The sequence below is a fragment of the Streptomyces sp. SAI-127 genome (assembly GCF_029894425.1).
Lineage (GTDB): Bacteria > Actinomycetota > Actinomycetes > Streptomycetales > Streptomycetaceae > Streptomyces.
This window is the reverse complement of sequence record NZ_JARXYJ010000001.1, coordinates 9649499-9877595: the sequence shown is the minus strand read 5'-3', so window position 1 is coordinate 9877595 and position 228097 is coordinate 9649499. Positions and strand designations below refer to the sequence as shown.

207 protein-coding genes and 6 pseudogenes (2 of these 213 cut by a window edge) are annotated in these 228097 nt (G+C 71.2%); 120 read left to right on the top strand and 93 right to left on the bottom strand.

Going from position 1 to position 228097, the window contains the following annotated elements; translation table 11 throughout:
- On the top strand, positions 1-535 hold the final stretch of the coding sequence (locus M2157_RS45245) for a GAF domain-containing SpoIIE family protein phosphatase (protein WP_280855313.1). 773 nt of this gene lie to the left of the window's left edge; the window shows 535 of its 1308 coding nt (coding positions 774-1308); its start codon lies beyond the left edge, outside the window; it ends in the stop codon at positions 533-535.
- A gap of 1 nt (position 536) precedes the next feature.
- Here the strand turns inward: M2157_RS45245 and M2157_RS45240 are convergent, their stop codons facing one another.
- Entirely contained in the window at positions 537-935 is a 399-nt protein-coding gene (locus M2157_RS45240; protein WP_280855314.1) for an ATP-binding protein, read from the bottom strand.
- 306 nt (positions 936-1241) lie between these two features.
- Between M2157_RS45240 and M2157_RS45235 the strand changes: the two genes are divergently transcribed.
- The 3 genes from M2157_RS45235 (at position 1242) to M2157_RS45225 (ending at position 3259) form a co-directional block, all read left to right on the top strand.
- Positions 1242-2117 carry a helix-turn-helix transcriptional regulator gene (locus tag M2157_RS45235; RefSeq protein WP_280868099.1) on the top strand — a complete coding sequence of 292 codons (876 nt, stop codon included), beginning with the start codon at positions 1242-1244 and terminating at the stop codon, positions 2115-2117.
- Positions 2114-2365: a DUF397 domain-containing protein gene (locus tag M2157_RS45230; RefSeq protein WP_280855316.1), complete on the top strand. Its 252-nt coding sequence runs from the start codon at positions 2114-2116 to the stop codon at positions 2363-2365. The genes M2157_RS45235 and M2157_RS45230 overlap by 4 nt, the downstream gene beginning before the upstream one ends.
- Positions 2366-2440: 75 nt before the next feature.
- The gene (locus M2157_RS45225) at positions 2441-3259 is read left to right on the top strand and encodes an SAM-dependent methyltransferase (protein ID WP_280868098.1); all 819 of its coding nucleotides are present in this window, start codon (positions 2441-2443) and stop codon (positions 3257-3259) included.
- Positions 3260-3320: 61 nt separating this feature from the next.
- On the opposite strand, the pseudogene M2157_RS45220 reads toward M2157_RS45225, so the two are convergent.
- Positions 3321-4197: pseudogene (locus tag M2157_RS45220) on the bottom strand (NAD(P)-binding domain-containing protein).
- A 96-nt stretch (positions 4198-4293) separates the two neighbouring features.
- Between M2157_RS45220 and M2157_RS45215 the strand changes: the two are divergent.
- Both M2157_RS45215 and M2157_RS45210 read left to right on the top strand, forming a co-directional pair.
- On the top strand, positions 4294-4656 hold the full coding sequence (locus M2157_RS45215; protein ID WP_280855318.1) for a helix-turn-helix domain-containing protein: 363 nt from the start codon (positions 4294-4296) through the stop codon (positions 4654-4656).
- 55 nt (positions 4657-4711) lie between these two features.
- A pseudogene (locus tag M2157_RS45210) lies at positions 4712-5453 on the top strand (SDR family oxidoreductase).
- Between the two features lie 101 nt (positions 5454-5554).
- Here the strand turns inward: M2157_RS45210 and M2157_RS45205 are convergent.
- The 3 genes and pseudogenes from M2157_RS45205 to M2157_RS45195 form a co-directional block, all read right to left on the bottom strand.
- A pseudogene (locus M2157_RS45205) lies at positions 5555-6237 on the bottom strand (response regulator transcription factor).
- Complete coding sequence (locus tag M2157_RS45200; protein WP_280868097.1) at positions 6234-7580, bottom strand: histidine kinase; 1347 nt, start codon at positions 7578-7580, stop codon at positions 6234-6236. The pseudogene M2157_RS45205 and the gene M2157_RS45200 overlap by 4 nt, the downstream one beginning before the upstream one ends.
- Before the next feature lie 7 nt (positions 7581-7587).
- The gene (locus M2157_RS45195) at positions 7588-9831 is read right to left on the bottom strand and encodes an MMPL family transporter (protein WP_280855322.1); all 2244 of its coding nucleotides are present in this window, start codon (positions 9829-9831) and stop codon (positions 7588-7590) included.
- Positions 9832-10034: 203 nt separating this feature from the next.
- Here M2157_RS45195 and M2157_RS45190 point away from each other — a divergent pair, with 203 nt between their 5' ends.
- Positions 10035-10487 carry a cytidine deaminase gene (locus M2157_RS45190; RefSeq protein ID WP_280868096.1) on the top strand — a complete coding sequence of 151 codons (453 nt, stop codon included), beginning with the start codon at positions 10035-10037 and terminating at the stop codon, positions 10485-10487.
- A gap of 59 nt (positions 10488-10546) precedes the next feature.
- Here the strand turns inward: M2157_RS45190 and M2157_RS45185 are convergent, their stop codons facing one another.
- On the bottom strand, positions 10547-11785 hold the full coding sequence (locus M2157_RS45185) for an ROK family transcriptional regulator (protein ID WP_280868363.1): 1239 nt from the start codon (positions 11783-11785) through the stop codon (positions 10547-10549).
- Positions 11786-12025: 240 nt separating this feature from the next.
- Here M2157_RS45185 and M2157_RS45180 point away from each other — a divergent pair, with 240 nt between their 5' ends.
- The 4 genes from M2157_RS45180 to M2157_RS45165 all read left to right on the top strand — a co-directional run bounded on the left by M2157_RS45180 (position 12026) and on the right by M2157_RS45165 (position 18366).
- Positions 12026-13405, top strand: a complete 1380-nt coding sequence (locus M2157_RS45180) for an extracellular solute-binding protein (RefSeq protein WP_280855324.1) — start codon at positions 12026-12028, stop codon at positions 13403-13405.
- Positions 13406-13476: 71 nt separating this feature from the next.
- On the top strand, positions 13477-14325 hold the full coding sequence (locus M2157_RS45175) for a sugar ABC transporter permease (RefSeq protein WP_280858899.1): 849 nt from the start codon (positions 13477-13479) through the stop codon (positions 14323-14325).
- The gene (locus M2157_RS45170) at positions 14325-15221 is read left to right on the top strand and encodes a carbohydrate ABC transporter permease (protein WP_280855325.1); all 897 of its coding nucleotides are present in this window, start codon (positions 14325-14327) and stop codon (positions 15219-15221) included. Before M2157_RS45175 ends, M2157_RS45170 begins: the two co-directional genes overlap by 1 nt.
- A gap of 52 nt (positions 15222-15273) precedes the next feature.
- Complete coding sequence (locus tag M2157_RS45165) at positions 15274-18366, top strand: glycoside hydrolase family 38 C-terminal domain-containing protein (RefSeq protein WP_280868095.1); 3093 nt, start codon at positions 15274-15276, stop codon at positions 18364-18366.
- An 18-nt stretch (positions 18367-18384) separates the two neighbouring features.
- Here M2157_RS45165 and M2157_RS45160 read toward each other — a convergent pair whose 3' ends face one another.
- Positions 18385-19071, bottom strand: a complete 687-nt coding sequence (locus tag M2157_RS45160; protein ID WP_280855327.1) for an SDR family oxidoreductase — start codon at positions 19069-19071, stop codon at positions 18385-18387.
- Between the two features lie 113 nt (positions 19072-19184).
- On the opposite strand from M2157_RS45160, the gene M2157_RS45155 reads away from it, so the two are divergent.
- Together M2157_RS45155 and M2157_RS45150 are read left to right on the top strand one after the other, a co-directional pair.
- Positions 19185-19811, top strand: coding sequence for a TetR family transcriptional regulator (locus M2157_RS45155; RefSeq protein ID WP_280855328.1), 627 nt, complete (start codon positions 19185-19187; stop codon positions 19809-19811).
- 184 nt (positions 19812-19995) lie between these two features.
- Entirely contained in the window at positions 19996-20790 is a 795-nt protein-coding gene (locus M2157_RS45150) for a serine protease (protein ID WP_280868094.1), read from the top strand.
- 30 nt (positions 20791-20820) lie between these two features.
- On the opposite strand, the gene M2157_RS45145 is transcribed toward M2157_RS45150, so the two are convergent.
- A complete protein-coding gene (locus tag M2157_RS45145; RefSeq protein WP_348541823.1) occupies positions 20821-22821 on the bottom strand; it encodes a prolyl oligopeptidase family serine peptidase in 2001 nt (666 codons plus the stop codon).
- Between the two features lie 203 nt (positions 22822-23024).
- Here M2157_RS45145 and M2157_RS45140 point away from each other — a divergent pair, with 203 nt between their 5' ends.
- The gene (locus tag M2157_RS45140) at positions 23025-23696 is read left to right on the top strand and encodes a phosphotransferase (RefSeq protein ID WP_280855330.1); all 672 of its coding nucleotides are present in this window, start codon (positions 23025-23027) and stop codon (positions 23694-23696) included.
- 101 nt (positions 23697-23797) lie between these two features.
- Here M2157_RS45140 and M2157_RS45135 read toward each other — a convergent pair whose 3' ends face one another.
- The gene (locus tag M2157_RS45135; RefSeq protein ID WP_280855331.1) at positions 23798-24499 is read right to left on the bottom strand and encodes a 2-phosphosulfolactate phosphatase; all 702 of its coding nucleotides are present in this window, start codon (positions 24497-24499) and stop codon (positions 23798-23800) included.
- Between the two features lie 129 nt (positions 24500-24628).
- Here M2157_RS45135 and M2157_RS45130 point away from each other — a divergent pair, with 129 nt between their 5' ends.
- The gene (locus tag M2157_RS45130; protein ID WP_280855332.1) at positions 24629-25000 is read left to right on the top strand and encodes a cupin domain-containing protein; all 372 of its coding nucleotides are present in this window, start codon (positions 24629-24631) and stop codon (positions 24998-25000) included.
- Between the two features lie 138 nt (positions 25001-25138).
- Here the strand turns inward: M2157_RS45130 and M2157_RS45125 are convergent.
- Positions 25139-25323, bottom strand: a pseudogene (locus M2157_RS45125) (XRE family transcriptional regulator); the annotation flags it as partial.
- A gap of 135 nt (positions 25324-25458) precedes the next feature.
- On the opposite strand from M2157_RS45125, the gene M2157_RS45120 reads away from it, so the two are divergent.
- Together M2157_RS45120 and M2157_RS45115 are read left to right on the top strand one after the other, a co-directional pair.
- Positions 25459-26577: a glycosyl hydrolase 53 family protein gene (locus M2157_RS45120; RefSeq protein ID WP_280868093.1), complete on the top strand. Its 1119-nt coding sequence runs from the start codon at positions 25459-25461 to the stop codon at positions 26575-26577.
- A 157-nt stretch (positions 26578-26734) separates the two neighbouring features.
- On the top strand, positions 26735-28129 hold the full coding sequence (locus tag M2157_RS45115; RefSeq protein WP_280855334.1) for a cytochrome: 1395 nt from the start codon (positions 26735-26737) through the stop codon (positions 28127-28129).
- Positions 28130-28202: 73 nt separating this feature from the next.
- Here the strand turns inward: M2157_RS45115 and M2157_RS45110 are convergent, their stop codons facing one another.
- The 3 genes from M2157_RS45110 to M2157_RS45100 all read right to left on the bottom strand — a co-directional run bounded on the left by M2157_RS45110 (position 28203) and on the right by M2157_RS45100 (position 30999).
- Positions 28203-28871 carry a YceI family protein gene (locus M2157_RS45110; protein ID WP_280868092.1) on the bottom strand — a complete coding sequence of 223 codons (669 nt, stop codon included), beginning with the start codon at positions 28869-28871 and terminating at the stop codon, positions 28203-28205.
- A gap of 107 nt (positions 28872-28978) precedes the next feature.
- A complete protein-coding gene (locus tag M2157_RS45105) occupies positions 28979-30571 on the bottom strand; it encodes a cation acetate symporter (protein ID WP_280868091.1) in 1593 nt (530 codons plus the stop codon).
- Positions 30565-30999, bottom strand: coding sequence for a DUF485 domain-containing protein (locus M2157_RS45100; RefSeq protein ID WP_280868090.1), 435 nt, complete (start codon positions 30997-30999; stop codon positions 30565-30567). The genes M2157_RS45105 and M2157_RS45100 overlap by 7 nt, the downstream gene beginning before the upstream one ends.
- 508 nt (positions 31000-31507) lie before the next feature.
- Here M2157_RS45100 and M2157_RS45095 point away from each other — a divergent pair.
- The 6 genes from M2157_RS45095 (at position 31508) to M2157_RS45070 (ending at position 41760) form a co-directional block, all read left to right on the top strand.
- Positions 31508-33049 carry an acyl-CoA carboxylase subunit beta gene (locus M2157_RS45095; RefSeq protein WP_280868089.1) on the top strand — a complete coding sequence of 514 codons (1542 nt, stop codon included), beginning with the start codon at positions 31508-31510 and terminating at the stop codon, positions 33047-33049.
- A 25-nt stretch (positions 33050-33074) separates the two neighbouring features.
- Positions 33075-34775 carry a fatty acyl-AMP ligase gene (locus M2157_RS45090; RefSeq protein ID WP_280868088.1) on the top strand — a complete coding sequence of 567 codons (1701 nt, stop codon included), beginning with the start codon at positions 33075-33077 and terminating at the stop codon, positions 34773-34775.
- Positions 34772-38737 (top strand): type I polyketide synthase, encoded by a 3966-nt coding sequence (locus tag M2157_RS45085; protein ID WP_280868087.1) that lies wholly within the window; start codon positions 34772-34774, stop codon positions 38735-38737. Before M2157_RS45090 ends, M2157_RS45085 begins: the two co-directional genes overlap by 4 nt.
- A gap of 22 nt (positions 38738-38759) precedes the next feature.
- The gene (locus tag M2157_RS45080; RefSeq protein ID WP_280855342.1) at positions 38760-39683 is read left to right on the top strand and encodes an alpha/beta hydrolase family protein; all 924 of its coding nucleotides are present in this window, start codon (positions 38760-38762) and stop codon (positions 39681-39683) included.
- Positions 39684-39805: 122 nt separating this feature from the next.
- Positions 39806-41038 carry a PucR family transcriptional regulator gene (locus M2157_RS45075; protein ID WP_280855343.1) on the top strand — a complete coding sequence of 411 codons (1233 nt, stop codon included), beginning with the start codon at positions 39806-39808 and terminating at the stop codon, positions 41036-41038.
- 80 nt (positions 41039-41118) lie between these two features.
- A complete protein-coding gene (locus tag M2157_RS45070; protein ID WP_280855344.1) occupies positions 41119-41760 on the top strand; it encodes a cutinase family protein in 642 nt (213 codons plus the stop codon).
- 188 nt (positions 41761-41948) lie between these two features.
- Here M2157_RS45070 and M2157_RS45065 read toward each other — a convergent pair whose 3' ends face one another.
- Positions 41949-43661, bottom strand: a complete 1713-nt coding sequence (locus M2157_RS45065; RefSeq protein ID WP_280868086.1) for a hypothetical protein — start codon at positions 43659-43661, stop codon at positions 41949-41951.
- Positions 43662-43757: 96 nt separating this feature from the next.
- Positions 43758-44717: an AraC family transcriptional regulator gene (locus tag M2157_RS45060; protein WP_280855346.1), complete on the bottom strand. Its 960-nt coding sequence runs from the start codon at positions 44715-44717 to the stop codon at positions 43758-43760.
- 211 nt (positions 44718-44928) lie between these two features.
- Here M2157_RS45060 and M2157_RS45055 point away from each other — a divergent pair, with 211 nt between their 5' ends.
- Together M2157_RS45055 and M2157_RS45050 are read left to right on the top strand one after the other, a co-directional pair.
- Positions 44929-45300 (top strand): ANTAR domain-containing protein, encoded by a 372-nt coding sequence (locus M2157_RS45055; RefSeq protein ID WP_280868085.1) that lies wholly within the window; start codon positions 44929-44931, stop codon positions 45298-45300.
- A gap of 209 nt (positions 45301-45509) precedes the next feature.
- Positions 45510-46679, top strand: coding sequence for an alanine--tRNA ligase-related protein (locus M2157_RS45050; protein WP_280868084.1), 1170 nt, complete (start codon positions 45510-45512; stop codon positions 46677-46679).
- A gap of 3 nt (positions 46680-46682) precedes the next feature.
- Here M2157_RS45050 and M2157_RS45045 read toward each other — a convergent pair whose 3' ends face one another.
- Complete coding sequence (locus M2157_RS45045; protein WP_280868083.1) at positions 46683-49031, bottom strand: ABC transporter permease; 2349 nt, start codon at positions 49029-49031, stop codon at positions 46683-46685.
- Positions 49028-49720, bottom strand: coding sequence for an ABC transporter ATP-binding protein (locus M2157_RS45040; protein ID WP_280855352.1), 693 nt, complete (start codon positions 49718-49720; stop codon positions 49028-49030). Before M2157_RS45040 ends, M2157_RS45045 begins: the two co-directional genes overlap by 4 nt.
- A gap of 218 nt (positions 49721-49938) precedes the next feature.
- Here M2157_RS45040 and M2157_RS45035 point away from each other — a divergent pair, with 218 nt between their 5' ends.
- Positions 49939-51237: a histidine kinase gene (locus M2157_RS45035; RefSeq protein ID WP_280868082.1), complete on the top strand. Its 1299-nt coding sequence runs from the start codon at positions 49939-49941 to the stop codon at positions 51235-51237.
- Positions 51238-51291: 54 nt separating this feature from the next.
- Entirely contained in the window at positions 51292-52008 is a 717-nt protein-coding gene (locus M2157_RS45030; RefSeq protein ID WP_280868081.1) for a response regulator transcription factor, read from the top strand.
- On the opposite strand, the gene M2157_RS45025 is transcribed toward M2157_RS45030, so the two are convergent.
- Positions 52005-52457, bottom strand: a complete 453-nt coding sequence (locus tag M2157_RS45025) for an NAD(P)H-dependent oxidoreductase (protein WP_280855356.1) — start codon at positions 52455-52457, stop codon at positions 52005-52007. The genes M2157_RS45030 and M2157_RS45025 overlap by 4 nt on opposite strands.
- A gap of 98 nt (positions 52458-52555) precedes the next feature.
- On the opposite strand from M2157_RS45025, the gene M2157_RS45020 reads away from it, so the two are divergent.
- Complete coding sequence (locus M2157_RS45020) at positions 52556-53188, top strand: class I SAM-dependent methyltransferase (RefSeq protein WP_280868080.1); 633 nt, start codon at positions 52556-52558, stop codon at positions 53186-53188.
- 41 nt (positions 53189-53229) lie between these two features.
- Here M2157_RS45020 and M2157_RS45015 read toward each other — a convergent pair whose 3' ends face one another.
- Complete coding sequence (locus M2157_RS45015) at positions 53230-56223, bottom strand: glycosyl hydrolase (RefSeq protein ID WP_280868079.1); 2994 nt, start codon at positions 56221-56223, stop codon at positions 53230-53232.
- Positions 56224-56297: 74 nt separating this feature from the next.
- Complete coding sequence (locus tag M2157_RS45010) at positions 56298-58277, bottom strand: AfsR/SARP family transcriptional regulator (protein ID WP_280868078.1); 1980 nt, start codon at positions 58275-58277, stop codon at positions 56298-56300.
- 122 nt (positions 58278-58399) lie between these two features.
- On the opposite strand from M2157_RS45010, the gene M2157_RS45005 reads away from it, so the two are divergent.
- Positions 58400-59284, top strand: coding sequence for an alpha/beta hydrolase (locus M2157_RS45005; protein WP_280855360.1), 885 nt, complete (start codon positions 58400-58402; stop codon positions 59282-59284).
- Between the two features lie 64 nt (positions 59285-59348).
- Positions 59349-60443 (top strand): serine hydrolase domain-containing protein, encoded by a 1095-nt coding sequence (locus tag M2157_RS45000; protein ID WP_280855361.1) that lies wholly within the window; start codon positions 59349-59351, stop codon positions 60441-60443.
- Here the strand turns inward: M2157_RS45000 and M2157_RS44995 are convergent.
- Positions 60421-61002: a histidine phosphatase family protein gene (locus tag M2157_RS44995; RefSeq protein WP_280855362.1), complete on the bottom strand. Its 582-nt coding sequence runs from the start codon at positions 61000-61002 to the stop codon at positions 60421-60423. The genes M2157_RS45000 and M2157_RS44995 overlap by 23 nt on opposite strands.
- A 252-nt stretch (positions 61003-61254) precedes the next feature.
- On the opposite strand from M2157_RS44995, the gene M2157_RS44990 reads away from it, so the two are divergent.
- Positions 61255-61473, top strand: a complete 219-nt coding sequence (locus M2157_RS44990) for a CbtB-domain containing protein (protein ID WP_037712826.1) — start codon at positions 61255-61257, stop codon at positions 61471-61473.
- 16 nt (positions 61474-61489) lie between these two features.
- Positions 61490-62233 carry a CbtA family protein gene (locus M2157_RS44985; RefSeq protein WP_280855363.1) on the top strand — a complete coding sequence of 248 codons (744 nt, stop codon included), beginning with the start codon at positions 61490-61492 and terminating at the stop codon, positions 62231-62233.
- Between the two features lie 36 nt (positions 62234-62269).
- On the opposite strand, the gene M2157_RS44980 is transcribed toward M2157_RS44985, so the two are convergent.
- The 4 genes from M2157_RS44980 to M2157_RS44965 form a co-directional block, all read right to left on the bottom strand.
- A complete protein-coding gene (locus M2157_RS44980) occupies positions 62270-62716 on the bottom strand; it encodes a hypothetical protein (RefSeq protein WP_280855364.1) in 447 nt (148 codons plus the stop codon).
- Between the two features lie 136 nt (positions 62717-62852).
- Positions 62853-63089, bottom strand: coding sequence for a hypothetical protein (locus M2157_RS44975; protein WP_059209764.1), 237 nt, complete (start codon positions 63087-63089; stop codon positions 62853-62855).
- Between the two features lie 252 nt (positions 63090-63341).
- A complete protein-coding gene (locus tag M2157_RS44970) occupies positions 63342-64874 on the bottom strand; it encodes a helix-turn-helix domain-containing protein (protein ID WP_280855365.1) in 1533 nt (510 codons plus the stop codon).
- A gap of 233 nt (positions 64875-65107) precedes the next feature.
- Positions 65108-66028 carry a MerR family transcriptional regulator gene (locus M2157_RS44965; RefSeq protein ID WP_280855366.1) on the bottom strand — a complete coding sequence of 307 codons (921 nt, stop codon included), beginning with the start codon at positions 66026-66028 and terminating at the stop codon, positions 65108-65110.
- Between the two features lie 154 nt (positions 66029-66182).
- Between M2157_RS44965 and M2157_RS44960 the strand changes: the two genes are divergently transcribed.
- Positions 66183-66803 carry an L-threonylcarbamoyladenylate synthase gene (locus tag M2157_RS44960; RefSeq protein ID WP_037712834.1) on the top strand — a complete coding sequence of 207 codons (621 nt, stop codon included), beginning with the start codon at positions 66183-66185 and terminating at the stop codon, positions 66801-66803.
- A 122-nt stretch (positions 66804-66925) separates the two neighbouring features.
- Positions 66926-67681 carry a dienelactone hydrolase family protein gene (locus M2157_RS44955; protein ID WP_280855367.1) on the top strand — a complete coding sequence of 252 codons (756 nt, stop codon included), beginning with the start codon at positions 66926-66928 and terminating at the stop codon, positions 67679-67681.
- Positions 67682-67706: 25 nt separating this feature from the next.
- Here the strand turns inward: M2157_RS44955 and M2157_RS44950 are convergent, their stop codons facing one another.
- Both M2157_RS44950 and M2157_RS44945 read right to left on the bottom strand, forming a co-directional pair.
- Positions 67707-68153 carry a hypothetical protein gene (locus M2157_RS44950; protein WP_280855368.1) on the bottom strand — a complete coding sequence of 149 codons (447 nt, stop codon included), beginning with the start codon at positions 68151-68153 and terminating at the stop codon, positions 67707-67709.
- Between the two features lie 171 nt (positions 68154-68324).
- Positions 68325-70364, bottom strand: coding sequence for a prolyl oligopeptidase family serine peptidase (locus tag M2157_RS44945; RefSeq protein WP_280855369.1), 2040 nt, complete (start codon positions 70362-70364; stop codon positions 68325-68327).
- 159 nt (positions 70365-70523) lie between these two features.
- On the opposite strand from M2157_RS44945, the gene M2157_RS44940 reads away from it, so the two are divergent.
- Positions 70524-71885: a DEAD/DEAH box helicase gene (locus tag M2157_RS44940; protein ID WP_280855370.1), complete on the top strand. Its 1362-nt coding sequence runs from the start codon at positions 70524-70526 to the stop codon at positions 71883-71885.
- Positions 71886-72381: 496 nt separating this feature from the next.
- Here M2157_RS44940 and M2157_RS44935 read toward each other — a convergent pair whose 3' ends face one another.
- The 3 genes from M2157_RS44935 to M2157_RS44925 form a co-directional block, all read right to left on the bottom strand.
- Entirely contained in the window at positions 72382-73677 is a 1296-nt protein-coding gene (locus M2157_RS44935) for an MFS transporter (RefSeq protein WP_280868077.1), read from the bottom strand.
- On the bottom strand, positions 73674-74789 hold the full coding sequence (locus M2157_RS44930) for a PLP-dependent cysteine synthase family protein (RefSeq protein ID WP_280855372.1): 1116 nt from the start codon (positions 74787-74789) through the stop codon (positions 73674-73676). The genes M2157_RS44935 and M2157_RS44930 overlap by 4 nt, the downstream gene beginning before the upstream one ends.
- A 135-nt stretch (positions 74790-74924) precedes the next feature.
- Positions 74925-75335, bottom strand: a complete 411-nt coding sequence (locus M2157_RS44925) for a hypothetical protein (protein WP_280855373.1) — start codon at positions 75333-75335, stop codon at positions 74925-74927.
- Between the two features lie 915 nt (positions 75336-76250).
- On the opposite strand from M2157_RS44925, the gene M2157_RS44920 reads away from it, so the two are divergent.
- Positions 76251-77111, top strand: a complete 861-nt coding sequence (locus tag M2157_RS44920) for a DUF5134 domain-containing protein (RefSeq protein ID WP_280868076.1) — start codon at positions 76251-76253, stop codon at positions 77109-77111.
- A 180-nt stretch (positions 77112-77291) separates the two neighbouring features.
- Complete coding sequence (locus M2157_RS44915; RefSeq protein WP_280868075.1) at positions 77292-77585, top strand: heavy-metal-associated domain-containing protein; 294 nt, start codon at positions 77292-77294, stop codon at positions 77583-77585.
- 607 nt (positions 77586-78192) lie between these two features.
- Here the strand turns inward: M2157_RS44915 and M2157_RS44910 are convergent.
- Entirely contained in the window at positions 78193-78831 is a 639-nt protein-coding gene (locus M2157_RS44910) for a DUF2218 domain-containing protein (protein WP_280855377.1), read from the bottom strand.
- A 104-nt stretch (positions 78832-78935) separates the two neighbouring features.
- Positions 78936-79559 (bottom strand): class I SAM-dependent methyltransferase, encoded by a 624-nt coding sequence (locus tag M2157_RS44905; RefSeq protein WP_280855378.1) that lies wholly within the window; start codon positions 79557-79559, stop codon positions 78936-78938.
- Positions 79560-79678: 119 nt separating this feature from the next.
- Between M2157_RS44905 and M2157_RS44900 the strand changes: the two genes are divergently transcribed.
- On the top strand, positions 79679-80356 hold the full coding sequence (locus tag M2157_RS44900; RefSeq protein ID WP_280855379.1) for a TetR/AcrR family transcriptional regulator: 678 nt from the start codon (positions 79679-79681) through the stop codon (positions 80354-80356).
- 52 nt (positions 80357-80408) lie between these two features.
- Here the strand turns inward: M2157_RS44900 and M2157_RS44895 are convergent, their stop codons facing one another.
- Together M2157_RS44895 and M2157_RS44890 are read right to left on the bottom strand one after the other, a co-directional pair.
- Positions 80409-81248, bottom strand: coding sequence for a hypothetical protein (locus tag M2157_RS44895; RefSeq protein WP_280855380.1), 840 nt, complete (start codon positions 81246-81248; stop codon positions 80409-80411).
- Positions 81249-81390: 142 nt separating this feature from the next.
- The gene (locus tag M2157_RS44890) at positions 81391-81816 is read right to left on the bottom strand and encodes a hypothetical protein (protein WP_280855381.1); all 426 of its coding nucleotides are present in this window, start codon (positions 81814-81816) and stop codon (positions 81391-81393) included.
- 183 nt (positions 81817-81999) lie between these two features.
- Between M2157_RS44890 and M2157_RS44885 the strand changes: the two genes are divergently transcribed.
- A complete protein-coding gene (locus tag M2157_RS44885) occupies positions 82000-82431 on the top strand; it encodes a DUF6153 family protein (RefSeq protein WP_280855382.1) in 432 nt (143 codons plus the stop codon).
- 95 nt (positions 82432-82526) lie between these two features.
- A complete protein-coding gene (locus M2157_RS44880) occupies positions 82527-84167 on the top strand; it encodes a multicopper oxidase family protein (RefSeq protein ID WP_280868074.1) in 1641 nt (546 codons plus the stop codon).
- Positions 84168-84195: 28 nt separating this feature from the next.
- On the opposite strand, the gene M2157_RS44875 is transcribed toward M2157_RS44880, so the two are convergent.
- Positions 84196-84846: a TetR/AcrR family transcriptional regulator gene (locus M2157_RS44875; protein ID WP_280855384.1), complete on the bottom strand. Its 651-nt coding sequence runs from the start codon at positions 84844-84846 to the stop codon at positions 84196-84198.
- A gap of 200 nt (positions 84847-85046) precedes the next feature.
- Here M2157_RS44875 and M2157_RS44870 point away from each other — a divergent pair, with 200 nt between their 5' ends.
- Together M2157_RS44870 and M2157_RS44865 are read left to right on the top strand one after the other, a co-directional pair.
- Positions 85047-86480: an MFS transporter gene (locus M2157_RS44870; RefSeq protein WP_280855385.1), complete on the top strand. Its 1434-nt coding sequence runs from the start codon at positions 85047-85049 to the stop codon at positions 86478-86480.
- 111 nt (positions 86481-86591) lie between these two features.
- Positions 86592-87089 (top strand): DUF4396 domain-containing protein, encoded by a 498-nt coding sequence (locus tag M2157_RS44865; protein ID WP_280855386.1) that lies wholly within the window; start codon positions 86592-86594, stop codon positions 87087-87089.
- Positions 87090-87726: 637 nt separating this feature from the next.
- Here the strand turns inward: M2157_RS44865 and M2157_RS44860 are convergent.
- Positions 87727-88422 (bottom strand): TetR/AcrR family transcriptional regulator C-terminal domain-containing protein, encoded by a 696-nt coding sequence (locus tag M2157_RS44860; protein WP_280868073.1) that lies wholly within the window; start codon positions 88420-88422, stop codon positions 87727-87729.
- A 45-nt stretch (positions 88423-88467) separates the two neighbouring features.
- On the opposite strand from M2157_RS44860, the gene M2157_RS44855 reads away from it, so the two are divergent.
- The 3 genes from M2157_RS44855 (at position 88468) to M2157_RS44845 (ending at position 91863) form a co-directional block, all read left to right on the top strand.
- The gene (locus M2157_RS44855; RefSeq protein ID WP_280868072.1) at positions 88468-90099 is read left to right on the top strand and encodes an ABC transporter ATP-binding protein/permease; all 1632 of its coding nucleotides are present in this window, start codon (positions 88468-88470) and stop codon (positions 90097-90099) included.
- 98 nt (positions 90100-90197) lie between these two features.
- Positions 90198-90992 carry a DUF899 domain-containing protein gene (locus M2157_RS44850; protein WP_280868071.1) on the top strand — a complete coding sequence of 265 codons (795 nt, stop codon included), beginning with the start codon at positions 90198-90200 and terminating at the stop codon, positions 90990-90992.
- A 106-nt stretch (positions 90993-91098) separates the two neighbouring features.
- On the top strand, positions 91099-91863 hold the full coding sequence (locus M2157_RS44845; RefSeq protein ID WP_280868070.1) for an alpha/beta hydrolase: 765 nt from the start codon (positions 91099-91101) through the stop codon (positions 91861-91863).
- 54 nt (positions 91864-91917) lie between these two features.
- On the opposite strand, the gene M2157_RS44840 is transcribed toward M2157_RS44845, so the two are convergent.
- Positions 91918-92691, bottom strand: coding sequence for an SDR family oxidoreductase (locus M2157_RS44840; protein WP_280868069.1), 774 nt, complete (start codon positions 92689-92691; stop codon positions 91918-91920).
- A gap of 275 nt (positions 92692-92966) precedes the next feature.
- Between M2157_RS44840 and M2157_RS44835 the strand changes: the two genes are divergently transcribed.
- The 3 genes from M2157_RS44835 to M2157_RS44825 all read left to right on the top strand — a co-directional run bounded on the left by M2157_RS44835 (position 92967) and on the right by M2157_RS44825 (position 96582).
- Entirely contained in the window at positions 92967-93845 is an 879-nt protein-coding gene (locus M2157_RS44835) for an MHYT domain-containing protein (protein WP_280868068.1), read from the top strand.
- A gap of 108 nt (positions 93846-93953) precedes the next feature.
- Positions 93954-95462, top strand: coding sequence for a metallophosphoesterase (locus M2157_RS44830; protein WP_280868067.1), 1509 nt, complete (start codon positions 93954-93956; stop codon positions 95460-95462).
- A gap of 91 nt (positions 95463-95553) precedes the next feature.
- Positions 95554-96582 carry an LLM class flavin-dependent oxidoreductase gene (locus M2157_RS44825; protein ID WP_280855393.1) on the top strand — a complete coding sequence of 343 codons (1029 nt, stop codon included), beginning with the start codon at positions 95554-95556 and terminating at the stop codon, positions 96580-96582.
- A 102-nt stretch (positions 96583-96684) separates the two neighbouring features.
- On the opposite strand, the gene M2157_RS44820 is transcribed toward M2157_RS44825, so the two are convergent.
- The gene (locus M2157_RS44820; RefSeq protein WP_280868066.1) at positions 96685-97650 is read right to left on the bottom strand and encodes a TauD/TfdA family dioxygenase; all 966 of its coding nucleotides are present in this window, start codon (positions 97648-97650) and stop codon (positions 96685-96687) included.
- Positions 97651-97727: 77 nt separating this feature from the next.
- Between M2157_RS44820 and M2157_RS44815 the strand changes: the two genes are divergently transcribed.
- From M2157_RS44815 to M2157_RS44800, 4 genes are all read left to right on the top strand, one after another.
- Positions 97728-98021: a hypothetical protein gene (locus tag M2157_RS44815; RefSeq protein WP_280868065.1), complete on the top strand. Its 294-nt coding sequence runs from the start codon at positions 97728-97730 to the stop codon at positions 98019-98021.
- Positions 98015-98350, top strand: a complete 336-nt coding sequence (locus M2157_RS44810; RefSeq protein ID WP_280868064.1) for a hypothetical protein — start codon at positions 98015-98017, stop codon at positions 98348-98350. Before M2157_RS44815 ends, M2157_RS44810 begins: the two co-directional genes overlap by 7 nt.
- 123 nt (positions 98351-98473) lie before the next feature.
- Positions 98474-99304, top strand: a complete 831-nt coding sequence (locus tag M2157_RS44805; protein WP_280868063.1) for an aldo/keto reductase — start codon at positions 98474-98476, stop codon at positions 99302-99304.
- 661 nt (positions 99305-99965) lie between these two features.
- A complete protein-coding gene (locus M2157_RS44800; protein ID WP_280855397.1) occupies positions 99966-100400 on the top strand; it encodes a cupin domain-containing protein in 435 nt (144 codons plus the stop codon).
- Positions 100401-100409: 9 nt separating this feature from the next.
- On the opposite strand, the gene M2157_RS44795 is transcribed toward M2157_RS44800, so the two are convergent.
- From M2157_RS44795 to M2157_RS44780, 4 genes are all read right to left on the bottom strand, one after another.
- Positions 100410-102767: a SpoIIE family protein phosphatase gene (locus M2157_RS44795; RefSeq protein WP_280868062.1), complete on the bottom strand. Its 2358-nt coding sequence runs from the start codon at positions 102765-102767 to the stop codon at positions 100410-100412.
- Positions 102768-102831: 64 nt separating this feature from the next.
- Positions 102832-103299 carry a peroxiredoxin gene (locus M2157_RS44790; RefSeq protein ID WP_280855399.1) on the bottom strand — a complete coding sequence of 156 codons (468 nt, stop codon included), beginning with the start codon at positions 103297-103299 and terminating at the stop codon, positions 102832-102834.
- Complete coding sequence (locus tag M2157_RS44785) at positions 103296-103676, bottom strand: DoxX family protein (RefSeq protein WP_280855400.1); 381 nt, start codon at positions 103674-103676, stop codon at positions 103296-103298. The genes M2157_RS44790 and M2157_RS44785 overlap by 4 nt, the downstream gene beginning before the upstream one ends.
- A gap of 71 nt (positions 103677-103747) precedes the next feature.
- Positions 103748-104527, bottom strand: a complete 780-nt coding sequence (locus M2157_RS44780; protein WP_280868061.1) for a helix-turn-helix transcriptional regulator — start codon at positions 104525-104527, stop codon at positions 103748-103750.
- 81 nt (positions 104528-104608) lie between these two features.
- Here M2157_RS44780 and M2157_RS44775 point away from each other — a divergent pair, with 81 nt between their 5' ends.
- Positions 104609-105748, top strand: a complete 1140-nt coding sequence (locus tag M2157_RS44775; RefSeq protein ID WP_280868362.1) for an MFS transporter — start codon at positions 104609-104611, stop codon at positions 105746-105748.
- Between the two features lie 3 nt (positions 105749-105751).
- Here M2157_RS44775 and M2157_RS44770 read toward each other — a convergent pair whose 3' ends face one another.
- From M2157_RS44770 to M2157_RS44745, 6 genes are all read right to left on the bottom strand, one after another.
- Entirely contained in the window at positions 105752-106267 is a 516-nt protein-coding gene (locus M2157_RS44770) for a MarR family transcriptional regulator (RefSeq protein WP_280868060.1), read from the bottom strand.
- A 114-nt stretch (positions 106268-106381) separates the two neighbouring features.
- Positions 106382-107569 (bottom strand): FAD-dependent oxidoreductase, encoded by a 1188-nt coding sequence (locus tag M2157_RS44765; protein WP_280868059.1) that lies wholly within the window; start codon positions 107567-107569, stop codon positions 106382-106384.
- Positions 107566-107760 (bottom strand): ferredoxin, encoded by a 195-nt coding sequence (locus tag M2157_RS44760; RefSeq protein WP_280868058.1) that lies wholly within the window; start codon positions 107758-107760, stop codon positions 107566-107568. The genes M2157_RS44765 and M2157_RS44760 overlap by 4 nt, the downstream gene beginning before the upstream one ends.
- A 48-nt stretch (positions 107761-107808) precedes the next feature.
- A complete protein-coding gene (locus M2157_RS44755; protein ID WP_280868057.1) occupies positions 107809-109041 on the bottom strand; it encodes a cytochrome P450 in 1233 nt (410 codons plus the stop codon).
- A 240-nt stretch (positions 109042-109281) separates the two neighbouring features.
- Positions 109282-110004, bottom strand: a complete 723-nt coding sequence (locus tag M2157_RS44750) for a response regulator transcription factor (RefSeq protein ID WP_280855405.1) — start codon at positions 110002-110004, stop codon at positions 109282-109284.
- Between the two features lie 89 nt (positions 110005-110093).
- Positions 110094-110744: a TetR/AcrR family transcriptional regulator gene (locus M2157_RS44745; protein WP_280855406.1), complete on the bottom strand. Its 651-nt coding sequence runs from the start codon at positions 110742-110744 to the stop codon at positions 110094-110096.
- A 239-nt stretch (positions 110745-110983) separates the two neighbouring features.
- Between M2157_RS44745 and M2157_RS44740 the strand changes: the two genes are divergently transcribed.
- Together M2157_RS44740 and M2157_RS44735 are read left to right on the top strand one after the other, a co-directional pair.
- Positions 110984-112468 (top strand): MFS transporter, encoded by a 1485-nt coding sequence (locus M2157_RS44740; RefSeq protein WP_280868056.1) that lies wholly within the window; start codon positions 110984-110986, stop codon positions 112466-112468.
- Positions 112469-112739: 271 nt separating this feature from the next.
- Positions 112740-113423, top strand: a complete 684-nt coding sequence (locus M2157_RS44735) for a response regulator transcription factor (RefSeq protein ID WP_280855408.1) — start codon at positions 112740-112742, stop codon at positions 113421-113423.
- 3 nt (positions 113424-113426) lie between these two features.
- Here M2157_RS44735 and M2157_RS44730 read toward each other — a convergent pair whose 3' ends face one another.
- Entirely contained in the window at positions 113427-114116 is a 690-nt protein-coding gene (locus M2157_RS44730; protein WP_280855409.1) for a TetR/AcrR family transcriptional regulator, read from the bottom strand.
- A 117-nt stretch (positions 114117-114233) separates the two neighbouring features.
- Here M2157_RS44730 and M2157_RS44725 point away from each other — a divergent pair, with 117 nt between their 5' ends.
- The 5 genes from M2157_RS44725 (at position 114234) to M2157_RS44705 (ending at position 118537) form a co-directional block, all read left to right on the top strand.
- Entirely contained in the window at positions 114234-114983 is a 750-nt protein-coding gene (locus tag M2157_RS44725) for an SDR family oxidoreductase (RefSeq protein WP_280855410.1), read from the top strand.
- An 83-nt stretch (positions 114984-115066) separates the two neighbouring features.
- Complete coding sequence (locus M2157_RS44720; protein ID WP_280855411.1) at positions 115067-115438, top strand: VOC family protein; 372 nt, start codon at positions 115067-115069, stop codon at positions 115436-115438.
- A gap of 82 nt (positions 115439-115520) precedes the next feature.
- Positions 115521-116501, top strand: coding sequence for a non-homologous end-joining DNA ligase (gene ligD / locus M2157_RS44715; RefSeq protein ID WP_280855412.1), 981 nt, complete (start codon positions 115521-115523; stop codon positions 116499-116501).
- A 132-nt stretch (positions 116502-116633) separates the two neighbouring features.
- Positions 116634-117410 (top strand): NPP1 family protein, encoded by a 777-nt coding sequence (locus tag M2157_RS44710; protein WP_280868055.1) that lies wholly within the window; start codon positions 116634-116636, stop codon positions 117408-117410.
- 101 nt (positions 117411-117511) lie between these two features.
- Positions 117512-118537, top strand: coding sequence for a questin oxidase family protein (locus tag M2157_RS44705; RefSeq protein WP_280868054.1), 1026 nt, complete (start codon positions 117512-117514; stop codon positions 118535-118537).
- Between the two features lie 373 nt (positions 118538-118910).
- On the opposite strand, the gene M2157_RS44700 is transcribed toward M2157_RS44705, so the two are convergent.
- Positions 118911-119900 (bottom strand): DUF5937 family protein, encoded by a 990-nt coding sequence (locus M2157_RS44700; RefSeq protein WP_280868053.1) that lies wholly within the window; start codon positions 119898-119900, stop codon positions 118911-118913.
- 112 nt (positions 119901-120012) lie between these two features.
- Here M2157_RS44700 and M2157_RS44695 point away from each other — a divergent pair, with 112 nt between their 5' ends.
- The 4 genes from M2157_RS44695 to hemC are packed head-to-tail and all read left to right on the top strand — an operon-like array spanning position 120013 to position 123179.
- Positions 120013-121212: an MFS transporter gene (locus M2157_RS44695; RefSeq protein ID WP_280868052.1), complete on the top strand. Its 1200-nt coding sequence runs from the start codon at positions 120013-120015 to the stop codon at positions 121210-121212.
- Positions 121213-121219: 7 nt separating this feature from the next.
- On the top strand, positions 121220-121738 hold the full coding sequence (locus tag M2157_RS44690; RefSeq protein WP_280855415.1) for a hypothetical protein: 519 nt from the start codon (positions 121220-121222) through the stop codon (positions 121736-121738).
- A complete protein-coding gene (locus M2157_RS44685) occupies positions 121735-122202 on the top strand; it encodes a GNAT family N-acetyltransferase (RefSeq protein WP_280868051.1) in 468 nt (155 codons plus the stop codon). Before M2157_RS44690 ends, M2157_RS44685 begins: the two co-directional genes overlap by 4 nt.
- 41 nt (positions 122203-122243) lie before the next feature.
- Entirely contained in the window at positions 122244-123179 is a 936-nt protein-coding gene (gene hemC, locus M2157_RS44680; protein ID WP_280855417.1) for a hydroxymethylbilane synthase, read from the top strand.
- Positions 123180-123192: 13 nt separating this feature from the next.
- Here hemC and M2157_RS44675 read toward each other — a convergent pair whose 3' ends face one another.
- From M2157_RS44675 to M2157_RS44660, 4 genes are all read right to left on the bottom strand, one after another.
- On the bottom strand, positions 123193-123708 hold the full coding sequence (locus M2157_RS44675; protein WP_280855418.1) for a hypothetical protein: 516 nt from the start codon (positions 123706-123708) through the stop codon (positions 123193-123195).
- A 192-nt stretch (positions 123709-123900) separates the two neighbouring features.
- A complete protein-coding gene (locus tag M2157_RS44670) occupies positions 123901-124752 on the bottom strand; it encodes an ABC transporter permease (RefSeq protein ID WP_280868050.1) in 852 nt (283 codons plus the stop codon).
- The gene (locus M2157_RS44665) at positions 124712-125533 is read right to left on the bottom strand and encodes an ATP-binding cassette domain-containing protein (RefSeq protein ID WP_280855420.1); all 822 of its coding nucleotides are present in this window, start codon (positions 125531-125533) and stop codon (positions 124712-124714) included. The genes M2157_RS44670 and M2157_RS44665 overlap by 41 nt, the downstream gene beginning before the upstream one ends.
- Entirely contained in the window at positions 125530-125985 is a 456-nt protein-coding gene (locus tag M2157_RS44660; protein WP_280855422.1) for a MarR family transcriptional regulator, read from the bottom strand. Before M2157_RS44660 ends, M2157_RS44665 begins: the two co-directional genes overlap by 4 nt.
- A gap of 238 nt (positions 125986-126223) precedes the next feature.
- Here M2157_RS44660 and M2157_RS44655 point away from each other — a divergent pair, with 238 nt between their 5' ends.
- Positions 126224-127015 carry a SigB/SigF/SigG family RNA polymerase sigma factor gene (locus M2157_RS44655; protein ID WP_266520063.1) on the top strand — a complete coding sequence of 264 codons (792 nt, stop codon included), beginning with the start codon at positions 126224-126226 and terminating at the stop codon, positions 127013-127015.
- A gap of 15 nt (positions 127016-127030) precedes the next feature.
- Here M2157_RS44655 and M2157_RS44650 read toward each other — a convergent pair whose 3' ends face one another.
- A complete protein-coding gene (locus M2157_RS44650; RefSeq protein ID WP_280855423.1) occupies positions 127031-127363 on the bottom strand; it encodes an ANTAR domain-containing protein in 333 nt (110 codons plus the stop codon).
- Between the two features lie 170 nt (positions 127364-127533).
- Between M2157_RS44650 and M2157_RS44645 the strand changes: the two genes are divergently transcribed.
- Positions 127534-128337 carry a VOC family protein gene (locus M2157_RS44645; RefSeq protein ID WP_280855424.1) on the top strand — a complete coding sequence of 268 codons (804 nt, stop codon included), beginning with the start codon at positions 127534-127536 and terminating at the stop codon, positions 128335-128337.
- A gap of 387 nt (positions 128338-128724) precedes the next feature.
- On the opposite strand, the gene glgX is transcribed toward M2157_RS44645, so the two are convergent.
- Both glgX and M2157_RS44635 read right to left on the bottom strand, forming a co-directional pair.
- Positions 128725-130821 (bottom strand): glycogen debranching protein GlgX, encoded by a 2097-nt coding sequence (gene glgX, locus M2157_RS44640; RefSeq protein ID WP_280858903.1) that lies wholly within the window; start codon positions 130819-130821, stop codon positions 128725-128727.
- Positions 130822-130865: 44 nt separating this feature from the next.
- Entirely contained in the window at positions 130866-131360 is a 495-nt protein-coding gene (locus M2157_RS44635; RefSeq protein ID WP_266520069.1) for a pep a2, read from the bottom strand.
- A 246-nt stretch (positions 131361-131606) separates the two neighbouring features.
- Here M2157_RS44635 and M2157_RS44630 point away from each other — a divergent pair, with 246 nt between their 5' ends.
- The 6 genes and pseudogenes from M2157_RS44630 to M2157_RS44605 all read left to right on the top strand — a co-directional run bounded on the left by M2157_RS44630 (position 131607) and on the right by M2157_RS44605 (position 140469).
- Complete coding sequence (locus M2157_RS44630) at positions 131607-131906, top strand: DUF5133 domain-containing protein (protein ID WP_280855425.1); 300 nt, start codon at positions 131607-131609, stop codon at positions 131904-131906.
- A gap of 74 nt (positions 131907-131980) precedes the next feature.
- The gene (locus tag M2157_RS44625) at positions 131981-133957 is read left to right on the top strand and encodes an alpha-1,4-glucan--maltose-1-phosphate maltosyltransferase (RefSeq protein WP_280868049.1); all 1977 of its coding nucleotides are present in this window, start codon (positions 131981-131983) and stop codon (positions 133955-133957) included.
- Entirely contained in the window at positions 133954-135672 is a 1719-nt protein-coding gene (gene treS, locus M2157_RS44620) for a maltose alpha-D-glucosyltransferase (RefSeq protein WP_280855427.1), read from the top strand. Before M2157_RS44625 ends, treS begins: the two co-directional genes overlap by 4 nt.
- Before the next feature lie 26 nt (positions 135673-135698).
- A pseudogene (locus tag M2157_RS44615) lies at positions 135699-137061 on the top strand (maltokinase).
- A 3-nt stretch (positions 137062-137064) separates the two neighbouring features.
- A complete protein-coding gene (gene glgB, locus M2157_RS44610) occupies positions 137065-139272 on the top strand; it encodes a 1,4-alpha-glucan branching enzyme (protein WP_280868048.1) in 2208 nt (735 codons plus the stop codon).
- Between the two features lie 108 nt (positions 139273-139380).
- The gene (locus M2157_RS44605) at positions 139381-140469 is read left to right on the top strand and encodes a glutamate--cysteine ligase (protein WP_280855430.1); all 1089 of its coding nucleotides are present in this window, start codon (positions 139381-139383) and stop codon (positions 140467-140469) included.
- A gap of 3 nt (positions 140470-140472) precedes the next feature.
- On the opposite strand, the gene M2157_RS44600 is transcribed toward M2157_RS44605, so the two are convergent.
- Positions 140473-140706 (bottom strand): DUF6480 family protein, encoded by a 234-nt coding sequence (locus tag M2157_RS44600; protein WP_280868047.1) that lies wholly within the window; start codon positions 140704-140706, stop codon positions 140473-140475.
- A 152-nt stretch (positions 140707-140858) separates the two neighbouring features.
- Between M2157_RS44600 and M2157_RS44595 the strand changes: the two genes are divergently transcribed.
- Entirely contained in the window at positions 140859-142754 is a 1896-nt protein-coding gene (locus tag M2157_RS44595) for an AMP-dependent synthetase/ligase (protein WP_280855432.1), read from the top strand.
- A 117-nt stretch (positions 142755-142871) separates the two neighbouring features.
- The gene (locus M2157_RS44590; RefSeq protein ID WP_059208962.1) at positions 142872-143306 is read left to right on the top strand and encodes an ATP-binding protein; all 435 of its coding nucleotides are present in this window, start codon (positions 142872-142874) and stop codon (positions 143304-143306) included.
- Between the two features lie 16 nt (positions 143307-143322).
- Here the strand turns inward: M2157_RS44590 and M2157_RS44585 are convergent, their stop codons facing one another.
- On the bottom strand, positions 143323-143682 hold the full coding sequence (locus tag M2157_RS44585) for a PRC-barrel domain containing protein (RefSeq protein WP_280855433.1): 360 nt from the start codon (positions 143680-143682) through the stop codon (positions 143323-143325).
- Positions 143683-143947: 265 nt separating this feature from the next.
- Here M2157_RS44585 and M2157_RS44580 point away from each other — a divergent pair, with 265 nt between their 5' ends.
- Together M2157_RS44580 and M2157_RS44575 are read left to right on the top strand one after the other, a co-directional pair.
- The gene (locus M2157_RS44580) at positions 143948-145321 is read left to right on the top strand and encodes an NAD(P)/FAD-dependent oxidoreductase (protein ID WP_280855434.1); all 1374 of its coding nucleotides are present in this window, start codon (positions 143948-143950) and stop codon (positions 145319-145321) included.
- Between the two features lie 81 nt (positions 145322-145402).
- The gene (locus M2157_RS44575) at positions 145403-147637 is read left to right on the top strand and encodes an FUSC family protein (protein ID WP_280855435.1); all 2235 of its coding nucleotides are present in this window, start codon (positions 145403-145405) and stop codon (positions 147635-147637) included.
- A gap of 10 nt (positions 147638-147647) precedes the next feature.
- Here M2157_RS44575 and M2157_RS44570 read toward each other — a convergent pair whose 3' ends face one another.
- The 5 genes from M2157_RS44570 to M2157_RS44550 form a co-directional block, all read right to left on the bottom strand.
- Positions 147648-148082 carry a hypothetical protein gene (locus M2157_RS44570; protein WP_280855436.1) on the bottom strand — a complete coding sequence of 145 codons (435 nt, stop codon included), beginning with the start codon at positions 148080-148082 and terminating at the stop codon, positions 147648-147650.
- Positions 148083-148110: 28 nt separating this feature from the next.
- On the bottom strand, positions 148111-148944 hold the full coding sequence (locus M2157_RS44565) for a DUF1206 domain-containing protein (RefSeq protein WP_280855437.1): 834 nt from the start codon (positions 148942-148944) through the stop codon (positions 148111-148113).
- Between the two features lie 56 nt (positions 148945-149000).
- A complete protein-coding gene (locus tag M2157_RS44560) occupies positions 149001-149219 on the bottom strand; it encodes a DUF5133 domain-containing protein (protein ID WP_280855438.1) in 219 nt (72 codons plus the stop codon).
- Between the two features lie 20 nt (positions 149220-149239).
- Positions 149240-150100 (bottom strand): SigB/SigF/SigG family RNA polymerase sigma factor, encoded by an 861-nt coding sequence (locus M2157_RS44555; protein ID WP_280855439.1) that lies wholly within the window; start codon positions 150098-150100, stop codon positions 149240-149242.
- A gap of 204 nt (positions 150101-150304) precedes the next feature.
- On the bottom strand, positions 150305-150742 hold the full coding sequence (locus M2157_RS44550; RefSeq protein WP_280855440.1) for an ATP-binding protein: 438 nt from the start codon (positions 150740-150742) through the stop codon (positions 150305-150307).
- A 209-nt stretch (positions 150743-150951) separates the two neighbouring features.
- Between M2157_RS44550 and M2157_RS44545 the strand changes: the two genes are divergently transcribed.
- The 3 genes from M2157_RS44545 to M2157_RS44535 all read left to right on the top strand — a co-directional run bounded on the left by M2157_RS44545 (position 150952) and on the right by M2157_RS44535 (position 153412).
- Entirely contained in the window at positions 150952-151161 is a 210-nt protein-coding gene (locus M2157_RS44545) for a hypothetical protein (RefSeq protein ID WP_280868046.1), read from the top strand.
- A gap of 58 nt (positions 151162-151219) precedes the next feature.
- Positions 151220-152698: an aminotransferase class I/II-fold pyridoxal phosphate-dependent enzyme gene (locus M2157_RS44540; RefSeq protein ID WP_280868045.1), complete on the top strand. Its 1479-nt coding sequence runs from the start codon at positions 151220-151222 to the stop codon at positions 152696-152698.
- Between the two features lie 258 nt (positions 152699-152956).
- Complete coding sequence (locus M2157_RS44535; RefSeq protein ID WP_280868044.1) at positions 152957-153412, top strand: cyclic nucleotide-binding domain-containing protein; 456 nt, start codon at positions 152957-152959, stop codon at positions 153410-153412.
- A 135-nt stretch (positions 153413-153547) separates the two neighbouring features.
- Here the strand turns inward: M2157_RS44535 and M2157_RS44530 are convergent, their stop codons facing one another.
- The gene (locus M2157_RS44530) at positions 153548-154846 is read right to left on the bottom strand and encodes an MFS transporter (RefSeq protein ID WP_280855445.1); all 1299 of its coding nucleotides are present in this window, start codon (positions 154844-154846) and stop codon (positions 153548-153550) included.
- A gap of 110 nt (positions 154847-154956) precedes the next feature.
- A complete protein-coding gene (locus M2157_RS44525) occupies positions 154957-155574 on the bottom strand; it encodes a LysE/ArgO family amino acid transporter (RefSeq protein ID WP_280855447.1) in 618 nt (205 codons plus the stop codon).
- A 69-nt stretch (positions 155575-155643) separates the two neighbouring features.
- Here M2157_RS44525 and M2157_RS44520 point away from each other — a divergent pair, with 69 nt between their 5' ends.
- Positions 155644-156534 carry a LysR family transcriptional regulator ArgP gene (locus M2157_RS44520; protein WP_280858904.1) on the top strand — a complete coding sequence of 297 codons (891 nt, stop codon included), beginning with the start codon at positions 155644-155646 and terminating at the stop codon, positions 156532-156534.
- A 37-nt stretch (positions 156535-156571) separates the two neighbouring features.
- On the opposite strand, the gene M2157_RS44515 is transcribed toward M2157_RS44520, so the two are convergent.
- Both M2157_RS44515 and M2157_RS44510 read right to left on the bottom strand, forming a co-directional pair.
- On the bottom strand, positions 156572-157276 hold the full coding sequence (locus M2157_RS44515; RefSeq protein ID WP_280855448.1) for a TetR/AcrR family transcriptional regulator: 705 nt from the start codon (positions 157274-157276) through the stop codon (positions 156572-156574).
- Positions 157277-157342: 66 nt separating this feature from the next.
- Positions 157343-157504, bottom strand: a pseudogene (locus M2157_RS44510) (TetR/AcrR family transcriptional regulator); the annotation flags it as partial.
- 108 nt (positions 157505-157612) lie between these two features.
- Between M2157_RS44510 and M2157_RS44505 the strand changes: the two are divergent.
- The gene (locus M2157_RS44505; protein WP_280868043.1) at positions 157613-158833 is read left to right on the top strand and encodes a saccharopine dehydrogenase C-terminal domain-containing protein; all 1221 of its coding nucleotides are present in this window, start codon (positions 157613-157615) and stop codon (positions 158831-158833) included.
- Between the two features lie 110 nt (positions 158834-158943).
- Positions 158944-159198, top strand: a complete 255-nt coding sequence (locus M2157_RS44500; RefSeq protein WP_057611382.1) for a WhiB family transcriptional regulator — start codon at positions 158944-158946, stop codon at positions 159196-159198.
- Positions 159199-159264: 66 nt separating this feature from the next.
- On the opposite strand, the gene M2157_RS44495 is transcribed toward M2157_RS44500, so the two are convergent.
- The 5 genes from M2157_RS44495 to M2157_RS44475 are packed head-to-tail and all read right to left on the bottom strand — an operon-like array spanning position 159265 to position 164502.
- Positions 159265-159714 (bottom strand): DUF6098 family protein, encoded by a 450-nt coding sequence (locus M2157_RS44495; protein ID WP_280855451.1) that lies wholly within the window; start codon positions 159712-159714, stop codon positions 159265-159267.
- Positions 159715-159773: 59 nt separating this feature from the next.
- Positions 159774-161603, bottom strand: coding sequence for a HAMP domain-containing sensor histidine kinase (locus tag M2157_RS44490; protein ID WP_280855453.1), 1830 nt, complete (start codon positions 161601-161603; stop codon positions 159774-159776).
- Entirely contained in the window at positions 161600-162301 is a 702-nt protein-coding gene (locus M2157_RS44485) for a response regulator transcription factor (RefSeq protein ID WP_280855454.1), read from the bottom strand. The genes M2157_RS44490 and M2157_RS44485 overlap by 4 nt, the downstream gene beginning before the upstream one ends.
- Before the next feature lie 18 nt (positions 162302-162319).
- Entirely contained in the window at positions 162320-163075 is a 756-nt protein-coding gene (locus M2157_RS44480) for a L,D-transpeptidase family protein (protein WP_280868042.1), read from the bottom strand.
- Positions 163076-163116: 41 nt separating this feature from the next.
- Positions 163117-164502: a M1 family metallopeptidase gene (locus tag M2157_RS44475; protein WP_280855456.1), complete on the bottom strand. Its 1386-nt coding sequence runs from the start codon at positions 164500-164502 to the stop codon at positions 163117-163119.
- Between the two features lie 138 nt (positions 164503-164640).
- On the opposite strand from M2157_RS44475, the gene M2157_RS44470 reads away from it, so the two are divergent.
- On the top strand, positions 164641-164991 hold the full coding sequence (locus tag M2157_RS44470; protein ID WP_280868041.1) for a DUF488 family protein: 351 nt from the start codon (positions 164641-164643) through the stop codon (positions 164989-164991).
- A 194-nt stretch (positions 164992-165185) separates the two neighbouring features.
- On the opposite strand, the gene M2157_RS44465 is transcribed toward M2157_RS44470, so the two are convergent.
- Both M2157_RS44465 and M2157_RS44460 read right to left on the bottom strand, forming a co-directional pair.
- Positions 165186-166859, bottom strand: a complete 1674-nt coding sequence (locus M2157_RS44465) for an FAD-binding dehydrogenase (RefSeq protein WP_280855458.1) — start codon at positions 166857-166859, stop codon at positions 165186-165188.
- A gap of 17 nt (positions 166860-166876) precedes the next feature.
- Complete coding sequence (locus M2157_RS44460) at positions 166877-167503, bottom strand: TetR/AcrR family transcriptional regulator (RefSeq protein WP_280855459.1); 627 nt, start codon at positions 167501-167503, stop codon at positions 166877-166879.
- A 115-nt stretch (positions 167504-167618) separates the two neighbouring features.
- Between M2157_RS44460 and M2157_RS44455 the strand changes: the two genes are divergently transcribed.
- The 3 genes from M2157_RS44455 to M2157_RS44445 all read left to right on the top strand — a co-directional run bounded on the left by M2157_RS44455 (position 167619) and on the right by M2157_RS44445 (position 170693).
- A complete protein-coding gene (locus tag M2157_RS44455) occupies positions 167619-168248 on the top strand; it encodes an alpha-ketoglutarate-dependent dioxygenase AlkB (RefSeq protein ID WP_280868040.1) in 630 nt (209 codons plus the stop codon).
- A gap of 415 nt (positions 168249-168663) precedes the next feature.
- Entirely contained in the window at positions 168664-169410 is a 747-nt protein-coding gene (locus M2157_RS44450) for an MBL fold metallo-hydrolase (RefSeq protein ID WP_280868039.1), read from the top strand.
- 41 nt (positions 169411-169451) lie between these two features.
- Positions 169452-170693, top strand: coding sequence for a DUF4032 domain-containing protein (locus M2157_RS44445; RefSeq protein WP_280868038.1), 1242 nt, complete (start codon positions 169452-169454; stop codon positions 170691-170693).
- A gap of 2 nt (positions 170694-170695) precedes the next feature.
- On the opposite strand, the gene M2157_RS44440 is transcribed toward M2157_RS44445, so the two are convergent.
- The gene (locus M2157_RS44440; protein WP_280855462.1) at positions 170696-171568 is read right to left on the bottom strand and encodes a universal stress protein; all 873 of its coding nucleotides are present in this window, start codon (positions 171566-171568) and stop codon (positions 170696-170698) included.
- Positions 171569-171628: 60 nt separating this feature from the next.
- Here M2157_RS44440 and M2157_RS44435 point away from each other — a divergent pair, with 60 nt between their 5' ends.
- The 5 genes from M2157_RS44435 to M2157_RS44415 all read left to right on the top strand — a co-directional run bounded on the left by M2157_RS44435 (position 171629) and on the right by M2157_RS44415 (position 178588).
- The gene (locus tag M2157_RS44435; protein ID WP_280868037.1) at positions 171629-171982 is read left to right on the top strand and encodes a VOC family protein; all 354 of its coding nucleotides are present in this window, start codon (positions 171629-171631) and stop codon (positions 171980-171982) included.
- Between the two features lie 119 nt (positions 171983-172101).
- The gene (locus M2157_RS44430; RefSeq protein WP_280855464.1) at positions 172102-173778 is read left to right on the top strand and encodes an FAD-dependent oxidoreductase; all 1677 of its coding nucleotides are present in this window, start codon (positions 172102-172104) and stop codon (positions 173776-173778) included.
- A complete protein-coding gene (locus tag M2157_RS44425; protein WP_280855465.1) occupies positions 173775-175232 on the top strand; it encodes an ATP-binding protein in 1458 nt (485 codons plus the stop codon). The genes M2157_RS44430 and M2157_RS44425 overlap by 4 nt, the downstream gene beginning before the upstream one ends.
- On the top strand, positions 175229-175582 hold the full coding sequence (locus M2157_RS44420; protein ID WP_280855466.1) for a UBP-type zinc finger domain-containing protein: 354 nt from the start codon (positions 175229-175231) through the stop codon (positions 175580-175582). The genes M2157_RS44425 and M2157_RS44420 overlap by 4 nt, the downstream gene beginning before the upstream one ends.
- Before the next feature lie 60 nt (positions 175583-175642).
- The gene (locus M2157_RS44415; protein WP_280868036.1) at positions 175643-178588 is read left to right on the top strand and encodes a helix-turn-helix transcriptional regulator; all 2946 of its coding nucleotides are present in this window, start codon (positions 175643-175645) and stop codon (positions 178586-178588) included.
- A gap of 7 nt (positions 178589-178595) precedes the next feature.
- Here M2157_RS44415 and M2157_RS44410 read toward each other — a convergent pair whose 3' ends face one another.
- From M2157_RS44410 to M2157_RS44395, 4 genes are read right to left on the bottom strand one after another with little or no spacing between them, the layout of a single operon-like run.
- The gene (locus M2157_RS44410; protein WP_280868035.1) at positions 178596-179801 is read right to left on the bottom strand and encodes an SGNH/GDSL hydrolase family protein; all 1206 of its coding nucleotides are present in this window, start codon (positions 179799-179801) and stop codon (positions 178596-178598) included.
- Positions 179798-182140 carry a glycoside hydrolase N-terminal domain-containing protein gene (locus M2157_RS44405; RefSeq protein WP_280868034.1) on the bottom strand — a complete coding sequence of 781 codons (2343 nt, stop codon included), beginning with the start codon at positions 182138-182140 and terminating at the stop codon, positions 179798-179800. The genes M2157_RS44410 and M2157_RS44405 overlap by 4 nt, the downstream gene beginning before the upstream one ends.
- Before the next feature lie 20 nt (positions 182141-182160).
- Positions 182161-183942: a carbohydrate-binding protein gene (locus M2157_RS44400; RefSeq protein WP_280868033.1), complete on the bottom strand. Its 1782-nt coding sequence runs from the start codon at positions 183940-183942 to the stop codon at positions 182161-182163.
- Between the two features lie 29 nt (positions 183943-183971).
- Positions 183972-185150: an ROK family transcriptional regulator gene (locus M2157_RS44395; protein ID WP_280868032.1), complete on the bottom strand. Its 1179-nt coding sequence runs from the start codon at positions 185148-185150 to the stop codon at positions 183972-183974.
- Between the two features lie 176 nt (positions 185151-185326).
- Between M2157_RS44395 and M2157_RS44390 the strand changes: the two genes are divergently transcribed.
- From M2157_RS44390 to M2157_RS44360, 7 genes are all read left to right on the top strand, one after another.
- Positions 185327-186523, top strand: coding sequence for a serine hydrolase domain-containing protein (locus tag M2157_RS44390; RefSeq protein WP_280868031.1), 1197 nt, complete (start codon positions 185327-185329; stop codon positions 186521-186523).
- A 65-nt stretch (positions 186524-186588) separates the two neighbouring features.
- The gene (locus tag M2157_RS44385) at positions 186589-188007 is read left to right on the top strand and encodes a CAP domain-containing protein (RefSeq protein WP_280868030.1); all 1419 of its coding nucleotides are present in this window, start codon (positions 186589-186591) and stop codon (positions 188005-188007) included.
- Between the two features lie 69 nt (positions 188008-188076).
- Positions 188077-188754: an AIM24 family protein gene (locus tag M2157_RS44380; protein WP_266520173.1), complete on the top strand. Its 678-nt coding sequence runs from the start codon at positions 188077-188079 to the stop codon at positions 188752-188754.
- Positions 188755-188925: 171 nt separating this feature from the next.
- Positions 188926-189966, top strand: a complete 1041-nt coding sequence (locus tag M2157_RS44375) for a tetratricopeptide repeat protein (protein WP_280855474.1) — start codon at positions 188926-188928, stop codon at positions 189964-189966.
- Complete coding sequence (locus tag M2157_RS44370) at positions 189963-190937, top strand: polyprenyl synthetase family protein (protein ID WP_280868029.1); 975 nt, start codon at positions 189963-189965, stop codon at positions 190935-190937. Before M2157_RS44375 ends, M2157_RS44370 begins: the two co-directional genes overlap by 4 nt.
- A 69-nt stretch (positions 190938-191006) precedes the next feature.
- Positions 191007-191966, top strand: a complete 960-nt coding sequence (locus M2157_RS44365) for a threonine/serine dehydratase (protein ID WP_280868028.1) — start codon at positions 191007-191009, stop codon at positions 191964-191966.
- A gap of 152 nt (positions 191967-192118) precedes the next feature.
- Entirely contained in the window at positions 192119-193765 is a 1647-nt protein-coding gene (locus tag M2157_RS44360; protein ID WP_280868027.1) for a serine/threonine-protein kinase, read from the top strand.
- On the opposite strand, the gene M2157_RS44355 is transcribed toward M2157_RS44360, so the two are convergent.
- Positions 193757-195184: a serine hydrolase domain-containing protein gene (locus M2157_RS44355; protein WP_280868026.1), complete on the bottom strand. Its 1428-nt coding sequence runs from the start codon at positions 195182-195184 to the stop codon at positions 193757-193759. The two genes, M2157_RS44360 and M2157_RS44355, sit on opposite strands and share 9 nt — an antisense overlap.
- Positions 195185-195270: 86 nt before the next feature.
- Here M2157_RS44355 and M2157_RS44350 point away from each other — a divergent pair, with 86 nt between their 5' ends.
- From M2157_RS44350 to M2157_RS44335, 4 genes are all read left to right on the top strand, one after another.
- The gene (locus M2157_RS44350; RefSeq protein ID WP_280868025.1) at positions 195271-196242 is read left to right on the top strand and encodes an LLM class F420-dependent oxidoreductase; all 972 of its coding nucleotides are present in this window, start codon (positions 195271-195273) and stop codon (positions 196240-196242) included.
- Between the two features lie 260 nt (positions 196243-196502).
- Positions 196503-198209, top strand: coding sequence for a transposase (locus M2157_RS44345; RefSeq protein ID WP_280868024.1), 1707 nt, complete (start codon positions 196503-196505; stop codon positions 198207-198209).
- On the top strand, positions 198206-199261 hold the full coding sequence (locus M2157_RS44340) for a hypothetical protein (protein ID WP_280855481.1): 1056 nt from the start codon (positions 198206-198208) through the stop codon (positions 199259-199261). Before M2157_RS44345 ends, M2157_RS44340 begins: the two co-directional genes overlap by 4 nt.
- Positions 199262-199322: 61 nt before the next feature.
- Positions 199323-199760 (top strand): SsgA family sporulation/cell division regulator, encoded by a 438-nt coding sequence (locus M2157_RS44335; RefSeq protein ID WP_266520182.1) that lies wholly within the window; start codon positions 199323-199325, stop codon positions 199758-199760.
- 121 nt (positions 199761-199881) lie between these two features.
- Here M2157_RS44335 and M2157_RS44330 read toward each other — a convergent pair whose 3' ends face one another.
- Positions 199882-200367 (bottom strand): DUF6328 family protein, encoded by a 486-nt coding sequence (locus tag M2157_RS44330; protein ID WP_280868022.1) that lies wholly within the window; start codon positions 200365-200367, stop codon positions 199882-199884.
- Between the two features lie 84 nt (positions 200368-200451).
- On the bottom strand, positions 200452-201435 hold the full coding sequence (locus tag M2157_RS44325; protein WP_280868021.1) for an aldo/keto reductase: 984 nt from the start codon (positions 201433-201435) through the stop codon (positions 200452-200454).
- Between the two features lie 151 nt (positions 201436-201586).
- On the opposite strand from M2157_RS44325, the gene M2157_RS44320 reads away from it, so the two are divergent.
- Positions 201587-203284: a cholesterol oxidase substrate-binding domain-containing protein gene (locus M2157_RS44320; RefSeq protein WP_280868361.1), complete on the top strand. Its 1698-nt coding sequence runs from the start codon at positions 201587-201589 to the stop codon at positions 203282-203284.
- On the opposite strand, the gene M2157_RS44315 is transcribed toward M2157_RS44320, so the two are convergent.
- The 3 genes from M2157_RS44315 to M2157_RS44305 all read right to left on the bottom strand — a co-directional run bounded on the left by M2157_RS44315 (position 203281) and on the right by M2157_RS44305 (position 206644).
- A complete protein-coding gene (locus M2157_RS44315) occupies positions 203281-203862 on the bottom strand; it encodes a TetR family transcriptional regulator (protein WP_280855484.1) in 582 nt (193 codons plus the stop codon). The genes M2157_RS44320 and M2157_RS44315 overlap by 4 nt on opposite strands.
- Entirely contained in the window at positions 203859-205337 is a 1479-nt protein-coding gene (locus M2157_RS44310) for an MFS transporter (protein WP_280868020.1), read from the bottom strand. The genes M2157_RS44315 and M2157_RS44310 overlap by 4 nt, the downstream gene beginning before the upstream one ends.
- A 95-nt stretch (positions 205338-205432) precedes the next feature.
- Positions 205433-206644 (bottom strand): FAD-dependent monooxygenase, encoded by a 1212-nt coding sequence (locus tag M2157_RS44305; protein ID WP_280868019.1) that lies wholly within the window; start codon positions 206642-206644, stop codon positions 205433-205435.
- A gap of 339 nt (positions 206645-206983) precedes the next feature.
- Here M2157_RS44305 and M2157_RS44300 point away from each other — a divergent pair, with 339 nt between their 5' ends.
- From M2157_RS44300 to M2157_RS44290, 3 genes are all read left to right on the top strand, one after another.
- Positions 206984-207322 carry a tyrosinase cofactor gene (locus tag M2157_RS44300; RefSeq protein ID WP_280868018.1) on the top strand — a complete coding sequence of 113 codons (339 nt, stop codon included), beginning with the start codon at positions 206984-206986 and terminating at the stop codon, positions 207320-207322.
- Positions 207323-207354: 32 nt separating this feature from the next.
- Positions 207355-208179, top strand: a complete 825-nt coding sequence (locus M2157_RS44295) for a tyrosinase family protein (RefSeq protein ID WP_280868017.1) — start codon at positions 207355-207357, stop codon at positions 208177-208179.
- An 81-nt stretch (positions 208180-208260) separates the two neighbouring features.
- The gene (locus M2157_RS44290) at positions 208261-208713 is read left to right on the top strand and encodes an SRPBCC family protein (protein ID WP_069758491.1); all 453 of its coding nucleotides are present in this window, start codon (positions 208261-208263) and stop codon (positions 208711-208713) included.
- A 21-nt stretch (positions 208714-208734) separates the two neighbouring features.
- Here M2157_RS44290 and M2157_RS44285 read toward each other — a convergent pair whose 3' ends face one another.
- Positions 208735-209430, bottom strand: a complete 696-nt coding sequence (locus tag M2157_RS44285) for a ribonuclease H (protein ID WP_280868016.1) — start codon at positions 209428-209430, stop codon at positions 208735-208737.
- Positions 209431-209452: 22 nt separating this feature from the next.
- Positions 209453-210034 (bottom strand): TetR family transcriptional regulator, encoded by a 582-nt coding sequence (locus M2157_RS44280; RefSeq protein WP_280868015.1) that lies wholly within the window; start codon positions 210032-210034, stop codon positions 209453-209455.
- A gap of 74 nt (positions 210035-210108) precedes the next feature.
- Between M2157_RS44280 and M2157_RS44275 the strand changes: the two genes are divergently transcribed.
- Positions 210109-210909: a class I SAM-dependent methyltransferase gene (locus tag M2157_RS44275; protein WP_280855491.1), complete on the top strand. Its 801-nt coding sequence runs from the start codon at positions 210109-210111 to the stop codon at positions 210907-210909.
- On the opposite strand, the gene M2157_RS44270 is transcribed toward M2157_RS44275, so the two are convergent.
- Entirely contained in the window at positions 210906-211706 is an 801-nt protein-coding gene (locus tag M2157_RS44270; protein ID WP_280855492.1) for a VOC family protein, read from the bottom strand. The two genes, M2157_RS44275 and M2157_RS44270, sit on opposite strands and share 4 nt — an antisense overlap.
- A 139-nt stretch (positions 211707-211845) precedes the next feature.
- Here M2157_RS44270 and M2157_RS44265 point away from each other — a divergent pair, with 139 nt between their 5' ends.
- The 7 genes from M2157_RS44265 to M2157_RS44235 all read left to right on the top strand — a co-directional run bounded on the left by M2157_RS44265 (position 211846) and on the right by M2157_RS44235 (position 219995).
- Positions 211846-212853 (top strand): zinc-binding alcohol dehydrogenase family protein, encoded by a 1008-nt coding sequence (locus M2157_RS44265; RefSeq protein ID WP_280868360.1) that lies wholly within the window; start codon positions 211846-211848, stop codon positions 212851-212853.
- A 159-nt stretch (positions 212854-213012) separates the two neighbouring features.
- Complete coding sequence (locus M2157_RS44260; protein ID WP_280868014.1) at positions 213013-214449, top strand: family 2B encapsulin nanocompartment shell protein; 1437 nt, start codon at positions 213013-213015, stop codon at positions 214447-214449.
- 5 nt (positions 214450-214454) lie between these two features.
- Positions 214455-215492, top strand: coding sequence for a family 2 encapsulin nanocompartment cargo protein terpene cyclase (locus tag M2157_RS44255; protein WP_280868013.1), 1038 nt, complete (start codon positions 214455-214457; stop codon positions 215490-215492).
- Positions 215493-215542: 50 nt separating this feature from the next.
- Positions 215543-216421 carry a geranyl diphosphate 2-C-methyltransferase gene (locus M2157_RS44250; RefSeq protein ID WP_280868012.1) on the top strand — a complete coding sequence of 293 codons (879 nt, stop codon included), beginning with the start codon at positions 215543-215545 and terminating at the stop codon, positions 216419-216421.
- Positions 216422-216645: 224 nt separating this feature from the next.
- The gene (locus M2157_RS44245; protein WP_280868011.1) at positions 216646-217320 is read left to right on the top strand and encodes a response regulator transcription factor; all 675 of its coding nucleotides are present in this window, start codon (positions 216646-216648) and stop codon (positions 217318-217320) included.
- Between the two features lie 28 nt (positions 217321-217348).
- On the top strand, positions 217349-219010 hold the full coding sequence (locus M2157_RS44240) for an ATP-binding protein (RefSeq protein ID WP_280868010.1): 1662 nt from the start codon (positions 217349-217351) through the stop codon (positions 219008-219010).
- An 82-nt stretch (positions 219011-219092) separates the two neighbouring features.
- On the top strand, positions 219093-219995 hold the full coding sequence (locus tag M2157_RS44235) for an SGNH/GDSL hydrolase family protein (protein WP_280868008.1): 903 nt from the start codon (positions 219093-219095) through the stop codon (positions 219993-219995).
- 28 nt (positions 219996-220023) lie between these two features.
- Here the strand turns inward: M2157_RS44235 and M2157_RS44230 are convergent, their stop codons facing one another.
- Positions 220024-220506 (bottom strand): VOC family protein, encoded by a 483-nt coding sequence (locus M2157_RS44230; RefSeq protein WP_280868359.1) that lies wholly within the window; start codon positions 220504-220506, stop codon positions 220024-220026.
- A gap of 124 nt (positions 220507-220630) precedes the next feature.
- Here M2157_RS44230 and M2157_RS44225 point away from each other — a divergent pair, with 124 nt between their 5' ends.
- From M2157_RS44225 to M2157_RS44215, 3 genes are all read left to right on the top strand, one after another.
- Positions 220631-221842, top strand: a complete 1212-nt coding sequence (locus tag M2157_RS44225) for an epoxide hydrolase family protein (protein ID WP_280855499.1) — start codon at positions 220631-220633, stop codon at positions 221840-221842.
- Between the two features lie 121 nt (positions 221843-221963).
- The gene (locus M2157_RS44220) at positions 221964-222587 is read left to right on the top strand and encodes an ATP-dependent Clp protease proteolytic subunit (RefSeq protein WP_280868007.1); all 624 of its coding nucleotides are present in this window, start codon (positions 221964-221966) and stop codon (positions 222585-222587) included.
- 1 nt (position 222588) lies between these two features.
- Complete coding sequence (locus M2157_RS44215) at positions 222589-223191, top strand: ATP-dependent Clp protease proteolytic subunit (protein ID WP_020117991.1); 603 nt, start codon at positions 222589-222591, stop codon at positions 223189-223191.
- Between the two features lie 18 nt (positions 223192-223209).
- Here the strand turns inward: M2157_RS44215 and M2157_RS44210 are convergent, their stop codons facing one another.
- Complete coding sequence (locus tag M2157_RS44210; protein ID WP_280855501.1) at positions 223210-223638, bottom strand: helix-turn-helix transcriptional regulator; 429 nt, start codon at positions 223636-223638, stop codon at positions 223210-223212.
- Between the two features lie 88 nt (positions 223639-223726).
- Between M2157_RS44210 and M2157_RS44205 the strand changes: the two genes are divergently transcribed.
- Together M2157_RS44205 and M2157_RS44200 are read left to right on the top strand one after the other, a co-directional pair.
- Positions 223727-224506: a class I SAM-dependent methyltransferase gene (locus M2157_RS44205; RefSeq protein ID WP_280868358.1), complete on the top strand. Its 780-nt coding sequence runs from the start codon at positions 223727-223729 to the stop codon at positions 224504-224506.
- A gap of 222 nt (positions 224507-224728) precedes the next feature.
- Positions 224729-225625, top strand: coding sequence for an RNA polymerase sigma factor SigF (locus M2157_RS44200; RefSeq protein ID WP_057611434.1), 897 nt, complete (start codon positions 224729-224731; stop codon positions 225623-225625).
- A gap of 66 nt (positions 225626-225691) precedes the next feature.
- Here M2157_RS44200 and M2157_RS44195 read toward each other — a convergent pair whose 3' ends face one another.
- Both M2157_RS44195 and M2157_RS44190 read right to left on the bottom strand, forming a co-directional pair.
- Positions 225692-226150, bottom strand: coding sequence for an ATP-binding protein (locus tag M2157_RS44195; RefSeq protein ID WP_280868006.1), 459 nt, complete (start codon positions 226148-226150; stop codon positions 225692-225694).
- 129 nt (positions 226151-226279) lie between these two features.
- Positions 226280-227395, bottom strand: coding sequence for a DUF6777 domain-containing protein (locus M2157_RS44190; protein WP_280868005.1), 1116 nt, complete (start codon positions 227393-227395; stop codon positions 226280-226282).
- A 173-nt stretch (positions 227396-227568) separates the two neighbouring features.
- Here M2157_RS44190 and M2157_RS44185 point away from each other — a divergent pair, with 173 nt between their 5' ends.
- Positions 227569-228097: the beginning of a streptophobe family protein gene (locus tag M2157_RS44185; protein ID WP_280855504.1), read on the top strand. Its footprint extends 749 nt past the window's final position; the window shows 529 of its 1278 coding nt (coding positions 1-529); it begins with the start codon at positions 227569-227571; its stop codon lies off the right edge, out of view.

The window sequence follows — 228097 nt, the reverse complement described above, 5'->3', positions numbered from 1 at the left end:
CCCGGAGTCGGCCGTGGCGATGATCCAGCTGCGCACCGCCGTACGCACGCTGGCCGGTCTCGACATCCCCGCCGTCGACCTCATACGACGACTCGACGCGCTCGCCAGCGACACCCCGGGCGCGTCCTTCGCGACCTGCATCTACGCCGAGTGGGACGCCCGGCGCGGCACCTGCACCCTCGTGGGTGCCGGTCACCCTCCGCCGCTGCTGCGCCGGCCGGACGGCCGGACCGCTCCGGTCACACTGGTCGGCGCGGGCCTGCCGCTCGGTCTCGGTGCGGGCGCCTACGAGCCGACCGTGCTGAGCATCGACGAGCCCGCACTGCTCGTGCTCTACAGCGACGGTCTGGTCGAGTCGCGGGACTCCGACATAGACCACCAGATCGCCCGCCTCGCCCAGGCGCTCGACGCGGCCGCCGTCGACCACGACCCGCTCCCCTCCCTGTGCCGACGGCTGCTCAATGCCCCCTCCGATCCGGCCGGCGCGGACGACCGCACCCTGCTCCTCGCCGAACTAACACCCACCAAGGGCTAGTTCAGGCCGACAGGTTCGCCCATACCGCGTTGCCGCCGGTGAGTCTCGAGCGGTCCACCCCCCAGGTGTCCGCGAGCTGCTCCACCAGGAACAGCCCTCGCCCGCCCTCGTCGTCGAGCCCCGCCCGGCACCGGCGCAGCGTGGGGCCCGAGTGGTCGTGGTCGTGCACCTCCAGCCGGAGGATCCCGTCGGTGACCACGCCGATGCCGCACAGGATGCGCGCGCTGAGGGTGTGGCACACGGCGTTGGTGGCCAGTTCGGACAGGAGCAGCACCGCGTCCGAGCACAGTTCGCCCGGCAGGCTCCAGGCCTTGAGCCGGGTGCCGACGGAGCGCCGGGCGACACCGACGCTGGAGCGGTGGGCCGGAAGTTCGATCCAGTGGGTTCGTTCCTGGTCCACGGCGTCTAACAGCTGCGGGGACGAGGTCGTCGTGTGGGGGGACACGGTGTTGGCCTTCCGTGGGGGCGGCGGCGCGGCCGGGCGAGCAGCATCGAGGACGGGGGATGCCAACACGCCACAGGGTGGGGACGGTTGACGTCACCGTGCTCGCGTTCGGCGGCACGGTTCACACAAGTCACTATGCTCGCACCCAAGTTCAACCTGCAACCAGCCCCCTGATAATTTCAGAAAGCCGATATCCGTCTGGTGGAGTCATCAAGTCACTGTCAGACTCGAGCCGGTGACAGCCCCTCAGGAGGTCAGGACGTGAGCGAAGGCCGTACGAGCACCGGTGGCACCAGTGCTCCCACCGTGCTGCGCATGATCCTGGGCCGCCGTCTGCAGGAGCGGCGCCAGGGCGCGGGGGCCTCGCTGGAGGACGCGGCCAGGGCCCTGAGGGTGACATCCCTGACGATCCGCCGCCTGGAGAAGGCCGAGGTCGCCCTCAAGCCCCTCTACGTGGAGAAGCTGCTGGAGACCTACGGGGCCGGCCAGCAGGAGATCGAGGAGTTCGTCGTCCTGGCCGAGCGGGCCAACGAGCCCGGCTGGTGGCACACCTACCGGGACGTCCTGCCGAACTGGTTCAGCGCCTACGTCAGCCTGGAGGCCGGGGCCAGGACATTGCGCGCCTACGAGCCCCACTACGTCACGGGGCTGCTGCAGACCCACGCCTACGCGCGCGGCGTCCTGCGCGGCGGGTTCCCGGGCGAGGCAGACGACGACCTCGGGCGGCGCGTGGACCTGCGGCTGCGCCGCCAGAGTCTGCTGGAGAGACCCGACGCGCCCACGCTGTGGGTGGTGTTGGAAGAGGCCGTGCTGCACCGGGTGGTCGGCGGCCCCGAGGTCATGCGGGAGCAGATCGAACGGCTCCTGGAGGTCTCGGAGCTGGAGCACGTCAGCGTCGACGTGGTGCCGTTCACCGCCGGCGCCCACGTGGGCGCGTGCGCGCCGTTCACCTACTTCCGCTTCGAGGAGCCGGAGCTGCCGGACATCGTGTACACCGAGGTCCTCTCCGGCGCGATGTACCTGGACCAGCGCTCGGACGTGTCGGCGCATCTGGAGGCGCACAACCGCATGTCGCTGCTGACCTCGGACGCGGACAGCAAGGCGCTGCTGAACCGCATGCGCAAGGAGTACTCATGACCAGCACCGACTGTCACGTCTACAACGGGATGCCGGCCACCGACCTGGGCGAGCAGGGCTGGGAGTCCCCGTGGAGCGGGCCCAACGGCGGCCAGTGCGTCCAGACGAAGCTGCTGGCCGACGGCCGGGTGGCGCTGCGGCAGTCGACCGATCCGGCCGGACCCGCGCTGATCTACACCCCGCAGGAGATCGCCGCGTTCGTCGCGGGCGTCAAGCGAGGCCTCGCCGACCATCTCACGGTCGGCTGAACCACGACCCGAGCCGGACCTGCCCCGGCAGCGACCTGCCCGACACCCCCACGCACACCACCTGAAAGGGACAGGATGACCAACTCCCACGCCGCGCGGGAGATCGACACCAGTCGGCCCCACTCCGCCCGGATGTACGACTACTACCTCGGCGGCAAGGACCACTTCGACGTCGACAAGCAGGCGGCCGAGACCGTCGCGGCCACCTACCCCGGCATCTTCACGTGCGCCCGCGAGATCCGCTCCTTCATGCACCGCGCCACCCGTGTCCTCGCGCGGGAGTACGGCGTGCGCCAGTGGCTGGACATCGGCACCGGCATCCCCACCGAGCCGAACCTGCACCAGGTCGCGCAGTCCGTGGCTCCCGAGGCTCGCGTGGTCTACGCCGACAACGACCCCCTGGTCCTCAAGTACGCCGAGCGCCTGATGCGCAACACCCCCGAGGGCCGCACGGCTTACGTCCAGGGCGACTTCACCGACCCCGAGGCGATACTCAGCTCCCCCGAGCTGGCCAGGACACTGGACCTGAACCGGCCCGTGGCCCTGTCCCTCAACGCCATCCTGCACTTCGTCCCGGACGACTGGGACCCGTACGGCATCGTCTCCCGACTCCTGGACGCCCTGCCCTCGGGCAGCGCGCTGGCCGTGAGCCACTGCACGGGCGACTTCGCCCCGGAGCTGTGGGAGAAGCTCGTCGGCATCTACGCCGCCGCCGGCACCCGGGCCCAGGTCCGCAGCCAGCAGGAGGTCGCCCGCTTCTTCAAGGGCCTCGACCTGCTCGAGCCCGGCATCTCCCTGACCCACCGGTGGCGCCCGGACGATCCTCAGGGCTCCGGCCCGGAGCTCACCGACGCCGAGGTCAGCGCGTGGGCCGGGGTGGGCATCAAGCCGTGACCACGGCGTCGGCCGTCCGGGAAGCGGTGCCCGCACGGCGGCCCGTACGGTGAACGGCCCGTCAGCGGACCAGCAGGTCGACGACGCCCGTCAGGTCCTCCTCCCCGCTGCCCTCGGCCAGACGGCGGCGCATCAACGCGAAGTACGGGCTGAGCAGTTCGGTGCTCACGCCCTGCTGTTCGGCGGTGCTCAGGAAGGCCGGTGTGCCGGCCACCTGCATGGCGAGGTTGGAGACGACACCTTGGGTGTAGTCGCCGCTGCGCAGCTGGTCGGCGGTCCGGTGCACGGCCGGGGCCATCGCGGCGAGCCAGTCGGCGAGCAGCGGGGCGAGCGACGCGGGGTCGATGTCCTCCTTGCGGATCAGGGCGAAGGCGTGGGCGGCCCCGGCGAACATACATGGCGCTGAGCAGGGCCATGTCGTACAGCGCCGCGAACCCCGCGTCGTGGCCGACGTAGACGGTGCCGGCCGGAACGACCAGCGTCTCCCGGTGCCGCTCGAACAACTCCCGCGAGCCGCTGTAGAAGACGTAGCCGCCGGACTCCGGGACACCGATCATCGGCGGGACGGCCATGATCCCGCCGTCCAGATAGTGGGCACCGCGCTCGCGGGCCCACTCGGCGCGGGCACGGGCCTGGGCAGGGGTACTGGTGGTCAGGTTGACCAGGTCTCTGCCGACCAGGTCGGTGCCGGCCAACGCGTCCTCGACCGAGGCGTCGTCCAACAGGCAGACGACGACCAGGGAGTTCGCGGCGACCGCGGCGGCAGCGCTGTCGGCGGCCTTCGCGCCCTCCGCGGCGAGCGAGGCGGCTCGGGCCGGGGTGCGGTTCCAGACGGTGAGCGGGTGGCCGGCGGCAAGCCAGGTACGGGCCAGCGCGGTGCCCATCGCACCGAGGCCCAGCAGCGTGACGGAGTCCTTCTCAACGGTGTTCTGTGTCATACCGATTAGGCTGGTCACAGGCCCGCGGCTGATCAAGTACGCACTTCGGAGTGGGTGGTTACCCCGAGGTGAGCGAGCACGTCGGAGGGGTGGGGCATGACAACGCTGAACCGGCCGGGCACGCCGGACGGACACGTCTGCGGGATCGACGCCGCGATGGAGGTGATCGGCGGCAAGTGGAAGGTGCTGATCCTGTGGGCGCTCCACGAGCACCCCTGCCGCCGCTTCGGCGAGCTGCGCCGACTGCTTCCGGGGGTCACCGAGAAGGTGCTCGCCTCCCACCTGCGCGAGATGGAGACGGACGGGGTGGTGCGCCGTGTGTCCTACGACGAGGTGCCGCCGCGCGTCGAGTACTCACTGACCGAGGACGGCGAGCGCCTCAACGACGCGCTCCGGCCGCTGGCCGCATGGGGGCGCGGGCGGCCGACGGCTCAGGGGACGGAGGAGAGGGCGGGCTAGAAACGCTAGAAACCGGTGACCGGGCCCCGCGGAGGCCGTGACAAGATCCACTGTCATGAGCATCCAACAAGGCGGCGGGCCCGTCGCCCTGGTCACCGGGTCCACGTCGGGGATCGGCGAGGCCGTCGCACGGCGCCTCGCGGCGGACGGGACGCGGGTCGTCGTGCACTCGCGGCGCAGCACGGAGGCCGGGCGAGCGCTGGCGGCGGAACTCGGCGGCGCCTACGTACAGGCCGATCTCGAAGTGGAGGAGGAAGCCCGGGGGCTGGTCGAGACGGCACTGGGTCACTTCGGGCGGCTGGACGTTCTGGTGAACAACGCGGGCATCAGCTGGCCGATCCCGCACGCGGACCTTGCCGCCGCGACCCCGGCGGACTGGCGGCGCCTGCTGGAGGTCAACCTCATCGCACCCTGGGTGCTGTGCACCGCGGCCCTTCCGGCGCTACGGCAGTCCCCCCGGCGGCGGCAGCATCGTCAACATCACCAGCCACGCCGGCGTACGGCCCAAGGGTTCCTCGGTGCCGTACGCGGCGAGCAAGGCCGCGCTGAACCACGTCACCCGGCTGCTCGCGGCCGCGCTCGGGCCCGACGTGCGGGTCAACGCGGTGGCGCCGGGTCTCGTGGACACGCCGATGACGAAGAACTGGGTGCAGGCGCACGAACTGTGGCGGGACCGCGCACCGATGCACCGCCCGGCCCTCCCCTCCGACGTGGCCGACCTCGTGGCGTCGGTGATCGGCAGCGGCTATCTGACCGGCGAGGTCATCGTGCTCGACGGCGGCCTGAACCTGACCTGAGAAACCTCCGCGCAAGGGATGGACCTGCTTGATGTGTGCGCCGCGCTCTCGTGGCGCACCGGAGCACGCCGCCCGATGCGCGCGGCGAGCGAGTGCGGGTGCTACGACAGGTGGTCGGGGGCAGCCTGGGCCAGGCCCGTCCGGTAGGCGATGACGACGAGAGTTGCGCCCGGTCGCGGGCGTCCAGCTTCGTCATGGCGCGCTGCACGTGGGCGCGGACGGTGAAGGGGCTGAGGAACATCCGCTCGGCGATCTCCTGGTTGGACAGGCCGGTCGCGACCAGAGCCACCATCTCGCGTTCACGCGGGGTGAGCACGGCGAGCTGTTCGGGGCGGTGCGACGGGACTTCGTCCGGTGTGGCCAGGAAACGGGCGACCAGGGAACGGGTCGCGGCGGGGGACAGAAGTGTGTCGCCGTCGGCGATCGTCCGCACGGCGTCCAGCAGGTCCTCGGCGCCGATGCCCTTGCCGATGAAGCCGCCCGCACCCGCGCGCAGCGCCTGGGCGACGTATTCGTCGGTCTCGTACGTGGTGAGGATCAGGATGCGGCTGGCGCGCAGTTCCGGGTCCGCGCAGATCTCCGACGTGGCGGTGAGGCCGTCCACCTCGGGCATCCGGATGTCCATGACCACCACGTCCGGGCGCAGTTCCCGGGTGAGTCTCACCGCCTCCCTGCCGTCGGCTGCCTCACCGACCACGGTGATGTCGTCGGCGGAGTCGAGAAGCAACCGGAAGGCGCCCCGCAGCAGGGCCTGATCGTCGGCAAGCAGCACGCGGAGCGTCACAGCGCATCCCCGGCCTCTGCGTCGGCCGCCCGTCCGTCGCCTGTCCGTCCGTCGCCTGTCGCTGCGTCGGCCATCCGGCTCTCGACGGCTGTTGCTCGGTCCGTTCCGTGCGTCGCGTCCTTGGCGGGCGGGAGGGGGAGTTGGGCGGAGACGAGAAAACCGCCCTCCGGGCGCCTGCCCGCGGAGAGGTGCCCCCCGACCGCGGTGGCACGCTCACGCATCCCGATCAGTCCGTAACCGGGCGGACGGTCCCCCGCCGTGGCCGCACGCGGCCCCGCGGCGGCGGCCGATGCCATTCGGGCGCCCCCTCCGTCGTCGGCGACCGTGATGGTCACACGGTCGCGATTCCAGACGAGGCGCACCCGGGCGCTACGGGTACCGGCGTGCTTGGTCACGTTGGTCAGGGCCTCCTGGACGATGCGGTAGGCGGTGAGGTCGACTCCCGGCGGCAGCGGCCTGGCCGTGCCCTCCTGGTGCGCCGACACCTCAAGTCCCGCGCGGCGGAAGGATTCGAGGAGCGTGGGAAGCCGGGACAGGCCGGGCGCCGGTTCGGCGGGCACGGCCGCCTCCCCGGACTGACGCAACAGGCCCACTGTGGCCCGCAGTTCGTCGAGCGCGTCGCTGGTGGTCTCGACGAGCTCCTTGAGGCTCTTGCGGGTCTGCTCCGGGCGAGTGTCGAAGAGGTGGGCGGCGACCGTGGCCTGCGCGTTGGCCAGGGTGATCTGATGGGCCACGAGGTCGTGCAGTTCGCGGGCGATGCGCACCCGTTCCTCGGCCACTCTGCGGCGCGCCTCGCTGTCCCGGCTCTGCTCGGCCCGCAGCGCACGCTCCTCCATGGCCGCCAGGTAGGCCCGCCGGTTCCGCACCGAGTGCCCGAGTACGCCCGCCACCAGTGGGAACGCCGCCACCGCTCCGACCCTGCTCGCGTCCTTCCAGGACAGGGCCCCGAACAGGGGGGTCGAGGCGACCAGCAGCGCCACGGAGATGAGCGCCACCGCGCTCACCGCGCGCCGTTCGGTGCGCGCGGTGAGCGCATAGGAGTAAGCGGTGATCACGGCGGGAGCCGCGATGAGCGGACTCAGCAGGAGGCCCAGGAACGGCGCCAGCACGCCGCTCGCGGTCGTGACCGCCATGGCGGCCAGGGGCGCCCGGTGCCGCACCGGCAGCACGGCACAGGACACCACGGCGATGAAGTAGGCGACGGCGGACGGCGGTGACAGCGTGCTGCCGTCGTCCTTCACCACGCCGCCGAGCAGACAGAGCGCGAACGCCGTCGCCGTGATCGCTCCCTCCCGCCACCACGTGCCGCGTGGTCGCGGGCCACCGCCCCCTGTGTTCGTCATGGCCGGCTCAGTCCCGCCCGACGGGGAGCCGCCGCACCGCCGCGTCCGGCTCGGCCGTAGCGGCCGGGACATGCCTGCTCAGTGCCTCACCCTCGATATCCACATTCGGCAGCACACGGTTCAGGATACGAGGCAGCCACCAGGCCCGGTGGCCGAGCAGTGCCAGGACAGCGGGGGCGATCGCCATCCGGACCACGAAGGCGTCGAAGGCGACGGCGGCGGCCAGGCCGACGCCCATCGTCTGGATGGTCGGGCTGGTCATCCCGACGAAACCGGCGAACACGCTGATCATGATGATCGCCGCCGCGGCCACCACACGTCCGCTGTGCCGGAATCCGCTGACGATCGCCTCGCCGGGAGACGCGCCGTGGACGTAGGCCTCCCGCATCCGGGTGAGGAGGAAGACCTCGTAGTCCATGGCGAGGCCGAACACTATGCCGATGATGAGAATCGGCATCAGCGACATGACCGGTCCGGTCTGTTCGATGCCGAGCAGGTCCGCCGCCCAGCCCCACTGGAAGACGGCGACGAGGACGCCGAACGCGGCACCCACCGACAGCAGGAAGCCGAGCGCGGCCTTGACCGGGACCAGCAGCGAGCGGAAGACCACCGTCAGCAGGAGCACCGCCAGGCCGATGACCACGGTCAGATACGGGACGAGGGCGTCGGACATGGCTTCGGAGATGTCGATGTTCATCGCGGTGGTGCCGGTCACCAGGACGGCGGCGCCCGTGTCGGCCTCGACGCCCGGGACCGCGTCCCGGATCGCGTGCACCAGGTCCTTGGTCTCGCCGCTGTTCGGCGCGGTCCGCGGGACGGCGGTGATGACGGCCGTGTCCTTGGTCCGGCTGAGCACCGGATCACCGACCGATGCGACCCCGTCCACTCCCCCGACGGTCTTGACGACCAGGTCCGTGGTGGCCCGGGTGTCCTCGGACGCCGACATGTCCACGACCACGGTCAACGGGCCGTTGAAGCCGGGGCCGAAGCCTTCCGACAGCAGATCGTAGGCACGGCGCTGGGTTGTCTCCACCGACTTGGACTCGTCGCCGGGCAGCCCGAGTTCGAGGCTCAGCGCCGGTAGGGCGACGGCGCCGAGACCGAGTCCTGAGATCATCAGCACGGCCACCGGCCGGCGCAGCACGAACCGCGCCCAGCGGGTGCCGAGCCCGGGCCGGTCGGCCGCGGCGGGCACCCGTTGCGGGCGCTCGCTTCCCGGGCTGGTGGCCTTGCGGATACGGCGGGACAGCACCCGTCGCCCGAAGAAGCCGAACAGCGCGGGGACCAGGGTCAGGGCGACGAGTACGGCCAGGGCCACGGCACCCGCGCCGCCCATGCCCATCTTGGTGAGTTCGGGGATTCCGACGACTCCCAGCCCGGCCAGGGCGATGATGACGGTCGCGCCGGCGAAGACGACCGCGGATCCGGCCGTGCCCACCGCCCGGCCGGCGGCCTCCTCGGGCTCGCTGCCCTGGGCGCGCTCGTCCCGGAAGCGGGAGGTGATGAACAGTGCGTAGTCGATGCCGACCGCCAGGCCCAGCATCAGGGCCAGGATGGCGACGGTGGATGTCAGACCCAGTGGAACGGCCAGTGCGGAGACCAGACCGAAGGCGATGGCCACGCCCGTGAACGCGGTCAGCAGTGACAGTCCGGCCGCGACCAGCGAGCCGAGGGCGAGGACCAGCACCACCGCCGCCACCGCCACGCCGATGAGTTCCGTCGTACCGCCCAGTTCCTCTTCCGCGTCCAGGGCCGAACCGCCGATCTCCACGGTCAGCCCCGCGTCCCGGGCCTGGCTCGCCGCGTCCTCGAGGGCGCTCTTCGTCGACCCGGTCAGGTCGACGGCGTCCGCGGTGTAGGTGATCGTGGAGTAGGCGATGGTGCCGTCCTCGCTGACCGCGCCGGTCGTATAGGGGTCGGTGGTCGACGCGACCTGACCGCCTCCGTCCAGCGAGCCGAGCGCGTCCTCGACGGCCGCCTTGTTCTCGCCGGCCGTCACCCGCTGCCCGTCCGGGGCCCGGAACACCAAGCGGGCCTCGGCTCCCTGGGAGTTGCTCTGCGGGAAGCGCTCGTCCAGCAGGTCGAACGCCTTCTGCGACTCAGTGCCGGGCATGGAGAGGTCCTCTTCCTCCCCGGCCGGCGCCATGGCGGCGGCAGCGACGGCCAGCAGCAAGGCGCTCAGCCACAGACCGCCCACGAGACGGCGCCGCCGGAAGGCCCACCGTCCGATCCGGTAAAGAAAAGTAGCCACCTGTTGATCACTCCAGACGCCGCGAGGCAGGGGGAATGCGCGGGATTCGCACGCCTCCAACCCTTCCTTCCGGCGCCCCGCCGGGCATCGTCCTCCGCCGCCGTCCTCCCCTGGTGCACCCGGACCACCCACTCCCGTGTCCTAGTGCCTACGCACCAGTCCGACTTGGGCGTGGACGGGTCCGCCGGAGGTACGTTTCCTCCATGGCCGTTGATCAGGAACTCGTGGACGCCGCCATCGGGCTGGCCCGCCACCGCTTCCCCGGACAGGACTGGTCCGGGGCCGCCGCGCTGCGCCTCGACGACGGAGCGATCCTCACGAGCACTGCCCCGGACGCGCCGAACAGCGCGGTGGGCCTCTGCCACGAGACGGGCGCCATCTGTGAGGCCTTCAAACTGGGGCGGCGCGTGGTGGCGTCCGTGTGCGTGACCGCCGCCGACAAGGATCGCGGGTACTGGATCCTGGCACCCTGTGGTGTCTGCCAGGAGCGCCTCTTCGCCTACGGCCCGGACGTCGAGGTCGCCGTCCCGGAACCTGCCGACCCACGCCGCTGGCGCACACTGCGGCTTCGGGACGTCCAGCCCCATTGGTTCGCGCGAGTCTTCCCGGACGATGTCTGGCCTTACGAAGCCCCGGACCCGGAACCCCGGAACTGACCCGGACTTCGGACACAGGACATCAGCCCAGCCCCAACTCGACGCGCCCCGCCCCCACTTCAGCCCGGCACATCCGTCAGCATCCGCCACCCCGGCGCATAGTTCCCGTGCAGCACCAGCGACGCCGCCCCCACCGCGCCCACCGTCTCGCCGATCACACTCTGCTCGACGGCGACCGCGCGGATCGTACGGGCGACGGACGTGCGGTTGACGGCGGCCTCGACCTCCTCGCGGATGATCGGCTCGATGCCGCGCAGCGCCTCGCCGCCGAGGACCACCCGGCTGACGTCGAGGAGGCTGGCAGCGCCGCGCGCGGCCTCGCCGATACGGCGCGCGGCACGCCGTACGACATCGCAGGCGTCGGGGTCGTCCGCGCGGGCCGCTCGGCGCAGGGCCTTCCAGTCGTGGTGCACGGAGTCGGGCGTACCGGTGAGGCCGATGCGGTCGGCGGCGGTCCGGCCGTGCAGGCGCAGCAGGTCGTCGATGATCGCGGCCGGGCTGACATACGGGCCGAGGCAGTCCATCGCACCGCAGTGGCAGACACGGTCACCGGGCTCCACGGCCATGTGGCCGAACTCGCCGGCGTTGCCCGAATCGCCGTGCAGGACCGTGTTGTTGAGGACGATACCGGCGCCGACGCCCGTGCCGAGGTAGATGAACAGGAAGCTGCCCGCCCGGTCCGCGCCGCCGATCCAGCGCTCGCCGATGGCTGCGGCGGTGGCGTCGTTGTCGAGGGCGACGGGCAGGCCGGTGGCGGCGGCGAACATGTCCGCGAGGGGCACGCGGCCCCAGCCGGGGAAGTTCGGCGGGGACACCACGGCGCCGGTGCTGCCGTCGAGGGGCCCGGGCGCGGCGATGCCGAGGCCGAGCAGGCGGGTGCGGTCCACGGCGCTGCGGTCGAGGAGGCGCCCGGTGGTGCGCGCGATGCGGTCCACGACGTCGGCCGGGTCGCCCGGGTCGGTGAGCCGCAGCCGTCGGCTGCCGATCACCTCGCCGGCCAGGTCGACCACCACGATGACCGCGGCCTCGGGGTCGAGGTGGACGCCGACCGCGCACGCCCCGTCGGCCCGGATGGTCAGCAGGGTGCGGCGCTTGCCGCCGCTGGAGGGGGCCTGGCCGGATTCGGCCACGAGGCCCGCGTCGAGGAGCTTGCGGACGACGTTGGAGACGGTCTGGTTGGTCAGGCCGGTGAGGGCGGCCAGCTCGACCCGGCTCACCTGTCCCGTGGTGCGGATGGCGTCCAGGACGACGGCCTGGTTGTAGCCGCCGACCCGCGGCAGGTTCGTCCCGCTGAGCATCGTCACCTGTCGGTCACCTGATCCCCTCACATCCGCCACCCCGGCACTCCCGTGGCGAAAGTTTACATACTCGAAGCATTGACTTCATCCATCAAATGGATTTAGCTGACGCCCATCAAATTCCGGCCATCCAGGCCGATCAGCGCAGGGTGGCGCAGAGCGTGGGGCGTCGTCCGGGCTGGCGTCCAGGCCGAAAAACTCGCGGCTTTCCCTCAGGTTTCGCGTCCCGGAGGAACCACTGTGCGCTCGAGAATCGTCACCGCCGCGGCCTTCACCGCCGCCACCGCCCTGGCCGCCACCGGCTGCGGTTCGGGCTCGTCAGGCAGCTCGGCCAAGTCCATCAAGGTCGTCTACTGGCAGAACCTGGACAGCACCAACAAGCTCCAGGCCAACTTCCTCGCCTCGAGGGTGAAGGAGTTCACCAAGGCCAACCCGGGCACCAAGGTGACCCTCGTGCCGGTGACCGCCTCCGAGAACGACTACTACACCAAACTCCAGCTCATGATGCGCTCCCCCGCGACCGCGCCCGACCTGGTCTACGAGGACACCGCGCTCATCAACTCCGACATCGCGGGCGGCTACCTCAAGCCGCTGGACACCTACACCGCCAAGTGGGCCGACTGGTCGCAGTACGCCAAGGCCGCCAAGGGCGCGGTGACCGGAGCCTCCGACGGCAAGACCTACGCCGTACCGGACGACACCGACACCCGCGGGATCTGGTACAACAAGCAGCTTCTCCAGAAGGCCGGGATCTCCGTGCCCTGGCAGCCGAAGACCTGGGCCGACGTGATCGCCGCCGCCAGAAAGATCAAGGCGAAGCTGCCCGACGTCACCCCGCTGAACCTCTACACCGGCCAGGCGGGCGGCGAGGCCTCCTCCATGCAGGGCTTCGAGATGCTCCTGTACGGCACTCCTGCCGGCGACAAGTCGCTCTACGACGCCTCGCAGAAGAAGTGGGTGGTGGGCAGCCAGGGCTTCAAGGACGCACTGGACTTCGTCCACACCGTGTACGGCCAGGGGCTCGGCCCGGCCAAGGAGCAGGCGCTGGGCGCCAACTTCGGGACCGCCGTGGGCACCGAGCTCATCCCCGAGGGCAAGCTGGCGATCGACATCGACGGCTCCTGGATGCCCAACAACTGGAGTTCGTCGGCGGCCAAGCCGTGGAACGAGTGGCAGTCGGTGATGGGGACCGCGGCCATGCCGACCCAGAACGGTCAGGCGCCCGGCCGTACGAGCATGTCGGGCGGCTGGGCCTGGTCGATCCCGGCAAAGGCCAAGAACCCCGACCTGGCCTGGAAGTTCCTGTCGACCACACTCCAGACGAAGACCAACGCCGCCAAGTGGAACGCGACCAACGCCAACATCGCGGTGCGCACGGACGTCGCGTCGGACCCGACGTACCTGAACTCGGTACCGACCAACAAGTTCTTCACGGAGCTGGTCGCCGACACCCACTACCGGCCCGGGCTGCCCGAGTACAACCAGGTCTCAACCGCGATCCAGAAGGCGATGGAGTCCGTGACGACCGGTCAGGCCTCCGTCGACAAGGCCGCCTCGACCTTCGATAACGATGTCAAGGCGGCGGTGGGCGACGACAAGACCGCGGAGGGCACTTCGTGACCGCCCTCGCCCCGGCGCCTCACGGGACCGGCGGTCACCACCGCCGGTCCCGCGGGGCGCCCGCCCGCTCGCTGCTGCGCGGCCTGCCCACGATCCCGGCCGTGGTCCTGCTGGCCGTCTTCCTGGCCGGCCCGATCGCGTACTGCGTGTACTACGCGTTCACCGACATGCAGCTCACCGGTGCCGCCGGGACCGACTTCGTCGGCTTCGACAACTTCACCAGGGCGTTCGAGGACACCGACTTCCTCAACGCGATGTGGCTGACCCTGCTGTTCGTGGTCGGCTCCGCGGTCGTCGGCCAGAACACCCTCGGGCTCGCGCTCGCGGTCCTGACGCAGAAGGCCACCCAGCCGGTACGGGCACTCGTCAACGGCGTGGTCATCGCCGCGTGGGTGCTGCCCGAGGTGGTCGCCGGCTATCTGATGTACGCCTTCTTCTACGACCAGGGCTCACTCAACTCGCTTCTGGACGCGGTGCATCTGCCGGACCAGAACTGGCTCTACACGATGCCCATCCTCGCGGTGTGCCTGGCCAACGTGTGGCGCGGCACCGCCTTCTCGCTGATGGTCTTCACCGCCGCCATCAACGACGTACCGCAGGAGTTGGTGGAGGCCGCCGAGATGGACGGAGCGGGCCCCTGGCAGCGGCTGTGGCGGGTCGTGCTGCCGGTCATCAGGCCCTCGATCCTGACCAACCTGATGCTGATCACGCTCCAGACGCTCTCCGTCTTCGGGCTGATCTACACCATGACCCGCGGCGGCCCCGGCAACAAGAGCGAGACACTGCCGATCTTCATGTACCAACAGGCCTTCCAGAACAGCCTGATCGGTTACGGAACCGCCATCGCCCTCGTCCTGCTGGTCGTCGGCGCCCTCTTCTCCGTCGTGTACATCCGGCTGCTGAAACTGGAGGACGACTGATGGCCGCCGTCGCCACTCCCCCCGCCCCACCCGTCTCGAAGAAGACGGTCCCGGCACCCGCTGCCCGGCCTCCGCGCCGCATGCGTCCCGGTCGCCTCGCGATCAACCTCGTCCTGATCGCCGTGTCGGTCGTGTACGTCCTGCCGCTGCTGTGGATGGTGCTCGCCTCGGTGAGCGACACCAACTCCTTCCGGCTGACGTGGCCCTCGGCGCTGACGCTCGACAACTTCGACGCGGTACTCAACGTCGACACGACCTACCGGCCGATGCTCAACAGCCTGCTGCTGTGCGGCTTCGGCACGGCGGTGACCGTGGTGGCGTCGGTCCTGTGTGCCTACCCGCTCTCGCGCTACCGGTCCCGGGTGCGCCGACCGTTCCTGTACACGATCCTGTTCTCCACCGGGCTGCCCATCACCGCCGTGATGATCCCCGTGTACAGCATGTTCGTGCAGGTGAACCTGATCGACTCGATGCCGGGCACGACCCTGTTCCTGGCCGCGTCCGCGCTGCCGTTCGGGATCTGGCTGATGAAGAACTTCATGGACGGTGTCCCGATCGTGCTGGAGGAGGCCGCCCGTATCGACGGCGCGAACACCATGCAGGTGCTGTGGCGGGTGGTGCTGCCGCTGATGCGGCCGGGTGTCGTCGTCGTCACCATCTTCACGTTCATCGGCATGTGGGGGAACTTCTTCGTCCCCTTCATCCTGCTGCTGTCCCCGGAGAAACTCCCCGCATCCGTCAGCGTGTTCACCTTCCTCTCCGCCCACGACCAGACGCAGTACGGGCAGTTGTCGGCGTTCTCGCTCCTCTACTCGCTGCCCGTGGTGATGCTCTACCTGCTGCTGGCCCGCAAACTCGGCGGCGGCTTCGCGCTCGGCGGCGCGCTCAAGGGCTGACCCGGACTCGTTCCCCCCACCTCGTAGTACTTCGCACGGAGACGGACACCTGATGCACAACGACCGTGAAGTCACCGAACAGCGGCTGGCCCGCGTGCTCAACGAGCGGATACGGCCCGCCGTCCATGCCCGGTCCGTCCCTCTCCACGTGGAGATCTGGAACGCCCCCGGCGAGCCGGTCCCGGTCCCCGAGGGCCTGGCGGCTCCCTACCGGCCGGCCCGGGTCGGCGAGTGGTGGGGTCCTGCCTGGTCCACGAGCTGGTTCAAGGTCAGCGGGACGATCCCGGCGGACTGGGCCGGCGAGACGGTCGAGGCCGTACTGGACCTCGGATTCGCCACCCACTCCGCGGGCTTCTCCGCCGAGGGGCTGGTCTACCGGCCGGACGGCACCGCGGTGAAGGCGCTCAACCCGCGCAACACCTGGCTGCCGGTGACCGAACGAGCCGCAGGCGGTGAGGAGTTCGTCGCCTGCATCGAGGCCGCCGCCAACCCGGTCGTCATGCACACCGCTCCCGGCGAGCTCACCTTCGGCCCCACGTCGGTGGGCGGCCGGGCGCCGTGGTTGGGAGACCCGGCCGCGGACCCCGGCGAGCCCCTTTACCGGCTACGGCGTCTGGACCTCGCCGTGTTCGACCGGGAGGTCCACGAACTCGTGCAGGATCTGGAGGTGTTGGACCAGCTGATGCCCGAGCTGTCCCCGGACGCCCCGCGCCGGTGGCAGGTCCTCCGGGCCGTCGAACGCGCGCTGGACGAACTCGACCTGCAGGACATCAGCGGTGGCGCGGCCGCCGCGCGGGCAGTCCTCGCCCCCGTGCTCGCATCGCCCGCGCACGCGAGCGCGCACCGCATCTCGGCGGTGGGGCACGCCCACATCGACACCGCCTGGCTGTGGCCGCTGCGCGAGACCGTGCGCAAGGTGGCCCGGACGGTCTCCAACGTCACCCACCTCATGGACGACCACCCGGAGTTCAAGTTCGTGATGTCCCAGGCGCAGCAACTCGCCTGGCTGAAGGAGCACCGCCCCGAGGTGTACGCACGGGCGCAGGAGAAGGCGAAGACCGGGCAGTTCCTGCCGGCCGGCAGCCTGTGGGTGGAGCCCGACACCAACATCAGCGGCGGCGAGGCCCTGGTGCGCCAGTTCGTCCACGGAAAGCGGTTCTTCCTGGAGGAGTTCGGCGTCGAGACCGAGGAGATGTGGCTGCCGGACACCTTCGGCTACAACGCGGCCCTGCCGCAGCTGATGAAGCTGGCCGGGGTGAAGTGGTTCCTGACCCAGAAGATGTCCTGGAACACCACCAACAAGTTCCCGCACCACACGTTCTGGTGGGAGGGCATCGACGGCACCCGGATCTTCAGCCACTTCCCGCCCGTCGACAGCTACAACGGCGACCTGTCCGGCGCCGACGTCGCCCACAGCGTGCGGAACTTCCAGGACAAGGCCGGAGCCAACCACTCCCTCATTCCCTTCGGCTACGGCGACGGCGGTGGCGGCCCCACGCGCGAGATGCTGGCGCGCGCCGACCGGCTCAGGGACCTGGAGGGCTCGGCGCGCGTCGAGATGGAGGGGCCGGTCGACTTCTTCCGGCGCGCGCACGACGAGTACGAGGCCAACGGCGGCGCACCGGTGTGGTCCGGGGAGCTCTACCTGGAGTTCCATCGCGGCACGCTGACCAGCCAGCTCGCCACCAAGCAGGGCAACCGGCGCAGCGAACACCTGCTGCGCGAGACGGAGTTGTGGGCAGCGACCGCGGCCGTACGGCACGGGCAGCCGTATCCGTACGACGCCCTGGACCGGCTGTGGAAGACGGTGCTCCTGCATCAGTTCCACGACATCCTGCCCGGGACGTCGATCGCCTGGGTGCACCGGGAGGCGGAGGAGACGTACGCGGCCGTGGCCCGGGAACTGGAGGAGCTGATCGGCGCCGCTCAGGGGGTGTTGGCCGGGGATCCTGGAGGGTCGGTGGCTGGAGGCACGGTGGCTGGAGGCACGGTCGTCTTCAACTCCGCGCCGCACGCCCGGGGCGGTGTCGCGGCGTTCGGCGCGGGTCCGCGCCCCGAAGCCGTCGACGTGCCGGTGCCACCGGTGCCGGACGGGGACGGGTTCGTCCTCGACAACGGTCTGGTGCGGGTCGTGGTGGACGCCCGCGGTCTGATCACCTCCGCCTACGACCACACCGCCGGACGGGAGGCGCTGGCTCCCGGGGCGGTCGGCAACCTGCTCCAGTTGCACCAGGACTTCCCCAACCAGTGGGACGCCTGGGACGTCGACGTCTTCTACCGCAACACCGTGCGCGACCTCACCGATGCCGAGTCCGTGACGGCGACCGCCGACGGTGTCCGGGTGGTCCGGGTCTTCGGCGCGTCGAGGATCGAGCAGACTCTGACGTTGCCGGCCGGGTCGCGCGGGCTGGTGATCGACACGGTTGCCGACTGGCACGAGCGGGAGAAGTTCCTCAAGGCGGCCTTCCCACTGGACGTCCGGGCCGCCCACTCCACCGCCGAGATCCCCTTCGGACACGTCGAGCGGCCCACGCACACCAACACCAGCTGGGACGCAGCGAAGTTCGAGACGTGCGCCCACCGGTTCCTGCACGTCGGCGAGCCCGACTGGGGAGCCGCCCTGGTCAACGACTCCTCCTACGGCCACGACGTCACCCGTGACGTGCGCCCCGACGGCGGTACGACCACCACGGTCCGCCTCTCCCTGCTGCGCGCCGCTCGCTTCCCCGACCCGGACCAGGACCAGGGCACCCACCGGCTCGGCTACGCGCTGGTCATCGGCGCCGATGTCGCAGACGCGAGGCGCGAGGGGTACCGCTTCAACCTGCCCGAGCGTGCGGTGCCGGGCAGTGCGACGGTCGCCCCGCTGGTGTCGGTGGACCACGAGGGCGTGATCGTGGAGGCGGTCAAGCTCGCCGACGACCGCAGCGGAGACGTCGTCGTACGGCTCTACGAGTCCCGCGGTACCCGGGCGGCGGCCACACTCACCACCGGTTTCCCGCTGGCCTCTTCCCTGGTGACCGACCTGCTGGAACGACCCTTGGACGACCCGTCGAGCCACCAACAGCTGGCGGACGGTGTCCGGTTGTCGCTGCGGCCGTTCCAGATCCTGACGCTGCGGCTGCGGCCCGCATCGGGCGGCTGAGGCTCCCGTGAGCACGGGTCAGGTGGCGAGGAGGCCACCGTCCATGTGCAGGTCGTGGGCGTTGACGCCGGTGTTGCGGAGCAGGAACTCGGTGGCGTCGGCGATCTCGGCCATGGTCACCAGCCGTCCGATCGGCGTCTGGGCCGAGTGCGGCGGGTCGGGGACGTCACGCCACTTCGGGCTGTCGCCGATCAGGCCGGGGTGCAGGGCGTTCACGCGGTGCGGGGCGATCTCCACGGCGAGGGTCCGCACCAGGCCGGTGATACCGGCGTTGAAGGTACTGACGATGGTCGAGCCGGGGTACGGGCGTTCCTTGGCGAGCCCGCCGAAGAGAACGACGGAGGCGCCGGGGTTGAAGCGGTCGCGCAGCACACGGACGGTCTCGGCGTAGCCGACGAGCTTCATGGTCACGGCCGCCACGGCATCGGTGACGTTGAACTGCGCCAGGGAGTTCGCCGCCTGGCCGACCGCGGTGATGACCACGTGGTCGACCTCGGTCACGTCCGCCAACGCGGCACCGATCGTCTCCGGTTGGCCGAGGTCGAGGGCCAGCCCTCGTGTGCCGGGGCCGATCCGGGCGGCGGTGGCCTGCGACCGCGCCTTGTCCCTGCTGGTGACGACGACGTCATCGCCGCGGTCGGCGAAGTGCCGGGCGATCACTGCGCCCAGTCCGCCGCTGCCGCCTACCACGAGTGTGCTGGTCATACGGTGACCGTCCTTCAGCTGCCGGTTGGGCGCACCCAACTCTTAATATCCACTTGGATATTAACCATAGCCGGGCCGGCCCACGTGGCTCGGGCCGGAAGTACAGTGATCACATGGAAGAGGGCGCCGCGAAAGGCCGGGACGAGACGGGGAGTCCGCCGCGCAGGCGCCGGCGTGACCCCGAGGGGCACCGGGCGGCCATTCTGGACGCGGCACGCCACGCCTTCGCCGAGCGCGGTTACGCCCGCACCACCCTCAGGGACATCGCCGGCCGGGCCGGTGTCACCCACGGTCTGATCACACGTCACTTCGCCTCGAAGGAACGGCTCTTCCTGGCGGCGGTTCCGGGCAATCGTGATCTGGAGCAGGTGGCGGCCGGGGACCCGGCGACACTGCCCGACCGGATCGCCGACGCCTTCGTACGTCGGATGGAGACCGACGCCGTGGGCGATCCGCTCGTCGCCCTCGTACGGGGTGCAGCATCGGACGAACGCGCCGCCGCCGACCTGCTGTCCGCGATGCAGGAGCGCAGTGCCGCCGTCTACCGGTCCGTGCTCCTCCCCGACGGGACGGCGGCTCGGGACGACGATCTGGACGCCCGGGTGGCGCTCGTGGGTTCCCTGATGATCGGGACCGCCTTCAGCCGGTACATCGCGCGAACCGACCCGCTCGCCTCGATGCCGCCGGAACAACTCACCGCATATCTCACGCGGCTGCTGCGGCACATCCTCTTCGAGTGAAGCCGGCGCACAGGGCTCGACGGCTGCTCGTGGCGGTTACGAAGCCGGTCACCCTGATGCGTGCGCCGAAGCCAGGCACCGCGTTCCCCGAAACCGATTCGCCCCTGACGCTCGTCCTCCCCACCGACCACACCACGCGGGGCCGATCCATGTCCCGCGCCAAGCAGTTCAGGGGGAAACCGCAATGCCGATCCGCGCCGCCAGATCCACCCGTCCCGGAACGCGCACGACCGCCGTCGTCACCACCGCCGTGCTCGCCGCGGCCGCGCTCTGGTCCACCGCCGCTCCCGCCTCCGCGATCAAGGGCGGCGGTCCGGCCACCACGAAGGCCCGGCCGTACGCCATGTTGATCGAGTTCAACGGCAGGCAGTTCTGCGGTGGCACGCTCGTCGCGCCCACGAAGGTGCTCACGGCCGGCCACTGCGTGGAGAGCGCCGGTGATGTGTCCACGCTGCGGGTCATCGGCGGCCGCACCCGGGTGGACGGCACCGACGGCACGGTGCGGGAGGTCACCTCGGCCCGGATGGACTCGCGTTACGGCGGGCCCGGTTACGCCTACGACGCCGCGGTCCTCACCCTGGACCGGCCGATGCCGTACCGGACGATCCCGGTGGCCGGCCCCAAGGACGGCAAGCTGGTGACCGAGGGCCGCAAGGCCACCGCGCTCGGCTGGGGCCGCACCGGGCCCGGCATCGGCGGAACCCGGCTCAAGCAGACCACGCTCGTCCTCTCCCCCGTCGCCGACTGCCAGCCGTACACCGAGCCCGAGACCGACCCCGCCGCGATGCTGTGTGGCATGCCCCGCCCCGGCACCACCGACAGCATCTGCCCCGGAGACTCCGGCGGGCCATTGATCAGCGGCGCCAAGGTGGTGGGAATCGTGTCGTCCGGCAACAAGTACTGCGACGAGCAGTTCCCGGTGTCCGTCTTCGTCCGCGCGGACTCGGTCGCCACGGATCTGGGCATCCCCACCCACTGACGCCCGAGCCGGCCTCGTGATCGACCGGCGTCACACGAGCCCCGGCCGCTTCCACTCCTCGCCGAGGACATGGTGGTCGAGGAAGTTCAGGGCGGTCTCGTACACGAGGCGCAGGTGGTTCGGGGCTCCGATGCCGTGGCTCTCGTCCGGGAAGTACAGGAACTTGGCGGGTACACCCTGGCGTTGGAGGTCGTGGTGGAGTGCCAGGGACTGGCCCACCGGGACCCGGTAGTCCTTGCCGCCGTGCACGATCAGCATCGGTGTCGTCAGGTTCTCCACGTCGAGGTGGGGCGAGTCGGCCTCGTAGCGTTCGCGCCGGGTGCGCGGGTCGCCGTAGATTTTGCGGAAGTACGTGTGCATGTCGGTGTCGCTCTGGAAGACCTCCATGTTCCACATCCCGGCGTGTGTGACGACTGCTCTGAAGCGGTCGGTCAGGGTCGCGGCGCGGCCCGCGAGATAGCCGCCGAAGGACCAGCCGGCAAGGGCTGTTCGGCCCGCGTCGAGGTCGGCGCGGGCCAGCGCGGCGTCGGTCAGGGCGATGACATCGCGGTAGGGCCGGCCGCCGTACTGGCCGCGTCCGCGTGCCTGCATCTGCTGCCCGTATCCGGTGGACAGGGCCGGATCGGGCAGGAGTACGGCGTAGCCACGGGCCACGAAGGGCCACGGGTTCCACTGCCCGGGCCAGCCGCTCCAGGACGACTGGGGTCCGCCGTGCGCCTCGACGAGGAGCGGTGACGGGTGGTCGGGCCCCGCGCCCTCGGGCAGGATCAGCCAGGCGCGGAGTGCGAAGCCGTCGTCCGCGGTCGTGTGCACCTCGGTCAGTGAACCGGGGAGGGGGCCGAGGTCGCCCGGTGCCTTGAGGACGGTGGGCTGCTGGTCTGGCTCGGTGGCGTCCAGGCGGGTTACCTGGGGCGAACTGTCGAGCGCGCCGCGCAGGGCGTAGAGGAGGGACCCGTCAGGCGTCACGCAGAGGGAGGAGTACGCGCCGGAAGCGGTGAGGCGGGTGACTGTGCCGTCCGGGTCACGGCGGAAGACCGGGCAGTGGCCCCGCTCGTCGCCGGTGAACCACAGCGTGGCGTCCCCGGCGACCGGAGAGGGTATCGCCCGTCCGGGCCAGGGCCAGTTGTCGAAGTCCGGCAGGAGGTCCGTCTCTTCGCCTGATACGGGGTCGAGGGCGACGAGGGTGACGCGCCACTCCATGTCGTACGTCTCCTCCCGCTGGCGTTGGCAGATCAGGCGCGTGCCGTCGGCGGTGAAGACCGGGCGGTGGTACTGGTGGCCCGGCAGAGAGAAGGTACGACGCTCCATGCCGGTTGCCGCGTCGGCGATCACCACCACGTTCGTGTCCGGGGCGGCGCTCGTCGGGGCCCGTGTGTAGGCGACCACCGACCCGTCCGGGGAGAGGGCCATGTCGCCGGCGCCCGCGAGGCCTTGACCGCCCGCGTCGACCGGCGGGGCCTCGCCACGACGGACGAAGGTGTGCGGTTCGGCGGGGCCGAGGTCCACACCGCCGGCTCGGGTGGGGGTCGCCTCGTACAGGACCGCGGTGACGCGTGCCCGATGCCGCTCGTGGAGCAGGGCGGCGTGGGTGTCGGCATCCGCAGCACCCGGCAGAAGAGCGGCTGTCCAGGCGAGCGTGGGCGCACCGGGGGCGGCGGTGAACGCGGTCACACCGCCCGGGTGGTGGACGATCCGCTCGGCCTCTCCGTTCTCGGACAGCGCCCACAGCGCGGCTCCCGGCGGCTCGTGCGGGTCACGTTCGGAGAGGAACAACAGGCTGCCGTCGGCAGTGAAGGCGGGGGCGGAGTCGCCCGGGACGGATCCGGCCACGAGACGGGCCTCGCGCTCGCCCGCCGGATCCACCTCCCACAACTCCGACACGTACCGCGTGCCCTCGTCGTCGAGGGTCTGGACGGACGCGATCAGGCGGGTGCCGTCGGGAGTGAGGGCCAGGTCGGTCAGGCGCGGTTGCTCGACGAGGTGGTGGTGGAACGGGCTCGGGGCGTTGACCATGGTGATCATCCTGCCCATGAAGGAGTGGGTTCCAGACTCGCCCCCTCGAACTTTTGCAATCAAGTCGACCTGTTGGTAACGCCGTTGAGGCGCCTATGGCTTCCTGCTCGATCCCCGCGCACCAGACCCTGCTCGCGCGTCCGAGATCAACACGGCTCACGCGGAGAATGAGGTCGGGGTTGGTGCAAGCGCAGTGCGGTGCCGTGGACGATGATCGGTGGATGCGCCCGTTGAAGCACGGCTACACCAACCGCACCGTCGGCGACGGATCGGTGGTGGAGAAGACCTACGAAGGGCCCGATGCGGGGATCAGGCGTGCGCGGGAGTACGCGTTGTTGACCCGGCTGCAGGGGAAGCTGCCGGTACCTCCGGTGCGTGGCGTGGACGACGGGGTCCTCACGCTCGGGTTCGTGGCCGGTGCGCCGGGCCAGGAACTGGTGGAGGCGGGTCACGCGGCACAGGTCCTGGAAGCCTGCGGGGTGCTCCTGCGTCGCATCCATGAGACCGCGCCGAGCGTCCTCGGGGCGGGCGCGCACGATGCCGGCAAGGTGCTCGTCCACGGGGACTTCGGGCCCAACAACCTGCTCCTGGACCCGGAGTCCTTCCAGGTCACTGCCGTGGTCGACTGGGAGTTCGCCCACCTCGGTGACGCGGTCGAGGATCTGGCCTGGTGCGAGTGGATCGTGCGGATGCACCACGCCGAGCACCACCAGGAACTCGACCACTTCTTCAACGCCTACGGCGGGGCCGTGCCCGCGTGGCCGGTTCGCCAGGCCGCCATGCTGGCCAGGTGCGCCGACCTGGAGCAGTTCTGCCACCGAGGGGATCCGCACGGTCCAGGGGTGAGGCAGTGGCAGGAACGCGCCGCGGAGACAGCGGGCTGGAGGGAGTAGACGGAGGCGGGCCGGGCACGGTCACACCCGACCCGGGTCTGCCGACAGCCGCCCAATCCGGCCCCGTGCACCGCACCTGCATGATGCACACCACCGCACCGTCAGATCGAAGCCTCGGCGGTCGGCGAAGGCACTGCGCATCGACGCAGCACCATGAGCGAGTCCTCCAAGGTCGCCACCATGGCAAAAGGGAACCGGTCGAGTTCAAGACAGAGCGCGACGTCATCAGGATGGACTCCTTGCCGCACACCCTCCGCCAGCTCGGCGGCGGCACGCGACTCGCCGGCACGGCGGAGGAACTCGGCTGCGTCCGTGCCGGCCCCGGTGGCCCTCCGAGCGATGTACTGAGCACAGGCCAGGTCCTCGTCGGCGTGCCCATCCTCGCCGGTCACCACGAACGTGACATCGGCGCACTTGCGGGTCCGCAGGAGTCGAGCCGTCGCCCCCGCCACGACGAAGCCAGCACACAGCACCAGCGACGCCTCCTTGACCGCGAGGGCGCCGACCGTCCCGGCCGTGGTCTTCTGCACGACGGTCCGTCCGCCGAAGTCGAGGGAACGCAGCAGGCCCGGCGAGTTGACGGTGTCGAACCCGGGCGCGGGCGGACCGTCCTTGAGCGCCACCCAGTCCGGGTGGCGGCCCTTGAGTGCCAGGGCCTCGTCCAGCGACTCGGCAAGAACGATCTTCTCCGCCCCCTGGCCAAAGGCCCAGGCAGCCACCGTGAAAGCACGCATGACGTCGACCACGACCGCCACGGACGGCGTGTCGACCAGCTGAGCGATGCCAAGGAAACGAGCGTCCATCCGGCCATGATCGCGCATGGACCGGCGGTCTCCAGGCACTGACGTCAGGAACGTACAAGACTGGCGGAGCCCGGGCGCGACAGGCTGGTGACACCGGTTGGTCGACCGGCCCTTGAGGAGGGATTCCCGATGTCCGAGTCCGCTGTTCCCGTCAACCTCGCCGACAAGCTGGCGCAGTTCAGCGAGCTGTGGTCGCAGAAGCAAGTGGCTGTGCTCAACGACTACGAGGTCAAGCTGGCCAAACTAAAGGGGGAGTTCGTCTGGCACACCCACGAGGACACCGATGAACTGTTCCTGGTCATCAGCGGGCGGCTCACCATCCAGCTCAGGGATGGCGACGTGGTGCTGGAACCCGGCGAGTTGTTCGTGGTTCCCCGCGGAGTCGAACACTGCCCCCGGGCAGACGAGGAGACCGCCATCCTGTTGTTCGAACCGGCGGGAACGGTCAATACCGGTGACGCAGGAGGGCCGATGACCAAGGCGGCCGAGATACTCGGCTGACATGCAGCGCGCGGCGTCAGACCGCGACCTTCTCCAGGGGCGTCCGCACCGGCGGACGCCTTTTGGCTGCGGTGTTGGGAGTTTGCCCGGAACAGACGTCACCGCCCGTCCAACCACTCCCCCGTCCCCAGCGGGCGTGGCCCGGGTGGGCCCGGCCAGGAGGTCCAGCGGACCGATGCCGTAGTCCGTGGCTACCGCGTCGCCGTCGGCCAGGCTCCAGGCGGCGGTTCCGGACTGACGGCGGCTCACCTGCGCCTGGCTCACGCCAGAGCGGCGGCCAGTTCCGTCTGCACCCGACCACAAGAAACTGTGTACGTACACAATCCACCCTCACGTCCAGCACTGCTCTAACCTCGTAGAAATGCTGCCGACACATGTATTTACAGCGCCATCAGCACCTCCTACTGTGAACGCTCACAGAACTCATCCACATGGTCATGTCAGACAAGGAGGTCGGGATGACCGTCAAAGGTCCGCGCCGCCTCGTGAGAGCCGCCATGCTCCTGGTGGCCCTCGCCCTGCCCGCATCCCTGCTCACCACGCCCAGCGCCTCTGCCGCCGGTTCGCTCACCATGCTCGGTGCCGATGTGTCGACCGCCCAGCGCGCCCTCGACCTCGGTGCCAAGTACTACGACGCGAGCGGCACCGCCAAGGACCCGCTGGACATCCTCAAGGGCCTCGGCGTCAACTACGTCCGCCTGCGGGTCTGGAACAACCCCGCGAGCGGCTACAACAACAAGGCCAAGGTGCTGTCGTACGCGAAGCAGGTGAAGGCCAAGGGGCTCAAGCTGCTGGTCGACTTCCACTACTCGGACACCTGGGCGGACCCGGGCAACCAGAACAAGCCCGCGGCGTGGGCCGGCCACAACATCAGCCAGCTGCAGACCGACGTCTACAACTACACGTACGACGTCTGCAACAGCCTCAAGTCGCAGGGCACCACCCCGGACAGCGTGCAGATCGGCAACGAGATCAACGTCGGCATGCTGTGGAACGAGGGCAAGGTCGTCAACAACGACTTCACCAACCTCAGTCTGCTGCTCAAGTCGGGCTACAACGCGACCAAGGCGTGCAACAGCGGCACCCAGGTGATCATCCACACGGCCGACGCCGACAGTGACGCGAACGCCCGCTGGTTCTACGACGGCATCAAGGCCAAGGGCGTCAACTGGGACATCACCGGGCTGTCCTACTACTGCCCGTGGCACGGCACGATCGCCAACATGGGCAGCGTCGTGGCCGACATGAAGTCGCGCTACGGCAAGAACGTCATCATCGCCGAGACGGCGTACCCGTTCACCTCGGCCAACGCCGACAGCACCGCCAACTCCATAACGACCGGCTGCTCGGGCTATCCGCTCAGCTGGCAGGGGCAGGCGGACAACTTCACCGCCGTGCAGAACGCCGCCCGCAGCAACGGCGCCATCGGGGTCTTCTACTGGGAGCCCACCTGGTACGCGGTGAAGGGCAACGGCTGGGACCCGGCCGACATCAACAACAGCGGCAACGGCTGGGACAACATGGCGGTCTTCAACTGGACCGGCAATGTGAACCCGAACATCAAGTGGACCCCGTAGGGGACGACTTGGACCAGGAACGGCACCGCCGCCGGGCGGTGCCGTTCGTCGTTCCTCCGGCTCCCCGGTGCGCCGGGGCGATAATCACCCCCCGCCATGAGGGCAGCGCAGCGGGTCACATTACTCTGGCGTAGCGCCTGACCGAGGGAAGGAAGCCATGGGGGTCCAACTGAACAGCGGATCGGCAGCCGGTCACGGGTCGCTGGAGTCGATGAGTCTCGAACCGCTCATGACCCGCGACTACGAACGGGATCCGGCGATCGTGTACGAGCGTCTGCGCCGGGCGCACGGCCCGGTCGCGCCGGTCGACCTGCTGGGGGTGCCCGTCTGGCTCGTGCTGGGCTACGAGGAGGCCTTCCAGGTTCTCCGTGACGACCACGACTGGCCGAAGGGGCTGGAGAACTGGCGGGCACGGCGGGAAGGGCGGCTGCCCGCGGACTGGCCGCTCGCGCCGTCGCTGGACGTCAACCACGTGCTGATCCAGGGCGGTGAGGGCTACCGTGGCCTTCGGGTGGCCTGGGACACCGCGCTCCGGCCCTTCCAGGATCCCCGGCATCCGGTGGCCAAGCGGCTCAAGGCGAAGATCACCCGTGACGCCGACGAGCTGATCACGCTGTTCTCGCAGGGCGGGCGCACGGGGTGGGCCGATCTGTCGGCACAGTTCGCGCGGCCGTTGCCGTTGATGGTGGCGAGTCACCTGCTCGGCTTCCCCGGCTCGCAGCACGACGACGCGCTGATGGACATGTGGCGGGTGCTGGACGCCGGGCCGGACGCGGGACCCGCGCTGGAGCGGCTGCTGGCGACCCTGTCGGAGCTGGGCGCGTCGAAGATGAAGGAACCCGGCGACGACTTCCCCTCCTATCTGCTCGCCTCCCATCCCGGGCTGAGCGTCGAGGAGTTGTCGCGCGAGCTGATGATGCTGCTCGGGATGACCTCGGACCATGTCGGCATCCTGATCTCCAACACGGTCGTCGAGGTCATCACCGGGAGCCTCCCCGCGAGCGCCAGTCTGTCGGCCGGGCTGATCAGGGAGACCATGAACCGGGTGGTGATGCAGAAGCCCCCGCTGATCAACTTCGTGCCGCGGTTCCCGCTGACCGACATGCGGCTCGGCGAGTACACCATCGCGGCGGGCGATCCGGTGTGGGTGTCGGTCGGTGCCGCGCACGCGGACCCGGCCTTCGCGGGCAAGGTCTGCCCCGAGTCGACCATCAGCACGCGGGCACATCTGTCCTGGGGCGCGGGCCCACGGCAGTGTCCGGCCCGGGAACTGGCCGGTGGCGCGGCGGCGATCGGGGTGAGCAGGCTCTTCGAGCGGCTGTCCGGGCTGGAGTTGTCCCTGCCCGTCGACCAACTGCCCTGGCGGTCCTCGCCGTTCATGCGTGGTCTGCGGTCACTCCCGGTGCGTTACACCCTCTCGGACGCGCCGGCCCTGCCGGTGCCCCCTCCCCCTGCCCTTCCCGCGCCGGTCGGATCGGCTCCGGCCGACGACGCCGTACGGCCGCGTTCGTCGCTGTGGCGCTACCTCGCGGGGCTGGTGCGCGGGCGCTGATCGGCCCCTGGAACACCGGAGCGGGCCACGAACTCGGACGAGTTCGTGGCCCGCTCCTCGCGGTAGGGACCGATCAGCCGGCCGGAGGCGTGCGGATCGCGGCGATGTCGAACTGAAGGCGTACTTTCTCGCTGACCATGGCGCCGCCCTCGGCGAGCCTGGTGCTGTAGGTCAGGCCCCATTCGGAGCGGTTGATGGTGGTGGTGCCGTCGAAGCCGGCCCGTTGGTAGCCGAACGGGTCGGTGACATGGCCTATGTAGGTGAGTTCCAGGACGACGGGGCGGGTGGTCGCCTTGATGGTGAGGTCACCGCTCATCCGGTACACGTCGGGGCCGACGGCTTCCACGCCGGTGCTCACGAACCGCATGCGCGGATAGGTCGCGGCGTCCAGGAAGTCGCGGCCCACGAGGTGGCCGTCGCGCTGTTCCACGCCGGTGTCGACGCTCCCGGTGGAGATGACGATCTCCGCCTTCGAGCGGGACGGGTCGCGGCCGTCGAAGTAGAGGCGGCTCTGGTACTCCAGGAACGCCCCGCGCACGGTGGTCACCATGGCGTGGCGTACGGAGAAGCCGATCCTGCTGTGTGCGGGGTCGATGGCCCATTCCCCGGTCAGGGCCGCCAGTCCAGGATCAGGAAGGACGGCTGTGGCAGTGGCCGACGACCCGGTGGGGGGCTGGGCGCCGGCGGCGCGTTCCGTGCGGTCCGCGCGACGGAACGGGGTGCCACGGTTGAACAAGTTCATGCATCACCTAATTACTGCACGGGAGTTGTTGCCGCAAGCCATGATCTGCCGTCGACGAAATATCCACGCATTCGTCACACGATTCCCGGAAGGCGGCAGGAAATCGGCTAGTCGACCCCTACGAGGCTGCGCACTTCGAAGTCCTCATATGTCTCCTTCGTCTCCGGAGGGCTGAGTATCGAGCCCAGCCAGCCGAGGAGAAAGCCGGCCGGAATGGAGACGATTCCGGGATTCTGCAAGGGAAACCAGGCGAAATCGGCGTCCGGGTAGAGCGAGGCGGGGGCGGAGGAGACGACCGGGGAGAAGACGACGAGGAGGACCGAGGAGAGCAGGCCCCCGCAGAGGCTGAGGAGGGCGCCCTGAGCGGTGAACCGCCGCCAGAAGAGGCTGTACACGAGGGTCGGGAGGATGGCGGAGGCGGCGATCGCGAAAGCGAGGAAGGCGAGGGTCGCGGAGTTGGCGCCCCAGGAGATCAGGGCGAGCGACATGCCGAGGATGCCGATGACGGCCGCAGCGAGCCGGGCCACGGCCAGCTCTTCCGTCTCCGTCGCCCTGCCCTTGCGGATCACCTCACCGTAGAGGTCGTGGGCGAGCGAGGAGGCGGCGGCCAGGGTGAGCCCCGCGGCGACCGCGAGGAGGGTGACGAAGGCGAGACAGGACAGCAGGGCCGTCAGGATGGCGCCGCCCAGTTCGTGCGCCAGCAGCAGCACGGCCGCGTTCCCCGTGCGGTCGTTCTCCGCGATGGTGTCGCTGCCCAGGACCGCGGTGGCGCCGAGGCCGAGGATGCCGGCCGCCAGGCAGACGAGGCTGACCAGGCCCATGGCCCACACCACCGAGGTGCGCAGGACGTCGACCGACTTCGGGGCGAGCAGGCGCATCATCACGTGCGGGAGAGCGGCGAGCCCGAGCACAATGGCCAACTGCAGGCTGAAGAAGTCGAGTTTGCTGGTGGCGCTGGCTCCGTAACGCAGCCCGGGCTCCAGGAACCGCGCGCCCTGCCCGCTGTTGTCCGCGGCGGCGGCGAGCAGGTTCTCGAAGTTCCAGTCGAAGCGGTGGAGCACCATCACGCCGGCCACGGTGACGCCGCAGATGAGCATGACCGCCTTGACGACCTGGATGAAGGTGGCGCCGGGCATGCCTCCGATGGCGGCGTAGACGATGACCACGGTGCCGATGACGATGACGCACAGGGTGCGGGTGGCGGCGCTGGGTTCGCCGGTGAACTGGGTCAACAGCGCGACACTGCCGACGAGTTGAGCGACGAGGTAGAGGGTGGTGACGGCCAGCGTGCACAGGGCCAGGGCGAGGCGGACCGGCCGCTGCATTCGCGTCAGCCGTACGGCCAGGGTGTCACCGAGGGTGAACTTGCCGGTGTTGCGCAGGGGTTCGGCGATCAGCAGCAGGACCATCATCCAGGCGACCGCGGTGCCGCACAGGTAGAGCAGTCCGTCGTAGCCGGTCAGGGCGACCAGGCCGGTGCTGCCCAGGAGGGTCGCGGCCGACAGGTAGTCGCCGCACATCGCCAGTCCGTTGCGCAGCGGGGACATGGCGCGGTTGCCGAGGTAGAACTCGCCGATCTCGTCGCGTTGGGGTGCGGTGAGCAACGCGGTGAACAGGGTCACCACGACCACGGACAGGAAGAGCACGAGCGTCAGCTGCAGACTGAGGCGGTCCACGACGGCGGCGCCGAGCCTCACCATGGGCGGTACTCCTCACCGCGGGGGGCCGTGCGTGCCTCGAAGGCGGCGCGTTCGCGTTCCGCTGTCTCTTGGTGGCGGACCAGCCCGCGCAGACCGCGGACCACCGGGGTGACCCGGGTGCGCATGTGGACGAGGTAGCGCCACACGATCACGCCCATCAGCACGAACTGCCCGAGACCCAGCGCCAGTCCGACCGTGAGATGGCCGCTCACGGAGGTGTTCATCAGACCGGGCACGAAGCTGGACAGCAGGACGTAGAGCAGGAAGCCGCCGACGGCGACGGCCGTGGCCCGGACACCGAAGCGGCGGTGGCCGCGGCGCAGCGCCTGATACGCGGGCTCGCGGGACACCGATTGGCGGTCCGCCGGTTCGGGGCCCGTTTCGTAGGGGGGCGGCGGCCCGCCGAGCCCCGTGGAGTGCCGTGACACATGCACCTTCTTTACTCCGCGCCGGTCGTGGCATCAAAGGCACGCCGGAGTCAAGCTCGTGCGGACTTGTGGGGGGTTCGTGAATCTGGAATTCACGTCATTCGAATTCGCGCTTGACGACAAGCCCGGTAGGGCGGTCGGCCGGGGAGTCGGGGGTGGCGACGAGGCCAGGACCGGGATTGTTGCAGCGCCCCCGTTGAACTATCAACCGGCCGGTCGAACCGAATCGGAGAACTGACTCATTCACGTGCTTCGGTACTCGCACTCGCCGTCCCACAGCCTGCGAAAAGGCCGACCTCCGGAATAGGTCTGCACCTTCCCTCCGGCCAGGTTGTCTCAAATGCAGTGCACAGGGGCGCTCCACATCGCGCACAGGCCCTTGTCACTCACGGACTAAGGCCGGCCCCGCGGGACTCACCTCGCGCAAACAGAACGACGTTGGGCTCGGCCCGCCGCGGAGGCGCTGCCATATTCGAAGGCCACTTCGGAGGTGGCTGTGACACTAGAGGTGACGACGACACGTCTGCCGGACCGCACCGCCGACCGCGTCCTCGCGCTCGAGGCCCGCCGGGCGCAGGCCGTGGCGGGGAACGGGCCGAGAAGGCGCGGCAAGTTCGGTGCCCGGGAGCGGATCGACCTGCTGCTGGACCCCGGCTCGTTCACCGAGACCGGTCTGTTCGTACGGTCCCGGCCCACCGGGGACGGTGCCCGTCGTCCCTACGGGGACGGGGTGATCACCGGGTGCGGCACGATCGACGGCCGTCCCGTCTGCGTGTTCGCCCAGGACTCCACGGTCTTCGGCGGCAGCATGGGCGAGGCCTTCGGCGAGAAGACCGTGGCCCTCATGGATCTCGCCCTCCGGACGGGATGCCCGGTCATCGGGCTCAACGACGGTGGCGGCGCCCGCATCCAGGAGGGCGTCGTCTCGCTCGCCCTCTACGCCGAGCTGGTGCGCCGCAACGTCCAGGCGTCCGGGGTGATCCCGCAGATCTCCGTCGTCCTGGGCCCGTGTGCCGGCGGGGCCGCCTACTCCCCCGCCATCACCGACTTCACCGTGATGGTGGACGGCGCCTCGCACATGTTCGTCACCGGTCCCGACGTCATCGAGGCGGTCACCGGGGAGCGCACCAGCGCCGAGGAGCTGGGCGGCGCCCGCACCAGCAACTCCCTCAACGGCAACGCCCACTTCCTCGCCGCCGACGAGGCGGAGGCCCTGGACACCGTACGGGAACTGCTGTCGTACCTGCCCGCCAACAACCTGGAGCGGCCGCCGCAGTACGCTCCCTTGCCACCGCCCGCCGACGTGCCGCTCGACGAGATCGTGCCGGACCGGCTCGGGCAGGCGTACGACATGCGGGACATCCTGCGGGCGGTCGTCGACGACGGTGAACTCCTGGAGGTCCAGGAGCTGTTCGCGCCGAACATCATCTGTGCGCTGGCCCTCGTCGACGGGGCTCCCGTCGGCGTCGTCGCCAACCAGCCGTCGCACGCGGCGGGCGTGCTGGACATCGACGCCTCCGAGAAGGCGGCGCGTTTCGTACGGTTCTGTGACGCGTTCGGCATTCCGCTGCTGACCTTCGCCGATGTGCCGGGCTACCTCTCCGGGGTCCGGCAGGAGCAGGCCGGGATCATCCGGCGCGGCGCCAAACTGCTGTACGCCTACGCCGAGGCGACCGTGCCGAAGGTGACGGTGGTGGTGCGCAAGGCGTACGGCGGCGGGTACGCGGTGATGGGCTCCAAGCACCTGGGCGCCGACATCAACCTCGCCTGGCCCACCGCACGGATCGCGGTGATGGGCGCCGAGGGCGCGGTGGGCGTCCTGCACCGGCGTGAACTCGCCGCCGCCGAGGATCCCGAGGCGCTGCGGGCCCAGCTCGTGGACGCGTACGAGAGCACGCACGGGACGCCCTATCTCGCCGCCGAGCGCGGCTACGTCGACGCCGTGATCGCCCCGCGCGACACCCGTGACCACATCTGCCGTGCCCTGCGCGCGCTGCGCGGCAAGCGCTCCCCGATGCCGGAGCGCCGGCACGGCAACATCCCGCTCTGACCTGCCCCGCGAGGAGACCTGCCCGATGGACAACCGCCGTCCCCCGTTCGCCCCCGCGTTCCGGAGTCTGCCGGAGTACGTACACCACTGGGCCCGAACCGCCCCCGAACGCCGGGCGTTCACCTTCGTCGACCATCCCGCCCCGGATTCGCGTGGCGTCCATCGCACGCTGACCTGGCGCCGGCTCGACGTGCGCGTACGGGCGGTGGCCGCCCGGATCGCCGAGGAGGCCGAGCCCGGGGCGCGGGTCGCGCTGCTGTGCCCCCAGGGGCTGGAGTACGTCACCGGGTTCCTGGCGACGCTCGCCGCCGGCCTCATCGCCGTACCGCTGTATCCGCCCGGTCTGCCGGGCCAGGGGGACCGGCTGACAGCGGTCCTGGCCGACGCGCGTCCTTCGGTCGTCGTGACGACGAGCCGGCACCTGGGTGAGGTACAGGAGTTGTGCGACCGGGTCGTCGCCGTGGACCAGGTCCCGGACGCCGCCGCGCGAGACCTGGAGCCGGCCGACGCGGAGGTCGCCTACCTCCAGTACACCTCCGGTTCGACCCGTACCCCGGCGGGCGTGGAGATCAGTCACGCCAATGTCGTCGCCAACGCCCGGCAGGCGCTGAGCGCCTACGGCGCGGATGCCCATCCGGCGACGTGCGTGGGCTGGCTGCCGCTGTACCACGACATGGGGCTCGTCCTGAGCATCGCCGCCCCGGTGGTGCGGGGGCTGCTGTCGGTACTCATGGATCCGGTCGCCTTCCTGCACGAACCCGCGCGCTGGCTGCGGCTGTTGGCCGCGCATCCGCGCGCCCTGAGCGCGGCGCCCAACTTCGCCTACGACTACTGCGCCTCCGCGGTGACCGACGCGCAGAAGGCGGAGCTGCGGCTGGACGGGGTCGCCGCGCTGATCAACGGCAGTGAGCCGGTCCGCCCCGGCACGGCCGACAGGTTCCAGGCGGCCTTCGCCGGTCAGGGGCTCGTCGCGGAGACCCACTGTCCCTCGTACGGGCTCGCCGAGGCGACCGTCTTCGTCAGCGCCGCCCGGCCCGGGGAACCGTTGCGCCGGTTCGCCCTCGACCGGGACGCGCTCGCCGAGGGCAAGGCGCTGCCCGCACGGCCGGACGATCCGAGGGCCGTGCTGCTGGCGGGCTGCGGCACTCCGGCGGGACAGCAGGTCCTTATCGTCGATCCCGTCTCCGGCGACCGTCTGTCCGAGGGCGAGGTCGGTGAGATCCAGGTGCGGGGCCCCAACGTGGGCCGCGGCTACTGGAACCAGCAAGAGCAGACCCGGCGCGTCTTCGGAACCGACGGCCGGCTGCGCACCGGTGACCTGGGAACGGTCCTGGAGGGGCAGTTGATCGTCACCGGTCGGCTGAAGGACCTGATCGTCGTCGACGGACGCAATCACTATCCGCAGGACCTGGAGGCCACCGTCCAGGACACGCATCCGGCCATCCGGCGCGACCGGCTCGCCGCGTTCGGGGTCGCGGGCGGCTCCGGTGAGCGGGTAGTCGTAGTCGCCGAGCACACGCGGACCACGCACCTCGCCGGGATCGACGTACCGGCTCTGGTACGGGCCGTGCGTGCGGCTGTGTCCGGACGGCACGGGGTGCGCCTCGCCGACGTCCTGCTCGTCCCGCCGGGCACGGTGCCGCGGACGTCGAGCGGCAAGGTGTCGCGGGCGCTGACACGTGAGCGGTATCTGGCGGGTGCCTACGCGACGGACGGCGCCGAGTGAGGGCCGTGGACGCGGGCGCGATACGCCGTCTGATCGCCGAGCGGGTCGCCGCGTGGACCGGTACGGCCGTCGCGGAGGTCGCGATGGACCGGCCGCTGGCGGATCTCGGCATGTCCTCGCGGGAAGCGGTCGTGCTGGCCGGGGAACTCTCCCGGCTGACGGGACGCGAGCTGCCGGCGACGTTGCTGTGGGAGGCGCCCACCGGGGAGGCTCTGGTGGCGCACTTGTGCCGTACGCCGTCGCAGCCCCCGCCGCCGACGCCCGCCGCGGTGGCTCCGCCCACCTCGGAGCCGATCGCCGTCATCGGGCTCGGCTGCCGCCTCCCCGGCGGTGTACACGGCCCGGCCGACTACTGGCGGCTACTGACCGATGGCATCGACGCGATCAGACGGGTCCCGGAGGACCGTTGGCGCGACTTCACCCCCTTCCCGCCCGAGGACGCGCTCCCGTACGGCGGCTACCTCGACGACATCGCCGGGTTCGACGCGGACTTCTTCCGGATCACCCCGCGTGAGGCCGGAGTGATGGACCCGCAGCAGCGGATCCTCCTGGAGGTCGTCCACGAGGCCCTGGCCCATGCCGCCGTCCCGGCCGCGTCCCTCGCGGGCACCGCTACCGGTGTCTTCGTCGGGGTCTCCGCCCCGGAGTACGGTGCGCTGACCGGCGCCGACCCGGCGGCCGTGGATCCCTGGGCGCCGGCGGGCGGTGCGCTGAGCGTGGCCGCGGGCCGGCTGGCGTATGTGCTGGACACCCGTGGGCCGAGCATGGCCGTGGACACCGCCTGCTCCTCCTCGCTCGTCGCGGTGCACCACGCCTGCGTGAGCCTGCGGACGGGCGAGAGCGACACGGCGATCGCCGCGGGCGTCAACCTGCTGCTCTCCCCCACCGTCACCGTGGCGTTCCGGCGGGCGGGCGCCCTCGCGCCGGACGGCCGGTGCAAGCCGTTCTCACCGGACGCCGACGGCATCGGCCGCGGGGAGGGCTGTGCGGCCGTGCTCCTGAAGCGGCTGTCCGACGCCGAGCGGGACGGCGACCGTGTGCTCGCCGTCATCCGCGCCACGGCCGTCAACTCCGACGGCCGCTCCAACGGCCTCCTCGCCCCCAACCCGGCCGCCCAGCAGGCGCTGTTGACCACCGCGTACGCCCGGGCCGGGCTCACCCCCGCCCACGTCGACTACGTCGAGGCGCACGGCACCGGCACCCCGCTCGGCGATCCGATCGAGGCGGGCGCGCTCGGCGCCGTCCTCGGTGCGGGCCGCGACCCCGACCAGCCGCTGCTCCTCGGCTCGGTGAAGTCGAACCTGGGGCACCTGGAGTCCGCCGCGGGCATCGCCGGGCTGGTGAAGACCGTGCTCGCCCTGCACCACGACGTCATCCCGCCCTCCCTGCACTGCTCCGAGGGCAGCGCCCTGGACGACGTACGGCTGCGGGTGGTGTCCGAGGACGAGCCGTGGCCGCGCTACGGCGGCACCGCCACGGCCGGGGTCTCCGGGTTCGGGTTCGGCGGCACCAACGCCCACGCGGTGCTGGAGGAATGGCGACCCGGCGTGCTGCCCGCGCGACCGGGCGAGGAGCCCGGGGCCCGGCTCCATCTCCTGTCCGACGTGGACGAGGAGCGGCTGCGGGACACCGCGGCCCGGCTCGCCGACTGGCTCCGGACGGCGGCCGCGCATCCCGCCGACGTGGCGCGCACGCTGGCCGGACGGACCGGCCGCGGAGGGGTGCGGGCGGCCGTGGTCGCCCGGGACCATGACGAACTCACGGACGGGCTGGGCGCGTTGGCGCAGGGGTGCCCGCACAGGCAGGTCGTGACCTGTGAGCGTGATCTCGTAGGGCCGGGCCCGGTGTGGGTCTTCTCCGGGTACGGCAGCCAATGGGCAGGAATGGGACGCCTGTTGCTCACCGAGGAGCCCGCCTTCGCCGCCGCCGTGGAGAAGCTCGACGCGGAGTGCGGGCTGTCCCTGTACGACCGTCTCGCGTCCGGGAGCGAACTCGACCGGCTGGAGGTGGCCCAGCCCGTTCTGTTCGGACTCCAGGTGGCGCTGGCCGAGTTGTGGCGTTCCTACGGCGTCGAGCCCGCCGCCGTCATCGGCCACTCCCTGGGCGAGGTGGCCGCCGCGGTGTGCGCGGGTGCGCTGGACGTGTCGGAGGGCGCCCGGATCGTCGCCGTACGGGCAAGGCTGCTCAGCAGATTGCAGGGCGGTGCCATGGCGGTCGTCGACCTCGACGACGGCGAACTCGACGCGCTGGCCCGGGACTTCCCCGGTGTGCACGTCGCCGTTCACTCCTCGCCCGGGCAGAAGGTCGTCACCGGTGAGGAACCGGCGGTGGCACGGCTGGTGCGGTGGCTGGAGCGGGAAGGGCGGGCGGCTCGTTCCATGCGGGTCGTCGGCGCCGGGCACTCGCCCCAGGTCGAGCCGCTGCTCGCGGAGTTGACCGAGTCCCTGGCCGACGTCGGAGGCAGAGCGCCCCTCGTGCCGGTCTACTCCACCGTCCTGGACGATCCGCGCGGCGACTGTGTCTTCGACGCCGCTCACTGGGCCGCGAACCTGCGGCGGCCCGTGCGGCTGGACCGGGCCGTCGCCGCGGCCGCCGCCGACGGCCACACCGCCTTCGTCGAGATCTCGCCCCACCCGGTCCTGGGCCGGGCCATCACGGACAACGTGCCCGGTGCCCTCACGATCGGCACGCTCCGGCGGGAGGCCGACGGATGCGCCGACTTCCTCACGCAGGTGGGGACCTTGTACTGCGCGGGCGGACGGCTGCCGCTGCCGCCGGGGCGGGTCGTCGACCTGCCCGCGCCGCGCTGGAAGCACGTGCGGCACTGGTGGACGGACGGGCGGGGGTCGGCACCTACGAAGACGCGGCCCGAGGTGCCTGCCGACCTTCCGGCAGCGGCGTCCGCGAAAACCGGGGCCGAGGTGCCCGAGGACACCACCGTCGCCGCCCGCCTGTGCCACCACATCGCCACGGTCACCGGCCACCCCGCGGGCCGGGTCACTCCCGCCACCGCCCTGGCCGGCCTCGGGCTCGACTCGCTGATGGCGGTCCGTGTCCGCACCGCCGTCGAGCGCGAGTTCGGCACCGAGCTGCCGCTGCGCGACCTGCTCGGCGCCACCACCGTGCAAGAGCTGGCCGACCGTGTCCGGCCGGGGCCGGTACGCCCGCTGCACGTCACCGCCGGCCGTCCCCCGCTCTTCCTCGTGCACGCCGCCGGCGGAACGACCGACGTCTACCGGGCACTGGCCGAACGGCTGGGAGACAAGCTGTCGGTGTACGGTCTCGAACGCCTCGAAGACGCCCCCACGGTGACCGAGAAGGCGCGCCGCTACGCCGAAGCCGTCACGGCCGTCCACCCCGACGGGCCCTGTCTGCTGGGCGGCTGGTCCTTCGGCGGCTTCGTCGCCCAGGAGACCGCGCGGCAACTGACCGCGGCGGGGCGGGACGTGGAGCTCGTGGTCCTCATCGACTCCGTACGCCCCCTCCCCCAGCCGGACCGGACACCGGCCGAACGGCTCCGCGCCCACTTCGAGGGGTTCGCCCGGCACGTCAGCGACGCCTACGGGGTCCGGCTCGAGCTGCCGTACGACGACCTCGTCGCGATGGACGACGACGGAGAACGCATCGACACCGTGCTGGGGATCCTGCGCGCGTCCGCCGATGTGCCGCCCGCCGCCCTGGAGCACCAGCGCTCCTCCTACCTGGACCTGAGGATCGGCGAGGCCCACCGGCCGGGCCTTCACGACGGGCGGGTGGTCCTGTACCGGGCCACGGAGCCCGCTCCGCACACCGTGCGCGACCCCGCCTACGAACGCGACGACCAGACGCTGGGCTGGGACGAGGTGTGCCCGCGCCTGACCGTCGTACCGGTCGCGGGACACCACCTGTCGCTGCTCGACCCGCCGCACGTCGACGAGATCGCCGCCCGTCTGGGGCGCGAGCTCGCCGAAGGGACCCGCTGAACGTGATCCGAGGAGAGCCGCCATGCACCGTCGCACCACCGGAGTGTCCCGACGTACCGTCACCAAGGCCGCGGCCGGTGCCGGTCTGGCCGTCCTGTTCGGCGCCCGGACCGCCGCCGCGGTGGGGTCACGCACCGTCGACGTGTCCGTGTCCTCCGCCGCGCTCGGCCGCAGTGCGCCGGTGCGGCTGATCCTGCCGTCGGGCTTCGGCTCGCAGCCCACCCGCACCTACCCCGTGCTGTACCTGCTGCACGGGGCCCACGACGACTACACGTCCTGGACGCGGGAGACGGACATCGAGGCCTTCACCGAGGGCCGGGACCTGATCGTGGCGATGCCCGACGCGGGGCCCACCGGGATCCCCACCGCCTGGCGCGGCGGGCCCGACTACGAGACCTTCCAGCTGAAGGAGGTTCCGGCGCTGCTCGCCCGCGACTACCGGGCCTCCGGTGTACGGGTCGTCGCGGGGGTGTCCACCGGCGGCTACGGCGCGATGGCGCACGCGGCACGGCACCCGGGCATGTTCACCGCGGCGGCCTCCTACAGCGGGATCCTCGACACCATGGCGCCCGGTGTCCCCACCCTGATGGACGCCATCGTGGCCCGCGAGAACCTGGTGCCCACGTCGCTGTGGGGCAATCCGTTCCTGAACCTGCTCACCTGGCGCGACTTCAACCCGCGGAACCGGGCCGCGGGACTGCGCGGCACCGCCCTGTACGTCTCCAGCGGCAGCGGGCTGGCGGGAGGCACGGGTGACTGGCTGCCCGAGGCCCTGGAGAGCGCCCTGTGGCCCTCCGCCCATGCCTTCACCGACACGCTCGCGCTGCAGCGCATCCCGGTCACCACACACTTCTACGCAGGAGGAGGGCACAGCTGGGCTTACTGGAAGCAGGAGTTCACCGCGTCGTGGCCGTTGCTCGCCCGAGGTCTGGGGGTGCCGCAGTGATGTCGGTACCGTCGGGGCACGGAACGCAACGCAGGGGTCGTCCGTCCAACACAGGACTTACCCCTCGCCCCACGGGCAACGGCCCGCGGGTGAGCCGCTTCCGGGTGAAAGGAGGGCCCCCCTTGGCCACCCCCGCCCCGCACGGCGTCCCGGAGGGCCGCGGCGCCGCCGCGGTCCCGCCCGACCTGGCCGAACTGCTGCGCGCCCAGCTGGAGGACGTCGCCGACGAGGTCGAGGAGGAGGTCCGCCGGCAGGTGCCCGAGTACGCGCGCCCGGCCGACGGAACGTACCGCGAGAACCTCAGAGCCGGTGTGGTGCAGGCGCTGACCCTGTTCGTCGACCACATCGCCGACCCGCGCGGCCGCGGGGACGCGATCGCGGCGACGTACTACGAACTCGGGCGCGGTGAGGCCCTGGAGGGGCGCAGCCTGGACGCCTTGCAGTCCGCGCTGCGGGTCGGCGGGCTGCACGCCTGGCGCCTGATGGGCCGGACGGCCGAGCAACTCGGCCTCGACTCCGCGGTGGTCACGGCGCTGGGCGAGCTCGCCTTCCGCACCGTGCACGAGGTCGCGGAGGCGGCCGCTGCCGGGTACTCCGAGGCGCGCGCGCACAACACCGACGAGCTCGAGCGGCGTCGCAGACGCCTGCTGGACCTGCTGCTCGGCGAGGGTCCGGTCGCACCCGCGGCGGTGCAGGACCTGGCGCACGGTGCCCGGTGGTCGGTGCCCAGGCAGGTCGCGGTCGTCGCGCTCGCGGCCACGCCGGACCAGCGGGAGGAGGAGTGGCCGCTGGCCGCCGCGGGGGCTCTGGTGGACATGGAGTCGCGGCCGCCGCGGATGCTGATCCCCGACCCGGACGGCTCCGGGCGCTTCGGGGGCCGGGCGTTCAGCCTCGCGCTGCGGGGGCGGCCGGCCGCGATCGGGCCGACGGTGCCGCTCGCCGACGCGGCCCAGTCGTTGCGCTGGGCCGTCCGGGCGCTGGGGTTGATGGGGCGCGGGATCCTCCCCCGGCAGGGGGTGGTGCGCTGCGCGGACCACCTGTCGACCCTGCTGCTGCACAGCGACGAGCCGATGCTCGACCAACTGCGGGGGCGGGCCCTCGCACCGCTCGAGGCGGTGTCGGAGGGGCAGCGCGAGCGGCTCGCCGAGACGCTGCTGGCGTGGCTGCTCAGCGGCAGCAATGTGCCCGACGTCGCCGCCCGTCTCCATGTCCATCCGCAGACGGTGCGTTATCGGCTGCGTCAGCTGGAGAAAGTCTTCGGTGACGCCCTGCACGATCCAGGCGCCCGTCTGGATCTCATTCTGGCACTCACCACGGCACAAAAGAGCGAGGAATTTCTGAATTCCCGTCCATAACACCTCTCATGGTCAAGCGAATAAGTTTCGGGACGTCCTTTCCACAGGCGTATCACACGCCCCACCCTCAAAGGATCCCCATGCGTATTCGCTTGTACCTCGCCGCGCTCTCGCTGGTCGGCGGAGCCGGTGTGGCCACCGTCTCGGCGCCACCGGCATCCGCCGCGGCCTGCTCGGACATCGACGTCGTCGCCGCTCGCGGCACGTTCGAGCCGGGCAACCTCGGCCTGATCGTCGGTGACCCGGTGTACTCCGCGCTCCAGAGGAAACTCACGGGCCGGAATGTGAGCAGCTACAAGGTGAACTACCCCGCGGACCTTTCCCTCACCTCGGCCGCGCAGGGCAACAGGGATCTGGTGAACCACGTGAACAGCCAGGCGGCCGCCTGTCCGAATCAGCGTTTCATTCTGGTCGGCTATTCGCAGGGCGCGAATGTCGTCGACAACTCCATCGGCATCAGCAGCGCCGGTGCCGTGGTCGGCAGTCCCATCGTGGCCACCATTCCCGCCGCGCTGGAGTCACGGGTGGCCGCGGTGCTGCTGTTCGGCAACCCGATCCGGGCGATCGGCAAGAGCGTCACCGGCACGTACCAGAGCCGCACCATCGACTTCTGCGCCAAGGGTGACCCGGTCTGCGAAGCGGGCGGCAACGACACACTCGCGCACCTCGGCTACACGGCGAACGCCGACGCGGCCGCGACCTTCGCCGCGGGCAAGGTCTGAGCGAGCGCGGACGGAAGGGCCCGGGAGGAGTTTCCCTCCCGGGCCCTTCCACATGTCTGGACACCAGTTCGGTCCGGCCGTTGTTTGGACACCGCCGACGAGCAGTCCGTCACCCGCAAGGTCTGAGCGACAGCGCACAGAAGAGCCCGGGAGGAGGCTTCCTCCCGGGCCCTTCGCATACCGTCCGTCTATCGAGGTGTACGCGCGAACTCCGTGAGCGCGGTGGACACCGGCTCCGGCCGGCCATTGTTCTGTACCGGCGCCGCGGTCAGCACGTCGAGGTGCTGGTAGCCGTCCGCTACCACGGGGTGCAGGTCGGCGGGGACCCGGCCGGCGAGCAGTCCGTCACCCGCGAGGACCGTGAGCGTCGGGTTGGCGGTGAGCCCGTCGGGGTGCACGACGAGCCGCTTCACCTGCGGGGATGTGGCCAGCTGGATGTCGGTGACCAGCTTGGTCGGGAAGTACTGCTCGGTGAAGTCCAGCGGCTGAGCGGCCATGCTGCGCGCCAGCTCCCGGATGTCGGTGACCTCCTTGCCCGCCGCGGTGAACGGGGTTCCGTCCGACGACCGGTACCCGGGGTCGTCCGGGTCGCCGACCCGGTCGTAGTTGCGCCAGGTGTAGAGCGGACCGTGCGGCTGTGCGGGAATGGCCTTGTACTCGGTGCCGAAGAGGCCCGGCTGCGACGAACTCCCGTTGGCCGCGGGGAAGTTCTTGTCGGTGATGGGCCCGCCGTCGAAGAAGCCCACGCTGCTCTGAAGGAACGCGAGCGGCACGGACTGGTCGTCCATCAGCGAACCGAGGATCGCCTCGTTGGTGAGCCGGAAGTCCTTCACCGCGGGTGAGCCGGTGAGGAAGGTGGCCGTGTCCTTGGAGAACAGGAAGCGGTTGGTGGCCTCGATGTTGGTGTTGGCGGGCAGATAACTCGGCAGATCGGCCTCGCCGCCCGGATCCTGCAGGGCGCCCACGCCCGCGATGGCGAGCAGGGTCATGGTCTCGGGGTTGAGCAGGACGGGCGCCGACAGCGAGCGTGGGAGCAGTCCGCTGTCGAGTCCGGCCTGGACGACGCCGTAACCGAGGCCCACGTCCGGCAGGTTGGTGTCGTCCGGGATGCTGCCGCTCAGGTCGGCGAGGGATGTGGAGACGGTGGTGTCGAGGGCGAAGTAGCCGGCGCACTGGTTGTGTCCGGCGTCGGCGGTGGTGGCGGGGTCGCCGTCGAAGTCGGCGGCGGCGAAGTACCCGGTGATGACACCGCCGAGCGAGTGGCCGCCGCACAGCACCTTGTCCTTGCGGACGCCCTGGTCGGGCAACTCGGCGGCGAGCAGGTCGTACTCGTCGCGCACGGTCTGCTCGATGCCGAGCTTCGCCATCCATCCGAGCTTGTCGTTGCCGACGAACCCGGCGAAGGTGCGGCCCTGGACCTGTTTGCCGCGGTAGTAGTAGTCGACGGCGGTGTGCTGGTCGCCGGAGGTGATTCCGGTGCGGTCCTCAAGGCAGTTGGAGCGCCGGTCCAGGGCCCAGAACTCGATGTGACGGCCCTGCTCGGCGGCGCGCGCCACGGTGTTGCGGGCGACGCTGTCGAAGGCTCCGGCGCCCTCCAGGATGCCCGGTTGAGCGACCAGGACCCGGTCGGCGTCGGCCGATGACGCGGGCCCCGACGAGGACCGGTAGCGCAGATACGACAGCCAGTCGCACGCCGCCGGACGGGCCCCGAAGGACGCCGGAAGGGGTGCCTTCACGCGTACGACGGTCTCGGTCACACCCCCGCTCGTCCCGACGGGTGTCTCGGTTCTCGCGCTGTCCGCGGACGCCGACGGGGTGAACGCCCCGGTGGTCAGCAGCACCGCCAGCGCCGCGACACGTAGCGTTTCAGGGGTTCTTCCTCTGCTGCGACTCGTGTTCATGCTGGGACCGTAGGGCTGCGCGGGCACGCCTCTCGGCGGTTGCTCACAAGAACGCAGGGCCCCGTGGGCGCTTTGTCACCAGCCGCAGACAGGACGTCAGCCGTCGTGCAGGGTACGGCGCGGTGAGCGGTCGTAGGAGTGCCGGTAGAGGGTGGCGAAACGGCCCGGGTGGTAGAAGCCCCAGCGGGCGGCGATGTCGGTGACGGTGGCTCCGTCCTCGGGGTCGGCGGCCGTCAGCTCGTCATGCGCGTGGGACAGGCGGGCCTGCCGGACGTACGCGAGCGGGGTGCTGTCCAGGTGCCGGCGGAAGGCGTACTGCAGCGCGCGGACGCTGACGTGGGCCGCTTCCGCGATCTGGGCGACGGTGAGGGGCCGGTCGGCGTGGTCGTCGATGTAGGCGAGGGCGCGGCGCAGGGCGGCGGGGTGGGCGTCCTGGCGCTCGGAGCCGGTGGGGTCGGTGGCGGCCGTGTGGGGGAACGTGGCCAGGACGGTCGCCGCAAGGTGCTGGGCGGCGGTGGAGGCGACGAGGGGCTGGTCGGCGACCGCGGGATCCGACAGCACGTGGTCCTGCACATAGCGGATGGTCGACCGCAGCCGGTCGCCGGCGGCGGGGGTGTGCGGCCGGTGTCCGGTCAGCCGGACCGGTTCCGGGTGCCGTCCGCCCGTGACCCCCGCGACCTGGGTGAGCAGCTCCGGGTCCAGCATCGTGATGTTGTAGCGGGCCGCCTGGATACGGCCCGCGTAGGACAGTTCCGGAGGGGCGAAGGACACCACGTCGCCGGGGCCGAAAGAGTCCGAGACACCTTGGTAGACGTGGTCCTCGATGGTGCCCTCGTGGACCACGCACAGGCAGATCCGGCCCAGCGGGGTGACGGCGTAGCTCATGTCGAAGTCCAGGTCGAGTTCGTCGACGCTCACCGAGTCGATGGCGGTGCGGTGGATCCGGGCACGGCTGCTGTCCGACGTACCGCTGCCGATCCGCATCTTCGCGTAGGCATGACTGAGGAAGTCCTCAGTACGGTCCAGGTCGTCGCTGTCGAACGTCAGCGTCTCCATCGCAGCCAGGTCCTCCCGCTCTCTGCTCGGCTCGTCTTTCGCACATACCCGCGAATGCCGCGATGCTTCGCGACCGCGTTTCGTTTTCTGTCCTGCCTGGTCACAAGGTGTGCGTCCGGTGGCTCGTCACGGACGGACCCTTGCGTCCAGGCTGGACGGGCGGCGGCCGCGGGAGTCGCCGTGCACCAGAGGGAGAGGGCGACAGGACTGCATGACGCAACACGAAGAGCTGGTTGTGAAGATCGAAGAACTCCAGGAGGAAATCGCCCAGCTCCGGCAGGCCCTTGTCTCTCACGCCGTCGTCGACCAGGCGATCGGTGTCGTCCTCGCCCTCAGCGGTCTCCGTCCCGACCAGGGGTGGGAGGTCCTCAAGACGGTGTCCCAGCGCACCAACACCAAGCTGCGGGACGTCGCCCAGCACGTCGTGCGCTGGCCCGACCTCGGCAGCCTGCCGGCGGAGATCCGCCCGGCACTGCGCATCGCGCTGGCCGAGGCGCACGCGGCGCACGGAGGCCGGTCGCTGATACGGCAGGAACAGCGGTGCAAGGGCTACGGCAGGGCCCCCTCCGGGAAATCCGAGTGACGGGCCGGGACACCTGTGCGTACCGTTGACCGCATGGAGATCAGCAGCCGTACCCACACCGCAGCCGCGCGAGCGACCAGCTCGCCGGCTGCCGACGCCTGACCTCCCCCACTCCCCGGCGGCCGGAAACGGATCGCCGGTGCAGGACCTCTGGTCGCCGTCTGTTCCCGCGGTCGTTTCCGGTCCCACGAGACCGAAGGACCACTGCCATGGACACGGACCGGACCGTACGCGTCTTCACCGACTTCTACCGCGAGCGCGGACACCACCTGATCACGGGCAGCACACTGCTGCCACCGCCCGGGGACCCGGTGCTGTTCACCACCTCGGGCATGCACCCGCTCACCCCCTATCTGGAGGGCCGCCCCCACCCCCGGGGTGGCCGCCTCGTCAATGTGCAGCGCTGTCTGCGCACCACCGATCTCGACGAGATCGGCGACTCCACCCATCTGACGGTGTTCGAGATGCTCGGCTCGTGGTCGCTGGGCGACTACGGCCACTCCCAGAGCCTGCGCTGGGGCTACGAGCTGCTCCGTGACGGTTTCGGCATCCCCCGGGAGAGGCTCCACGTCACGGTCTTCGGCGGTGACGAGCAGGTGGGCCCCGATCTCGAATCGCTGCGCACCTGGCAGGAGTCGGGAGTTCCCGTGGAACTCACCCGGGAGGACAACTGGTGGTCCAACGGGCCCGTCGGCCCGTGCGGCCCCGACTCGGAGATCTTCGTGTGGACCGGCGTCACCCCGCCTCAGGGCACCCCCACCACGGACCCGCGGTGGGTGGAGATCTGGAACCACGTCGTCATGCGGTACCGCCGCCTCGAGGACGGCTCTCTCCAGCCCCTCGATCGTCCGAGCGTCGACACCGGCATGGGGCTGGAGCGCCTGGTCACCATCCTGCAGGGCCATGACTCGGTCTACGACACCGACCTGTTCGAGCCATGGATGCGGCTGCTGCCTCCCCTGTGGGAACTCGACGAGCCGTCGCTGCGTCTGGTCAGCGACCATCTGCGCTCCGGTGTCGTCGTGATCGGCGACGGGGTACGGCCGTCCAACACCGGCCGCGGTTACGTCCTGCGGCGCGTGGTCCGCCGCCTGCTCACCACCCTGCGGCGCGAGGACCCGTCCCGCACCCTCTCCGACCTGCCGGTGGAGCTCCTCCAGCACACGCTGGACCACTTCCGTACGAGCTGCGGGACAGGGCTGGTCCGTGACGTGCTGCTGGAGGAGGAACGCCGGTTCGACAGGCTGCTGGAGCGCGGCCTGCGTCTGCTGTCCGGGCCGCGGTACCGGGGGCCGCTGAGCAAGGAGGACTACGAGTACCTCCACGACACCCACGGCCTGCCCCGCGACCTGGTTCTCGGCCTGCGCCGAGAGGGGTGAGAGCTACTCCGTGCGCAGGGCCGTCGCCGTGCGGGACTTCGCCGCCCAGCCCGCCGGGAGCATCGCGCCCAGCAGGGCGATGACGAGACCGGCCAGGCCCAGCAGGAGCAGTTGCGGGGTGTCGTAGACATCGAGGACGGACCTGGGCAGGCCGGTGCCGGCCGCGTGTCCCATCACCGGGAGCACGAATCCGTGCAGGGCGTATCCGGCGGGGACGCCGACCAGACCGCCGAGCACGCCGATGCCGGCCACCGAGGCGAGGACGAGGCTCACGGTCTGCCGGGGTGACATGCCGAGCGCCTTGCACACGCCCAGGTCGTGGACGCGCTCCCGGGTGTCCAGAACGACGGAGTTGAGGACGCCGAGGCCTGCGACGGACACGAGCATCAGGGTGAGGAGCGCGGCCATCGTGTTCAGGATGAGCACGAAGTTGTCCTGCTCGGACGGCGTGTTGGCCCGGGCGTCGGCGCCGAGGGGCTCGATCCGCGCGGCGAGCTTCTCGGCGTACGCGACGGCGGAGACGCCCGGTTTCACGTCGACGAGGAACACCTGGGGCCTGGTCGCGGGGAAGTCCGCGGAGTTCACCTGGATCTCCAGCACGTCGTCCGAGCTGCCGAAGGCCTCGCCGACTATCCGCAGGACGGCCGTCTCCTTCCCGACGGTCACGCGTACGGTGTCGCCGATCTCGGTACCGGTGGTCTCCAGGAACTGGCCGGGCACGACGACCTGGCCCGCGCCGTCGAGCCAGTGCCCGGAGACCATGGCGTAGCCGCCCCTACTGGAGTCGCCCTGGTAGAGGGTCGCCCGGACGGCTCCGGAGACCCCGGCCACGGTGGCGTCCTGCTGGCCCATGCCGTAGTACGAGGCGGTGCCCGACTGTGCCTTGATGGCGGCGCTGACCTGTGCCGGGTCGGCCGGCTCGGGCTCCGTGGTGCCGGGTGCGGGGACGTGCTCGCCGCCCGCGACGCTCGGCCCGCCGGTGAAGACGGTGACCGCGGAACGGTTCTCGGGGTCCTGTATCGAACTGACCTCGTTCAGCGAGGAGGTGAGGCCGACGGCGAAGGTCGCCGCGATCGTGCCGAACGCCACGGCGAGCAGCATCGCGAGCGTGCGGACCGGATGCGCGAAGGGGCTGGCGAGACCGTAGGTCACCGCCCTGGGCAGCGGCAGCCGTCCCGCCGCGCGGTGTGCCCACTGTCCGCGTCCGGTGCGCGGGGCCCGGCCCACGGCGATGGCCTCGACCGTGCGCAGCCTCCCGGCCCGCAGCGCCGGGACGAAGGCGGCGATCCCGACGACCAGCAGCGCGCCGGCGGGGACCACGACATCCACCCACCAGGCCACGGACAGGGTGGCCGTGCCGTACGCCTGCTCGGTGTCGTCGAGGAGCGGTACGGCCAGGAGGTTGCCGAGGACGACTCCGAGCGCGATACCCGCGGCTGCCGGGATGATCGCCTGGGCCACATAGGCGCGGACGACTTCGCGCGGGGTGAAGCCGATGGCCTTGAGGATGCCGATCCTGCGCAGGCTGGTGCCGACCGCGCCGCTGATGACGCTGCCGACGATGATCACCGACATGACGATGCCGAGGACCCCGAAGGCGACGAGGAACGGGATGGTCGGGGCGGCGCCCTGGTCGGCGGCGCGCTTGGTGTCGAGGTAGGACTGGGTGCCGAGGAGCGCACCGGCCGGGACGGCGGCGAGGAGCTTCTTGCGGTCGGCGGCGATGTCGCCCTTCGAGCCCGCCGAGTCGAAGCGGTAGAGCATCTGGCTGGTGACGGGGTGTTCCTTGGAGGCAAGGGCCCTGACCTGCGAGGGAGTTGCCCACAGGTCGGCGGTCTTGCTGGCCGAGGTGGCGAAGCCGACGACCGTGAGAGTCGTGTCGGAGGCCGTCAGGGTGTCGCCCAGCCTGAAGGCGGGACCCTCGTAGGAGGAGCTCAGTACGATCTCGCCCGGTTTCCTCGCCCACCGGCCGGTCGTGAGGTCCAGGTCGTCCACGTCTGCGTGCGGACCGGTGCGTCCGACCAGCGTCATGGCCGGGGGCCGGCGGCCGGACGAGTCCGCCGCCTCGACGACCGTGGAGGGGTACGGCCCCGCGCTCGCGGTGACGGTGTCCAGCTGTCCGGTGGCCGCGAGTTGTCCGGCGGTCGCCTTGGCCGGGTCGAACTCGGTGGTGAGGTGGGCGCCCCGCTGCTCGGCGAAAGCATGGTCGAAGGGCGCGTTCGAGACGACCATGAGGGAACCCGCGACCACGGCGGCCGCCACGGCCATCATCGTGGCGATGGCGATGACGACGGTCTGCACACGGCGCCGGCCCACCCCGGAGCGGACGACACGCAGGAGTGGTCCGGTCATCGCACGGCCTCCGCGCGGGAGTCGAGGGCGACATGGCCGTCGACGAGGTGGACGGTGCGGCTCGCGCAGGCCTCGGCCAGGGCCGGGTCGTGGGTGACGAGCACGATGGTCTGGCCGCCGCGGTGCAGGTCGACCAGCAGGTCCCGGACGTCCTGGCCCGAGGCGCTGTCGAGGGCGCCGGTCGGTTCGTCGGCGAGCAGCAGTGCGGGCCGGTTCACCAACGACCGGGCGACGGCGACGCGTTGGCGTTCGCCGCCGGAGAGGCGGCCCGGGTAGGCGCGGGCGTGCTTCTGGATGCCCAGGACCTCCATGAGCTCCTTCGCCCGGGCCTCCGTCTTGCGCCGTGAGCTTCCGGTGAGCTGGGCGGGAAGCTGGATGTTGTCCAGGACGGTGAGGTCGTCGAGGAGGTTGAAGAACTGGAAGACCATGCCGATCCGTTCACGGCGGAACCGGGCCAGGGCGTGCTCGCCGAGCCGGTCGACCTGCTGCCCGGCGACGGTCACGGTGCCCTCGGTCGGCTTGTCGAGGCCCGCGACGAGGTTCAGCAGCGTGGACTTGCCGCTGCCGGAGGGGCCGGTCACGGCGAGGGCCTCACCCTGGGCGACGGAGAGGTCGAGCGGTCCGAGCGCGGGTGCGCCGGCGTTGTCGTAGCGCTTGGCCACGCCCTTCAGTTCGATCACTGCGGTCATGGGAGGTGCCCGTCCTGTCGGTCGTCGGGTCGTGTCCTTGTCGGCGTGGCGAAGGTATGGAACGAAGGGTCTCGGGCGCGTCGGCCGGAGCACCGAGATGCGGCCCTCCGTGCGGAGGACGCACGGGCGGGGTCATCCCTGCGGAGTACGCCCGGCGGAGGGGACGCTGGTCATGCGGACGGACGCGGCACGGGCCCGGGGACCACGACAATGTCCGTATGGAGACGGAGTACCTGCGGGGATGGCGTCGGCAGGTGCGTGTCGCACTGCGGCCGGAGGTGAAGGGCGCTGAGCTGTCACGGCGGTCGGTGTGCTTCGACGTGCTGCTGGCCGTGCTGCTGACGGTGGTCGCGCTGGTGGTGGCGTCGCGTTATCCCGGTGACGGGCCGGTGCAGGTGTCGAAGATGGAGTACGGGGCGCCGGTTCCGCCCCGGCCTCCCGTTCTTCCGGGCGGGCGGATCGAGCCGCCGGTCTCCTCACCGCCCTGGGGACTGATCGTGCTGTCCGCACTGCCGCTGGCGGCACGGCGGCGGTTTCCGCTGACCGTGTTCGCCGTGGTGCTCTGCGCGGGGCTGGCCATCGGCGACGACGCCTCCTGGATCAACGTTCTTACCTGCGTCATCGGCACCTACAGCGCGGTGATGCACAGCCGGCACCGGGCGGGAGCCATGGCCGGCCTCGTCGCCGCCGCCGTCCTCGCCGGCGTGGCCTTCCGGTCGACGCAGCCGGTACTGCCCGGCTGGTCGAGTCCCGGGGTGGTGCTGCTGGTGGCGGGGGTGGTGGCCAGCGTGGTCCGGGTCGGGCGGCGGCGCCTCGCGGCCAGCCGGGACCGGTTCGCCGCGCTGGAGCGGGCGCACGAGGAGACGACACGCAGGGCCGTGGAGGAGGAACGGGCCCGGATCGCCGCCGAGTTGCACGACGTCGTGACCCACAATGTGAGCGTGATGGTCATTCAGGCGGGCGCCGCGCGCAAGGTCATGGACGCGGCCCCGGAGCGGTCCAAGGAGGCACTGCTCGCGGTCGAGGCCGGGGGCCGGGCCGCGATGGCCGAACTCCGGCATGTGATGGGCCTGTTGGCCGCGCCGGACACCGGCCGCCCGGACTCCCCCGCCGACGGCCTCGAACCGCAGCCGGGCCTCGGGCAGTTGGACTCGCTGATCGACCGTGTGCGGGCCGCCGGGACACCGGTCGGCGTCGCGGTTTCGCTGCCCCCGGAACCGCTGCCACCCGGTGTGGACCTCACGGCGTACCGAGTGGTCCAGGAGGCGCTGACCAACACCATCAAGCACGCGCCCGGCGCCGAGGCCGTCGTCACCGTCGGCTGGTCGGGTGACCGGTTGGAGATCGAGGTCATGGACACCGGCGGAGTCCGCGACGGGGTGCCCGTGGACGGGAACGGCCGCGGGCTGATCGGTCTGCGGGAGCGCCTCGCGGTCTACGGTGGCGCACTGACGGCCGGCCCGACTCTCGCCGGGGGCTTCCGGATCAGAGCTGAGGTGCCGTGGCGGACGGTGTGAGCGACGACAGTTCGGGGTGGCTTCGGCGAACGGCAGGGGCAGGGAGTGGCTGCGTTGGCTGACGGTGTGAACGGCGACAGGCTGCGGGCCGTCATCGCCGACGACCAGGCCCTCGTACGGACCGGGTTCGGGATGATCCTGACCGCGGACGGCATCGAGGTGACGGCGGAGGCGGCGGACGGGGCGGAGGCGGTTGCCGCGGTCCGGCGTACCCGCCCCGACGTCGTCCTCATGGACATCCGGATGCCGGGCATGGACGGCATCGAGGCCACCCGGCGGATCCTCGCCGACGACACCGCGGGCGAGATCCGGGTGATCATCCTGACCACGTACGACCTCGACCACTACGTCTACGCCGCGCTCACCGCAGGGGCCAGTGGCTTCCTCCTCAAGGACGTCACACCCGAGCATCTGGTGGCCGCGATACGGCTGGTGCGGTCCGGCGACGCCCTGCTGGCGCCCACGATCACCCGCCGCCTGATCGAGCGCTTCGCCCGGCGCGAGGAGGCCGCCCCATCGGCCGACCTGCACCGGGACCTGTCCGGGCTGACGCCGCGTGAGCTGGAGGTGCTGCGGCTGCTGGCGACGGGGCTCAGCAACGCCGAACTCGCGGAGCGGCTGTTCCTCAGTCCGACGACGGTGAAGACACACATCGGCCGGATCCTTTCGAAGCTGGACCTGCGCGACCGTGTCCAGGCGGTGGTCCTCGCCTACGAGAGCGGCCTGATCACACCGGGCGGCACCACGGAAGGCGCCCTCCGCGACACCTAGGTCATCAGTCCTGCCGCGACCGTCGCCCCCAGCTCCCAGCACGCCTCGATGTCGGCCTTGGCCGGTTCACCGGTGACGGTCACCGGTTCGGCCGCACTGCGCCAGCCGAGACCCGTCGTGATCGACTCGATGCCGCGCAGGGCTCCGGTGACGTCGTTGCCCCCGTGCACGTAGACGCCGAACGGGCGGCCGCGCGTCTCGTCGAGGCAGGGGTAGTAGACCTGGTCGAAGAAGTGCTTGAGGGCTCCGGACATGTACCCGAGGTTGGCCGGGGTGCCGAGCAGGTAGCCGTCCGCCTCCAGCACGTCCGAGGCCGTGGCGGACAGGGCCGCGCGGCGTACGACACGGACGCCCTCGATCTCCGGCGCCGTCGCACCGGAGACGACGGCTTCGAACATCGCCTGGCAGTTGGGCGAGGGCGTGTGATGCACGATCAGCAGGGTGGCCACGGTCGAACCCTGCCCGCCTCGGCTTTCGTCCGCAAGCCGTGCCGGCGTCGGGCACTGCCGGGCTACGATGCCCGGACACCGCGAGGGGGGAGCAGGTCGTGGCAGACAAAGGGCAGCGGGCAGCAGCGGTCTTCGACGCGCTGGGGCTGACGTACGAGAAGGCGTTCGCGCGTTCCGAGGCTCACCTGGCGTCCCTGGAGTGGCTGCTCGGGAGGCTCGGCCCCGGGAGCCGGGTCCTGGACGTCGGCAGCGGAACCGGCCGTCCCACGGCGTCGACGCTGGTGGCCGCGGGTCACGAGGTGCTGGGAGTGGACGTCTCTCCCGTCATGGTCGACCTGGCCGGCCGGCAGGTGCCGCAGGCCGAGTTCCGCCACGCGGACATCCGTGAACTGCCGCTGGAGAAGGAGTCGTTCGACGCGGTGTGCGTGTACTTCTCGCTGCTGCAGATGTCCCGGGCGGAGCAGTCGGAGGTGCTGGGGCGGCTGGCGCGGGCCCTGCGGCCGGGCGGGAGCCTGGTGCTCGCCACCGTTCCCGTGGATGTGGAGGACCTGGCGGTCGAGTTCATGGGCCAGCCTGTCCGGGCCACGAGTTTCGCCGCGGAGGACGTGGTGGCCGTGGTGCGTGACGCGGGTCTGGCCGTGGAGCACGAGCAGGCCGTGGAGTTCACCCCGGACCATCCCGAAAGCACCACGGAACCGCAGCTGTTCCTGTACTGCGGGCTTCCCGCGTAACGAGAGCGCGCCCGGCACGGGACGGGCGCGCTCTTCGTCGGTCAGCGCACGACCGCCTGCACATACGGCACGAGTCTCACCGGGCCCACCAGACCGTGGTCCTGGCGGGCGACCCCGCCGAACACCGTGGGCTGCGCGACCCTGAGCCGGTTGATGAGCGGGGTCGCCACCTCGATCTCGATCGTGTTCTCGCCGCGCCGCAGGAAGGGGCCGAGGTCGACGACGGGGTGGAGCCGGTCGGCCGCGGGCAGGCGCCTGCCGTTGACGCTCACCCGGAAGGTGTCGCTGACCTGCCCCAGCTCCAACTCGGCGCCGTGGGAAGGCGTCCAGTCGGCCGGCAGGGTGACCGTGGTGCGGTACCGACCGATGCCCGCGGAGTCGGCCAGTTCGGGGATCTGCGACCAGGGCCGCAGCGTCTCGAGGGTGACGCCGCGCCGGACGTGTTCGGTCCGGGTGGCGTCCGAGCCCGGGTACCAGTCCTCGACCTCCAGTTCCCAGCGGTCCGGTGTGATCGGCGCGGGCACTGCGGGGGTCCTGGTGGTGGCGGTTCGGCCCCGGGACAGGCGGGTGGTCCAGGTACCGGCGGTGCGGGCACGCAGGGTCAGCCCTCGCTCGGTGAACAGCACCGCGTCGGCGTCGGTCGCCTCGGCGTGCGCGCTGTTGCCATGGAGGTCGCCGAACAGCCCCGGCCGTCCCAGGGCGACGATCGTCGTCTGCCCCGGCTGGAGCGTGACCCGCAGGGTGATGTCGGCCCCGTCCTCGGTGTAGCGCGCGAGCCGGACCGCCTCCCCCGTCCAGGGATCGAGCAGATACGGCACGGTCCTGCCGCCGTGGGTACGGCGCAGGGTGATGTCGTGGTCGATCGCGGCCACGGGCGGCTTGACCGTCTCGGCGTGCTTGCCGTTGCAGAGGTAGTAGAAGTCCGCGTCGGCGGTGACACGGTGGGCGTTGAGGAGCGTGGACGCGGTGGCGTGCCGTACGTCGGCGCTCACCCCGAGCCCGGCGAGGGCGTCGCCGACCGCGGCCTTGTCGGTGATCCGGACGACGTGGGGCAGCGTGAGCAGCCGGGCGAGGATCTCACGCAGCCGGTCCGTCTCCCCCTGGTCCGGGACCCCGGGAGTCAGTGCCTGGTCGAAGGCTCCGAACAGGACCACGGGAAGTCCCGCCTCGGCCAGGGCGAGGATCTTGCGGGCGTCCTCGACGGCGAGCGTGGGGGTGGAGCCGTAGAAGAAGTCGCCCTCGACGAACAGGGCCTTGTAGGCGGGACCGTCGGGGGCGAGCCGGCCGTCCGAGACGGTCGCGGAGGGCAGGTCGAGGAGGGGTCCGCTGAGGAACTGGTGGGTCCAGCCGAGCGGGACGCCGGTCGCCGTGAACCAGGAGGCGCCGATTCCGGTGGCGGTGTAGCCGGTCTGCCGGAACACGGCGACGTCCGCTCTGGCGGTACCGGTCTGCAGCACCTGGTGGACGCGGCCCAGGTATCCGGAGATGTCCTGGACGTGCCGCCAGGTGGGCTGGCGCGGGCCCCACGACTCGCCGTACCCGGCGGTGCCGTTGTACGGGCTGAAGGCGGCGAATCCCGGCCAGTTCACCCCGGGGGCGGTGGCGTAGGAGAAGCCGTGCACGACGGTCTGGTTGACGCCGGCCGCGTAGGCGCCGCCCATGGTGCGCAGGAAGCGGTCCCAGGTCGTGCTGTACGCGGATCCGTTGTAGGCGCCCGCCTCGCAGGACAGGATCCTTCGCCCGGCCATGTCCCGGCCGCCGGCCAGGCAGCGGTAGTCGTCCAGGTTCTTGAAGCCGAGGGACTCGCCCTCGGGGATGTCGAGGATCGCGGCCGAGGCGATGGCGTCCGTCTGGAGGCCGTAGGGCTGCGAGCGCAGGGTCATGCCGAGGGTGTGCGCCCAGTCCCGCAGGGCCGTCAGGTGGTTGCGGTTGAAGAGGCCGGAGACGGTCTCCCAGAAGTCGTGCCGGATCTGGCGGGTGAACTGGGCCTCGAAGGCGAAGACCTGGTTGCTGTTGTCCAGGACGAGGGCGGGCAGGTACGGCAGCAGCGGCCGTCCGGTGTGCTTCTCGAAGGCCTCGGGCAGCAGGGGTGTCCAGGTCAGGCCGTCGGTCTCCAGCTCCACGGAGTCCTCGAAGAAAGAACCCCCTGCGGCTCGCAACAGGCGCCGCACGGAGGGGGTCAGCAGGTGGTCCTGCCAGTAGGAGGTGACCGCGGTGGTGCCGGCCGGGCTGAAGTGGTCGACGGCGTAGGCGGCCGGGGCGGAGTGCGGGCCGGACTCGGGCTGCTGGCCCGAACCACGCACCCAGTAGGAGATGAGCACCCAGTCCCCGCCCTCGGGCGCGGTCCAGGTCAGCGTGCCGTCGGTGACGGTCGCGGTGAGGTCCTGGACGCTGTCCGGGTCGAGGCCGGTCTCCTTGCGGGTCGAGTGGGCGGGCTCGACCCGGGCGGCCTGTACGGCGAGGAGCTGCTGACGGGTCACCCCCGCGGCCGCGGCGTGGACGGGTGGCGGGACGGGCCCCTGGTAGGTGCTGCCGCCGGTCAACGGGGCGCGGCCGTGGGCGAGTTCCTTGGCGGCGGCGTCGTCGTCGGGCGTGAGCCCGGGGACGGCCACGGGCCAGCTGGGGCCGAGGGTGAGGTCGACGGTGAGTCCCCGTCTCGCCGCGCGGCGCAGCGCGGCCTCGACGCCGTCCCGCCAGGGTCTGCTCCCCCAGCCGTGGTGTGCGGTGTCCAGGACCGACTTGTCCTTGATGCTGTGGTGGACGGCGGCGATCTCCACACCGCCGAAGCCCGCGTCCGCGATCTGGTCGATCTCGCGGGCGATCTCGTCCGGGTCCACGAGACCGTCCGGCCACCACCAGCGGAACCGGGGCCGTACCGAGCGGGCGGGGGCCGCGAACCATTCGGCGGCCGCTCCCGTCCCCGCCACCGCTGACGGGGCCCCCGCCCCGAGCGCCACGGCGGCGCCCGCGGTCAGTCCGGCGGCCAGGACCACGCGTCGGGATATGCCGTCGCGCTGCGGGTTGGCTTCATGCATGTGGACGCCCCAAGGTATTGAATCGTTTCAATCACTGGCAAACGCCGGAACGTTAGCCGCTGCTCCGGCCGAGGTCAAGAGGCGTGCGGTGCGAGCGCCGCGGCCAGCGCGTCCAGGTGGTCCGCGACAGGACCGGCGGTGAGCAAGCCGCTTGCGGCGCCCGCGAGTTCGCCCCTGGCGGGTTCGAGCGCGCGCTGGGCGCGCCGCATCAGCGGACGGTCGTCCACCTGGATCGCCGCGCGGGCGAGGAGGCTCCACAGGGCCTCGTGCAGGAGGTCCCCGGGCGGGGAAGGCACGGAAGCCAACAGGCGTACGGCGTCCTGGTCGCGCCCATCGGCGAGCAGCAACAGGGGGCGCACCCACGGCTCGTAGGGGCCCCAGTCGGTGTGCGGGTCGGCGGTGACGGGAAGGCCGTGGTGCAGCCGCAGGCACAGCAGGGCGAGGGGGAGCAACCCCTGCTCCAGGCCGGGCATTCCGGCGCCCTCCAGGGACTTGGCGGCCGCCCGGTACGCGGACTCGCCGAGCCGCGGAGGCTCTGTCGTCGCGGTGCGCAGGGCGCGGTACCACGTGGTGAAGACGGCGACGAGAGGCAGCTCGTGCCGTTCGGCGAGCGCGTCGGCGGCGGCCGCGTGCCGGTCCGCCGCCGTGAAGTCGGCGGTGGCGCAGTGTGCTTGGAGCCGGATCAGGTGGCCGAGGACCTCGTAGGTGAACAGGCCGTGCCGGCCGGCCACTTCGGTGATCTCCGCGCCGATCTCCGCCCGCCGGGTGGCGAGTCCGGCTCGTTCGAAGGTCTGCATGAACAGGCCGTTGAGGGCGAAGACGAGCAGGTCGGCGTCTTTGAGCCGACGTGCGCTCTCGACGGCCCGGTGGGCCGCCTGAAGGGCGCGTGTCCCCTCGGGGAGGGTGCCGCGGGACTCCACCGCCACGGTGGCCAGGAGCCGTGCCCTTGCCGCCTCGGGTGCGCCCGGTGGCAGGAGGAGCAGGGTGCGTTCCGCCGCACCCACCAGCCGGTCGGCCTGGGCGGGGTCGTCGGAACGGGTCCAGACGGCGGGGACGTCGTAGACGCCGATGACCCGTGCCGTCAGCTCCGGATCGCCCAGCTGCTCCGCCGCCGCCACGGCCGCCGCGCGGTGCCGCCGTGCCGCTTCCAGGCCGCCGCCCCCGGTGACGGCGAGGTCGCGCATCAGCCCCGCGGTCGATTCCAGGCGGGTGCGTGCCCGCGGGGGGACCATGCTCGCGTACGACGCGGAGGCCTGCTCCCAGACCTGTGCGGCCGGGTCCGAGGGGCCCGGGTCCAGGTGGTCGGCGTGCCGCAGGATGTCCTGCTCGGTGCGGCTGAGCCGGGGGCCCGGCTCCACACCGAGGTGCTCACGCAGCAACTGTCGGGCGCGCCGCAGGACGGACAGGGCGTCGGCCTGGCGTCCGGAGCGGTACAGGGCGAGGGCGAGCAGCTGCCAGGCGTCCTCCCGCCAGGGGTGCTCGGCCACGTGGGCGTCGAGGTCCGCTGCCGCGTCGGCCGCGGCGCCGAGGGCGAGCCGGCCCTCGGCCCTGCGTTCGACGGCGGTCAGCCGGAGCTCGGCGAGCCGGGAGCGTTCCGCGCGCGCCCAGCGCTCCTCGGCGAAGTCGGCGTAGGCGGGTCCGCGCCACAGCTCCAGAGCCTCGGTCAGCCGGGGCACCGCCTGCGCGGGAGGCAGGTCCGCCGCGGCGGCGACGGCGTGCTCGAACCGCCGGGCGTCGACGTGGGCGGGGTCGGCGCGCAGCGCGTAGCCGGGGCCTTCGGTGACGAGGAGGCGGGACGGGGTCCGGCGCGGCCGCTCGGGTTCCAGAGCGCGCCGCAGCCCGGCGACGAAGGTCCGGACGGTACCCACGGCATCCGCCGGCGGGTCCCCCTGCCACAGGTCCTCCACCAGGCGGGGAACGGGCACGACCCCACGGCGGGCGATGAGGAGGCGGGCCAGCACCGCACGATGCCTCGGACCCTTCAGGGCGATCGGCTCCCTGGTCTCGTCCCAGGCCGCCACCGACCCCAGGACTCCGAACTCGACCACACGCACGTACCTCAACGTACACGCGTTCATTCGTTGCTCATTCGCCCCCCGGACCCTGGGTTCATCGGCGGTCCGGGGCCCGGACACCGATGCCTTCCACTCGCCGTACGACCGAAGAGAGCCCCGCTGTGAGACCCACCATCGCCGGATTCGAGTACCAGCGCGTGTCCGTCGCCGAGGACGTGTCCCTCCATGTGGCCGTGGGAGGGACCGGCACACCCGTGGTCCTGCTGCACGGCTTCCCGCAGACCCACCTGATGTGGCGCCATGTCGCGGCGGACCTGGCGGCCGACCACACAGTGATCTGCCCCGACCTGCGCGGTTACGGCGACAGCGACAAGCCGCGCGAGGACGGCCCCCACACCTACTCCAAGCGGACCATGGCGAACGACGTCGTCACCCTGGCACGCCGGCTGGGGCATCCCCGGTTCGCGCTGGCCGGGCACGACCGGGGCGCACTGGTCGCCTTCCGGGCGGGCCTCGACCATCCGGACGCGGTCTCCCACCTGGCCTGTCTGGACATCCTTCCGACACTCGACATGTGGGACGCCCTGCACGGCACGTCGGCGGCGGTCGCCTTCCACCTCTACCTCATGGCCCAGCCGCCCGGTCTCGCCGAGCGGATGATCTCCGCGAGCGCGGACGCGTTCTTCGGCCACTTCCTCGACGTGTGGGCGAACCGCCCCGACGCGATCCCGGCTCCGGTCCGTGCGGAGTATCTGCGGGCCTGCCGCGAGGCGGTGCCGTCGATCGTCGCCGACTACCGCGCCTCCGCGGGCATCGACGTCGAGCAGGACGAGGCCGACCGTGCCGCGGAGAACCGGCTGGGCATGCCGGTGACCGTGCTCCAGCAGGACTGGGGAGCCGCACTCGGCTACGAGGCCACCGCCCTGTGGGAGGCCTGGGCCGACGACCTTCGCCATACGACCGTCTCCTGCGGCCACTTCATGGCGGAGGAAGCGCCGGCGGACGTGGCGAAGGCCGTCCGGGAGCTCACTCTTCGAGGAGCGTGACCGTTGCCTCCACATACCCCTCCCCCGTATTGTCCGGGACGGGCGACACGGACGGAGGGACAGCATGGACGTGGAAGGGTTCACCGAGGACGGATACGGCCAAGTGTGCCGCGTCTTACAGGAGTTGGTGGACGAGGGTCTGGAGACCGGGGCGGGTGTCTCCGTCTGGCGTGACGGCCGTGAAGTGGTGCGGCTGAGCGCCGGTTGGGCCGACGCCGGGCGCAGCCGCCCGTGGCGCGACGACACCCTCGTCATGCCGTACTCCCTGTCCAAGTCCTTCGTCACGCTCACGGCGCTGGCGGCCGTACGCGACGGCGCCCTGGCGCTGGACGAGCCGATCGCCGCGCACTGGAAGGCATACGGAGACCACGGCAAGGAGCGGACCACTCTGCGCCAGGTGCTGACCCACCGGGCGGGCCAGCCCCGCTTCCCCGCCGAGGCCGCGGCTCTCGACCCGCTGGACGACGCCGGGCTGCGGCGGAGCCTGGAGCGGGCGGCGCCGGAGTACGTCCCCGGCACATCCCTCGGGGAGCATGCGCTGACCTACGGCCATCTGGTCGACGGGGTCCTGCGGGCCGCCGCAGGGACGACTCTGGGGGAACTCTTCCACGAGGTGGTGCGGCCGGCGCTCGGTCTGGACGCCTGGTTCGGCGTGCCGGACGACTCGTTGGAGCGGGTCGCCGACCTCGAGTACGCCCGGAGCGACTGGCCCGAACAGCTGCACGCCAGGCCGTGGTTGGAGATACCCGACGGCGTCCTGGACACGACCCGGACCAACTCCCGGGCGTGGCGGCAGTCGGTGTTCGGGGCCACCAACCTCCAGACGACGGCGAGTTCGACGGCCAAGTTCTTCTCGCGTCTGACCAGCGAGGACGGACCGGTGCGCGGGCTCCTGGGCCCCGAACTGCACGCCGAGCTCCTCGCCGCCCAGGTCACCGACTTCGACGAGGTCTTCGGGACCCGGCTCACCTGGACGCTGGGCTTCGTCCGCGACAAGGGGAAGATCGCCAAGGGCGGGATCGGCGGGTCCGCGGCCTGGTGGTCGCTGGGGCGCGGGCACGCCTGCGCCTATCTCACCCGCCGGCTGGACGACCATGTCCGGGCCGCGCGGATCGCCGCGGCCCTCGGGGACGACCTCACCGTGGTGGGCGAGGACTGAGCGGCAGCTCGGCCGTCCGCAGATTCCAGCGGCCGTTGCGCCCGGTGAGTTCGACGGTGGACAGCGGGAGGACGTCGATCCTCCAGAACGCCTGGCGCGGTGCCCCGAGCGCGTGCACCACCGCGGCCCGTGCCACGGCCTGTTCGACCACCGCAAGCACGCGTCCCGCGTCGGACGGCAGCGCGTCCAGCCAAGCGGCGACGCGTTCGCAGACCTGCTCCACGCTCTCCCCGCCGTGCGGCGCCGCCTCCGGATCGGTGAGCCAACTGGCCAGTCCTGAGGGATCGGTTGCCGCGATCTCGTCGAGTGTGCGGCCGTACCAGGAACCCATGTCGAGGTCCCGCAGCGCCGGTTGTGCCGTGACGGCCTCCCGTCCAAGGGCCTCGGCCGTCCCGGTGCAGCGCCGAGAAGGTGCCGTGTAGACGGTGCCGGCCCGCGGGAGGGTTCCGGCGGCGGCCTCCGCCCGGCCCAGTGCCCGCTCGTCGAGAGGGTCGTCGGCGAAGCGTACGGCGCGTTCCGTGCGGGCGGCGGCACACAGCAGGGTGAGCCGGACGGTCATGGGGGCCCTTTCGTCGAGTCACCGGGGGCGGTTCATCGTAGGTGGCGTACGCCATGTTGGCCGCAGCCCGTATTACCCCTAGCATCTGGGGCGACAAGGACGACGGCGCCACGGAAGTCCGGTGCAAGCCCGGCACGGTCGCGCCACTGTGTGCCACCCCTCGGCCGACGAGGTGGTGGTGAGTCAGACCCAACGCCGTCGTCGAGTGCTCCACCACGATGCGGGACGCGTTGTTCCCGAGGAGGTCTCGCCATGGCGCAGTCCACTGCCGCCCCCACGCCCACCACCCCTGCGATCACCCCGCTGCCGGTGCGGGCGCTCGTCCCCTGGGCCGTCTTCTTCGGCGTCCTGATGCTCGTCCTGCTGTACTTCGTCGGCGCCGAACAGGGCGCCACCGCACTCGTCTCCGGCGAAGGCGTCCACGAGTGGGTGCACGACGCACGCCACCTGCTCGGCTTCCCCTGCCACTGAGGCGGGGCGGGCCACCATGAACTCCACAGTCGTACGCACCCTGTTGGTGCGCGGCATGCTCGCAGGGCTCGGCGCCGGCGTCCTGGCCTTCGTCTTCGCCTACCTGGTCGGGGAGGGCCCGGTGGACGCGGCCATCGCCTTCGAGGAAGCCGGCTCCCACGAGCACGGCGAGGAACTCGTCAGCCGTTCCGTGCAGTCGACGGCCGGACTCGCCACCGGGGTCCTCGTCTTCGGGGTCGCCATCGGCGGCATCCTGGCGCTGGCGTTCTGCTTCGCGCTGGGCCGGATCGGCCGGTTCGGAGCCCGGGCGACGGCGGGTCTGACCGCGCTCGGCGGCTTCCTCACCGTGTATCTCGTGCCGATCCTCAAGTATCCGGCGAACCCGCCCGCGGTGGGCGACCCGGACAGCATCGACAAGCGCACCGCTCTGTTCGTCCTGATGATCGCGCTGAGCGTGCTCCTCGGGGTCGGCGCGGTCCTGCTGGGCCGCAGACTGGCCCCGGCCTGGGGCAACTGGAACGCCTCGACCGCGGCCGCCGTGGCCTTCGTCGCCGCGGTGGCGGTGGCGATGGTCGCCCTGCCCGCCGGGGACAACACCCCGAAGGGTTTCCCGGCCACCGACCTGTGGGAGTTCCGACTGGCCTCGCTCGGCGTCCAGGCCGTGCTGTGGGCGGGATTCGGGCTGCTCTTCGGCTATCTGGCGGAGCGGGTCCTCGAGCCGGAACCGGCTCGCGGCAAGGTCTCGGCGCTGGTCGTCTGACGGTGTGGGTTCTGCCGGGGGCGCGCCCGGTGGAACCTACGACGTGCCCTTCAGCTGCCGTATGGTCCCGCCGAGCTTGTTCCTGGCCTGTTCCAGGTGTTCCGCCTTGGCGCCGACCACCCAGCGCGGGCCCACGAGGTACGTGCCTCCGTAGACACTGGCCGCGTCGAGCCACGCCTCCTTGTACTTCTCCGCGGGGAACGTGGTGATGCGGTAGTCGGCCTGCCCCGAGTGGCAGAGCCCCTCACGCAGTTCGTCGGCCTCGATACGGATCTCGGCCTTGCAACCGGCCAGACCGGCGATCACCTCGATCCTGGCCGGGGCCACGATGCCGGCCGCGGGGGCGGCGGAGCTCCTCGACGGCCGCGGGGTCTTGGCGGTGTCGTCCTCGCCTCCGCCGCAGGCCGTGACCAGCGCGAGGCTCCCGACGAGGGTGCCCAGCCGTAACACGGTGGTCCGATGGTTGCGTCCTCGTCGCGGCACGAGCCTCTCCGTATCCGGTCGGTGTACGACTGCACCCTGGGGTACGGAAGATCGGTTACGCCTGTTCAAAACGCGATGTCCGCGCACGAGGGAAGGGCCGGACACCCGTCTGTCCGGCCCTTCCGCACCTACCGGGTCAGCCGCCGTTCAGCCGGGCGCGCAGGAGCCCCTTGCCGATCTCGGCGCCCTTGCGGCTGTCCGCCTGGGCCTTGCGGAACAGGTCGGCGACCTCGGTGTCCTTGTCGCGTTCCGCGTCCTGGATGTAGCTCTCCAGACGCAGCGCGTTGCTCAGACACGCCTCGACGTACCAGATGAGGTTGTAGTCCTTGTCCGGCGTGCCGGTCGCGCCGCCGGTCTCCGTGCTGCTGGTCATTCGGGCCTCCTCCAGCGGTAGTCGTTCCGGAGGGGACGAGTACCCGTCGTACGCAGGTCAGTCCCCATCGGCGCCGGAAAACCGAACCGGCGTCGCCGGCATGGGCGAGGACCGGCCGCAGTCGCGCGGAAACACGTCGCAGGGGGCGCGACCGGTCCCCCGTTCCGGTCGTTCCCCCTGCGGTGCGTCGAACTTACGTGACCTGCGCACCCTTGTGTATCGCGTCGATGCCCGCTGTGCGCGGCACAGGGCTCACCCGTGCACAGGTGCGTCCGGATGGCCCGGATTGTCCCGGAGCAGGACGGGGTGTTCGAGTTCGCCGGTCGCCAGATGGGCCAGAACCACCTCGTAGAGGTCGCTGCCGGAGGCGATCAGTCGGCGTTCGAGAACCGGCTCGGCGCTGCGGACGTGTTCGCGCACGGTCTGCGCGTGGACGGCCAGTGCCTGCGCGGCCCGCTCCGCGTTGCCGCCGGCGGCGATCCAGCTGCGCAGGGTGCGGCGCAGGTCGCGGGCGTCGCCGTCCAGTCGTCCCAGCAGCTCCCGCGCCCAGGTCCCCAGCGCGGGTCCGGCCAGCAGGTCGCCGAGCCGAGTGCGGGCCTGCGGGGTGGCGCCGTGATCGCCCTGGCCGTCCGTGAGGCTGACCTGGGTGCTCAGGGCCAGGTGGACGGTCGCACGGACGGTGAGGTCGGTGAAATCGGTCCTCAGCAGGGACTCGACGCGTTCCATACGGGCGCGGACGGTGTTGCGGCTGACGCCGAGGACCTTGGCCGCGCTCACGGCGGTGAACTCCAGCCCGAGCCGGGTGGTGACGAGCAGTTCGGCGCGGGTGTGGTGCGGCAGGGTGTCGAGCGGGCGCAGCAGCGTGGCGGCCCACGCGCGCAGCGCGACCGGGTCCATCAGGCGCTCGGGGTGGTTGCGCTCGGCGTACACGGCCGCCTTGTCCGGCCGTACCCGCGCCACGGCGAGGGCGCTGACGGCCTGCCCGTAGGCGGTGGCGGTCCGGGCGAGGCTCTGCGGGGAACTGCCGCCGAGCAGGGTGCCGGGGTTCCGGTCGACGAGTGAGCGCAGGGCCTCTCCCGCCGCGTCTGCGGTGGTCACGATGATCACGTGCTCGTCCATGGCAGGACAGCGCACCACGAGTGCGCGGTCTCCGGTCACGCCGAGGCACTCCTCCACGAGCCGGTCGCGTTCCGCGGCGTCCCCTTCGAGGACGTAGACGCACGCCGTCTCGGTGTCGAGCAGGCCGGGCCAGAGCCCCGCGGCGACGCGACGGGCGGAGACGGTGTCCTCCACCATGAGCAGCTGGAGGATGGCCAGGCGCAGATCGGACGTGGCCCGCTTCAGGCGCCGCCCGGCCGCGGTCGTCTCGCGGGCGCGCAGCAGAAGTTCCAGGACCTGGACGGTGTGGGCGAGTATGTCGGAGGCGCGCCGGTCGAAGGGTTCCGGGCGGGCCACCGCGAGCACTCCGGCGGGCGCCTGGTCCGGCTGCTCGATCCTGACCAGGCGCAGGTGGATCTCCTCGTCGGCCGAGGCCGCGGAGGCGATGCGTCCGGCGAGGATGTCGGCGACCAGGCCCTCGTCCAGCGGCATGCGTGTTCCGGCGACGAAAGTTCCGGTGTGGTCCTGGAGCGAGGCCGTGCCGTGCAGCGTCTCGGCGAGCCAGGAGACGATCCGGCGGACGTCACGTCCTGTCGGCCGCAGATGGTCGAGGAGTTCCTGCGCCCATGTCGGGGTTCCGGCGTCCGCCGCCCGGCTCCGATCGAGCCCGCCCTCCTGACCTGCCACGTCACCCTTCTCCTCGTCCTCGCGTCCTGCATGGCGTACCGCTCGGGACGTTACCTCACGTGCGGCGGCCGGGAGCTCGGCCCGGCGCGGTCAGGCGTGCTCGGAGGTGCCCGGCGGGCAAGAGCGCGATGAGAGCGGTCCCGGCACCGTGCGGTCATGGACCGGGCAAGGACCGGAGCCACGGCCCGGCACGGACCGGACCGGACTCGGCGAAGGCCGGGGACGCGCCCGTGTCACCGAGCGGTCCGGATACGCAGTGCGGTCATCGACCAGGCGAGGGCCGGGGAGAGGGGGCCCGGCGCGGGCCATGCGTTGATGACGGCGAGCAGTTCGGTGTACCGGTCCCTGCGCGGATCATGGGCGGTCTCCAGGCGGTTCAGCAAGTGGTGGCGAAGGGTGTTGTCGTCGGGGCGGTCCAGGATGCGGGCGCAGTGTGCGCTGAGTGCTGTGACGACGGGATCGGCCTCGGGCGACTCCGGCGCGATCCCCGCGGCGAGGGCTGGTTCCGCGTGTGCCCAGGCCAGTGCCGCGACCTCCGGGCGAGGTGGCGTGGCCGCGACGTCGGAGCAGTGGGCCTCGGCAGTGCGCCGAAGGCCGGCCCGGAAGTCCGGATCGAGGGTGAGTTCGGCCAGCTCGACCCAGGCCTGCAGTTGTTCCTCCGTGGGCCGGTCGGGGAGTTCCGGCGTCATGGAGCGGCGGATCGCCTCGCTACCGGGGGCCTCGAACACGGTGTCGAGGAAGTCGTCGACCAGGCGTCGGCGTTCGATTTCGGAGAGTCGGGCCAGTTCGTGCATGCGATGGGTCTCCTCGGGCGTGGGCCTTCGTCGTGCCACGGCGGTCAGCACCGCCCGCCTCAGCCGCAGGACGGCGATCTGGGCGTCCAGCGCCGCGGCGTGCTGTGCGGCGACCTCGTCCAGGGCCAGTTCGCGGTCGAGGATCCGCCGGATCGCGTCGAGGCCGAGGCCCAGTTCGCGCAGCGTCCGTACGAAGGCGAGCCGGGCGACGGCCTCGGTGCCGTAGCGGCGGTAGCCGGCGGGGGTGCGGTCGGCGGGGGGCACGATGCCGTGGTCGGAGTAGAAACGGATCGTCTTCACCGTCAGCCCGGTCTGCCGGGCCAGTTCACCGATCGAGTAAAGGGTGCCGCCGTCGTCCATGGCCTCATCCTGCGGTCTCCCTCCGGGGGAGACTCAACCCGGCCGCTTCTGCCTGTGCCGAGGCCTTCGGTCGTCCGCGCGCGCATACGGCGGCCGGGGGCGGCACCCATGTGCCTTGCGTCGCCGCCGTCCGGCGACGGCATAAGCTCGGCGGATGGCGAAGTACTTCGACGTGCACCCCGACAACCCGCAGCCCCGCACCATCTCCCAGATCGCTGAGAGCATCCGGTCGGACGCGCTGATCGCGTATCCGACGGACTCCTGCTACGCGCTCGGGTGCCGGCTGGGCAGCCGTGACGGCATCGACCGGATCCGGACCATCCGGCATCTGGACGACCGGCACCACTTCACCCTGGTCTGCCAGGACTTCGCGCAGCTCGGCCAGTTCGTACGGGTCGACAAGGACGTGTTCCGTGCGATCAAGGCGTCCACGCCCGGCAGCTACACCTTCATCCTCCCGGCGACGAAGGAGGTGCCGCGCATGCTCCAGCACCCGAAGAAGAAGACGGTCGGCGTACGCATCCCGGACCACGTCGTCACCCAGGCGCTGCTCACCGAGCTCGGGGAGCCGCTGCTGTCGAGCACCCTGCTCCTGCCCGACGAGGAGGAGCCGATGACCCAGGGCTGGGAGATCAAGGACCGTCTCGATCATGTGCTGGACGCGGTCGTCGACTCCGGGGACTGCGGCACCGAACCGACCACGGTGATCGACTTCTCCGGCGGCGAGGCCGAGATCGTGCGGCACGGTGCGGGTGACACCAGCCGGTTCGAGTAAAGCGGCCCTCAAGTGGGAGGGGGCCGCGACGGCCAGTTGGGTGCTGCGTGCAACCATGTGCCCGGCCCGGTTCGTCGGGCCCGCGACCTGCTCGCCGTCGCATGCGCAGAGAGGCACCCCCCATGACCTCCGTACAGGGAACCGCCGTCGACATCCCCACCGAGGACGGCGTCGCCGACGCCCATCTGGCCCACCCGGGCGACGGCGTGCCCAGGCCGGCCGTCCTGCTCTTCCAGGACGCCTTCGGGCTGCGCCCCCGGCTGAGGTCGATGGCCGACCGGCTCGCCGAGGCCGGCTACACGGTTCTCGTGCCGAACCTGTTCTACCGTCACGGGCGCGCGCCGGTCTTCGAACTGCCCGAGTTCATCGACCCCGGCGCGCGGCCGGAGATCTTCGAGACGATCACGCCGGTGGTGCAGGCGCTCACGCCCGAGCTCGCGATGCGGGACGCCGGGGCGTATCTGCGCTGGCTGGCCGACCGCCCGGAGGTCGCCGACGGCCCGGTCGCCCTCACCGGCTATTGCATGGGCGCACGACTGTCCCTGCTCACCGCCGGTACCTACCCGGACCAGGTGGCCGCGGCAGCCGGTTTCCACGGCGGGCGCCTGGCGACCGAAGCGCCGGACAGCCCACACCTGGTGGCCGAACGCATCACCGCCGAGCTGTACTTCGGCCACGCCGACCAGGACCCGTCGCTGCCTCCCGAGCAGATCGAGCGCCTCGCCGCCGCACTGACCAAGGCCGGGGTCCGCCACCGTTGCGAGGTCTACGCCGGCGCCCCGCACGGTTTCACCCAGTCCGACACCGCCTCGTACCACCGCGAGGGCGACGAGCGGCACTGGGCGGCGCTGCTCGACCTGCTCAAGCGCACGTTCTAGGCAGGGCTGGTTTCGAAAGTGCTGGTCACAGCCATTCGTTGACGGCGGCGGCCAGCACGGTGGCCTCGTAGCGGACGGCGAGCCTGTCGTATCCGGCGGCCACGGCCCGGTGGTGCTCGCGGCGGTCGCTCCCGCATTCGGGCGCCGCGCTCGCGGGCCCGAGCCCCAGCCGTGGGATCCGTAATCGCGCTCGGCGTCGCCGCTCAGTCGCCGTCGAAGCCGCCCGAGTCCACGTCTCCGCTGTCTCCCCAGTCGGGCCCGTCCGGCGGTCCGGCCGTCTCGCGAAGCCGTGTGCTCGCCTTGGCGGAGGGAACGTCCCGGCGATCCCGCCCGCTGTGCAGGCCATCATGAGGGCCGTCCCCGAGAAGAACATGGCTGCCCACGGCGGGCTGTTCACGTCCACGTCGAAGAACATGAACAGGAACGCGCCGGGGCACACACCGAAGATCCACGAACCGCAGACGGTGGCCACCGTCAGACTCTGGTGGAGATCGGAGAAATCGGGGTTGGACGACGGCGTAGCCCGCGAACGAGATGGGGCGTGACCAGTAGTACACCAACCCGCCGAGGGCGCTGAGGAATGTGCCCGCGTTGCCCACCACCACCCACACCGAGAAAGGGGAACGTCTCGACCCACAACGGATCAGCCGTCAACACCCACGCAATGGCGCCGCAGGAAGCGCACTTGCCGGTCCAGCAGCTGCCCCGTGAGCGTCGAGCCGATCGGCTGGTGGCCGGTGCCGGGCAGGAGCAGGAGTTCGTGCGGGAGTCTCGCGGCCCGTAACGCCTCGGACAGGCGGAGTGTGTTGACCGCCGGGACATTGGTGTCGGTCAGGCCGTGGATCAGCAGCAGCGGGCGCGTCAGGCGGGGCGCGTCGAGGAGCAGGTTGCAGGCGTCGTACCGCTGCGGGAACGCGTCGGGGTGCCCGAGGAACCGTTCGCGCCAATGGGCGTTGTAGAGCCGCTGGTCGGCGACGCCCGCACCGGCCACCGCGGCGTGGAAGACGTCGGGGCGGCGCAGCACGGCCAGGGCGGCGAGCGCCCCGCCGAAGGACCAGCCGCGGACGGCGACCCGGCCGAGATCGAGGTCGGGGTGCAGGCGCGCGGCCTCGTGCAGGGCGGTGACCTGGTCGTCGAGGACGGGCCCGAACAGGTCGCCGTACACCTCGCGCTCCCAGTCGGGTCCCCGGCCCGGTGTGCCGCGGCCGTCGGTCGTGAGCACCGCGAATCCCTGCTCGGCGAACCACTGCGACAGCAGGACCCGCCAGTCCAGCTCCGCGGTGACGCGCTGGAGGGCCGCTCCGCCGTACGAGTCGACGAGCACCGGCAGCGGGCCGCTGCCCCGGCGGTACCAGGAGGGGAAGTGGAGTCGGGCGGGCAACGCTCGGGGCCCGAGGACCAGCCGCTGCGCGTGGATGTCGAGGACCGGCCGTTCGGCGTACGACAGCACGGCGACCGCCGGTCCGCCTGCGCGCAGCACCTCGGCCCGCCCGCCGGGCCGCTCGGCGTCACGGGTGATCCGGACCAGGGTGCCGCCGCGGGAGATGCCGGAGTGGACGCCGGGCCCGGAACTCAGCTGTCGGAGGCCGGACTTGGGGCCGTAGCTCCACAGGTGGGTCTCCGCGGGCTCGTCGGAGGCCGTGAACAGGATCTCGTCGCCGTCGGTGCCGAGCACGGCCCGCAGCTGAAGTCCCGTGGGCGTCACGGGAGTTCCGTCCAGCGTGAGGTGTCTCGTGCCCCGCAGGTCCCGGTGGGCGAGGAGAGTTCCGGAGCCCGTACGCGCGGGCAGCCCGGGCACGAGCTGCACCCAGCACGGGTCGTGCTGCTCGTCCAGGACGGTCGTCCGTCCGTCGCCCGGGCCGATACCGAGGAACCGGACGGTGCGCTGGTCACGGGACTGGACGACGGCCCAGGGTCCGTGTGCGTCCCAGCCGGCGCCCACGACGTACTCGAAGGCCGCCCGGTTCCAACTCACCGGCACCGGTGGGCCGTCGAGCGCGGAGAGCCACAGGGTGACGTCCGGGTTGGGGGTTCCGGCCAGGGCGGAGCGGGTCGTCGGCGGTCCGGCCGGCTCGGCCGTCGGCCAGGGTCGGACATTCGTGAAGTCGGTCCGGGCGTACAGCAGTTGGCCGCCGTTCGGGGACCACCAGTGCCCGCGGTTGCCGTCGAGGGATGTGGCTCCCGTGTGCACGGCGGTTCCGAACTCCACGAAGGGGGTGTCCGGTTCGGCCACCGAGCGATCACCGGAGCCGTTCGACTCAGCCACGCGCAGGGCGCCGTGCGACACGTAGGCGATGCGACAGCCGGCCGGATCGGGCCGGGGGTCCGTGACCGGGCCGACCACGGGCAGTCGGCGAGGCTCCCCGTTTCCCACGTCCAGCTTCCAGAGCCCGCCGGCCAGGGCGAAGGCGACGACACCGGTCGCCGCGTCGGTGCCGTACGCCTCGATGCCGGCCGCGCGCGGCGAGCGCCCGTTCGCGAGCAGCCGGACGGGGTCCGCCAGCAGCCTCTCCCTCCCCGAGGCGACGTCCAGTGCCCAGAGACAGGCGGCCGGATCGTCGCCCGTGCGCCCACGAAGGAACAGGACGGTTTCTCCGTCGGCCGAGACGGTGAACCGCTCGGGGACACCTCGGGTGAAGCGGCAGGTGCGGACGAGTTGTTCGGGGAGGGTGGTGGGCGCCATGCGGTGGTTCCTTCCACCACCTCCAGGATTGAAACGCGTGTTCGATAGAACCGCGGCCCGACTACCCCCACCATCACGTTGTGTTACCGTCTAACGTTTGCGCGCTCATGACTTCCTGCCGGGCCTTCCTCGGTACGTCTCCTCTGCGGAAGGCTCTGCATGAACCACCCGGACCCGCACGGCACCGCCTCCTTCTCCGAGATGGCACTACCGCCCCAGGTGCTGCGCACCCTCACCGAACTCGGCGTGCGCGAGCCCTTCCCGATCCAGGCGGCCACCCTGCCCGACGCCCTCGCGGGACGTGACGTCCTGGGGCGCGGGCGCACCGGATCGGGCAAGACGCTCGCCTTCGGCCTGCCGCTGCTCGTCCGGACGGCCGGGCAGCGCGCGGAGGCGAAGCAGCCCCTCGCACTGATCCTCGTGCCCACCCGGGAGCTGGCCCAGCAGGTCACCGAGGCGCTCGCGCCGTACGCCGACGCACTCCGGCTGCGGATGGCCGCGGTCGTCGGCGGCATGTCGATCGGCCGGCAGACCGCCGCGCTGCGGGAGGGGGCCGAAGTCGTCGTCGCCACCCCCGGACGACTGCACGACCTCATCGAGCGCAAGGCCTGCCGCCTGGGACGCGTGCGGATCACCGTCCTCGACGAGGCCGACCAGATGTGCGACATGGGCTTCCTGCCGCAGGTCACCGAAGTGCTCGACCAGGTGCGTCCCGACGGCCAGCGGATGCTCTTCTCGGCCACCCTCGACCGTGACGTCGACCAGTTGGTCAGCCGCTATCTCAACGACCCTGTCGTGCACTCGGTCGACCCGTCCGCAGGCGCCGTCTCGACGAGCGATCACCATGTGCTGGTCGTCCACGGCCCCGACCGGTACGCCGTCACCACCGAGATCGCCGCCCGTGACGGCCGCGTGCTGCTGTTCCTCGACACCAAGCACGCCGTCGACCAGCTCACCCGGCACCTGCGGGCCGGCGGAGTGCACGCTGCGGCCCTGCACAGCGGCAAGTCCCAGCCGCAGCGCACCCGTACCCTCGCGCAGTTCAAGGACGGCCAGGTCACCGTCCTGGTCGCCACCAATGTCGCGGCCCGCGGCCTGCACATCGACGACCTCGACCTCGTCGTCAACGTCGATCCGCCCACCGACGCCAAGGACTATCTGCACCGCGCGGGGCGTACCGCCCGGGCGGGTGAGTCCGGAAAGGTCGTCACCTTGGTGCTGTCGGGCCAGCGCCGCGAGACGAGCCGGGTGATGACCGAGGCCGGCATCGAGCCGACCGTCACCAAGGTGCGCTCGGGCGAGGCGGAGCTGAGCCGGATCACCGGGGCCAAGGCCCCCTCCGGCACCCCGCTCGACCGAGGCCCCGCCGTGCCGCGGCCCAAGAACACCAACGCCCCCTTCCGCGGACTGGGCACCAGCAAGGACGCCTCCCGCGGCACCGGCGGCAAGTCCCGGAAATCCGGCGAGGCCCGCAAGCTCGCCGAGGCCCGGAGGGCGGCACAGGTGCGTCGCGGCGGCTGAGCGCCGTTGTCCGGCGTCGGTACGGCTGTGCTTCGACGGCAGTTCCCGACGTGCCCGCCGAGGGCGTCGAACTTCTCACCGGCAAGGAGCTCAGCGGTTTTCGGCAGGCTAGTTGTGTGTACTGGTCGGCCGTCCGGCTCGGTTCATGAAGGCGGCATGCGGCGGAGCGCTACGGAGCGAACATGTGGGAGGGTCCCTTTTACCGAGTCTGGCGCGACGGGTACGAGATCTGCTTCGTGCCCGGTGCGGACGAGGAGCTCGACGAGGTCTGCAATGTGGACATGTGGGTCACGCGGGACGACGGCGAGCGCTGGTCCGGAACCGTGTTCACCCTCGACGAGGTGCACCGGCTCATGGACCATCACCGGCAGACAGGCGAACGGTGTCGCAGTTCGTCCAGTTTCCGCTGGGTGGCCGCGCCGTCTCCGACCACCGTGGGAGTCGCCAGGGGCGGGCGCCGTGCGGCGCCCGCCCCTGGTCCCGGAACGGTTGTGGATCAGGCGACGGCCGGCTGCGGTCGGTGCGTCGGGGTCGCCAGTCGCCCGGTGCGGTGCAGGGCGTAGAGGGCGGCCGCGCAGGCGAGGCCGAGCGCGCACAGCGAGATCCACGGCAGCGCCGGCACCCCGGCCTCGCGAGCGGCGTCGAGGGCCGCGCCGGTGAGCAGGTTCCCGAGGGTGATGCCGATGCCGCAGACGGTGTTGTACAGCCCGTAGTGCGTGGCCACGAGACGGTCACCGCAGAGGCGGACGATGGTGTCCATCTCGAAGGGGTAGGCGATCATCGTGCCGATCGCCAGGAGCAGCGCGGCGAGCGTGGACGGCACCGCGGCCAGCAGCCACAGGCCCACACCGGAATCGGGGACGGGCAGGACGGTGGACAGCAGCAGAGGCACGAAGGCCAGGCCCATGGCCGCCAGACCTCGGGTCAGCGCCTGACCCGGCTCGTACCGGGCTTTGCACCACGCGGTCACCCTCGTCTGGCAGAGGATCGTGCTCAGTCCGGAGACGGCGAAGAGCCCTGCAACGGCCGCTGTGCCGAACTCGCCGTCACCGCCGACCCGTCGCACCTCCAGTGGCAGCGCGAGATAGACCTGGAAGGTGAGGACGTACGAGCCGATCATGGCGCCGGAGAACAGCAGGAACGGCCGGTTGGCGAGAATGCCGCGCCATTGGGCCAGTACGCCGCCCCGGCCGTCCTGCTTGGCCTTGCTGTCGTCGGCACGGCGAGTGGGCAGCGCCCGGATCTGGACGATGGACAGCAGTGCGAAGATCCCGGCGGAGACCAGGCAGGTGACGCGGAAGTCGACGCCTGTCAGCACCATGCCGACGAGCGGGCCCAGCAGGATGCCGGCCTGGTAGAAGACGTTGAACAGCGCGAACGCCTCAACCCTGCGCTCCCCCGCATCCGCGGCGAGGTACGCCCGGACCGCCGGATTGAACAGGGCCCCGGCGAGTCCCGTCGCCGCCGAGGCGGCGATCAGCGCGGCCAGGGAATCGACCAGCCCGAGCGTGGCGAAGCCGAGCGTGCGCAGCACGCATCCGGCGACGATCAACGGCTTGTAACCGAACCGGTCGGCGAGCGTCCCGCCGACGAGAAACATGCCCTGCTGGCTGAAGTTGCGTACGCCGAGGACGAGTCCGACGACCCAGCCGGCCAGTCCGAGGGTGCCGGACAGGTGGGCGGCCAGGTAGGGCATCAGCATGTAGAAGCCGAGGTTGATGGTGAACTGATTGACCATCAGCAACTGGACGCTGCGTTCGTAGCTGCGTACCTGAGCGAGGGTGCCCTTCACCGGCTCTCCTCCACGGCTTCGGTTTCCGCTGACGGTTGGGTCAGGGTGAGCGGGTCGACCACGTTGGGGCACCGGGTCCAACGAGCGACTTCTTTCTCGTCCATGCGCCCGATCACCTCGGGCTCGGGCGGGGGCGGTGAAGCGAGCAGCCCGTGGGCGGCGCAGTAGTCGTCGTCGAAGACCGTCCCGAGGTAGCGCTGCGGTCCGTCGGGGAAGATGGCCGCGATCCGGGTGTCCGCGGGCAGGGTGCCGGCCAGCCATCCGGCGACCAGGGCGACCGCACCTACGCTCCAGCCGCCAGTGGCGTAGTGCGAGGTGGCCAGTTGGCGGCAGGTCCACACCGCCTCGGCCGGGGCCACCCAGTGGACCTCGGAGAAGGCGTCGTAGGCGACGTTACGGGGGTAGATGCTCGATCCCAGACCCCGCATGAGCCGCGGCCGGGCCGGCTGGCCGAAGATCGTGGAGCCGATGGTGTCGACCCCGACCACTGTCAGGTCGGGGTAGAGCTGCTTCAGCACGCGGGAGATGCCGGCGGAGTGTCCGCCGGTGCCCACGCTGCACACCAGGACGTCGAGGTGGCCGAGTTCGCTTGCCAGTTCCAGGGCGAGCGGGGTGTAGGCGGTGGTGTTGTCCGGGTTGTTGTACTGGTCCGGGCACCAGGAGTCGGCGTGCTGCGCCATCAGTTGCTGAACGCGCTCGCGACGGGCCTGCTGCCAGCCGCCGGTGGGATGGGGCTCGGAGACCACATTGACCTGGGCGCCGTAGGCGGTCAGGAGCCGGGTCATGGACGTCTCCAGACCGGGGTCGGTGACCAGCGTTACCGGGTGGCCGTAGACCATTGCGGCCAGGGCGAGGCCGAGGCCAAGGGTGCCGCTGGTGGACTCGATGATCCGGGCGCCGGGGCGCAGGTCGCCGCGGGCGCGGGCCCGTTCCACCATGTGCAGGCCGGGCCGGTCCTTGATGCCGCCGGGATTGAAGCCCTCGAGCTTCGCCCAGAAGCCGCGGTCTGCCGGTGTCAGCGGCTGGGACACCCGCAGCAGCGGAGTGTTGCCCACCAGTGCCGACAGGGCGGACCGGTCGGGTGTGGCGGCGGTGTTCTTCAGTGACTGCATCTGTTCGCTCTCGCTCGATGAATGCGCAGTGCGTGTTCATCTCGCGCTACGGCCGCGTGCCGGACAGTCGGTACCGTCCGGGGCTGCGGAGCCGTTGCGCGGCAGCCGGTACGGGATCGGCTGCGGGCGAGAGGTCTAGATGCGCCAGCGCGAGGTGCGGGCGAGTGCGGTCCTGCCCGTATGTCCAGTGCGGAACCGGTAGGGACGGCTGTGTGCTCGGGGCCGTACCAGCGCCACGCAGAGGCCGACGAGCGCTGCCGTTCCGGCCCCGGTAGGTGGCTGCTGAGCAACGTGGTCGGTCGTACGGACGGCTTCGTCGGCACACTCCGCATCCCCGTGGTGGCCGTGCGGGCCGTGGGGCGCCCCGTCACTCGCAACCGGCGTCGACACCGCGGTGACGGCAGGTGCCGGCTGGTGCGGATCACCGGTAGGCCCGTGTACGACGGCGCACAGGCCGATCAGCAACAGCAGGGCGGCCCGCAGCAGACGGGCGAGTGGGTGCGGTCGGCGGCCGTCGGCCACGGCCCGTGGGGCGAATGTGGGCATGCGGGAGCTGGTTGGCACAGGTCCTCCGTGCGCCCGGGACTCTTCGGCCCGGCGGCAGCCAGGGCAGAAGCAAGCGGCAGGCATGGGTGGGGAGGCAGGTCGGCGTCGACAGCAGCGCCGGATCCTCGTCGAGGTGTGCGGAGTACTGGTGGTCGTCTCGCGCGAGTCGGCGACCGTTCTCATCGCCCGTCAGAGGGGCGCGGCCCGGACAGCCGGAAGGGGAGAACTGCTGCTTCTAGACCTGCTGGACCACGGACAGTCTCAGGGCCGCCGACGACGCGCCAGATATCACGAGCTGGCCTTGGCCGCGCCTGACCGAGGCAGACCCGGGGGCGGTGGATTCGCTAACCGACGCTGCAAAGCAGGGCGGTGTCAACACCGGTCCCTGCTGCGGCTGGCCGGATACGCAGTGCTCACCCCGGTGCGCGGGGGCGTGACCGCCATGCCGCTCGGCCATCGCGGCACGTGGGAAAAGGACCTGTGTGTCCGTGACGTCCAAGGCGCCCTCGGACTGCACCTGCGCGGGCGCTGCCGCGCTGGACACCAGGTGCCCTTCGACGCTCTCGACGTGCAGTCCGTGCGTGAACACAACGCCGAACAGCAGCACGGCCATGGCCAGCATGCGCAGCGACGGACCCGCAAACGCACGGGCCCGCGCCAAGCGCGGAGGTGACCAAGCCGTAATCATGCCGTGATGGTAGCGGCCCGCGGACCGTCCCCCGCCACCCCCCGGGCATCAGCACGCCAACGCGCCACGCACATGACCGATTTGCTTCGGCGAGCACCCCGGGCCGGCGGCACCCGGCACCAGCGAGCCCGGCCCTCGTGAGCAGTGCGCAGTCCCGGTCCGTACTAAGGGGCCTATCCGCCAAGCCCCTTGAGGGGATCCAGCGCGAGACAGGAGGAGGGGTCGAGATGGGAAGCCTGACTCTGAGCTGGTCCATCGCAGTCGTCGCCACTCTGGTCACCGCCGTCAGCGCGGTCCGGATGATGACCACGAGCGGCGAGGCCCGGTTCGCGGCAGGCGGCGACCTGCTGATGGGTCTGTGCATGGTCGCGATGTCCCTGCCCGCGACGGCGGCCTGGTACGGGGGTTACGGCCTGTGGTGGTCGGCGGCGTTCTCCCTCCTCGGGACCGGCGCCGTCGCGTTGGCCGTCAAGAGCACGCGTGAACGCGGCTGGAAGGAAGGCCGCCACTGGGTACACCTCATCGTCGGCAGCGCCGGCATGGTGCTCATGACGCTGGCGATGACGAACACGTCGTCCGGGCCCGTTCTCGCTCTGGGCCACCACGGCATGGCCGGGACGCCGGGGATGGAGCACGCGGCGGGTATGCAGCATGCGGCCGACACGGCAGGCTCGGCCCACGTGGAGGCCATGCCGGGCATGAGCGGCCATGGCTTGGCCGCCGGGGCGGAGGCGGCGTCGCCTTCCGTCTGGCGTTTCGTCGTCGCCGCGCTCGCCGTCTACTTCCTGTTGTCGATCGCCGCGTCGGTGCGGGTGCGTGTCCGGGACGCCGGCCGAAGCTCTCGCGCCGACGGTCGAGAGAGTGCTCGGCGCAGCGGCTGGGGCCGTTGGCTGCTGACCATGCCTGACACCGTCGTCGTGTTCTTGGCGTCGCTGGCGCTCTCCGTGTGGGACAGGGCCCGTACGACGGGCGGCGGCCGTCATGGGGGCCGTCGCCGCAGGATCGGCGCGGCACCGGAGGCGGCCCTCGCCGCCCACATCGGCATGGGCGGGACCATGTCCGCCATGCTGCTGATGATGGCCGTATAGCGACGACGCCCTCCTCGACACTCCCAGCGGCGTCGGCCTTGTGCAGGAGGCAGAGGAATGTTCGTGGGCCGCATCACATGCCATCGATACCCCTAGGGGGTATATGGTTGACCGTGTCGGGGCTCGAGAGACCGAGTCCCCACGAAGTACCCACGCGCGTCGACACCGGAGGAAGAAGCCATGACCGACCAGAAGAACGGCTCCTGCTGCTCCACCGAGGGTTCCTGCCACTCCGGCGCCGCGACCGAGGCCCAAGGCGGCGGGGTCACCACCGTCTACAAGGTGTCCGGCATGACCTGCGGCCACTGCGAGGGCGCGGTCTCGCAGGAGATATCCGCGCTGGGTGGCGTCACCGCGGTCACGGCCGTCGCCCAGACCGGTGAGGTGACTGTCGCATCCGCCGCCCCGCTCGACGAGGAGGCCGTCCGTGCCGCCGTCGACGAGGCGGGTTACGAACTCGTCGGCACGGCGTGAGCCCCTCCGGGGCCGGTTGGCCCCGGATCACATGTTGCCCCTGGGAAATCCCCATGCCCAGCACGGCTCCCGAGAAGACACTCCCCCGACAAGGCGCCGGCGCCCGCACGCCGCGATCGGCGGACTCCTCACCCTCCTGGTGATGCGAACCGAGAAGTCCGCGGGCTCCGTCCGCCAGGAAACCGAGCGGGCGGAGCCGGGCGAGCAGGTCGGCGTCTGAGCGCATGAGCTGCCGAACCGAGGTGCAGCGATGTCCGGCCGGTGGTCCGCCGGAGCCGCCCACAGGGCTCCGGCGGGCCACCGGCATCGCCCCGCACGGCAACGACGCCGGCAGACCGAAAGGAGGCGCTGTACGGCATCGACACCACGGGCGCATTGCACCGCAGTGCCGACGGCGGGGTCACCGGGAAGAAACTGCTCACGGTGCCGGGCGGCCGGCCCCAAGCGCTCACGCCGTCAGCGCCGGGCACGTCCTCTGGCCGCCGCGCAGAGCGGAGTCCACGAGTCGAGGGATGGTGCAAGCTCCTTCACCGAGCACCCCGAGGCGGAGACGAGCGGCGGGCACTGAGCCGGCCCGCGTCCGCCGATGCGCGGTGCCGCCGCGTGTTCAGCGGCCCTTGGAGGCCCGGCCGCGGCGGATGGCGAAGCCGCCCAGAAGCCCCACCTTCAGCATGACCGCAGCCAGGAGGCCGCCGGCGGCCCAGCCGGTCCACCGCCAGTTCGACAGCAGGACACTGCCGAGCCCGAGGTGTACCGCGAGGACGATCGCGACGACGGCCACGACGCCCACCACCTTGAGGTGACTGCGGCGCGGCCCGGCATCCGCCGACGACAGCCGGGCATCGCCGACGGCGGCCTCGGGAGAATCCGCCGACGTGTCGATTGCCTGCCAGTTCACCCGCAGGCTTTCGCGTCGGCCGAACCGCCCCACGTGCCCGGCGACGAGGTCCTGCAGCCGCTTCAGGTCGTCGGCTGCGTCTGCTTCGGCGTGCAGGAGCAGCGCACCGGGGGCGGCCCGCAGGGTGATCCGGCCCCAGGGCAGGGCGACATGCCCCTCGGTGTCGGACCACTCGACCCGGGCCTGCTCCGCCACGGCTCGCATCTCATGCGGCGCCTGGCCGTCACCGCCGGAATGGCCGTGGAGGCGCCGGCCGAGGTGGCGGCCCTTGTGGGAGAAGTGCTTGCAGAGCTGGACGAGGTACCGGCCGGGCCGTTCGGTCTCGACGCGGGCTTCGGCGGTTGGCATGGCGTTCCCTTTTCCGTGCGCCTGCCAGGCAGGCATCGTCTGGTGCGCTGATCGGTCCGTGGGCACGGCGCCGCATCGGACGCCGGTCCCGGCGGATGGGTGGGTCAGGTACGGGTGAGAGCCGCCAGCCACGCCCGGATGCCCTCCGGGTCGGTGGTGATGTCGATCGTGGACGGCTCGATGCTGTCGACCCGCCACCCCTCGGCGAACGCCGCTTCGATCTCGCCCCGCGTCAGCCTGTGCACCCGCCCCCACTCCCCCTGCTGCCGGTCGCTGAAGCCGAGCATGAAGTAGCGCCCGCCCCGGGGTACGACGGCCCGCAGGGCCTGAACGTAAGCGGCGCGGTCATCCCCGTCGAAGAGGTGGAAGAGCCCGCAGTCGAGCACCGTGTCGAACCGCTCGCCGAGTTCGCCCAGCCGCCTGGCATCGTGCCGCAGGAACCTCGCCGTACGACCACTGGCCCGGGCCTTGTCCTCGGCCGTGCGCAGGGCGTTCGCCGCCAGGTCCACGCCGGTCGCGTCCAGGCCGAGTCCAGCCGCCATGATCGCGTGCTCACCGGTCCCGCAGCCGACGTCCAGGACCCTGCCTCCCAAGGCACCGGCGTCGGCGAGAGCGGCGAACGCCGGCTGAGCCCGGCCGATGTCCCAGGGCGGTCTGGTGGCATAGAGGTCGTCCGGCGTGGGCGGGACCGGGGCACCGGAGTGGGGGTGGTGGGTCGAGCCGGCCATGGTGCGCTCTCCCGTCTGTCCTGAGCGTCCGGGTTCCCGGGACGACCTCAGCTTTATCGAGACACACTGTCTCTGTCAATCCACAGTGTCACGGCATCGCCGGATCGTATGCTGGGGCCGTGCCCAAGCTCTGGAACGAGACGATCGACGCGCACCGCGCCGCCGTACGCAAGGCGGTCCTGGAAACCACCGCGGCGCTGGTCGCCGAGCACGGGCTGACGTCGGTGACGATGTCGCGGATCGCGAAGGACTCCGGGATCGGGCGCGCGACGCTGTACAAGTACTTTCCGGACGTCGAGTCGATCCTCCTCGCCTGGCACGAGCAGCAGATCACCCACCACCTCGACCACCTGGCCGCAGTCCGGGACCGGACCGACGGTGCCGGAGCGCGTCTGAAGGCGGTGCTGCGGGCGTTCGCCCTCATCTCCCGCGTGTCCCGGCAGCACCATGACGGCGATGTGGCGGCGTTCCTGCACCGTGACCGCCAGGTCAACCAGGCACAGCAGCGACTTCACGGCATGGTCGAGGACCTGCTGGCCGACGGTGTACAGACCGGCGACGTACGGGACGACATCGCTCCCGGCGAACTCGCGAGCTACTGCCTGCACGCCCTCACCGCGGCCGGCGACCTGCCGTCCGAGGCCGCGGTGCACCGGCTCGTCGCCCTCACCCTCACCGGGGTGCGGCCGGGTGGCGCCGGCTCATCGGACAGTCCCCGACGCACCGACGCCACGGTGCATGCGCAGCACCACCCTGGGCACCACCCCGGCCACGGCGGTCACTCTGCCCGTCCGTAAGCGCGCCGGCACCAAGCTCCCGGGACGGCCACCAAGGCTCACCCCCCCGGCTTCAGTGGCTGTGTGAGTCGTCGGCGTGCCCCGCCTCCTCACTCTCGACAGGAGCTGCGGTCCCCTCAGGATCCGCGGAGGCCGGAGTCCCGCTGTTCCTGTCATGGTCGTGGCCCGGATTCGCCTGCTCCGGTGTCTGTGCCTCTCCGGCGGGCTCGTCGCCGTGGCTGTGCCCGCCGCCGCCCGACTCGGCGGCCATGCCGTCGGCGATGCCGCGCAGGCCGACGAAGGCGAGGGCGGCGGTGAGAAGAACCAGGATGCCCGCCGGGCCCAGGATGCTGCGCCAGCGGGCGGGCTCGTGCCGGAGCACGTACGCCACGAAGGAGAGGGCCAGTCCGAAGGGGATCAGCATCGCGGCGCGTTCGGGAAAGTCCTCGAAGTGCTGCAGTCCGCCGCTGAGCATGCCGATGCCGAACGACAGGGCGAGCGACGCGGTGACGATGCCCAGCACCCTGGTCGCCGCGGGCCGCCGCTTGGTGAGGACGAACTCGTTGAGCACGGTGGCGAAGAGGAATACCGCCGCGCCGACGACGGCAATGAGCGTGTAGCGGGCGGGATCCAGCGGATGGTGCACGATGGCGCCGCTGATGAGTCCGGCGCCGACGAACGTGGCGGCGTAACCGAGGTAGCTGCCGAGCAGGGGCGTGCGCTTCGGGGCACGACGGCGACCCCGCCGCCGCTCGGCACGGCCCGGCGACCGGTCCGGCTCGGTCAGGGGTCCACCGGAGTCGCGCGCGGTGACGGCCTGCTGCCCGGGCCCTGGGTCGTACGGTTCGCGTGCATGCGTGGCCCGACTCGGTGAAGGTGCGTAGGTGCGGTGGGCGAGATGGTGCTGGGACAAGTGGACGCCTTTCAGCGCGGGCCGCACGCGGGTACGCGGATCGGCCCCTCGGAGCGTGGACGGTGAATGGGCGGCCGAGCCAGGAAGGCGCGGTCCGCCGGCACGACACCTCCTGGTGTGCGTGCGTCAGGTCACCGTCGGCCTAGATCCGCAGTACCGACAGCTGCGCCCGTGCGGGACCCCCGCCAAAGTCCTGGACCGCACCGGCGGTGGACGCAGCGAGATCCGTGGCGCCGCTCGACACGGCCGTGCAGGGTGGCGGGGCCAGCCATGCTTCACCCGGGATCAGCGCGAAGCAGTCGGACACGTCCGTCGCTTCGACATGTGCCCGGTGCCCTCGCTCCTGCTGCTCCACGCTCACGTGGGCCACATCCAGCAAGTGCACAGCACCGGCTTCGTCAGCGCCGACGGGATACGCCTCGTGAGAGTCCGTGACCGCGATGGGTGCCGAGACGCCGCCATGCGCTCCCGCGTGGCTCAGTGTGTGCAGCACGCCGACGCCGAGCAACAGCAGGGCCAGCAGGACAAGACGTGCGGCGACGCCGCTCGCCTTCATACCGCCGCTCACAGGCCCGCCCCTACCGCCATGTCCGACGCCCGGTGCAGGCGCTGATGGTTGTCCCTGGTCATCTCAGCCTACCCATGGCACGTCGCGCCCCGGAGGGCGGACCTCATGGAGACCGACACGGCACTTATACCCGTACGGGGTATGGTGGCCTTCCTCGCTTGCAGAGAGTACGGACGCCTCGTGATGACGGTAGGAGAGCCGCTGCCCCGGTTCGGCGGTGCCGCCCGCTGGACACGCGGGCTGCTCGTCACGCTGTGCGCGGTGCTCGCCGTACTACTGCACCACGAGCTGCCCGACGCACCGGTCACCACGATGTCGGCATCCGCGGCACACACCATGCCGGGATCTCCCTCACTTCCCGCCGCCCACTCCCACACGGGCTCACCAGCCGCAGCCGGCGCCGTCGTGCACGGTTCGGACGGCGCTGCCTGTCCTTCCATGGCGATGCAGCTGTGCACCGCTGCCGGTGTCCACGTCGTACAGCTCACGGCCCCGCCCGAGTCACCGGCCCCCGCCTTCTCGGTTCCCGTCGCCGTGCACGCGGGCGTGGACGCCGCACGGTCGGTGAGTCGTGCGCCACCCGACCTGTCTCTCATTTCTCTGCTGCGCATATAGGCCGCGTCCCACGGCTTCCCGCGTCCCGGCGACGCCGGCGAGCCGTGTCCGGACCACCCCGAACGCCTTTCGCGCATCGAGAAGAGGATCCATTCGTGAACAGCATCAACCGTCGCTCCGTCCTGCTCGCCGGACTGGGCGCGGCCGGTACCGGCCTGCTCGCCGCCTGCAGCAGCGACACCTCCAACAGCCCCGCCCTGCTCAGCCCGTCCGGTTCGCAGGTCGCCCGCACCGAGAAGAAGCGGACCAGTACGGGCAGGGTGCACCGCCTCAACCTGACGGCCGCTCCCGCAACGCTCGACCTGGGCGCCGGCATCACGGCCAAGTCCTGGGCCTTCAGCGGCCGGGCTCCCGGTAAGGAGATCCGGATCTCGGCCGGCGACACCCTCGCCGCCGAACTGTCCAACCAGTTGCCCGGCCAGACCACGACCTCCCTCCACTGGCACGGCATCGCACTGCGCAGCGACATGGACGGTGTACCGCCCCTCACCCAGACCGGGGTGCGGGCCGGGTCCGCCTTCACGTACCGGTTCATCGCCGACGCGCCCGGCACGTACTTCTCCCACCCGCACGTCGGCGTCCAGCTCGACCGCGGCCTGTACGCGCCGCTGATCGTCGAGGACCCCGGGGAGCCGCTGGGGTACGACGACGAGTGGGTCGTCGTCCTCGACGACTGGCTGGACGGCGTGACCGGCACCCCCGACGAAGCCTTCGCCGAACTCAGGCAGGGCATGGGCGCCATGGACATGGGCGGTTCAGGCGACGCATCCACCCCCTCCGCGTCGGCCGGCTCGTCCGGTCACGACATGGGACACATGGGCGGAATGGACATGGGCGGCGCCGGCATGGACGCCACGACGTCCTCGCCGTCCGCCTCCGCCGAGGATGGTATGTCGATGAGGTTCATGCTCATGGGCGCCACCAGTGAACTGCTCGGCGGCGACGCCGGGGACGTCGAGTACCCCTACCACCTGATCAACGGGCGGGTGCCGGCCGCCCCGGCCGTCTACACCGGCAAGCCGGGCAGGCGCGTCCGTCTCCGCATCATCAACGCGGGCGCCGACACCGCCTACCGGGTGGCGCTCGGTGGCCACCAGCTGACCGTCACCCACACCGACGGCTTTCCCGTGGAGCACCAGCAGGCCGACTCGCTGCTGATCGGCATGGGCGAGCGGTACGACGTCCTGGTCACCCTCGGCGACGGCGTCTTCCCGCTCGTCGCGCTCGCCGAGGGCAAAAACGCGAGCGGCATGGCCCTGGTGCGCACCGGGTCGGGAAGCGCGCCGAAGCCGACCGTGCGACCGGCCGAGCTGGACGGTGTGATCGTGACCGCTGCGCAGCTGCATGCGGCCGACGACGTACGGCTGGACGAGAAGAAGGCGGGCCGGGTCCACCGCATCGAACTGACCGGCAGCATGGCGAAGTACGACTGGTCCATCGACGGCAGGCGGTACGACATGGCCGATCCGACCGCGAACCCGCTGCTCGTCGAGGAGGGCGAGCGGGTCCGGCTCGACTTCGTCAACACGAGCGACATGTGGCATCCGATGCATCTGCACGGCCACACCTACCAGCTCGGCAGCACCGGTCCGCGCAAGGACACCACCATCGTGCTGCCCAGGAAGTCGGTGTCGGTCGTCTTCGACGCGGACAATCCCGGCCAGTGGATGCTGCACTGCCACAACGCCTACCACGGTGAGGCCGGGATGATGGCGGTCGTGGCCTACGGGGCCTGAGCCTGCAGTTGCCGGTCCGTGGCGGGGCTCAGCGGCCCCGCCCCGGACCGTAGTAGCTGAGGAACATGTCCACCCCGCTGACGATGAGGCGGTCGGCGAGACTCTCGTCCACTTGCGTGCCGTAAGTACTGAAGACCATGTGGGGAAAGACCAGCAGCGCGTACAGCTGGGTGATCGCGGTCTCCAGGTCGGGGATGACCAGCCGGCCCTGATCCGCGAGCTCGCGGAGGGCGCCGGCGACGGCCGGATGGTGGCCCTCGGGACCCCGGCCCTGCCAGGCGCGGCCGAGTTCGGGGAAGCGGTGCTGTTCGGCGGCGACCAGGTTGCGCAGGGCGATGACGTCCTGGTTGGTCCTGACGGCGTGCACCCACGTTCGGGCCGTGTCCAGGAGTGCGGAGCGCAGGTCCTCCGCCTCGGGCAGCCCTTCGAGCGCGGCCGAGGAGGCGTGGCCCAGGGGTTCGTCGAGCGCGCTCGTGATGACCGCGGTGAACAGCGCTTCCTTGCTGCCGAAGTGGTTGTAGACGGTCACCTTGGACACGTTCGCCTCGGCGGCGATGGCGTCCATACCAACGCCGAAGCCCTCCCGCAGGAACAGTTCGCGCGCTGCCCGGACGATGGCCTGCCGCTTCTGCTCCGCCCGGGGGCCGCTGGGGGGCTGTTTGACGCTGTCCACATTCATGGGCCGATCGTAGCAACCGACTGAACTGAACAGTTGAGTTCATATGTACTGAGCCGTACAGTTCAGTTGTGGGCGGGCAACTGCCTCTGCCCGCGCCCATGGCCATGGGGTGGGTGTCACCGTGCTCGGCGTTCGCCGCCGCGCCGGCCTTCACCACCATGCCGACCTCTCCATTCCGCCCCTCGCGACAAGGACCCGTCATGACACATTCCGCGAGCGCCGCACACCACGCACCGGTAGATCACCACCCGTCGGCCGACCCACGCCGCTGGGCGGCGCTGGCCCTCATCTGCGTCGCGCAGTTCATGCTGATCCTCGACGTCACCGTGGTGAACGTCGCGCTGCCCGACATGGCCTCCGACCTCCACCTCGACCGGGCGACACTGACCTGGACGGTCACCGCGTACACCCTGTGCTTCGGCGGGCTGATGCTGCTCGGCGGACGCCTCGCCGACGCCCTCGGCGCTCGCCGCACCCTCCTCGCCGGACTCGCCGTCTTCACCGCCGCCTCGCTGGTCACCGGACTCGCCGGCGGCGCCGCCGTGCTCCTGGGCGGGCGGATCGCCCAGGGCGTCGGGGCCGCCCTGCTCTCCCCGGCGGCGCTCTCGATCGTCACCACCACTTTCCACGGCCCCGAGCGCAACAAGGCACTGGGCGTGTGGGCCGCGATCGGCGCCTCCGGCTCGGCGGCCGGCGTCCTGATCGGGGGCGCGCTCACCGACGGTCCCGGCTGGCAGTGGGTCTTCTTCATCAACGTCCCGATCGGCATCGCTGTTCTCGCCGCCCTGCCCGCGCTCGTCCCCGCCCGCGCCCCGCAGCCGGCCCGGCTCGACCTGCCCGGCGCACTGCTGGTCACCGCGGGCACCGGCCTGCTCATCTACGGCCTGGTGGAGGCGGGCGACTCCGGCTGGTCCGACGCAGCCACACTGCTGCCGCTGGCCGCCGCGGTGGCGCTGTACGCAGGATTCGCCGCGGTCGAACGGGCCGCCCAGGCCCCGCTGATGGACCTGAGGATGTTCACCCGGCGCCCGGTGCTCGCGGGAGCGTTCCTGATGCTGATCGCGACCGCGCTGCTGATCGCCTACTTCTTCCTCGGCTCGGTCTACCTCCAGCACGTCCAGGGCCTCAGCCCGCTGAAGACCGGCCTGCTGTTCCTGCCGGTGGCCGTGGCCACCGGCCTCGGCGCCCACCTCGCCTCCCGGCTCCTCGGCCGCGTCGGCAGCCGAACCGTCGCCGCGACCGGCATGGCGATCGCCGCCGCCGGATCCCTGCCGCTGACCCGGCTGACCGCCGACAGCAGCGTGTACGCGGGCCTGCTGCCCGCCTTCGTCGTGGCAACCTTCGGCCTCGGCACGGTCTTCGTCACCGCCACCACCACCGCGCTGGGCATGATCGAACACCACGAGGCGGGCCTCGCCTCCGGCGTCGTCAACACCTTCCACGAGGTGGGCGGCTCGATCGGCGTGGCGGTCGTCTCCACGGTCGCCGCCTCGGGCATCGAGTCCGGCTCCATAGACGGATTCACGAACGCCTTCACCGTCTGCGCACTCGCGGCGGCGGTGAGCGCCGCGGTGGCACTGGGACTCGTACCCCGTGGCAAGCCGCAGATGACCGGGGGCCCGCACGTGCACTGACACGTCTGCGCATGAACGACGCACGCCTGGCTAAATACCCCTGGGGGGTATATGGTTCCGTGGTGTGGGGCTCGGGCACGGGCCACACTGGATGAGAATGGGGAAGAGGTCATGGACCACACCGCTCACGACCACACCACTCACGAGGGCCACGCCGAGCACGGCGGGCACGCGGGGGCATCCTGGGGAACGGCCGTGAAGGCGACGCTGCACTGCCTGACCGGCTGCGCCATCGGCGAAATCCTCGGCATGGCCATCGGCACCGCCCTGCTGTGGGGCAACGTACCCACGATGGTCCTGGCGATCGCGCTGGCGTTCCTCTTCGGCTACTCCTTCACGCTCTTCGCGGTGCGCCGGGCCGGCCTGGACCTCAAGACCGCCATCAAGGTCGCGCTCGCGGCCGACACCGTCTCCATCGCCGTCATGGAGCTGGTCGACAACGCGATCATCGCCTTCACCCCGGGCGCGATGGACGCCGAGCTGTCCGACGGACTGTTCTGGTCCGCCCTGCTCGGCGGCTTCGCGGTCGCCTTCCTGATCACCACACCGGTCAACAAGTGGATGATCGGCCGGGGCAAGGGGCACGCGGTCGTCCACGCCTACCACTGACCATCAACCGGACCGGCGCAAACGCCTGGGGCGTCCCGAGACGATGGGGTGGCGCCCCAGGCGTTTGCGCACACCGCACCGGCCGGAACAACGGAGAGAAAAGCCGCCGTCAGACGGTCACACGCCCCCGGCTGCCACTGCCCGGGAAGCGCGGCTGCGACATCGTCGGCGGGCAGGTGTAGCGGTCCATCCTCGCCGAGCTGGTTGATCCACAACAGCACACCGTCCGGGCCACGGGGGGGCGGCCTCAGTGGGAAAGAGGCGGCAGCGCGCTGGCATCGGCGCGCAGTCACAAGATTGAGCGGCCGAGGGCCCGTGCAGCATCTGCTCGGACAGATCCACGCTGACCACCTGCGCGAACAAGCTGCCCCCGACGCCGGCTCGCGAACCGTCCGGCGACAGAACGGGCGGTGCCGGCGTCCCGGGAGCGGTGGCCCGCCGCCCGATCGCGGGCGAGGGCGCGGAAGACCTCGGCCATCCATCCGTCGCAGTCACGGCAGACATGGCGGCTGTTTCAGCAGACCGGCGGCACAAGGCGGATCAACTTCAGGGGGGCCAGAAACGGATCGACACTCGCATCTCTGCCTGCCCTCGTCCTCGTCGCGGAGGGCAGCGACGGCGAGAACGGGGAGACCGCTCAGCCGGGCGGGGCGGAGTGGTCGACAGCCTCCGTGGCGCTCCTGCCACCGGCCGCACCCACCTCACCCCTCCCCCGCGCGGCCCCCTCCACCAGTCGCCGGATGTCCGACAGATCGGCCTCGAACTCCGCGGTGAAGTCGACGGGAAGGTCCAGCCAGGGCCCGAGCCTGGTGTGGCCGGGGAGTTCGCTGTCCGGGAGTTGACCGCGGCGGCTGCGTGGGTCGAGGGCACCGGGGGCGAAACGGCCCGAGGCTTCGGACGTGGCGAAGCCGATGACGAAGGTGCTGATCAGCCGCTCCAGGCGGGGCACCTCCGAGTCCGGGACCCCGGCCTCGATCAGGGCCAGGTAGATGATGTCCACCGCACGCACGGCGTCCGGTGTGACGGCGGGGCGCGAGAAGAGCAGGTGCGCGGCCCAGGGATGCCGCTGGGTCACCTTCCGGCAGGCGTGCGCGAGGGAGTTCAGCCGTGCGTCCCAGGTCTGATTCTCCACCGCGTCCGACGGCAACAGCGCGGACAGCAGGCGTCCGACCATGCCGTCCAGCAGCGCCGCCTTGTCCTTGACGTGCCGGTACAGCGCCATCGGCGTGACACCGACCCGGTCGGCCAGCGCGCGCATCGACAGCGCCTCCAGGCCACGCTCGTCGGCGATGTCCAGTGCCGCGTCCAGGATCTCTTCCCGCCTGCCACCCATAGGTCTACAGTGTAGACGTATACGCCGTAGACATGGAGGGGAAGGATGCTCGTAGCGGGTGGGTTGGTGAAGTGTCATGGCCGTCATCGCGCGCTCGACGGCTTCGATCTGATGGTCGGGCCCGGCGAGATCGTCGGCCTGATCGGCCACAACGGTGCAGGCAAGACGACCTTCGTGGAGATCGTCACCGGTCTCCTGCGTCCCGACGCGGGCCGGATCCGCATCGGACCGTACGACGCGTTGACCGAAGGGCGGGCCGCGCGACGGCTCATCGGGACGGCTCCCCAGGAGCTGGCTCTGTACGGCAGCGTCACGGTGCGGCAGAACCTGCGGCTGTTCGCCGGCCTCGCGGGGCTGCGCGGACGGCGCCGCGAGGCGGGGATCGCGCGGGTCCTTGAGGAGCTTCAGTTGTCGGCGCTCGCGGACCGGCCGGTGGGCGTGCTGTCCGGCGGGCAGCGCCGCCGGGTCCAGGCGGCCACCGCGATGGTCGGCTCTCCGCCCCTTCTGCTGCTGGACGAGCCGACCGCCGGGGCCGATCCGGAGACCCGCTCGGCACTGCTGGCCGCCGTCAGGGCGCGCGCAGAGACCGGTGTCGCGGTGGTCTACACGACCCACTACCTCCCCGAACTCGTCGATCTGAACGCCACGTTGGCGCTCGCGAGGGAGGGCCGGGTCATCGCGCGCGGCACCCAGGAGGAGCTCACCCGCCACCTGCCCGGCGAGCTCAGGACCAGATCACCTTCGCCGACCCGGCGGAACCCGAGCTGCGGATGCCGACCACGGATCCCGGCGCCGACCTGGCCGCCCTGCTCGCCTCCGGCCGTACGCCCGCCTCCGTCGACGTACACCGCCCCGGCCTGGACGACCTCTACCACTCCCTGGAGACCGCAGCGCTCGAGGGGACGCAGGCCCATGACGCCGCCGCGTGAGTCCACCACCCGCATCGGCGTCCTCGTACGCCACAACACCCTGCTGATGTTGCGCGAACCGGGCCCGCTGCTGAGCCGGATGATCCTGCCGCTGGTCTTCATGACCCTGTTGCGTCCGCTCTACCTGTCCGCGCAGGGCAGCACGGCCGGTACGGAACAAGCTGTCGTCGGCACGCTGGTCACCTTCTCGCTGCTCGCGCTCAGCATCTCCGGCAACGCGATCCTCACCGAGCGGCTCGGCCGCACCTGGGACCGGCTGCGCTGCACGCCGCTGCGTCCGGGGGAGCTGCTCCTCGGCAAGGCCGTCCCGGTCCTCACCGCCCTGCTCGCCCAGCAGCTCCTGATCGTCGGCTTCGGGGTGTGCGTGTTCGGGCTGCGGGTCCCGCACCCGTTCCTGCTGCTGGGGGTCCTGCTCAGCTGGAGCTGCACCCTGCTCGCGCTAGGGGCGCTGCTCGGCGTGCTCGTGCGCACCATGGGCGAGCTCTCGGCGGCCTACGACATCGGCGGCATGCTCCTCAGCAGCGTCGGCGGCGCGCTCGTCCCGCTCGGCGTCCTGCCGGCATGGGTGGCAGACGTCGCTCCGGTCTCCCCCGGCTACTGGGCCGCCCACGGCCTGCGCGCCTCTCTCGTGGGCGACGCCCGCACCGCGGCGGTGGCCTGCGGCACGCTCCTCGGCGTGGCCGTGGTCTGCGCCGCCCTCGCCTCGGTCCGGCTTCAGGGTCGCAGCGGGCGGGTGGTGGCGCTCTAGGCAGGCACGTTCGCCACGTGTCCGCGTCGGGCGCAAGCTGGAGAGGTGGCCCGTGTCCCCTTGCCCGGCAGGTGGCAGGAGCGGTTGGGAGGATCGAGATGACGGCGATGGCGCATCTGCCCGAGGTGGTCTCACCCGAGGAGTGGCTCCGCGCCCGCAAGGAGCTGCTGGCGGAGGAGAAGGAGGTCACCCGGGCGCGCGACCGGGTCAACGCCGCCCGGCGGCGGCTGCCGATGGTCCGCGTCGAGAAGCCGTACGTCTTCGAAGGTCCGCACGGCGACGTGAGCCTGCTCGAACTCTTCGAGGGCCGGGCCCAGTTGGTCGTACATCACTTCATGTGGACCTTCGACCTCGACGCCGACGGCACCGAGCACCCCCGCGACACCGGCTGCCCCAGCTGTTCCTCCGCGGCCGACCAGATCGGCAACCTGCGGCAACTCCATGCCCGCAACACCTCGCTGGCCGCGGTGACGAGGGCGCCGTACGCGAAACTCGCCGCGTACCGCGAGCGGATGGGCTGGTCGTTCCCCTGGTACTCCTCGGCGGGCGGCGACTTCAACTACGACTTCCACGCGACCGTCGACGAACGGGTCGCACCGGTACAGATCTTCCACCGCTCCGAGGCCGAGCTCGCCGACGCCGGGATGCCCTGGTCGCCGAGCATGCGCGGCGACTGGCCGGGGATGAGCGCCTTCCTGCGGGTCGGCGACGAGGTCTTCCACACGTACTCCACCTTCGGCCGGGGCATTGAGGAGTTCCACAACGGCTATCCCTACCTCGACCTCACCGCCCTCGGCCGTCAGGAGGCGTGGGAGGAGCCGAAGGGCCGCGCGACCCCGCTCGGGCTCCAGGTCGGCGGTCCGGCGATGCGGATTCCCGACGAGTACGACTGAGCTGACGGGTACGGCTGAGCTGACGAGCACGGCTGAGCACCGATGACTATCGCGTCCGCGCCAGGTCTGTCTCCTGTACGGCTCCCGCAGAACGGATGTGATCACCGTGCCGAACAGTTCCGCCCACGCCAAGGTCAACGGCCTGGAGATGTACTACGAGACTCACGGCGACGCCCCTGAGGGGACCCGTCCGCTGGTGCTGCTGCACGGCGGCGGGCAGACGGTCGGTCTGGCCTTCTCCGCCGTACTGCCCGCCCTGGCCGCCGACCGGTATGTCGTGGCGCCCGAGCTGCAGGGGCACGGCCACACCGCCGACACAGACCGTGAGCTGACGGTGCCGGATCTGGCGTCGGACGTGGTGGCGCTGCTCGACGAACTCGGTGTCCAGCAGGCCGACTTCCTCGGGTTCAGCCTGGGCGGTCTGACCGCTCTGGAGATCGCCGTCAGGCACCCGGAGTGCGTCGGACGGCTCGCGCTCGCCGCCACCATGTACACCCAGGACGGGGTCCACGAGGAGGTCCGCGTCCCGGACTACAGCTCGCCCCGGCTGCCCAGCCAGGCCGACTTCCAGGAGATGGCCGACACGTACGCGGCCGTCGCACCCTACCCCGAGCACTTCCAGGACTTCCTCGCCAAGGTCTCGGCGGCGGCGCACGCCCCGCTGCCATGGGCCGCAGACGACCTGCGCGGACTGCGGGCGCCCACGCTGCTGCTCGTCGGTGACCGCGACTTCGTACGGGTGGAGCACGCGGCGGAGATGCAACGCCTGATCCCCGAGGCGCAGTTGGCGGTCCTGCCGGCCACCACGCACATGTCCCTCATGCGGCGGACATCTCTGCTGCTGCCGCTGCTGGACGAGTTCTTCACGTGACCGGACCGGACAGGGGCCCGGGGGCGGCGGGAGGCGGGAGGCGGCAGAAGGGGCTTACTCGAAGCCCCCATTGCTCTTCAGCAGCTGCCCGTTGATCCACTGGCCCTCCCGTGAGCACAGGAAGTCGACCAGGTGGGCGGTGTCCTGCGGGGTGCCGAGGCGGCCGAGCGGGGTGGCGCCGATGCAGTGCGCGCGAACCTCCTCGGTCATCCAACCGGTGTCGACGGGGCCGGGGTTGATGGCGTTGGCGGTCACGCCGAGATGGGCGAGTTCGTGGGCGGCGGCCAGCGTGATGCGGTCCATGGCGCCCTTGCTCGCCCCGTAGGGCAGGTTGCCGACGGTGTGGTCGCTGGTGAGGCTGACGATCCGGCCGGTGCCCTTCTCCGCGGTGAAGCGGCGGCCGAACTCCCGGATGAGCAGCCAGGTCGCGCGCGTGTTGACGGCGAAGTGCCGGTCGAAGCTCTCGACGGTGGTGTCGAGCAGGCCGGAGTCGACCGACTCGCAGTGGCTCATCACCAGCGCGGTGACGGGCCCCAGCCGCCGCTGAGCCTCGTCGAAGACCCGGGCCGGTGTGTCGGGGTCGGCGAGGTCCGCCTCGATGGCGGCGGTGGCCACGCCCCGCTCGGACAGGCTCGCCTCGATCGCCTCGGTCGCGCCGGGCTCGCCGCCCGAGGCCATGCGGGCGTCGTACGGGTTCCAGTAGGTGAAAGCGATGTCCCAACCCGAGCCGGCCAGCCGTTGCGCGATCCCGGCGCCGATACCGACCGTGCGGCCCACGCCGGTGATCAGAGCGAGAGGGCGGGCGGTGGAGAGAAATCCTGTTGTCACGGGACGGGATCGTTCACGAGCGACCCCCGGCGCAGCAAGCGCTTTTCCCGACCGCAGACGCGTCCCTGCTCCTGCCGAGGACCTGACATCCGTTCAACTCTGGCACAGCAGCAGCCCCCAGGAGGCCGCTTGGCTGAAACCCGCCTCATTGTGACTTAAGTTCAACCGCGCTATTCGAGAGTTCTCCTCTTACCACCGGTAATGCCTTGCTTTACCTGATCCCCTGCCGTAACCCTTCGACGACAACCAGCCAAGACTCTGGGGGGAGTTGGCTTATGGAAGGCACGGTTGACGGGTTCCGCTATGGTGCGGTGACCCCGGTGGCCGCCTACTTAATGGCGTGCCTGGGAGGGGCTCTGGGGCTGCGCTGCATCGTGCGCACCCTGCTCAGTAATCAGTCGTGGAAGGCCGGCTGGCTGGCGCTCGGTGCCGCCTCGATCGGCTGCGGCATCTGGACGATGCACTTCATCGCCATGATCGGTTTCCAGGTCGTGGAGACCCGGATCCGCTACGACGCCGGGCTCACGGTCCTCAGTCTCGCCGTGGCCATCGTCGTCGTGGGCATCGGCGTGTTCATCGTCGGCTATCGCGGCGCCAGCACCCTGAACCTGTCCTTCGCGGGTGTCATCACCGGGCTCGGCGTGGCGGCCATGCACTACCTCGGTATGGCGGCGCTGCACCTCAACGGGACGATCCGGTACGACGCCACCGCCGTCGCGCTCTCCGTGGTCATCGCGATCGTCGCGGCGACCGCGGCACTGTGGGCGGCCGTCACCATCCGGGGCTTCATGACGAGCCTCGGGGCCAGCCTGATCATGGGGGTCGCCGTGACGGGGATGCACTACACGGGGATGTCCGCGGTCAGTGTCCATGTGCACAGCAGGACCGGCGGCTCGTGGGCGGGTGATTCGCCCACCTCGCTACTGCTGCCCATGCTCCTGGGACCGGTGATCTTTCTGCTTCTGGCCGGAGTGGTGGTCATGTTCGACCCGCTCCTGGTGCTCGGCGACGGTGACTGGAACCGCTCGTCCGCCTCGACGGAGAGCAACACCCCGCAGCCCGACTCGCTCTTCGAGAACGAGGAGGACAGGGTGGTCCACGCCCGCGCACCGCAGGATCCGCAGTGGGCGGCACCGCACAGTTCGCAGAGGTGAGATTCACCCCCCTGGAGTCCCCACGGATCCGGTGATGGCCTGGAAGGGGGAGTGCCGTACGGCACTCCCCCTTCCAGGCCGGATCTAGATCGTTGTTACGGTGCACCGGTGTCTGACTCCTCACGCGATACCGCCGAAGGCGCCGGCTGGGGCTCTGCCCAACTCGGCGAGTACAAGCGGCTGATGCCGTCCAAGGTCGAGAAGATCTCGTGGCTGAACCCGAAGACGCTGTGGGCCGCCCGCAACGGCGTGGTCGCCTCCTGGTTCGGGGACCCGACGGGCCGTACCCGAAGCCGCTGGGTGGCCCAGCGCGCGGCGGCCGGCGCACCCGCCGACAAGCTGATCCGGCGCGAGGACCCCGAACGGTTCTCGTTCATGGTCGTCGGCGACACCGGCGAGGGCGACGATCCCCAGTACGCCGTCGTGCCAGGGTTTCTGAAGATCAGTCAGGGCACCCGGTTCGCGGTGGTCGCCAGTGACGTGATCTACCCGGTGGGCAGCGCGGACGACTACGGCACCAAGTTCTTCCGGCCGTACCAGGACTATCCGGCGCCGATCTACGCGATACCCGGCAACCACGACTGGTACGAGGACCTCGGCGCCTTCATGCGCGTCTTCTGCGACGACGCCCCGCCCCTCGATCCCGAGCCCGCGCCTCGCCCCCTGACCCGCGCCTGGCTGCGCTCCCTGCTGTGGCACCGACCGCGCACGGACGACGGCCAACGTCTCGACGAGGCACGCCGGTTGCGTGCGGCACAGGCTCAGCGGACCGTCCAGCCGGGTCCGTACTGGGCCGTCGACGCCGGCCCGCTGCGCATCATCGGCATAGACACCGGGCTGCTCGGCACCATCGACGCCGAACAGGGCGCCTGGCTGCGCGAGGTCTCGCGGGGCCCGCGCCCCAAGATCCTCATCACGGGCTCACCCCTGTACGTGGACGGCGAGCACCACCCCTGCGCCATCGAGGGCGGCGGCACGGTCGACGACATCGTGCGCGCCCCGGAGCACCACTACGTCGCGGCGATAGGCGGCGACATCCACAACTACCAGCGCTACCCGGTCGACGTGGACGGCCGCACCATCCAGTACGTCGTCTCGGGCGGCGGCGGCGCGTTCATGCACGCCACCCACACCATCCCGCACATCTCGATCGCGAACGTCACCGAGAAGGACTTCCGCTGCTATCCACTGCGCGGCGACTCCCTGGCCTTCTACAGCAGGCTCTACGGCCGCCGGCTGCACCTGCGCCGCTTCTTCACCCTCACCGAGGCCGAGGCCACCGCGGTGATCGCCGAGCGGCTCGGCATCCCGCCCACGCGTCTCCCGGGCAAGCCGGCGCGCGTGACATTCCGTACTCGCCTGGTCGCCAGTCTCCTGGGCGCGGGCGGCCGCCCGGACCGCACCTCGCGGTTCCGCCTCCCGGTGCGCAAGATCTACACGCAGCTGTTCTCGCCCAGCTCGGCGACGTACAGCCCGCCGTTCTTCAAGTGCTTCCTGCGCCTGGACGTCACCCCGGAGGCGGTGCGTCTGCGCTGCTTCGCGGCCACCGGCAACCTCGCCCAGGAGATCGACCCGCCGGTCGAGGACGAGGTGACGATTCCCTTGCCCCGATCTTGACCCGAAGGGCCCGGCGATCGGGAACATCATGCGGGACGGGCGGGTTGGCACTGCCGTACTACTTGATACATCAAACAACCCGGAGGAGCCCGTGCCGTCGTCCCCCCGCCCTCTGCGCAAACTGGGCTTCCTGACCATCGGCCTGTTCGACGAGGCGGATCCGCGGCGCGGCCACGAGTCCACACTGGAGATCATCGAGCTGGGTGAGCGTCTCGGCTTCGACAGCGCATGGCTGCGCCACCGGCATCTCCAGTACGGCATCTCGTCCCCCGTGGCCGTCATGGCGGCAGCCTCGCAGCGCACCAGCCGCATCGAGCTCGGCACGGCCGTGATCCCGCTCGGCTGGGAGAACCCGCTGCGGCTGGCCGAGGACCTGGCGACGGTGGACATCCTGTCCGGCGGCCGGATCAACCCGGGCGTGAGCGTGGGCCCGCCGATGCACTTCGACGAGGTCAAGGGGGCGCTGTACCCGGACACGGCCGACACCGAGGACTTCTCCTACGAGCGGGTGCGGCGGCTGCTGGACTTCGTGCGCGGCAAGCCGGCCAGCGACTTCAGCGGGGTGCAGGGCTTCGAGGTGTTCTCCGACCGGGTGCAGCCGCACTCCCCCGGCCTCGGCCGACGGCTCTGGTACGGCGGCGGCAGCCTGAGTTCCGCACGCTGGGCCGGTGAGCACGGCATGAACTTCCTGACCAGCAGCGTCGTCAAGGCGGAGGGCACCGAGGGCCCGTACGACTTCGCTCAGATCCAGCTCTCGCACATCCGTGCCTTCCGCGCCGCCCACCCGGACGGCGCGGACGCCCGGGTGTCCCAGGGGCTCGTCGTCATCCCCACCGACTCGGCCTCGCAGGAGCAGCGCGCGAAGTACGAGGCGTACGCGGCGAAACGCACCCCTCGGACCACGTCACCGCAGGGCCCCGCACGGTTGATGTTCGCGCCGGACATCGTCGGCACGTCGGAGGAAATCGCCGAACGGCTGCACGCGCACGCCGCGTTCCGTGAGGTCGACGAGGTGGCGTTCGCGCTGCCGTTCACCTTCGAGCACGAGGACTATGTGCAGATCCTCACCGACATGGCGACGAAACTGGGGCCGACGCTGGGGTGGCGACCGGGCACGTAGGCCTGGCCAGGGGCCAGGCGGGGCCGTGAGGCGAGGGCTCACGGCACCAACAGCACAGGCGTGCCCCCGAGTCGACCCGACCGGCGCCGCGCTGTGGTGCCGTCACCAGCGACCCACCTCGGTCCCGGTGATCGCCTCCGACGGCTTCCCGTCCGGCCCCACCGGCACATCCCCCACCAGCATCACCCGGTGCATGGTCCGGGGGAAACCGAGGTGGGCGTTGTCGCCAGGGGCCAGGTGGATGGTGGCCCGGTTGTCCCAGAAGGCCACGCTGCCCGGCTCCCAGCGGAAGCGGACCGTGTACTCGGGCCGGACCGCCTGTTCGAGGAGCATGTCGAGGATCGCCCGGCTCTCGGCCCGTGAGAGGCCGGCGATCTGCTCGACGTAGTAGCCGTTGACGTAGAGGATCCGCTCCCCCGACTCGGGGTGCACGCGCACCAGCGGGTGGAGCGAGGCGACCTGGTGGTCCAGCAGGTGGCGGACGTAGGCGTCATCGCCCGGGCGGGGCTGGTAGCCGACACCGAGCCGGTGCTCCACACGCAGGCCGTCCACGAACTCCCGCACCGGCGCGGACAGTCCGGCGTAGGCGGCCGCGAGGTTGGACCAGGTGGTGTCGCCGCCGTACGGCGGAACCGTCTCGGCGCGCAGGATGGTCGCCGCGGGCGGGTCGATACGGGCGCCGTGGTCGCAGTGCCAGCCGCGCAGCAGCGTGTGCCGCCGACGCTGCAGCCACTCCTCGTGCTCCATGCCGAACTTCCCGCCCAGTTCCAGGCGGTCGGCGGTCGTCTCGATCTCCCCGAAGTCCGCAGGCGAGGCGCTGCCGCGCCTGCCCAGGACGACGGGCTCCCCGAACCTGCGGGCGAAGGCCACATGGCCGGCGTGGTCGAGCTTCTGTCCGCGGAAGAACACCACCTTCCAGCGCAGCACCGCCGCCCGGATCGCGGCGACCACGGAGTCGTCGAGATCGCCGCCCAGATCGACCCCCGTGATCTCGGCTCCGATGTGCCCGGCCACCGGGTTCACCTCGATGCCCGAGTCCCACTCCGCAGCGCCCGTGTCCGTCGTCATGCCTGCTCCGTTGATCGCCGTCATGTGTCCGAAGTCCGCACCCTCCGGGGCACGTCACCCATGGTTGACTGCCCAGCGTGACCGTACCCTCAACTCCCCACGAGCCCAGCGCCTTCGTACGGCGCCTGCAGGCGGGTGAACAGCTGCCCCTGCCCGCCGACTCGGTTGCCGACTGGGAGACCTTCCCCTTCGAAGGCGAGCTCCGGGTCAGGCCCTTGCAGCCCCCCGTCCTCCCCGAGCCCGCCCGCTCCGGCGAGAGCGGCCCCGAGGAGTGCCCCACCTGCCGCAAGCCCGTGACGGAAGCCCTCTGGGCGACGACCACTGGCGGCTCGACGCGGTCGGCACCGAATCCCGCCTCCCGGCGGTGGTGATGCTGCGACCGCGCGGCCACTACGACCTGACCGACCTGCCCGCCGAACGCGCGGCCGAGCTCGGCCCCCTGCTCCAGCGGGCGGAGCGAGCGGTGCGCAGCCTCGACGGCGTCGCCCGCGTCCATGTCAACCGGTGGGGCGACGGAGCCGCGCACCTGCACTTCTGGCTGCTCGCCCGGCCCGCGGGGCTGATGCAGCTGCGGGGGACCTTCCTTCCGGTCTGGGAAGAACTCCTGCCGGCTCTCCCGGACGAGGAACGCCGAGAGGCCCACCGGCGGATCGCCGCAGCCCTCGCCGCTGAGGGCGGCACGGCCCACACCGGCCCCTGACGTGGGGCACCCGGATCCCGCCGACCGCGCCGTCCGCTGTCCTCGTCCGCGCCCGTCCGGTTGATCATTGCCCGCCCTGTCCGTGAGGCTGGGGGGACGACACAGTCAAGGGAAGGTCCGGACGTGATCAGCATCCCGACGCACACGCTCAACGACGGTACGAAGATCCCCGCCCTCGGTCTGGGCACCTGGCCGATGGACGACGCCGAGGCGGAGCGGGCGGTCGCCACGGCCCTGGAGAGCGGCTACCGGCTCCTCGACACGGCGACGAACTACCGCAACGAGACCGGTGTCGGCCGTGGCGTGGCCGCCGGCGGCGTCCCGCGCGAGGAGATCCTCGTGACGACGAAGCTGCCCGGCCGACATCACGGCCACGAGGAGACCCTGGCCTCCTTCGAGGAGTCCCGCGCCCGTCTCGGCCTGGAGTACGTGGACCTGTATCTGATCCACTGGCCGCTGCCCCGCGTCGACAAGTACGTCGACTCGTGGAAGGCCATGATCAAGCTCCGCGAGGACGGCCTCGTACGGTCGATCGGGGTCTCCAACTTCACGCCCTCGCACATCGAGCGGCTGGAGAAGGAGACCGGGGTCCTGCCGTCCGTCAACCAGATCGAGCTGCACCCCTTGTTCCCGCAGGACGAGCTGCGCGCCTTCCACGCCGACAAGGGCATCGTGACCGAGAGCTGGAGTCCGCTGGGCCGGGGTTCGGACCTCCTGGACGACCCGGCCGTGGCCGGCGTCGCCGAGGCGCACGGTGTCACGCCCGGCCAGGTGATCCTGCGCTGGCACATCCAGCTCGGCGCCCTGCCGATCCCGAAGTCCGGCGACCCCGAGCGGCAGCGCACGAACCTCGACGTGTTCGGCTTCGAGCTGAGCGAGGCCGAGGTGGCGGCGATCGCCGACCGTGCGCAACGGCGCCTCGGCGGGGACCCGGAGGTGCACGAGGAGTTCTGAACCGCGGGAGGGGTTGGTAACTGTTGGCCGCGGAGTGTGCATGAGGTCGAGTCAGCTCGATCGTGTGATCGGGGCCCCTGCTCCACCGGAGTGATGGTTCAGGGCCTCCCCGTCGCCTCTGGCCGTGCCCACCTGGCCAGGTCGCTCAGAGAACTGGCCTCCCGGGCTCGGACCACGCACAGGATGCGTGTCGCCGCCCCGGGGGCGAGTACGCCGGGGATCTGGGGGTACCTCCCACGCCTTTAAGGCAGTGGGGGAGCGCTCAAGACCGTTCGGGGCGTGCGGCTGGATGGGGGCTCGCTCCTGCTCAGTCTTCAGGAACGGTACCCGGGGCGCGTGAGCCGCGGGACTACCACGGCAAGCGGGACTTCGCACGCACCGGTGGGCCCCAGGGCCGGGAGGGGCCCACCGGTGCGAAGCCGCGGTTCGTCGTGCGGATCCATGACGCGAGCGCCCTGCACTCACCGGGGCACGGCACGCCCGATCCGCGCCGGGCACGCTCGGTCCGGACCGGCCGGACCCTGGCCAGGTTGCCGCCGAGGAGAACTGAGCCGGACGATCCACCGAATTTCGCCCCAACTGGCCTTCTGTGCCTCTATGTTCGCAGCGACGTTCACCGCGACACGTCGTCGCCCAGAACACGAGCCAGGAGGCCTTCCGTATGCGCATCGCGCTCCGTACCGCCATATCCGGCGCGGTCGTCACCGCCACCGTCTTCGCCGGCGGCACCGCACAGGCGACCCCGCCCGGCCCCGGAGTGACCGGCACGCTGATCGCCCAGAAGACCGTGGGCGACACCGACTACGTCGTCAGAGAGATCACCGTCCCGCCGGGCCAGGCGACCGGCTGGCACTACCACGACGGCCTCGTCTACGGGTACGTCAAGCAGGGCACCCTCAGCCACTACCACGCCGACTGCGCCAGTGACGGCGTCTATCCGCAGGGCACCGTGGTGCGCGAGCCGGGCGGCCCGAGCGACGTCCACCTCGGCCGCAACGAAGGGTCCACCCCGCTCGTCCTGGAGGTGCTGTACGTGCTCCCGCACGGCTCGCCGTACTCGCGGGACGTGCCGAACCCCGGCTGCTCCTTCGAGTGAGCGAAGTGATCAGAAGTCGGGCGGTTCCAGCGACTGCTCGGCCCAGATCGTCTTTCCGCTGCCGGTCTGCCGGCTCCCCCAGCGCTGGGTGAGCTGAGCGACCAGCAGCAGCCCGCGGCCGCCCTCGTCGAAGGCGTGGGCGCGCCGCAGGTGCGGTGAGGTGGAACTGCCGTCGGAGACCTCGCAGATGAGGGTGCGGTCACGGATCAGCCGTAGCTGGATGGGCGGTTCGCCGTAGCGGATGGCGTTGGTGACCAGCTCGCTGACGACGAGTTCGGTGACGAAGGAGGCCTCCTCCAGTCCCCAGACGGCGAGTTGCTCGGTGGCGGCCTGCCGTGTGATGGCCACGTGCGCGGGGTCGGGCTCGACGCCCCAGGTGGCGACCCGGTCCGCGCCGAGAACCCGGGTGCGGGCCAGCAGCAGGGCCACGTCGTCACCGGGCTCCTCGGGCAGTACGGCCTTCAGGACGGTGTCGCACAGCTCGTCGAGGGTGTCCGTCTTCGCGGTGAGCGCACGGCACAGTTCGTCGGTGGCGTGGTCGACGTCGCGGTCCCGGTCCTCGGTCAGACCGTCGGTGTAGAGGGCGACCACGGCCCCTTCGGGCAGTTCGATCTCCGTGGCCTCGAAGGGCAGGCCGCCGACGCCGAGCGGGGGCCCCGTGCTCAGGGGGACGAGGCGCGCCGTGCCGTCGGGCAGGACGAGGGCGGGTGGCGGGTGACCGGCGGCGGCCGCGGTGAGGCGGCGCGAGACGGGGTCGTAGACGGCGTAGAGGCAGGTGGCGCCGAGTTCGGCGACCTCGCCCCCCTCGTCGGGGCGGTCGTCGGATGCGAGGTGGGTGACGAGGTCGTCGAGGTGGGTGAGGAGTTCGTCGGGCGGCAGGTCGACGTCGGCGAGGGTGCGCACGGCCGTGCACAGGCGGCCCATGGTCGCCGAGGAGGGGATGCCGTGGCCGACCACATCGCCGACGACCAGGGCGACGCGGCTGCCGGAGAGCGGAATGACGTCGAACCAGTCGCCGCCGATGCCGGCCAGCGAGCCGGAGGGCAGATAGCGGTGGGCGACCTCGACCGCGGCCTGTCCGGGCAGGCCGCGCGGCAGGAGGCTGTTCTGCAGGGCCAGTGCGGTGGTGCGTTCGCGGGCGAAACGGCGGGCGTTGTCGACACATACGGCGGCCCGGCTGGCGAGTTCCTCGCCGAGGACGGCGTCGTCGTCCCCGAAGTCGTCGGGGTGGGCGATGCGGACGGCGACCGCGACGCCCAGGGTGGTGCCGCGGGCCTTGAGCGGCACGGCGAGCACGGAGTGGACGCCCTTGCGGTACGAGCGGCCGGCCGGGGCGCGGGCGTTGCGCTCGGCGACCCAGCGCATGAAGTCGGGCTCGCCGGCCTGGCTGAGGGCCGCCCGCCCCTCCCGCAGGGCCCGCGCGGGCGGCGAGGAGGCAGGGTAGACGTCCGTCTCGCCGAGGCGGACGGCGGCCTCGGGGGTGCCCTCGTGGCCGGAGCGGTGGGCGACGCGGCGCAGGAGGATGTCGCCCTCCAGCGCGGTCGGCGGCTCGTCCGCGCCGAGCACCCAGTCGAGGAGGTCCACGCTCGCGAAGTCGGCGTACCGGGGCACGAGGAGTTCGACGAGTTCCTCGGCGGTGCGCACCACGTCCAGGGTGGTGCCGATGGCTGCCGCGGCCTCGTTGAGCAGGGCCAGCCGTCGGCGGGCCCAGTACTGCTCGCTGTTGTCGAACGCGGCCAGGGCGACACCGGTGAGTTCCTCGGAGCCTTCCTCTCGCACGGGCCACATCTCGATGGTCCAGGCGTGGTCCCGGTTGAGGGCGGGCGCGCCGGTGAAGCTCTCGTAGCGGACCGCTCTGCCGGTCTCGGCGACCTGGCGCAGGCTTGCCAGGAATCCGCGGCTGTGTTCGGCGTCCTCCACGGTGTCCGAGAAGAACCGGCCGAGCAGGGCTTCCTCCGGCACCCCCATGACCCGGCAGGCCACGTCGTTGAGGCGCAGGTACTGCTGACGGGTGTCGAAGATCGACATCGACATGACCGCCTGCTGGAACGCCTGTCCGGCCAGGGTCGGCTCGGCGGAGCCGGACGGCCGGGCGGTGATCACGTATCCGGCGGGGGTGCCGTTCCCGCCCAGGACGGGGCACGCCTCCACGAAGCGCGTGAGAGAGGAGCCGTCGCGGTGCCGCAGTACGACGGTCCCCTTCAGCGCCGCCACGGCCGGTCCCGGCGGGTCCTCGGCGAGCAGCTCCCGTGCCGCCCGCCCCACGACCTCGTCGGCCGTGCGTCCCGTCAGCCGCCGGGCACCCTCGCTCCACCCCGTCACCATGCCCGAGGCATCGGTGGTCGCCGTAGCGGAGACGTGCTCCATATCGTCCAGGATGGTCCCTTTGCCGGACCGCATCAACCGAAACGGTGCAACCGGGCCCCGCCCGTCACTGCCGGTGTGCGCGCAGGGCTTCGAGGGCGCGGTCGGCGTGGGTGTTCATGCGCAGTTCGCTGCGGACGACCTCCAGCACCGTACGGTCCTGGGCGATGACGAAGGTGACGCGTTTGGTGGGCGCCAGGGAGAAGCCTCGCTTGACGCCGAAGAGCTCGCGTATCTTGCCGTCGACGTCGGACAGCAGGGGCATGCCGAGGGTGTGCTGTCCGGCGAACTCCTGCTGGCGTTCGACGGTGTCGCCGCTGATGCCCACCGGCCGGGCGCCGGCCGCGGCGAACTCGGCGGCGAGGTCGCGGAAGTGGCAGGCCTCCGCGGTGCAGCCGGCGGTCAGCGCGGCGGGGTAGAAGAAGAGGACGACCGGGCCGTCGGCGAGCAGCTCGGACAGCTTGCGGCTGGTGCCGGTCTCGTCCGGGAGCTCGAAGTCCTCGACGGTGTCGCCGGTCTCGATCGCCTTGCTCATGCCTGGCCCTTCCCGTTCTTCGCGATGCTGCGTGCCCACAGCACGAGCGGCAGTTGCAGCGGCAGCCGTCCGAGGGCCGCCGCCTTCAGCGGTGCGGGACGGTCACGCCAGTCGGCGGCCATCTTGACGTTGGCGGGGAACACCCCGACGAAGAAGGCGGCCGTGGCGAGCGCGGCGGTCCGCCGGGTCTTCGGCAGCACCAGGCCGGCAGCGAGCGCGAGCTCCACGGCACCGCTCGCGTAGGTCCAGGTCCGGGGCCTGCCGGGCAGGGCCCGCGGGATGGTGGCGTCGTACGGACGTGGTGCGGCGAAGTGGGTGACGCCCGCGGTGGCCAGCAGGCCGGCGAGCAGCAGGGGCGAGCGTGGGGACCGTGACACGGTTCCTCCTCCTGGGGGCTGCCGCGCACATTACTGGATGGTACAAACACCTCGCGCAGCGGCCTGGGCCCTCACCGGGAACGACGGTTGTGGGTGCCCGGGGTGTAGCCGAAGGAGCGGTGGAAGACGTCGATGAAAGCGCTCGCGGAGGACCAGCCGCAGCGGTGGGCGACGGTCGTGACGGGGACGTCGTCGGCCAGCATGCGCAGGGCGTGGTAGAGCCGCGACTGGGTGCGCCACTGCGGGAAGGTCATGCCGAACTCGCCGCGGAACAGTCGGCTGAGGGTGCGTTCCGAGGCCCCGGTCGCGGCGCCGAGGGCGGACAGGGTGCGCGTATCGGCGGGGTCGGCGTGGACGAGCGCGCAGACCTCGGCCAGGCGGGGATCGGTGGGGGTGGGCAGCAGCAGGGGCTGCTGGGGCGAGGCGCGCAGCTGGTCGCGCAGGACGGCGAGCAGGCGGTGGCGTTCGGGGCTGTCGTCGGCGGGGTCGCGGGTGTAGGCGAGGATCAGCTCGCGCAGCAGCGGGCCGACGGCGAGGACGGTCGGGGCGTCCAGAGCGAGTGGGTTGTCGTCGGCGGGGAGGCCGACCAGGTGCAGGTCGAGCCGGCCGTGGGCGCGGTGGGCGTGGGCGGTGCCCGCGGGGACCCATATGGCGCGGGTACCGGGCGCGAACCAGGTGCCGGCGTCGGTGGTGACCGCGAGGACGCCGGAGCCGGCGTAGACGATCTGGTGGTCGTCGTGCCGGTGGGCGTCGATGCGTTCGCCTGCGGCGAGGTGCTGGGCACGGGTGGGCGCCGAAGGTGTGTAGCGGATGGCCCGGCGGCGGATCGCCCGGTGGCGGATGTTCGACATCAATGGGCAGATTATCGAAAGCGGGCCAGGCACCGCTGCGGCGAAGCTCGTCCGGTGTCCAAGAATCGTTCCCTCACGCTGATGTCGCTCGGTCACGCCTGTGTGGACGTGTACCAGGGCGCCGTCGCCGCCCTGGTGCCCTTCTTCGTCGCCGAGCGCGCCTATTCGTATGCGGCCGCGTCGGGCATCGTCCTGGCCGCGTCCCTGCTGTCGTCGGTCGTGCAGCCGCTGTTCGGCGCGCTCACCGACCGCTGGGCGATGCCGTGGCTGCTGCCGCTGAGCGCACTGACCGCGGGCTCGGGGGTCGCGCTGAGCGGGGTCGTCGGCTCCTATCCGCTCACCCTGGCGGCGGTCGCCGTGTCCGGGATCGGGGTCGCGGCCTACCACCCGGAGGCCGCCAGGGCCGCGCGAGCCGTCGCGCCCGGCGGCAACACGGGGATGGGGTGGTTCTCGCTCGGCGGCAACGCCGGCTTCGCCCTTGCCCCGCTGCTGGTCGCCGCCGTGATCGCCACGGGCGGGCTGAACGCCTCTCCCTTGCTCGCCGTGCCGGCCGTGGCGGGTGCGGCCCTGTGCGCGGCAGCGGTACGCGCCTCCCGGGTCCGCGCGCCGGCCGGACGGTCGGCCGAGAGCTCCGGAAGCGACGACTGGCCGTCGTTCCTGCGGCTCTCGGGCGCGGTGGTGTGCCGGTCGGTGGTGTTCGTCGGGCTCAGCGCCTTCGTTTCGCTGTACGTCCGTGAGCGCGTCGGCGGCGGGGACGTGGCCGGTACGGCGGCACTGTGCGTGCTCTACGCGGGCGGTGCCGTGGGCACGGTCCTCGGAGGCCGGCTCGCCGACCGGTACGGGCGCGTCGCCGTGGTGCGCCGGGCGTATGCGCTGACCGTGCTCGCCGTCGCCGGGGTGGTGCTCGTCCCGGGCCCCGCGGTGTATCTGTTCGTCGCCCTGACCTCGGCCGGCCTGTACGTGCCGTTCTCCCTGCACGTCACCCTCGGCCAGGACTGTCTGCCGGGACGGGTGGGTACCGCGAGCGGGGTCACGCTGGGCCTGACGGTGAGCGTCGGCGGGCTGGCCGCCCCGGCGCTCGGGGCGCTGGCCGACACCACGTCATTGCGGACCGCGCTGGTGCCGCTGATCGTCCTGCCCGCGCTGGGCGGCCTGCTGTTGAGGGGGCTTCGCGAGCCCGCACCGGTGCGACAGTCCGCTCCGCGCCTTCCGGTGCGGTGAGCGTCAGGCGGTCCCGGCCGGTGTCGGCTCCTCGCTGTCGTCGTCGATCGCGTGGGAGAGGAAGTCGTCCACCATGCGGTGGAAGAGCCCGGCCAGCTGCCGGAGCTCCTCGGGCGACCAGTCCGCCAGGGCCAGCTGCATACCGCGGGCGCCCGCGTCACGGATGCGGTCGATCGCCTGCTGACCGGTCTCGGTGAGCTGGATGCGCTGGGCGCGCCGGTCGTCGGGGTCGGGGACGCGCGTGACATAACCCGACTTCTGCAGCTGCTGGACGGTGCGGGTGACGTGGGAGGCCTCCACCCCCAGTCGGTTGGCCAGCTCCCCCGGGCGCATCGGTTCGGTGTCGGCGACCTGCCGCAGCAGCGCCACGGCGGCACGGTCCAGCGGCACCTCGGCCAGGGACATCAGCCGGTCGTGCTGACGGGCCCGGGTGCTCAGGTAGGTGATGCGGGTGAGCGCCCGCTCGATCTCGATGACTTCCGGGGACGCGGGGACGTCGGGGAGCGGCTGTGAGGACATACTCGCCAGTTTACCATCTTGTTGCGTAACTCAAGTAATCTACGGCAGGCGCTGAGCGCGGGTACCAGAGAGAACGCCGGCAGCCGACCTGGTGCCGGCGCTCCCCCGGAACACTCAGACCTCGGCCGCCGGGACCCCCGTTCGTACGGTCTCGTGCCAGGCCGCTCCGGTCGCGATCGCCTGCCGCCACCGCCGGATCGCCTTGGGCGGCATGCCCACCGCGAGAGCACCGCTGACGCGGTCGCCGGTGCGGTATCCGGCGACGAACCGGCGCTGCGCCAAGTCACCCTCCACGACGGCGACTTCGTCGTGCTCGCGCAGGAAGCCGTACGCCTGGATCTTCATGTCGTACTGGTCGGACCAGAAGTACGGCACGGGCGCGAACGGCTTGCGCGCCCCCTCGGCGGCGAGCAGGTTGCGGGCGGCCGCCATGCCCTGCTCGGCCGCGTTGGTGCGGTGCTCGATCCGCATCGAGGTGCCGAACAGCGGGTTGTACCAGCGGGCGACGTCGCCGGCCGCGTACACGTTCTTCGCGGCCTCGCAGTACTGGTCGCACACCAGCCCGTCGCCCACCGTGAGCCCGCCGCCCTCCAGCCACTCGGCGTTGGGCAGCGAACCGATGGCCACGAGCACCTCGTCCGCCTCGATCTCCTCGCCACCGGCGAGCCGGACGCCGTCCTCGGTCACCTCGGTCACGGTGACCCCGCAGCGCAGGTCGACGCCCCGGTCCACATGGGCCCGGGCCAGCATCCGCCCGACCTTTGCGCCGACCGCGTGCGCCAGCGGCACCGCGGCGGGTTCGAGGACGGTCACCTCGGCACCGAGGCGCCGGGCGACCGCGGCGGCCTCCGCGCCGAGGAAACCGGCGCCCACCACGACCAGCCGCTGCCCCGTCCCCAGCCGCTCCCGCAGCTTCAGCGCGTCGTCCAGGGTGCGCAGCACGTGCGCGCCCTCACCGGGCAGGCGGCGCGGCCGTACGCCGGTGGCGATGATCAGTCCGTCGTACGGCACCTCGGAGCCGTCGGCCAACTCCACTGTGCGGGAGACGAGTTCGAGGCCGGTCGCCGCGACACCGAGCCGCAGGTCGAGGTCGAGCGCGGCGAGGTCGGCGGGGGTGCGCAGGGCGAGCCGGTCCCGCTCCCACCCCGCTGCCAGGATCTGCTTGGACAACGGCGGTCGGTCGTAGGGGGGTTCGGGCTCCTCGCCGACGAGGGTGATCGTGCCGTCGTATCCCTCGCGGCGCAGTGTCTCGGCCGCCGAGAGACCGGCGGCCGAGGCGCCGACGACGGCGATCCGCCTCACGCCCGGACCAGCCGGATCGCCGCGGCAGGACAGACCGCGACGGCTTCCGTGACGTCGTCGACCTGGTCGTCGCCGACCTGTTCCGTCAGGAGGATCGCGATGCCGTCGTCGTCCTGGTCGAACACGTCCATGGCGGCGACCACACACTGTCCGGAGGCGACGCACTTGTCGGCTTCCAGTTCCACCTTCATGGGATTCCCCTTGTCTTTGTCGCGGTTGTCGTGGGTGGGAGGGAGCCGTTACCAGGCCACCGGCAGTTCGTGGATGCCGTAGATGAACGCGTCGTGCTTGAACTTCACGTCCTCCAGTGCGCAGGCGAGCCTGAGGGTCGGGATGCGCCGGTAGAGGGTGCCGTAGACGACCTGGAGCTCCATGCGGGCCAGCGGCTGGCCCAGGCACTGGTGGACGCCGAAGCCGAACGCGACGTGACGGCGGGCGTCGCGGGTGATGTCGAGGCGGTCGGGGTCCTCGAACACCTCGGGGTCGCGGTTGCCGATCTCGTTGACCATGATCACGCCCTCGCCGGCCCTGATGACCTGCCCGGCGATCTCGATGTCCTCGGTGACCGCGCGCCGGCGTCCCAGGTGCGTGATGTGCAGGTAGCGCAGCAGTTCCTCGACCGCCGAGGCGACGAGCTTCGGGTCGTCCGTGTCGCGCAACAGGGCGAGCTGGTCGGGGTGTTCGAGGAGGGCTGCGGTACCCAGCGTGATCATGTTCGCGGTGGTCTCGTGGCCCGCGATCAGCAGGAGCAGGGCCATCTCCGTGGCCTGACCGTGGGTCAGCTCTCCCGCGGCGACGCGCCCGGCGATGCCCGACAGGAGGTCGTCCTGCGGGCCGGTGAGGCGCTGGGCGATCTGACCGGCCAGATATCCGGCGATCTCCCGGGTCGCGGCACCGCGTTCCTCGGGGGTCGCGGTCGTGCGGACCATCGTCCTGGTGTTCTCCTGGAACATGGCGTGGTCGTCATAGGGCACACCGAGCAGTTCGCAGATGACCAGCGAGGGGATCGGCAGGGCGAACGCCACGACGAGGTCGACGGGACCGGGACCTGCCAGCATGTCGTCGATCAGGCCGTCCACGATCCGCTGCACGGCGGGCCTGAGGGCCTCGACCTTCCTGATGGCGAACGGTGCCGTCACCATCCGGCGCAGCCGGGCGTGTTCGGGGTCGTCCATCATGATGAAGCTGAGCTTGCCCTCGCCGGCCTCGGCACTGGCCTTGGTCGGATAGCCCGGCTGATCGGTGTCGGCGCTGACCCGGGGGTCGCCCAGGACGGCCCGCTGCTCGGCGTAGCGGGTCACCAGCCAGGGCTCACTGTCGTCCCACAGGCGCACCTTCGCGAGGGGCCCCTGCTCCTGGAGCTCCTTGAGGCCGGGCGGCGGGTCGAAGGGACAGCGGGAGGCACGCGGCATGGGGAACTCGGGGGCGGTGTCCGCGCCGTCGCGCGCGGGGCCGGCCAGGGTTTCGGCCATGGTTCTCCTCGGTGGTGGGGGCTCTGCCCGAGGGGCGGAGCGCCGGGGCGAAGTGATCGAGGCCTCGATGAACACATGCAAACAGACCGGGCTGACGTCATCCCGCCAGTGACCTGACAGGGAGCTGACGTGACCCGGATCACATACCTGGTGATCCGTCAACTCTCCTTAGGCACAAGCAAGTTGCACGGAGAGAGGCCTGTCCGGAGACAGCAGCGCCCACCGTTTGCAGCCGAACGCTCACGCCTCCGCGTCGGCGCGTCCCAGCCAGTAACCGAAGCCGCGGCGGGTATGGATGAGCTCGGGAGCCTCCTGGTCCACCTTGCGCCGCAGCCTGGAGACGAGCTGTTCGATCGCGTTGTCGCCTCGGTGGTCGCCCCAGACGTACCGGCCGATCTGCTCCTTGGACAGCACCCGGTGGGCGTTGACCAGCAGGTGACGCAGCAGCCGGTACTCGGCCGGGGTGAGATCCAGGCCGCGCGGTCCGCGACGGGCCTCGCACAGGGTGTCGTCCAGCACGAGGTCGCGGTAGCACAGGGCGCCACTCCGGGCGGGCCCCGCGCCCGTGCCGCGCAGCAGGACCTGCACCCTGGCCAGGAGGTCGGCCACGCGGAGCGGTTTGGTGACGTAGTCCCGGTCCCCGAGGCCCAGTTCGGGCACGATCCGGTCCAGGGACTCGTAGTCGATCAGCAGGAGCACCGGCGGGCGGCGGGCCAACGTCGGCCGGTTGCGGCCCAGTTCGGTCACGTCCGGCAGATTCGCGTCGACGACCACGAGATCGAACCGCTCACGGGTCAGCCGCGCCAGGCCCTCGGCGGCAGCGGCGACGGCGACGACCCGGTAGCCCGCCAACTCCAGTGTGGTGGAGAGCAGTTCGGCGGCATCCGAGTCACCCGCGACGATCAGGAGGCGCTGACCGGCACCGCGGGCGAGTGCCGGTCGCTCGCTGGAGTTGCCGTGCATGGACGAGACCGTTCGTCGGAGGGGGTCGCTCGCCCACCCTAGCGCCTTCCTTGCGTAACTCAAGCAATGCCTCCCCCGGACCGGATCCGCTACCGGGGCGGAGTGACCGGAGCCGTCCACATGGCGACCACGACGTCACCGAGACCGGTGGCGGCGTCGTGCCAGTTGGCGCGAGGCGTCGAGGTGTTCTCGGCGAGGGCCCGTTCCCGGTCGGCGGCCATGTGCACGATCAGATGGCGGGCCATCTCGGCGCGCTCGGCGCGGACGTCGGCGGGCAGTTCGGGCAGACAGCGGTTCAGGCCCTCGACGATCTGCCGGAGCGACGGCGAGGCCATGGACTCCTCGACCATGATCTGCTGGAGCACCGGGTCGGTCATGACCTGGGCGCAGAACCGGGCGAACCAGGTGGGGCTGCCCAGCGCGGCGAGATGTTCGGGCACGGGCCGGACCAGGCAGTCCACCCAGTCGCGTACGTCCGTGGAGCCACGGGCCCCGGCCAGCAGCCGGGCGCGGATCTCCTCGATACGGGTGTGGTGCTTGCGGGCGATCGCCCGGACCAAGTCGGCCTTGGTGCCGAAGTGGTAGCCGACCGCGGCGTTGTTGCCCTGCCCCGCGGCCTCGCTGACCTGACGGTTGGACACCGCGAGGACACCGCGCTCGGCGAAGAGCCGCTCGGCCGCGGTCAGGATCAGCTCCCGGGTCGCGTTGACCTGTTCCTCGCGTACCGTCCTGCCCGCCATGCCCACCACCGCACCGGGACTTCGCTGAGCCCTCCCACGGCCAGTCCCTCGAGCCGCCTGAGGTCCGCCGACGGTGCGGCGGGTTCCAGTGCCGGAAGCCTACGCAACCGCACGTCGAGAAGGGTGCGCAGGACTGCACGGTCCCCTCGGGGGGTCCGGCACCGGCCCAGTAAGCTAAGTCAAGCACCTGACTTAATTTCGGGTCGGCTGCCCCGCTCCCCTGCCCTGGAGGCTCTTTCATGTCCGACGCTCCCGCCAGAACCGCCGAAACGGGCGTGGTGGTCCCGCCGCGGCCGAACGCCGTGGTGGCGGTGCTGGCCTTCGCCGGAATCGTCGTCTCGCTGATGCAGACCCTGGTGATCCCGATCGTGCCGGAGCTGCCCAGACTGCTGGACGCCCCGGCCTCGGACACCGCGTGGGCGGTCACCGCGACGCTGCTCGCGGCAGCCGTGGCCACCCCGGTCGTCGGGCGGCTCGGCGACATGTTCGGCAAGCGCCGGATGCTGCTGGTCAGCGTGGTGATGCTGGTGGTCGGATCGGTGGTCTGCGGACTCAGCGACGCCCTGGTCCCGATGATCGTCGGCCGTGCCCTGCAGGGCCTGTCCTCCGGTGTCATCCCGCTCGGCATTAGCATCATGCGCGACGAACTGCCCGCCGAGCGCCTCGCCGGGGCCACCGCGCTGATGAGTGCCTCACTCGGCGTCGGCGGCGCCCTGGGCCTGCCGACCGCCGCGCTGATCGCGGACAACTTCGACTGGCACGTCCTGTTCTGGGCCTCGGCCGCGATGGGCGCGGCAGCCCTCGTCCTGGTTTTGGTGGTCGTGCCGGAGTCCCGGGTGCGCACCGGCGGCCGCTTCGACGCGGTCGGCGCGGTGGGCATGGCGGTCGGCCTGGTCTCCCTCCTGCTGGCCATCTCCAAGGGTGCCGACTGGGGCTGGGCCAGCGGCACCACGCTCGGCCTGTTCGCCGCGGCCGTTATCGTCCTGCTGGCCTGGGGCCTGTTCGAACTGCGCACCGCCCAGCCGCTGGTCGACCTGCGCACCACCGCCCGCCGTCAGGTGCTCTTCACCAACCTCGCCTCGATCGCGGTCGGCTTCTCGATGTTCGCGATGTCGCTCGTGCTCCCGCAGCTGCTCCAGCTGCCCACCCGGACGGGCTACGGCCTGGGCAGGTCCCTGCTGACCGCCGGACTGGTCATGGCCCCGTCCGGCCTGGTGATGATGGCCCTGGCCCCGGTCTCGGCGGCGGTCTCCAAGGCCAAGGGTCCGAAGGTGACGCTGATGATCGGCGCGCTGATCGTGGCCTGCGGCTACGGCCTGAACATCGTGCTGATGTCCGAGGTCTGGCACCTGGTGCTGGTCTCCTCCGTGATCGGCGCCGGCATCGGGTTCACGTACGGCTCCATGCCCGCGCTCATCATGGGCGCCGTACCCGCGTCCGAGACGGCGGCCGCGAACAGCCTGAACACCCTGATGCGGTCCATCGGCACTTCCTGTGCGAGTGCCATCGCCGGTGTCGTGCTGGCCCAGATGACCATCGACCTTGGCGGTTACGCGCTGCCGTCCGAGAACGGCTTCAAGACCGTCATGGCGATCGGCGCGGGTGCCGCCCTCCTCGCCTTCGCCATCGCCTCCTTCATCCCGCGCCCGCGCGCCGCGGTCCCGGCGGCGCCCCCGGCACCGGCCGCCGCGCAGACCTCGGCCGGAACGCCCTCGGGACTCTGACGCCACCAGGTCCTGCCCGAGGAGGACACACCCGTCGCGCGTACTGCGTTCTCAGTACGCGCGATGGTCGGCGGTGGTACGACGACGAGCGGAGCAGGTTGCGCAAGACTGGCGCTCCGGACCGTGGACGTGGGGACGCGTGGCCCACTCCGCCGGGACAGGTCGTGACGGCATGTCCGTAGGGCCGTCCCGGCATCGACCGGCCGGACTCGGTCGGCCGGTCTCCGCTGCCCCGGTCCCCCATCGCCTCGGCACGTCAAGATCGGACCCCATGACCATCCGCGTACTGCTCGCCGACGACCAGGCCCTGCTGCGGGCCACCTTCCGGATCCTCATCGACTCGTGCGACGACATGGAGGTGGTCGCGGAAGCCACCGACGGCGCCGCGGCGGTCGACCTCGCGCGTGTCCATCGCCCCGACGTGATCCTGATGGACATCCGCATGCCGGGGACCGACGGCCTTGCCGCCACGTCCGTGATCTGCGCGGATCCCGAGCTGTCCGAGACCCGGGTGCTGATCCTGACCACGTTCGAGATCGACGAGTACGTCGCCCAGGCGCTGCGGTCCGGCGCCAGCGGCTTCCTCGGCAAGGACGTCACCGCCGAGGCCCTGCTCGCCGGCATCCGCACCGTGGCGGCCGGCGACTCCCTGCTCTCCCCCGGCGCCACCCGTACCCTGATCACCCGCTTCCTCTCCGCTCCGGGCCTGGGCACCCGGCTCGCGGCCGCCGATGACCTGACCGGCCTCACCACCCGGGAACGGGAGGTGATGGCGTGGGTCGCCGAGGGGCACTCCAACGACGAGATCGCGCAGAAGCTCTTCGTCAGCCCACTGACGGTACGCACCCATGTCCACCGTGCGATGACGAAGCTGGGCGCCCGGGACCGCGCCCAGCTCGTCGTCATGGCCTACCAGTCCGGTCTGGTGCAGGCGCTGCCGCCCGAGGAGCGCTGACCCTCACCGCTCTGAGAGCTTCTCCAGCCACTGCTGGAGCAGAGCCGACTCCGCAGCCGTCAGCGTCGGCGGCACGTCGGCGCGCAGGCGGGCCGCCAGTGTCGCGGCCGCGACGGGCACCGGGCTCCCTTCCCGAGGCGTGGCGGTGCCGACGGGCCGGGTCACCGAATCCAGCACCGCGTCGCGCAGCCGCTGCGAGAACTTCGGGTCCGCGTACTGCTCGGGTCTGGTCAGCATCGACAGGGCCGCCCCGACATTGGCGGACATGATCATCTGCGTGGCCAGCGCGGGCGGCACCGTCAGCCGCCCCTCGGCCGCACAGCGCTCGAGGATGCCGTGCAGCAGGTCGTGCGCCTCCTGGGCGGCGGCCGGGGGCACGGTCAGCTCGGGTGAGTACATCAGGCGGTAGTGGCTGGGGTGCTCCAGCGCGAAGCGCATGTGGTTGTCCCAGCCGGTCTTAAGGTCCTCTACCGGATCCTCGCTCGGCCGCGCCTCCCGCTTGGACGCGAGATACCGCTCGAATCCCCGGTCGACCACGGCGGCCAGCAGACCGGCCTTGTCGCCGAAGAGCCGGTAGAGCATCGGCGCACCCACCCCGGCCTTCTCGCACACGGCACGCGTGGAGACATCGGCGGCCGAGGCACCGGCCAGCAGCTCGGTGGCCGCTTCCAGGATCTTTTCCCTCGCATCCATGCCCCCACGGTACGGCATTCGTAGCGCCGATACGAGATGAAGGTTACCGTCGCTACGATTCCGTGTTATCGTTGATACGAGTTCGACGTAGCAGTGATAACAGAGGAGGATGCAGTCATGACCACTCAGCCCCGGACGGAACAGCGTGTCGCGATCGTGACCGGCGGATCGCGCGGCATCGGACGGCAGATCGCCCAGCAGCTCGCCGCCGACGGGTTCGCGGTCGTCGTCGGGTACGCGGGCAACAAGGACGCCGCCGACGAGGCCGTGCGCGCCATCGAGGAGGCGGGCGGCACCGCGTACGCCGCCCGAGCGGACGTCGCCGACGAGACCGAGGTCGCAGCCCTGTTCGACCAGGCGGAGGCCACATACGGCGGTATCGACGCGGTGGTCCACGCTGCCGGCCGGATGCCCCTTTCCCCGATCGCTGAACTCGACCTCGCCGAGCTCGACTCCCTGTACCGCACCAACATCCGCGGCACCTTCGTCGTCGACCAGCAGGCCGCGCGCCGGCTGCGCACTGGCGGCGCGCTCGTCAACCTCTCGAGCTCGGTCGTGGGCCTGGCCTTCCCCGGCTACGGCGCCTACGCGGCCAGCAAGGGCGCGGTCGAGGCCGTCACCCTGATCCTCGCGCGTGAGCTCCGCGGCCGTGACGTCACCGTCAACGCGGTGGCCCCCGGACCGACGGCGACCGACCTCTTCTTGGACGGCAAGGACGAGGAGACCGTCGCCCGCCTGGCGGCACAGCCCCCGCTGGAGCGGCTGGGGACCCCCCAGGACATAGCTTCCGTGGTGTCGTTCCTGGTCAGCCCGGCCGGTCACTGGGTCAACGGACAGGTGCTGCGAGCCAACGGAGGCATCATCTGACCTGCGTCATCCGGCATCCGCGCCCACCGACGCCAACTCCGCTCCACACCCCGGCTGTCCGACCCTCCGCCTACGATCGGCGGATGCGGCCCCACTTCACCGGCACCTCCTTGATAACCGACGACGTCCCGGCGCTCGCCGCCTTCTACGCGAGAGTCCTCGACGCGGAGGTGGAGGGCGAGGCGCCCTTCGCCCGGGTGACGGTCCCCGGCGCCGTCCTCTCCTTCTTCTCCACCCGGAGCATGGAGTCGATGGTGCCCGGTTCGACGGCCACCGCCGCGAGCGGGAGCTTCACCGTGGAGTTCCGGGTCACCGACGTGGACGCACGCCACGAACGGCTGGCGGCCCAGGGTGTCGAGGTACTCAAGCCGCCGACCACCCAGCCGTGGGGCCGCCGGTCGGTGTGGCTGCGGGACCCCGACGGCAACATCGTGAACCTGTACCAAGAGGTCTGAGCAGCCCCCAGGGCGGCGCCCGTTCAGGGGAAACCGGTACGCGGAGCGCGTGACCGCCGGTGCTCGCGTCGACAACTCACCCGTGACCCTCCCCTTGATCCCGCCCATGCTCGCCACCCCCGGCGCCCTGCCGCCCCCCTCACAGGACGCCCGCTGGGCCTACGAGACCAAGCAGGACGGCCAGCGAGTGGTGGTCTACCTCGCCGGGAACGGCGACGTCGTGCTGCGTGCCCGGTCAGGGGAGGAGATCACCGGCGCCTATCCCGAACTGCGGTCGCTGGGCGGTGCGCTCGGCGCCACACCCGCCGTGCTCGACGGGGAGATCCTGGCGCTGGACGAACAGGGCCGTGCGGACTTCCAGTTGCTGCAGCCGCGCATGCAGTTGGCCCACTCCCCCGGCAGAGCCGCGCGCCGGGCGGCCGAAGCGCCCGTCCATCTCGTGCTGTTCGACGTGATGCACCTGGGGCGGCGCTCGCTCCTCGCCCTGCCCTACGCACAGCGGCGCGCTCGACTGGACGAACTGGAGCTCACCGGCCCGCACTGGTCGACACCCGCCGCCCTCGTCGGTCATGGCGAGCAAGCCCTGCGCGCCACTCGTGAACACGGTCTGGAAGGCCTGGTCTGCAAGCGGCTCGACTCGGTGTACGAACCCGGGGTGCGCTCCCGCGCCTGGATCAAGATCCGCAACATGCGCAGCGAGGACGTCGTCGTGGGCGGCTGGCTGCCCGGCAAGGGCAGGCTCACGGGTCTGCCGGGCGCGGTGCTGGTCGGACAGCGCGGCGGCGGGCGGCTGCGCTACGTCGGCAATGTGGGCACCGGCTGGAGCGAGGCGGAACGGACAGAGCTGGCCTCGCTGTTGGCCACCGCGGCGACGGACGTGTGTCCCTTCGATCCCGCGCCGCGGGTCCCGGGTGCGCACTGGGTTCTGCCCCGGCTGGTCGGTGAGGTCCGCTACAGCACCCGTACCCGGGCGGGGTTGCTGCGTCAGCCGTCCTGGCTGCGGCTGCGGCCGGACCTCGCGCCGGAGGACTCATCGGCCGACCTCCCCGACGCACCTGGGTGATCCGAACTATTGGGCCGGTCGTAACCGGAGTGACGCCTTCGACCTCTTGGCGCGGACATGAAAAGCCGGGAAGCTGAACTCCCCAGTAACCCCACAGCCGTTGGGCTGCGCCCGGACCACGAGGAGGACGCAGTGGCGTCACCGTCGTTCAAGAAGCACCGCACGAGATGGTTCACCGGCCTGGCCGGCGCCGCCGCGCTCGTCGTCGCCTTCCCCTCCGCCGCGTTCGCCGCCCCGCCCAAGGCGCTGCCCGCCAACGCCGAGAGCGCCGAGTACACCTACCAGCCGGCCTTCGACTACGACACCGACGGCTGCTACTCGACGCCCGCCATCGGCCCCGACGGCACGATCAACGGCGGTCTGAATCCGACGGGTTCGCTCAGCGGCGAGTGCCATGACGCCTCGGACCTCGACAACACCAACACGTACTCGCGCTACAAGTGCAACAACGGCTGGTGCGCCTATATGTACGGCCTGTACTTCGAGAAGGACCAGGCGATAGCGAACAGCAGCATCGGCGGGCACCGGCACGACTGGGAGCACGTCGTGATCTGGGTGCAGAACGGCACGATCCAGTACGTGTCGACCTCCAACCACGGTTCGTTCACGGTGAGCGCGGCCTCCGGCGTCCGCTTCGACGGCTCGCACGCGAAGATCGTCTACCACAAGGACGGCGTCAGCACGCACTGCTTCCGGCTGGCCAACTCGGGCGACGAGCCGCCGGAGAACGCCAAGGGCACCTGGCAGTACCCGCCGCTGGTCGGCTGGAACGGCTACCCGTCGGGGCTGCGCGACAAGTTGAGCGCGTACGACTTCGGCAGCGCCAACTTCGGTCTCAAGGACGCCAATTTCGCGGCCCATCTGACGTCGGCGAAGCCGTCGGGGATCTCCTTCGACCCCAACGCCTGACCCGGTGACACGATCGGGCGCTGGACCTAGGTCCCCCGCACCCGCGGGTTCCGTCCCGCGCCCGATCCCCACCGGCCCGCACCCGGCATAGCGTCCCGTTCATGGACACCAGCGATACGAGCGACACGAGCGGACACCTCGAGGAGGCCCTGGACCGCGTCCACGCGTCCGGCCCGGAGCGAGAGGGCTGGCTGAGCAACCACGCCCCCATGGTCGTCGAGGCACTCGCCAGGCACGGGCAGGCCGGCTCGGTGCACCGGTGGCTGGACCTCTACCGGGACAAGCTGGAGGACTTCCCCGACCGCACGGCTCCCGTCACGGACGACAACTGGCCCTCGGCGCTGGGTGATCCGCGCCGGATCGCGGACTGGACCGACCATTTCTCCCGCACGCTCGCCGAACGCCCCTGGAAGGACGTGCTCGCCGAGTGGTGGCCGCGCCTGCTGCCGGGCCTGTACGGCGGGGCCACGCACACGGTCATCCGGGTCGGCCACGCCGTCCGGGCGGTGGCGGCCGAGGAGAACGGGCCCCGGCTCACCGAACTCGCCCACGCGCTGGGCTACTGGGCGGCACGCCACCAGCCCATGACGGGTCTCGTGGCGCTGCCGGGTGCGGCGACCGCCACGGACGCCCTGGACTCCGTACCCGCGATCGAGCCGGGGCACGTGGGGTTCCGGAACCGTCTGGCCGCCGTACGCCGACTGCCCGTGTGGGCGCAGGAGGTGACCGACCCGGACACCGCGAAGGAGCGGCTCACCGAACTCGTCCGTGCCGCGACCCATCGCTACGCCACCCACGGTCATGGCGAGCCGACCATGCTCGTCCACGCGGCCACGGCCCCCAACGCCGTGCTGCGGACCCTGGATTCCCTCCCCCGCGACCAGTGGGTACCCAGCCTGCACGCGGCCTGGACCGCGTCGGCGGCGGTGACGGCGATGTACGCGCCCGTGGCACCGGTCGCCTACGCCCCTCCCGCGCACCTGGCGCCCGAAGAGGTCGTGGAACGAGCCCTCGACCACGGCGACGAGCACGTCATCAAGCTCACCGACACCGCCCTGGACATCGGCGACGAACAGGCCCTCGCGGCCGCCCTCCGCTCGGTCGAACTGAGCGAGCCGCTCGCCTGAGCCCCGCCACGTCACACGTGGGGTTCTCCGACCATGCTCCGGCCCGCGGTGACTCCGGGCGGCCGGCCGTGGTTGGCACCACCGCGGCGGACAGCGATCCCGTGCAGGCAGACCCCGCCCGCGTCCCCGGGCCCGCGCCACTGCTCGACCAGGTCCGGCCCGTTGACCTCAGCCCCCACACACAAGCCAGGGCCGACCACCGTGCCCTGACGCGGCTCACCACCCGACCAGACCACATCCGCCGGCCTCAGCAACCCACCCCAACCACCCCACAAACCAGGCACCGGACGCCACCGCATCCCTCGCCCCCGCTCACCACTCGACCAGGCCCGGCCCCGCCACCCTTGGCAACCGACCCGAACCGCCCCACAGCTCAGCCGCCGGAGGCCACCGCGTCGCCGAGCGGTGTTCGGCCGTACAGCACGTGGTGGCCCTGTCGTCGTGAGGCGAGCAGACCCGCTTCGCGCAGGATCGACAGATGGGCGGAGACGGTCGAGGGGGCGAGGCCGTGGCGGTGGGCAAGGTCGGTCGTCGAGGACGGGTCCTCGAGGCCGGCCAGGATGGCCGCGCGCTGCCGTCCCAGCAGTCGTGCGAGCGCCTCCGAGAGGCGCGGTGTCTCGTCGCTGTGCAGTCCGCCCATGCCGCGGGCGGGATAGATGACCGTCGGCTGCCAGGGCCGGGCGAAGCCGCTCACCACGTCCGGCCAGACGAACACACTCGGCATGAGCAGCACGCCCCGCCCGTCGGCGAGTTGGGCGTCCGTCATGTCCCCGCGCACGGGAAGGGTGAGGCTCCCGTCGGCCCAGTCGACGTCCGGGTGCAGACCGGCGAACAGCGCGTCCAGGCCCGCGTCCGCCATCTGCCGGGTCCGGTGGGCGATGTCGGCCTCCAGCACGGCACGGTGGCGTGCCCAGTCCGGGGCGACCAGCGCCCGCCAGGCCTGTTCGGTGAGCTCGGCGAGGCGCCGCACGGCAGCGGCGGGGTCGTCGAGGGCGGCCCGGCCCTGCGGCGGCTCGGCGAGCCCCGGTGTGCAGGCGAGCGAGCGGGCCATCTCGGTGTGGGCCAGGGCGGGGTCGGTGGCGCGCACGCGGGCCAACTCGTCCTCGAAGCAGGGATACGGCTCCTCCGGCGGCGGCCCCAGGAAGTCCGGGGTGTAGCCGCCGGCCGGAGGGATGAACAGCCACAGCGGGGACAGGTCGAGCCCGGCCACGGCGGGCGCGGCACGGCGCAGCCAGGCCCGGTGATAGCCGTGCCGGGCGGACCGGCGCAGCATGCGCAGCGCCTCGTGGGTCTGGCACAGCGGGGAGACCGCGAACCTGCACCGGCCGAGGTCGTCGGTCCCCAGACGCAGCGTGAGCGGCACAGCGGCTCCCCCGGCACCTGTGAGTGATTCGTCCTGGATCGAAAGAGTAGAACCCCCGCCCCTGCCCCCGCACGCTTGCCGTCTCCGACTCCCCTCCCCGGAAGGCATGTGCATGGGCAGCGCAGGTCCGGCCCCCCGGCGCAGGGCCGCCGTCGTCGCGGCGCTGATGCTGGCGGCGTTCACCTTCAACACCACCGAGAACCTCCCGGTGGGTCTGCTGACCCTGATGGCGGGCGATCTGCGGGTCTCGCTCACGGCGGTGGGCGCGCTGGTCACCGGCTACGGCCTGGCGGTGGCCGTCGGCTCGCTGCCGCTGGCCCACGTCACCCGGTCCGTGCCGCGCCGGCATCTGATGTCCGGACTGCTCGCGGTGCTCGTGGTGGCCAGCTGGATCTCCGCGCTCGCCGCCGTGTCGTACGGCCTGCTGCTGGCGGCTCGCGTGGCGACCGCGCTGGCGCAGGCGCTGTTCTGGGCGGTGATGGGGCCGGTCGCGGTCGGGCTGTTCGCGCCCGAGCGCCGGGGCCGGATCATCGGGCTGCTCTCGGTCGGCGGTTCGCTGGCCACGGTCGCCGGGGTACCGGCGGGGACCTGGCTGGGCGGGCACAGTGGCTGGCGGGTGCCGTTCGCGGTCCTCGGCTCGCTCGCCGTCGTATCGCTGGCCGTGGTGGCCGTACTGCTGCCGACCTCGCGGCCGCAGGAGAGCCATTCGGCGTACGGGGCCGCCCCCGACCGGCGCCGGTTCGCGGTCGTGCTCACGACCACGGCGCTCTCGGTGACGGGGGCGTTCACCGGGTTCACGTACATCGTGGCCTTCCTCGACGAGGTGAGCGGGTTCGGCCAGGACGCGGTGAGCGCGGTGCTCATGGCGTTCGGGGCGGCGGGGCTGGCCGGGGTCACGGTGACCGGGCCTCTGCTGGACCGGTTTCCGCGGGCCACGCTGACCGTGCCGGTGGCGGGACAGACCGTCGCTCTGGTCGGCCTGTACGTGGGCGGCAGCAATCGGGGCGCGACCGTCGTGCTGCTGATGCTGCTGGGCGCCTCGGTGGGGCCGCTGTTCATGGCGACGCAGAGCCAGGTGCTGCACGTGGCGCCGGGACGCACCGAGACGGCCCTCGCCGCCAACTCGGCCGCGTTCAACGTGGGCGTGGCCGTCGGCGCCCTGCTCGGCGGCGCGCTGCTGTCCCTGACCGGGATCCGCGGCACCTTCCTGGCGGGCGGGCTGCTGACGGCGGTGGCGCTGGTGGTGCTGTCCTGGCCGGAGCCGGTCGTCTCGCGGGCGGCGGTGGACGCACCCGAGCCGGGCATCCGATGATGGCCGAATGGATCTTCACGAGGAAGTGCCCGCCGCTGTTGACACCGAGGCCCTGCTCGCCCTCGCCGACTCCCACCACGCCCGTCCCGCGCGGCCGTTGGGCACCGGGGAGGCCGCCGGTCACCTGGTGAAGGTGTACGCGCTGGAGGCGCCCGGCCGCACCGTCTCCGACCAGGACGCCGAGGCCGGGCTGCGGATCGCCGCGCGGCACCTCGGACTCGGGCCGCTGCGGGGTTCCCTGGGGCTCGCCGTCCTGATCGTGCACGCCGGCGGCGACGGCGACTACGTCCTGGTCCACAGCTGGATCGAGGGCGACATGGCGGACCTGGCGATCTTCGCCGGCCCGGTGGGCAAGCCCGACGCGCTGCGGCCCGGCCGGGCGGGCCTCGCGCCCTGCGTCTGGGAGGCCGCCGTGCTCGCCCACGAGCGGGACGCGTACTCCCAGCACGTCCTGGACGGCACCGGGTCGCTCGCCGAACGGCTCACCGCCTGGGGAGCGGACACGATCGCGGGCGACGTCCGATGAGCGACGCTCCACTCGTCCGGCACGCCGAGCGCGCCGACCTCCTCGCGGTCGCCGAACTCGCCGCCCGGCACGCGGAGTACGAGCGGGCGGCGCCGCCCCCGGACGACCTGTCCGACCGGCTGGCCGCGCTCCTCTTCGACACCTCCGCGCCCCGCCTGCGCTGCCTGGTGGCCGAACTCCCGGACGGCTCACTCGTCGGCTACGCCACCTGCTCGCCCGAACTCTCCACCTGGGAGGGCCGCGAGTACCTGCACATGGACTGCCTGTTCCTGCTGCCCGGGCACCGCGGTCTCGGACTCGGCGTCCTGCTCATGGACGCCGTGTCCGCCGAGGCACGCGCGCTGGGACTCGGCGAGGTGCAGTGGCAGACGCCGACGTGGAACGACGGGGCGATCCGCTTCTACGACCGGATGGGCGCCCGCGCCAGGCAAAAGGTGCGCTACTCCCTACCCGTTGCTCCCTGAGCGTCAAACACCGAACCTCCGCAGGGTCTATCGTGTCCCGCATGTCCCTCCCGGAACTGATCCGCATCGTCTCCCGTGACTCGCCGATGGCACTGGCTCAAGTGGAGCGTGTCAGAAGCGAGTTGGCAGCCCTGTACCCCGGTGTGCGCACCGAGGTCGTGCCGGTGAAGACGACCGGTGACAAGTGGATGGGCGACCTGTCCAAGGTCGAGGGCAAGGGCGCGTTCACCAAGGAGGTCGACGCCGCACTGCTGGCCGGTGAGGCCGATCTCGCGGTGCACTGCGTGAAGGACGTGCCCGCCGACCGGCCGCTCCCGGCGGGCACCACGTTCGCGGCGTTCCTGAAGCGGGACGACATCCGCGACGCCCTGATCCACCCGGGCGGCCTCACTCTGGACGAGCTCCCGGAGGGGACCCGGATCGGCACCTCCTCGGTGCGCCGCGTGGCCCAGCTGGCCGCCACCCACCCGCACCTGGAGTGTGTGCCGTTCCGCGGCAACGCCAACCGTCGGCTGGCCAAGCTGGCGGCCGGCGAGGCGGACGCGCTGCTGCTCGCGGTCTCCGGCCTGGAACGCATCGGCCGCGAGGACGTGATCAGCGAGATCCTCTCCCCCGATACGATGATGCCGCCGATCGGCGCGGGCATCCTCGCGCTCCAGTGCCGGGAGGGCGACACCGAGCTGATCGACACGGTCAGCGCGCTGGGTGATCCGGACACGTTCCGGGAGGCCACCGCCGAGCGGATGTTCCTGCACGTCCTGCAGGGCCACTGCAACAGCCCGATCGCGGGGTACGCGCGGGTGGACCACAGCGACGAACTTTCCCTGCGCGCCTGTGTGTTCACCCCGGACGGCAAGACACGGCTGAACGCCCACGAGTGGGCGGGCCGCCTCGATCCGGCCACGCTGGGCACCTCGGTCGCCGTGGCGCTGCTGCGTCAGGGCGCCCGCGAGATCATCGACGGCATTCCCCACTGACCACAGGGACGGTTCAGGCCGTGCCCTCTTCGGCCTGGTCCCGCAGGAAGTTGCTCACCTGGCAGGCCAGGCCCTCGCGGCCCACGCCCGGGTGGGTGGCTCCCTCGCCGAGTCCGATACCGCCCGCCCACAGCCGGCGGTCGGCCCACTCGTCGTCGACCCGCAGCTGGATCTGCACGTCGATCTGGCCGAGGCTCGCCTCCGGTCCCGCGGCGAACAGCACGGCGGTGGCGCGGCGCAGCGGGTAGACGTCGAAGCCCTCGATGAACTGCGAGTTGCGCCAGTCGATGAAGGCGCTCTCGCCGTCGGGGCCGATCCGCACGTCGATCTGCCCGTCCTCGAGATGGACGGTCGGATGCAGGTCGCCGCGGTTCTCGACGGTCACACGGACGCTGAAGTACGTCAGCCCTTCGGCGGCGTCGTCGCGTCCACGCGGCGGCTCGGCCGCCTCCAGACGGTGGACGCGGACACGCAGACCGGCATGCTCGTCGTACTCCTGCCAGTCCCCGACCACGTTCGGCTCGTACACAGTGCACCTCTTCGACCTCAGAGAGCTGCTTCCTATCTGTGTGCTCAATGCACTGTCAAATGAGCAGAATGCGCTGTGGCCAGGGAATTCACCCCCTTTGATCGCTGATCAAGCCGTGCGCAGGAAGAATCCGTCGAGCGGCCGGAAAATCCCTTCCGCGGGCGTGCCGTACATCACGTTCCGCGCGCATGATCAACGGGCCAGACGGCCGAGGAGCGAGGACGCCGCGGTGATGCCGAGCGCGGCGGCCACGGCCAGCACCCCGAAGTCGAGCGCCAGATGGGCGTGGGTGCCGAGGAGGAGGCCGCGCAGGGCGTCGACTTCGTAGCTGAGCGGGTTCACCTTGCTCACGGCCTGGAGCCAGCCCGGCATGACGGACAGCGGGTACAGGGCGTTGGAGCCGAAGAAGAGCGGCATGGTGATGGCCTGCCCGATGCCCATCAGGCGGTCCCTGCTGAGCACGATGCCGGCGATGGTCATCGACAGGCAGGAGAAGAACGCCGAGCCGAGGATCACGATCGCCCCGACACCGAGGAGCTTGAGCGGGTTCCAGGTCAGGGACACCCCGAGGAGGGCGGCGATGACGATGACGACGACGGCCTGGATCAGCGACTTCACGCCGGCCGCGAAGGCCTTCCCGGTGGTGAGCGCCGAGCGCGGGGTGGGCGTGACCAGGAGCTTGTTGAGGACGCCGGCGTCCCGCTCCCAGATGATCTGGATGCCGTAGAAGATCGCGATGAACATCGCCGACTGGGCGATGATGCCGGGCGCCAGATAGTCGATGTAGGGGATGCCCTCGGTGGGGATCGCCTTGATGCGGGTGAAGGTCTGGCCGAAGATCAGCAGCCACAGGGCGGGCTGGACCGCGCGGGTGTAGAGCTCGGTGCGGTCGTGGCTGAGCTTCTGCAGTTCCACGGCACACATCGCCACGACCCGGGCGGGCAGCACTCGCCAGCCCGCGCGGGGCTCCGGCGGGCGGAGCAGCAGACTGATGGAGCTCGGGTCAGCCGACACGGTTCGCGGTGCGGCGGGTACTTCGGACATCGCGGAAATCCCCTCCTTCGTCTTCGAGTCCGCTGCCGGCGACGTCACGGAAGACGTCCTCCAGGGTCGGCAGGGTGTCGGTGCCCCGGCTCTCGGCAAGGCCCCGCCGGAGTTCGTCGGGGGTGCCGAGGGCGCGGATGCGGCCGCGGTGCATGAGACCGACCCGGTCGCAGTACTGGTCGGCCTCGTCCATGTAGTGGGTGGTCACGAGGACCGTCATGCCGGTCGCCTCACGCACGGCGTTGATGTGCTCCCACACGCCGGTGCGGGCGATCGGGTCGAGGCCGATGGTCGGCTCGTCGAGGATCAGCAGCCGGGGCGCGCTGACCAGGGCCTGGGCGAGCTCCAGCCGGCGGACCATACCGCCGGAGTAGGTGCCGGCGAGCCGGTCGGCGGCTTCGGTGAGGTCGACCGCCGCCAGTGCCTGGGCGACGCGTTCGGCGCGTTCCCTGCGGGCGACGTCGAAGACCCGGGCGAACAGGGTGACGTTCTCCCGGCCGGTCAGGTTCGCGTCGGCGGACAGCTGCTGCGGGACGTAGCCGAGCAGCCGGCGTACGGCCATCGCGTCGGTGGCGGTGTCGCGGCCGAAGACGTGGATCATGCCGGCCGGGACGGGGAGCAGGGTGGTGATGCAGCGGATGGCGGTGGTCTTGCCGGCGCCGTTGGGACCGAGCAGTCCGAAGACCTCACCCTCTGCGACGGTCAAGTCCAGCCCGTCCACGGCGTTGGTGTCACCGAAGGTGTAGGCGAGCCCCGTACAGGAAACAGCTTCGGGTGTCATGTCTCCTCGGCCTCCTCGTGCAGAGTGACGGCGAGCGCGCGCAGCGCGGGGAGCGCGGCGCGCAGGGCCTCCTGATCGGCCGCGTCCAGCCGGGTGATGTGCCGGCTCACGAGCGCGACCCGCCGCTGCTTCCAGTCCCCGAGCCGCGCCTCGGCCTTCTCGGTGAGCAGCAGACGGGCGGCGCGCCGGTCCGCGGGGTCGGTCTCACGGACCAGGTGACCTTCCTTGACCAGCTGGTTGACCAGGGTCGAGACGGAGTTCCCGGCCAGACACAGCTCCTTGGCGGCGTCGGAGACGCCGATGCCGGGCCGTGACTCGACCAGGCGCAGCAGTTCGACCTCGGCGCCGCGCAGCCGCGGCACGGTCAGTCCGGCGCGCAGCCTGCGCCTGAGCAGCCGTTGGACACCGACAAGGGCGTCGGCCAGCTCTTCAGGGAAGGTCTCCTCGTTCACAACGCGAGGTTATCTCTGTGACAGAGGTATCTCGCCCAAGAGCCGGTCAAACACATATCAGATGATTAGCTCCCTTTGTTTCATTTCATCCGAGAACGGGAATCAGCAGACAAGTGCTTCGGACAGGAGGCACGTCTCCGTGGGAGCCCGTCCATCGGGCCCCGGATGTCCTTCCTCACGTCCGCATGCGCGCCTCCCACGGTGTCTGTCCATCCAGCACCACAGGGAGGTGCGCGGCATGTCGTCCGTCGCCACCAGAAGACAACCTCATCCGCACGACGACGCCCCCGACACCGACAAGGCGTTCGTGCGCCTGGCGCGGCTGCCCGACGGTCCGGAACGCAAGGCTCTGCGGGACGAGCTGGTCGAGCTCTGGCTGCCCATGGCCGAGCGGATCGCCGTCCGGTTCCGGGGCCGCGGGGAGTCCCTCGAAGACCTCTACCAGGTGGCCGCCCTCGGGCTCGTCAAGGCGGTCGACCATTACGACCCGGCACGCGGGAGCGCCTTCGAGGCGTACGCGGTGCCGACCGTGACCGGTGAGATCAAGCGGCACTTCCGCGACCACATGTGGACGCTGCACGTGCCGCGCCGGGTGCAGGACCTGCGCAACCGGGTCCGGCAGGCCTCGAAGGAGCTCGCCCAGACGCCCGGGCGGGCGCCCACCGTCGCCGAGATCGCCGAGCGGGCGCAGCTGACCGAGGACGAGGTACGCACCGGTGCCGAGGCACTGGAGTGCTTCTCGGCGCTGTCGCTGGAGGCGGAGATGCCCGGCACCGACGGCTACGCCCTGGGCGACGCGCTCGGCGGCCCCGACCCCGGCTTCGACGTGGTGGTCGACCGGGTGGCCGTCAGGCCGTGCCTGGAGGCCCTGCCGGAGCGCGAGCGGACCATTCTGTACCTGCGCTTCTTCCAGGGCATGACACAGAGCGGCATCGCCGAGGAACTGGGCATCTCGCAGATGCATGTCTCCCGGCTGCTCAGCACGTGCTTCGCGCACCTGCGCGAGGAGGTCATGGCCGACGCCGACTGAACCCGAGGGGCACCGTCACTCGGGTGGCGTCCCCGGGATCTGCGTCGGGCCGTAACGGTCGAGGGCGTCTTCCAGCTCGGCCCGGATCTCCGGCGGGATGTCTCCGGACCGTCCCCAGATGAGGATCAGGTCCGCGACGTTGCGCAGCTTGATGTTCGTGTGCTGGGAGACGTCCTTCAGTACTTCCCAGCCCTGGTCCGGGGTGACCCTGCCGAGCGCGACGACCATACCGATGGCCTGGTCCACGACCGCGTGCGAGGCCATCGCTTCCTTGAGCTGGCCGATCTCCTCCTGCAGGGCGAAGATCCGGTCCGACTCGTCGGCGGGTTCGTTCGGTATGGCTGGCACTCATCCATCCTGTCACTCGGACAGGCCCGCGCCACCGGGCGTCAGGCGTACGGGCCGCCGTTTCGGTGCCACATCCGGGGTACTCGGCAGGCGCCCGAGGCGGTTCCGGACGGACACTGGTCGAAGACCGCCCGGTGGCCGCCGGCCGACGAGAGCAGGACGCGACTGCCATGAACCACGATCCGAGACATCCCACCGCGACCGCGGATGTCGTCTCCACGCACCATGTGTTCGGCGCCCCCTGCTGGGTCAGCCTGACCAGCCGTGACCAGCAGGCCACGGAGGAGTTCTACGGGGCCGTGCTCGGGTGGGAGTGGAAGCCCCTGAAGCTCGGCGAGCGCTTCCGGGTCGCGCTGGTGGACGGCACGCCGGTCGCCGGGATCGCGGCGGTGGCGTCGATGTGGCAGATGGCGGTGGCCTGGACCGCGTACTTCGCGGTGCCCAGCGCGGACGAGGCAGTGGCCCGGGTACAGGAACGCGGCGGCACCCTGGCCGTCGGCCCGCTGTCCTTCCCGCCCGGCCGGGCGGCCCTGCTCTCGGACCGCGACGGCGCGGCCTTCGGCGTGTGGGAGGGCGAGCTCGTCGCCAACTGGGAGGTGTGGCGACGCGCCCAGCCGGCCTTCGTGCGGCTGCACACCCGCGACGCGTTCGACGCCGCGATCTTCTACGGCGAGGTCCTCGACTGGGCGACGGAGCGTCCCGGCGGCTGCGAGGTCCGCTACGAGGGCGGCGAGGTGGTGCTGCGCAGCAGGGGCGACGTGGTGGCGCGCATCGAGTCGGGGGCGCTGGGCTCGGCCCCCGACCCCGGCATCCGGCCGCACTGGCAGGTCCACTTCGCCGTCGCGGACGTGGCGGCCTGCGCCAAGGCGGCGGAGGTCCACGGCGGCAGCGTGCTCTCCCACAGCGGCGACGAGGCCGTCCTGCGCGACCCCGACGGCGCCCAGTTCACGGTCACCTCACGCCGCGTCCGCTGAAGGCGAGCACCGAGAACCCCACCGTCGCAGCCGCGGACACGGCGGCCAGCCCCAAGACGGCCGAGACCCCACGGCAGCAGCGCCCTCTCCCACAGCGGCAACGAGCCATGCCGCGCGACCCCGACGCCGCCCAGTTCACGGTCACCTCACGCCGCGTGCACTGAAGGCGAGCACCGAGAACCCCACCGTCGCAGCCGCGGACACGGCGGCCAGCCCCAAGACGGCCGAGACCCCACGGCAGCAGCGCCCTCTCCCACAGCGGCAACGAGCCATGCTGCGCGACCCCGACGCCGCCCAGTTCACGGTCACCTCACGCCGCGTGCGCTGAGGACAAGCACCGAGAGCCGTCGCGGGCGTAACGGCCTGCGCCGCGAAGGCCCCCGCCTTTCAGGCGCCCGCGCGCGACGGCCTCGACAGCAGTACCAGGCTGCGCGCCTCGATCGTCATCTCCGAGCCGGCCTTGTGCTCCGCCTCGTCCGCGCCCTGGGGTTCCGCCGTGTCGAGCAGGGTCGTCCAGCGTTCGCCGTACGCGGGGCCCGGCAGCCGGAAGTCGACGGGCTCCCAGTGGCCGTTCAGCAGCAGCAGGAACGAGTCGTCGACCACCGGGCGTCCGCGCGGATCCGGTTCGGCGATGGCGTCGCCGTTCAGGAAGACCCCGACCGCGTGCGCGTCCGAGCGCTGCCAGTCCGCCTCGGCCATCTCGCGGGCGTCCGGCAGCAGCCAGACCAGGTCGGGCAGCGGCTGCCCCGCGTGCGTCACGGTCTCGCCACGGAAGAACCGGCGCCTGCGCAGGACGGGATGCGCCGCGCGAAGGCCGATCACGCGCCGCGTGAACTCGGCGAGTTCGCGCTGCTCCTCACTCAGCTCCCAGTCGATCCAGGAGACCTCGTTGTCCTGGCAGTAGGCGTTGTTGTTGCCCAGCTGGGTGCGGCCGAGTTCGTCGCCGTGACAGAGCATCGGAATGCCCTGCGAGAGCAGCAGGGTGGCAAGGAAGTTCCGCTGCTGGCGGGCCCGCAGCTCCAGTACGGCGGGGTCGTCGGTCTCGCCCTCGGCCCCGCAGTTCCACGACCGGTTGTCGCTTTCGCCGTCCTGACCGTCCTCCCCGTTGGCCTCGTTGTGTTTGTCGTTGTAGGAGACGAGGTCCCGCAGGGTGAAACCGTCGTGCGCGGTCACGAAGTTGACGCTGGCCCTCGGGCGCCGCCGACTGTGCTGGTACAGGTCGGAGGAGCCGGTCAGCCGGGAGGCGAACTCGCCGAGCGTGTGCGGCTCGCCCCGCCAGAAGTCCCGTACGGCGTCCCGGTACTTGCCGTTCCACTCCGACCACAGCGGCGGGAAGTTGCCGACCTGGTAGCCGCCCTCCCCCACGTCCCACGGCTCGGCGATCAGCTTGACGCGGCTGATCACCGGGTCCTGCTGGATGAGGTCGAAGAACGCCGACAGCCGGTCCACCTCGTGGAACTGCCGGGCCAGAGTGGCGGCGAGGTCGAAGCGGAAGCCGTCGACATGCATCTCGGTCACCCAGTACCGCAGCGAGTCCATGATCAGCTGGAGCACGTAGGGGTGCCGCATCAGCAGGCTGTTCCCGGTGCCGGTGGTGTCGTAGTAGTGCCCCCAGTCGCCGTCGACCAGCCGGTAGTACGAGGCGTTGTCGATGCCCCGGAAGGAGAGCGTGGGGCCCTTCTCGTTGCCCTCGGCCGTGTGGTTGTAGACGACGTCGAGGATGACTTCGAGGCCGGCCGCGTGGAGGGCCTTGACCATCGCCTTGAACTCCGTGACCTGCTGGCCGCGGGTGCCGTGGGCGGCGTAGGCGTTGTGGGGCGCGAAGAAGCCGATCGTGTTGTAGCCCCAGTAGTTGGCGAGGCCGCGGTCCTGGAGCACCCCGTCCTGCACGAACTGGTGCACCGGCATCAGCTCGACGGCGGTCACACCGAGCGAGGTCAGGTGGTCGATCACCGCCGGGTGTGCGAGACCGGCGTACGTGCCGCGCAGTTCCGGCGGGACATCGGGGTGGGTGCGGGTGAGTCCGCGGACGTGGGCCTCGTAGATCACGCTGTCGGCGTAGAAGCGCCTGGGCGGCTGGTCGTCGCCCCAGTCGAAGGCCGGGTCGGTGACCACGCCGAGCATGGTGTGCCCGGCGCTGTCGGCCTCGGGGGTGTGGAGCGAGGGGTGGTTGTCCGTCTCCCCGTCCACCGCTTTGGCGTACGGGTCGAGGAGCAGTTTCGCCGGATCGCACCGGTGGCCGAGTGAAGGCTGCCAGGGTCCGTGCACCCGATAGCCGTAACGCTGCCCCGGCCCGACGCCCGGCAGAAAGCCGTGCCACACGAAGCCGTCGACCTCGGTCAGCGGAATGACACTGTGGGCGCCCCGCTCGTCGACCAGGACGAGTTCGACCCGCTCGGCGACCTCGCTGAACAGCGCGAAGTTGGTGCCCTCGCCGTCGAATTGGGCGCCCAGCGGGTAGGGGTGCCCGCTCCAGGCCGGCACCCGCTTCCCGTTCTTGTACGGCTTCTTCCTGGACGACGGCACGCTCAGCACCCGCCGTCGGCAGTGGCGGCGGCCAGGACGGCGACCGGCGTCTCGCGCGGCACCTGGAGCACCTCCCGCAGGGTCGGCTCGGGAGCCCTCGGCACGAGCGGGACGCGCTCGCCGGCGCGGGCCCGCTGCGAGAACCAGATCACCTTGCTGCCGGTGTCGGTGGCGCAGCAGCCCCAGCCGTCGCTCATGGCGGCGATCCGCTCCAGGCAGGCGCGCAGATCCAGGTCCGGACGCAGCTCACTGTCGTTCTCGGCGACGGCGGTGATGAGGTGCTGGCCGTTCCACCACAGCTCGATCGAGGTGTTCTTGTCCCTCGCGTGCTCGTCGATGGCCTTGAGCAGCAGTTCGGCACCACCGCAGACGGGCTCGACCAGGGTCTCGAGGTCCCAGAGCCGTAGATGGGCGGCCAGGATGCGCCTGACCTGCCCGACCCGTTCCGGGCTGACCTCCACGTCGAGGTGGTAGTAGCAGGGCACTGCGGTCTTCATCGTCACTCCTCACCGGCGAAGCTCCCGCTCCTCCCGGCCCCCGCGGGACCGGACCCCGAAACACGGAGCGTGAGTGCTGATCGCTTCAGAGTCACTCCAGAGTGGGAGTGCTACGCCATTCGTGCAACCGGAGCGATCAGTGAGGTAGTTGAAGACCCAACAAGACGCTGAGTCGTTACCCGTGCACCATGAGTGAAGATCTCGCGAGTCCCGCATCTGCTCCAGCCCGGAAAGGTGTACGGCGCCATGCTGCTACCGGCCAAAGCCGAAGTCGCCCGGCAACTCCGGCGGTATCGCGCCTGGGAGCGCGTCATGCTGGCCTCCCCCGCCGACCGCACCGTCCGGGCCACCTTCGAGGACTCCGGTTACACGCTGTGCGTGCTGATGGGCAAGCGCTGCGCGCGTGAGGCGGCCGAGGCCGCCGAGCGCTATCTGCGCACCAGCGTGGGGGCCTACCTCCAGGAGCAGAGCGACCTCCCCCACGGGGGTGCCGTCGCCAGGCGCGGCCCGCCGAGATCCGCGGAACGGTTTCCCGCGGGGAGGTAGCCCCTTCCGGCGCAGCTTCGATCCCCGGCCGGGCGCAGTCAGCGCCCGGCCTCGAGCACGGCGGAGGCGAGAGCATGAGTTCCACCCCGGTCATCGGCCGCATCCCGGTACGGGACGTCCGCCCTGCCGTCGAGTCCGGCAGGCGTCCGGCGAAGGCGGTCGTGGGAGAGACGTTCGAGGTCACCGCCACGGTGTTCCGCGAGGGCCATGACGCGGTCGCCGCGAACGTCGTCCTGACCGACCCGGAAGGGCGGCACGGCCCCTGGACCCCGATGCGGGAGTCGGCCCCCGGCAGCGATCGCTGGGGGGCGGAGGTCACTCCGGACGTCGAGGGCCGCTGGACGTACCGCGTCGAGGCCTGGAGCGACCCGGTCGGCACCTGGCGCCGGGTCGCCCGCATAAAGGTTCCTGCGGGCCTCGACACGGGGCTGGTCCTGGAGGAGGGCGCCGAGCTCTACACCCGGGCGGCGGCGGGCGTCCCGGAGGGCCCTCAGCATGCGGTGCTGGTGGCCGCGGCGAAGACGCTCGCCGACGACTCTCTGCCGGTCGCCACCCGTCTGGCGGGCGCCCTGACGCCTGACGTGGACGCGGTGCTCGCCCGCCATCCCCTGCGGGAGTTGATCACGGCGTCGGAGACGCTGCCGCTGCTGGTGGAGCGGGAGCGGGCGCTGTTCGGGTCGTGGTACGAGTTCTTCCCCCGCTCGGAGGGCACGCCGCAGCGGCCGCACGGCACGTTCCGTACCGCGGCGCGGCGGTTGCCGGCGATCGCGGCGATGGGTTTCGACGTGGTCTATCTGCCGCCGATCCACCCGATCGGCAGCACCTTCCGCAAGGGCCGCAACAACACCCTGTCCGCCGGTCCCGACGATGTGGGCGTGCCGTGGGCGATCGGCTCGCCGGAGGGCGGCCATGACGCGGTGCATCCGGATCTGGGCACGATCGAGGACTTCGACTGGTTCGTGCAGGAGGCCGGGAAACTGGGTCTGGAGATCGCGCTGGACTTCGCCCTGCAGTGCTCGCCGGATCATCCCTGGGTGCACAAGCATCCGGAGTGGTTCCACCACCGCCCGGACGGCACCATCGCCTACGCGGAGAACCCGCCCAAGAAGTACCAGGACATCTACCCGATCGCCTTCGACGCCGACCTGGAAGGCCTGATCGCGGAGACGCTGCGGGTGCTGCGGCACTGGATGGACCACGGGGTGCGGATCTTCCGGGTGGACAACCCGCACACCAAGCCGGTGGTGTTCTGGGAGCGGGTGATCGCGGACATCAACGCCGGCGACCCGGACGTGATCTTCCTGGCCGAGGCGTTCACCCGCCCGGCGATGATGCACACCCTGGCCCAGATCGGCTTCCAGCAGTCCTACACCTACTTCACCTGGCGCACCACCAAGGAAGAACTCACCGAGTACCTGAGCGAGCTCTCCGGTGAGGCGGCCTCCTACATGCGGCCGAACTTCTTCGCCAACACCCCCGACATCCTGCACGAGTTCCTCCAGCACGGCGGCCGTCCCGCGTTCGCCCTGCGCGCGGTGCTGGCGGCGACCCTCTCGCCGACCTGGGGCATCTACTCCGGCTACGAACTCGCCGAGAACACCCCGGTGCGGGAGGGCAGCGAGGAGTACCTGAACTCGGAGAAGTACCAGCTCAAGGCCCGCGACTGGGACAGCCCCGACAGCCTCGCCCCCCTGATCACCCAGCTCAACACGATCAGACGCAGGCACCCCGCCCTCCAGCGCCTCAGGAACATCCGCTTCCACCACACCGACAACGGCTCGGTCATCGCCTACAGCAAGCGCATCGGTGACGACACGGTCCTGGTGGTCGTGAACCTGGATCCGCACCACACCCAGGAGGCCACGGTCTCGTTGGACATGCCGCAACTCGGCCTGGAATGGCACGAGTCCCTGTCCGTGCACGACGAACTGACGGGTGAGACCTACCACTGGAGCAGCAACAACTATGTGCGTCTGGAGCCCGGTCGAGCACCCGCGCACGTGTTCCAGGTCCGGAGGTCGGCGCCGCAGATCGGAGGATCCACACCGTGACCGTCAACGAGCCCGTCCACGACACTTTCGAGGACACCCCGGCGAAGGACCGGGATCCCGACTGGTTCAAGCGTGCGGTCTTCTACGAGGTGTTGGTCCGTTCCTTCCAGGACAGCAACGGCGACGGCGTCGGCGACCTCAAGGGCCTGACCGCCAAGCTCGACTATCTCCAGTGGCTCGGTGTCGACTGCCTGTGGCTGCCGCCGTTCTTCAAGTCACCGCTCAGGGACGGCGGCTACGACGTCTCCGACTACACCGCCGTCCTGCCGGAGTTCGGTGACCTCGCCGACTTCGTGGAGTTCGTCGACGCCGCCCACCAGCGCGGCATGCGGGTGATCATCGACTTCGTCATGAACCACACCAGCGACCAGCACCCGTGGTTCCAGGAGTCCCGCAAGAACCCGGACGGACCGTACGGCGACTACTACATGTGGGCCGACGACGACAAGCAGTACGAGGACGCGCGGATCATCTTCGTCGACACCGAGGCCTCCAACTGGAGTCACGACCCGGTCCGGGGCCAGTACTACTTCCACCGCTTCTTCTCCCACCAGCCGGACCTCAACTACGAGAACCCGGCCGTCCAGGAGGAGATCCTGGCCGCCCTCCGCTTCTGGCTCGACCTCGGCATCGACGGCTTCCGCCTCGACGCGGTCCCCTATCTGTACGCGGCGGAGGGCACCAACTGCGAAAACCTGCCCGCCACTCACCAGTTCCTGAAGCGGGTGCGCCGCGAGATCGACGCGATGTATCCGGACACGGTGCTGCTGGCGGAGGCGAACCAGTGGCCGGAGGACGTCGTCGACTACTTCGGCGACTACGAGGCCGGCGGCGACGAATGCCACATGGCGTTCCACTTCCCGGTCATGCCCCGCATCTTCATGGCGGTACGCCGCGAATCCCGCTACCCCATCTCGGAAATCCTCGCCAAGACGCCGGCGATCCCCGACAGCTGCCAGTGGGGCATCTTCCTGCGCAACCACGACGAGCTCACCCTCGAAATGGTCACCGACGAGGAACGCGACTACATGTGGGCCGAATACGCGAAGGACCCGCGTATGCGCGCCAACATCGGCATCCGGCGGCGCCTGGCCCCCCTGCTCGACAACGACCGTGACACGATCGAACTGTTCACCGCCCTGCTGCTGTCCCTGCCCGGCTCGCCGATCCTCTACTACGGCGACGAGATCGGCATGGGCGACAACATCTGGCTCGGCGACCGCGACGCCGTACGCACCCCGATGCAGTGGACCCCCGACCGCAACGCGGGCTTCTCCACGGCCGATCCGGGCCGGCTCAACCTCCCGATCATCATGGACCCCGTCTACGGGCACCAGGTCACCAACGTCGAGGCGTCGATGGCCTCGCCGTCCTCCCTGCTGCACTGGACCCGCCGGATGATCGAGATCCGCAAGCAGAACCCCGCGTTCGGTCTCGGCAGCTTCACCGAACTGCAGTCCTCCAACCCCGCGGTGCTGGCCTTTCTGCGGGAGTACGAGGACGACCTGGTCCTGTGTGTGAACAACTTCTCCCGGTTCGCGCAGCCCACGGAGCTGGATCTGCGTGAGTTCGACGGCCGTCACCCGGTCGAGCTCTTCGGCGGGGTGCGCTTCCCGGCCATCGGTGAACTGCCGTATCTGCTCACCCTCGGCGGGCACGGCTTCTACTGGTTCCGGCTCTCCCGAGTCGCATCCCGCATCGGCCGACGCCTTTGAGCGTGCCGACGAAAGGACGCGTCACCATGCCGAAGACCGCATCGGTCAGCCCGAGGCCCGCGCTCGCGACCGATCTCATGACCTCGCTGGGCGAGCTGCTGCGCCAATGGCTGCCGCGGCAGCGCTGGTTCGCGGGCAAGGACCGCCCCGTGAGCGAGCTCGGTCTGCTGTCGATGACCGAGTTGTTCCCGGGCTGTCTGCATCTGCTGGTCCACACCGATCACGGCGGGGTGCCCGGGCCCGGCGGCGCCACCCCTGCCGGTGACTGCTACCAGCTGCTGCTCGGCGTGCGCAAACACCTCTCGCCGCGTCTCGGCCGCGCCCTCATCGGCCGTGCGGAGCAGGGTCCACTGGCCGGTCTCACGATCTACGACGCCCTGCACGACCCTCGCTCGGCGCAGCTGCTGCTGGAGCGGCTGCGGCATCCCGGCACGGCCGGTCCGCTGCGCTTCGAGGGCGACCCGTCGGTGCCGGTGCCCGCCGGGCTCCCACCGCGGCTGCTGGAGACCGAGCAGTCGAACTCCTCACTGGTGTACGGCGACGAGTTCATCTTGAAGGTCTTCCGCCGCATCCAGCCCGGGGTCAACCCGGACCTGGAGGTGCCGGTCGCGCTGGCCGGGCAGGGCTGCCGCCGGGTGCCGGCGCCGGTGGCCTGGTTCCGGACCACGCATCCGCAGGGGGCGACGCTCGGCGTGCTGCAGCCGTATCTGCGCGACGCGTCCGACGGCTGGGCCCTGGCCCTGCAGGCGCTGGCCTCGGGTGACGACTTCACCGTGCAGGCCCATGAGCTGGGGCGGGCGATGGCCGAGGTGCACCTCGCGCTGGCGGCCGCCTTCCCCGGCAGCGGGCACGACGACAACGGTTCCACGGCGGCCGCGATGACCGAACGTCTGGACGCCGCCGCGCACAGCGTGCCGGCGCTGCGGCCGTTCGTCCCCGGCCCTGCAGAGCGCGTTCGGCGCGCTGGCCACGTGCGACTCCGGGCCGCCCGCACAGCGCGTCCACGGCGACCTGCATCTGGGGCAGGTGCTGCGGGCGGGCCGCGAGTGGTTCGTGATCGACTTCGAGGGCGAGCCGTCCCGCCCGCTCGCCGAGCGGTGCGCCGCCCAGTCCCCGGTGCGGGACATCGCGGGCATGCTGCGCTCCTTCGACTACGCGGCCCGGCAGCGCCGGCCCTGGCGGCCGGAGTGGGCGCGCCGCTGCCGGGAGGCCTTCTGCGGGGGCTATGCCGCCCTCGCCGGGTGGGATCCGCGCAAGAAACACGGCCTGCTGCGCGCCTATGAGACCGACCGGGCCGTCTACGAGGTCCTGTACGAAGCACGACACCGGCCTGACTGGCTGCCCGTGCCAATGGCGGCGATCGAACGCCTCGCCGTGAGAGGAGACTGAGCCGTGGCCCTGCGCGACACCTCACTGCCCGAGCCGTCCGGAGTGGCGCGCTGTGCTCCGGCCCCGCCGCTCGACCCCGTGGACCGGGGCCGGCTGCTGGCGGGCGCCCACCACGACCCGCACGCGCTGCTCGGCGCCCACCCCGTCGCGGGCGGGATCGTCTTCCGCGCGCTGCGTCCGTTCGCCCGCGCGGTGAGCGTCGTGATCGACGGCGAGCGCAGGCACCTGGCCTCGGAGGGCGACGGCCTCTTCTCCGGTCTGCTGCCTCTCGACGCGATCCCCGCCTACACCCTGGTGGTGTCCTACGCGGACGGGGAGCAGGAGGTGCACGACCCGTACCGCTTCCTGCCCGCGCTCGGCGAGACCGACCTCCACCTCATCCGCGAAGGGCGCCACGAGCAGCTGTGGAAGGCGCTCGGCGCGGAGCCGATGACCCACGAAGGGGTGACGGGCACCCGCTTCACGGTGTGGGCGCCCAACGCCCAAGGGGTCAGGGTGGCCGGGGAGTTCACCTTCTGGGACGGGCAGGCGTTCCCGATGCGGTCCCTTGGCGCGTCCGGGGTGTGGGAGCTGTTCCTGCCCGGCATCGGAGAGGGCACCCGGTACAAGTTCGAGATCACCTCGCGCCACGGCGGCCGGTTCCTCAAGGCCGACCCGATGGCCCGCCGCGCGGAGGTGCCGCCCGACACGGCGTCCATCGTGACCTCCTCGCGCTACGAGTGGGGCGACCACGACTGGATGGCCCACCGCGGGGACACGCCTGTGCACGTGGCGCCGTTCTCGGTCTATGAGGTCCATCTCCCGTCCTGGCGGCCAGGACTGACATATCGTCAACTGGCCGACGAGCTGCCGTCGTACGTCAGGGACCTGGGCTTCACCCATGTCGAGCTGATGCCGGTCGCGCAGCACCCCTTCAGCGGCTCCTGGGGCTACCAGGTCACCGGTTTCTACGCGCCGACCTCCCGGCTCGGCACACCCGACGACTTCAAGTACCTGGTCGACGCCCTCCACCGGGCCGGCATCGGCGTGATCATGGACTGGGTGCCGGCCCATTTCCCCAAGGACGACTGGGCGCTGGCCCGCTTCGACGGGGACCCGCTGTACGAGCCCGGAGACGACCGTCGGGCCGAGCATCCCGACTGGGGGACCTACGAGTTCGACTTCGGGCGCGTGGAGGTGCGCAACTTCCTGGTCGCCAACGCCGTGTACTGGTGCGAGGAGTTTCACATCGACGGGCTGCGCGTGGACGCGGTCGCCTCGATGCTCTATCTCGACTACTCGCGCGACTCCGGCCAGTGGAGCCCCAATGTGTTCGGGGGGCGGGAGGATCTCGACGCGGTCGCCTTCCTCCAGGAGATGAACGCGACCGTGTACCGCCGGGCGCCGGGTGTCGTCACGATCGCCGAGGAGTCCACGGCCTGGGACGGCGTGACCCGCCCCACGGACAGCGGGGGTCTGGGTTTCGGCCTGAAGTGGAACATGGGCTGGATGCACGACTCCCTCGGCTACATCAGCCATGAGCCGGTGCACCGCAAGTACCACCACAACGAGATGACCTTCTCGATGGTGTACGCGTACAGCGAGAACTACGTCCTGCCCATCTCCCACGACGAGGTCGTCCACGGCAAGCAGGCGCTGGTGTCCAAGATGCCGGGCGACTGGTGGCAGCAGCGCGCCAACCATCGTGCGTATCTCGGCTTCATGTGGGCCCACCCCGGCAAGCAGCTCCTGTTCATGGGACAGGAGTTCGCCCAGGGTGCCGAGTGGTCCGAGTCCCACGGCCCGGACTGGGGGCTGCTCGACCCGGCGTACGGGGCCGAGGCCGACCACCGGGGCGTCCGTGACCTCGTGCGCGATCTGAACACCGCCTACCGGGCGACCCCCGCGCTCTGGCAGCGGGACACCGACCCCGGCGGCTTCCGGTGGGTGGTGGGGGACGCGGCCGAGGACAACGTCTTCGCCTTCCTCAGGTTCGATACGGCGGGCAGCCCGCTGCTTTCGGTCTCCAACCTCTCCCCCGTCGTGCGCGAGGACTACCGCCTCACCGTTCCCGACGGTCTCCCCCTGTGGCAGGAGTCCCTCAACACCGACGCCGCGCGGTACGGCGGCGGCGACATCGTCCGGCGTGACCCGGTCAAGACGGAGGACGGGGCGCTGCGGCTCACCCTGCCGCCGCTCGCGACGGTGTGGCTGGTCCCGGTGCCCGGCTGAGTCCGCGGGCGACGCGGAGGTGTCCGACCGGTCCCGAAGGGGCAGTCGGGGTCGTACGAGAACGAGCATCCTCGTCGTCGCCCAGGGCCACAGAAGGGGCTGTATCACGTGCGCACCGTCGGAGTGGAGGAGGAACTCCTCCTGGTCGACCCCGAGACCGGCGAGCCGCAGGCGCTGTCCGCGGCCGTGCTCGCGCGGGCCGCGCAGGACGGGCCGGACCAGGACGTCTTCGAGAAGGAGCTGCACAACCAGATGCTGGAGTTCGCCACCCACCCGCAGTCGGGGATGGACGAGCTCCGCGCCGAGATCGTGCGCTGCCGCAAGGAGGCCGCCCGGCTCGCCGGCGACAGTGGTTGTGCCGTGGCCTCCCTGGCCACCTCGCCGCTGCCCGTCAGCCCCTCGGTCGGCATCGGCCGCCGCTACCAGTGGATGGCGGACCAGTACGGCATCGCCACCCGCGAGCAGCTCGTCATGGGCTGTCACGTCCATGTGTCCGTGGAATCCGACGAGGAGGCCGTCGCCGTCGTCGACCGGATGCAGCCCTGGCTGACCGTGCTGGCCGCGATGAGCGCCAACTCGCCCTTCTGGCAGGGCAAGGACACCGGCTACAGCAGCTACCGCAGCCGGGTGTGGCAGCGCTGGCCCTCGGCCGGTCCGACGGAGCCCTTCCGCTCGGCGGAGCGCTATCACCGGCGGGTCGCGGACATGGTGGCGACCGGCGTCATCCTGGACGAGGGAATGATCTACTTCGACGCCCGGCTGTCCCGGAACTACCCGACGGTGGAGATCCGGGTCTCGGACGTCTGTCTGCACGCGGACACGGCCGTCCTCCTGGCGACCCTCGCCCGCGGGCTGGTGGAGACGGCCGCGCGCGAGTGGCGGGCGGGCCGGGAGCCGTTGACGCACAGCGTGAGCCTGCTGCGGCTGGCCGCCTGGCGGGCCGCGCGCTCCGGGCTGTCCGAGGAGCTGCTCCACCCGGCGACCATGCACCGGATGCCCGCGAAGGCGGTGGTGCGGGCCCTGCTGGAGCACGTCGAGGACGCGCTCGCCGACAGCGGCGACCTGGACCGGGCCCGCGAGGCGTGTGCCGAACTGCTGCGGCACGGCAACGGCGCCCGGGTGCAGCGCGAGTTGCTGGAGCGCACCGGGAGCCTGCGGGACGTGGTCACCGAGTGCGTGCGGCTGACCCAGACGTAGTCGTCACAGGGCCAGGACGATCGCGTACACCAGGAAGAAGGCGGCGACGAGCACGACCAGGAGGAGGATCAGGGCCAGCGGCCCCTTGGCCCAGCCCCTGGTCGGGTTGTGCGTCTCCCGGGGGCCCGCCTCGGGCAGGCTGCTCTCGGCGGGCGGGGTCTCGCCCGGGGGTACGCCGCCGCCCGGTTCCAGTCCGGTGGTGCGTTCGGGGTCGGGGTCAGGGTTCGTGTAACTCATGCGGTCCGAGTGCCCCGATCTCGACCAGATCACGGGTGACCGCTTACTTCCGGATTCCAGGTACCACCCGCTCACACCTGGGCTAGATTCGAGCACCGCCGATGACCGAGCTCGTCGGCTCAGTCACAGCCCGTACACGTCAGGAGCAGCGCATGCGCGACTTCGCCCTCGCTCCCCGGACCATCTCGCGCTCCAGCGGTGGTCTGGCAGACAGCGTTTTCGAGAGGGCGGAGCTCGACCCCACCCTGCCGGTGCTCGCCCGCCGCCCCGAGGGTTCCTCGGGAGGCTGGCAGGAGGTCACGGCCGTGGAACTGCGGGACGAGGTCGTGGACCTCGCGAAGGGGCTCGTCGCGTCCGGGATCTCGCCCGGCCACCGGGTGGCGATCATGGCGCGCACCCGCTACGAGTGGACGGTTCTCAGCTACGCGCTGTGGACGGTCGGCGCCGAGGTCGTGCCGATCTATCCGACGTCCTCGCGCGAACAGGTCGAGTGGATCCTGCGGGACACCGGCTGTGTGGCCGTGGTGGTGGAGGACGAGCAGGCGGTGATGACGGTCGGCTCGGTGTGCGCCTCGCTGCCCAGACTGCGCCACGTCTGGCAGCTGGACGCGGCCGCGCTGGAGGAGCTGACGGAGCGGGGCCGGATGATCCCGCTCGCCACGGTCGAGTCACTGCGCCGCATCGTGCTGCCGGACTCCACGGCGGTCATCGCCTACACCTCCGGCACCAGGGGCCGTCCGCTGGGCTGCGCACTCAGCCACCGCGGCCTCGCGAGCCCCGTCGACACGCTGATCGAGGGCTGGCGCCAGACCACGGCACCGGCGGGACAGCAGCCGTCCGTCCTCGCCTTCCTGCCCTTCTCCCATGTGTACGGCCTCATGATCCAGGGCGTGTGCATCCGCGGCGGTCTGCTCATGGCCCATGAGCCCGACCTGAGCGAGGAGGCGCTGGCGGCCTCCCTGAACTCCTTTCGCCCCACCTACTTCTACGCCGTCCCCTCGGTTTTCGAGAAGATCTACAAGAACTTCCTGCGCGCCGCCCAGCAGGCGGGCCGCGGCGCCCTGTTCGAGCGGGCCGCCGACACGGCACGGGACTTCGCCCTGGCCTGCGAGCGGCAGCGGCTGGGCGAGGGCCCCGGTCCCGGTTTCGACCTGCGGCTCCAGCACGCCCTGTACGAACGGACGGTGTACCGCAGACTGCGGGCGGCGCTGGGCGGCCGGGCGCGGCGTGCCACCTCGGGCGGTTCGACCCTCAACCGTGAGCTCTCCCTGTTCTACGAGGGCATCGGTGTCTACGTCCATGACGGATACGGGCTCACGGAGACCTGCGGCGGAATCACCATGCAGCCGCTGGGCCGGGAGAAGTCCGGGACCGTGGGCCGGCCCCTGCCGGGCGTGGACCTGCGGGTGGCGGACGACGGGGAGATCCTGGTGCGCGGGCCGTCGGTCTTCCAGGGGTATGTCAACGACGAGGCCGCGACACGGGCCGCGCTGTACGGCGGCTGGCTGGCCACCGGAGACCTCGGGCGGCTGGACGCCGACGGCTATCTGACGATCACCGGCCGCAAGAAGGACATCATCGTCACCACCAGCGGCAAGAGCGTGGCCCCGGCCGCCCTCGAACACCGGCTGAGGATGCACCCGCTCATCCACCAGGCCGTGGTGGTGGGTGACAACCGGCCCTGCGTGGGCGCCCTGCTCACCCTGGACCCGGTGTTCCTGGCCCACTGGCGAGGGGTCCTGGTGGCCCAGCAGGATCCCTCGGCGCGGGAGGAGAACGCGCTGCGGGAGGAGATCGCGCGGGCCGTGGCCGCCGCCAACAGCACGGTCTCGCGCTCGGAGTCGATCCGGGTGTTCCGGGTGCTGTCGGAACCGTTCGACCTGGCCAACGGCCTGCTGACGCCGTCGATGAAGCTGCGCCGGGACGAGATCGTGCGCCGGTACGCGCTGGAGATCGACGCGATGTACCAGGCCCGCTCGCCCGGTGCCCGGCGTACACCGGCGGAGGACTTGCTGAGCTGGGACGACTCGGACAACGTGTTCCGGTGATGCGCCTGAGCCGACACGGCCGAAGACGATTGGGTCGCGTCCCCTCGGGAACACAGCACAATGGCGATGCCAGTGAAAGGACAAAGCCTTGCCGACTCCACGGGGGTGAACTCCGGCATGGCGACCGAGCCGCGTTGGGACGAGACACTGACTTCCGAGGCGATTCCGAGCCGTACGACCCGTTTCGCGGGAGAACCGCACTGCGTGACGGGCGCGCGACTTGCCGCTGAGGAGTTCCTCGGCGACCTGGCCGACCGGGTACCGCCTGCGAGCGCCGAGCACTGGGACGACATCCTGTTGATCGTCACCGAACTCGCCGCCAACGCGGTCCAGTACGCTCCCGGCCCCTTCGCGCTCCGCCTGCGCCGGACCTTCGACGGCGTGCACGTGACCCTGCGCGACACCAACCCCACACCGCCCGCGCCCCGCGCCTTCGATCCGCGCAGCGGCGGCGGGGGCGTCGGCTGGCACCTCGTGCACGCGCTGTGCGACCAGGTCAGCGTGGTCACGGACGACCGCGGCAAGGACGTGCACGCCTTTCTGCCGTGGTGACGTCCTCCGGCCCCGGTCAGGCCGTGGTCGCGAGCCGCAGGTAGTAGGCGCCGACCGCCGCGAGGTACTCGCGGTCCCTGGTCTCGCTGTCCGTCCCGAACCGCGGGGCCGCCTTCACCTCCGACCCGGTGCAGGCCAGCGTGATCCGGCGGGCCTGGGTGTCGACGCCGGTGACGACGCCCACCGGTACCAGGACGCTCCTGCCGAAGACCCAGACCCCGGTGTCGACGACGAGGTGTCCCATACCGTGCGGGGCGGCCTGCCGGTCCACGTGTCCGATCGTGCCGTCGCTCGCGACGACGGTGAAGCCCGTCAGGTCCTGTCCCTCGACGTATCCGCTGTCCGGCGCGTACGACCATATTCTGTCGGTGGTCACGCTGCTCCCTCCCTGCCTGGGGCTGCACGGCCCGGCTCTCCGCTGCGAGCGGGCCCACAGCACCCAATACCCCTCTGCCGCACACACATTCGGCGAGCGGCACCCTCACAAGCGGTTTCCCCGCGTCCGGTCCGCGCACCTCCTTCACTTTTCTCCCGGTGCACTTTCAGGCCGGGACGGGCATGGTGGTCCTCGACGCATTCGTCGCGCCCGCACGGGCAGACGAAGGGCGTTCGAGGCAGACCGCCTGGAGCCGCAGAAAGGGATGAACACCGTGACACGACCCAGGATCCTGGTGGTTGGCGCCGGCTTCGCCGGAGTCGAGTGCGTTCGCCGGCTGGAGCGGAAGCTCTCCCCGGACGAAGCCGACGTCACCTTGGTGACGCCGTTCGCCTACCAGCTCTATCTCCCGCTGCTGCCCCAGGTCGCCTCCGGCGTGCTGACGCCCCAGTCGATCGCCGTCTCGCTGCGCCGCAGCAAGAAGTACCGCACCCGGATCATCCCGGGTGGCGCGATCGGCGTGGATCTCAAGTCAAAGGTCTGCGTGATCCGCACCATCACGGACGAGATCGTCAACGAGCCGTACGACTACATCGTGCTGGCTCCCGGCAGCATCACCCGCACCTTCGACATCCCCGGCCTCACCGAGCACGCCTTCGGGATGAAGACCCTCGCCGAGGCCGCCTACATCCGTGACCACGTCATCTCCCAGCTCGATCTCGCGGACGCCAGCCAGGATCCGGCCGAGCGCGCGGCCCGGCTGCAGTTCGTGGTCGTCGGCGGCGGATACGCCGGCACCGAGACCGCCGCCTGTCTGCAGAAGCTCACCCACGCGGCGGTCAAGCGCTACCCACGCATCGACCCGTCGCTGATCAAGTGGCATCTGATCGACATCGCCCCGAAGCTGATGCCGGAGCTGGGCGACAAGCTGGGACGCAGCGCGCAGGAGATCCTGCGCCGGCGCGGCATCGACGTGTCCCTTGGCGTGTCCATCGAGAAGGCGGGCCCCGAGGAGGTCACCTTCACTGACGGCCGGGTGATCCCGACCCGGACCCTGATCTGGACGGCCGGGGTCGTCGCGAGCCCGTTGATCGCCACGCTCGGCGCCGAGACGGTTCGCGGGCGGCTCGCGGTCACCGCCGAGATGACCCTGCCGGGCCAGGACGGCGTCTTCGCGCTCGGCGACTCCGCCGCCGTGCCCGACAAGGCCAAGGACGACAGCGCGATCTGCCCGCCCACGGCGCAGCACGCCATGCGCCAGGGCAAGGTGGTCGCCGACAACGTCATCGCGACGCTGCGGGGCCAGGCGCTGAAGCCGTACGTCCACAAGGACCTCGGCCTCGTCGTCGACCTCGGCGGCACGGATGCCGTGTCCAAGCCGCTCGGCATCGAACTGCGCGGCCTGCCCGCCCAGTTCGCGGCCCGCGGCTACCACTGGGCCGCGCTGCGCACCAACGTCGCCAAGGTCCGCGTGGCGACGAACTGGACGCTCAACGCCATCGCGGGAGACGACTTCGTCCGCACCGGCTTCCAGGCCCGCAAGCCCGCCAAGCTGAAGGACTTCGAGTACACCGACGCGTATCTGACGCCGGAACAGGTCCGGGAGCAGGTCGAGGGAGCGCGGGGACCGGCACAGTAGGAGGGGCGCACATCACTGGGGCCACCCCGCCGTGCCATGCTGGAACGGATCATGACGTGACACGGGAGTGAGTACGGCGGAGTGAACACAGCGAGGCTGCGCGACCGGGTCGCCGCGTCGGACCCGGGGCTGCTCCGGCTGGCCGCCGGGCTGCGCACGGTGGCCGCGATCGCGCTCACGCTGGCCGTACTCGGTCTGCTGGGGGCAGACGTCACGCATCTGGTGGCGGGCGCCATCGCGGCGATGGTCGCGACGTTCGCCATCCGGGAGAAGCAGCGCGCCCCGCAGGCCGTGACGCTCGCCCTGGGCCTCCCGGTGGCGCTGGCCTCGCTGTCCCTGGGCGCGCTCCTCAGCTCCCGCGTGGTGGCCGGTGACCTCTTCTTCGTCGCGCTGATCTTCTGTGCCGTCTACGGCCGCCGCTTCGGCGACCGGGGCACCGCGCTCGGACTGATCGGCTTCCAGGTCTACTTCGTGTCCCTGTTCGTCGGCGCGACCGTCTCCGGTCTGCCCGAGCTGTACGGCGTCCTCGGCGTCGCCTTCCTGTGCAGCGCGGCGGCACGCTTCCTGCTGGTGCCGGAGACTCCCGCGGGCCTCCTCGAACGCCTGCGGGAGGCTTTCCGGGCCCGGCTGGCCCAGCTGGTGTCCGCGCAGCTCCAGCTGCTGGACGCCGGGCCCGAGGAGATCGACGAGGCGCTGAAGGACGTACGCGAGGGAACCGCGAAGCTGCACGAGACCGCGCTGATGATCCAGGGGCGGCTGGAGGAGGGAACCTCCGACGAGGCCGCGGCGCGGCTCGTGCAGCGGCGCATCGCGGACGCCGAGATCGCCGCCGAGCGGCTGGGACTGTTGCTGCTGAGCGCGCGCAGCGCCGAGCGGGCGGACACGCTGACCCTTCATCTGCCGGGCGCGCCGGCCCCGCGAGCGGGCCGCCCGATGGCCGGCCGGGACGAGGCGATGGCCCGGGTGCGCCGCGATCTGGAGGCGCTGCGGCTGCTGGTGCTGCGTCCCGCCGCCGCGAGGTCGGGCACGGCGCTGTCCCAGGTCCGCAACCGGCTCCTCGGCTACCGCGAGGAGGAGAACCTGCCGCCCGCGCCGCCCTCCGTCCAGGACGTCTTCCGAGGTGTCGGTGAGGCCGCCCGCGCGGTGCTGGGGCTCAGGATCGCCCTGGACGGTCCGCAGGACGAGTCGGACGACTCCCCCGCGACGGCCCGTTCGCGCGAGGAGTTGGACGCCGAGGACGCGGTCATCGACGCCGGTGACGAGGACGCCGGAACGCAGGAGGAGCTCACGGGGCTCAGGCGGCCCACGACGCGGGCCGCGGTACAGGTCGCCGTGGGGTCCTCGCTCGCCATCGTCGGGGGCGAGTTCCTCTCCAGCCAGCGCTGGTACTGGGCGGTGCTGACCTGCTGGATCGTCTTCATGAACACCGCGTCCACGGGCGAGATCCTGGTCAAGGGGTACCGCCGGCTGGTGGGGACCGTCCTCGGCGTGCTGGCCGGGATCGTGCTGGCGGGGGCGGTCGGGCAGCACACCTGGACGGCGTTCGCCCTGGTGCTGGTGCTGGTGTTCGCGATGTTCTACACCGCGCCGCTCTCCTACACGCTGATGTCCTTCTTCGTCACCGCGGCCCTGGGGCTGCTTTACACCCTGCTGCACACCTACAGCCTCTCGGTGCTGGTGCTGCGGGTGGAGGAGACCGCGCTCGGAGCGGCCTGCGGAGTGATCGCGGCGGCATTCGTCCTGCCGGTGCGCACGGACCGCCGTACGAACGACCTGCTCGTCACCGTCCTGGAGCGGCTCGAGGAGGTCACCGAGGCCGCCGTGGACCAGCTCAGCGGCGGCTCCCCCGTCGAACTGCTCGACCAGGCGCGGGACCTGGACCAGGCGCTGGCCGATCTGCGGGCGGCGACCCAGCCGCTCACGCATCCGATCACGCCGCTGCGGGCCCGGCGCGACACGGCCCGCTATGTCGTGGCGCTCCTGGAGACGTGCGCGTACCACGCGCGCTCGCTGGCGGCGACGGCCGAGCTGCTGCCCACGCACCCCTCGATAGCGGCGGATCCCCGGCTGCGCCTGGCAGGCAGGCGGATCGGGGACAACATCGCGGCGATCGCCGCGCGTGTCGCCGACGAGCGCTCCACCGACCGGGTCGAGACCGGGCCGAGCATCGCGTCCCTGCTGGACACCGAGGTCCCCGGCATCCCGCGCTTCGGCCGTGTCACCGACCGTGTGCTGCGGCACGTACAGCGTCTGGACGAGACCGTGGTGGGTCTGGCCCGGCCGCTGCACGTGCCGGTCGCGGGGCCGAAGCGATAGGGCCCGGTGCTCAGAGGTCCGTGGGCAGACCGCTCACCTCGGCGATGCCGCGCAGTTCGTCGTCGAGCCGACGGCGTTCGCGGATGTAGTCGGCGATCTCGCCGAGGCGGACCGGGTCGTCGGCGGTGTCCGCGTCGGTGACCACCCGGATCGGACTGGTGCCGTCGTCGACTTGGAGTTCGATCACCTTGTTGTCCAGTCGGCCGGTCACGGCGGTGGCGATGACCAGGGCGGCCTCGTCGCGGACCTCCTGGGGCAGCCCCTCCTGCTGGCTGTCCTCCAGCGCGAAGTCCAACGCGGGCAGCTGCTGTTCCTCGATCGCCCGCAGAACCGGGCGGACCACGTCGAGCAGCAGCTCGTAGTCCTCCGAGGCCATGCGGATGCGCAACAGATTCAGGTAGACGTCCACGGGCCTACCGTCGGGCGGAAGCTCGGGTTCGTTCATGCCCCTCGGGTTCCCCGTGTCCCGCCGCTCAGACCCGTCGCCAGCGAGCCATTGCGAACGAGAACACCCCGAAGAGCACCAGCCCTGCCGCGACCAGGACGAGCAGCCACGGTCCGAGGGGTGTCTCGGCGAACGAGCGGAGCGTGTCGTCGAGGCCCTTCGCCTTCTTGGGCTCGTAGTCGACCGCGGCGCGGACGGCGAACGCGCCCGCCGCGGTGAACACCACTCCACGCGCCGCTCCGCCGCCGACACCCGTCACATCGACCAGTTTCCTGACCCGCGGGCCCATCTGGGCGAGCTTGAGCTTGTCGTGGAAGGACCTGCGCAGTGCCTGTGCGGCGATCCACACACCGGCCACCGCGACGCCGGCGCCCGCGGCGCCGACGAGCCACTGGCCCGCGGGCCACTCCAGGGCCCGGGCGGTGATGTCCTGGGACTGTTTGTCGCTCGATCCTCCGCTGCCGGAGCCGGCGGCGAAGGACAGCACGGAATAGGCGACGAACGCGTAGAAGACGCAGCGAACCCCCGACAGCAGCCGTTTGGTGGCTTTACGGCCGTCGGGACCGACCGAGCCGAACACCACCTCGGACAGCCGCCACAGGGCCATGCCGACGAGCCCGACGCCCAGCGCCCACAGGACGACGGAACCGAACGGTTTGTCGGCGAGGGCGGCGAGGGCGCCGCCCCGGTCGGCCTGGCGCCCGCCGTCGCCGAAGGCGATCTGGAGGGCCAGCACGCCGACCAGTAGATAGATCACTCCGCGGGCGGTGAAACCCGCGCGGGCGGCGCCCTCCATGACGGAACCGCGTGCCGCGCGCCTGGCCTCGATCCGGCCTGTCTGTGCCGTGGAGCTCGTGGTCATGTCGACCCCCCTTGAAGTCCGGGTGCCGTCCTGGCGGGCGGTCACACGGAGTGCGGTCAGTCGGCCAGTCGCGTGCGTTCGGGCATGGCCGCGAGGAGGCGGTGAGCCGTCTCCAGGGCCAGCCGCACGTCCCGCGTGCCGGTGGAAACACAGAGTGTGTAGGCGAGATCCCGGGCCCGCGGGCTCGGCTCGGCCACCTTCGCGGCCTCCTCGGCCCGCAGTGCCTCGTACGCGTCGACGAGACGGCGCAGGAACGCGGGGTCGGGTATCAGCATCGGGCTCACTCCTCGTGGGCTCACGCCTCGCCCGGCCCGTCGGCGGCCTGCCTGCGGGCCCGGTCCGCCAGCGCCTCGTCGCGCACGCGCGCGCAGCTGCGGCTGATGAGCCGGGAGACGTGCATCTGCGAGATGCCGAGCTGGTCGGCGATGCGGCTCTGTGTCATGTCCTCGAAGAAACGCATGTAGAGAATGGCGCGCTCGCGCTCGGGCAGCCGACGCAGGCCCTCCTTGGCGGATTCGCGGTCGACCACGACGTCGTACGACGTGTCGGGGGCGCCCAGGGTGTCGGCGAGGCTGTAGCCGTCGTCGCCGGCCGAGAGCTCGGCGTCCAGGGACAGGGTGCTGAAGCTTTCGAGGGCCTCAAGGCCGGTGGTGACCTCGTCCTCGGTCAGGCCGGTGTGGGCGGCGAGATCGGCGGGCGTCGGCTCGGGGGAACCGGGGTTCTGGGTGAGCTCGCGCCGGGCCACCCGCACCTTGTTGCGCAGTTCCTGTACGCGGCGGGGCACCCTGAGGGCCCACATGCGGTCCCGGAAGTGGCGCTTGACCTCGCCGGTGATGGTGGGCACGGCGTAGCTCTCGAAGGCTCCGCGTTCCGGTTCGAACCGGTCGATGGCCTTCACGAGCCCGAGTGCCGCGACCTGGCGCAGGTCCTCCAGCGATTCGCCGCGGTCACGGAACCGGCCGGCGATGCGGTGGGCCATGGGCAGCCAGGCGGTGACGAGTTCGTCGCGCAGGGCGTCGCGCTCGGGGCCTTCCTCCAGCCCGGCCAGCCGGGCGAAGAGGGCCATGGTGTCGGGGGCGTCGTCGTGCCGCCGCCTGCCGGCGGTGGGGCGGACCTGGGTGGTGGTGGTACGGCTGGTCGACGTGTCGGTGAGCATGCGGATTCGCTCCTGAAGAACGGGTTCAGGGACTGACCGCGGGAGGGACGCCGCCGGGACCGCCGAAGAGGGGCCCGCAGCAGCCATGCAGCTCCCGCTGGCGCGCCTCCGGTCCGAAGCACGAAACTGCGTCTGCCCTGCTGTATGGGGCTCAAACACCGCTGTCGAAACTCCGTTTCCGGCGGCTTCCACAGAGGTGCCGGATCAGCTCAGGGGCACCACGGCGGTGATGCACTTCCCGCCCGAGGGCAGGTCGGTCACGCGGACGTCGCGGGCCAGCCGGCAGACGATCGGCCAGCCGTGGCCGCCGGGACGCCACCTGCCCTGCGGGTCGACGGGCTCCTTGGCGACCGGCAGCGCGGTGCTGCGGTCGCTCACCGACAGGCACACGCCCCGGCCCCCGACGTCGACGTGGAAGTCGGTGATGCCGCCGCCGTGCAGGATCGCGTTGGTGGTGAGTTCGGAGGCGACGAGCAGCGCGTCCGAGAGGGCCTGCGCATCACACGAGGTGTGCGTGGTGCGGCAGCGCTCGGACACGGCCCACTCGACCGCCCGGCGTGCCTCGGCCGGCCGGCACGGCCGTGGCCGTGCGTGCGCGACGGCGAGTTCGGGGGTGGCTTCGGCCCTGTGCTCCTCGCACATGAAGTGGCTCCTGATCGATGGATCGGCTGGCTCTTGGGTCGTTGCAGCGGAGGCCGGGCCCGGCTCGACCCACGGACACGGTGACCCTGTGCGGTGCGCTTCTCCGTGAGCCTCTGGTAATCGGCTGACCTCTCCTCGTCCGGTCAAACCTCCCCGTTTCGGACGGGAGTGCCGGCCATTCGATCGCGATCCCGGGGTACGCGGTCCGTATGACGGATGTCGTGGACTCAGACGAACTGCTGCGCCGGATCCAGCGGGCCCGGGCCTGCGCGGTGGAGGAGGAACGGTCCTGGCGGGCGCGGAGCGAGGACTTGCGGCCCTCCGATCCGGAGGCCGCCGGGGACGCCGCCGTACGCACCCTGGCCTACGAGGCCGTGATCAGGGTGCTGGACGAGGTGCTCAGGCCGGGCAGCCGCTGACCGTCGGGGGTCCGGTGCGGACTGATTGACGGAGGTCTGGGCCGGGCACCCGGGCCCCATGACTGTCGACCACACCCAAGCACCCGTTCTGGACGCTCTGGCCGACTACCACCGCCGGGGACAGCTGTCCTTCACGCCGCCGGGACACAAACAGGCCCGTGGGGCCGACCCGGCGGTCCGGGAGACGCTGGGCGACGCGGTCTTCCTCGGGGACGTGCTGGCGTCGGGCGGTCTGGACGACCGGCTGACCCGGGGACGGGTGCTGGAGCGGGCCGAGGAGCTGATGGCCGACGCCGTGCACGCCGATCACACGTTCTTCACCACGTGCGGGAGTTCCCTCTCGGTGAAGGCGGCGATGCTGGCCGTGGCGGGTCCGCACGAGAAGCTGCTGATCGGGCGGGACGCCCACAAGTCGGTGGTGTCCGGGCTGATCCTGTCGGGGATCGAGCCGGTCTGGATCGAGCCGCGGTGGGACGCCGAACGCCACCTGGCGCACCCGCCGTCCGCCGCCCAGTACGAGCGGGCCTTCGAGGCCCATCCCGACGCGAAGGGCGCCTTGGTCACCAGCCCGACGCCCTACGGCAGTTGCGCGGCTCTCGGGGACATCGCCGAGGTCTGCCACCGCCGTTCGGTCCCGCTGATCGTGGACGAGGCGTGGGGCGCGCACCTGCCCTTCCATCCCGATCTGCCGTCCTGGGCCATGGACGCGGGCGCCGACATCTGTGTGACCAGCATCCACAAGATGGGCAGTGGTCTGGAGCAGGGGTCGGTCTTCCATCTGCGGGGTGATCTCGTCCCGCCGGATCTGCTGAAGATGCGCGCCGACCTGCTGGGCACCACGAGTCCCTCGGTGCTGCTGTACGCCGGTCTGGACGGCTGGCGCCGGCAGATGGCGCTGCGGGGCAAGGAGTTGATGGGCGGGGCGCTGGATCTCGCGGCGCGGGTCCATTCCGCGATCGAGGAGATCGACGGGATGCACGTCGACGACCGCGACGACTTCTGCGGGCCGGGCCTGGCCGACGACCTCGATCCGCTGCCCGGTGTCATCGACCTCGACGGGCTCGGGATCACGGGGTTCCAGGCCGCGGACTGGCTGCGCGAGCACCGGCACATCGACGCCCATCTCACGGATCATCGGCGGATCGGGATGCAGATCACCCACGGCGACGACGAGGAGACGACCGGCGAGCTGCTCGCGGCGCTCAGGGATCTCGCCCGGGCGGCGCCGGAGTTGGGTCCGGCCCCGCGGGTGGAGGTACCGCCGCCGTCCGAGCTGCGGATGGAGCAGGTCAGGCTTCCCAGGGACGCGTTCTTCGGTCCGGCCGAGAAGGTGCCGGTCGCCGAGGCCGCCGGTCGGATCGCGGCCGAGATGATCACGCCGTACCCGCCGGGGATCCCGGCCGTGCTGCCCGGTGAACTGCTGACCCAGCCCGTACTGGAATACCTGCGGACCGGGTTGGCCGCGGGCATGAACCTGCCCGATCCCGCCGACGCGGCGTTGGAGACGATCAGGGTGGTAAACGCGTCCGCCGAGTGAAACCGGTCACGCACCTCGGTTTGGATTGCGCGAAATCACCATGGATGGTTTACGGTTCATTCATACGTGGTGACGGGGTCGACATACCGTCCTCCGACACCACCTCTGTCTGCCCTGGCTGGCCTCCCCCGTCCAGCCAGGGCTTTTTCATGCCGTGGCCAGATCCTCACATCCGCCGAGGTGCCCCGGAAGGCGGCAGCCGCTGAAATGGGCGTAGGCACAACACCGGAATCCATCGCCGGCGAGGAGCCCCGCGTCATGACCAAAGCGATAAAACTGCTGACCGCGCTGCCGCAGCCGCAGCGTCAGAGCCTGATGACGCTCGCCAAGGAGGTCTCCTTCCCCGAGGACTTCCACATCTTCGAGGCGGGTGGTACGGCCGACCGCTTCTGGGTCATCCGCTCCGGAGCCGTCTCGCTGACCCAGCAGGTGACCGCCCATCACCGGGTCACGGTCGGCGGACTCGGCTCGGGCGACCTGCTCGGCTGGTCCTGGCTGTTCCCGCCGTACCAGTGGGACTTCGGCGCGGAGGCGTTCAGCCCCGTGCGGGCCCACGAGTTCAACGCGGCGGCGGTGCTCCGGCTGTGCGAGGAGGACCAGCAGCTCGGCATGATCCTGGTCCGCAGCGTCGCCGAGATCCTCGCCCACCGGCTGGAGACGACCCGGGGCAAGCTCATGGAGCAGTACGGCACGCATCGCCGCGGTGTTCTCTAGTGCCTCGGCAGGCGACGATCGCCCGGTGAGGAGCGGCGTCGTGGGGGAGCGTGGCCACGGCGTGCCGGGCGTCGCAACGGGGCGAACGTTGCCTGCCGAGGCACCCGGTCCCGGGCGGCAGGGGCTCGCCAGGTCTCAGACGCGGTAGCGGCGCAGCGCCGGCACGGCGAAGGCCAGGGTCAGCATGACAACGACGACCAGGATGCCGCCGCCGGCGACCGCGGGCCGGGCTCCGAAGGCCGTGCCGGCGGTGCCGTGCAGGACGTCGGCGAGCCGTGGGCCGCCCGCGACGACGACGGTGAAGACGCCCTGCATCCGGCCGCGCATCTCGTCCGTCGCGGCGGAGAGCAGGATCGCCCCGCGGAAGACCATCGAGACCATGTCGGCGACCCCGGCCACGGCCAGGAACACCACGGCGAGCCACAGACTGCCGCTCAGCCCGAAGCCCGTGATGGCCACGCCCCAGGCGACGACCGCGCCGATGACCATCCAGCCGTGCCGACGGGCCCGCGAGAAGGCGCCGGATATCAGTCCGCCGACCACCGCGCCGATCGGGATGGCCGCGAACAGCAGGCCCAGCGCGAACCCCTCGCCGTACGGGGCGTAGGTCTCGGAGGCGAGCTGCGGGAACAGGGCCCGGGGCATGCCGAAGACCATGGCGATGATGTCGGCGAGGAAGGACAGCAACAGCACCTTGTGCGCGGAGATGTAACGGAAGCCCTCGGCGATCTCGCGGACGCCGGCCCGACGCGCCGCGGCGGCCGCGAGCGGCGGCAGGGAGGGCAGCCGGTACACCGCCCACACCGTGACGCACAGCGCCAGGGCGTCGATGAGGTACAGCTCGGGCAGGCCGATCACCGGGATCAGGACACCCGCGAGCAGCGGGCCGACCACCTGGCCGGTCTGCATGACGGTGGACCCCAGGGCGTTGGCGGCGGGCAGCTGCGCCTCGGGGACCAGGCGGGCGATGGAGGCGTTGCGGGCGGGGGCGTTCAGGCCCCAGAACGCCTGCTGCACCGCGAGCAGGATCATCAGGGCCGCCACCGAGTCGAGCCCGCTGACGGCCTGGAGCCAGAACAGGACCGACGTGACGGCGATACCGGTGTTGGTGATGAGCAGCAGCTTTCGGCGGTCCATGCTGTCGGCGACCGCGCCGCCCCACAGGGCGAACACGATCAGCGGCAGCAGTCCCGCCATGCTCGCGGCGCCGACCCAGGCCGAGGAGCCGGTGATGTCGTAGATCTGCTTGGGCACCGCGACGGCGGTGAGCTGGCTGCCGACGGCCGTGACGATGGTCGAGCTCCACAGCCGGCGGTAGGCCGGTATGCGCAGCGGGCGGGTGTCCATCGCCCAGCGACGCCAGCCGCGCCGGGTCGGCGGCGCCTCGTCCGCGGCCGGTGTCCTGGGTTCGGTGCTGCTCTCGCCGGTGTCCACACGCTTCCTGGTTGCTCGTTACATCTAACGGATCCAGGGTTCACTATCGCAGCACCGTCCAGGAATCCGGGACGCGGTATCTCAGCTTGTGGACCTGGCCATTGACGTCTTCACGCTCCGGCCACCAGCGCGGCGCCGAGGGCGACCATCGTGGCGGCGACCAGTCCGTCGAGCACGCGCCACGCGGTCGGCTTGGCGAGGAAGCGGCTGAGCAGCCGGGCCCCGAAGCCGAGCGCCACGAACCAGCACAGACTGGCGAATACGGCGCCGAGCCCGAAGGTCCAGCGCAGCGGGCCGCGGTCGGCGGCCACGGATCCGAGCAGGAACACGGTGTCGAGGTAGACGTGCGGGTTGAGCCAGGTCATCGCCAGACAGGTCAGCACCGCGCGCTTCCGGGAGCCCGTCCCCTCGCCCTCCGCCCGCAGGCCCGACTCCCCCGGCCTGAAGACCCGGCGGGCGGCGAGGGCGCCGTAGCAGAGCAGGAATCCGCCGCCGATCCAGCCGACCAGGGTCAGGGCGCCCGGCCAGGCGACCACCACGGCGCCGACACCGCCGACGCCGAGAGCGATGAGGAGGGCGTCGGACAGGGCGCAGATGCCGACGACGGCGAGGACGGCGTCGCGGCGGATCCCCTGACGCAGGACGAAGGCGTTCTGGGCGCCGATGGCGACGATGAGCGAGAGGCCGGTGCCGAAGCCTGCGGCAGCGGCGGACAAGGAAGCGGGCATGGCTTCGACGGTACGGAGACGATCACTGCACGTACAGCTAAAGATTCTTACGTATCATTAGCTGTCGTGATGATGACCGAACTTCCCCTGGATCAGGTGCGGACCCTGCTCGCGGTGGTCGACGAGGGCACGTTCGACGCCGCGGCCGCCGCTCTGCATGTGACCCCTTCGGCGGTGAGTCAGCGGGTCAAGGCGCTGGAGCAGCGCACGGGGCGGGTGCTGCTGGTGCGCACCAAGCCGGTGCGGCCGACCGAGTCGGGCGAGGTGGTGGTGCGGTTCGCCCGGCAGCTGGCCCGGCTGGAGCGGGACGCTCTCGCCGAGCTGGGCATGCCGGGTGAGGGGGAGGTGACCCGTATCTCGGTCGCGGTGAACGCGGACTCCCTGGCGACCTGGTTCCTCGAAGCGCTCACGCGGGTTCCCGAACGGGAGCGGCTGTGTTTCGAGCTCCGGCGCGAGGACGAGACGCGTACGGCGGAGCTGCTGCGGGAGGGGCTGGTGATGGCGGCGGTGACGTCCTCGCCCGAGGCCGTGGCGGGGTGTTCCGTGCGGGCGCTGGGGCGGATGCGGTATCTCGCCGCGGCGAGTCCCGGGTTCGTGTCGCGGTATCTCGCGGGGTCCTCGCGGGAGGGGCTCGCGGAGGCGCCGGTGGTGACGTTCGACCGGAGCGACGACATCCAGGACGGGTTCCTGAGGCAGCTGGGCCGCGGTGGGGCGAGCCGGGTGCGGCATGCGGTGCCGGCGTCGGAGGGATTCGTGGAGGCGGTCGCGCTGGGACTGGGGTGGGGGATGGTGCCGGAGATTCAGGCGGGGGCGTTGCTGCGCGAGGGGCGGCTGATCTCGCTGGCGCCGGATCGGCCGGTGGATGTGCCGTTGTACTGGCAGCAGTGGAAGTTGGACTCGCCCGCGCTGGCCGCGGTGGCGGAGGCGGTGGCGGCGGCCGCGTCGGAAAGGCTCACATGAAACCGCCGCTCCAAGCCGTCGGGGGACGGCGGATCCGTTACGGGGCGCTGCCCAGCTCCCTCTCCGCGCTGTCCAGGAGCATGTCCAAGGCCGTCGGATAGGCGCTGGTGACCATGCGGGTGGCCAGCAGAGGTGCCGCCTCCGCGATGCGGGGGTAGCGGTCGCCGGGCAAGCGGGCGTACGTCGAGCGCCACATGGACTCGTCGGCGTCCAGCGCCGCACTCGGCAGGGCCAGGGACGCCGCGTCCAGGGCCGCGAAGGCCAGCGTCTGGTCGATGAAGGCGTGGTAGATCCGCACGGTGTCCGGCAGCGGGAAGCCCGCCCTGCGCAGGACGTCCAGGACGGCCTCGTCCGCGGCCAGTTCGTTGGTCCGGCCGGTGACCCTGCTGGTCGTCAGCACGGCGGCCTGGGGATGAGCGACGTACGCGGCGTGGATGCGCAGGCCCACCTCGCGCAGATCGTGCCGCCACCGCCCCGTCGGCGCCCAGCCCTCCAGCGCCTGCCCGATCAGGGCGTCGCCGATGGCCAGCGTCAGGTCGTCCATGCCGCGGAAGTAGCGGTAGAGCGTGCTCGGGTCGGCGTCCAGGGCCAGGCCCAGGCGGCGGGCGGTGAGGCCGGTGCTGCCGTGCTCGCGGAGCATCCGCAGAGCCGTCTCCACGATCAGCCCCTCGGACAGCACGGTCCCGCTCCTGGTGGGCCTGCGCCGACGGCGCCTGTCCTCGGGGACCACGGGCTTCGGCATGGCGGCTCCTTATGCCAACGCCACTGACCTTGAACGAGCGCACGGCGTTGCATCTCCGCCATCAACGTCCAGGGCCAGGCCCAGGCGGCGGGCGGTGAGGCCGGTGCTGCCGTGCTCGCGGAGCATCCGCAGAGCCGTCTCCACGATCAGCCCCTCGGACAGCACGGTCCCGCTCCTGGTGGGCCTGCGCCGACGGCGCCTGTCCTCGGGGACCACGGGCTTCGGCATGGCGGCTCCTTATGCCAACGCCATTGACCTTAAACGAGCGCACGGCGTTGTATCTCCGCCAGGGGCCCCGCACATCTGCGACCTTCGACCCGTAAGGGAGTGTTTGTCATGCGCGTACTGCTCGTGGGCGCCGGGGGCGTCGGCACGGCCATCACCCGGATCGCTGCCCGGCGGCCCTTCTTCGACGTCATGGTCGTCGCCGACTACGACCCGGCCCGCGCCGAGGCCGCGGTGACCGCGCTCGGCGACCGGGCCGACCGGTTCCGCGCCGAGCGCGTGGACGCGAGCGACGAGTCGGCCGTGACCGCCCTGCTGGAGCGGCACGCCTGCGACGTCCTCCTCAACGCCACCGACCCGCGGTTCGTGATGCCCCTGTTCCGGGCGGCGCGCTCCGCCGGGGCGAACTATGTCGACATGGCGATGTCCCTGTCGCGTCCGCATCCCGAGCGGCCGTACGAGGAGTGCGGGGTCAAGCTGGGCGACGAGCAGTTCGCGCAGGCCGAGGAGTGGGAGAAGGCGGGCGCCCTGGCCCTCGTCGGCATGGGTGTGGAGCCGGGCCTCTCGGACGTCTTCGCCCGGCACGCGGCCGATGAGCTCTTCGACGAGATCGAGGAGATCGGTGTCCGCGACGGCGCGGATCTCACCGTCGACGGCTACGACTTCGCCCCTTCCTTCAGTATCTGGACCACCATCGAGGAGTGCCTGAACCCTCCCGTGGTCTACGAGGCCGACCGCGGCTGGTTCACGACGGAACCCTTCAGCGAGCCGGAGGTCTTCGACTTCCCCGAGGGCATCGGCCCGGTCGAGTGCGTGAACGTGGAGCACGAGGAGGTACTGCTCGTCCCCCGCTGGGTCGGTGCCCGCCGGGTCACCTTCAAGTACGGACTGGGCCGCGAGTTCGTCGAGACGCTGAAGACGCTGCACCTGCTCGGCCTGGACCGCACCGCGCCGGTGACCGTGCCGAGCCCCGCGGGGCCGGTCGCGGTCTCGCCCCGGGACGTCGTGGCCGCGTGTCTGCCCGACCCGGCGACGCTGGGCGAGCGGATGCACGGCAAGACCTGTGCGGGCACCTGGGTGAAGGGCGTCAGGGACGGGGCGCCGCGCGAGGTGTACCTCTACCACGTGGTCGACAACCAGTGGTCCATGGCGGAGTACGGCTGTCAGGCGGTGGTGTGGCAGACCGCCGTGAACCCGGTCGTCGCCCTCGAACTCCTCGCCACCGGCGCCTGGACCGGCACGGGCGTCCTCGGTCCGGAGGCCTTCCCGGCCCGCCCGTTCCTCGATCTGCTGACCACGTACGGCTCCCCGTGGGGCATGCGGGAGCAGTGACCGGGCGCGTCCCACAGGACCCGATTGTTTCACCACGCATCGACAGGTGACCCGAAACCGAGTAAGGCATGCACGAGGGCACGTACGACTTCGATCGCAGGTGACTTTTGATGGACAACTGGCGAACCCATGCCGCGTGCCGCCGCGAGGACCCGGACCTCTTCTTCCCGATCGGCACCACCGGCCCCGCACTGGTCCAGACGGAGCAGGCCAAGTCGGTCTGCCGGCGCTGCCCCGTCCAGGAGCAGTGTCTTCAGTGGGCCCTCGACACCGGGCAGGGAATCGGCGTCTGGGGCGGCACGAGCGAGACGGAACGCCGGGCACTCGCCCGGCGCGCGGCAGCCGCGCGGAGAAGGTCCGGCTGACCGGGTCCGTTCACCGGGGTCCGCTGACCGGGTCCGGTCGACGCCACGTGCGTCGACCGGACCCGGTCAGCGTCCCGTGCGGCGCAGCGGGCCCCAGGAGTTCTCCTGCCGGTCCACTTCGGCCCGCGCCTCGTCGATCACCCGGGGGTCGATCCAGCACATCGGCCGCACGTCCGTGACCAGCGGCTCGTTGTCCGGCCCCCGGCCCCGCTCGCGGCCCTGGAGGGCCCAGGGGCGTACGTCCGGGCCTTTCTCGTGCGGAAGGTGCGAGTAGTCGTACAGGCGGCGGGCCACCCACAGCTGGACGGGGCGGTCCTGCCACCACTCCTCCACGTCCAGCGGGTTCGCCGACAGTCCCGGCAGTGACACGCCAGTGAGTTCGTCGGTGCTGGACACGTGGGCCAGATCGACCTCGGGGCCGCGCGACCAGCGGACGTACAGCTGTCCGTGCCGTTCGGTCAGGCTCCCGAGTTCAGCGAGTGTCCGTACCACCGGCAACCCGTCCGACACGCTCATGTCCCGACCTCCCTCTCCTTTCGCAGGGATACGGGGTACCCCGCACGCCACGAGGAAAATCAGGGGTACGGCTGGGGCGTCGGGCCCCCGGGCATCCGCAGGGTGAAGAGGCTGCCGGCGCCGGGCTCGCTCGCCGCCTCGACCGTTCCGCCGTGGGCGGCGACCAGGTGGCGGACGATGGGGAGGCCAAGGCCTGATCCCCCGGTACGGCGGCTGCGGGACTTCTCCGCGCGCCAGAACCGGTCGAAGACGTGGGGCAGGTCGTCGGGGGCGATGCCGGTGCCGGTGTCGGCGACCGCCAAGGCGATGCCGTCGCCGTCCCGGCGGGCGGACAGGGTGACCGTGCCGCCGGCCGGGGTGTGGCGCAGGGCGTTGGAGACCAGGTTGCCGAGCGCCTGCCGCATCCGGAGCGGGTCGGCGTCCAGCCAGGGCTCGCCCTCGATGTCGGTGCGCAGTTCGACCCGGGCCGCGTCGGCGGTGACGCGGTGTGCGGCGGCGACCTGCTGGAGGAGTTCGTCGCAGCGGACGGGCTCCCGGTGCAGGCGCAGGGTGCCTGCGTCGGCGGCGGCCAGGTCCTGGAGGTCGTCGATGACGCGCTGGAGGACGAGGGCCTCCTCGTGCAGGGAGGCGAGCAGGGCGGGGTCGGGGTCGACGACACCGTCCCGGGTGACCTCCAGCCAGCCGCGGATGTTGGTGAGCGGGCTGCGGAGTTCGTGGGCGATGTCGCTGACCATCGCCTTGCGCTGGGCTTCCAGGCGTTCGCGGCGCTCGGTCAGGTCGTTGAAGGCCGCGGCGAGGATGCCGGTCTCGTCGCGGGTGGTGACGGGGACGCGCACATGGAGTTCGGGCGGCTGCTGGGCCGCCGCGGTGAGCGCGCGCAGCGGGCGCACCAGCCGGGTGGCGACCAGCGCGGTCGCGGCGACGGTGACGGCGAGCACGAGACCCGCGGTGCCCACGACCTTGGCCTTGTTGGCCGGGGACATGTCGAACAGCACGGCGGGAGTGTCCCCGGTGCCCAGGAAGAGTTCGGCCACCGGGGCCACGTACGGGTCGAGCTGGGCGCGGCGGGCGTCGTCGAGGCAGGCCTGGGCCTCGCGTGCCTCCTTCGCGTCCTGTTTGACGAACCCGGGCGCCAGCGACGGGGACCGGAAGTCGGCGCCCGCGCGCCCGAGGCCGACACTCAGCGGTGTATCGGCGCGCAGGCCGTTACGGGTCAGGCAGGCGCGCGCCCCGGCCTGGAGTGCGTCCAGGGCCTTCTGTTCCGTGGGCATCGGCGTGTTCAGGACCCCGTCGGCGCAGGCGTCGGGCACATAGGAGGGCTGCACGGAGCTGTCCGCTTCGGTGAGGACCGCCCGGCCGCTCGGGGTGTGCACGATGGTGGTCTCGATGCCGTTTTGGGCGAAGCAGGACTGGCGGCTGCGCGCGTTGGCGTCGACCTCGCTGCGCTCCCCCTTCGTGAGCCGATAGGGGCCGACCACCCGGGGGTCGATGCCGCCGATCTGGGCGCCGCGTTCGCTGTACGTGTCGGTGCGCAGCGGGTCGACGGTGGCGGCGGCGCTCGGCGGCAGGGCGGTGCCGCGGGAAGCCGAGTCGGCGACGGTCCTGCGGTCGGGGGTGACAAGGGCGATGCGCCGGCCGGTCTGCGCGGACAGCTCGCGCACGGTGGCGGTCACGCCGGTCCAGTCGGGGTGGGTCGCCGCGTATCCGCTGAGCTCGGCGAGGACCTCCATGTCGTCGGCGAGCGCCTGCCCCTGTTCCTCGCGCAGGGCCTGGGTGGTGGTCGCCACGGCCAGCCAGGCGGTCGCGGCCACCGAGCACACGGCGATGAGCCCGGACGTGATCAGCAGGCGGACCAGCAGCCGCTTGTGCAGGGGTATACGAGCGCTCATCCGCGCCCGCCGCTGAGCTTGTAGCCGACGCCGAACACCGTCAGCAGCCGCACCGGCCGGCGCGGGTCGGCCTCGATCTTGCGGCGCAGGTTCATGATGTGCACGTCCACGGCCCGTTCGGTGGAGGCCCGGTCGGTGCCCCGGGTGACCTCCAGCAACTGCCGCCGCGAGAAGACCCGTTCCGGCTCGGCGACCATGGCGAGGAGGATCTCGAACTCGGCCGGCGTGCACTCCACCGGCGCCCCGTCACAGCGCACCTCGTGCCGTACCGGATCGACCGCCAGGCCTCCGGCGCGCAGGACGGGATCCTCGGGCCGGTCGGCGGCCGCGCCCCGCCCGCTGCGCCTGAGGACGGTCCGGATACGGGCCATCAGTTCGCGCGGGCTGTAGGGCTTGGTCATGTAGTCGTCGGCGCCCAGCTCCAGGCCCAGCAGGACGTCGTCCTCCTCCGACCGCGCGGTGAGCATCACGACGGGAATGTCCTCGTCGCGGCGCAGCACCCGGCACACGCCGAACCCGTCGATCACCGGAAGCATCAGGTCCAGGACGACGAGGTCGGGGGCGAGCCGCCGAGCCGCGTCCAGCGCCGCCCGCCCGTCGTGGACGACGGTGGCGGTATGGCCCTCCGCGAGCAGCGAGCGCCGTATGAGTTCGGCCTGCATCTCGTCGTCCTCGGCAACCAGCACATGTGCGCACACCCGGCGGATCCTAAGCGCTCAGCGGGCCAGGGACTTGGCGTCGCCCATGACGACGACCGGATGAAGGTCCGGGTCCAGGGTGAGGAGCAGCTCCTTCATGTGGTCCTCGGCGATGCTCACACAGCCGTGGGTGGGTCCGCCGTGGTCGACGTGGAGCCATATCCCGCCGCCGCGCCCCGCGCCGAGGGGCCGTGTCCAGTCCAGGGGTGAAGTCCCGGGCTGCCGGTTGTAGTTGACGGCGATCACGTAGTCGAAGGATCCGGCCAGCGGCTCGCCCTCGAAGCCCGTGCCGGGTGCGGTGAAGCCGACGCCGCGGTCGTACGGCAGCTTGGTGCCGGGGTCCTTCAGCAGCCCTCCGGCGTCCGTGAGGGTGTAGACGCCGGTCGGTGAGCGCAGGTCGCCCGCCAGGTGGTGGTCGGTCCAGCCCTTGAGGGCGTTGTGCGCGGGCCAGCTCGCACCGGCCTGCCAGCCGGCCTCGGTGCGCTCGTACAGGACCACGGTGGAGGCCGACGAGTCGCGGCCCCGCCCGGTGACCACGACGGCCTGTCGGGCGTCGGCCGGCACCTTCGCCCACGTCTTCGGGCCGAGCCCTGGTATCTGCTGAGGGGCGACCTCGACGGATATCTCCGGTGAAGGCGTGGGCGAGGGCGTGGGATCCGAAGTCTCCTGAGAGGGAGCGGGCGTGCCCTCCGTGTTGGCCACGGCACCGCCGCCGCATCCGGTGAGAAGCAGGGATGCGGCGAGCAGGGCCACGTGGGTTCTGCGTGTGATCATGGAAAGACTCTGGTCGACACTTGTAAGGAAGTGGTCAGGTTCTAGGGCCGGTTCGGTTTCCCCGGTGTGTAGAGCCAGGTCTGGAACAGGCCGTCCAGGTCCTTCCCCGACACCCGTTCCGCGAGGCGCTGGAACTGCGCGGTGGTCCCGGTGCCGTCGCGGTGCCCGGACGCCCAGGCGCGCAGGATCAGGAAGAACGCCCGGTCGCCGACGCGCGTGCGCAGCGCGTGCAGGGTCATGGCGCCACGGGCGTAGACGGGGGTGCCGAAGATGTTGGCGCCACTGCCGGGGTCGCCGGGCGGGAATTCCCACAAGCCGTCGCTCGCGGGCTTCGCGTACAGGCCGTCGAAGGTCTTCTGCGCGCTGTCGCCGCCGTGCTGCTCGGCGTAGAGCCACTCCGCGTAGGTCGCGAAGCCCTCGTTGAGCCAGATGTCCTTCCACGAGGTCAGGGAGACGGAGTCGCCGAACCACTGGTGGGCGCTCTCGTGGACGAGGGTGCTCAGGCCGGGTGCCCGGTCGTAGACCGGACGGCTCTGGGTCTCCAGCGCGTAGCCGACGTTCGGGGCGCGGTCCACGATGGAGCCCGCGGCACGGAACGGATAGGGCCCGAACAGCTTGCTCTCCCACTCCAGGACGGAGGGCAGTTGCTTGAGGACCGGGGCTGCCGCGGCGGCCTCGCGGGGGTCGACGGCGTTGTAGACCCGGATGCCGCTTTTGGTGGTGAACTGCTGCACGTCGAACTTTCCGACGGTGGCTGTGGCCAGGTAGGCGGCCATGGGCTCGCTCTGGCGCCAGCGGAACGTGGTCTTTCCGTGCGTGGTCCGCCGGGAGAGGAGGACGCCGTTGGCGACCGCGGTGCGCCCCTTGGGGACGGTGATCGTGAAGTCGTACGACGACTTGTCCGTGGGGTGGTTGTTCGCCGGGAACCAGGTCATGGCGCCCTGCGGTTCCCCGGCGACGAAGGCCCCGTCGTCGGTGGGGATCCAGCCGTCGAGCGAGCCGTCCGGGTCGGTGACAGGACCGGGCTTGCCCTGGTAGGTGACCGTGATGGTGAACCGTTCCCCCTTGCGCAGGGCGCGCCGCGGGGTGACGACCAGTTCCTGTCCGTCGCGGCGGAATCCGGCCTTGGCGTGACCGACCGTCAGACCGGTGACGGTCAGGCCCTCGAAGTCGAGATCGAAGCGGCTGAGGCGCTGGGCGGCGCGGGCGGTGAGCACCGCCTTGCCGTCGAGGTGGCCGCTGCCCGGGTCGTAACCGAGCGTCAGGTCGTAGTGCTCGACGTGGTATCCGCCGTTTCCGGCGAGCGGGAAGTAGGGGTCGCCGACTCCGGACGATCCCGTCGACGGGGGTGCGGCGGCCCCGAGCAGCGCCACAAGGGCGAGGGGGGTGGTGGCGAGGACGAAGGTGCGTCTGACGGCCTTCGGCACGTGCGCTCCTACAGGTGGGGGGGCAACGGCTTCACACTAAAGGCCGCCTGCGCCGCAACTCACCCTTGATGAGGTCAAGTCGCGCCCGGCTGCGCAGTACGCTCCCGACGCACTCCGCCCTTCGTCGAGAGGTCGTCCGTGAGCGTTCGCGTCCGCCGTGTCTACGAACCCCCCGAGCCCGCGGACGGCGTGCGCGTCCTGGTCGACCGGCTGTGGCCGCGCGGGCTGTCCAAGGACGCGGCCCGTGTGGACGAGTGGCCGAAGGCACTCACCCCCTCGACCGAACTGCGCCGCTGGTACCACCAGGGCGAGGGCTCGTACGAGGAGTTCGCCGAGCGCTACGAGGCGGAGCTGGCCGATCCCGAGGCGGCCGGACTTCTCGACCGGGTCCGGGAGTTGGCGAGCACGGGAGACGTGACCCTGCTGACCGCTTCGAAGACGCCGGAGCAGAGCCACGCCACCGTGCTGGTGCGCCTGCTGGAGTCGTAGTGCCTCGGCAGGCGACGTTCGCCCCGTCGCGACGCCCGGCACGCCCTCTCACCGCACCGGACGAAAGCCCAAGTACGTCCGGTCCATCGACGGGGCCTTCCGGTCGGCACTCCCCCAGCCTTCGGCCGGGGGGACACCCCCAGAGCACGCACCGGACGCCGCTCCTCAACGGGCACACGTCGCCTGCCGAGGCACTAGCCGACCTGTTTGGCCGCCGCCCGGCCCGCCGCGCGCCCCGAGAAGAGGCAGCCACCGAGGAAGGTGCCCTCGAGCGCGTTGTAGCCGTGCACACCGCCGCCGCCGAAGCCGGCGACCTCGCCCGCCGCGTACAGGCCTTCGAGGGGCTTGCCGTCGGTGCCCAGGGCGCGGGAGTCGAGGTCGGTCTGGATGCCCCCGAGGGTCTTGCGGGTCAGGATGTGCAGCTTGACGCCGATGAGGGGCCCGGCGGCGGGGTCGAGGATGCGGTGCGGGGTGGCGACCCGGCCGAGGCGGTCGCCGATGTAACGGCGGGCGTTGCGGATGCCCTGCACCTGGGCGTCCTTGCTGTAGGAGTTGGCGATCTGGAGGTCGCGGGCCTCTATCTGGCGGCGGATCCCGGCGGCGTCGAGCAGGGCCTTGCCGGTGAGCCCGTTCATCTTCTCGACCAGCTGCTCCAGGTTGGGGGCGGTCACGAAGTCCGCGCCCTTGCGCAGGAACGCGTCGACCGGTCCCGGAGCTCCCTTGCCGAGGATCCGCTCCTTGAGGAAGCCCGCGCGGTCCTTGGCGGTGATGTCGGGGTTCTGCTCGGAGCCCGAGAGCGCGAACTCCTTCTCGATGATCTTCTGGGTGAGGATGAACCAGGAGTGGTCGTGCTCGGCGATGTCCTCGGTGGTGCGCAGGTGCCTGAGGGTGCTGAGGGTGTCGTAGCCGGGCAGGCAGGGCTCGGGCAGCCGGCGGCCCAGCGCGTCGAACCACATGGACGAGGGGCCGGGCAGGATGCGGATGCCGTGGCCGGGCCAGATCGGGTCCCAGTTCTGGATGCCCTCGGTGTAGTGCCACATGCGGTCGCGGTTGACCAGCCGGACGCCGGCGCCGGCGCTGATGTCGAGCATCCGGCCGTCGACGTAGGCGGGCACGCCGGTGACCATCTCGGCGGGTGGGGTGCCGAGCCGCTCGGGCCAGTAGCGGCGGACGATGTCGTGGTTGGCGCCGATACCGCCGGTGGTGACGACGACGGCGTGGGCGGTGAGCTCGAAGTCGCCGATCCGGTCACGGTTGGAGGCGACACCGCGCGCGGAGTTGTCCTCGGCCAGCACCGTGCCGCGCACGCCTCGGGCGGTGCCCTCCTCGACGACGAGTTCGTCGACCTGGTGGCGGTGGTAGAAGGTCAGCAGTCCGTCGCGCGCGGCCTGCTTGGCGTACCCGACGAAGGGCTCGACGACTCCGGTGCCGGTGCCCCAGGCGATGTGGAAGCGGGGCACGGAGTTGCCGTGTCCGTGGGCGGTGAGGTCACCGCGCTCGGCCCAGCCGACGGTCGGCAGGAACTTGATCCCGTGCCCCTCGAGCCAGGACCGCTTCTCCCCCGCCGCGAACTCGACATAGGCGCGCGCCCAGCGCACCGCCCAGGAGTCCTCGTCGTCGACGCGGTCGAACTTCGCGCTGCCCTGCCAGTCGTTCCAGGCGAGGTCGAAGGAGTCCTTGACGCCGAGGCGCCGCTGTTCCGGGGAGTCGACCAGGAAGAGACCGCCGAAGGACCAGAAGGCCTGGCCGCCGAGGTTGGCGGCGTTCTCCTGGTCGACCAGCGCGACCCTCTTGCCGCGACTGGTGAGCTCGTGCGCGGCGACCAGGCCCGCGAGCCCCGCTCCGACGACGATGACGTCGGCATCCATGGCGACCATCCCTTCCTTCATACGGTGGTGTCGCTGCCGTCGGTGAGCAGCGCGGTGAGCAGTTGCTTCAGCCAGACACGGGCCCGCTCGAGATCCCCGTCCAGCAGCAGTTGGACGGTGACACCGTCGTAGGCGGCGACCACGGCGTGGGCGGCGTCCTCGACGTCGGCCGGCACGGCGGGCAGTTCGGCGTGCCCTCGCGCGCGTGCCAGCCGTTCGGCGACGGCCCGCCTGAGCCGCGCCCGGTGTTCGAGCAGCGTCCGGGCGACCTCGGGCGCGCGGGCGGCGTGCACCAGGAAGTCGGTCTTGACCAGAAGCCAGTCCCGGTCGAGGAGCAGCACTTCGGTGACCCGGTCGACGGCGGCCACCACGTCGAGGCCCGGCCCGTCGAGGGCGAGGGCCCCGGAGACCTGCTCCGCGATCAGGTCCGCGCGCTGCTGGTAGAGCGCGAAGAAGAGCTCGTCGAGACTGTCGAAGTTCGAGTAGAAGGCGCCCCGGCTGTATCCGGCGGCCTCGCAGACCTCCTCGATCGACACGCGCCCGAAGCCCTTGGCGGCGAACACCGCGAAGGCCGCGTCCAGGAGGTTGGCGCGTGTGCGGACCCGGCGCCTGGTCACGCGTCTGGTCGTGTCCTGTGTCGCCATGTCGGGTCCTCCGTTCGATACGCGAATGTATCCGATACAGCGATGCATCGAAAGAGTCGAACACCTCAGCGGATTTCATTGGAACAGATTTTCGAATAAGGAGTACGCTGGATCCATGACCGCGCACCTCCAGGGCTCCCTCTTCGACCAGACCGACCAGCTGCGGCTCGGCCCCCTCGACGGGATCCGCCGTACCGTGCTCGGCTTCGGCGCCTGGATCGACACACTGCCCGGATGGCTCGGTGGCGCGGACGCCCTCTTCGAACAGCTGGCCGCCGAGGTGCCGTGGCGCGCGGAGCGCCGCGCGATGTACGACCACGTCGTCGACGTACCGCGCCTGCTCGCCTTCTACGGCGTGGACGACAAGCTGCCGCATCCCGTACTCACCGAGGCCCGCGAGGCGCTCACCGCGCACTATGCCGAGGAGCTGGGCGAACCCTTCACCACGGCCGGGCTCTGCTACTACCGCGACGGCCGGGACAGCGTCGCCTGGCACGGCGACCGGACCGGACGGGGCGCCCGCGAGGACACCATGGTCGCCATCCTCTCCGTGGGTGCACCGCGCGACCTGGTACTGCGACCGGTTCGCGGCGGCGCCGGGACCGTACGGCGGCCGCTGGGACACGGCGACCTGATCGTGATGGGCGGCTCCTGTCAGCGCACCTGGGAGCACGCCGTACCGAAGTCCACGCGCGCCACGGGGCCGCGCATCAGCATCCAGTTCCGCCCGCACGGCGTGCGCTGAGGCAGAGAGGCGGCTGCTTCCGCTGCACGCGGGGGCTGCCTCCGGCGGACGGTGCCGGAGGCAGCCTCGTCCCTCCGGGGGCCGGACGGGGAGGACCGGCGACAAGCCGCTGCGGCGGCGGGCCCGGAGGACGAAACCGTGGCGTGGGCGGGCCGGGAGCCCGGGGGTGCAGGTCTCCAGGAGCGTGCCCGGCCCGGGGTGCGCGCCGGTCCCGTGGTGTTCAAGGCTGACGGAGGTCGCCGACCCCTCTGTCCGGCGCCGCGCACCCCGGCGCGGCAGCCACGCGGACGGTGCCGGAGGCAGCCTCGTCACCACGGAAGTTGAGCGCTGGAGGACCGGTACCCGCCGCTCCGGATCGCCTGAGCGTCTGCTTTGCTGTGTGCCGTCGGGCAGGGACTCACCGGACGGGGCGATCATGAGCGCAGGCGTGCAGCAAGTCGCGGACGGCACCTATCTGGTGCACGGCAGCAACACCAACTGGGTCATTCTGACTGAGGGAAGCGCCGCCACGCTGGTCGACACCGGCTACCCGGGCGACCGGGAGCAGGTGCTCGCCTCCCTCGCGGAGGTGGGGAGCTCCCCGGAGGCGGTCACCGCCGTGCTCATCACGCACGCCCACAACGACCACCTCGGCTCCGCCGAGTATCTGCGCAGCGCCTACGGCACGCCGGTCTACCTGCACGAGGCCGAAGTGCCGCACGCGCGGCGGGAGTTCCTGCACCAGGTGTCCGTCGGGACGGTCCTGAAGAACGGCTGGCGGCCCGGTGTGCTGCCGTGGGCGGTGCACGCGATCCGCGTGGGCGGCACGGCCCATGTGCCCGTCGCCTCCCCGCAGCCCTTCCCGGCGGAGGGCACGCTCGATCTGCCGGGCCGTCCGCGGCCCGTGTACACGCCGGGCCACACCGACGGGCACTGCGCCTTCCAGCTCCCCGAGCGCGGCGTGGTGATCTCCGGCGACGGCCTGGTGAGCGGTCACCCGACCTCACGGGTCAAGGGGCCCCAGCTGCTGCCGGACATGTTCCATCACGAGCGCGCCCGTGCCGTGGCGTCGCTGGACGTGTTCGCGGGGCTGGAGGGCGATGTGCTGCTGCCGGGACACGGGCCGGTACACCGAGGTCCAGTCCGTGAAGCGGCACTTCAGGCCAGGGACCGCGCGCTCTAAGGTGAGGTGACGATCACCGACCAGGCGAGGACAGAGCACCGATGGCACTGCAGATCAGCGCGACGAACCCGGAGCACCCCGCGCTCCTGCTCGAACTGCCCTGGCAGCTGCCGCTGGAGCAGTGGCCGGAGGAGGTCCTGGTCCCGCTGCCGCGCGGCATCTCGCGCCACGTGGTGCGCTACGCCCGGGCCGGTGACGAGGTCATCGCCGTGAAGGAGCTCGCCGAGCGCCCGGCGCTGCGCGAGTACGAACTGCTGCGCGACCTGGACCGGCTCGGCATCCCCGCCGTCGATCCGCTCGCCGTGGTCACAGGGCGCGTCGACGCCGAGGACGCCCCGCTGGAGCCGGTGCTGGTCACCCGGCATCTGGGCGGCTCGATGCCGTACCGCTCGATGTTCGAGACCACCATGCGTCCCGCCACCATGCACCGCCTCATGGACGCGCTGGCCGTCCTTCTGGTCCGCCTGCACCTGGCCGGGTTCGCCTGGGGCGACTGCTCGCTGTCCAACACGCTCTTCAGACGGGACGCGGGCGCCTACGCCGCCTATCTGGTGGACGCCGAGACCGGTGACCTGCATCCGCAGCTCAGCCCCGGGCAGCGGGACTACGACCTCGACCTCGCCCGCGTGAACATCAGCGGCGAGCTGCTCGACCTGGAGGCATCCGGGGCGCTGCACCCCTCGGTGGACGCGATCGAGTTCGGCATGGAGATCTGCTCGCGCTACAACGGCCTGTGGGAGGAGCTGACCCGCAGGTCCGTCTACCCGGCGGGCAAGTACCACTACATCGAGCGCCGGATCCGCCGGCTCAACGAACTCGGCTTCGACGTGGCCGAGATGCAGATCGAGCACGCGCCGAACGGCGACACGGTCACGTTCGTGCCGAAGGTCGTGGACGCGGGTCACCACCAGCGCCAGCTCCTGCGCCTGACGGGCCTGGACACCGAGGAGAACCAGGCCCGCCGGCTCCTGAACGACCTGGAGAGCTGGATGGCCACCCAGGACGACTACGCCCCGGGCGACCCCCTCGGCGCCCGCCCGGAGGTGCTCGCCCACCGCTGGGTGCGGGACGTGTTCCGGCCCACGGTGCGGGCCGTGCCGCTCGAGATGCGCGGGTCGATGGACCCGGCCGAGATCTACCACGAGCTCCTTGAGCACCGCTGGTACCTGTCCGAGCGGGCCCAGCACGACATCGGCCTTGACACGGCGGTGGACGACTACATCACGAACATCCTCCCCAAGGCCCGGGAGACGCTCCAGCCCACCCCCGCCACCGCGGACTGACCTCAGGCGTGCGGCACCACGGCCACCGGGCAGTCCGCGTGGTGCAGCACGCCGTGCGCGACCGATCCGATCCGGGCCCCCACAGCGGTACGGCGGGCCCGGCGTCCGACGACCATCAGCTGGGCCCGCGCGGTCACCGACAGCAGCACCTGCCCCGCGCTGCCCATCTCGATGTGCTCGACGACCGGCACGTCGGGGAAGCGTTCCCGCCACGGCTGGAGCGCCGAGGCCAGGGCCTTCTTCTCGTACGGCTCCAGTCCTCCGGCCTCGTCCAGAAGCTTCAGCGAGCCGGGGCTGTAGGCGAACACAGGCGGCAGCGTCCAGGCCCGTACGGCACGCACGGTGGCCCCCCGCGCCGCCGCCGTCTCGAAGGCGAACCGCAGGACGTCGGCGCTGTCCTCCGGGTCGCCCTCCTGGCCCACGACGATCTCGCGTCCGGACGCCTCCGCGGTGGCCTGGTCCCCGGCGCGCACCAGGACGACGGGCCGCGCCGCCTCCGCGATCACCTGCTGGCCGACCGAGCCCAGCAGGAAGCCGACGACCGGCCCGTGCCCGCGGGAGCCGAGGACCAGCAGTTCGGCGTCGGCAGCGGCGGCCACCAGCACGTCCACGCTGCCGCCCTCGACGACCTCGGTGGACACGTCGAGCCCGGTGTGCCGCCCGGTGACCGTCCGGACGGCCTCGGTCACGGCGTCCCGCGCCCAGCCCTCCTGGGTGTCCCGGTCCCCCGCGTCGATTCCCTCGTACGGCTGGAACCGCCACGCGTGTATCACCCGTAGCGCCACGTCTCGCCGGACCGCCTCCCGCGCGGCCCAGTCCAGCGCGGCGAGGCTCTCCTCGGTTCCGTCGATCCCTGCGGTGATCGGGCGGGTCATGCGGTGGCCTTCCTGTCAGCGGTCACGTGCGTGCGGTCCAGTCTTCACTACGCTGCCCGTATGGCTTTGGAATGGGAGCAAGTCATCGTGGACTCGGCCGATCCCGTAGCCCTCGGGCGCTGGTGGGCCGAGGCGCTGGGCTGGGTCGTGGTCGGGGAGGCCCCGGACGAGTTCGAGATCCGCCCCGAGAAGGACCGGATGCCGGGGCTGCTCTTCGTGCCGGTGCCGGAGGCGAAGACCGTCAAGAACCGCCTCCATCTCGACTTCCGCCCGGACGACCAGGAGGCCGAGGTCACCCGCTTCCTCGCCCTGGGCGCCCGGCACGCCGACGTGGGGCAGGGCGAGGTGCCCTGGGTGACGCTCATGGATCCCGAGGGCAACGAGTTCTGCGTGCTGGGCGAGCGCCGGCCCTGACCCCGGCAGGGTCAGCCATACCTGCGCACAGCCCGGCGATCGAACATACGATGGGCGGGACCGGGCCGGTGACAACGGGGGGCGCTGGGCCCTGACCGACCGCTCGGGGTGGGAGACCTATGGCACAGGCCGCCGAATCGGCGCGGACCGTCATCCTGACCGTGGACGACGACCCGGGGGTCTCCCGCGCCGTCGCCCGCGATCTTCGGCGGCGCTACGGCGAGTCGTACCGGATCGTGCGCGCGGAGTCCGGCGAGTCCGCGCTGGAGGCGCTGCGGGAGCTCAAGCTGCGCGGCGACCTCGTGGCGGTGATCCTGGCCGACTACCGCATGCCGCAGATGAACGGCATCGAGTTCCTCGAACAGGCCCTGGACGTGTATCCGGGCGCCCGCCGCGTGCTGCTGACGGCGTACGCGGACACCAGCGCGGCGATCGACGCGATCAACGTCGTCGATCTCGACCACTATCTCCTCAAGCCGTGGGACCCGCCCGAGGAGAAGCTCTATCCGGTGCTGGACGACCTCCTGGAGGCGTGGCGCTGCAGCGACTACCGGCCGGTGCCCGCCACCAAGGTGATCGGACACCGCTGGTCGGCGCGTTCCTCGGACGTGCGGGAGTTCCTGGCCCGCAACCAGGTGCCGTACCGCTGGTACTCCACGGAGGAGCCGGAGGGGCAGCGGCTGCTGGCCGCCGCGGGGCAGGACGGGCAGCGGCTGCCGGTGGTGATCACCCCCGACGGCACGCCCCTGGTCAAGCCGGAGGCACCCGACCTGGCCGCCCACGTGGGCCTCGCCACGACCCCGACCGCCGACTTCTACGACCTCGTCGTCATCGGCGGCGGCCCCGCCGGACTCGGAGCGGCGGTGTACGGAGCCTCGGAGGGGCTGCGCACCGTGCTCGTGGAACGGTCGGCGACCGGCGGGCAGGCCGGGCAGAGCTCACGGATCGAGAACTACCTGGGCTTCCCCGACGGTGTGTCGGGCGCCCAGCTCACCGACCGGGCCCGCCGGCAGGCGACGAAGTTCGGCGCGGAGATCCTCACCGCCCGTGAGGTGGCGGGCCTGGAGGTCAACGGCGCGGCCCGCACCGTGCGGTTCTCGGACGGGTCGGCGGTGGCCGCGCACAGCGTGATCCTGGCGACGGGCGTGTCGTACCGGCAGCTGGAGGCGCCGGGCTGCACGGACCTGACCGGCTGCGGGGTGTTCTACGGCTCGGCACTCACCGAGGCGGCCTCCTGCCAGGGGCAGGACATCTACATCGTCGGTGGCGCCAACTCCGCGGGGCAGGCGGCGATGTACCTGTCCCGGGGCGCCAAGTCGGTGACCCTGCTGGTGCGCGGCCCCGATCTCTCCGCCTCGATGTCGCACTACCTGATCCAGCAGATCGAGGAGGCTCCCAACATCTCGGTACGCGCGCGTACCGTCGTCGAGGCCGCCCACGGCACCGACCACCTGGAGCAGCTGACCCTGCGCGACACCGAGACCGGGGAGACCGAACTCGTCGACGCGCAGTGGATGTTCGTGTTCATCGGCGCGGCCCCGCTGACCGGTTGGCTCGACGGCACCGTGCTGCGGGACGAGCACGGGTTCATCCTGGCCGGGCCCGACCTCACCCCCGACGGGCGGCCGCCGGCGGACTGGGAGCTGGACCGGCCGCCGTACCACCTGGAGACCAACATTCCGGGCGTGTTCGTCGCGGGCGACGCGCGCGCCGAGTCCGCGAAGCGGGTCGCGTCCGCCGTCGGAGAGGGAGCCATGGCCGTGATGCTCGTCCACCGGTATCTGGAGCAGTCATGAGCGGGCAGTTGCTGCCGTGCGCCCCCGGGGAGATCGGGTCGCTGTTCCTGTTCGAGAAGCTCACCCCCGAGCAGCTCGGGCAGCTGTGCGCCGCGGGCCGGGTGGAGCGGTTCGAACCCGGCCCGGTGTACACCGAGGGTGAACCCGCCACCTGCTTCTACGTGATGCTCGAAGGCACGGTCGTCCTCTCCCGCCGGGTCGCCGGCGACGACGTGGAGGTCAACCGCACCTCGCAGCGCGGGGTGTACTCGGGGTCCATGCAGGCCTATCTCAAGGACCGGGTGCAGCAGACCTACAACAACTCCATGCGGGTGACGGAGCCTTCGCGGTTCTTCGTGCTGCCCGCGGAGATGTTCTCGGCCTTCATGCAGGAATGGTTCCCGATGGCGGTCCATCTGCTGGAGGGGCTCTTCTTCGGTTCGAAGAACACCCAGCGGGCCATCGGGCAGCGGGAACGGCTGCTGGCGCTCGGCTCGTTGTCCGCCGGTCTCACGCACGAGCTCAACAATCCGGCGGCGGCGGCCGTGCGGGCCACGGCGACGCTGCGCGAGCGGGTCGGCAAGATGCGGCACAAGCTCGCCGTCATCGCGCAGGGCTCCTACAGCCCCGAGGTGATGGCGAACCTCATCGACATCCAGGAGCGCACCGCCGAACGGGTGGCCAAGGCGCCCGTGTTGAGCCCGCTGGAGGCCTCCGACCGGGAGGACGCGCTCAGCGACTGGCTCGACGACCACGGCATCCAGGAGGGCTGGCGGATCGCGCCCACCTTCGTGCAGGCGGGCCTCGACGTGGACTGGCTGGACCAGATCGCGGTGGCCGTGGACGAGGAGATCCTGCCGAACGCGATCGGCTGGCTCAACTACACCGTCGAGACCGAGCTGCTGATGGACGAGATCAACGACTCCACGGCCCGTATCTCCCATCTCGTCGACGCTGCGAAGCAGTACTCCCAGCTGGACCGGGCGCCGTACCAGGTGGCCGACGTGCACGAACTCCTCGACAGCACACTGCTGATGCTGTCCGGGAAGATCGGGCAGCAGATCAAGGTCGTCAAGGACTACGACCGCACGCTGCCGAGGATCCCTGCCTACCCCGCCGAGCTCAACCAGGTGTGGACGAACCTGATCGACAACGCGGTGCAGGCCATCAACAGCGTCGGCGGTGACGGGACGTTGACCGTCCGGACCGCGCTCGAACACGACCGGCTCCTCGTGGAGTTCCGGGACACCGGGCCCGGGGTGCCGCCGGACATCCGCGGGCGCATCTTCGACCCCTTCTTCACCACCAAGCCGGTGGGCGAGGGGACGGGGCTCGGCCTCGACATCTCCTGGCGGATCGTGGTCAACAAGCACCACGGGACGCTTCAGGTGGAGTCGTCACCCGGCGACACCCGCTTCCAGGTGCTGCTTCCGCTGACCGCCGTGGACAACGACACGACCGAGGAGTCGGAATGACCGACATCAAGGGGCTCGACCCGAGCGTGCCGCCCAGCGGGGACGGGTGTGTGGAGTGCGACGCGGCGGGCGGATGGTGGTTCCATCTGCGGCGGTGTGCGCAGTGCGGGCACGTCGGGTGCTGCGACTCCTCGCCCGGGCAGCACGCGACAGGGCATTTCCGGGACGCGGGGCATCCTCTGGTGCAGAGTTTCGAGCCGGGTGAGGAGTGGTTCTGGAACTTCGAGACGAATGAGATGTTCGAGGCGGGGCCCGAGCTCGCGGCGCCGGTGAGTCATCCGGAGGGTCAGCCGGCTCCTGGGCCGGAGGGGCGGGTGCCGGCGGACTGGGCGCGGACGCTGCGCAGGTGAGTTTCCCGCGCCCCTGAGGTCGGTCAAGCCCCTGTCAGAGGCAAGTGCCAGGATGTATTCGTGTCGCAGATCTCCATCAGTACGCCTCTCATCGGCCGGGAAGACGAACTGACCCGGCTCTCAGGTGTGCTGGAGCGTGCCCGCAGCGGGGAGGCTCGGGCGGTCCTCGTCGCCGGGGACGCCGGGGTCGGCAAGACCCGGCTGCTGGACGAGGTCACGGGGCGGGCCTCGACGGCCGGGATGACCGTGCTCACCGGGCACTGTGTCGATCTCGGTGATGTCGGCCTGCCGTATCTGCCGTTCACCGAGGTCCTGGGAGCGCTCGCCCAGGACGAACGGTTCGCCGGTGCCCTCGCCGCGTACCCAGCGGTGGAACGATTGCTGGGCGGCGGCGCGGTCGGCGACTCCGGTGGGCGGCTCCGGTTGTTCGAGGGGATCGCCGGGCTGCTCGCCGATCTCTCGGACATCGCTCCCCTGCTGCTCGTCCTGGAGGATCTGCACTGGGCCGATCAGTCGTCCCGCGATCTGCTGCGGTTCCTGCTCAGCCGGGGCATCCTCCAGCGGTCGGCGGGTGGGGCGCCCACGCACCGGCTGGCCGTTCTCGCTTCGTACCGGGCGGATGATCTGCACCGGCGGCATCCGTTGCGTCCGCTGCTCGCCGAGCTGGTGCGGCTGCCCGGGGTCGAGCGGCTGGAGTTGCGGCCGATGGCCGACGGCGAGGTGGCCCGGCTGGTGCGGTCTCTGCGGGAGGCGCCGCTGCCGGACCACACCGTGCGGCGGATCGTCGAGCGGGCCGAGGGCAACGCGTTCTATGCCGAGGAGTTGGTCGCCGCCACGGGGAACGGGGACGGCGGGGTGCCCAGTGGGCTGGCCGACGTGCTGCTGATCCGGTTCGAGCAGCTGTCCGACACCGCTCAGCAGGTGCTGCGCACCGCCGCCGTCGCCGGGCGGCGCGTCGAGCACGACCTGCTGAGGGATGCCGTACGACTGCCCGAGGAAGAGCTGGAATCGGCGCTGCGGGAGGCCATCGGGCGACAGCTGCTGGTGCCCGGTGAAGGGGACACGTACGCGTTCCGGCATGCCCTCGCCCGTGAGGCCGTGTACGCCGATCTGCTGCCGGGCGAGCGGGCGCGGCTGCACGGGGCGTTCGCCCGGCTGCTGGAGGCGCGGGGGCATCGGGCCGAGAGCGCGGCGGAGCGGGCCCACCACTACCGCGAGAGCCATGACCTGGCCGAGGCACTCTCCGCCTCGCTGGAGGCCGCGGACCACGCCCAGCGGGTGGGCGCACCGGCCGAGGAGCTACGGCATCTGGAGGCGGCCCTCGATCTGTGGTCGGCGGTGGAGTCGACGGCGCGGCCCTCGGGTGAGGGGGTCGACCGGGTACGGCTCATGCTGCGGGCCTCGGCGGCGGCCGCGCACACCGGCGAACTGCACCGGGCGGTCTCGCTCACGCGCGCCGCGCTCGCCGGTGTCGGCCAGGAGGCGGACTCCGAACTCGCCGCCCGGGTGCGCTACACGCTCGCCGGGAACCTGATGAGCGTCGACAACCTCACAGCGGCCTTCGCCTACAGCAGCGAGGCACTCGCCATGATCCCCGCCGATCCCCCGTCCCGTACCTGGGTGTGGGCCGCGGCCACCCATGTGATGGCGGCCCGGCACGTCGGGGAGAACGAGGTCGCGCTGCGGGTCGCCCGGCAGGCCCTCGGCACCGCCGAGCAGTTGGGCGTGCCGGACGCCCAGGCGGATCTGCTGATCTCCCTGGCCGTCCTCGAAGGCGGCGGCCGCCGCACGGAGGCGGGGCGGGAACGGTTGCGGCAGGCCCGGGAGCTGGCCCGGCGGGCGGGCAGCACCCCCGTGGAGATGCGCGCGCTGTTCAATCTCGCCGTCGGCTGCTTCGAGTCCGGGCACCTCGACGAGTGTCTGCCCTGGCTCACCGAAGGGCTGGACCGTGCCCGTCGCGCCGGGCTGCTGTCGTCGCCGTATCCGATGGAGATGCGCTACCTCCAACTGCTGGTGCTCTACACGCTGGGCCGCTGGGACGACTGTGTCCGGGCGGCCCACGCCGATGCCGACGTGCTGCCCGCGGCCGGCGGGTACACGATGGCGCCCGCGCTGTACGTCGGGCTCGCGCGCGGCGACCGCAGGGCCACCGACCGGGCGCGGGCCCTGTTGGAGGGGCCCTTCGACTGGATGGCCACACTCGTCGCGGGCATCGCGCTGACCGACGCGGCGGCGCTGCGGGGCGACGCCGAGGACGCCGTACAGCGGATGCGGTCCACCGTCGCGGCGCTGACCGACGACACGGGCGCGCTTCCCCACGTCACCGTCCGGCTGGCCACCCTCGCGTTGTCCGCGGTCGCCGACCGGGCCGACGATCTGCGCCGCAAGGGAGACCAGGCCGGGGCGCGTCGCTGGGCGGAGACCGCGACCGAGCTGGTGGAGCTGGCCAGGACCACCGCCGCGCACGGCGAGCGCGGGATACCGCAGGGCCCGGAGGGGCAGGCCTGGCTGGCCCGGGCCGAGGCGGAGTGGACACGGGCCCTGTCGGGGCCGGACGCGGAGGCCTGGGCGAGGGCGGTCGCCGCGTTCGACTTCGGTGACGTGTACGAACCGGCGCGCTGCCGGCTGCGGTACGCCGAGGCCCTGCTCGTCGCCGACCGGCGTGAGGAGGCCGTGGCCGAGGCGCGTGCCGCTCGTGAGGTGTTCGCCCGGCTCGGCGCCACGGTGCTGCTGGAGCAGGTCGACGAGCTGATCCGGCGGGGCCGGCTCGCCGAGGTCCCGCCCACCGCGTCGCTGCTCACGGCCCGTGAGCGGGACGTGCTGCGGCTGCTCGCCCGGGGGCGCAGCAACCGCCAGATCGGTGAGGAGCTGTTCATCACCGGCAAGACGGCGAGTGTGCACGTCTCCAACATCCTGGCCAAACTGGGCGCGGCGAGCCGCACCGAGGCCGTGGCCGTCGCCTACCGCAAGGGGTTGATCGCCCCGGAGACGACGGCCCGCGGCTGACGCTGCCTCAGTGGCGAGCGCAGTCCAGGCTGTTCAGGTCGACGGAGTCCGCCATCGCCTGCATGCCCTTGTCGTTGGGGTGGATGTGGTCCCCGCCGTCGAACACGGGGAGCATCCGCTCGTGGTCGTAGGGGCTGCGCAGGACGCGGTCGAAGTCGGTGACCGCGTCGAACTCGTCGCTGTGGCTCCTGATGAAGTCGTTGACCTCCTGTCGTACGGCCTCGGCGGCCGGATCCCATTCCGGCCAGCCCTTGAAGGGGGCGATGGTGGAGACGACGACGCACTTGCCGGCGTCGTGGGCCCGGTCGACGATCTCGCGGTAGCCGGCGATCAGATGCCGTGCGGTGACACCGGTGTGGGCCTTGAGGTCGTTGACCCCTTCGAAGAGGAACACGGTGTGCACGCCCGGCTGGGAGAGGACGTCCCGGTCCAGCCGGTTCAGGGCGCTCGGCCCGGCGCCGTCGGCCAGCACCTTGTTGCCGGCGATCCCCTCGTTGGCCACGCCCTTGACCGTGGTGTGGGCTTTCTGGAGGCGGCGGGCGAGGTAGTCGGGCCAGCGGCGGTTGTGGTCGCTGGTGGACTGCCAGCCGTCGGTGATGGAGTCGCCGAGTGCGACCACGGCACCGGTGGCCGCGGGCGTGCGCACCGAGACCGCGTCGAGGTAGAACCACGACCCGATGCCCTCGGTCCAGTGGGCGCCGCTCTCCTCGGCGGTGTGGTCGCCCTGGGTGGCGTACGACGTCTGCAGGGCCATCCAGTGTCCGGTGACCGGGCCCGCCGCGTCCGGGGTGTGGAGGCTGACGACCAGGTTCGCCCCTGCGGCCAGCCTGCCGGACAAGGGGTCGCTGTACACCGTGCTGCCGGGTTCCACGGTGACGGAGGACGACCCCTCGAAGGTGAGCCGCCGGTTGGTGCCGCGCACCAGCTCGGCGCTCTTCAGCTGGAGACCGGCGTAGACGCTGTCGAAGGTGACCGGCTGGTGGCCGAACGCGTTGGAGAGCCGGACGCGAGGGTCACGTCCGCCCACGCTGGTGTGCACGACCATGCGGTAGCCGCGGTCGGCGGCCGAGTCGCCGATGGGGTAGGCGCTCGTGCCCCAGGTGATCACCCCGTCGGGCGGGCTGACGGCGGCCGGGGCGGGCGTGGCCTGGAGTGCGGCGGCCGCGACCGTCACCGCGAGGAGCCGCGCCCCTCGGGCCGCCCGGCGCCTCATCGGTCGAAGCCCTTCAGGGTGACCGTGGCGCCCGGCTTCAGTGTCACCGTGCGGGCGCTTCCCGCGTACGCGACCGTCGTGGTGCGGCCTCCGGCGCTTCGGATCCGTGCTTCGGTCGGTTTCCCATCCCGCCAGCGTAGGTCTACGACGAAGCCGCCGCGTGCCTTTGCTCCCGTGAGGGAGCCGGAGGCGGCCCAGGCGTGGGGCAGGGCAGGCAGGAGCTCCAGGTGGCCGGGGCGGGAGTAGAGCAGCATCTCGATCATCGCTGCAGGGGTACCCAGATTCGCGTCGATCTGAAAGATTCCGCGGCCCTGTTCCACCTGGTAGATGTCGAAGAGGTTGAAGGCGGTGCCGTTGCTGCCTCCGCTGGAGGGCCGGAGGTTGTTGACCACCAGCTGGTAGGCCTTGTCGGCATTCTTGAGGCGGGCCCAGCACAGACCGCGCCAGGCGTTGGCCCAGCCGAAGCTCTCCATGCCGCGTGCGGTGAGCAGGGCGGTGGCACCCTCGACGATGTCGGCCGGGGTGGAGCCGTCGGGGCGGATGCGGTCGCCGGGGAAGAGACCGACGAGCGGCGACAGATGGCGGTGGGTGGTCTCGCCGAGGTTGTCGGGGGACATCCACTCCTCCAGCCAGCCCGTGGTGGGGCTGACCTGGGGGAGGTGGAGGCGCTTGCGGAGGCCGGCGATCGTGGCGGCGAATTCCGCGTCCTTCCTCAACTCGGCCGCGGCCGTGCAGTAGTTGCCGAACAGCGCCCACACGAGTTCCTGGGCGTAGGTGATGCCCTTGGCGTCGAGCGGGCCGTGCTCGGGCGACCAGTCGCTGTCGGCGATCAGGACCTCGCGTGAGGTGCCCGGGAGGGTCATGGTCAGCAGCCGCGCCTCCCAGAACTCGCAGGCGCCTCTCAGGAGGGGGTAGATCTTCTCCAGATGGGCGCGGGAGGCGGTGAACTCGTAGTGCTCCCACAGGGAGTTGCACAGCCAGGCGTTGCCCGCCGGATGCCACCACCAGCCGCCTCCGCCGAAGGGATTGGTGGAGATGGCGACCGTCCAGCCGGCGTTCTTCCCCGTGGAGTTGCGATAGCGGTTGCGGGGGTCGTTGAACAGCCTGCGGGTGAGGTCGGTCCAGGACGGGAGCTGGGCGACGCAGTAGTCGGTGAACGCGTCGAAGCACTGGGACAGACCGGTCCGGTCGGCCGCCCAGTAGTTCATCTGGATGTTGATGTCGGTGTGGTAGTCGCCCATCCAGTCCGGGTCGTTGCCGTCGAGCCACAGTCCCTGGAGGCCCAGCGGGAGGCTGCCGCGTGATCCCGCGATCATCAGGTAGCGGCCGAACTGCAGGTACTGCGCCTCCAGTTCCGGGTCGGGCACCCCGTCCCGGGCGCGTGCGCGCAGGCGCTCCCAGGTGTCCAGGGAGCGCTGCTCGGCTGAGGACGTGCCGAGCGAGACGTCCAACTGCCCGAACAGGGCGTGATGGTCGGCGGTGTGGGTGCGGAGCAGGGAGTTCGCCGAGTGACGGGCAGCGGCCCCGACCTTGGTGCGTGCGAGCTTCTGAGGGTCGAGGGAGGGGTCGCGGAAGTGCGCGGCGGCGTCGGGTGTGTAGTTGGTGCCCCCGCTCAGGATGACGGTGAGCTCTTTGCACCCGGTGAAGCCGATGTGCGTCCCTTCGACAGTGACACTGCCGCCGGAGCCGTACGCCGTGATCGCGGCCCCGTATCTCAGGCCGTTCGGGAGGGCGGCCCCGAAGGAGACCGCGGGCTCCTCGCCATGCGTCCCCTCCAGCGTGATCGTTCCGGTGTAGCGGCCTCCTCCGCTCTGGCTGAAGTGCAGGACGATGACGTCGTCGGGCCGGCTGGCGAAGATCTGGCGTCGGTAGGTCACTCCGGAGCGGACGTACGACGTTTCGTTGACGCCCTGGGCGAGGTCGAGGGTGCGGCGGTAGCCGGAGACGGCGGACAGGTCGTGGTCGGGGATGTCGACGGTGAGCCGGGCCAGCAGGGTGAAGGAGCCGAAATCCTGGCGGCCGTAGGGGAATTGGCCGTCGGCGTCGAGGGTGTCGTTGAGGCCGCCGGTCCACAGGGTGGCGTCGGTGACGAGAAGGAGTTCGCGGCCGGAGTCGTTGCTCGCGAGGGCGCCGAGGCGGCCGTTGCCGACGGGCAGGCCCTGTTCGATCATCGAGTGTTCGTCGGCGGGAGCCTGCCACCGGAGCCGGTGGCGTGGGTCGGTGTCGAGGGCGGGTGCGTCGGCGGGCCGTTGAGGTGCCGCAGTGGCGGTGAATGTGGGCAGCGCGGCGAGTGCGGCGGTCAGCGCGAGGACACCGCGTCTGGACGGGTCGGGGGTCATGGCGGCTCCTGGAGGCTCGGTCAGGACTTCGGTACGTCGATCCGGTCGAGGTCCGGTGCGTAACCGGTGCCGCTGTCGAAGGTGATCGTGTTGGCGCCGGCCTTGAGCGTCACGGGCACGTACACGCTCGACACGGTCCCCCAGTCGCCGGTGGCGGGGAGCTTGTGGCGGGTGGCGCCGCCGCCGTTCGCCGAGACGTCCACCGAGCGGGCGTCACCGCTGATGTAGGAGACCTTGATCTGGTAGGTGCCGGCCTTGGCGACGACGACGTCGCGGAAGGTCAGGGTCCCGCCGAGGTACAAGTTGCCGACCTTCTTTCCGTCGGAGCAGGCGGAGCAGTCGGCGACGGAGGCGTTGCCGCCGAGGGTGTTCGCGGAGGACTCGGCCTCGTATCCCGTGAAGGCGAGTCCGGTGCCGTGCGGGGTGACCGTGAACAGGCGCGAGCCGTGGGCGGGCAGGGCCTGGGTCACCTTGTTCCGGTAGGTGCCGAGGTTCTCGTGGTTCCACAGGTCGCGGACGGACGCCTTGCCGGTGAAGCCGAGGGTGGTCCAGTCGGCGGTGACGGCGGCGGGCGCGTCGGCGAGGTTGAACAGGGCGACGGTCCAGGTGCCGTCGGGGTTCTCGGCGGCCCAGACCTGCTGCGGGTCGGACGGGGTGACCGGGTGTGCGGGCGGGTTGGGGCCCTGGTTGAGGGCGATGACCTCGCGGTTGGTCAGCAGGGACAGGCCGTAGGAGTCGAGGCGGGTGAGGTCGTCGCCGGTGTAGAGGGGGGACTTGGCGATGGCCCACAGGGTGGCGTAGCTCTGCCGTTCCGCCCTGGTCAGGCCGTCCATCTGGCCGTTGCCGACATCGAGGGAGTCGAGGTCGTTCCAGCCGCCGGGTCCGGCGTGCCGGGTCCAGGCGGGGGTGTCGTCCCAGCGGTCGTCGACCGAGTTCTCCCAGCTGACGAGGGTGTTGCAGTAGCACTCGACGTCGGTGTCGATGCGCCAGCCCTGCGAGTACTTCTTCCAGTCGGCGGCGTGTCCGATGTCGAGGGACCAGGAGAGTTCGAGGTGGACGGTGCGGCCGGTGGCGGCTATCGCCCTGTTCCAGGCGGCCACGTCGGCAACGTTGTCGTACTGGTCGCCGCTCTTCCCGGAGCCGGGGCCGACCCCGTCGAGCTTGAGGAAGTCGTAGCCCCAACCAGCGATCAACTGGGCCTGGGAGTCGATGTACTTGCTGGTGCACGGCTTGGCGAAGTCGAGCTTGTACGCGCTGTCCCAGCCGTTGGTGGTGCGCAGGTCGTCGTACACGATGTCGGCGGTGGTGCAGCCGTCGGCGTTCCAGATCGGTGTCGTGCCGTCGCCGTACGCTCCCTTCTCCAGGCCGGCCGGGAGGTAGATGCCGGCCTTGAGGCCCTTGGCGTGGATGCGGTCGGCGACGGCCTTCATGCCGTGGGGGAAGCGGACCGGGTCGGGCTTCTGGCGGCCGTACTGGTCGAAGCCGGACTTCCAGGCCTTGTCCATCCACCAGCCGGCGTCGATGTTGACGTACTCGTAGCCGTACTTCTTCAGCTTGGCGGCCATGGCGTCGGTCTGCTGCAGGACGTTGGCCTCGGTGAGGTAGCTGTAGTCGCCGTCCGGGTTGAGGCCGGGGTACTTGGACGACTGCATGCTCCAACTGGACCAGCCCATGTAGGGCTTGGCGGCGAGGGACTGCGCGGGGGTGTTGTCGGCGGCGTGGGCCGTGGGGACGGCGACCGCCGTGAGAGCGAGCACCAGCAGGGCTCTGGCGGGCAGGGCGAAGTACGAGGATGACCGCATGGGTCGTACCTCCAATGGGGTGCGGGTTCTTATCGGCTCGGGTCCGGGGTGATGAAGGACTGGATGGCGGTGGCGGCGGCTCCGCGGGCCCACTCGTCGAAGGGCAGCGGGTGGGTGCGGACGTCGCACTGGGCGGCGGAGCCGAAGGCGGCCGCGACGAAGGCGTCGCGGATCTGCTCGGCGAACAGGTCGTAGGCGGCGAGCCCTTCGCCGGAGATGATCACGCGTTCGGGGCCGAGGAGGTTGGCGACGGTGGCGATGCCCCGGCCGATCGCCTCGCCCGCGCGGGCGTAGACGTCCCGGGCTCCGGCGACGCCTTCGCGGGCCAGGGCCAGGGCTGCGGCGGCGTCGGGGAGTTCGGCCCCGGTGGCCTCGCGGACCTGCCGGACGATCGCGGCTTCCCCGGCGATCGCCTCGACGCAGCCGCGGTTGCCGCAGTGGCAGAGCGGGCCGGCCGGGTCGACGGTCACATGGCCGATCTCCCCGGCCACTCCGTGCGCCCCGGCGACGACACGGCCGTGCACCACCAGGCCGCAGCCGATGCCCGCGCCCACGGTGACCACGGCGAAGTCGGACAGGCCCACTCCGGCGCCGAACCACTGCTCGGCGACCGTCAGGGCACGTACGTCGTTGTCGACGGTGACCGGCAACCCGGTGGTCGTGGCGGCGAGTTCGGCGAGCGGGACGTCGTGCCACTCCAGGAAGGGCGAGTAGCGGACGGCGCCCTCGGCCCGGTCGACGTCACCGGAGACCGCGATGCCCAGACCCAGGACCGGAGCCGTGGAGCCGTCCGTCTCGGCGAGGAGCAGCTGGACGAGTTCCGTGATGCTCGCGAGCACCGTCCTGGGTTCGCGGTCGGGCAGCGGCAGATGCCGGGCGACGCGGATGCGGCAGCACAGGTCGGTGAGAACCCCGATGATCTCGTCGTCGGTGACCTTGACGCCGATGAACAGGGCCCGCCCTCCGTCGACCCGTACGAGGTTCGCGGGCCGCCCGAGCGCCGGGCGGGCGTCCTGGTCCGCGCCCTCCACCAGGTATCCGGCCTCGATGAGCGGCCGGACTGCCTTGGTGACGGCGGCCGGCGACAGACCGACCCGCCGGGCCACCTCCAGGCGGGGCAGGGGGCCCTGGGACAGGACGGTGGTGAACACCTGTGAGGCGGCGGGTGTGTTGGCGGGGAACGTCTCGGCGCGAGGGGTGGAGCGCATGGCCGGGAACTTAGAGGTCTTCTTTTCCTTCGTCAATAAAAGAAGCAGGATTGGCTGTGCGTTCCCGAAGAGACTTCTGTGCCGATCGGAGCGGTCAATCATAACTTTTTGCACCTTTCATGGCGATAATCTCCGCGTTCGTATGGAAACTGACGGAACGACAGGAGATCAGCCGGATGGCATCAGCACGAGTGATGGTCGGGACGGTGGCCGGAGCGGTCCTGCTGCCCCTTCTCGCGGTCCCCGCCCACGCCGGGTCGCCCGCCGCCCCCGCGGTGGATCTCACAGGTCTGCTCGGCGTGTTGCATTCCGCGACGGCGCAGGGCGCGCCGGGGTCCATGGCCCGGATCGACGACGGGAACACGGTGTACCGGGCCGCGGTCGGCGTCGCGGACCGCAAGAGCGAGCAGACGATGAGCGACACCGACCGGTTCCGTATCGGCAGCGTCACCAAGACCTTCACCGCCGTCGTCCTGCTCCAACTGGTCGACGAGAAGAAGCTGGAGCTCGACGCGCCGGTCAACCGCTACCTGCCCGGACTGCTGCCGGACGACCGGATCACGGTGCGGCACGTCCTGAGCCAACGCAGCGGCCTGTACGACTACACGAACGAGATGTTCGCCAAGACGGTCCAGGGGTTCGAGGCGGTCCGCAAGAAGGTCTTCACCCCCGAGGAGCTGGTGAAGCTCTCGCTGCGCAAACCGCGCACGAACGCGCCGGGCGCGGTGTACTCGTACTCGAACACCAACTTCGTCGTCGCCGGGATGCTGATCGAGAAGCTGACCGGGAACCCGGTGCGGACCGAGTACGAGAAGCGGATCATTGAGCCTCTGCAGCTGCGCGACACGTTCTATGTGCACCCCGGCATGAAGATCCCCGGCCGTCACGCCCGCGGCTATCTCACCCCGGACCAGGCCGGCACCCCCCTCGTCGACGCGACCGAGCAGACCGCGTCGTGGGCGCAGAGCGCGGGCGCGCTCATCTCCAGCACCCGGGACCTGAACACCTTCCTGTCCGCCCTGCTCGCGGGCCGGCTCACCTCGGCCGCGCAACTGGCCCAGATGGAGCGGTGGGCACCGTCGGGGAGTGGTCAGGCGTACGGCCTCGGGTTGCGCCGACGCGATCTGTCGTGCGGGGTCTCGGTGTACGGCCACACGGGTGCCGTGCAGGGCTTCTACACGTACGCGTTCGCCTCGAAGGACGGCAAGCGTGCTCTCGCCGCGGTCGCCAACACCTCCAACAACGGCACGGTCCTCAACACGATGCTGCGCACCCTCGACTCCGTGTTCTGCGGCAAGGCCACGAAGGCTCCGCGCGGCAAGGCGCCGGTGGAGCGGCACGAGGACATCGCCCCGGCGGTCACGCTGGACTGAGCACGCGGGAACCCCTGCGCCCTGGTGTGCGTTTTCACGGCGAGCGACGACACCAGGGCGGCACGATGAGCGAGTTGGTCCCCGGGGGCAATCTGCCCCTCCCCGAAGGGGCCGTCACCGTGCGGGTGCCCGGCCCCTTCGACGTGTCCGCCCTCATCACGGACGACGGCGGCAAGGTCGGGGGCGACGCCGACTTCGTGTTCTACAACCAGCCCTCCGCTCCCGGCGCCCGGCTCTCCGGCGGCACCCTGACCGTCGATCCCCGGGGACTGCGCGCGGGCGCCTCCAGGGTGACGGTGGTCGTCAGCCCCACCGACCCCGGCACCCCCCTGGGCCGGCTGCCGGCCCCGGTCCTCCAGGTCACCGGTGCGGGCGGCCGCCCGCTCGCCCGGTTCGCGCCGGCGCGGCCACGGCAGGAGACCGTCCTGCTGCTCGCGGAGATCTACCGGCGGGGCGACGGCTGGAAGCTGCGGGCGCTGGGGCAGGGGTACGCGGACGGGCTCGCGGGGCTGGCGCGGGACTTCGGAGTGGATGTCATGGACGACACGCCGACGACCGCGGTGCCTTCCGTGCCGCTGACGGTATCGCGGTCACGTCCTGCCGCTGCTCCCGCCTTCCGGACGTCCTCGGGAAGGTCCCCGGCCAACCCGCCGCCTTCCACCCGCCCCGCACCCCTGCTCCGCTCCCCCGCGCCCGCCGCCTCCCCCGATCTGGCCGCCTTCCTCACCCCGGTCAACTCGGCGCGCTCCGCGGCCGGTTCGCCCCCGGTCACGCTCGAACCCCGTCTCACCGAGGCCGCCCGCGCCCACTCCTCCGCGATGGCCTCCGCGGACCGCCTCGGCGTGGAAGGCCCGGACGGCGTCTCCGTCTTCCAGCGGCTCACCGCCACCGGATACGCGTACCTCACCGTCGGCGAGCACCTCGTCTCCGGCCCCCGCGACCCCTCCGAGTTCGTCGCGTACTGCCTGCGCACCGAGCAGCCCCGGCGGACCGTGCACGAGCCGGCCTTCTGCCACGTCGGTCTGGCCCACGCCACCAGAGGCCGCTCCGGCGACATGTACTGGACGGCGCTGTGGGCCAGGCCGCTCACGCCCGCCGACCTGACGCGGACCGCCGACGAGGTCGTCGGCCTCACCAACCGCGAGCGCGGCAGGGCCGGTCTGCCGCCGCTCGGCGTCGATCCCCTTCTGGCCCGTGCCGCGCAGGCGTACAGCACCGACATGGCGGTCCGCGCCTTCTACTCCCACACCTCACCCGAGGGCACCCAGCCCTGGGACCGGGCCGCCGCCGCGGGCTCGACCCGTCGCTCGATCGGGGAGAACATCGCGTGCGGCCAGCGCTCGGCCGCCGAGGTCGTCGAGGGCTGGATGAACAGCCCGGGTCACCGCGCCAACATCCTCAAGCCCGGCTTCACCCACATCGGGATCGGCTTCGCCGGCGGCGGCCCGGCGGGCACGTACTGGACCCAGCTGTTCGGCGCCTGAGCGAGCCCCGCGGACGAGAGTTGCGCCGCGATCTTGGCGGAGGGAAGCCCTCCGGGCCAGGATGCCCCCATGAAGGGTGACCTGTTTTCCAGTGAGCACATGGTGCAGCCGGCCACGGCGCCGGGTATGACGGTCGAGAACTCCAAGTGCATCAGGTACGCGGTGCACGGCGAGATGCTCGCCCGCCAGGGGGCGATGGTCGCCTACCGCGGCAATCTCCAGTTCGAGCGCAAGGGCCAGGGCGTCGGGGGCATGCTCAAGCGAGCCGTCACCGGCGAGGGACTGCCGTTGATGGCGGTGCGCGGGCAGGGCGAGGCCTGGTTCGCGCACGAGGCGCAGAACTGTTTCATCGTCGACGTGGAACCGGGTGACGAGTTCACGGTCAACGGCCGCAACGTCCTGTGTTTCGACGCCTCGTTGGCGTACCGGATCGCGACCGTGAAGGGTGCGGGCATAGCCGGTGGCGGGCTGTTCAACAGTGTCTTCACGGGTCACGGCAGGCTCGGGCTCGTCTGCGAGGGCAACCCGCTGGTGATCCCGGTCTCGCCGGAGTTCCCGGTGTACGTCGACACGGACGCGGTCGTCGGGTGGACGGCGGGCCTCGCAACCTCGCTGCACCGTTCGCAGTCCATCGGGTCGATGCTGCGCGGCGGTTCCGGCGAGGCGGTGCAGCTGGTGCTGCAGGGCTCCGGGTACGTCGTCGTACGGCCGAGCGAGGTGACCCCGCAGAAGGCACAGCAGCACTGAGGCCCCAGGCAGTGATCTGCGCCTCACAGGCAACCCGTCCGGCTCCGTCCACGTCTTGACCGGCAACGGATGATGCCCCGGCCCCTGGGTCGGGGCTCACTTTCGAGGCACTATGCACACCATGTATACACAGCATGTATAGATGAGGTGTATACGGACGGAAAGGCATGCATGTACGGCAAGGCATTCGCACCGGAGTACCAGGGCGCGCTCACCACCCTCTCCGTGAACTCCTCGCTGGACGAGGTCCTGGCCGTCGGCACCGAGCAGTTGAGAGCGGCCGAGCGTGCCGGACGGCACGGGGAGGAGGCCCGCTCCGGGCTCGCGGTCGCCGAGGCGCTGCGCAGGCTCGGCCGGGTCGCCGACGCCGACCGTGCCTGGAAGGCGAGTTACCGGGCCGCCCGCCGGGCCGGGGACACCGCGGGCATGGCCTGGGCGCTGTGGAGCGGCGGCACACTGGCCCGCCAGCGCGGCGGATTCGCCCTGGCCCGGCGGCTGTTGGGGCTGGCGGCCGAGCTCGGCGAGCGTGGCGGCGATGTCGTGGTGCGCGGTTACTCGCTGGCGGGCCTGGCCGAGACCGGCCGTATCCAGGGCGACTACGAGGCCGTCGGCAGGCTGCACGAACAGTTGCTGGCGGAGGCCCGACGGCGTGGCGAGGCCCGGCACACGGTGTGGGCGCTGTCCGGCATCGCGCAGATGCACCGCAACACGGGGTCCTACGACACCGCGTTCGCCATGTTCGAGGAGGCGGCCCGGATCGCCGCGGGCGCCGACGACCGGCGCGGTCATGCCTGGGCGCTGCGCGGGCTCGCCGACCTCGTCTCCGTGCGCGACGGCGACACCGGGCGGGCCCTCGCCCTGCTGTCCGAGGCGGAGACGACCTGCCGCGAGATGAACCTGTCCAGCGCGCTGGCCTACAACCACAAGATGCGCGGCAACGTTCTCTACCGCGCGGGGCGTTACCCCGAGGCCCGCGACCTGTACGAGCAGGCGCTCGCCGGGTTCCGCGCCATGAGCGAACCTCGCGGGGAGGCCCTGGCCCGGCTGGGGCTCGCCAAGTCCCTGGCCCGCCTGGGCCGCGACCGCGCCGAGACCGCGGCCGAACTGGACGATCTGGCCCGCGTGCTGGAGCGGACCGGGCTGCGGCACGCGCGGGAGATGGTGGCACGGGCCCAGGAGGAGTTCGGTGTGCGGACGGAGGCGGTACGGTGACCACGCTCGCCGCTCCCGAAGTCCTCACCCGTTGCCGCCGGTTGGTCCAGCCGGCGCTCCAGGAGGCCGTCGGCCGACTGCACCCCTGGGTGAGCGAGATGGCCGCCTATTCCTTCGGCTGGTGCGAGGTCGGCGGCGCCCCCGCCGTCGCGTCCGGCGGCAAAGGGGTGCGCCAAGCGCTCGCCGTGCTGGGTGCCGAGGCGGCCGGTGCGCCCGGACGGGCCGGGGTGCCCGCGGCGGTCGCGGTGGAACTGGTGCATGTCTTCTCGCTGCTCCACGACGACATCATGGACGGCGACCCGGCCCGGCGCGGCCGCCCCACGGTGTGGAAGGCGTACGGCACCGGCCCGGCCGTTCTCGCGGGTGACGCCCTGTTCGCGCTGGCCGTCGAGACCCTGGCCGGCGCCGGATCCGACGCCGTACGACTCCTGTCCGCGGCACTGTCCGACCTGGTGCGGGGGCAGGCGGACGACCTCCTGTTCGCCACCCGCCCCTGGACGGGACCGGAGCGGGTGCGACCGGAGGAGTACCGGGCCATGGCCGAGCACAAGACCGGGGCGCTGCTGGGCTGCGCGGCGGCGCTGGGCGCTCTGCTCGGCGGGGCACCTCCGGCCACGGTGGCCGCCCTGGACCGGGCCGGGCGGCATCTGGGGGTCGCGTTCCAGATCGTCGACGACGTCCTGGGGATCTGGGGCGATCCTCTGGTCACGGGCAAGCCCGTGCACGGCGATCTGCGGGAGCGGAAGAAGACGTTCCCGGTACTGGCCGCGCTCGACTCGCCGACAGCCGCGGCGGCGCGTCTGGCGCGGCTCCTGGAGTCGGACGGGCCCCCGCAGGAGATGGCGGACCTGGTCGAGGAGTGCGGCGGTCGGTCGGCCGCCCTCGCCGAGGCCCGCTGTCGCATGGCCCTGGCGGAGAGGGCGTACGAGCTGCGGCCTTTGCTTGACTACCTGCTGCGGCGTGATCTCTGAGCCGAGTTGACCGGCGCCTGCCGCCGGGACAGGGTTCGAGGAGAGCTCTCCCCGCCGGAAGGAACCGTCTTGATCGGGATCACGGACATCGAGCAGCAGGCCGGGCTGATCGCCGGACACGTCGTACGCACGCCGACCCTGCCCAGCCCTGGCCTGTCCGCGCTGCTCGGTGCTCCCGTCACCGCCAAGCTCGAACTGCTCCAGCGCACCGGCTCGTTCAAGGCGCGGGGGGCCACGGCCAAGCTGCTGTCGCTGAGTCGGGCGGAGCGGGCGGCCGGGGTCGTGGCGGTCAGCGGCGGCAACCACGGGATCGCCCTCGCCCACATGGCGGCGGCACTCGACGTCAAGGCGACGGTGGTCATGCCGCGTTCGGCGCCCGCCCGGTCCGTGGAGATCGTGGCGGCGGCCGGGGCGTCGCTGCGGCTCACGGACGACATGGACAGTGCCTTCTCGCTCGTGAACCGGCTGCGGGACGAGGGGCTGACACTGGTCCACCCCTTCGACGACCCCCTGGTGATCGCGGGGCAGGGGACCGTCGGACTGGAACTCGCCGACGACGCGGGCGACCTCACCGACGTCCTCGTCAGCGTCGGGGGCGGCGGCCTGATCGCCGGGGTCGCGGCGGCGCTGCGGGCACGTCGTCCGGGTGTCAGGGTCTGGGGTGTGGAGACCGAGGGCGCGGAGGCCATGTCCCGGGCGCTCGCCGCGGGCGGGCCGGTGCCGGTCGCGCTGTCCTCGGTCGTGTCCACGCTGAGCGCCCCGTCCGTCTCGCAGCTGACGTACGACCATGTGGCGGCTCTGGTCACCGAGGTTCTGGTGGTCCCGGACCGGGAGGCCGTGCAGGGCTGTCTCGACCTCGCCGACCACGCCAAGGTGTGGGGCGAACCGGCGGCCGGATGTCTTCTGCCCGCCGCCCGGAGGGTGCTGGAGCGGGTCGGCGACGACTGCCGGTTGGGCCTCGTCGTGTGCGGCGGCAACGCGACCACCGCCGACGTCATGGCCTGGGCCGGGCGGTTCGGGCTGCGGTGAGAGAAGTGCCCGACTGCGTTCGTTCTACTGACTCGAAAGTCAGAAACCGAGCAACCAGAAAGCGGATTCCATCGGTTGACGATTTGATTGAACAGACCCCGCCGCACCCGCCGTACCTCTGTGAAAGGTGAGAGCCAGGGGTTCAGCGAGGGATGACCATGGTCAAGGCGCACGTCTCCACACACGAGTTGGTCGCAGGACGGTACCGGCCCCTGGACATCCTGCACCGCGAGACCAACCGGACCTGCTGGTACGGCGAGGACGTCTCGACCGAACGCCCCTGTCTGCTCACCGAGATCGGGCTGCCGGCCGGCACCGACGAGGAGACCTCGCTGCGCACCGCCGCGGGAGTCGTCCGGATGTCCAAGACCATGCGGGTGCTCTCCCCCGGGCGGATCGCCGCGGTCGTGGACGCCGTGGCGCAGGAGGACACCCTGTGGACCGTCACCGAGCCGATCGACGGCATCCCCCTGGGCGAACTCCTCGGCCGCCAGGGGACCTTCGACCACGTGCGGGCGGCGCGCATCGGCCTGGAGCTGCTGGAGGTGCTCGAGGCGGCGCACGGCGAGGGCGTCACGCACGGTGAACTCAGCCCGGGCCAGGTCTTCGTGCACCACCAGGGCTCCGTCGTCGTCACCGGCTGGGGCCTGGCCGGCGCGACCCTCGCCCCCCGGCTCTCGGCACCGTCGTACGCCTCCCCCGAACAGGCCCGTGACGAGCGCATCGGGCCGGCCGCCGACCTGTGGGCGCTCGGCGCGATCCTCTACACGCTGGTCGAGGGACGCCCGCCCTTCCGGGACCGCGACCGTCCCGCGGCCACCCTGAAGGGAGTCGACCGGCTGCCGCTGCGGGCCCCGGTGCGCGCCGGGCCCCTCACCCCGACCGTGCAGGGGCTGCTGCGCAAGGACTCCCGGGAGCGGCTGAGCCGCACCGCCGTGCGGGGCGCCCTCCTCCGGGTTCTCGACGAGGACCCCTACGCGCCCCCGGAGGAAGAACCCCGCTCCCGGCTGCGCGTCCTGCACGGCGTTGCCCCGGGCCGCAGCAGCCGGCTCCTGATCGCGGGTACCGCCCTGGCCGTCGTCACGGTGGCCGCCGCCGTCCTCACCGTCACCAAGGCGCTGCCCGACGGCGACAGCGCGACGACAGGCGAGGCGCCCGCCCCGTCCGCGTCGGCCTCCGCCTCCGCGCCCGCCCCGCCGCCTCCGGCCCCCTCCCCGTCGGTCACCGCCCCCGGCAGCCGCACCGACCAGAGCGTCGAACCGCCAGTGACGCCCACCCCCACGCCCACACCCACGCCGAGCCGAACGGTCTCTCCCACCGCGGGCACGGGCCTGCCGCCCGGATACAGCGAGTACCACTCCCCCGAAGGCTTCTCCATCGCCCTGCCCAAGGGCTGGAAGCCGTTGGAGACCCAACGCCAGGAGGACCTGGCGTACCGCGTCACCTTCGGCGCCTCCGGTGACCCGCGCACGCTCGCCATCACGTACAGCAAGGCCGTCGGCACGGACGCCGTGGCCGTGTGGCGCGACGACGTGGAACCGGGCCTCGAGGACAACCCCGGCTACCAGCGCATCGGTGACATCCGCGCGGCGACCTACCAGGGCCGCGAGGCCGCCGACATGCAGTGGATCGAGGACGTCGACGGCACCCGGGTGCGCACCTTCGGCCGCGGCTTCCTCATCGGCGAGGGCCGGGGCTACTCACTGCGCTGGACGACCCCGGCGGCCGACTGGAACGACGACACGAACCAGGTGGCGCTGGACACCTTCCTGAGCACCCTCCGCGTGCCCTCAGACTGAGCGCGGCGCGCGCATCCGCCGCAGCGGTCCGCCGTGCAGGGGCTGGGTGCGCCAGCGCGCGGTGAACGTCCGGTCCCCGAGCGCGCACGTCACCAGCAGGTGGTGCGGTGTCTCCAGGAAAGCCACGTCGACGACGAGGGTCTCCGCGTCGGTCCAGCCGCCGCTCACCGCGACGGGCACGGGCTCGTCCGCCACCGTCCAGCCGGCCTCCCCGGCTGCGAGCCCCAGTTCCAGCCGGTCGCCGTCGTCGACCAGCGTCACGCGGCCCCGAGAGTCCACCTCGACCGCGCTCAGGGACGGCTGGTCGGCGCAGGTGCCGCCGTAGGGAGTGAAGGCGGTGTTCCAGTCCTCGACCCGGTCCGCGGGGGTCGCCTTGCCCTCGGCGGGCGGCAGCGCGAGCCGTGTCAGACGGTCCGCCAGGGCCGCGTCCGCCGCCTCGCGGCCGGGCAGCGGACCGGCCCCGAACGCGGGGAGCAGATGCTCCCAGACCAGGTCCAGCACCTTCTGCATCTCCACGGTCTCCGAGGTGATCGCGAGCACCGCGTCCTGTTCGGGCAGCACCACGCAGAACTGCCCGTACGCCCCGTCCCCGCGGTATCCGTGCCGCGCCATCCAGAACTGGAAGCCGTAGCCCTGCTGCCAGTCCGACCAGCCGCCCTCCGGCGGTGCCCCGTGCGAGATCTGGGCCCGCGTCGCCTCGGCCACCCATGACTCGGGCAGCAGCCGCTCGCCCTCCCACACCCCGCCCCGCAGGTACAGCAGGCCGAGCCGGGCGACGGCGTCGGTGGTGGCGTGCAGCCCGCTGAAGCCGAGCTCGCGGCCCGTGCGGTCGGGGATCCAGGCCATCTCGCCGATCCCGAGCGGTTCGAACAGCCGGGGCCGCAGGTACTCGGTGAGCTTCTGGCCCGTGACGCGCTGGACGATCGCGGCGAGGGTGTAGGTGGCGGGCTGGTTGTAGGCGAAGACGGTGCCCGGGTCCCGGTCGGGCGACACCAGCAGGAAGCCCCGGACGAGCTCGTCGCGGTCCTGTGCGCGCGCCCGGTCCAGCGTCTCCTCGAGATGACCGCTGGCCATCGACGCCACATGCCGTACGAGCATCGCGCGGCTGCGCGGGTCGGTGACCTCGGCCTCGAACTCCGGGAAGTACGAGATCACCGGGTCGTCCAGCCCGATCAGTCCCTCGGCGAGGGCGAACCCGGCGGCCGTCGCGGTGAAGCTCTTGCTGAGCGAGTAGAGGAGCTGCACCCGGTCCGGGGCGTACGGCGCCCACCAGCCCGAGGCCACGACCTGGCCGTGGCGCAGCAGCATCAGGCTGTGCGGTTCGATGGCCGGGTCGGATTCGAGGGCGTCGAGGAAGGCCTGTATGCCGGCGGCGTCGATGCCTTGGGCCGCGGGGGTGCTCGTGGGCAGGGAGCTCATGGGGGCATCCTCTCTCGTTCTCCGGCCTTGATCGAGAGGGCCCCGGAAGCCCGTTTTCCCCTCCGGTCACCGGGGACTCGGCCCTCATGGTGCAAATCGGATACACGATGATGACCGAGCAGGCCGGCCCGCGAGATCTCGTCGGCCATGTGGTGCGGGCCGAGGAGGCGGGCTACGACTTCTCGGTGACCTCGGACCACTACTTCCCGTGGCTGCGGTCGCAGGGACACTCGCCGTACGCGTGGAGCGTGCTCGGGGCAGCCGCCCAGGCGACCTCCCGCATTCCGCTGATGACGTACGTGACCTGTCCTTCCTTCCGCTACCACCCGGCGGTGGTGGCGCAGAAGGCGGCGACGATGCAGCTGCTCTCGGAGGGCCGGTTCCGGCTGGGGCTCGGCTCCGGCGAGAACCTCAACGAGCATGTGGTGGGCGGCGGCTGGCCCTCGGCCGACGTACGGCACGAGATGCTGGAAGAGGCCGTGGAGATCATCCGCGCGCTGTTCCGGGGCGGCCATGTGAACCACCGCGGGAACCACTTCGACGTGGAGTCGGCCCGGCTGTGGGACCTGCCGGACGAGCCGCCGCAGATCGGCCTCGCCGTCTCCGGCGAACAGTCCTGCGAACTGGCCGGCCGCCTCGCCGACCTGGTCATCGCCACGGAGCCCAAGGCGGGCCTGCTCGACGCGTTCGACCGGCACGGCGGCGAGGGCAAGCCGCGCGTGGGGCAACTGCCCGTCTGCTACGCCCCCGACCGGGACACGGCGATCAAGCGGGCGCACTCCCAGTTCCGCTGGTTCGGCAGCGGCTGGAAGGTCAACTCCGAGCTCCCGCACCCGGATTCCTTCGAGGCGGCCACCCAGTTCGTCACGCCCGACGACGTCGCCGGGTCGATTCCCTGCGGCGACGACCCGGACGCCTTCGTCGAGGCCGTACGGCCGTACGCGGAGGCGGGTTTCACCGAGATCGCCCTGGTGCAGATCGGCGGGGACTCGCAACCGGAGTTCCTGGACTGGTCGGCGAAGACGCTGCTGCCCGCGCTGCGCGACGCGTTCGCCTGAGCGGGCCGGTCCGCCCGGCGGTACCCGAGGGTTGGTAACTGTTGGCGCTGGACTTGGCAGAAGTGACTTCTGGTGAGCGCGGGTGAGCGCCCGTACTGGATGCGGTGGTTCATCTGCGCGCCAGGAGGGTCTGTTGACGGGGGTGTGCTGCCTGCGGTTTCGGCAGGGAACGCGAGTTCGTGGGTCGAATGGGTGACCTTTGCGGATGCTGCTCGTTGACTGCCGTGGATGGGGATCTTCGGCAGGGCGGGGGTGTACGAGTGGGCACACTGAGGGAGGTGGCGGCGTCGTTCGTGGTGCCCGGCCCGGCCGGGGTGGCGATCCGGGACCGGCTGCGGGTGTCGGATGCGGACGCGGCGGTGCTGGCCGAGGTCGGTGTCTACTTGGGGTCGCTGGCGGCCGGTGATCTCGCGGAGCGGTCCCGGCAGGGGCCGGCACATGATGCCGCGGGGTGGGCGGTACGCAAGCGGGAGCTGACGGGGAGGTCGTCGGCTCGGTGGGCGGGCAGTATCACCAAGGCCACCCATGACCAGTGGGCGCTGGCCAGGCGCGGGCAGGCCGCCCACGCGGCCTGGCTGCGGGGACAGATCGCCTCCATCAAGGCGCGGCTGGCCCGGCCTCTCGGTGCAAAGGCCGACAGGCGGGCAGGGCTGGTGCGCGGCTATGCCACGCGCGTCGAGTGGCACGCCAAGTCCCGCCGCCTGCAGATGCTCAAGGACCGGCTCGCGATAGTGGAGGCGGACTGGGCGGCGGGCCGGGTGCGCGTAGTGCGTGGTGGCAAACGCCTCGCGAACACCCGCCACCACCTTGCGGCGGCCGGACTGGACGAGCACGCCTGGCGGGAGCGCTGGCGGGCGGAGCTGATGTTCCTGGCCGCCGACGGGGAGTCCGGCAAACGCTTGGGCAACAAGACCATCCGCGTCACCGACACCGGCCAGTTATCGCTCAAGCTCCCGGCTCCGCTGGCCCACCTGGCCAACGCACCTCACGGCCGCTACGTCTTGGACGCGACCGTGCGGTTCCAGTATCGGGGGCAGGAGTGGCGTGATCGGGTCACCGCGAACCGGGCGGTGGCCTACCGCATCCACCACGATCCGGTGCGCGGCCGCTGGTATGTCACCGCGTCCTGGCAGCGCGCCGCCCCTCCCGCCTTGCCGCTTCAGGCGGCGCTGGCGCGGGGCGTGGTGGGGGTGGACATGAACGACGACCACCTCGCCGCCTGGCACCTGGATGTGCACGGCAACCCGGTCGGCGAACCGCAGCGCTACTTCTACGACCTCACCGGCACCGCCCAGCACCGGGACGCGCAGATCCGGCACGCCCTGACCCGGCTGCTGCACCACACCCAACGTTGCGGGGCTGCCGCGATCGCCATCGAGGACCTCGACTTCACCGACGGCACCAGCCGCGAGAAGCACGGCCGCAACAAACGCTTCCGCCGCCTCCTCTCCCGCTTCCCCACCGCGAAGCTCAGGGCCCGGCTGGTGTCGATGGCCGCCGAGCAGGACATCGCCGTCGTCGCGGTCGACCCCGCCTACACCAGCCGCTGGGGCGCCCAGCACTGGCAGAAACCGCTCACCACCCCGCGACGCACAATGTCCCGGCACGATGCGGCGAGCATCGCGATCGGGCGACGCGCCCTCGGACACCCGATCAGGCGACGGACGACACCGCCCCCGTCCCACCAGAGTGATGGTGCGGGGCATCGGACCGCCCAGGCCCGACCGGAGATTCTTCGGCGTGAGGAAACCCGCCCCCACATTCCCGGACCGCGCACACGATGCGCGCCACCGGGCCGTGGTGCGAAAGCAGGCGACCAAGGTGCCCAACACCGTTCGGGACACCCGGCTGAGCATGCGTCCTGGCAACAGGACCCACTCCCGCTCAGTCTTCAGGAACGGTGCAATAGGCTTCCGACCCGCACAGCGTGCGGTCCGAACGAGCCTGCCCAGGAGAAACACCCGTGACCCTAGCGATCGACCCGTCCGACACGTCCTTTGAGGCCCCGGTCGAGACGTCCGGCGCGCCCTTGTCCGACCTCGTCGCGCGGGACGCCCGAGAGTTCGGTGTCTACGCGCGGACCGGCGGATGGGCCTTCGGCCTGATGGTGGCGCGCAGCGTGCGGCCCGGCGGCCAGAGCGCGGACGAGACGCCGAAGGTGTCCGCGAAGGAGTTCGCCGAGCTCGCCGGCTGCTCGCCCGAGCGCGTCATGCGCTACTACAAGGCCTGGGACCGGGCCGCCGACGACGGCATGGTCCCGCACTTCGAGGCGCTGGCGCCGGGCCAGGAGGTGGAGCTGCCGGACGCGGACGTGTGGCTCGACTACTACGTCTCCCGCAACAGCGCCGGCTCCGAGCGCGGCACCGCCATCGCCGAGGCCGCCGAGGCCGAGGGCATCCGGCCCACCAAGGCCCTGGAGGTCGCCGAGAACCCGACCGCGCTGCGCGCCGCCATCCTCGCCGACCCCTCCACCGCCCGGGCCGCGCGCAGCGCACTGCTCGACCGGATCAAGGAGGACCCGGAGCTCCAGGCCTCGCTGGCCCGGGACGTGGTGCGCACGGACGACCTGAAGAAGGCCGTGGCCACCGAGAGCCGAGCGGCCGACCGGATCGGCTACGTCCGCCAGATCGCCGAGTCCGGTCAGGTCAAGACCCCGGCCGGGCAGACCATCGACGCACCCGTGGACCTGCGCCAGGAGGCCGAGCGGCACCTGTCCCTCCTCGAGGAGCTGGAGGAGGACGAGGACACCGGCGAGTGGGCGGCCGAGGCCTTCGACACCATGAAGTCCCTCGTCGCCGAGGCCGTGGAGGCCGACCCCGACCTCCGGGTCCAGGAGCGGCGGACGAAGTTCTACAACAGCCTCCAGAAGGCCACCAAGGTGTTCGAGGAGCTGACCTTCGACGACGCCGAGGACTTCTACGAGGACGACATGGTCCAGCAGCTGGAGGAACTCCAGCAGGCCATCGCCTCGTGCATCACGGCCCTGCGCACCGCGAAGGGGAATCACCCGGACGGCTGAGCATCTTGGGCGTATGAGGGGTACTAGAGGGCGACACGTCGCTCTTCCCGGAGGCCTTCAGGTGAACTCCTTCGTCCGCAGAACCGCGCACAAGACTCTCGTCGTGCAGCTGCAGGCGGGCGGCACGGGCCGTTGCCCCGTGCTCGCCCACCTGGGCTACGACGCGGCGGACCCGTTCGCCGTCACCGCGGTGTTCAGCCATGACGGCCGGGTGCTGGCGCGGTGGCGGCTGGACCGGGAGATGCTCGCCGAGGGCCTGCGCGGTCCGGTCGGAGTCGGGGACGTACGCCTCAGCCCCGTCTCGACCGGCGTCTGGGAGGAGCTCCGCATGGAGTTCTACGGCGACGCCCGCTCCGACGGCGGCCGCCAGCACGCCGTGGTCTTCGCCTGGGCCCCGGCGCTGGCGTCCTTCCTGCGCGAGACCCGCGAGATCGTGCCGCCGGGACAGGAAGAGGTCCGCGTGGACGACTTCCTGGCCTCGGTCATCGCGGGCGGCTGAGCCTGGAGGCGGGGACGGGGCTGACGCGCACGCGGGCCGAGTAGCCGTACTCATGCCGCCGTCGGCCCCCTGCCCCGACGATGAAGGCATGCTCACGACCGGCAGCTGGACGGGCTCCGCGTCACTTCGTCGTGTAGCGGCGCCGGGTCCACAGGGGGACCGCGAACCAGCACAGCAGGTACCAGGCCACCACTGCCGTGACGAGCCAGGGCACCCAGGAGTCGTGGGTCGCGACCCGCAGGATCAGCAGCAGGGCTGCCGTCATCGTCGTGAGCAGGAGAACCAGCCCCACGAAGGTCAGCCGGGAAGCGATCCGCACGGCCTGGGGTTTGATGCGCCGCCCCGAGACGAGGCGGTGCAGGGAGACCGGCCCGATGAGGGCTCCGGTGGCGCAGGAGCCGAGGACGACGGTCACGATGTAGATGACCTGGTCGGTGTGAGCGAGGTCGTCGTACTTGGGTGTGAACACCACGGTGAGCAGGAAGCCGAACAGGATCTGAACACCTGTCTGCGCGACGCGTATCTCCTGGATGAGCTCGCCCCACATGCGGTCCGCGCGCTCGTCCTCGGTCTCGTCGCGGCCCGTCCGTCTCACCGTCTCGACCATGCGGTACGGGTATCCGGTGACTGATCGTTCAAACAGCGCGGCTCCGGGAGCGGCGGGAAACCGCCTCCCGGAGCCGGGCGTGGGTCACCAGCGGTTCTCGACCTGGTCCTTGATCCGGCGGTCGTAGAGGTCCCGGACGGCCGCGAGGGTCTCGTCGGACAGCGGCGGCAGCTTGGCGGCGGCCGCGTTGGCGCGGGCCTGCTCGGGCGAGCGGGCGCCGGGGATGACGGTGGTGACGCCCGGCTGCTCGATGATCCACCGCAGGGCGAGCTGGGCCGGGGTGTAACCCTCGGGGGCGAGCGCGGAGAACTCGGCCGCGGCCTCGACCCCGGTCGTGTAGTCCACGCCGGAGAAGGTCTCGCCGACGTCGAAGGCCTCGCCGTGCCGGTTGTAGGCGCGGTGGTCGTTCTCCGGGAAGACCGTGTCCTTGGTGTACTTGCCGGACAGCAGGCCCGAGGCCAGCGGGACCCGCGCGATGATGCCGACGCCCGCCTCCCGCGCGGCGGGGAGCACCTCGCGCAGCGGCTTCATGCGGAAGGCGTTGAGGATGATCTGCACACTCGCCACACCCGGCCGGGCGATCGCCGTCAGTGCCTCCTCGCAGGTCTCGACGCTGACGCCGTAGTGGGCGATGCGCTCCTCCTCGACCAGGGTGTCGAGGGCGTCGAACACCTCGTCGGTGGAGTAGACGGGCGTCGGCGGGCAGTGCAGCTGGACCAGGTCGATGCGGTCGACGCCGAGGTTGCGGCGCGAACGGTCGTTCCAGGCGCGGAAGTTGTCGAGGACGTAGTTCTCCGGGATCTGGTCGAGCCGGCGGCCCATCTTCGTCGCGACCAGCACGTGCAGGTCGGGACGGCCACTGAGGAAGGTGGCGATGGTCTGCTCGCTGCGTCCGTCGCCGTACACGTCCGCCGTGTCGAAGAAGGTGACTCCCGACTCGGCCGCCGCCTCCAGCACCGAGAGGGCTTCCTTGTCGTCGACGTCCCCCCAGTCGGCCCCCAGCTGCCAGGTGCCGAGTCCAACTACGGATGCGTGCTGCTGCGACCTGCCGAATGTGCGCTCGTCCATGGCGTCAGTCTGTCATCCGTGACCGACCTGCGCGGAACGGGCCGCTCCGGGCCGACGTCGGTGAATTTTTCACTCACATGGGTGACACGCGTCGACGTAAGGCATGCACGTGTCAACGAGCGCCTAGCGTGATCCCGTGACTGATCGTTCAGTGAGCAACCATCCGCAGGACGACTCGTCCTGGTCCCGTCGCGGCTTCCTTCTCAGCGCCGCGGCCCTGGCCGCCGTACCGATTCTGCTGCCGGCGGACCCGGCGGCCGCGGCCGAGGAACTGCCCGACTTCCCGGCGGGCGTGGCCCTGCACCGTTCGGCGTACCGGAACTGGGTCGGCGAGATCACCGCCGACGGGCTGTGGGCCTGTGCCCCGACCGGCCCGGACCAGGTGGCCGAGGTCGTCAACTGGGCCTGGCGGCACGGCTGGCGGGTGCGCGCCCGGGGCTCCTCGCACGGCTGGTCGCCCCTCACCGTCACGGAGGGCACGGCGTCGGACGCGCCCGTCCTCCTCGTCGACACCGCCTCCCACCTCACCGGCCTGTCCCTGGACTCCGCCTCCGCCGTGCGGGCCGGCACCGGCGTCACGCTGGAGGCGCTGCTCACCTATCTGGAGCAGCACGGGCTCGGGGTCACCGCCGCGCCCGCCCCCGGCGACCTCACCCTGGGCGGCGCGCTGGCGGTCGACGCGCACGGCACGGCCGTTCCGGCCGACGGGGAGCAGCGGCTGCCGGGACAGACGTACGGCTCACTCAGCAATCGCATCCTGTCGTTGACGGCGGTGGTGTGGGACGAGGACAGCAGGGCGTACGGTCTGCGTGAGTTCAGCCGTGCCGAGGCCGACAGTGCCGCCCTGCTCACCCATCTCGGACGGGCCTTCGTCACCGAGGTCGTGCTGCGGGTCGGCGCCAACAGCAATCTGCGGTGTGTCAGCCGGGTCGACATCGCGGCGGCCGAGCTCTTCGCGGCTCCCGGTGGCGACGGGCGGACCTTCGCGAGCTTCCTGGAGGAGGCCGGGCGGGTCGAGGCGATCTGGTTCGCCTACACGGAGTTCCCGTGGCTGAAGGTGTGGAGCGTGGCTCCGACCAGGCCGCTGACCTCGCGGCGCGTGACCTCGCCGTACAACTATCCCTTCTCCGACAACGTTCCGACCCTGGTGGCGGATCTGGCCGGGCGGATGCTGTCGGAGGCGGCCTGGTATCTCGCGCCCGTGCTCGGGAACGCGCAGCTCGACGTGGCGACCGTGGGGCTCACGGCGACACTCTCGGCGGACATCTGGGGGCCGTCCAAGAACACGCTGCTCTACATCAAGCCGACGACGCTCAGGGTGACCGCGAACGGGTACGCGGTCCTGACGAGCCGGGACCAAGTGCAGCGTGTCGTCTCGGAGTTCACGGACTTCTACCGGGAGCGGCTCGCCGCGTACACCGCGCAGGGGCGGTTCCCTGTCAATGGAACGGTGGAGATCAGGGTGACCGGGCTCGATGATCCTGCCGAGGCCGAGCTGGAGGGGGCGCGGGCTCCGCTGCTCTCGGCGCTGCGGGCGGATCAGGCGCATCCCGAAAGGGACACGGCTGTGTGGCTGGACATCCTCACGCTGCCGGGGACGCCGTACGCGGAGGCCTTCCTGCGGGAGATCGAGCAGTTCCTCATCGATGGCTACGACGGGACTCGCGTCGAGTGGTCCAAGGGGTGGGCCTACACGGACGATGCCGTGTGGGAGGACGACGAGGTGCTGGGGACGGCCATTCCCGGTTCGTTCGGTGAGGCGGTGTGGGGCCAGGCCGCGGGGGTGCTGGACCGGCTCGATCCGCACGGCGTGTTCGGTAACGCCTTCCTGGACCGGTTGTTCCGTTAGGGCGTCAAGTGGGCCTGCACCGTGGGGGCGTACCGGTCCACCACGTCCTCCACGGCGGTCGCCCTCAGGTCGGTGCCCCGGGCGATGCCGTACATCACGCCCAGGCCCAGGAGGGTGCCCACCGCCAGTTCGGCGCGCAGGCCGGCCTCGGGGCCCTGCAGGCGCTCCGCGAGGCGTGCGACCACCTGGGAGCGGAAGTTGACGCGCAGGATGTCACCGTGTTCGCCCTGGACGGGAGCGAACGCGATCCGGAGCAGGGGGTCGGCGCCTCGCTCGATCTGGCCGGTGAGGACGTGGCGGACCATGTGACGGCCCAGTTCGTCCAGGGGGGCGTCGAGCAGGGCCGTCGCGTCGGACTCGAAGGACATGACGCGGGCGAAGAGGGCGTCCTTGTTGCCGAAGTACTTCACGATCAACGGCGGGCTGACTCCGGCGCGTTCGGCGACCGCCTTGAGGGTGATGTCGGCGTGGGGGGTGCGGGCCAGGAGATAGCGGGCAGCCCTGAGGATGGCGGCCTTGGTCGCCTCGGCGTCCCGGCGGGTGGAGGTGGTGGGGGGCGTAGTGCTCACGGCACTCATGCTCCCTCCATTGCCTCGTCCCGCGCGCCCCGGGTGCGGCCCTTGGCCCGGCGGGTCCCCTCGGGGGCGGAATCGCCGGGGATGGTCAGCGCCGCCGCGCACGCCGCGAGGGCGACCGCGCCCGCCATGGCGAAGGCCAGCAGGTAGCCGTGCAGGGTGGACACGAGCACGCCGCCGACCGGGCTGGTGTGGTGGACCAGTACCGCCGCGACCGCCGCGCTGGAGGTGGCCTGGCCGATGGTGCGCATCAGGACGTTGACGCCGTTGGCGGAGGCCGTCTGCTCGGCCGGTACGGCGCGCAGGATCAGCGTGGGCAGCGCCGAGTAGGCGAGGGTGGTGCCGGTGGCCACCACGGTCGCGCCCAGGATGATCATCCACAGATCGCGGCTGTCCGCGATGCGTACCGCGTAGCCGCAGGCGATGACCGCGGCGCCGAGGGCGAGCGTGATGCGCGGACCGCGGGAGGCGGAGATGCGGGCCGAGAGCGGTGAGAACAGGAGCATGGTGACTCCGCCCGGCAGCAGGCACAGGCCGGTGGCCACGATCGACAGGCCGAGTCCGTAGCCGGTGGCCTTCGGCGCCTGCACCAGCTGGGCCGTGACCAGGGAGTTGGCGTAGAACGCGAAGCCGGTGAGCAGGGCGGCCACATGGGACAGGCCCACGCGCGGCCGGGTGACCAGCCGCAGGTCGACCAGGGGCTGGTCGGTGCGCAGCTGGCGCCACCACCACAGGGCCAGGACGGCGACGGCCACCAGGAACAGACTCAGGACCCGGGGGCTGCCCCAGCCCCACTGCCCGCCCTGGGACACCCCGAGCAGCAGGCTCACCAGGCCCACGGCCAGTCCCAGGGCGCCCGCCACGTCGAAGCGGCCCGGCTGTCGCACCGGCGACTCGCGGACCGCCCACGCCACGGCCGTGACCCCCAGGGCGCCGAGGGCGCTGGTCATCCAGAACATGGTGTGCCAGTCGGCGTACTGGACGATCATCGCGGCCAGCGGCAGACCGAGCGCGGCGCCGATGCCGACCGTGGAGCTCATCATCGCGACCGCGGAACCCCGGCGCTCCGGCGGCAGTTCGTCGCGCAGGATGCTGATCGACAGCGGCACCACGGAGGCGGCGGCACCCTGCAGGGCGCGGGCCGCGATGAGCACGGTGATGTCGGACGACAGGGCGCACATCACCGAGCCGAGCGTCATCAGACCGAGGGCGCCGGTCAGCACCCGGCGCTTGCCGTACATGTCACCGGCACGGCCGAGCACCGGGGTGAGGACCGCACCGGCGAGCAGGGTCGCCGTGACCATCCAGGAGACGGCGCCGGGCGAGGAGTGGGTCAGCCGGGGCAGGTCCGGCAGCAGCGGGACGACGACGGTCTGCATGACGGCCATGAGCGTGCCGCACATCGCCAGCACCGGCACGGTGAGCCGGGTCCGCAGGCTTGCTCCGCGCGGCGGGGATATCGGGCCCTGCTGGTCCATCGGCGCTCCGGACTCGATACGGAAAGCTGGGTGAATGACAATTCACTCTAGCGGTGAATCGCCATTCACCCAATACCCCTTTCGGGGCCGCCAGGCTACTTTCGAGAAGCCAGCTCCCGTGCGTGCACGGTGCGCGCCACCCTCGGGCCGAGCCAGCGCTTGATCCTGCGCAGCGCCTCCAGCTGCCCGGCGGCCTTGTCGAGCCGGTAGTACAGCTGAGGCGGGACATGGGGCAGCAGCGGCGAGTGACGCTGGCCGAGCAGGGCGAACATCTGCTCCGGGGGCAGGCCGATGTAACGCGGCAGGTTCTCGTACCACTGGGCGCTGTAGCGGGCCGCGCTCTGGATGGAGAGCAGTTCCGACTTGCGCTGCCGCTCGTAGCGGTCGAGGGCCTGCGGAAGTTCGGTGTGCCGGCGCAGGGCGTCGGCCAGGGCGATGGCGTCCTCCAGGGCGAGGGTGGTACCGGCGCCGATGGAGTAGTGGGTGGTGTGGGCGGCGTCGCCAAGGAGGACGAGGTTGCCGCGATGCCAGGTGCGGTTGGTGAGGGTGCGGAAGCTGAGCCACTGGGCGCTGCCCGAGCCGGCGGAGCGGCCGATCAGGGGGTGGCCGTCGAGGACGTCGGCGAACAGCTTCTCCAGCAGGGCGAGTCCGTCGGCGTCGTTCGCACTGCCGAGGCCGAGGCCGGTCCACGTCTCGGGCGCACACTCGACGACGCAGGTGCTGCCCTCGGGGCCGAAGGGATAGCCGTAGCACCAGATCCAGCCGTGGTCGGTCTCGACGAAGGCGAAGGTGAAGGAGTCGAAGACCTTGCTGGTGCCGAGCCAGATGTAGCGGTTGCGGCCTTCCCTGATCTCGGCGCCGAAGTGGTCGGCGTGTCCGGTGCGCAGGGCGCTGTGCACGCCGTCGCCGGCCACGACGAGGTCGGCCTCGGGGAGGTTGCCGTCGGTGATCTCGTGCTCGAACTCCAGCCGCACCCCCAGCGAGCGGGCCCGCTCGGCGAGGATCTCCAGCAGGCGATGACGGCCGATGCCGAAGCCCGGGTCGCTGCCGCGCCGGGTGACCAGGTCCCGTACCCGGGCCTCGCCCTCGTTCCAGGTGACCGAGGCCTCCTCGATAGCGCGGGACGACTCGGGGTCGTGGGCGTGGAGCTTGTCGAGCAGTCCGCGCCAGTAGGTGACGCCCCAGCCGTAGGTCGAGCCCTCCGGGTTGCGCTCGTGGACAGTGATGTCGTGGGACGGGTCCTGCCGTTGCAGCAGGATCGAGAGATACAGACCGGCGGGCCCGCCGCCGACGCAGGCGACCTTCACACGCACCCCTAGTGATTACTCAAAGCGGTCGATTGGCAACGCAGAGTAGCAGCCGGAGATGCGCGACCCGCGCTTCGGATCACGTCACTTTCCGCACGTGAGGCGGGCCACTACCGGCGGGCCCACTCGCAAAGGATCACCGGAATCACGATCGGGACGAGAAGGAATTCCTCCGACCAGGCCCCCGAAAGCCCTCTCCACAGCAAGATCATCTTTGTTCAACACTGTACGACATGTTGGTAATTGTCTGGATCGCAGCCAACCGGTCACGGGTGATTTCTCCCGCTCCCGGCCGGGCCGATAGGCATGCGGAGTCCGTCGACTCAGGAGGTTCACCGCATGCCGGAACTCACCCGCCGTACCGCGCTCACCGCGACTGCCGCCTTCGCTGCAACGGCCGTCGCCGCCCCGCGCGCGTCCGCCGAAGAACACCACCACAGGGCACCGGAGGATTTCGACGAGGTCTACAAGGGCCGCCGGATACAGGGCCGGCCGGGAGGTCATCACGGATACGCCGTGACGGTCGACGGGAGGGACCTGCACGTGATGCGCAACGCCGACGGCAGCTGGATCAGCGTCGTCAGCCACTACGACCCGGTGCCCACCCCGCGCGCCGCCGCCCGGGCCGCCGTGGACGAGCTCCAGGGCGCACAGCTGCTGCCGTTCCCCGCCAACTGACCGCCCCGTACGCCTCTTTGGAGCATCCGCACATGACCGTCCGCAAGAACCAGGCAGCCCTGACCGCCGACGAGAAGCGGCGTTTCGTCGCCGCCGTCCTGGAGCTGAAGCGCAGCGGCCGCTACGACGCGTTCGTCACCACGCACAACGGTTTCATCATGTCCGATACCGACAACAGCGAGCGTACCGGCCACCGTTCGCCCTCCTTCCTGCCCTGGCACCGCAGATTCCTGCTCGACTTCGAGCGTGCCCTTCAGTCGGTGGACGCCTCGGTGGCACTCCCCTACTGGGACTGGAGCACCGACCGCTCCCCGCGCGCCTCGCTGTGGGGTCCCGACTTCCTCGGCGGCACCGGGCGCAGCCGGGACGGGCGGGTGATGGACGGCCCGTTCGCCGCCGCCGGCGGCAACTGGCCGATCAGCGTACGGGTCGACGGCCGTACGTATCTGCGGCGCTCGCTCGGCAGCGGCGTACGTGAGTTGCCGACCCGCGGCGAGGTGGAGTCGGTGCTGTCCATGGCGACGTACGACATGGCGCCCTGGAACAGCGCGTCGGACGGCTTCCGCAACCATCTGGAGGGGTGGCGCGGGGTCAATCTGCACAACCGGGTCCATGTCTGGGTGGGCGGGCAGATGGCGACCGGGGTCTCCCCCAACGATCCGGTGTTCTGGCTCCACCACGCCTATGTGGACAAGCTGTGGGCCGAGTGGCAGCGGCGGCATCCTGACTCCCGCTATGTCCCGGCCGGCGGAACACCCGATGTCGTCGACCTCGACGAGCCCATGCGGCCGTGGAACGACGAGCGCCCCTCGGACCTGCTGGACCACACCCGTCACTACGCCTTCGACAGCGAGTAACGGTTGTCTCGTCCGGTTTGCCCAACAGGTCGTGCGGTACCCGCGCCGTACACACCGAGAAGACGAAGGAGGGATTCACCCGTGTCGCAGGTCGAGGAATCCATCGAGGTCGGCGTGCCGGTGCACACCGCCTACAACCAGTGGACGCAGTTCGAGACCTTCCCCGAGTTCATGAGCGGGGTCGAGCGCATCGAACAGCGCACCGACACGCTCACGCACTGGGTGACCAACGTCAACGGGGTGCACAGGGAGTTCGACGCGGAGATCACCGAGCAGATCCCGGACGAGCGGGTCGCGTGGACCACGATCGCCGGCGAGGCCAAGCAGGCGGGTGCGGTGACCTTCCACCGCCTCGACGACGCCCACACCAAGGTGATGCTCCAGATGGACTTCCATCCTGACACCATCACCGAGAAGGTCGGCGACAAGCTGGGGTTCGTGAAGCGGCAGACCAAGGGCGACCTGGAGCGCTTCAAGACGTTCATCGAGGAGCGTGGTCAGGAGACCGGCGAGTGGCGCGGGGCGGTCATCTGACCCTCGCGCTCCGACCGGCCGCTAACCGGCCGCTTCCGTACGGCACTCCGGGTGCCCCCAGCCCTGGGCGTTCTTCGCGATCGGCTCGCCCGCCGCATAGGAACGTCCGCACAGGCACCGGCCGGGGAACTTGGCCTTGATCGTACGAGGAGACGAACCGCCGCTCCGCTTGGGCGACTTGGCCCGGGCGGGGCGGTCGGCTTTCGGGGTGTCCGGCGACGGCGGCGGCTGCGGGGAGCCGAGTTCGCTGCTCGCGGGCTCCTGGACGATCGCCGCCTGGCTGGCCGCGCGGTCGGCGAAGTCGTTCAGCGGGTCGCCGTCGACCTGATGGGCGGGGACGTAACGGAACTCGACCGAACGCCCGTCGAGCAGTTCGTCGATCCGGACCACCAGCTCCTGGTTGGCGACCGGCTTGCCCGCGGAGGTCTTCCAGCCGTTGCGCTTCCACCCGGGCAGCCAGGTGGTGACGGCCTTCATGGCGTACTGCGAGTCCATCCGGATCTCGAGCGGCACTTCCGGGTCGGTCGCCGCCAGCAGCCGCTCCAGTGCGGTGAGTTCGGCGACGTTGTTGGTGGCCCTGCCGAGCGGCCCGGCCTCCCAGCGGTCCGGCGTCTCCGACGCGTCGGCGATGACCCAGGCCCAGGCCGCGGGTCCCGGATTTCCCTTCGAAGCGCCGTCGCACGCGGCCACCAGTCGTTCACGCATGCGCTCGATCATGCCATGAGCGGACGGTGCTCCTTCACTCCACCGTGACCACCGTGGCCACGACCCTGCGGACCTCCCCGTCCCCGGGTGGCGCCCCTTCCGTGTCGGCGAAGAGGAGATGCGCCGCCCCGATCAGCGCGGGGGCGAGCAGGTCCACCTCGGCGTCTGCCGGGACGCGCCCCAGGTCGCGCTCCGCGGCGAGATAGCCGGCCACCATCGCCGTCGCCTCCCGCAGCACCGGCACTCCCCCACCCCTCGCCTCGCGCAACCGGGCCCGCAGGGCGTCGCGCGCGATGACCAGGCCGACGATCCGCAGCGCGATCGTCCCGAAGAGGTCGGTCAGGGCCGCGGTGAGGTTGTCGACGACGGCACCGCTCCCCGCCGATTCGCGCAGGGCCCGCGAGCGGGCCTCGATACGCCCGATGCGGTCGAGCACCAGCTCGGCGAGAAACGCGTCGAAGTCCTCGAAGTGGCGGTGCAGAACCCCCTTCGCGACCCCCGCCTCGGTGGTGACCGCCCGGCTGGTCAGCGCGTTCGCCCCGTCCCGCAGCAGGATCCGCTCGGCGGCGTCGAACAACTGCTCCCGCACATCGCGGATGGCGATCCCTGTCGGCACGGCCCACCTCACTCCTTCTCGAACATCCTCCCTGATTCTTGTCGAGTGGGCATGCGCCCACTTAGAGTGGGCGCATGCCCACTCCAGCTCAGGAACAGCAGTCGCACACCCAGCGCGCCATCGCCGAGTCGTACGGCGCGGACGCCGCGCGCTACGACCGGACCCGCCCCCGTTATCCCGACGCCCTGGTGGAGCGCATCGCCGCCGGGAGTCCCGGCCCGGATGTCCTGGACGTCGGCACGGGCACCGGTATCGCCGGGCTGGCGTTCCGGGCGCACGGCTGCCGGGTGCTCGGGGTGGAGCCCGACGCCCGGATGGCCGCGTTCGCGCGTCACAAGGGGCTCGACGTCGAAGTCGCCAAGTTCGAGGACTGGGATCCTGCGGGCCGCGACTTCGACGCGGTGGTGGCGGGGACCGTCTGGCACTGGGTCGACCCCGTCGCCGGTGCGCACCGGGCGGCCCGGGCGCTGCGGCCCGGCGGACGGCTGGCCCTCTTCTGGAACGCCTTCCAGCCCGCGCACGACGTGGCCGAGGCGTTCACCGAGGCGTACGCCCGGGCCGTGCCCGGCATGCCGATGGACTGGCGCCGGATGACCGGCCCGGACGCCTACGCGGGCGTCTGCGCCACCTCGGCCGACGGGATCCGCAAGGCGGCCGCTTTCGGTGAGCCGGAGGAGTGGCGCTTCGAGTGGGACCGGGTCTACACCCGCGAGGAGTGGCTGGACCAGGTACCCACCTTCGGCGGCCACGGGCAGTTGCCCGCCGAGAAGCTCGACGCCCTGCTCAGCGGTCTCGGTGACGCCGTCGACGCGATGGGCGGGAGCTTCTCGATGCACTACACCGCCGTGGTGGTCACGGCAGTACGCACCAGCTAGGGCACGTCCGAGATCTGGGGCATGTCGCCCTGGGTCGTCGTCACGTCGATCACCGAGAAGCTCGCGCCCTGCGGATCACTGAGGGCGGCGAACCGGCCGAACGGCGAGTCCATGGGCCCGAAGCGCAGGATGCCGCCGAGCTTGGTGGCGCGAGCGACGGCGTCGTCGCAGTTGTCGACGGTGAAGTAGACGTTGATGTACGCCGGCACCTCGGGCGGGAAGTCGTCCGTCATCTTCATGCGACCGAGGACGGTGTTGTCGCCGAGGTTGAACATACGGAAGTCGACGGCGTCGTCCTGCATCTGCCGGGCGCTGTAGCCGAAGACGGCCGGGAAGAACGCGTCGGACTTCTCGGGTTCGCGGGTGTAGACCTCGGCCCAGCAGAACGCCCCCGTCTGCTCGGGCGGCGCCTCGAAGCCCTCATGGGTGCCTGCCTGCCACACGCCGAAGACGACGCCGCTCGGGTCGCGGCCCAGACACATCGTGCCGAAGTCGCCGACCTGCATGGGTTCCATGAGCAGCTCGCCGCCGTTGTCACGGATCTTGCCGGCGGTGGCGGAGACATCTGCCGACGCGAAGTACAGGCACCACTGCGAATGGCCCTCCTGACCGGGCATCGGCGGCACGACGGCGGCGACGGCCTTCCCGTCCGCGTAGGCCTGCGTGTAGTTGCCGAACTCCGACGACGCCTCGCCGAAGGTCCAGCCGAGAACGTCGCCGTAGAAGCTCTTGGCCCCCTCGACGTCGCTGAACATCGCATCGGCCCAACAGGGGGTTCCCTCAGGTTGTACGGCCATGATCTGGGCCTTTCCCGAATCGGTGGTCGGTCCGACTCCACACGCTAGTCACGGGTGCGCCCGACCGCGCGTCGAACGGACGATTCCGCTTCAGACTGGACAGAAAGGACACTCTCCGAGGGCGGGAACTTCCATGACGATGCGGGCGTGGTCGGTGGCGGCTCCGGGACCGGTCGAGGAAGGCGGTCTCCGGTTCGTCGTACGGCCGGTGCCGGTGCCGGGCGACGACGAACTTCTCGTGCACGTGCGCGCGTGCGGAGTGTGCCGCACCGATCTGCACGTCAGCGAGGGGGATCTGCCGGTGCACCGGCCGGGGGTCACGCCCGGGCACGAGGTCGTCGGCGTGGTGGCCGGGCTCGGTGCGGCGGTGCGCGGCTTCGAGGCGGGTGAGCGGGTGGGGGTGGCCTGGCTGCGGCGGACCGACGGGACGTGCGCGTACTGCGTGCGCGGGTCCGAGAACCTGTGCCCGGCCTCCCGGTACACGGGCTGGGACGCCGACGGCGGCTACGCGGAGTACACGGTCGTACCGGCCGCCTTCGCCTACCGGCTGCCCGGCGGGCTCGACGACGTGGCGCTCGCTCCCCTGCTGTGCGCGGGGATCATCGGCCACCGGGCGCTGCGGCGGGCCTCGCTGCCACCGGGCGGGCGTCTCGGGCTGTACGGCTTCGGGGGCAGCGCCCATCTGTGCGCACAGGTGGCACTGGCCGAGGGTGCCACCGTGCACGTCCTGACCCGTGGTGCGGCCGCTCGGACGCTGGCGCTGCAGCTGGGAGCCGCTTCGGCGCGGGACGCCTACGAGATGCCTCCCGAGCCGCTGGACAGCGCGATCCTCTTCGCGCCGGTGGGTGACCTGGTCCCCCTGGCACTACGGGCCCTCGACCGGGGTGGGGTGCTGGCGATCGCCGGGATCCACCTCAGCGACGTGCCCGCGCTGCACTACGAGAGCGAGCTGTTCTACGAGAAGCAGGTGCGCAGCGTCACCTCCAACACCCGTGAGGACGGCCGGGAGTTCCTGGCCCTGGCTGCCCGGCACGGTGTGCGCGCGACCACGCACACGTATCCGCTGTCGGAGGCCGACCGGGCGCTGCGGGACCTGAAGGCGGGGCGCTTCGACGGGGCGGCCGTACTGGTGAACGACCTGTCCTGAGGAGCGCGGGGGCACTCATGGTGCGCCGACTGCCTCACCCGCAAGGTTTACACCTTCACGACCGTGAAGCCGCCCCCTTCACGCCCTGATCAGGAGGCCGCCCCAGCTGTTTGGCTGAACCTCGCGCAAGGCCAGCCCGCTCACCTCCCAGGAGGGAATGTGTCCACACCGGACAGCGCCACCGGCCCCGCCGTCGACGAACCCGACCCCCCGTCCGAAGACCGGCTCACCAGCCTCAGCACCACGGCCGCCCGGCAACTCGCCACCACCACCAAGTCCGAACCCCAGATGCAGGCCATCAGCTCCCGCTGGCTGCTGCGCATGCTGCCGTGGGTGGACGTGAAGGGCGGCACCTACCGGGTCAACCGGCGCCTCCAGCTCCGGGTGGGCCGGGGCCGGGTGCAGTTCGAGCAGAACGGCGCCGACGACATCAGGGTCATCCCCCAGACACTCACCGAACTCCCCGCTCTGCGCGGCTACTCCGACACCGAGGTCCTCAAGGAGATCGCGACCCGCTTCCGGGTCCGGGACATCCGCGCCGGCCAGGTCCTGGTCGAGGCCGGGCAGCCGGTCACGGAGGCCTACCTCGTCGTGCACGGCCGCTTCACCCGCTTCACCGAGGGCAAGTACGGCGAGGAGGAGATCGTCGGTGTCGTCACCGACGGCGCCCAGATGGGCGACGAGGCCATAGGACAGCCCGATCCGCTGTGGCTGAGCTCGGTCCGGGCCGAGACCGCGGGCGTGGTGCTGGCCCTGCCCTGGTCGGTGGTCACCGAGTTCACCGAGCGGGTGCCGTCCCTCGCGGCCCATCTGGAGGCCTACGCGCGGCGCCAGAGCCTGCCGATGAACCGCAAGGGCGAGGCCGACGTCCCCGTCCAGGCGGGCCACGTCGGGGAGCCGACGATCAACGGCGGCTATGTCGACTACGAACTCGCCCCGCGCGAGTACGAGTTGTCCCTCACCCAGACCGTGCTGCGGGTCCACACCCGGGTCGCCGACCTCTACAACAACCCGATGGACCAGACCGAGCAGCAACTCCGGCTCACCATCGAGGAGATCCGCGAGCGCCAGGAGTGGGAGCTGGTCAACAACCGGGAGTTCGGGTTGCTGCACAACGCCGACCACGGCCAGCGCGTCAGCACCTTCACCGGGCCGCCGACCCCCGACGACATGGACGAACTGCTCGCCATGCGCCGCAAGACCAAGCTGTTCCTGGCCCATCCGAAGGCCATCGCGGCATTCTTCCGGCAGTGCAACCGGCGCGGTCTGGTGCCGGGCACGGCGAGCGTCGAGGGGCACGAGATCCCCGCCTGGCGGGGGGTGCCGATCTTCCCCTGCAACAAGATCCCGGTCAGCCCGCAGCACACCAGCAGCATCATCGCGCTGCGCACCGGGGAGGGCGACCAGGGTGCCATCGGGCTCTACCAGACCGGCATCCCCGAGGAGTACCAACCCGGCCTGAACGTACGGTTCATGGGCATCGACACCAACTCGATCATCCGCTACCTCGTCACCGCCTACTACTCGATGGCCATCCTCGTGCCCGACGCGGTCGGGATCCTGGAGAGCGCCCAGATCGGCCGGACGGCCGAGTGACCGCGATGAACACCCAGTCCCTGCCGGGGCCGCCCGACATCGCGAGCACCCTGCGCGCCGGCCGGCCCGGCGGGGCGATCCCCGGCCTGAGGTACCGGAAGGTCGCCCCCGCCGACCCGGTGAAGGCCGCGGAGATCGACCGCAGGCTGGAAGCCTGGGCCAGACGCCTGGATCTGTTCCCCGAGGCGTGGAAGGGGGATTTCTCCGGGTTCCAGTTCGGCCGGGCCGTGGTGCTTCAGCACCCGGAGGCGGCCGATTCGGAACGCCTCACCGTGGCCGGGAAGCTGCTCCTCGCGGAGAACATCGTCGACAACTGCTACTGCGAGGAGGACGAGGACAAGGGCGGTTCGCGCAGCGGCCTCGGCGGACGGCTGGTCCTGGCCCAGGCGGCACTCGACCCGTACCACGGCCCGCCCGACCTCCAGGCGCAGTGGCTGAGCGGAGTGCAGGCCGACGGGCCGCTCAGGTCGTACCACTGGGCCCTCAAGGACTACGCCGTCATCGCCACTCCCAGCCAGACCGACCGGTTCCTGCACGACATCGCCCGGCTCCATCTCGGCTATCTGGGCGAGGCCGCCTGGGGCGAGACCCGGTACATGCCCCGGGTATGGGAGTACCTGGTGATGCGGCAGTTCAACAACTTCCGTCCCTGTCTGTCGATCGTCGACGCGGTCGACGGCTGGGAACTGCCCGAGGCGGTGTACGCCCGCCCCGAGATCCAGCGCCTCACCGCACTCGCCGGCAACGCCACCACCCTCGTCAACGACCTGTACTCCTTCACCAAGGAACTGGCCGACCCCACCCATCTCAACCTGCCCCAGGTCATCGCCGCGAACGAGCGGTGCGGGCTCAAGGCCGCTTATCTGAAGGCCGTCGAGATCCACAACCGGATCATGGAAGCCTTCGAAGAGGAGTCGGCCCTGCTCTCCGCCACCTCACCGCTCGTGGAGCGCTACACCCGGAGCCTGTCCGACTGGGTGGCCGGCAACCACGAGTGGCACGCCACCAACAGCAACCGCTACCACCTGCCCAACTACTGGTGAAGCGCGACCGCATGACGGGACGTCACACGCACCAGCACGAGGAGTCACCGTTGACCACCGCCCCCCACGCCGGCACCCGGACCCTTTCCGTGCCGACCCAGTCGACGTACCAGACCCGAGTCGCGGACTACTGGAACGCCGAGGAGAACCCGGTCAACCTCGAACTCGGAAAACTCGACGACCTCTACCACCACCACTACGGCGTCGGAGAGGCCGACCGCTCCGTCCTCGACGAACCCGATCCGGTACGGCGGCGGGAGCGGATCACCGCCGAACTGCACCGCCTCGAACACGCCCAGGCCGAACTCCTCGCCGCCCGGCTCGGCCCGCTGCGTCCCGAGGACCGAGTCTTCGACGCGGGGTGCGGGCGCGGCGGCGGCAGTGTCGTGGCGCATCTGCTCCACGGCTGCCACGCCGACGGCGTCACCATCTCCGAGAAGCAGGCGGAGTTCGCCAACGCCCAGGCCCGTAAGCGGGGCATCGACGACCGGGTGCGCTACCACCACCGCAACATGCTCGACACCGGGCTGCCCTCCGGGGCCTACGCGGCCTCCTGGAACAACGAGTCGACCATGTACGTCGAGCTGGACCTGCTGTTCGCCGAGCACGCGCGGCTGCTGCGCCGCGGCGGACGCTATGTGGTGATCACCGGCTGCTACAACGACACCTACGGGCAGGCCTCCCGCGAGGTCTCGCTCATCAACGCCCACTACATCTGCGACATCCATCCCCGCTCGGCGTACTTCCGCGCCATGGCCCGCAACCGGCTGGTGCCGGTGCACGTGGAGGACCTCACCGAGGCGGCCCTGCCCTACTGGGAGCTGCGCAAGGAGGCCGACCACCTGGTGACGGGAATCGAGGACACCTTCCTGACCGCCTACCGGAACGGCAGTTTCCAGTACCTGCTCATCGCGGCCGACCGCGTGTGAACCTGAGGACCGTACGCGTCCGCGCCGGGGCATTCGCTCCGGCGCGGACGCGTACGGCGGTTTCGCGATCCCCGCACCGCACGTGCCCGCGCCGGAACTCCCCCGGGCGGCTCCCCCCTTGAACCGTGGCACTTACTGTTCTACCTTCGCCACATGGTCTGGGCATCAACGCCCGCTCATCAGCGACACAACGGGCGGGTGCCGGGCGGGCCAGGTGATGTGGGATGCGCCCGCACCTCGCCCTGATCGAGGACGAGCCCGACTTCGCACTGATGTGCCGTTCCTATCTGGAGCGGGCCGGATTCACCGTCACCTGGGCCATGGACGCCCGCGCCGGAAAGTCCGTGCTCCACGAGAGCCGCGTGGACCTGGCGATCCTGGACCTGGGCCTCCCGGACGGCAGCGGCCTCGAGCTGCTGCGGGCGCTCAGGTCGACGAGCCGGCTCCCGGTCATCGTGGTCTCGGGACGCGGCGCGGAGGCGGACCGGGTGGCGGGGCTGGAGATCGGCGCGGACGACTACCTGGTCAAGCCGTTCTCCCAGCGCGAGCTGGTGGCCCGTATCCATGCGGTGCTGCGCCGCTCCCGACCGCCGGACGTGCCGACGGTGATCCAGGCCGGCTCCCTGTTCGTGGACACGGCGGCGCGGCGGGCCTCCGTCGACGGCGTCGTGCTGACTCTGCGCCCCAAGGAGTTCGCCCTGCTGGAGATGCTGGCCGCCGCGCCCGGCCGGGTGTTCTCGGCGGAGCAGTTGCTGGAGCGGATCTGGGGTTCGTCCTGGCAGCAGTCCGCGACCGTCATCGAGCATGTGTACCGGCTGCGCGGCAAACTCGCCGCACTGCCCGCCCCCGCACCGCGGATCACCACGGTCCGCGGCTTCGGCTACCGCCTCGACCCCTGAGACACCGGCCCGGCCAGGAGGTCCGCCCATGCCCGACGCCCCGGACTTCCGGCGCCTGTTCGACTCGAACCTGTCCCCCTTGCTCGTCCTCACCCCCGACTTCGTCATCGTCGAGGTCAACCGCGCCTACCGGACGGCCACGCGCACCGGGCGCGGCATCGTCGGGCGGCCGATCTTCGACGTCTTCCCCGACAATCCCGAGGACCCGTCGGCCGACGGCGTGGCCAATCTGCGCCGCTCGCTGGAGACGGTCGTGGCGAGCGGCCGTACGGACACCATGGCCCTGCAGCGCTACGACATCCCGACGGGCGAGGACGGTGTCTTCGCCGAGCGGTACTGGAGCCCGGTCAACGCCCCGGTCCTGGACGGCGAGGGGCGGGTGACGCACATCATCCACCGGGTCGAGGACGTCACGGAGTTCGTGCATCTGCGGCAGGTGGGGCGAGAGCAGCAGCGGGCGGTCGCCGACGCGCAGATGCGCGCGGAGGGCATGGAGATCGACCTGTTCGTGCGGGCGCGGGAGATCCGTGAGGTGAACGAGCAGCTGAGCCGGGCCAACGCCGAGCTGGACGCGGCCGGGCACAGGCTGAGGGAGGAGCAGCGGGCCAAGGACCGCTTCATCGCCACGCTCTCGCACGAGTTGCGCAACCCCCTCGCCGCCGCGACCGCGGCCACCGAACTGCTCGCCCTCGACATGTCGGAGGGGCATCCGGCGCTGGCCGTCCTGGAGCGGCAGCTCGGCACGCTGGCCCGGATGAGCAACGACCTGCTGGACGGCACCAGAGCGGTGACCGGGCGGTTGGAGCTGGTGCGGGAGCCGGTGGACGTGCGCTCGGTCGTCGAGGGCGCGTGCGCGGACATCCGCCGTCTCTTCGCGCACGACGGCCGCACCCTCGACGTACGGCTGCCTGCCGCGCCCCTCGTCGTGGACGGCGACCGGCTGCGGCTCGCGCAGGTACTGACGAACCTGCTGTCGAACGCGCTCAAGTACACCCGCCCCGGCGGGCGCACCGAGGTGGAGCTCGCGGCCGCGGCCGGTGAGGCACGGCTGTCCGTGCGGGACGACGGCATCGGCTTCGAGCCCGGTCAGGCCGAGGAACTGTTCGGCGTGTTCATGCGGGCTGCCCCCGCCGGTCCCGACACCCCGGAGGGCCTGGGGCTGGGGCTCGCCGTCGCGCGGACGATCGTGGAACTGCACGACGGCCGGGTCGGCGCACACAGCGACGGGCCCGGCAAGGGAGCGACGTTCACGGTGGTCCTGCCGACGGCCGGCTCCACGGCCCCGCCGCGCTCGCGGTCCACGGCCGCCCGGTCCGCCCCCTGCCGGCTGACCGTCCTGATCGTGGAGGACAACGAGGACCTGGCCGCGACCTATCACACGCTGCTGGAGCGGCAGGGCCACCGCGTCACGACCGTGCACACCGGCACCGCCGCGCTCGCCGCGACCGAGACGGAGGCGTTCGACGTCGTGCTGTGCGACCTGGGGCTGCCGGACATCGACGGCCACATGGTCGCCCGGCGGATGCGGGAGAGGCCGGACGGCGAGCGGCTCCGGCTCATCGCGGTCTCCGGCTTCAGCCGGGGCACCGACCGCGCGCTGTCCCGGGAGGCCGGGTTCGACGCCCATCTGACCAAACCGCTGCCGCTGAGCGAGCTGACGGACATCCTGGAGCGTCCGGACGGCGACTGAACCGCGCCGCGTGTCTTCCCCCTCGGGCCCGGCTGTGCTTGCCTGGGGAACCGTTTTTCGGCGACCGGGGCGGGAGTCGCGCATGCGGAGATCGTGGATCGTGGGGGTACTGACCGCAGTCCTGCTGCTCGGTGCCTGCGGTGACCCGTCGGACGGGCCGGAGACGGCGCCACCGACCCCGGACATCTCCCGTGCGGCCACGACGCATCAGCGCGCCCAGTCCTCCCCGAGCCCCTCCGCTGCCGCCGTGGTCGCCCCGCGTGTGCTGTATCTCGGCGACTCGCTCGCCATGGAGGCCCAGCAGGTCCTCGGGCAGGAGCTGCGCCGGGAGCTGCGGGCGACGTACACGAGCGCGCCGTACTCGGGGACCACGCCGTGCGACTACCTGGAGGGCACCGGGAAGAAGTCGCTGGTGCCCGACCGGGACAAGGCGGCCGCGCTGGTCCGCGCGCTGCACCCGGACTTCGTGGTGCTGCAGTTCTGGGGCAACGCGTGGGGCTACACGTGGTGCATGGACGGGATCAGCCATGCCGCCTCGCCGCAGAAGTACTTCAGCAGGTACCGGGCCGACCTTCGCCGGCTGACCGACCAGATCGCTGCGGCGGGCGGTGAGCGGCGGCCCCGGATCGTGTGGGTGGCACAGGGCCCGGACCCGATCACCCCCGACCGGGTCCGGCGTGTGAACGAACTGTACGAGGAGCAGGCCGCTGCCTCCGGGGACCTCGTCGCCGACGCGGGCGCGACGGTGGCACCGGCCGGATCCCGGTACTCCTGGGTGCAGTACCTGCCGTGCACCTCCTACGAGCACGAGCATGCCGACTACTGCACCCAGCCGGGCCGCGACCGCACCGCCCTGCACCTCGACAAGGACTATCTGCACTTCTGTCTGGCGCCCACGACGTCCACGCCCAGGCCCTGTCCGGCCCGCTCCCCCGGCATCCTGCGGATCGCCCGGGAGATCACGCGGGTGATCGGTTCGCCCTGAGGACCGTTCGAGAGCGTTCGAGGAGCGCTCACTCGCCCGCGTAGGCCTTGTCCAGGGCCGCGATGTCGAACTTGGTCATGGCCATGAACGCCTTCATCACACGGGCCGACTTCGCCGGGTCCGGGTCGGTGACCATGGCCTGGAGCCGGTCCGGTACCACCTGCCAGGACAGGCCGTACCTGTCCTTCAGCCAGCCGCAGGGGCCGGGCTCGCCACCGCCCTCGGTGAGTTTGGTCCAGTAGTAGTCGATCTCCTCCTGGTTCTCGCAGAAGATCATGAAGGAGACCGCCTCGGTGAACTTGAACTCGGGGCCGCCGTTGAGCGCGAGGAACCGGTGACCGTTGGCCGTGAACTCGACGGTCAGCACGCTGCCCGCGGGCTGGGGCGCGCCCTCCGGATAGCGGGCGATCTCGCCGATGCTGGAGTTCTTGAAGACGGAGACGTAGTAGTGGGCGGCCTCCTCCGCCTGGCCGTCGAACCAGAGACACGTGGTGAAACCGTCGGTGGACATGCGTACCTCCTGGGTGGTGGGAACGTCCGTCATGTGTGTCGACCGATCCTCGCCGCCGAACTCATCGGTCGGGCCGTCGGTTAATCCAGGTGGCCGATACACCGGTGCGAACTAGCATCCGGGCATGACGTCTGCGCCCACAGAGCACTCGGACCTCGTCCGGCCTTTCCGCCTCGACATTCCGCAGAGCGAACTCGACGACCTTCACGACCGGCTCGACCGCACCCGCTGGCCCGACGACCTCTCGGCCACCGGCTGGGCGTACGGCGTGCCGGCCGGCTATCTGCGCGAGCTCGCGCAGCACTGGCGGCACTCCTACGACTGGCGCGCGGCCGAGGCCCGGCTGAACGAGTGGCCGCAGTTCACGACCGTCATCGACGGGACGACCGTGCACTTCGCCCACATCCGCTCCCCCGAGCCGGACGCCACCCCGTTGGTCATCACGCACGGCTGGCCGGGCTCGATCGTCGAATTCCTGGACGTGGTGGGCCCGTTGACCGATCCGGCGGCCCACGGTGGCGACCCGGCCGACGCCTTCCATGTCGTCGTACCGAGCATTCCGGGTTTCGGGCTGTCCGGGCCGCCCGCCGACACGGGCTGGGAGGCGGGCCGGATCGCCGACGCGTGGGCCGAGCTGATGACTCGGCTCGGCTACGAGCGGTTCGGCGCGCAGGGCGGCGACTGGGGCTCGGCGATCTCCCGGGAGCTGGGCCGCGCCCACCCCGAGAGGGTCATCGGCGTCCACCTCAACCTGCTGCCGGGCGCGCAGGCGACGCACGAACCGACTGAGGAGGAACTCGCCCCCCTCGCACCGGAGCAGCGCGAGCGCGCGCGGGAGTCCTGGCGCCGGTGGAGCGCCTGGTCGGGCGAGGGCACCGGGTACGCCGTTCTGCACTCCACCCGGCCGCAGACCCTCGCCTACGCGCTCACCGACTCGCCGGTCGGCCAACTCGCCTGGATCGTCGAGAAGTTCCAGGAGTGGACCGACTCCGCGGAGCTGCCCGAGGAGGCCGTGGACCGGGACCGGCTGCTGACCAACGTGATGCTGTACTGGCTGACCGGGACCGCCGGTTCGGCCGCCCGGATCTACTACGAGCGGGCGCACGCCACCGGCGGGAGGGCGGCCCGGCCCACCGAACCGTCGACCGCGCCGACGGCCGTCGCCGTCTTCCCGGCGGAGATCCAGATCCCGCTGCGGCACAAGGCGGAACGCACCGAGAACCTCGTGCGCTGGACCGAGTTCGACCGCGGCGGCCACTTCGCGGCGATGGAGGAGCCGGATCTGCTGGCCGAGGACGTGCGGGCGTTCTTCCGGCAGCTGCGCGAGAAGGACTGAGCGCCCTCCGGCCCCGCGCTCTGCCGGTGGCGAATCTGCCACCGGCAGAGAAACCGCTTCGGGGCATCGTCCGAGGTCAACAGTGGAGCCGACGGCATCCCTACGACCACGAGGACAGCCCATGACTTCCCTCAGGGCCGAGGAGGGCGACACCCCTCCCACCCGCTTCGACGACCAACTGGCCGCTCAACTCCTCGCCCAGCGCATCGTGCTGCTGGGCACCCAGGTCGACGAGGTCTCCGCCAACCGGATCTGCTCCCAGCTGCTGGTCCTGTCCGCGGAGGACTCGCGCACCGACATCAGCCTGTACATCAACAGCCCGGGCGGCTCCGTGTACGCGGGCCTCGCCATCTACGACACGATGCGGCTGATTCCCAACGACGTGTCGACGCTCGCCATGGGTTTCGCGGCGAGCATGGGCCAGTTCCTGCTCTGCGGCGGCACGCCCGGCAAGCGGTACGCCCTGCCCAATGCCCGGATCATGATGCACCAGGGGTCCGCGGGCATCGGGGGGACCACCGCCGACATCTTGATCCAGGCAGAGAACCTGGATCACAGCAAACAGACCATGGAGCGGCTCCTCGCCGAGAACACGGGCCAGACACCGGAGACCATCGCCCGCGACGGCGACCGGGACCGCTGGTTCACGGCCGAGGAGGCCAGGGAGTACGGCATGGTGGACCGGGTCCTGGAGTCGCTCGCCGACGTCCGCCCGGCCGCCTCGAAGCGACGGATGGGGCTGTGACATGGCGAACTACACGATTCCGTACGTCGTCGAGCGCACCGCGCACGGTGAGCGGTCCTCCGACGTGTTCAGCCGGCTGCTCTCCGAGCGGATCATCTTCCTCGGCACCGAGATCGACGACGGCGTCGCCAACGTCGTGATCGCGCAGCTGCTGCACCTGGAGTCGGCGGCACCGGAGAACGAGATCTCGATCTACATCAACTCGCCTGGTGGATCGTTCACTTCGCTGATGGCGATCTACGACACGATGACCTATGTGCAGGCGCCGATCTCGACCCTCTGTGTGGGCCAGGCGGCCTCCACGGCGGCCGTGCTACTGGCGGGAGGGGATCCCGGGCGACGGCTCGTGCTGGAGCACGCGCGCGTGCTGCTCGGCCAGCCCGCGTCCGGCGGCAGCCGCGGCGCGATCTCCGATCTCGCCCTGCAGGCCAAGGAGATGGTCCGCATCCGGTCCCAGGTCGAGGAAGTGCTGGCCCGCCACACCCACCACGACATCGCGACCCTGCGCGCGGACATGGACCGCGACAAGGTGTTCACCGCGGAGGAGGCCGTGGAGTACGGGCTGGCCGACGAGGTGGTGAGCCGGCGCCTCGTGACGGTCTGAGGCACCGGCCCCGCCGTCTCAGGCCGCCAGGCACATCCCGTTGTACGGCGATCCCGGCACCGCACGGCGGCTGCGCGCCGAGTGCCGGGTGAGCTCCCCCTGGGCCAGGGAGAGCAGATCACCGAGGCCGAGACCCAGGGCGTGGGCGGCGGCCGCGAGGACCTCCGAGGAGGCCTCCTTGCGGCCGCGCTCCACCTCGGAGAGGTAGGGCATCGAGATCCGGGCCGCGTCGGCCACGTCCTTGAGCGTGCGCTCCTGTGCGAGACGCTCGCGGCGCAGGACGTCTCCGACGAGGTCACGCCACAGGGGTTCCCTGGTCTGCCTGGCGGCGGGATCCCCCGGCGGTGCCGTGGCGGGGCGTTCGGACACGGGGCGGGTGGTCCCCGGGCGCACGGACTGCGGGCGCAGGGGAATCACGCGGGCTTGGTTCGGCGCTTCGTTGCTCACCGGATCAGCCTAAATTCCGTGGCCGCCATGGGAAGGGTCCGGCATTCTGCCCTGGGTGGAATCGTCCGACGGGAAAGTGCGGGAACCGGTGCTGCGCGACACGTTCAACGAGGCGGCGGAGCTGTACGACAAGGCCCGGCCGGGCTATCCGCCCGCTCTGGTCGCGGAGTTGGCCCGGGTGGCGGCCCTCGGCCCGCGGAGCCGGGTCCTGGAAGCGGCTCCCGGGACCGGCCAACTCACCCGCGCCCTGGCCGAGTTCGGCTGCCACATCACCGCAGTGGAACTGGGCGACGCGATGGCGGCGGTGGCCCGGCGGCGACTGGGCGGATTCCCCCGTGTCGAGGTGCGCCACGCGGACTTCGAGGGCTGGCCCCTGCCGGAGGAGCCCTTCGACCTGGTCGCCTGTGCCACCGCCTGGCACTGGCTCGACCCGGCCGTCCGCGTGGAGAAGTCCGCGGACGCGCTGCGCCCAGGAGGGCACCTCGCCGTGATCGTCACCTCGCATGTGGCGGGAGGTACCGTCGACTTCTTCGCCCGGGCCCAGGAGTGCTACGAACGCTGGGATCCGGCCACACCGCCGGGGCTGCGGCTCCAGCCGTCTTCGGAGATCTCCTCGGACACGGAGGAGTTCGAGAGCTGTCCGCGCTTCGGTGACGTCACGGTGACCCGTTTCGAACAGGACATCACCTACTCCGCCGACCAGTACATCGACGTGCTCCTGACCTACTCGGGCCACCGGGCCCTCGACAGCACCCGCCGCGAGGGCCTGCTGGCCGGTGTCCGGGATCTGATCGAGACGCGCCACGGCGGCCGTGTCACCAAGCGGTACCTCCACGAACTGATCGTCACGGCCCGGGTCGCTCTCTGAGCAGCGTCGATTTCGCGCCACCGGGCCACTCGCCGGGCATGCGTCGTCACTCCTCGGGTACGCGCAAGGTGAGGGAGCTGCGGGCGGTTGGCCGGCCGGTGGCCCGGGGACGCATATGTTCTCGCGTTCCGGGTACACGACAGGCCGCGCACCATCCGCAGGACCCGAGACAACCCAGGCCGAAGAGGCAGACGTCGAGCCGTGACTTTCGTGGGAGAGGTAATGCATACCGTCGTCACCGCCGTGAACCGTTCGGAGGCACAGGTCACCGAGCACGCCAGCGGGACCAGGACGGGTGAGACACCGCTGCCGGGAGTCGAGGAACCGCGGGCCGTCGCACCGCGGGACGCGCGGGAGCTGTCCCGTCAGTTCTTCCACCGTCTGACCGAGCTCGAGGAGGGGACGCACGAGTACCAGTACGCGCGCAACACCCTCATTGAGATGAACATGTCGCTCGTGCGCTTCGCGGCCGGAAGGTTCCGGGGCCGCGGGGACGACATGGAGGACATCGTCCAGACCGGCATGATCGGCCTGATCAAGGCGATCGACCGGTTCGAGGTGTCCCGCGAGGTCGAGTTCACGTCGTTCGCGCTGCCCTACATCGTCGGCGAGATCAAGCGCTTCTTCCGCGACACCACCTGGGCGGTGCACGTCCCCCGGCGCCTGCAGGAGCTGCGCGTCGAGCTGGCCAAGGCGCGCGAGGAGCTCGCCAGCCGTCTGGACCGGGACCCGTCGGTGGCCGAGCTCGCCACCCTGATGAACATCTCCGAGAACGAGGTGATCGAGGCACAGATCGCCTCGAACGGCTACAACTCCTCGTCCCTGGACGCGGCCCTGACCGGCGACGGCCCCGAGGGCGGCGAAGCGGTGCTCGCCGACTTCATCGGCGTGGAGGAGGACGGGCTGCGGCTCGTCGAGGACTTCCAGTCCCTCGCCCCTCTGATGGCCGAGCTCAGCGACCGCGACCGGCAGATCATCCACATGCGGTTCGTGGAGGAGGCCACCCAGTCGGAGATCGGTGAGCGGCTCGGCTGCTCGCAGATGCATGTGTCCCGGCTGATCAAGCGGATCATCACACGGCTGCGCGAGGGCATGCTGGGCGAGCTGGGCTGCGCCTGACGCACACGGACAGCGAAAGAAGCGGGTGCCGTCCCGGGACGGCACCCGCCGCACGACGGGACGGGCTCATTCGTTGCCGCCGAAGCCCAGTACGGCCCTCACCCGCTTGCCCACCGGTACGCGTTCCGCTGCGACCTCGCGCGCCAGGACGTGCACGATCTCCAGGCCGTGCCGGCCCACACGCTCCGGATCCCGCGGGAACCTGCGGGGCAGGGTGGCGCTGCTGTCGTAGACGGTGACGGCGACCGCGGCGTCGGTGCCCTCCAGCTCGAGGATGTACGGCCCGTTGCTGTGCCGGTCGGCGTTGGTGACGAGTTCGCTCACCACGAGGAGCACCTCCTCCTCGGTGCGGTCACCGATGGCGGCACACCACTCGGTTCTGAGCCTGCCCACGAAGTCCGCGGCGAACGACCGCGCCTCGGCGATGCTTCCCGGCTCCCCGGTGTAGTGCGCCGCCTGCCTCAGGGGTTCCACGGGCACGTCGAAACCAGTCGGTATCACTGCCCCGTCCAGGTGCTCGATCATGCGTTTCTCTCTCGGAAGCCGGACTGGCCGGACGCTGCTGCACCAGTGCTCGTACCCCGAGCCGCGCGTCGCAGTCCAGGTGACGCGTCACACCACCCAGGACACCGGATCGCTGGACACGGACGCCGACTATGTGGTCCCGGGCGTGGTGTCGGAGGCGAGGGGCGGCTGCGGTGCCGAGGAGTCCGGGGTGACGGTCTCTTCACCCGAGGATTCGCTGGTGGGCGGCTTCGTCGACGGTGGCTTCGTCGAGGGTGTCTCCGGGGCCGGTGAGGACGGGGCGGTCGAGGTCGGCGGGGGCAGCGTGGACGCGCTCACCGACGGGGAGGGCTTGGCCGGCGGGTGGGTCTTGTGGTCCTTGCCCCCGGTGTCGCCGCGGTGGCGGGCGATCCAGTCGTGATGGTCGGGGTCGTAGATCACGAAGATGTTGATGACGGTCGTGGAGGGCGCGACCACGACCACGTTCGAGGGGTGGTACGACGACCAGGTGTCGCCGGTGCGCTTCGGAGTGGTCTGCTGGGCGACCGGTGGTGTCAGCGGGTTGCCGCAGGCGCAGCGGGTGCGGGGCACGCCGTGGGAGTCGATCAGGACGGCGGTGCCGGCCTGGAGGACGGCCTGGTAGCTGGTTGCGGCGCCATCGCGGTATCCGTGGTTGGTGACGCGGGTGTCCATGCGCAGCTGGACGGGTGTCAGCGAGCGCAGGTAGCCCGGCACCTCGGTCGGCTGAACGCCGGCGACCGAGGCGAACGCCCTGTTCTTCGACGGATCCGCCTGGAGGGCCTTGACCTGCTTCTCGACGTCGCAGCTGGAGACGTTGCGGGTGCCGCCGTAGAGGCCGGGGGCGCCGCCGTCGACGCCGCGTACGGCGTTCGCGGGCTCGGAGGTGTCCGTCGGGGAGGCGGAGACGGGCGGGGCGGAGCTGTCCTTCGCTGTCGACTCGGTGAAGGGGTCGGGGCCCGTCTTGGCGGCGGCCTGGAGGAAGACCTCGCCGCCGCCGGCCGAGGTGGAGCCGCCGTCCGAGCGGGTGAAGACGACCGCGAGGACCACGGCCGCGACCACCGCGGTGGCGATCATCGCGACCCGGGGCACCGACCTCCACCAGGGGCGGCGGGGTTCGGGCGCGGATGCCCCGCCACTGCTGCCCGGCGGCTGCGACGGCGGGCCCGAAGGCGGCTGCGAGGGGCCCGAGAGCGGGCCGGAGGGCGGCCCCGTGGGGCGGCCTGACGACGGAGGTTCGACGCTCACGAGCTCTTCTTCTTCCCGACTCGGGATACCTGCGGCTTCGACGCGTTTGTCCCGATTAAGCCGCATTTTTCCGTGCCCTACCCATTGTTTGCTCCGGCCCTGTGCCGCCCGCAAGCGGACGCGGACGGACCTCCCGGCAGGCGCGCCGTGCCGAGGCTGCTTAGCGTGGCAGGGTGATCCCGCAACCCCCCTTTGACCAGGCAGTCGTCGCTCGTCACGGTTGGGCGCAGGCGGTGGCCACGGTCCTGGTCGCGCTGGGCGCCATGGGGGTGGTGGCGGCGCTGGGGCTGTGGGCGGCGGGTGCGTCCGACCTTCCCGACCACGCGTTCCCGCGGGTCGTCGCGGCGACCGTCGTCACCGCCGTCGGCGGCACGATCAAGCTGTCGGGAAGCGCGGGAGGGCTCGCCGACACCGACGCCGGGCTCACCGTGATCCCCCTCTCCGTCACCCTGACCGGTGCGCTGGTGCTCGGTGCGGGCTTTCTGCGTCCGCTGCGGCACCGGGCGGTCGCGGGCGGCCGGGAGCTCGCCGGATGGGCCGCCCGGATCGCCCTGCTGTGGCTGCTTGCGCTCCTCGCCCTGGCCTATGCGGCCCGCCAGACGTTCGAACTCTCCCTCGGCGACGACACGCTCAGCGACCTGGGGGATCTCTTCGGTGTCTCCCCCGAGGTCGGTTTCACCACGGACGTGCCGCAGACCCTTC

Coding starts and splice junctions, on each gene's coding strand:
- M2157_RS44630 (WP_280855425.1), top strand. CDS start 131,607: ATGCTGCTACCGGCCAAAGCCGAAGTCGCCCGGCAACTCCGGCGGTAT.
- M2157_RS44745 (WP_280855406.1), bottom strand. CDS start 110,744: ATGGCGGGCAGGACGGTACGCGAGGAACAGGTCAACGCGACCCGGGAG.
- M2157_RS44755 (WP_280868057.1), bottom strand. CDS start 109,041: ATGGCCGAAACCCTGGCCGGCCCCGCGCGCGACGGCGCGGACACCGCC.
- M2157_RS44405 (WP_280868034.1), bottom strand. CDS start 182,140: ATGACCCCCGACCCGTCCAGACGCGGTGTCCTCGCGCTGACCGCCGCA.
- M2157_RS44625 (WP_280868049.1), top strand. CDS start 131,981: ATGAGTTCCACCCCGGTCATCGGCCGCATCCCGGTACGGGACGTCCGC.
- M2157_RS44550 (WP_280855440.1), bottom strand. CDS start 150,742: ATGTGCGAGGAGCACAGGGCCGAAGCCACCCCCGAACTCGCCGTCGCG.
- M2157_RS45055 (WP_280868085.1), top strand. CDS start 44,929: ATGACGCAACACGAAGAGCTGGTTGTGAAGATCGAAGAACTCCAGGAG.
- M2157_RS44310 (WP_280868020.1), bottom strand. CDS start 205,337: ATGGACCAGCAGGGCCCGATATCCCCGCCGCGCGGAGCAAGCCTGCGG.
- M2157_RS45190 (WP_280868096.1), top strand. CDS start 10,035: ATGGCCGTTGATCAGGAACTCGTGGACGCCGCCATCGGGCTGGCCCGC.
- M2157_RS44460 (WP_280855459.1), bottom strand. CDS start 167,503: ATGGCGACACAGGACACGACCAGACGCGTGACCAGGCGCCGGGTCCGC.
- M2157_RS44565 (WP_280855437.1), bottom strand. CDS start 148,944: ATGACCACGAGCTCCACGGCACAGACAGGCCGGATCGAGGCCAGGCGC.
- M2157_RS44225 (WP_280855499.1), top strand. CDS start 220,631: ATGACGTCTGCGCCCACAGAGCACTCGGACCTCGTCCGGCCTTTCCGC.
- M2157_RS44440 (WP_280855462.1), bottom strand. CDS start 171,568: ATGACCCGCCCGATCACCGCAGGGATCGACGGAACCGAGGAGAGCCTC.
- M2157_RS45165 (WP_280868095.1), top strand. CDS start 15,274: ATGCACAACGACCGTGAAGTCACCGAACAGCGGCTGGCCCGCGTGCTC.
- M2157_RS44505 (WP_280868043.1), top strand. CDS start 157,613: ATGCGCGTACTGCTCGTGGGCGCCGGGGGCGTCGGCACGGCCATCACC.
- M2157_RS44790 (WP_280855399.1), bottom strand. CDS start 103,299: ATGAGCAAGGCGATCGAGACCGGCGACACCGTCGAGGACTTCGAGCTC.
- M2157_RS44240 (WP_280868010.1), top strand. CDS start 217,349: ATGCCCGACGCCCCGGACTTCCGGCGCCTGTTCGACTCGAACCTGTCC.
- M2157_RS44465 (WP_280855458.1), bottom strand. CDS start 166,859: ATGGATGCCGACGTCATCGTCGTCGGAGCGGGGCTCGCGGGCCTGGTC.
- M2157_RS45200 (WP_280868097.1), bottom strand. CDS start 7,580: ATGACGAACACAGGGGGCGGTGGCCCGCGACCACGCGGCACGTGGTGG.
- M2157_RS44525 (WP_280855447.1), bottom strand. CDS start 155,574: ATGCCCGCTTCCTTGTCCGCCGCTGCCGCAGGCTTCGGCACCGGCCTC.
- M2157_RS44500 (WP_057611382.1), top strand. CDS start 158,944: ATGGACAACTGGCGAACCCATGCCGCGTGCCGCCGCGAGGACCCGGAC.
- M2157_RS44325 (WP_280868021.1), bottom strand. CDS start 201,435: ATGGACGAGCGCACATTCGGCAGGTCGCAGCAGCACGCATCCGTAGTT.
- M2157_RS44905 (WP_280855378.1), bottom strand. CDS start 79,559: ATGGCCGGCTCGACCCACCACCCCCACTCCGGTGCCCCGGTCCCGCCC.
- M2157_RS44330 (WP_280868022.1), bottom strand. CDS start 200,367: ATGGTCGAGACGGTGAGACGGACGGGCCGCGACGAGACCGAGGACGAG.
- M2157_RS44390 (WP_280868031.1), top strand. CDS start 185,327: ATGGCATCAGCACGAGTGATGGTCGGGACGGTGGCCGGAGCGGTCCTG.
- M2157_RS45215 (WP_280855318.1), top strand. CDS start 4,294: ATGACAACGCTGAACCGGCCGGGCACGCCGGACGGACACGTCTGCGGG.
- M2157_RS44635 (WP_266520069.1), bottom strand. CDS start 131,360: ATGAAGACCGCAGTGCCCTGCTACTACCACCTCGACGTGGAGGTCAGC.
- M2157_RS44865 (WP_280855386.1), top strand. CDS start 86,592: ATGGACCACACCGCTCACGACCACACCACTCACGAGGGCCACGCCGAG.
- M2157_RS44480 (WP_280868042.1), bottom strand. CDS start 163,075: ATGATCACACGCAGAACCCACGTGGCCCTGCTCGCCGCATCCCTGCTT.
- M2157_RS44600 (WP_280868047.1), bottom strand. CDS start 140,706: ATGAGTTACACGAACCCTGACCCCGACCCCGAACGCACCACCGGACTG.
- M2157_RS45160 (WP_280855327.1), bottom strand. CDS start 19,071: ATGACCAGCACACTCGTGGTAGGCGGCAGCGGCGGACTGGGCGCAGTG.
- M2157_RS44975 (WP_059209764.1), bottom strand. CDS start 63,089: ATGACCAGCAGCACGGAGACCGGCGGCGCGACCGGCACGCCGGACAAG.
- M2157_RS44725 (WP_280855410.1), top strand. CDS start 114,234: ATGACCACTCAGCCCCGGACGGAACAGCGTGTCGCGATCGTGACCGGC.
- M2157_RS44820 (WP_280868066.1), bottom strand. CDS start 97,650: ATGACGACGGACACGGGCGCTGCGGAGTGGGACTCGGGCATCGAGGTG.
- M2157_RS45065 (WP_280868086.1), bottom strand. CDS start 43,661: ATGAACACGAGTCGCAGCAGAGGAAGAACCCCTGAAACGCTACGTGTC.
- M2157_RS44960 (WP_037712834.1), top strand. CDS start 66,183: ATGGCGAAGTACTTCGACGTGCACCCCGACAACCCGCAGCCCCGCACC.
- M2157_RS45185 (WP_280868363.1), bottom strand. CDS start 11,785: ATGCTCAGCGGGACGAACCTGCCGCGGGTCGGCGGCTACAACCAGGCC.
- M2157_RS45035 (WP_280868082.1), top strand. CDS start 49,939: ATGGAGACGGAGTACCTGCGGGGATGGCGTCGGCAGGTGCGTGTCGCA.
- M2157_RS44295 (WP_280868017.1), top strand. CDS start 207,355: ATGACCGTCCGCAAGAACCAGGCAGCCCTGACCGCCGACGAGAAGCGG.
- M2157_RS45040 (WP_280855352.1), bottom strand. CDS start 49,720: ATGACCGCAGTGATCGAACTGAAGGGCGTGGCCAAGCGCTACGACAAC.
- M2157_RS44535 (WP_280868044.1), top strand. CDS start 152,957: ATGACCAAAGCGATAAAACTGCTGACCGCGCTGCCGCAGCCGCAGCGT.
- M2157_RS44255 (WP_280868013.1), top strand. CDS start 214,455: ATGAACACCCAGTCCCTGCCGGGGCCGCCCGACATCGCGAGCACCCTG.
- M2157_RS45140 (WP_280855330.1), top strand. CDS start 23,025: ATGCGCCCGTTGAAGCACGGCTACACCAACCGCACCGTCGGCGACGGA.
- M2157_RS44215 (WP_020117991.1), top strand. CDS start 222,589: ATGGCGAACTACACGATTCCGTACGTCGTCGAGCGCACCGCGCACGGT.
- M2157_RS44560 (WP_280855438.1), bottom strand. CDS start 149,219: ATGCTGATACCCGACCCCGCGTTCCTGCGCCGTCTCGTCGACGCGTAC.
- M2157_RS44940 (WP_280855370.1), top strand. CDS start 70,524: ATGAACCACCCGGACCCGCACGGCACCGCCTCCTTCTCCGAGATGGCA.
- M2157_RS44545 (WP_280868046.1), top strand. CDS start 150,952: ATGACGGATGTCGTGGACTCAGACGAACTGCTGCGCCGGATCCAGCGG.
- M2157_RS44360 (WP_280868027.1), top strand. CDS start 192,119: ATGACCATGGTCAAGGCGCACGTCTCCACACACGAGTTGGTCGCAGGA.
- M2157_RS44410 (WP_280868035.1), bottom strand. CDS start 179,801: ATGAGGCGCCGGGCGGCCCGAGGGGCGCGGCTCCTCGCGGTGACGGTC.
- M2157_RS44930 (WP_280855372.1), bottom strand. CDS start 74,789: ATGCAGTCACTGAAGAACACCGCCGCCACACCCGACCGGTCCGCCCTG.
- M2157_RS44925 (WP_280855373.1), bottom strand. CDS start 75,335: ATGCCCACATTCGCCCCACGGGCCGTGGCCGACGGCCGCCGACCGCAC.
- M2157_RS44685 (WP_280868051.1), top strand. CDS start 121,735: ATGAGCGACGCTCCACTCGTCCGGCACGCCGAGCGCGCCGACCTCCTC.
- M2157_RS44570 (WP_280855436.1), bottom strand. CDS start 148,082: ATGAACGAACCCGAGCTTCCGCCCGACGGTAGGCCCGTGGACGTCTAC.
- M2157_RS44395 (WP_280868032.1), bottom strand. CDS start 185,150: ATGCGCTCCACCCCTCGCGCCGAGACGTTCCCCGCCAACACACCCGCC.
- M2157_RS44770 (WP_280868060.1), bottom strand. CDS start 106,267: ATGTCCTCACAGCCGCTCCCCGACGTCCCCGCGTCCCCGGAAGTCATC.
- M2157_RS44245 (WP_280868011.1), top strand. CDS start 216,646: ATGCGCCCGCACCTCGCCCTGATCGAGGACGAGCCCGACTTCGCACTG.
- M2157_RS44200 (WP_057611434.1), top strand. CDS start 224,729: ATGCATACCGTCGTCACCGCCGTGAACCGTTCGGAGGCACAGGTCACC.
- M2157_RS45070 (WP_280855344.1), top strand. CDS start 41,119: ATGCGTATTCGCTTGTACCTCGCCGCGCTCTCGCTGGTCGGCGGAGCC.
- M2157_RS44990 (WP_037712826.1), top strand. CDS start 61,255: ATGGCGCAGTCCACTGCCGCCCCCACGCCCACCACCCCTGCGATCACC.
- M2157_RS44965 (WP_280855366.1), bottom strand. CDS start 66,028: ATGGACGACGGCGGCACCCTTTACTCGATCGGTGAACTGGCCCGGCAG.
- M2157_RS45170 (WP_280855325.1), top strand. CDS start 14,325: ATGGCCGCCGTCGCCACTCCCCCCGCCCCACCCGTCTCGAAGAAGACG.
- M2157_RS44645 (WP_280855424.1), top strand. CDS start 127,534: ATGAACCACGATCCGAGACATCCCACCGCGACCGCGGATGTCGTCTCC.
- M2157_RS44910 (WP_280855377.1), bottom strand. CDS start 78,831: ATGCCAACCGCCGAAGCCCGCGTCGAGACCGAACGGCCCGGCCGGTAC.
- M2157_RS44540 (WP_280868045.1), top strand. CDS start 151,220: ATGACTGTCGACCACACCCAAGCACCCGTTCTGGACGCTCTGGCCGAC.
- M2157_RS44670 (WP_280868050.1), bottom strand. CDS start 124,752: ATGTCCGAAGTACCCGCCGCACCGCGAACCGTGTCGGCTGACCCGAGC.
- M2157_RS44860 (WP_280868073.1), bottom strand. CDS start 88,422: ATGGGTGGCAGGCGGGAAGAGATCCTGGACGCGGCACTGGACATCGCC.
- M2157_RS44385 (WP_280868030.1), top strand. CDS start 186,589: ATGAGCGAGTTGGTCCCCGGGGGCAATCTGCCCCTCCCCGAAGGGGCC.
- M2157_RS44915 (WP_280868075.1), top strand. CDS start 77,292: ATGACCGACCAGAAGAACGGCTCCTGCTGCTCCACCGAGGGTTCCTGC.
- M2157_RS45105 (WP_280868091.1), bottom strand. CDS start 30,571: ATGGTGAGGCTCGGCGCCGCCGTCGTGGACCGCCTCAGTCTGCAGCTG.
- M2157_RS44350 (WP_280868025.1), top strand. CDS start 195,271: ATGGTGCAAATCGGATACACGATGATGACCGAGCAGGCCGGCCCGCGA.
- M2157_RS44235 (WP_280868008.1), top strand. CDS start 219,093: ATGCGGAGATCGTGGATCGTGGGGGTACTGACCGCAGTCCTGCTGCTC.
- M2157_RS44455 (WP_280868040.1), top strand. CDS start 167,619: ATGACCGCGCACCTCCAGGGCTCCCTCTTCGACCAGACCGACCAGCTG.
- M2157_RS44355 (WP_280868026.1), bottom strand. CDS start 195,184: ATGAGCTCCCTGCCCACGAGCACCCCCGCGGCCCAAGGCATCGACGCC.
- M2157_RS44590 (WP_059208962.1), top strand. CDS start 142,872: ATGGCGACCGAGCCGCGTTGGGACGAGACACTGACTTCCGAGGCGATT.
- M2157_RS44300 (WP_280868018.1), top strand. CDS start 206,984: ATGCCGGAACTCACCCGCCGTACCGCGCTCACCGCGACTGCCGCCTTC.
- M2157_RS44735 (WP_280855408.1), top strand. CDS start 112,740: ATGACCATCCGCGTACTGCTCGCCGACGACCAGGCCCTGCTGCGGGCC.
- M2157_RS44775 (WP_280868362.1), top strand. CDS start 104,609: ATGTCGCTCGGTCACGCCTGTGTGGACGTGTACCAGGGCGCCGTCGCC.
- M2157_RS45145 (WP_348541823.1), bottom strand. CDS start 22,821: ATGGGCAGGATGATCACCATGGTCAACGCCCCGAGCCCGTTCCACCAC.
- M2157_RS44780 (WP_280868061.1), bottom strand. CDS start 104,527: ATGTCGAACATCCGCCACCGGGCGATCCGCCGCCGGGCCATCCGCTAC.
- M2157_RS44850 (WP_280868071.1), top strand. CDS start 90,198: ATGACGGCGATGGCGCATCTGCCCGAGGTGGTCTCACCCGAGGAGTGG.
- M2157_RS45080 (WP_280855342.1), top strand. CDS start 38,760: ATGCACCGTCGCACCACCGGAGTGTCCCGACGTACCGTCACCAAGGCC.
- M2157_RS44800 (WP_280855397.1), top strand. CDS start 99,966: ATGCGCATCGCGCTCCGTACCGCCATATCCGGCGCGGTCGTCACCGCC.
- M2157_RS44515 (WP_280855448.1), bottom strand. CDS start 157,276: ATGCCGAAGCCCGTGGTCCCCGAGGACAGGCGCCGTCGGCGCAGGCCC.
- hemC (WP_280855417.1), top strand. CDS start 122,244: ATGTCCCTCCCGGAACTGATCCGCATCGTCTCCCGTGACTCGCCGATG.
- M2157_RS44945 (WP_280855369.1), bottom strand. CDS start 70,364: ATGGCGCCCACCACCCTCCCCGAACAACTCGTCCGCACCTGCCGCTTC.
- M2157_RS44995 (WP_280855362.1), bottom strand. CDS start 61,002: ATGACCGTCCGGCTCACCCTGCTGTGTGCCGCCGCCCGCACGGAACGC.
- M2157_RS44720 (WP_280855411.1), top strand. CDS start 115,067: ATGCGGCCCCACTTCACCGGCACCTCCTTGATAACCGACGACGTCCCG.
- M2157_RS44580 (WP_280855434.1), top strand. CDS start 143,948: ATGAACACCGTGACACGACCCAGGATCCTGGTGGTTGGCGCCGGCTTC.
- M2157_RS44855 (WP_280868072.1), top strand. CDS start 88,468: ATGCTCGTAGCGGGTGGGTTGGTGAAGTGTCATGGCCGTCATCGCGCG.
- M2157_RS45135 (WP_280855331.1), bottom strand. CDS start 24,499: ATGGACGCTCGTTTCCTTGGCATCGCTCAGCTGGTCGACACGCCGTCC.
- M2157_RS44270 (WP_280855492.1), bottom strand. CDS start 211,706: ATGGCCGTACAACCTGAGGGAACCCCCTGTTGGGCCGATGCGATGTTC.
- M2157_RS44450 (WP_280868039.1), top strand. CDS start 168,664: ATGAGCGCAGGCGTGCAGCAAGTCGCGGACGGCACCTATCTGGTGCAC.
- M2157_RS44870 (WP_280855385.1), top strand. CDS start 85,047: ATGACACATTCCGCGAGCGCCGCACACCACGCACCGGTAGATCACCAC.
- M2157_RS44230 (WP_280868359.1), bottom strand. CDS start 220,506: ATGTCCACCGACGGTTTCACCACGTGTCTCTGGTTCGACGGCCAGGCG.
- M2157_RS44220 (WP_280868007.1), top strand. CDS start 221,964: ATGACTTCCCTCAGGGCCGAGGAGGGCGACACCCCTCCCACCCGCTTC.
- M2157_RS45110 (WP_280868092.1), bottom strand. CDS start 28,871: ATGAACTTGTTCAACCGTGGCACCCCGTTCCGTCGCGCGGACCGCACG.
- M2157_RS44315 (WP_280855484.1), bottom strand. CDS start 203,862: ATGAGTGCCGTGAGCACTACGCCCCCCACCACCTCCACCCGCCGGGAC.
- M2157_RS44665 (WP_280855420.1), bottom strand. CDS start 125,533: ATGACACCCGAAGCTGTTTCCTGTACGGGGCTCGCCTACACCTTCGGT.
- M2157_RS44495 (WP_280855451.1), bottom strand. CDS start 159,714: ATGAGCGTGTCGGACGGGTTGCCGGTGGTACGGACACTCGCTGAACTC.
- M2157_RS44760 (WP_280868058.1), bottom strand. CDS start 107,760: ATGAAGGTGGAACTGGAAGCCGACAAGTGCGTCGCCTCCGGACAGTGT.
- M2157_RS44445 (WP_280868038.1), top strand. CDS start 169,452: ATGGCACTGCAGATCAGCGCGACGAACCCGGAGCACCCCGCGCTCCTG.
- M2157_RS44920 (WP_280868076.1), top strand. CDS start 76,251: ATGGGAAGCCTGACTCTGAGCTGGTCCATCGCAGTCGTCGCCACTCTG.
- M2157_RS45050 (WP_280868084.1), top strand. CDS start 45,510: ATGGACACGGACCGGACCGTACGCGTCTTCACCGACTTCTACCGCGAG.
- M2157_RS44380 (WP_266520173.1), top strand. CDS start 188,077: ATGAAGGGTGACCTGTTTTCCAGTGAGCACATGGTGCAGCCGGCCACG.
- M2157_RS44885 (WP_280855382.1), top strand. CDS start 82,000: ATGACGGTAGGAGAGCCGCTGCCCCGGTTCGGCGGTGCCGCCCGCTGG.
- M2157_RS44595 (WP_280855432.1), top strand. CDS start 140,859: ATGCGCGACTTCGCCCTCGCTCCCCGGACCATCTCGCGCTCCAGCGGT.
- M2157_RS45150 (WP_280868094.1), top strand. CDS start 19,996: ATGCCGATCCGCGCCGCCAGATCCACCCGTCCCGGAACGCGCACGACC.
- M2157_RS44690 (WP_280855415.1), top strand. CDS start 121,220: ATGGATCTTCACGAGGAAGTGCCCGCCGCTGTTGACACCGAGGCCCTG.
- M2157_RS44195 (WP_280868006.1), bottom strand. CDS start 226,150: ATGATCGAGCACCTGGACGGGGCAGTGATACCGACTGGTTTCGACGTG.
- M2157_RS44425 (WP_280855465.1), top strand. CDS start 173,775: ATGAGCGGGCAGTTGCTGCCGTGCGCCCCCGGGGAGATCGGGTCGCTG.
- M2157_RS44490 (WP_280855453.1), bottom strand. CDS start 161,603: ATGAGCGCTCGTATACCCCTGCACAAGCGGCTGCTGGTCCGCCTGCTG.
- M2157_RS45045 (WP_280868083.1), bottom strand. CDS start 49,031: ATGACCGGACCACTCCTGCGTGTCGTCCGCTCCGGGGTGGGCCGGCGC.
- M2157_RS44705 (WP_280868054.1), top strand. CDS start 117,512: ATGGACACCAGCGATACGAGCGACACGAGCGGACACCTCGAGGAGGCC.
- M2157_RS44265 (WP_280868360.1), top strand. CDS start 211,846: ATGCGGGCGTGGTCGGTGGCGGCTCCGGGACCGGTCGAGGAAGGCGGT.
- M2157_RS44740 (WP_280868056.1), top strand. CDS start 110,984: ATGTCCGACGCTCCCGCCAGAACCGCCGAAACGGGCGTGGTGGTCCCG.
- M2157_RS44730 (WP_280855409.1), bottom strand. CDS start 114,116: ATGGATGCGAGGGAAAAGATCCTGGAAGCGGCCACCGAGCTGCTGGCC.
- M2157_RS45000 (WP_280855361.1), top strand. CDS start 59,349: ATGGACGTGGAAGGGTTCACCGAGGACGGATACGGCCAAGTGTGCCGC.
- M2157_RS44285 (WP_280868016.1), bottom strand. CDS start 209,430: ATGATCGAGCGCATGCGTGAACGACTGGTGGCCGCGTGCGACGGCGCT.
- M2157_RS44520 (WP_280858904.1), top strand. CDS start 155,644: ATGATGACCGAACTTCCCCTGGATCAGGTGCGGACCCTGCTCGCGGTG.
- M2157_RS45130 (WP_280855332.1), top strand. CDS start 24,629: ATGTCCGAGTCCGCTGTTCCCGTCAACCTCGCCGACAAGCTGGCGCAG.
- M2157_RS44955 (WP_280855367.1), top strand. CDS start 66,926: ATGACCTCCGTACAGGGAACCGCCGTCGACATCCCCACCGAGGACGGC.
- M2157_RS45155 (WP_280855328.1), top strand. CDS start 19,185: ATGGAAGAGGGCGCCGCGAAAGGCCGGGACGAGACGGGGAGTCCGCCG.
- M2157_RS44430 (WP_280855464.1), top strand. CDS start 172,102: ATGGCACAGGCCGCCGAATCGGCGCGGACCGTCATCCTGACCGTGGAC.
- M2157_RS44400 (WP_280868033.1), bottom strand. CDS start 183,942: ATGCGGTCATCCTCGTACTTCGCCCTGCCCGCCAGAGCCCTGCTGGTG.
- M2157_RS44695 (WP_280868052.1), top strand. CDS start 120,013: ATGGGCAGCGCAGGTCCGGCCCCCCGGCGCAGGGCCGCCGTCGTCGCG.
- M2157_RS44875 (WP_280855384.1), bottom strand. CDS start 84,846: ATGAATGTGGACAGCGTCAAACAGCCCCCCAGCGGCCCCCGGGCGGAG.
- M2157_RS45225 (WP_280868098.1), top strand. CDS start 2,441: ATGACCAACTCCCACGCCGCGCGGGAGATCGACACCAGTCGGCCCCAC.
- M2157_RS44835 (WP_280868068.1), top strand. CDS start 92,967: ATGGAAGGCACGGTTGACGGGTTCCGCTATGGTGCGGTGACCCCGGTG.
- M2157_RS45090 (WP_280868088.1), top strand. CDS start 33,075: ATGGACAACCGCCGTCCCCCGTTCGCCCCCGCGTTCCGGAGTCTGCCG.
- M2157_RS44555 (WP_280855439.1), bottom strand. CDS start 150,100: ATGCTCACCGACACGTCGACCAGCCGTACCACCACCACCCAGGTCCGC.
- M2157_RS44420 (WP_280855466.1), top strand. CDS start 175,229: ATGACCGACATCAAGGGGCTCGACCCGAGCGTGCCGCCCAGCGGGGAC.
- M2157_RS44275 (WP_280855491.1), top strand. CDS start 210,109: ATGCCCACTCCAGCTCAGGAACAGCAGTCGCACACCCAGCGCGCCATC.
- M2157_RS45115 (WP_280855334.1), top strand. CDS start 26,735: ATGGGGGTCCAACTGAACAGCGGATCGGCAGCCGGTCACGGGTCGCTG.
- M2157_RS45015 (WP_280868079.1), bottom strand. CDS start 56,223: ATGCATGAAGCCAACCCGCAGCGCGACGGCATATCCCGACGCGTGGTC.
- M2157_RS44435 (WP_280868037.1), top strand. CDS start 171,629: ATGGCTTTGGAATGGGAGCAAGTCATCGTGGACTCGGCCGATCCCGTA.
- M2157_RS44375 (WP_280855474.1), top strand. CDS start 188,926: ATGTACGGCAAGGCATTCGCACCGGAGTACCAGGGCGCGCTCACCACC.
- M2157_RS44750 (WP_280855405.1), bottom strand. CDS start 110,004: ATGCACGGCAACTCCAGCGAGCGACCGGCACTCGCCCGCGGTGCCGGT.
- M2157_RS44985 (WP_280855363.1), top strand. CDS start 61,490: ATGAACTCCACAGTCGTACGCACCCTGTTGGTGCGCGGCATGCTCGCA.
- M2157_RS45230 (WP_280855316.1), top strand. CDS start 2,114: ATGACCAGCACCGACTGTCACGTCTACAACGGGATGCCGGCCACCGAC.
- M2157_RS45120 (WP_280868093.1), top strand. CDS start 25,459: ATGACCGTCAAAGGTCCGCGCCGCCTCGTGAGAGCCGCCATGCTCCTG.
- M2157_RS45060 (WP_280855346.1), bottom strand. CDS start 44,717: ATGGAGACGCTGACGTTCGACAGCGACGACCTGGACCGTACTGAGGAC.
- M2157_RS44655 (WP_266520063.1), top strand. CDS start 126,224: ATGTCGTCCGTCGCCACCAGAAGACAACCTCATCCGCACGACGACGCC.
- M2157_RS44795 (WP_280868062.1), bottom strand. CDS start 102,767: ATGGAGCACGTCTCCGCTACGGCGACCACCGATGCCTCGGGCATGGTG.